The sequence below is a fragment of the Paraburkholderia sp. 32 genome (assembly GCF_050435345.1).
Taxonomy (GTDB): domain Bacteria; phylum Pseudomonadota; class Gammaproteobacteria; order Burkholderiales; family Burkholderiaceae; genus Paraburkholderia; species Paraburkholderia tuberum.
Map to the genome: position 1 here is coordinate 913,504 of NZ_JBNDKD010000003.1, position 230,686 is coordinate 1,144,189.

At 64.4% G+C, this 230,686-nt stretch carries 192 protein-coding genes, 3 tRNA genes, 3 pseudogenes and 1 riboswitch (1 of these 199 cut by a window edge); of the genes and pseudogenes, 70 read left to right on the forward strand and 128 right to left on the reverse strand.

Translation table 11 applies throughout. The features are described from left to right. Window positions 1–113: 113 nt before the first annotated feature. Complete coding sequence (gene gltX, locus OKW26_RS26895) at window positions 114–1,523, reverse strand: glutamate--tRNA ligase (protein WP_429355729.1); 1,410 nt, start codon at window positions 1,521–1,523, stop codon at window positions 114–116. 338 nt (window positions 1,524–1,861) lie between these two features. Between gltX and OKW26_RS26900 the strand changes: the two genes are divergently transcribed. Further along, the gene (locus OKW26_RS26900; protein ID WP_429355730.1) at window positions 1,862–2,959 is read left to right on the forward strand and encodes a patatin-like phospholipase family protein; all 1,098 of its coding nucleotides are present in this window, start codon (window positions 1,862–1,864) and stop codon (window positions 2,957–2,959) included. 113 nt (window positions 2,960–3,072) lie between these two features. Here OKW26_RS26900 and OKW26_RS26905 read toward each other — a convergent pair whose 3' ends face one another. The 6 genes from OKW26_RS26905 to OKW26_RS26930 form a co-directional block, all read right to left on the reverse strand. Further along, window positions 3,073–3,738: a C40 family peptidase gene (locus OKW26_RS26905; RefSeq protein ID WP_429355731.1), complete on the reverse strand. Its 666-nt coding sequence runs from the start codon at window positions 3,736–3,738 to the stop codon at window positions 3,073–3,075. A 136-nt stretch (window positions 3,739–3,874) separates the two neighbouring features. After that, window positions 3,875–5,506: an ABC transporter ATP-binding protein gene (locus OKW26_RS26910; protein WP_429355732.1), complete on the reverse strand. Its 1,632-nt coding sequence runs from the start codon at window positions 5,504–5,506 to the stop codon at window positions 3,875–3,877. Next, a complete protein-coding gene (locus OKW26_RS26915) occupies window positions 5,503–6,609 on the reverse strand; it encodes an ABC transporter permease (protein WP_184056969.1) in 1,107 nt (368 codons plus the stop codon). Before OKW26_RS26915 ends, OKW26_RS26910 begins: the two co-directional genes overlap by 4 nt. Further along, window positions 6,609–7,646, reverse strand: coding sequence for a microcin C ABC transporter permease YejB (locus tag OKW26_RS26920; protein WP_184022600.1), 1,038 nt, complete (start codon window positions 7,644–7,646; stop codon window positions 6,609–6,611). Before OKW26_RS26920 ends, OKW26_RS26915 begins: the two co-directional genes overlap by 1 nt. 49 nt (window positions 7,647–7,695) lie before the next feature. Next, window positions 7,696–9,612 carry an extracellular solute-binding protein gene (locus tag OKW26_RS26925; protein ID WP_429355733.1) on the reverse strand — a complete coding sequence of 639 codons (1,917 nt, stop codon included), beginning with the start codon at window positions 9,610–9,612 and terminating at the stop codon, window positions 7,696–7,698. Window positions 9,613–9,803: 191 nt separating this feature from the next. Further along, window positions 9,804–10,151: a hypothetical protein gene (locus OKW26_RS26930; protein WP_429355734.1), complete on the reverse strand. Its 348-nt coding sequence runs from the start codon at window positions 10,149–10,151 to the stop codon at window positions 9,804–9,806. Window positions 10,152–10,615: 464 nt separating this feature from the next. Between OKW26_RS26930 and OKW26_RS26935 the strand changes: the two genes are divergently transcribed. From OKW26_RS26935 to OKW26_RS26945, 3 genes are all read left to right on the forward strand, one after another. Further along, window positions 10,616–11,902, forward strand: coding sequence for an MFS transporter (locus OKW26_RS26935; protein ID WP_184056975.1), 1,287 nt, complete (start codon window positions 10,616–10,618; stop codon window positions 11,900–11,902). Window positions 11,903–11,921: 19 nt separating this feature from the next. Further along, window positions 11,922–14,357 (forward strand): TIM-barrel domain-containing protein, encoded by a 2,436-nt coding sequence (locus tag OKW26_RS26940; RefSeq protein WP_429355735.1) that lies wholly within the window; start codon window positions 11,922–11,924, stop codon window positions 14,355–14,357. Window positions 14,358–14,418: 61 nt separating this feature from the next. Continuing rightward, window positions 14,419–15,603: a porin gene (locus tag OKW26_RS26945; RefSeq protein ID WP_090800656.1), complete on the forward strand. Its 1,185-nt coding sequence runs from the start codon at window positions 14,419–14,421 to the stop codon at window positions 15,601–15,603. A 275-nt stretch (window positions 15,604–15,878) separates the two neighbouring features. Here OKW26_RS26945 and OKW26_RS26950 read toward each other — a convergent pair. The 6 genes from OKW26_RS26950 to cysS form a co-directional block, all read right to left on the reverse strand. Then, a tRNA-Ser gene (locus tag OKW26_RS26950) sits at window positions 15,879–15,972 on the reverse strand. 179 nt (window positions 15,973–16,151) lie between these two features. Continuing rightward, a complete protein-coding gene (locus OKW26_RS26955) occupies window positions 16,152–17,402 on the reverse strand; it encodes an aspartate kinase (protein ID WP_090800687.1) in 1,251 nt (416 codons plus the stop codon). 415 nt (window positions 17,403–17,817) lie between these two features. After that, entirely contained in the window at window positions 17,818–19,293 is a 1,476-nt protein-coding gene (gene tilS / locus OKW26_RS26960; protein ID WP_429355736.1) for a tRNA lysidine(34) synthetase TilS, read from the reverse strand. 53 nt (window positions 19,294–19,346) lie between these two features. Continuing rightward, window positions 19,347–20,318: an acetyl-CoA carboxylase carboxyltransferase subunit alpha gene (locus OKW26_RS26965; protein ID WP_429355737.1), complete on the reverse strand. Its 972-nt coding sequence runs from the start codon at window positions 20,316–20,318 to the stop codon at window positions 19,347–19,349. Window positions 20,319–20,446: 128 nt separating this feature from the next. Then, the gene (locus OKW26_RS26970) at window positions 20,447–21,556 is read right to left on the reverse strand and encodes a DNA-3-methyladenine glycosylase family protein (RefSeq protein ID WP_429355738.1); all 1,110 of its coding nucleotides are present in this window, start codon (window positions 21,554–21,556) and stop codon (window positions 20,447–20,449) included. 47 nt (window positions 21,557–21,603) lie between these two features. Further along, a complete protein-coding gene (cysS, locus tag OKW26_RS26975; RefSeq protein ID WP_429355739.1) occupies window positions 21,604–23,001 on the reverse strand; it encodes a cysteine--tRNA ligase in 1,398 nt (465 codons plus the stop codon). Between the two features lie 250 nt (window positions 23,002–23,251). Between cysS and OKW26_RS26980 the strand changes: the two genes are divergently transcribed. The 4 genes from OKW26_RS26980 to OKW26_RS26995 all read left to right on the forward strand — a co-directional run bounded on the left by OKW26_RS26980 (window position 23,252) and on the right by OKW26_RS26995 (window position 26,157). After that, entirely contained in the window at window positions 23,252–24,043 is a 792-nt protein-coding gene (locus OKW26_RS26980; RefSeq protein WP_184057269.1) for a tetratricopeptide repeat protein, read from the forward strand. Window positions 24,044–24,093: 50 nt separating this feature from the next. Next, complete coding sequence (locus OKW26_RS26985) at window positions 24,094–24,675, forward strand: peptidylprolyl isomerase (protein ID WP_184022474.1); 582 nt, start codon at window positions 24,094–24,096, stop codon at window positions 24,673–24,675. A 126-nt stretch (window positions 24,676–24,801) separates the two neighbouring features. Then, window positions 24,802–25,296: a peptidylprolyl isomerase gene (locus OKW26_RS26990; RefSeq protein WP_090800697.1), complete on the forward strand. Its 495-nt coding sequence runs from the start codon at window positions 24,802–24,804 to the stop codon at window positions 25,294–25,296. Window positions 25,297–25,359: 63 nt separating this feature from the next. Further along, on the forward strand, window positions 25,360–26,157 hold the full coding sequence (locus OKW26_RS26995) for a UDP-2,3-diacylglucosamine diphosphatase (RefSeq protein WP_184057271.1): 798 nt from the start codon (window positions 25,360–25,362) through the stop codon (window positions 26,155–26,157). 45 nt (window positions 26,158–26,202) lie between these two features. Here OKW26_RS26995 and cysE read toward each other — a convergent pair whose 3' ends face one another. Together cysE and OKW26_RS27005 are read right to left on the reverse strand one after the other, a co-directional pair. Beyond that, window positions 26,203–27,030, reverse strand: a complete 828-nt coding sequence (gene cysE / locus OKW26_RS27000) for a serine O-acetyltransferase (RefSeq protein ID WP_429334797.1) — start codon at window positions 27,028–27,030, stop codon at window positions 26,203–26,205. Window positions 27,031–27,283: 253 nt separating this feature from the next. Further along, complete coding sequence (locus tag OKW26_RS27005; protein WP_090800702.1) at window positions 27,284–28,114, reverse strand: RNA methyltransferase; 831 nt, start codon at window positions 28,112–28,114, stop codon at window positions 27,284–27,286. A gap of 409 nt (window positions 28,115–28,523) precedes the next feature. Here OKW26_RS27005 and OKW26_RS27010 point away from each other — a divergent pair, with 409 nt between their 5' ends. From OKW26_RS27010 to OKW26_RS27025, 4 genes are all read left to right on the forward strand, one after another. Continuing rightward, the gene (locus tag OKW26_RS27010; RefSeq protein ID WP_184057275.1) at window positions 28,524–29,327 is read left to right on the forward strand and encodes an inositol monophosphatase family protein; all 804 of its coding nucleotides are present in this window, start codon (window positions 28,524–28,526) and stop codon (window positions 29,325–29,327) included. A gap of 213 nt (window positions 29,328–29,540) precedes the next feature. Next, a complete protein-coding gene (lplT, locus tag OKW26_RS27015; protein WP_184057277.1) occupies window positions 29,541–30,839 on the forward strand; it encodes a lysophospholipid transporter LplT in 1,299 nt (432 codons plus the stop codon). Between the two features lie 208 nt (window positions 30,840–31,047). After that, the gene (mutS, locus tag OKW26_RS27020; protein ID WP_429355740.1) at window positions 31,048–33,735 is read left to right on the forward strand and encodes a DNA mismatch repair protein MutS; all 2,688 of its coding nucleotides are present in this window, start codon (window positions 31,048–31,050) and stop codon (window positions 33,733–33,735) included. Continuing rightward, complete coding sequence (locus tag OKW26_RS27025; RefSeq protein ID WP_429355741.1) at window positions 33,701–35,149, forward strand: hypothetical protein; 1,449 nt, start codon at window positions 33,701–33,703, stop codon at window positions 35,147–35,149. Before mutS ends, OKW26_RS27025 begins: the two co-directional genes overlap by 35 nt. Here the strand turns inward: OKW26_RS27025 and OKW26_RS27030 are convergent. Then, on the reverse strand, window positions 35,129–35,671 hold the full coding sequence (locus tag OKW26_RS27030) for an FKBP-type peptidyl-prolyl cis-trans isomerase (protein WP_184048969.1): 543 nt from the start codon (window positions 35,669–35,671) through the stop codon (window positions 35,129–35,131). The genes OKW26_RS27025 and OKW26_RS27030 overlap by 21 nt on opposite strands. Window positions 35,672–35,703: 32 nt before the next feature. On the opposite strand from OKW26_RS27030, the gene OKW26_RS27035 reads away from it, so the two are divergent. Further along, window positions 35,704–36,957 (forward strand): cupin domain-containing protein, encoded by a 1,254-nt coding sequence (locus OKW26_RS27035; RefSeq protein ID WP_184057281.1) that lies wholly within the window; start codon window positions 35,704–35,706, stop codon window positions 36,955–36,957. A gap of 231 nt (window positions 36,958–37,188) precedes the next feature. Beyond that, window positions 37,189–37,440 (forward strand): hypothetical protein, encoded by a 252-nt coding sequence (locus OKW26_RS27040; protein WP_167368596.1) that lies wholly within the window; start codon window positions 37,189–37,191, stop codon window positions 37,438–37,440. A gap of 190 nt (window positions 37,441–37,630) precedes the next feature. On the opposite strand, the gene OKW26_RS27045 is transcribed toward OKW26_RS27040, so the two are convergent. The 3 genes from OKW26_RS27045 to OKW26_RS27055 form a co-directional block, all read right to left on the reverse strand. Continuing rightward, window positions 37,631–39,895 carry an ATP-dependent DNA helicase gene (locus OKW26_RS27045; protein ID WP_187615419.1) on the reverse strand — a complete coding sequence of 755 codons (2,265 nt, stop codon included), beginning with the start codon at window positions 39,893–39,895 and terminating at the stop codon, window positions 37,631–37,633. A 63-nt stretch (window positions 39,896–39,958) separates the two neighbouring features. Beyond that, the gene (locus tag OKW26_RS27050) at window positions 39,959–40,177 is read right to left on the reverse strand and encodes a DUF465 domain-containing protein (protein WP_013089766.1); all 219 of its coding nucleotides are present in this window, start codon (window positions 40,175–40,177) and stop codon (window positions 39,959–39,961) included. A 148-nt stretch (window positions 40,178–40,325) separates the two neighbouring features. Next, a complete protein-coding gene (locus tag OKW26_RS27055; RefSeq protein WP_429355742.1) occupies window positions 40,326–41,273 on the reverse strand; it encodes a hypothetical protein in 948 nt (315 codons plus the stop codon). Window positions 41,274–41,592: 319 nt separating this feature from the next. Here OKW26_RS27055 and OKW26_RS27060 point away from each other — a divergent pair, with 319 nt between their 5' ends. Further along, a complete protein-coding gene (locus tag OKW26_RS27060) occupies window positions 41,593–43,947 on the forward strand; it encodes a Tex family protein (protein WP_429355743.1) in 2,355 nt (784 codons plus the stop codon). Window positions 43,948–44,096: 149 nt separating this feature from the next. On the opposite strand, the gene OKW26_RS27065 is transcribed toward OKW26_RS27060, so the two are convergent. From OKW26_RS27065 to ndk, 17 genes are all read right to left on the reverse strand, one after another. Continuing rightward, complete coding sequence (locus OKW26_RS27065) at window positions 44,097–45,983, reverse strand: potassium transporter Kup (RefSeq protein ID WP_090800715.1); 1,887 nt, start codon at window positions 45,981–45,983, stop codon at window positions 44,097–44,099. 262 nt (window positions 45,984–46,245) lie between these two features. Then, on the reverse strand, window positions 46,246–46,818 hold the full coding sequence (locus tag OKW26_RS27070; protein WP_167368598.1) for a phosphoribosyltransferase: 573 nt from the start codon (window positions 46,816–46,818) through the stop codon (window positions 46,246–46,248). 18 nt (window positions 46,819–46,836) lie between these two features. Continuing rightward, window positions 46,837–48,183 (reverse strand): adenylosuccinate synthase, encoded by a 1,347-nt coding sequence (locus OKW26_RS27075; protein WP_429334805.1) that lies wholly within the window; start codon window positions 48,181–48,183, stop codon window positions 46,837–46,839. Between the two features lie 221 nt (window positions 48,184–48,404). Further along, window positions 48,405–49,556, reverse strand: a complete 1,152-nt coding sequence (locus OKW26_RS27080) for an ATP phosphoribosyltransferase regulatory subunit (RefSeq protein WP_184048948.1) — start codon at window positions 49,554–49,556, stop codon at window positions 48,405–48,407. A 217-nt stretch (window positions 49,557–49,773) separates the two neighbouring features. After that, complete coding sequence (locus tag OKW26_RS27085; RefSeq protein WP_090800720.1) at window positions 49,774–49,965, reverse strand: DUF2065 domain-containing protein; 192 nt, start codon at window positions 49,963–49,965, stop codon at window positions 49,774–49,776. A gap of 43 nt (window positions 49,966–50,008) precedes the next feature. Then, window positions 50,009–50,914 (reverse strand): protease modulator HflC, encoded by a 906-nt coding sequence (gene hflC, locus OKW26_RS27090; RefSeq protein WP_184057287.1) that lies wholly within the window; start codon window positions 50,912–50,914, stop codon window positions 50,009–50,011. Window positions 50,915–50,929: 15 nt separating this feature from the next. Beyond that, on the reverse strand, window positions 50,930–52,333 hold the full coding sequence (hflK, locus tag OKW26_RS27095) for an FtsH protease activity modulator HflK (RefSeq protein ID WP_184057289.1): 1,404 nt from the start codon (window positions 52,331–52,333) through the stop codon (window positions 50,930–50,932). A 49-nt stretch (window positions 52,334–52,382) separates the two neighbouring features. Beyond that, window positions 52,383–53,597 carry a GTPase HflX gene (gene hflX / locus OKW26_RS27100; protein WP_429355744.1) on the reverse strand — a complete coding sequence of 405 codons (1,215 nt, stop codon included), beginning with the start codon at window positions 53,595–53,597 and terminating at the stop codon, window positions 52,383–52,385. A 30-nt stretch (window positions 53,598–53,627) separates the two neighbouring features. Continuing rightward, window positions 53,628–53,864: an RNA chaperone Hfq gene (hfq, locus tag OKW26_RS27105; protein WP_006051315.1), complete on the reverse strand. Its 237-nt coding sequence runs from the start codon at window positions 53,862–53,864 to the stop codon at window positions 53,628–53,630. 175 nt (window positions 53,865–54,039) lie between these two features. After that, a complete protein-coding gene (gene der / locus OKW26_RS27110; protein ID WP_187612662.1) occupies window positions 54,040–55,377 on the reverse strand; it encodes a ribosome biogenesis GTPase Der in 1,338 nt (445 codons plus the stop codon). Window positions 55,378–55,848: 471 nt separating this feature from the next. Then, complete coding sequence (gene bamB, locus OKW26_RS27115) at window positions 55,849–56,994, reverse strand: outer membrane protein assembly factor BamB (protein ID WP_184057293.1); 1,146 nt, start codon at window positions 56,992–56,994, stop codon at window positions 55,849–55,851. A gap of 79 nt (window positions 56,995–57,073) precedes the next feature. Continuing rightward, a complete protein-coding gene (locus OKW26_RS27120; protein ID WP_090800729.1) occupies window positions 57,074–57,703 on the reverse strand; it encodes a YfgM family protein in 630 nt (209 codons plus the stop codon). Window positions 57,704–57,769: 66 nt separating this feature from the next. Beyond that, window positions 57,770–59,110, reverse strand: coding sequence for a histidine--tRNA ligase (gene hisS, locus OKW26_RS27125; protein ID WP_429355745.1), 1,341 nt, complete (start codon window positions 59,108–59,110; stop codon window positions 57,770–57,772). A gap of 21 nt (window positions 59,111–59,131) precedes the next feature. Further along, the gene (gene ispG / locus OKW26_RS27130; RefSeq protein WP_429355746.1) at window positions 59,132–60,448 is read right to left on the reverse strand and encodes a flavodoxin-dependent (E)-4-hydroxy-3-methylbut-2-enyl-diphosphate synthase; all 1,317 of its coding nucleotides are present in this window, start codon (window positions 60,446–60,448) and stop codon (window positions 59,132–59,134) included. Between the two features lie 85 nt (window positions 60,449–60,533). Further along, window positions 60,534–61,658, reverse strand: coding sequence for a helix-turn-helix domain-containing protein (locus OKW26_RS27135; RefSeq protein WP_429355747.1), 1,125 nt, complete (start codon window positions 61,656–61,658; stop codon window positions 60,534–60,536). A gap of 212 nt (window positions 61,659–61,870) precedes the next feature. After that, on the reverse strand, window positions 61,871–63,022 hold the full coding sequence (gene rlmN, locus OKW26_RS27140) for a 23S rRNA (adenine(2503)-C(2))-methyltransferase RlmN (protein ID WP_184057301.1): 1,152 nt from the start codon (window positions 63,020–63,022) through the stop codon (window positions 61,871–61,873). A 210-nt stretch (window positions 63,023–63,232) separates the two neighbouring features. Next, window positions 63,233–63,658 carry a nucleoside-diphosphate kinase gene (gene ndk, locus OKW26_RS27145; protein ID WP_184057303.1) on the reverse strand — a complete coding sequence of 142 codons (426 nt, stop codon included), beginning with the start codon at window positions 63,656–63,658 and terminating at the stop codon, window positions 63,233–63,235. A 268-nt stretch (window positions 63,659–63,926) separates the two neighbouring features. Between ndk and OKW26_RS27150 the strand changes: the two genes are divergently transcribed. Next, a complete protein-coding gene (locus tag OKW26_RS27150) occupies window positions 63,927–64,625 on the forward strand; it encodes a Bax inhibitor-1/YccA family protein (RefSeq protein ID WP_018417558.1) in 699 nt (232 codons plus the stop codon). Window positions 64,626–64,770: 145 nt separating this feature from the next. On the opposite strand, the gene OKW26_RS27155 is transcribed toward OKW26_RS27150, so the two are convergent. From OKW26_RS27155 to OKW26_RS27200, 10 genes are all read right to left on the reverse strand, one after another. After that, entirely contained in the window at window positions 64,771–65,544 is a 774-nt protein-coding gene (locus OKW26_RS27155) for an MBL fold metallo-hydrolase (RefSeq protein ID WP_429355748.1), read from the reverse strand. An 8-nt stretch (window positions 65,545–65,552) separates the two neighbouring features. Next, window positions 65,553–66,692 (reverse strand): outer membrane protein assembly factor BamC, encoded by a 1,140-nt coding sequence (bamC, locus tag OKW26_RS27160; RefSeq protein WP_184022417.1) that lies wholly within the window; start codon window positions 66,690–66,692, stop codon window positions 65,553–65,555. 122 nt (window positions 66,693–66,814) lie between these two features. Then, complete coding sequence (gene dapA, locus OKW26_RS27165; RefSeq protein ID WP_090800745.1) at window positions 66,815–67,732, reverse strand: 4-hydroxy-tetrahydrodipicolinate synthase; 918 nt, start codon at window positions 67,730–67,732, stop codon at window positions 66,815–66,817. 43 nt (window positions 67,733–67,775) lie between these two features. Continuing rightward, complete coding sequence (locus OKW26_RS27170; protein WP_429355749.1) at window positions 67,776–68,378, reverse strand: class I SAM-dependent methyltransferase; 603 nt, start codon at window positions 68,376–68,378, stop codon at window positions 67,776–67,778. Window positions 68,379–68,406: 28 nt separating this feature from the next. Beyond that, the gene (locus OKW26_RS27175; protein ID WP_129959391.1) at window positions 68,407–69,609 is read right to left on the reverse strand and encodes a tryptophan--tRNA ligase; all 1,203 of its coding nucleotides are present in this window, start codon (window positions 69,607–69,609) and stop codon (window positions 68,407–68,409) included. Window positions 69,610–69,615: 6 nt separating this feature from the next. Further along, window positions 69,616–70,278 carry a site-2 protease family protein gene (locus OKW26_RS27180; RefSeq protein WP_090800750.1) on the reverse strand — a complete coding sequence of 221 codons (663 nt, stop codon included), beginning with the start codon at window positions 70,276–70,278 and terminating at the stop codon, window positions 69,616–69,618. Between the two features lie 56 nt (window positions 70,279–70,334). Further along, on the reverse strand, window positions 70,335–70,970 hold the full coding sequence (locus OKW26_RS27185; RefSeq protein WP_090800752.1) for an L-threonylcarbamoyladenylate synthase: 636 nt from the start codon (window positions 70,968–70,970) through the stop codon (window positions 70,335–70,337). Between the two features lie 113 nt (window positions 70,971–71,083). After that, window positions 71,084–71,914, reverse strand: coding sequence for a 3',5'-nucleoside bisphosphate phosphatase (locus OKW26_RS27190; RefSeq protein WP_184057307.1), 831 nt, complete (start codon window positions 71,912–71,914; stop codon window positions 71,084–71,086). Window positions 71,915–72,089: 175 nt separating this feature from the next. Next, window positions 72,090–72,974 carry an alpha/beta fold hydrolase gene (locus tag OKW26_RS27195; RefSeq protein WP_429355750.1) on the reverse strand — a complete coding sequence of 295 codons (885 nt, stop codon included), beginning with the start codon at window positions 72,972–72,974 and terminating at the stop codon, window positions 72,090–72,092. A 69-nt stretch (window positions 72,975–73,043) separates the two neighbouring features. Beyond that, window positions 73,044–73,949 (reverse strand): ferritin-like domain-containing protein, encoded by a 906-nt coding sequence (locus OKW26_RS27200; protein ID WP_429357133.1) that lies wholly within the window; start codon window positions 73,947–73,949, stop codon window positions 73,044–73,046. Window positions 73,950–74,228: 279 nt separating this feature from the next. Here OKW26_RS27200 and OKW26_RS27205 point away from each other — a divergent pair, with 279 nt between their 5' ends. The 3 genes from OKW26_RS27205 (at window position 74,229) to OKW26_RS27215 (ending at window position 76,328) form a co-directional block, all read left to right on the forward strand. Then, on the forward strand, window positions 74,229–74,753 hold the full coding sequence (locus OKW26_RS27205) for a gamma carbonic anhydrase family protein (RefSeq protein ID WP_184004143.1): 525 nt from the start codon (window positions 74,229–74,231) through the stop codon (window positions 74,751–74,753). 63 nt (window positions 74,754–74,816) lie between these two features. Then, window positions 74,817–75,767, forward strand: coding sequence for an Hsp33 family molecular chaperone HslO (gene hslO, locus OKW26_RS27210; protein WP_429355751.1), 951 nt, complete (start codon window positions 74,817–74,819; stop codon window positions 75,765–75,767). A 198-nt stretch (window positions 75,768–75,965) separates the two neighbouring features. Continuing rightward, window positions 75,966–76,328 carry a hypothetical protein gene (locus OKW26_RS27215; RefSeq protein WP_429355752.1) on the forward strand — a complete coding sequence of 121 codons (363 nt, stop codon included), beginning with the start codon at window positions 75,966–75,968 and terminating at the stop codon, window positions 76,326–76,328. A 95-nt stretch (window positions 76,329–76,423) separates the two neighbouring features. Here OKW26_RS27215 and ftsB read toward each other — a convergent pair whose 3' ends face one another. From ftsB to OKW26_RS27260, 9 genes are all read right to left on the reverse strand, one after another. Continuing rightward, entirely contained in the window at window positions 76,424–76,861 is a 438-nt protein-coding gene (ftsB, locus tag OKW26_RS27220) for a cell division protein FtsB (protein WP_090800763.1), read from the reverse strand. Between the two features lie 114 nt (window positions 76,862–76,975). Continuing rightward, window positions 76,976–78,259: a phosphopyruvate hydratase gene (eno, locus tag OKW26_RS27225; protein ID WP_018417543.1), complete on the reverse strand. Its 1,284-nt coding sequence runs from the start codon at window positions 78,257–78,259 to the stop codon at window positions 76,976–76,978. Between the two features lie 165 nt (window positions 78,260–78,424). After that, window positions 78,425–79,279 carry a 3-deoxy-8-phosphooctulonate synthase gene (gene kdsA, locus OKW26_RS27230; RefSeq protein ID WP_090800765.1) on the reverse strand — a complete coding sequence of 285 codons (855 nt, stop codon included), beginning with the start codon at window positions 79,277–79,279 and terminating at the stop codon, window positions 78,425–78,427. Beyond that, window positions 79,276–80,937 carry a CTP synthase gene (locus OKW26_RS27235; protein ID WP_090800767.1) on the reverse strand — a complete coding sequence of 554 codons (1,662 nt, stop codon included), beginning with the start codon at window positions 80,935–80,937 and terminating at the stop codon, window positions 79,276–79,278. The genes kdsA and OKW26_RS27235 overlap by 4 nt, the downstream gene beginning before the upstream one ends. 142 nt (window positions 80,938–81,079) lie before the next feature. After that, window positions 81,080–81,883, reverse strand: coding sequence for an alpha/beta fold hydrolase (locus OKW26_RS27240; RefSeq protein WP_429355753.1), 804 nt, complete (start codon window positions 81,881–81,883; stop codon window positions 81,080–81,082). 116 nt (window positions 81,884–81,999) lie between these two features. Continuing rightward, window positions 82,000–84,651: a DNA internalization-related competence protein ComEC/Rec2 gene (locus tag OKW26_RS27245; RefSeq protein WP_429355754.1), complete on the reverse strand. Its 2,652-nt coding sequence runs from the start codon at window positions 84,649–84,651 to the stop codon at window positions 82,000–82,002. 115 nt (window positions 84,652–84,766) lie between these two features. Then, a complete protein-coding gene (locus tag OKW26_RS27250; RefSeq protein WP_429355755.1) occupies window positions 84,767–85,555 on the reverse strand; it encodes a TatD family hydrolase in 789 nt (262 codons plus the stop codon). A gap of 43 nt (window positions 85,556–85,598) precedes the next feature. Beyond that, window positions 85,599–86,315 carry a lipoprotein-releasing ABC transporter ATP-binding protein LolD gene (gene lolD / locus OKW26_RS27255; RefSeq protein ID WP_409259237.1) on the reverse strand — a complete coding sequence of 239 codons (717 nt, stop codon included), beginning with the start codon at window positions 86,313–86,315 and terminating at the stop codon, window positions 85,599–85,601. A 31-nt stretch (window positions 86,316–86,346) separates the two neighbouring features. Further along, on the reverse strand, window positions 86,347–87,600 hold the full coding sequence (locus tag OKW26_RS27260) for a lipoprotein-releasing ABC transporter permease subunit (RefSeq protein ID WP_184048864.1): 1,254 nt from the start codon (window positions 87,598–87,600) through the stop codon (window positions 86,347–86,349). Window positions 87,601–87,905: 305 nt separating this feature from the next. Between OKW26_RS27260 and OKW26_RS27265 the strand changes: the two genes are divergently transcribed. The 5 genes from OKW26_RS27265 to OKW26_RS27285 all read left to right on the forward strand — a co-directional run bounded on the left by OKW26_RS27265 (window position 87,906) and on the right by OKW26_RS27285 (window position 94,697). After that, window positions 87,906–89,015, forward strand: coding sequence for a regulator (locus OKW26_RS27265; protein ID WP_429355756.1), 1,110 nt, complete (start codon window positions 87,906–87,908; stop codon window positions 89,013–89,015). Between the two features lie 16 nt (window positions 89,016–89,031). Further along, entirely contained in the window at window positions 89,032–90,738 is a 1,707-nt protein-coding gene (recJ, locus tag OKW26_RS27270; RefSeq protein WP_429355757.1) for a single-stranded-DNA-specific exonuclease RecJ, read from the forward strand. Between the two features lie 109 nt (window positions 90,739–90,847). Then, a protein-coding gene (gene prfB, locus OKW26_RS27275; RefSeq protein ID WP_113061858.1) for a peptide chain release factor 2 occupies window positions 90,848–91,952 on the forward strand; the annotation gives its coding sequence in 2 pieces (ribosomal slippage) (window positions 90,848–90,928 and window positions 90,930–91,952; 1,104 coding nt in all). Between the two features lie 174 nt (window positions 91,953–92,126). Beyond that, the gene (gene lysS / locus OKW26_RS27280) at window positions 92,127–93,653 is read left to right on the forward strand and encodes a lysine--tRNA ligase (protein ID WP_429355758.1); all 1,527 of its coding nucleotides are present in this window, start codon (window positions 92,127–92,129) and stop codon (window positions 93,651–93,653) included. 345 nt (window positions 93,654–93,998) lie between these two features. Then, window positions 93,999–94,697, forward strand: coding sequence for a glycine zipper 2TM domain-containing protein (locus OKW26_RS27285; protein WP_429355759.1), 699 nt, complete (start codon window positions 93,999–94,001; stop codon window positions 94,695–94,697). Between the two features lie 102 nt (window positions 94,698–94,799). On the opposite strand, the gene iscX is transcribed toward OKW26_RS27285, so the two are convergent. The 10 genes from iscX to OKW26_RS27335 form a co-directional block, all read right to left on the reverse strand. Further along, complete coding sequence (gene iscX, locus OKW26_RS27290; RefSeq protein ID WP_027198111.1) at window positions 94,800–94,997, reverse strand: Fe-S cluster assembly protein IscX; 198 nt, start codon at window positions 94,995–94,997, stop codon at window positions 94,800–94,802. Between the two features lie 15 nt (window positions 94,998–95,012). After that, entirely contained in the window at window positions 95,013–95,354 is a 342-nt protein-coding gene (gene fdx, locus OKW26_RS27295) for an ISC system 2Fe-2S type ferredoxin (protein WP_090800789.1), read from the reverse strand. Window positions 95,355–95,542: 188 nt separating this feature from the next. After that, on the reverse strand, window positions 95,543–97,414 hold the full coding sequence (gene hscA, locus OKW26_RS27300; protein ID WP_429355760.1) for a Fe-S protein assembly chaperone HscA: 1,872 nt from the start codon (window positions 97,412–97,414) through the stop codon (window positions 95,543–95,545). A gap of 165 nt (window positions 97,415–97,579) precedes the next feature. Then, complete coding sequence (gene hscB / locus OKW26_RS27305) at window positions 97,580–98,107, reverse strand: Fe-S protein assembly co-chaperone HscB (protein WP_090800792.1); 528 nt, start codon at window positions 98,105–98,107, stop codon at window positions 97,580–97,582. A gap of 137 nt (window positions 98,108–98,244) precedes the next feature. Continuing rightward, entirely contained in the window at window positions 98,245–98,568 is a 324-nt protein-coding gene (gene iscA / locus OKW26_RS27310; RefSeq protein WP_090800794.1) for an iron-sulfur cluster assembly protein IscA, read from the reverse strand. A 78-nt stretch (window positions 98,569–98,646) separates the two neighbouring features. After that, a complete protein-coding gene (gene iscU / locus OKW26_RS27315; RefSeq protein ID WP_090800797.1) occupies window positions 98,647–99,060 on the reverse strand; it encodes a Fe-S cluster assembly scaffold IscU in 414 nt (137 codons plus the stop codon). A 72-nt stretch (window positions 99,061–99,132) separates the two neighbouring features. Then, window positions 99,133–100,356, reverse strand: coding sequence for an IscS subfamily cysteine desulfurase (locus OKW26_RS27320; protein WP_429355761.1), 1,224 nt, complete (start codon window positions 100,354–100,356; stop codon window positions 99,133–99,135). A gap of 83 nt (window positions 100,357–100,439) precedes the next feature. Next, window positions 100,440–100,970: a Fe-S cluster assembly transcriptional regulator IscR gene (gene iscR, locus OKW26_RS27325; RefSeq protein WP_018417524.1), complete on the reverse strand. Its 531-nt coding sequence runs from the start codon at window positions 100,968–100,970 to the stop codon at window positions 100,440–100,442. A gap of 163 nt (window positions 100,971–101,133) precedes the next feature. Continuing rightward, window positions 101,134–101,631 (reverse strand): low molecular weight protein-tyrosine-phosphatase, encoded by a 498-nt coding sequence (locus tag OKW26_RS27330; RefSeq protein ID WP_018417523.1) that lies wholly within the window; start codon window positions 101,629–101,631, stop codon window positions 101,134–101,136. Window positions 101,632–101,783: 152 nt separating this feature from the next. Beyond that, on the reverse strand, window positions 101,784–102,023 hold the full coding sequence (locus tag OKW26_RS27335; protein WP_184067533.1) for a hypothetical protein: 240 nt from the start codon (window positions 102,021–102,023) through the stop codon (window positions 101,784–101,786). Window positions 102,024–102,298: 275 nt separating this feature from the next. Here OKW26_RS27335 and OKW26_RS27340 point away from each other — a divergent pair, with 275 nt between their 5' ends. Next, the gene (locus tag OKW26_RS27340; RefSeq protein WP_184057336.1) at window positions 102,299–102,826 is read left to right on the forward strand and encodes a hypothetical protein; all 528 of its coding nucleotides are present in this window, start codon (window positions 102,299–102,301) and stop codon (window positions 102,824–102,826) included. Window positions 102,827–102,921: 95 nt separating this feature from the next. Here the strand turns inward: OKW26_RS27340 and OKW26_RS27345 are convergent, their stop codons facing one another. Further along, window positions 102,922–104,337, reverse strand: a complete 1,416-nt coding sequence (locus OKW26_RS27345; protein WP_429355762.1) for a lactate utilization protein B — start codon at window positions 104,335–104,337, stop codon at window positions 102,922–102,924. A 111-nt stretch (window positions 104,338–104,448) separates the two neighbouring features. Continuing rightward, on the reverse strand, window positions 104,449–105,171 hold the full coding sequence (locus OKW26_RS27350; protein ID WP_429355763.1) for a (Fe-S)-binding protein: 723 nt from the start codon (window positions 105,169–105,171) through the stop codon (window positions 104,449–104,451). 178 nt (window positions 105,172–105,349) lie between these two features. Here OKW26_RS27350 and OKW26_RS27355 point away from each other — a divergent pair, with 178 nt between their 5' ends. Further along, window positions 105,350–106,180, forward strand: a complete 831-nt coding sequence (locus OKW26_RS27355) for an IclR family transcriptional regulator (protein ID WP_090800805.1) — start codon at window positions 105,350–105,352, stop codon at window positions 106,178–106,180. Window positions 106,181–106,323: 143 nt separating this feature from the next. Here OKW26_RS27355 and pbpG read toward each other — a convergent pair whose 3' ends face one another. After that, window positions 106,324–107,514 (reverse strand): D-alanyl-D-alanine endopeptidase, encoded by a 1,191-nt coding sequence (gene pbpG / locus OKW26_RS27360; RefSeq protein ID WP_429355764.1) that lies wholly within the window; start codon window positions 107,512–107,514, stop codon window positions 106,324–106,326. A 745-nt stretch (window positions 107,515–108,259) separates the two neighbouring features. Here pbpG and OKW26_RS27365 point away from each other — a divergent pair. After that, window positions 108,260–108,835, forward strand: coding sequence for a phasin family protein (locus OKW26_RS27365; RefSeq protein WP_013089827.1), 576 nt, complete (start codon window positions 108,260–108,262; stop codon window positions 108,833–108,835). A gap of 325 nt (window positions 108,836–109,160) precedes the next feature. On the opposite strand, the gene lpdA is transcribed toward OKW26_RS27365, so the two are convergent. The 3 genes from lpdA to aceE form a co-directional block, all read right to left on the reverse strand. Beyond that, the gene (gene lpdA / locus OKW26_RS27370; protein WP_187612683.1) at window positions 109,161–110,939 is read right to left on the reverse strand and encodes a dihydrolipoyl dehydrogenase; all 1,779 of its coding nucleotides are present in this window, start codon (window positions 110,937–110,939) and stop codon (window positions 109,161–109,163) included. Window positions 110,940–111,070: 131 nt separating this feature from the next. Then, window positions 111,071–112,729 (reverse strand): dihydrolipoyllysine-residue acetyltransferase, encoded by a 1,659-nt coding sequence (gene aceF / locus OKW26_RS27375; RefSeq protein ID WP_184057350.1) that lies wholly within the window; start codon window positions 112,727–112,729, stop codon window positions 111,071–111,073. Window positions 112,730–112,812: 83 nt separating this feature from the next. After that, window positions 112,813–115,509 carry a pyruvate dehydrogenase (acetyl-transferring), homodimeric type gene (aceE, locus tag OKW26_RS27380; RefSeq protein WP_184056410.1) on the reverse strand — a complete coding sequence of 899 codons (2,697 nt, stop codon included), beginning with the start codon at window positions 115,507–115,509 and terminating at the stop codon, window positions 112,813–112,815. 275 nt (window positions 115,510–115,784) lie between these two features. Between aceE and fixL the strand changes: the two genes are divergently transcribed. From fixL to OKW26_RS27400, 4 genes are all read left to right on the forward strand, one after another. Then, window positions 115,785–118,301: a PAS domain-containing sensor histidine kinase gene (fixL, locus tag OKW26_RS27385; RefSeq protein WP_221309019.1), complete on the forward strand. Its 2,517-nt coding sequence runs from the start codon at window positions 115,785–115,787 to the stop codon at window positions 118,299–118,301. Next, window positions 118,298–118,942, forward strand: coding sequence for an oxygen response regulator transcription factor FixJ (gene fixJ, locus OKW26_RS27390; RefSeq protein WP_429355765.1), 645 nt, complete (start codon window positions 118,298–118,300; stop codon window positions 118,940–118,942). The genes fixL and fixJ overlap by 4 nt, the downstream gene beginning before the upstream one ends. A 444-nt stretch (window positions 118,943–119,386) precedes the next feature. After that, window positions 119,387–120,250, forward strand: a complete 864-nt coding sequence (gene folD / locus OKW26_RS27395; protein ID WP_184057354.1) for a bifunctional methylenetetrahydrofolate dehydrogenase/methenyltetrahydrofolate cyclohydrolase FolD — start codon at window positions 119,387–119,389, stop codon at window positions 120,248–120,250. Window positions 120,251–120,567: 317 nt separating this feature from the next. Then, complete coding sequence (locus OKW26_RS27400; protein WP_429355766.1) at window positions 120,568–122,673, forward strand: M3 family metallopeptidase; 2,106 nt, start codon at window positions 120,568–120,570, stop codon at window positions 122,671–122,673. A 130-nt stretch (window positions 122,674–122,803) separates the two neighbouring features. Here the strand turns inward: OKW26_RS27400 and OKW26_RS27405 are convergent, their stop codons facing one another. Then, complete coding sequence (locus tag OKW26_RS27405; RefSeq protein WP_429355767.1) at window positions 122,804–124,105, reverse strand: amidohydrolase family protein; 1,302 nt, start codon at window positions 124,103–124,105, stop codon at window positions 122,804–122,806. A gap of 163 nt (window positions 124,106–124,268) precedes the next feature. Between OKW26_RS27405 and OKW26_RS27410 the strand changes: the two genes are divergently transcribed. Beyond that, window positions 124,269–124,967: an aspartate/glutamate racemase family protein gene (locus tag OKW26_RS27410; RefSeq protein WP_429355768.1), complete on the forward strand. Its 699-nt coding sequence runs from the start codon at window positions 124,269–124,271 to the stop codon at window positions 124,965–124,967. 161 nt (window positions 124,968–125,128) lie between these two features. Here the strand turns inward: OKW26_RS27410 and OKW26_RS27415 are convergent, their stop codons facing one another. Together OKW26_RS27415 and OKW26_RS27420 are read right to left on the reverse strand one after the other, a co-directional pair. Then, on the reverse strand, window positions 125,129–125,419 hold the full coding sequence (locus OKW26_RS27415; protein WP_184067505.1) for a contact-dependent growth inhibition system immunity protein: 291 nt from the start codon (window positions 125,417–125,419) through the stop codon (window positions 125,129–125,131). Window positions 125,420–125,426: 7 nt separating this feature from the next. Beyond that, window positions 125,427–126,263 (reverse strand): RNase A-like domain-containing protein, encoded by an 837-nt coding sequence (locus OKW26_RS27420; protein WP_429355769.1) that lies wholly within the window; start codon window positions 126,261–126,263, stop codon window positions 125,427–125,429. A 113-nt stretch (window positions 126,264–126,376) separates the two neighbouring features. On the opposite strand from OKW26_RS27420, the pseudogene OKW26_RS27425 reads away from it, so the two are divergent. After that, window positions 126,377–126,472: pseudogene (locus tag OKW26_RS27425) on the forward strand (aspartate racemase); the annotation flags it as partial. Between the two features lie 220 nt (window positions 126,473–126,692). Here the strand turns inward: OKW26_RS27425 and OKW26_RS27430 are convergent. The 13 genes from OKW26_RS27430 to OKW26_RS27490 all read right to left on the reverse strand — a co-directional run bounded on the left by OKW26_RS27430 (window position 126,693) and on the right by OKW26_RS27490 (window position 141,897). Continuing rightward, window positions 126,693–126,769 (reverse strand) — tRNA-Met (locus OKW26_RS27430). 296 nt (window positions 126,770–127,065) lie between these two features. Then, window positions 127,066–130,251 (reverse strand): multidrug efflux RND transporter permease subunit, encoded by a 3,186-nt coding sequence (locus OKW26_RS27435; protein ID WP_429355770.1) that lies wholly within the window; start codon window positions 130,249–130,251, stop codon window positions 127,066–127,068. A gap of 7 nt (window positions 130,252–130,258) precedes the next feature. After that, on the reverse strand, window positions 130,259–130,822 hold the full coding sequence (locus OKW26_RS27440) for a GNAT family N-acetyltransferase (RefSeq protein WP_429355771.1): 564 nt from the start codon (window positions 130,820–130,822) through the stop codon (window positions 130,259–130,261). Then, entirely contained in the window at window positions 130,819–131,340 is a 522-nt protein-coding gene (locus OKW26_RS27445) for a GNAT family N-acetyltransferase (protein ID WP_429355772.1), read from the reverse strand. The genes OKW26_RS27440 and OKW26_RS27445 overlap by 4 nt, the downstream gene beginning before the upstream one ends. A gap of 94 nt (window positions 131,341–131,434) precedes the next feature. Continuing rightward, entirely contained in the window at window positions 131,435–132,823 is a 1,389-nt protein-coding gene (locus OKW26_RS27450; RefSeq protein ID WP_429355773.1) for a TldD/PmbA family protein, read from the reverse strand. Beyond that, complete coding sequence (locus OKW26_RS27455; RefSeq protein ID WP_429355774.1) at window positions 132,820–134,259, reverse strand: TldD/PmbA family protein; 1,440 nt, start codon at window positions 134,257–134,259, stop codon at window positions 132,820–132,822. The genes OKW26_RS27450 and OKW26_RS27455 overlap by 4 nt, the downstream gene beginning before the upstream one ends. After that, window positions 134,256–135,902: an ABC transporter ATP-binding protein gene (locus OKW26_RS27460; RefSeq protein ID WP_429355775.1), complete on the reverse strand. Its 1,647-nt coding sequence runs from the start codon at window positions 135,900–135,902 to the stop codon at window positions 134,256–134,258. The genes OKW26_RS27455 and OKW26_RS27460 overlap by 4 nt, the downstream gene beginning before the upstream one ends. Continuing rightward, window positions 135,902–137,014, reverse strand: coding sequence for an ABC transporter permease (locus tag OKW26_RS27465; RefSeq protein ID WP_429355776.1), 1,113 nt, complete (start codon window positions 137,012–137,014; stop codon window positions 135,902–135,904). Before OKW26_RS27465 ends, OKW26_RS27460 begins: the two co-directional genes overlap by 1 nt. Continuing rightward, complete coding sequence (locus OKW26_RS27470; protein WP_429355777.1) at window positions 136,968–138,020, reverse strand: microcin C ABC transporter permease YejB; 1,053 nt, start codon at window positions 138,018–138,020, stop codon at window positions 136,968–136,970. The genes OKW26_RS27465 and OKW26_RS27470 overlap by 47 nt, the downstream gene beginning before the upstream one ends. Window positions 138,021–138,027: 7 nt before the next feature. Then, window positions 138,028–139,926 carry an extracellular solute-binding protein gene (locus OKW26_RS27475; protein ID WP_429357134.1) on the reverse strand — a complete coding sequence of 633 codons (1,899 nt, stop codon included), beginning with the start codon at window positions 139,924–139,926 and terminating at the stop codon, window positions 138,028–138,030. Window positions 139,927–140,101: 175 nt separating this feature from the next. Further along, window positions 140,102–140,845, reverse strand: a complete 744-nt coding sequence (locus tag OKW26_RS27480) for an energy transducer TonB (RefSeq protein ID WP_429293425.1) — start codon at window positions 140,843–140,845, stop codon at window positions 140,102–140,104. Beyond that, the gene (locus tag OKW26_RS27485; protein WP_090800842.1) at window positions 140,842–141,261 is read right to left on the reverse strand and encodes an ExbD/TolR family protein; all 420 of its coding nucleotides are present in this window, start codon (window positions 141,259–141,261) and stop codon (window positions 140,842–140,844) included. The genes OKW26_RS27480 and OKW26_RS27485 overlap by 4 nt, the downstream gene beginning before the upstream one ends. Before the next feature lie 24 nt (window positions 141,262–141,285). Beyond that, a complete protein-coding gene (locus tag OKW26_RS27490) occupies window positions 141,286–141,897 on the reverse strand; it encodes a MotA/TolQ/ExbB proton channel family protein (RefSeq protein ID WP_184063922.1) in 612 nt (203 codons plus the stop codon). 736 nt (window positions 141,898–142,633) lie between these two features. Between OKW26_RS27490 and OKW26_RS27495 the strand changes: the two genes are divergently transcribed. The 8 genes from OKW26_RS27495 to xth all read left to right on the forward strand — a co-directional run bounded on the left by OKW26_RS27495 (window position 142,634) and on the right by xth (window position 154,117). Further along, window positions 142,634–144,201, forward strand: a protein-coding gene (locus OKW26_RS27495; RefSeq protein WP_429353101.1) for an IS3 family transposase whose coding sequence is annotated in 2 segments (ribosomal slippage) — window positions 142,634–143,072 and window positions 143,072–144,201 — 1,569 coding nt in all. Because the reading frame shifts where the segments join, the coding sequence is not laid out codon by codon here. 437 nt (window positions 144,202–144,638) lie between these two features. Further along, a complete protein-coding gene (locus OKW26_RS27500) occupies window positions 144,639–147,329 on the forward strand; it encodes a TonB-dependent receptor plug domain-containing protein (protein WP_429355778.1) in 2,691 nt (896 codons plus the stop codon). A gap of 130 nt (window positions 147,330–147,459) precedes the next feature. After that, window positions 147,460–149,076, forward strand: a complete 1,617-nt coding sequence (locus OKW26_RS27505) for a peptide ABC transporter substrate-binding protein (RefSeq protein WP_429355779.1) — start codon at window positions 147,460–147,462, stop codon at window positions 149,074–149,076. A 17-nt stretch (window positions 149,077–149,093) separates the two neighbouring features. Continuing rightward, complete coding sequence (locus OKW26_RS27510; protein ID WP_429355780.1) at window positions 149,094–150,029, forward strand: ABC transporter permease subunit; 936 nt, start codon at window positions 149,094–149,096, stop codon at window positions 150,027–150,029. A 1-nt stretch (window position 150,030) separates the two neighbouring features. Next, window positions 150,031–150,981, forward strand: coding sequence for an ABC transporter permease (locus tag OKW26_RS27515; protein ID WP_429355781.1), 951 nt, complete (start codon window positions 150,031–150,033; stop codon window positions 150,979–150,981). Window position 150,982: 1 nt separating this feature from the next. Next, entirely contained in the window at window positions 150,983–151,987 is a 1,005-nt protein-coding gene (locus OKW26_RS27520) for an ABC transporter ATP-binding protein (protein WP_429355782.1), read from the forward strand. Next, window positions 151,984–153,003: an ABC transporter ATP-binding protein gene (locus tag OKW26_RS27525; RefSeq protein ID WP_429355783.1), complete on the forward strand. Its 1,020-nt coding sequence runs from the start codon at window positions 151,984–151,986 to the stop codon at window positions 153,001–153,003. Before OKW26_RS27520 ends, OKW26_RS27525 begins: the two co-directional genes overlap by 4 nt. A 337-nt stretch (window positions 153,004–153,340) precedes the next feature. Then, a complete protein-coding gene (gene xth / locus OKW26_RS27530) occupies window positions 153,341–154,117 on the forward strand; it encodes an exodeoxyribonuclease III (protein WP_429355784.1) in 777 nt (258 codons plus the stop codon). Window positions 154,118–154,168: 51 nt separating this feature from the next. Here the strand turns inward: xth and OKW26_RS27535 are convergent, their stop codons facing one another. From OKW26_RS27535 to glnA, 4 genes are all read right to left on the reverse strand, one after another. Continuing rightward, the gene (locus OKW26_RS27535; protein ID WP_429355785.1) at window positions 154,169–156,286 is read right to left on the reverse strand and encodes a prolyl oligopeptidase family serine peptidase; all 2,118 of its coding nucleotides are present in this window, start codon (window positions 156,284–156,286) and stop codon (window positions 154,169–154,171) included. A 152-nt stretch (window positions 156,287–156,438) separates the two neighbouring features. Then, a complete protein-coding gene (gene ntrC, locus OKW26_RS27540) occupies window positions 156,439–157,977 on the reverse strand; it encodes a nitrogen regulation protein NR(I) (protein ID WP_429355786.1) in 1,539 nt (512 codons plus the stop codon). Between the two features lie 36 nt (window positions 157,978–158,013). Continuing rightward, window positions 158,014–159,156 (reverse strand): nitrogen regulation protein NR(II), encoded by a 1,143-nt coding sequence (gene glnL / locus OKW26_RS27545; protein ID WP_184048104.1) that lies wholly within the window; start codon window positions 159,154–159,156, stop codon window positions 158,014–158,016. A 199-nt stretch (window positions 159,157–159,355) separates the two neighbouring features. Next, a complete protein-coding gene (gene glnA / locus OKW26_RS27550) occupies window positions 159,356–160,771 on the reverse strand; it encodes a type I glutamate--ammonia ligase (RefSeq protein ID WP_184063875.1) in 1,416 nt (471 codons plus the stop codon). 454 nt (window positions 160,772–161,225) lie between these two features. On the opposite strand from glnA, the gene OKW26_RS27555 reads away from it, so the two are divergent. Further along, window positions 161,226–161,690 carry a rhodanese-like domain-containing protein gene (locus tag OKW26_RS27555; protein ID WP_184022229.1) on the forward strand — a complete coding sequence of 155 codons (465 nt, stop codon included), beginning with the start codon at window positions 161,226–161,228 and terminating at the stop codon, window positions 161,688–161,690. A gap of 383 nt (window positions 161,691–162,073) precedes the next feature. On the opposite strand, the pseudogene OKW26_RS27560 reads toward OKW26_RS27555, so the two are convergent. The 5 genes and pseudogenes from OKW26_RS27560 to OKW26_RS27580 all read right to left on the reverse strand — a co-directional run. Then, window positions 162,074–163,194 (reverse strand): annotated as a pseudogene (locus OKW26_RS27560) (glycoside hydrolase family 92 protein); the annotation flags it as partial. A 13-nt stretch (window positions 163,195–163,207) separates the two neighbouring features. Then, window positions 163,208–164,053 carry a competence/damage-inducible protein A gene (locus OKW26_RS27565; RefSeq protein ID WP_184063872.1) on the reverse strand — a complete coding sequence of 282 codons (846 nt, stop codon included), beginning with the start codon at window positions 164,051–164,053 and terminating at the stop codon, window positions 163,208–163,210. 19 nt (window positions 164,054–164,072) lie between these two features. Then, entirely contained in the window at window positions 164,073–164,906 is an 834-nt protein-coding gene (locus tag OKW26_RS27570; RefSeq protein ID WP_429355787.1) for an EI24 domain-containing protein, read from the reverse strand. Between the two features lie 197 nt (window positions 164,907–165,103). Then, entirely contained in the window at window positions 165,104–166,102 is a 999-nt protein-coding gene (locus tag OKW26_RS27575; RefSeq protein WP_429355788.1) for a sterol desaturase family protein, read from the reverse strand. Between the two features lie 90 nt (window positions 166,103–166,192). Beyond that, window positions 166,193–167,212 (reverse strand): beta-propeller fold lactonase family protein, encoded by a 1,020-nt coding sequence (locus OKW26_RS27580; protein WP_184063866.1) that lies wholly within the window; start codon window positions 167,210–167,212, stop codon window positions 166,193–166,195. A gap of 608 nt (window positions 167,213–167,820) precedes the next feature. Here OKW26_RS27580 and OKW26_RS27585 point away from each other — a divergent pair. Then, the gene (locus OKW26_RS27585; RefSeq protein WP_429355789.1) at window positions 167,821–170,331 is read left to right on the forward strand and encodes a YadA family autotransporter adhesin; all 2,511 of its coding nucleotides are present in this window, start codon (window positions 167,821–167,823) and stop codon (window positions 170,329–170,331) included. Between the two features lie 149 nt (window positions 170,332–170,480). Here the strand turns inward: OKW26_RS27585 and hrpA are convergent, their stop codons facing one another. Next, window positions 170,481–174,902, reverse strand: a complete 4,422-nt coding sequence (gene hrpA, locus OKW26_RS27590) for an ATP-dependent RNA helicase HrpA (protein ID WP_429355790.1) — start codon at window positions 174,900–174,902, stop codon at window positions 170,481–170,483. 23 nt (window positions 174,903–174,925) lie between these two features. Here hrpA and argA point away from each other — a divergent pair, with 23 nt between their 5' ends. From argA to proP, 3 genes are all read left to right on the forward strand, one after another. Further along, on the forward strand, window positions 174,926–176,314 hold the full coding sequence (gene argA / locus OKW26_RS27595; RefSeq protein WP_429355791.1) for an amino-acid N-acetyltransferase: 1,389 nt from the start codon (window positions 174,926–174,928) through the stop codon (window positions 176,312–176,314). A 74-nt stretch (window positions 176,315–176,388) separates the two neighbouring features. Then, window positions 176,389–176,661 (forward strand): oxidative damage protection protein, encoded by a 273-nt coding sequence (locus OKW26_RS27600; protein ID WP_026225286.1) that lies wholly within the window; start codon window positions 176,389–176,391, stop codon window positions 176,659–176,661. A 742-nt stretch (window positions 176,662–177,403) separates the two neighbouring features. Next, on the forward strand, window positions 177,404–178,873 hold the full coding sequence (proP, locus tag OKW26_RS27605) for a glycine betaine/L-proline transporter ProP (RefSeq protein WP_090800879.1): 1,470 nt from the start codon (window positions 177,404–177,406) through the stop codon (window positions 178,871–178,873). Between the two features lie 68 nt (window positions 178,874–178,941). On the opposite strand, the gene OKW26_RS27610 is transcribed toward proP, so the two are convergent. The 8 genes from OKW26_RS27610 to OKW26_RS27645 form a co-directional block, all read right to left on the reverse strand. Beyond that, window positions 178,942–179,430: a metallophosphoesterase family protein gene (locus tag OKW26_RS27610; protein WP_184022172.1), complete on the reverse strand. Its 489-nt coding sequence runs from the start codon at window positions 179,428–179,430 to the stop codon at window positions 178,942–178,944. Between the two features lie 8 nt (window positions 179,431–179,438). Further along, window positions 179,439–180,245 carry a hypothetical protein gene (locus OKW26_RS27615; RefSeq protein WP_184063856.1) on the reverse strand — a complete coding sequence of 269 codons (807 nt, stop codon included), beginning with the start codon at window positions 180,243–180,245 and terminating at the stop codon, window positions 179,439–179,441. A gap of 2 nt (window positions 180,246–180,247) precedes the next feature. Then, window positions 180,248–180,823 (reverse strand): TMEM175 family protein, encoded by a 576-nt coding sequence (locus tag OKW26_RS27620; RefSeq protein ID WP_184022166.1) that lies wholly within the window; start codon window positions 180,821–180,823, stop codon window positions 180,248–180,250. A gap of 144 nt (window positions 180,824–180,967) precedes the next feature. Beyond that, window positions 180,968–181,321 (reverse strand): cupin domain-containing protein, encoded by a 354-nt coding sequence (locus tag OKW26_RS27625; protein WP_090800884.1) that lies wholly within the window; start codon window positions 181,319–181,321, stop codon window positions 180,968–180,970. Between the two features lie 28 nt (window positions 181,322–181,349). Further along, on the reverse strand, window positions 181,350–182,747 hold the full coding sequence (locus tag OKW26_RS27630) for an FAD-containing oxidoreductase (protein WP_429355792.1): 1,398 nt from the start codon (window positions 182,745–182,747) through the stop codon (window positions 181,350–181,352). A 169-nt stretch (window positions 182,748–182,916) separates the two neighbouring features. After that, window positions 182,917–183,105, reverse strand: coding sequence for a hypothetical protein (locus OKW26_RS27635; protein WP_062129896.1), 189 nt, complete (start codon window positions 183,103–183,105; stop codon window positions 182,917–182,919). Between the two features lie 136 nt (window positions 183,106–183,241). After that, complete coding sequence (locus tag OKW26_RS27640; RefSeq protein ID WP_429355793.1) at window positions 183,242–185,557, reverse strand: putative bifunctional diguanylate cyclase/phosphodiesterase; 2,316 nt, start codon at window positions 185,555–185,557, stop codon at window positions 183,242–183,244. A gap of 59 nt (window positions 185,558–185,616) precedes the next feature. Further along, complete coding sequence (locus OKW26_RS27645) at window positions 185,617–185,919, reverse strand: hypothetical protein (RefSeq protein WP_429355794.1); 303 nt, start codon at window positions 185,917–185,919, stop codon at window positions 185,617–185,619. 244 nt (window positions 185,920–186,163) lie between these two features. Here OKW26_RS27645 and OKW26_RS27650 point away from each other — a divergent pair, with 244 nt between their 5' ends. Beyond that, window positions 186,164–186,733: a lysozyme inhibitor LprI family protein gene (locus OKW26_RS27650; RefSeq protein ID WP_429355795.1), complete on the forward strand. Its 570-nt coding sequence runs from the start codon at window positions 186,164–186,166 to the stop codon at window positions 186,731–186,733. Between the two features lie 82 nt (window positions 186,734–186,815). Here OKW26_RS27650 and OKW26_RS27655 read toward each other — a convergent pair whose 3' ends face one another. Continuing rightward, window positions 186,816–187,106 carry a helix-turn-helix domain-containing protein gene (locus tag OKW26_RS27655; protein WP_184063836.1) on the reverse strand — a complete coding sequence of 97 codons (291 nt, stop codon included), beginning with the start codon at window positions 187,104–187,106 and terminating at the stop codon, window positions 186,816–186,818. 48 nt (window positions 187,107–187,154) lie between these two features. After that, entirely contained in the window at window positions 187,155–188,588 is a 1,434-nt protein-coding gene (locus tag OKW26_RS27660) for a PLP-dependent aminotransferase family protein (protein WP_429355796.1), read from the reverse strand. A 151-nt stretch (window positions 188,589–188,739) separates the two neighbouring features. On the opposite strand from OKW26_RS27660, the gene OKW26_RS27665 reads away from it, so the two are divergent. Then, window positions 188,740–191,076: an FdhF/YdeP family oxidoreductase gene (locus OKW26_RS27665; RefSeq protein ID WP_429355797.1), complete on the forward strand. Its 2,337-nt coding sequence runs from the start codon at window positions 188,740–188,742 to the stop codon at window positions 191,074–191,076. Between the two features lie 47 nt (window positions 191,077–191,123). Here the strand turns inward: OKW26_RS27665 and OKW26_RS27670 are convergent, their stop codons facing one another. The 3 genes from OKW26_RS27670 to OKW26_RS27680 form a co-directional block, all read right to left on the reverse strand. Continuing rightward, the gene (locus OKW26_RS27670) at window positions 191,124–191,627 is read right to left on the reverse strand and encodes a M48 metallopeptidase family protein (RefSeq protein ID WP_429355798.1); all 504 of its coding nucleotides are present in this window, start codon (window positions 191,625–191,627) and stop codon (window positions 191,124–191,126) included. 236 nt (window positions 191,628–191,863) lie between these two features. Then, window positions 191,864–192,160, reverse strand: coding sequence for a hypothetical protein (locus OKW26_RS27675; RefSeq protein ID WP_184063824.1), 297 nt, complete (start codon window positions 192,158–192,160; stop codon window positions 191,864–191,866). Further along, window positions 192,160–192,603, reverse strand: a complete 444-nt coding sequence (locus tag OKW26_RS27680) for a hypothetical protein (protein ID WP_429355799.1) — start codon at window positions 192,601–192,603, stop codon at window positions 192,160–192,162. Before OKW26_RS27680 ends, OKW26_RS27675 begins: the two co-directional genes overlap by 1 nt. Window positions 192,604–192,955: 352 nt before the next feature. On the opposite strand from OKW26_RS27680, the gene OKW26_RS27685 reads away from it, so the two are divergent. Together OKW26_RS27685 and OKW26_RS27690 are read left to right on the forward strand one after the other, a co-directional pair. After that, window positions 192,956–193,957 (forward strand): DUF2515 family protein, encoded by a 1,002-nt coding sequence (locus tag OKW26_RS27685; RefSeq protein WP_429355800.1) that lies wholly within the window; start codon window positions 192,956–192,958, stop codon window positions 193,955–193,957. 83 nt (window positions 193,958–194,040) lie between these two features. Beyond that, entirely contained in the window at window positions 194,041–194,586 is a 546-nt protein-coding gene (locus OKW26_RS27690) for a flagellar biosynthesis sigma factor (RefSeq protein ID WP_429355801.1), read from the forward strand. A gap of 152 nt (window positions 194,587–194,738) precedes the next feature. Here OKW26_RS27690 and OKW26_RS27695 read toward each other — a convergent pair. Together OKW26_RS27695 and OKW26_RS27700 are read right to left on the reverse strand one after the other, a co-directional pair. Beyond that, window positions 194,739–195,800: pseudogene (locus OKW26_RS27695) on the reverse strand (tyrosine-type recombinase/integrase). Window positions 195,801–196,014: 214 nt separating this feature from the next. Next, window positions 196,015–196,099 (reverse strand) — tRNA-Leu (locus OKW26_RS27700). 144 nt (window positions 196,100–196,243) lie between these two features. Here OKW26_RS27700 and OKW26_RS27705 point away from each other — a divergent pair. The 8 genes from OKW26_RS27705 to OKW26_RS27740 all read left to right on the forward strand — a co-directional run bounded on the left by OKW26_RS27705 (window position 196,244) and on the right by OKW26_RS27740 (window position 203,998). Then, on the forward strand, window positions 196,244–197,338 hold the full coding sequence (locus OKW26_RS27705; RefSeq protein ID WP_184071023.1) for a LacI family DNA-binding transcriptional regulator: 1,095 nt from the start codon (window positions 196,244–196,246) through the stop codon (window positions 197,336–197,338). An 84-nt stretch (window positions 197,339–197,422) separates the two neighbouring features. After that, entirely contained in the window at window positions 197,423–198,505 is a 1,083-nt protein-coding gene (locus OKW26_RS27710; RefSeq protein WP_429355802.1) for an ABC transporter substrate-binding protein, read from the forward strand. Next, window positions 198,502–199,326 (forward strand): ABC transporter permease, encoded by an 825-nt coding sequence (locus tag OKW26_RS27715; protein ID WP_429355803.1) that lies wholly within the window; start codon window positions 198,502–198,504, stop codon window positions 199,324–199,326. The genes OKW26_RS27710 and OKW26_RS27715 overlap by 4 nt, the downstream gene beginning before the upstream one ends. Window positions 199,327–199,376: 50 nt before the next feature. Continuing rightward, complete coding sequence (locus OKW26_RS27720; RefSeq protein WP_090805379.1) at window positions 199,377–200,291, forward strand: ABC transporter permease; 915 nt, start codon at window positions 199,377–199,379, stop codon at window positions 200,289–200,291. Next, window positions 200,288–201,334: an ABC transporter ATP-binding protein gene (locus OKW26_RS27725; protein ID WP_429355804.1), complete on the forward strand. Its 1,047-nt coding sequence runs from the start codon at window positions 200,288–200,290 to the stop codon at window positions 201,332–201,334. Before OKW26_RS27720 ends, OKW26_RS27725 begins: the two co-directional genes overlap by 4 nt. Before the next feature lie 57 nt (window positions 201,335–201,391). Then, window positions 201,392–202,216 carry a phosphodiesterase gene (locus OKW26_RS27730; protein ID WP_429355805.1) on the forward strand — a complete coding sequence of 275 codons (825 nt, stop codon included), beginning with the start codon at window positions 201,392–201,394 and terminating at the stop codon, window positions 202,214–202,216. A 141-nt stretch (window positions 202,217–202,357) separates the two neighbouring features. After that, complete coding sequence (locus OKW26_RS27735; RefSeq protein ID WP_429355806.1) at window positions 202,358–203,557, forward strand: MFS transporter; 1,200 nt, start codon at window positions 202,358–202,360, stop codon at window positions 203,555–203,557. A gap of 87 nt (window positions 203,558–203,644) precedes the next feature. After that, on the forward strand, window positions 203,645–203,998 hold the full coding sequence (locus OKW26_RS27740) for a DUF1493 family protein (protein WP_429355807.1): 354 nt from the start codon (window positions 203,645–203,647) through the stop codon (window positions 203,996–203,998). A 23-nt stretch (window positions 203,999–204,021) separates the two neighbouring features. Here OKW26_RS27740 and OKW26_RS27745 read toward each other — a convergent pair whose 3' ends face one another. The 5 genes from OKW26_RS27745 to OKW26_RS27765 all read right to left on the reverse strand — a co-directional run bounded on the left by OKW26_RS27745 (window position 204,022) and on the right by OKW26_RS27765 (window position 206,454). Beyond that, the gene (locus tag OKW26_RS27745) at window positions 204,022–204,453 is read right to left on the reverse strand and encodes a response regulator (protein WP_090800917.1); all 432 of its coding nucleotides are present in this window, start codon (window positions 204,451–204,453) and stop codon (window positions 204,022–204,024) included. A gap of 20 nt (window positions 204,454–204,473) precedes the next feature. Further along, on the reverse strand, window positions 204,474–205,106 hold the full coding sequence (locus OKW26_RS27750; RefSeq protein ID WP_429355808.1) for a response regulator: 633 nt from the start codon (window positions 205,104–205,106) through the stop codon (window positions 204,474–204,476). 162 nt (window positions 205,107–205,268) lie between these two features. Beyond that, window positions 205,269–205,814 carry a ferritin-like domain-containing protein gene (locus tag OKW26_RS27755; RefSeq protein WP_184006110.1) on the reverse strand — a complete coding sequence of 182 codons (546 nt, stop codon included), beginning with the start codon at window positions 205,812–205,814 and terminating at the stop codon, window positions 205,269–205,271. A 208-nt stretch (window positions 205,815–206,022) separates the two neighbouring features. Next, window positions 206,023–206,184, reverse strand: coding sequence for a DUF1328 domain-containing protein (locus OKW26_RS27760; protein ID WP_006052455.1), 162 nt, complete (start codon window positions 206,182–206,184; stop codon window positions 206,023–206,025). A gap of 93 nt (window positions 206,185–206,277) precedes the next feature. Next, window positions 206,278–206,454: a DUF1328 family protein gene (locus OKW26_RS27765; protein WP_090805380.1), complete on the reverse strand. Its 177-nt coding sequence runs from the start codon at window positions 206,452–206,454 to the stop codon at window positions 206,278–206,280. 24 nt (window positions 206,455–206,478) lie between these two features. Here OKW26_RS27765 and OKW26_RS27770 point away from each other — a divergent pair, with 24 nt between their 5' ends. Together OKW26_RS27770 and OKW26_RS27775 are read left to right on the forward strand one after the other, a co-directional pair. Beyond that, the gene (locus OKW26_RS27770; protein WP_429355809.1) at window positions 206,479–208,134 is read left to right on the forward strand and encodes a sensor histidine kinase; all 1,656 of its coding nucleotides are present in this window, start codon (window positions 206,479–206,481) and stop codon (window positions 208,132–208,134) included. 218 nt (window positions 208,135–208,352) lie between these two features. Further along, window positions 208,353–208,490 (forward strand): entericidin A/B family lipoprotein, encoded by a 138-nt coding sequence (locus tag OKW26_RS27775; protein ID WP_018421109.1) that lies wholly within the window; start codon window positions 208,353–208,355, stop codon window positions 208,488–208,490. 202 nt (window positions 208,491–208,692) lie between these two features. On the opposite strand, the gene OKW26_RS27780 is transcribed toward OKW26_RS27775, so the two are convergent. The 6 genes from OKW26_RS27780 to OKW26_RS27805 all read right to left on the reverse strand — a co-directional run bounded on the left by OKW26_RS27780 (window position 208,693) and on the right by OKW26_RS27805 (window position 213,390). Beyond that, window positions 208,693–209,622: an EamA family transporter gene (locus OKW26_RS27780; RefSeq protein ID WP_429355810.1), complete on the reverse strand. Its 930-nt coding sequence runs from the start codon at window positions 209,620–209,622 to the stop codon at window positions 208,693–208,695. 432 nt (window positions 209,623–210,054) lie between these two features. After that, window positions 210,055–210,297 (reverse strand): pentapeptide MXKDX repeat protein, encoded by a 243-nt coding sequence (locus OKW26_RS27785; RefSeq protein ID WP_429355811.1) that lies wholly within the window; start codon window positions 210,295–210,297, stop codon window positions 210,055–210,057. Between the two features lie 92 nt (window positions 210,298–210,389). Next, window positions 210,390–211,193 (reverse strand): molybdopterin-dependent oxidoreductase, encoded by an 804-nt coding sequence (locus tag OKW26_RS27790; RefSeq protein ID WP_184063779.1) that lies wholly within the window; start codon window positions 211,191–211,193, stop codon window positions 210,390–210,392. 70 nt (window positions 211,194–211,263) lie between these two features. Further along, a complete protein-coding gene (locus OKW26_RS27795; protein WP_429355812.1) occupies window positions 211,264–211,908 on the reverse strand; it encodes a cytochrome b/b6 domain-containing protein in 645 nt (214 codons plus the stop codon). Window positions 211,909–211,956: 48 nt separating this feature from the next. Further along, window positions 211,957–212,820, reverse strand: coding sequence for a DUF1223 domain-containing protein (locus OKW26_RS27800; RefSeq protein ID WP_429355813.1), 864 nt, complete (start codon window positions 212,818–212,820; stop codon window positions 211,957–211,959). Window positions 212,821–212,931: 111 nt separating this feature from the next. Further along, window positions 212,932–213,390, reverse strand: a complete 459-nt coding sequence (locus tag OKW26_RS27805) for a hypothetical protein (RefSeq protein WP_187626591.1) — start codon at window positions 213,388–213,390, stop codon at window positions 212,932–212,934. A 591-nt stretch (window positions 213,391–213,981) separates the two neighbouring features. Here OKW26_RS27805 and OKW26_RS27810 point away from each other — a divergent pair. The 6 genes from OKW26_RS27810 to OKW26_RS27835 all read left to right on the forward strand — a co-directional run bounded on the left by OKW26_RS27810 (window position 213,982) and on the right by OKW26_RS27835 (window position 220,865). Next, complete coding sequence (locus tag OKW26_RS27810; protein ID WP_429355814.1) at window positions 213,982–214,386, forward strand: GreA/GreB family elongation factor; 405 nt, start codon at window positions 213,982–213,984, stop codon at window positions 214,384–214,386. 142 nt (window positions 214,387–214,528) lie between these two features. Further along, window positions 214,529–214,646, forward strand: a riboswitch (TPP riboswitch). 88 nt (window positions 214,647–214,734) lie between these two features. Beyond that, window positions 214,735–216,666 (forward strand): phosphomethylpyrimidine synthase ThiC, encoded by a 1,932-nt coding sequence (gene thiC / locus OKW26_RS27815; RefSeq protein ID WP_429355815.1) that lies wholly within the window; start codon window positions 214,735–214,737, stop codon window positions 216,664–216,666. A gap of 145 nt (window positions 216,667–216,811) precedes the next feature. Then, a complete protein-coding gene (locus OKW26_RS27820; RefSeq protein ID WP_184047976.1) occupies window positions 216,812–217,036 on the forward strand; it encodes a glycine zipper 2TM domain-containing protein in 225 nt (74 codons plus the stop codon). Between the two features lie 244 nt (window positions 217,037–217,280). Then, on the forward strand, window positions 217,281–217,754 hold the full coding sequence (locus OKW26_RS27825; protein WP_429355816.1) for a hypothetical protein: 474 nt from the start codon (window positions 217,281–217,283) through the stop codon (window positions 217,752–217,754). Between the two features lie 295 nt (window positions 217,755–218,049). Further along, window positions 218,050–219,648: an L-lactate permease gene (locus OKW26_RS27830; RefSeq protein ID WP_429355817.1), complete on the forward strand. Its 1,599-nt coding sequence runs from the start codon at window positions 218,050–218,052 to the stop codon at window positions 219,646–219,648. 290 nt (window positions 219,649–219,938) lie between these two features. After that, window positions 219,939–220,865, forward strand: coding sequence for a DMT family transporter (locus OKW26_RS27835; protein WP_429355818.1), 927 nt, complete (start codon window positions 219,939–219,941; stop codon window positions 220,863–220,865). Between the two features lie 170 nt (window positions 220,866–221,035). On the opposite strand, the gene bamC (OKW26_RS27840) is transcribed toward OKW26_RS27835, so the two are convergent. After that, complete coding sequence (bamC, locus tag OKW26_RS27840; RefSeq protein ID WP_429355819.1) at window positions 221,036–222,271, reverse strand: outer membrane protein assembly factor BamC; 1,236 nt, start codon at window positions 222,269–222,271, stop codon at window positions 221,036–221,038. A gap of 399 nt (window positions 222,272–222,670) precedes the next feature. Here bamC (OKW26_RS27840) and OKW26_RS27845 point away from each other — a divergent pair, with 399 nt between their 5' ends. Next, window positions 222,671–223,135, forward strand: a complete 465-nt coding sequence (locus tag OKW26_RS27845) for a DUF2844 domain-containing protein (RefSeq protein WP_429355820.1) — start codon at window positions 222,671–222,673, stop codon at window positions 223,133–223,135. Between the two features lie 69 nt (window positions 223,136–223,204). Continuing rightward, on the forward strand, window positions 223,205–224,473 hold the full coding sequence (locus OKW26_RS27850) for a DUF3443 domain-containing protein (protein ID WP_429355821.1): 1,269 nt from the start codon (window positions 223,205–223,207) through the stop codon (window positions 224,471–224,473). 49 nt (window positions 224,474–224,522) lie between these two features. Here OKW26_RS27850 and OKW26_RS27855 read toward each other — a convergent pair whose 3' ends face one another. Continuing rightward, window positions 224,523–224,966 carry a hypothetical protein gene (locus tag OKW26_RS27855; protein WP_429355822.1) on the reverse strand — a complete coding sequence of 148 codons (444 nt, stop codon included), beginning with the start codon at window positions 224,964–224,966 and terminating at the stop codon, window positions 224,523–224,525. 206 nt (window positions 224,967–225,172) lie between these two features. Here OKW26_RS27855 and OKW26_RS27860 point away from each other — a divergent pair, with 206 nt between their 5' ends. Beyond that, a complete protein-coding gene (locus OKW26_RS27860) occupies window positions 225,173–225,799 on the forward strand; it encodes a cadmium resistance transporter (RefSeq protein WP_429355823.1) in 627 nt (208 codons plus the stop codon). 99 nt (window positions 225,800–225,898) lie between these two features. On the opposite strand, the gene OKW26_RS27865 is transcribed toward OKW26_RS27860, so the two are convergent. Next, window positions 225,899–226,231, reverse strand: a complete 333-nt coding sequence (locus tag OKW26_RS27865; RefSeq protein ID WP_090800949.1) for a hypothetical protein — start codon at window positions 226,229–226,231, stop codon at window positions 225,899–225,901. Between the two features lie 397 nt (window positions 226,232–226,628). Between OKW26_RS27865 and leuA the strand changes: the two genes are divergently transcribed. Continuing rightward, complete coding sequence (gene leuA / locus OKW26_RS27870) at window positions 226,629–228,335, forward strand: 2-isopropylmalate synthase (RefSeq protein ID WP_429355824.1); 1,707 nt, start codon at window positions 226,629–226,631, stop codon at window positions 228,333–228,335. A gap of 130 nt (window positions 228,336–228,465) precedes the next feature. Here the strand turns inward: leuA and OKW26_RS27875 are convergent, their stop codons facing one another. Then, complete coding sequence (locus tag OKW26_RS27875; protein ID WP_429355825.1) at window positions 228,466–229,245, reverse strand: amino acid ABC transporter substrate-binding protein; 780 nt, start codon at window positions 229,243–229,245, stop codon at window positions 228,466–228,468. A 278-nt stretch (window positions 229,246–229,523) separates the two neighbouring features. Continuing rightward, window positions 229,524–230,686: the 3' portion of a benzoyl-CoA 2,3-epoxidase subunit BoxA gene (gene boxA / locus OKW26_RS27880; protein WP_429355826.1), read on the reverse strand. The gene runs 76 nt beyond the window's last position; 1,163 of the gene's 1,239 nt are visible here — the last part of the coding sequence; its start codon lies off the right edge, out of view — the gene reads right to left on this strand; its stop codon occupies window positions 229,524–229,526.

The following is a 230,686-nucleotide window of genomic DNA, read 5'->3' on the forward strand; positions in this document are numbered from 1 at the left end:
ATCAGAGAAACGAGATTTTAGAGGGCGATCTGCGCTTTGTAAATACCCTTTGAGCGATTACATGCGGATTTTTCCGGCGGCATGCGAAACCTCTGACGCGCGCCGCCAACGGATTAGCCAAGCGCTTTTTCGATGCGGCCAACGACGACGTCGCGACCGAACAGCATCAGCACGCTATCGATCGACGGTGTATGCGTCGTACCCGCCACCAGCAGACGCACCGGCATCGCGAGTTGCGGCATCTTCAGCTTGTGCGTGCCGAGCGTCGCTTTCAGCGCGGCAGCGATCGCCTCCTTGGTCCATTCGACCGTCTTCAATGCAGCGGCCAGATCAGCGAGCGCCGGACGAACCGCGTCGGTGACGTGCTGTGCAAGCGACTCAGCGTCGGGTGCCGGCGTGCGATAGAACATCGCGGCGTTCTGCGCGATCTCCTTCACGGTCGACGCCCGATCCTTCATCAGGCCCACCACGCCCGTCAGATCCGGACCTTGGGCGAGTGTGGCTTCGTCGATGTCGAGCTCCGCGAAGAACGGTTTCGCCAGTTCGGCGAGGCGTGCGTTGTCAGCTTCCTTGATGTAGTGCGCGTTGAGCCAGTTCAGCTTGTCATGGTCGTACTGCGCCGGCGACTTGCCGAGGTGCTCGAGATCGAACCACTCGACGAACTGCTCGCGCGTGAAAATCTCCGCGTCACCATGCGACCAACCGAGGCGCGCCAGATAGTTGACGACCGCTTCCGGCAGATACCCCGCATCGCGATAACCCATCACGCTCATTGCGCCGTGGCGCTTGCTCATCTTCTCGCCCTGCTCGTTCAGCACGGTCGGCAGGTGTGCATACACCGGCGGCTCGCCACCGAGCGCGCGCAGTATGTTGATCTGGCGCGGCGTGTTGTTGACGTGGTCGTCGCCACGAATCACGTGAGTGATGCGCATGTCGAGATCGTCGACGACGACGCAGAAGTTATACGTCGGCGTGCCGTCCGGACGCGCGATCACGAGGTCGTCGAGTTCTTCGTTCGAGATTTCGATGCGGCCTTTCACCGCGTCGTCCCACGCGACCACGCCGGTCAGCGGATTGCGAAACCTTAGCACCGGCTTCACGCCCACGGGCGGCTCCGGCAGCACCTTGCCCGGCTCCGGGCGCCACGTGCCGTCGTAGCGCGGCTTTTCGCCTGCTTCGCGCTGGCGCTCGCGCAGCGCGTCGAGCTCTTCGGTCGACATGTAGCACGGATAGACGAGCCCCGCCTCCTGCATCTGCTTCAGCACTTCGCGGTACCGGTCCATGCGCTGCATCTGGTAGAACGGGCCTTCGTCGAAATCGAGGCCGAGCCACGCCATGCCTTCGAGAATCGCGTCGACGGATTCGGTCGTGGAGCGCTCGAGGTCGGTGTCCTCGACCCGCAGCACGAAGGTCCCTTTCATCTTGCGCGCGAACGCCCACGGATACAGCGCGGAGCGGATGTTGCCCAGGTGGATGAAGCCGGTGGGACTCGGTGCGAAACGGGTACGAACGGAGGTGGTCATTAGCGGTTACTCGGAAAACAGGCGCCGGCGCTCAGGCGAACACGACTGCGAAGCGCGGCAGCGAAGCGTGCCCATGCTGCGCGCGACGTCGCGCACGGCCACGAGGGAATAAGTGCAAGAGCCGAATTATACCTTCCGCACGCGGGTTGCCGCCCTCGTCCGAACGGCCTATGGCGCATGGGCGAACGGCGTCCGGACATCTGCGTACGCACCTTCCCGGCGCTCGCCCAACTCATCTTGAAAAAGCGCCGCGTCAGTTCCGAATACTTCCTCTGCAACGTTTCATTACAGCGGACCGCGCGAGCCGATCGTTTGCATTAAGATGTGCGCGCGCTGCGATGCGGGCTTACCGCACCTCGATCCGATCCGGAGCGAACACCGCTGCAAGCGCGCGCAATCGCCGTCGGCGATCCGCCCGGTCTGACCTCAGCCTGATCGCGGTACGCGCGATGCCGCTCGCGTCGCGCGCGCCGTTGCTGGAGAACTCGTTGAAACCCTCATCCCCGAACTTGAGCCGCCGCAGCTTTTCGCTAGCGGCCGCATCCGCGGTGCTTGCCGCCTGCACCACGACCGCCGGCAAACTCGATGGCGCGCCGATCACCGCGACGCCCGCCGTTCCCCCGCCGCCTGAAAAAGCGCAACAGAAGCCGGTTCGCGTCGCGCTCGCTCTCGGCGGCGGCGCCGCGCGCGGCTTTGCGCACATCGGCGTCATCAAGGCTCTCGAGGCGCGCAATATCCAGATCGACCTGATCGCCGGCACGAGCGCCGGCTCCGTCGTCGGCGCGCTGTACGCGTCGGGCATGAACGGCTTCGCGCTGAACAAGCTCGCGCTGTCGATGGACGAAGCGTCGATCAGCGACTGGGCGATGCCGTTTCGTACGCGCGGCTTCCTGCAGGGCGTGGCGCTGCAGAACTACCTGAACACGACGCTGAACAACCGCCCGATTGAGAAGATGGCGAGGCCGCTCGGCGTGGTCGCGACCGATCTGCAAACCGGCCAGCCGATCCTGTTCCAGCGTGGCGACACCGGCATCGCGGTGCGCGCGTCGTGCAGCGTGCCGTCGATTTTCGAGCCGGTGAAGATCGGCGGTCACGAGTACGTGGATGGGGGTCTCGTGAGTCCGGTACCGGCGTCGTTCGCGCGCAAGATGGGTGCGGATTTCGTGATCGCCGTCGATATCTCCCAGCGACCGGAAAACGGCGTCACGGCAAGCTCGTTCGACGTGTTGATGCAGACCTTCACGATCATGGGCCAGACGATCAAGGCCTACGAGCTCGACAAGTACGCCGACGTGGTGATCCGGCCGAATCTCGCGGCGATGAGCGGCAGCGATTTCTCACAGCGCAACGCCGCGATCCTCGCCGGCGAGGAAGCGGTCGCGAAGATGATGCCGGAGTTGCAGCGCAAGCTCGCCGCGCGGCTCATGGGAGCCTGAAAGCCCGGCGACGCACGGTCGCTGTGCGTCGCCATGGCAAAAAAGCACGCATCAAACGCAAAAAGCCTGCTTCGAACGAAGCAGGCTTTTTTATCGCCAGGCCTGGCGCCGAATCAGTTATTCCCGCCGATCGTCGCGGTCACGCGCTTGCGCAGATCGTCGGCCTGATACGAGGTCTCGATCCGACGCGCACCCGTAAAGCGCTTTTCCCAGTAGCCGTCATCCATGTCGTCGACGCGGATCGTGCTGCCGGTGGACGGCGAGTGCACGAACTTGTTGTCGCCGATATAGATGCCGACGTGCGAGAACGTGCGGCGCATCGTATTGAAGAACACCAGATCGCCCGGCTTCAGGTCGCTTACCCGCACCTTCTCGCCCAGGCGGCTCATTTCCTCGGCACGGCGCGGCAGCGCGAGACCGAGCGTGTCCTGGAACACGTAGCGCACGAAACCGCTGCAATCGAGCCCCGAATCAGGCGTATTGCCGCCCCAACGGTAGCGAACGCCGATCATGTTCAACGCGCCGACCACCACGTCGCCCGCTTTGCCGGCCATGCCCGAAAGGAACGATTTGGCGCTGCCGCTTTCGCCGCCTGCGGCCTTGGTTTGGGGAGTGAGAAGGGAGAGAGGATCCGAGCCGTTGGTGGGCGGATATGAGGCATTCTGATTAAAACCGCTTACTTCGTCGGCGAACGCGCCGGGAGCTGCTGCCATCAAGACGCCAATGAACATCCCGGCGACGACGCGCGTGCAAGCCTGGGTGAAGTTTCTGTGCTGCATTGGTCGGTAGTTTTTGCCAAAAAATCAGGGGTCTAGAAAAAAAGTTTGCTCGATACTAGCCAGTAAGTATTTGCCTGTCAAAAGGAATAGGAAAAATCAATCGACAGACGCACTCAATTGGGGAAAGGGTGAAAAATCAACGATCAAGCGCCGCTTTCAGCAGCTTTCGCGTGTAAGGATGCACGGGTGCAGCAAAAATTTTCTCGACTTCGCCGGTCTCGACGATCGATCCGTTTTGCATCACCACGACTCGGTGCGCCATCGCCCCGATCACTTCCAGGTCGTGGCTGATGAACACGAAGCCGAGGTTGTATTTGTGCTGCAAACCGGTGAGCAGCTTGAGCACCTGCTGCTGGATCGATACGTCGAGCGCGCTGGTCGGTTCGTCGAGGATCAGCACGCGCGGCTCCAGTACCAGCGCGCGCGCGATCGCGATGCGCTGCCGCTGCCCGCCCGAAAATTCATGCGGGTAGCGATACAGCGCAGTCCGGTCGATGCCGACTTCGCGCAGCACCGCGACGACCTTGTCGCGCCGCGCCTGCGGAGTCATCTGCGGCCGATGCAGCGCGAGCCCCTCACCGACGATCCGCTCGATCGTCTGCCGCGGCGAAAGCGAACTAAAAGGGTCTTGAAAGACGACCTGCATATTCGAGCGCAGCGCGGTCTTTTCGGCGCCGCGATAGCTCGCGAGCGCCCTGCCCTGAAACTGGATCTCGCCATGCGCGGTGCGCTGCAGACCGAGCAGTGCCATCGCGAGCGTCGACTTGCCCGATCCCGATTCACCGACGATCCCGAGCGTCTCGCCCTGGCGCACCGACACGTTCGCCGCGTCGACCGCGCGAAACCGCCCCGCGCCGAACCAGCCACGCAGGCCGGTCAGTTTCGTTCTGAAGTCGACCGCCACATCACGCGCTTCGAGCAGCACCGGCGAGATCGGCAGCACCGGCACGACCTCGCGCTGCGGCCGGCTCGCGAGCAGCCGCTGGGTATACGGATGGCGCGGCGCCTCGAACACCTGCTCGACCGTGCCGGTTTCGACCAGCACGCCTCGCTCCATCACCGCGACGCGCTGCGCGAAGTGACGCACGAGGTTCAGGTCGTGCGTGATCAGCAGCACGGCCATGCCGCGCTTTTTTGCTTCGTCGCGCTGCAGTTCCAGCAGAAGCTCGACGATTTGCGCGCGAATCGTCACGTCGAGCGCGGTGGTCGGTTCGTCGGCGAGCAACAGGCGCGGCCGGCAGGCGAGCGCCATCGCGATCATCGCGCGCTGCCGCTGCCCGCCCGAGAGCTGATGCGGGTAGCTGTTGATGCGCCTCTCCGGCTCGGTGATGCCGGTGCGCGCGAGCAGCGCGACCGCCCGCCTGCACGCTTCGGTCGCGCTGACGCCGTCATGCACGACGATCGTTTCCGCAATCTGGTCGCCGATCGTATACAGCGGATTGAGCGCGGTCATCGGTTCCTGGAAGATCATCGCGATGTCCGAGCCGCGCAGGCCACGCATCGCACGCTCGCTCTTCGCGAGCAGATCTTTGCCATCGAAGCGGATCGCCCCGCTCACCTGCGCGTCGTTCAGCAGGCGCAGCACCGACAGCGCGGTCACGCTCTTGCCCGAGCCCGACTCGCCGACGAGCGCGACGCGTTCACCGCGCGCGATCGCGAGCGTGACGTCGTCGACGGCCACCGTGTCGCCGAACGCGACACGCAGATGGTCGAGTTCGAGCAGCGGCATGTCCGTCGATTGCGGATCGATTTGCGGCAGCGCGCTCATTGACCACCTCCGGCGTGTATCGCATCGGAGATACGCGTGTCGAGCGCGTTGCGCAGCGCGTCGCCCATGAAGGTCAATAGCAGCAGCATCGCCACCAGCACGCCGAAGGTCGACACCGAGATCCACCACGCGTCGAGATTCGCCTTGCCCTGAGCGAGCAGTTCGCCCAGGCTCGGCGTCGGCGGCGGCACGCCGAGGCCGAGGAAGTCGAGACTCGTCAGCGCGAGAATCGCGCTGCTCATGCTGAACGGCAGGAACGTGATGACCGACGTCAGACTGTTCGGCAACACGTGACGCCACATGATCTGCCAATGCGACAGGCCCATCGCGCGCGCGGCGCGCACGTAGTCCTGCTGGCGATTGCGCAGGAACTCGGCGCGCACGTAGTCGGACAGGCCGATCCAGTTGAACAGCGACAGCAGCACGATCAAAAGAGCGAAGCTGCGCTCGAAGATCGATGAAAAGATGATCAGCAGATAGAGCTGCGGCATCGCGTTCCAGATCTCGATCAGACGCTGCCCGACGATGTCCGTTCGCCCTCCGAAGTAACCTTGCACCGCCCCCGCGGCGATGCCGACGATCGTGCTGATCACGGTCAGCACGAGGCCGAACACGACCGACACGCCGAAGCCGTACAGCAGACGCGCGAACAGATCGCGGCCGCGATCGTCGGTGCCGAGCCAGTTCTCGCGCGACGGTGGCGCCGGGTTGGGCGTCTTCGAAAAGTAATTGAGCGTGTCGTAGTAGTAATGATTCGGCGGATACAGCGCGAAGTTGCCCGGCGCATCGAAGCGGTGACGGATGTACGGATCGAGATAATCGGCCGGCGTGGGGAAGTCGCCACCGAAGGTGGTCTCGGCGTAGGTCTTGACGAGCGGGAAATACAGATGGCCGTCGTAGCGCACGACGACCGGCTTGTCGTTCGACCACAGCGGCCCCACGAGGCTCGCCGCGAACGCGACGACGAAGATGATCAGGCTCCAGTAGCCGAGACGCTGCTGGCGAAAACGCTGCCACACGCGACGCGCCGGCGACGGCGACATCAGTGCGCGCGCGGGTTCGGTGCGCGCCGCCGCGTCGGCGGAAAGGCGGGCTCGATTCATCAGCGCTCCAGTTGTTCGAATTGGATGCGGGGATCGACCCACACATAGCAAAGGTCGGAGATCAGCCGCGTGACGAGGCCGATCAGCGTGAACAGATACAACGTGCCGAGCACGACCGGATAGTCCCGCCGCATTACCGATTCATACGACAGCAACCCGAGCCCGTCGAGCGAGAACAGCGTTTCGATCAGCAGGCTGCCGGTGAAGAACGCGCCGATGAACGCGCCCGGGAAATTGACGATCAGCGGCAGCAGCGCATTGCGAAACACGTGCTTCCACAACACGCGCCGCTCGGACAAACCTTTGGCACGCGCGGTCAGCACGTACTGCTTGCGGATTTCGTCGAGGAACGCGTTTTTCGTCAGCATCGTGACGACCGCGAAGCTGCCCACCACCGACGCCGTGATCGGCAGCGTGATATGCCATAGATAGTCGAGGATCTTGCCGACGAGGCTCAACTGGTCCCAGTTGTCGGAAGTGAGGTTGCGCAGCGGAAACAGCTGCAGGAACGTGCCGCCGCCGAACAGCACGAGCAGCAGCACGCCGAGCACGAAGCCCGGAATCGCGTAGCCGACCAGCACGACGAGGCTCGTCGCGATATCGAAGTGCGAGCCGTTGCGCACCGCCTTCGCGATGCCGAGCGGCACCGATATCAGATAGGTGAGAAAGAACGTCCACAGGCCGATGCTGATCGACACCGGCAGCTTCGACACGATCAGCGACCACACGCTCTGATGACGGAAATAGCTCTGGCCGAGATCGAAGGTCGCGAAGCGCTTGAGCATCAGAACGTAGCGTTCGAGCGGCGGTTTGTCGAAGCCGTACAGCTGCCTCAGTTGCGCGATCTGTTGCGCATCGACGCCGCTATGCGAGCGCAGCCCGAACGGCGAGGCGCCCTCCGCGCCCTTGCGCAGTTCGTGCTGCATCTGCTCGACGGGGCCGCCCGGCACGAACTGGATCACGACGAAGGTCAGCGTCAGCACGCCGAGCAGCGTCGGGATCATCAGCAGCAGGCGTTTGAGGATGTAGCTCCACATAGGCGGTGTTCCAGTGCGAACGCGTTGGTGGGGGCGATGGATCTGCGGATCAGTCGGCGCTGCCCGTGGGCGTGCGCGCCCGCGGATCCTGGTACCACCACATCGTCGTGATCCAGCCCTCCGCGCCATAGTACAGCGGCAAAGTCTTCGGCCACGCGAGCCCGCGCTTGAACGCGACGCGATGGGTGCCGCTGTACCAGTGCGGCACCACATAGTAGCCATGCATCAGCAGACGGTCGAGCGCGTGCGCGGCATCGGTCAGTTGCTCGCGCGTTTGCGCATGCACGAGCGCGTTCAACACCGCGTCGACGGCCGGCGACTTCAGGCCGATCGCGTTGTCCGAGCCGGGGGTATCGGCGGCCTTGCTGCCGAAGCGGGTGATCTGCTCGGAGCCCGGCACCTGCACGTCGGGCATGCGAATCGTCGTCACGTCGAAGTCGAATGCGTCGAGCCGCTTCTGATAGACCGCGAAGTCGGTGGTGCGGAAGTTCGCGGTAATGCCGAGCTTTTGCAGATTGCGCGTGAAGGTCGCGATGATCGGCTCCATCGACGAGGCCGAACCCGAGTCGTCGAGTATCTCGAACTGGAACGGCTCGCCCTTCGCGTTGCGCAGCGCGCCGTCACGATAGGTCCAGCCGGCCTGCTGCAGCAGATCGCGCGCCTGCAGCAGATTCGCGCGCAGCGAGCCGGGCGGATCGGTATCGGGCTGCTTCGGCGGCGGCCCGAATACCGCCGGGTCGAGTTGGGCGCGAAACGGCTCCAGCAGCGCGAGTTCGCCAGGCGAAGGCAGCCCCTTCGCCTGCCATTCGGTGTTGGCGAAATAGCTGTCGATGCGCGTGTACTGGTTGAAAAACAGCTGGCGGTTCAGCCACTGAAAGTCGAGCGCGAGATCGAGCGCCTTGCGCACCCGCACATCCTGGAACAGCGGCCGGCGCGTGTTCAGGAAAAAGCCCTGCATGCCGGTGCCGTTGTGCTGCGCAAACTCGCGCTTGATCAACTCGCCACGGTCGAACTTCTTGCCGACGTCGCGCCGCACCCAGTTGCGCGCGATATATTCGACCAGCGCGTCGTACTCGCCAGCCTTGAACGCCTCGAGCCGCGCGGTGCTATCGGCATACAGCTTGTAGACGATGCGATCGAAGTTGTTCATGCCGACGCGCACCGGCAGATTGGCGCCCCAATAGTGCGGGTCGCGTTTGAACGTGATCGTGCGGCCGTTGTCGTAGCTGTCGATCAGATACGGCCCGCTGCCGATTGGCTTTTCGAATGCAAGCTGGTCGAACGGAACGCGGCTGCCGTCGGGCTTCATCCCCCACTTGCGCGAGAACACCGGCATGCTGCCCGCGAGCAGCGGCAACTCGCGATCGCGCTCGCGAAACTCGAAGCGCACCGTGGCCGGATCGACGACGACCGCGCGCTTGATCTCGCTGAAAAGCGATGCGAACTGCGGCGCGGCCTGCGGGCTCTTCAGCGTGTCGAGAGAGAACTTGATGTCGTCGGCGGTCACAGGGTCGCCGTTCGAAAAGCGCGCGCGCGGATTGATGTGGAACGTGACCGACAGGCCGTCGGGCGCGACGACGATGTCGTCGGCGAGCAGCCCGTAGGCGGACGCGACTTCGTCGCTGCTGCCGATCGTCAGGCTCTCGAACATCAATTCGAGGCCGGGCGCCGCATTGCCACGCAGAGTGAACGGATTGAACTTGTCGAAGCTCGTTAGACGGCTCGGGTTCGCGAGCACGAGCGTGCCGCCTTTCGGCGCATCGGGATTGACGTAGTCGAAGTGCTTGAAGCCGGCCGGATATTTGGGCTCGCCGTATTGCGCGATCGCATGCGCGGCATGCGCGTGCGGCGCGACGAGCAGACTCGCGCACAGCAACGCGACGGCGAGCGCGGCGCGCAAGGGTCCGTGGATCACGCTGTGTCGAAGTCCCTCAGGCGTTTGAACCCGTCGCGAGCCAGTTGTCATGGAGTCGTGCTGGTAAATGGGCAGTGGCGATGTGGGGGATTCTACCCAATTAGCTTGCGCGATCTGGCGGGCGACTGCGACGAAATGCGTCAGCGACGGATGTTTCAGCACAAAAAACAAAACCGCCTCCAAGGGCGGTTCTGTCATCGCTGCGGCCGGTTGGCGCGCTTCAGCGCTGACGCAGTGGCGACTCAGTGCCAGCCGCGATGTTGGTCGTAGTGACCCCGCGCATAGTCGCCGCGGCCCGGCGGATGGTGGCGATACCAGTCGTTGCGCGCCCAGTAGCGATGGCCGTCCCAGTAACGGTCGCCATGCCAGCCGATCACGATTTGCGGACCGCCGTAGTACACGGGAGCCGGCTGATAGACGACGGGCGGCGGCGGAGGCGGCGGCGGTGCGTAGACCGGCGCCGGTGCGACGTAGACCGGCGCGGGAATGCCGATATTGACCCCAACGTTGAGCCCCGCGGCCATCGCGGCACCCGATGCAGTCAACGTCAACACGCCGAACACAAGCGGAACAAGACGAGCGGACTTCATTGATCACCTTTGTAGGAACATGTTTTGTTGGCGGAAATATAACGCAAAGGCAGCAACACGCGTATTTCAACTTTGTAATAACTGATGCTGAAAATCGCCTCGCCGGCGGCGGCGTAATGTCTGGTTACACACGCCAGACGGCGGTGAAAAAGCACCCTCCGCGCGGGCGCCGGCTCGCGGCCTGACTGACATCCCGAAAACGAACATTTTAAAGTTCGAAAGAACATATCTGTTCGAAATTCCTCACCACAGTCATCCGATCACCGCTCGGAGACGTGGCAAAAAAATATTAAATTATCGAGAAAAATCAAGGAAACACGTGGCACCGCCTATGGTTTTCCCCGATATCCAGGTCGTTTCTAGGTGGTAGGATGACTGCCATTGAAAACCAATAAATGTTCGAATTCGCGCATGCCCGAGCACTGCGTCGGAAGCAACCGCTCAATGCGCCACGGAGACTGATTTTGAAAACGATCAAGGGATTGCGCTGGTGGATCATCGCCCTCGTGTGCGTTGGGACGATCGTCAACTATCTGTCGCGCAACGCGCTCGGGGTGATGGCGCCCGAGCTGATGAAACTGCTGCACATGAACACGCGGCAGTACTCGTACGTGGTCGGCGCGTTCCAGGTCGGCTATACGGTGATGCAGCCCGTCTGCGGCCTGATCATCGATCTGATCGGCCTGCGCCTCGGCTTCGCGCTGTTCGCGTGCCTGTGGTCGCTGACCGGCGTGTTCCACGGTTTCGCGGGCAGCTGGTTTTCGCTCGCGGCGCTGCGCGGCTTCATGGGCCTGTCCGAAGCGGTCGCGATTCCGGCCGGCATGAAGGTCGTCGCCGAATGGTTTCCCGATCGCGAGAAATCCGTCGCGGTCGGCTATTTCAATGCGGGCACGTCGCTCGGCTCGCTGCTCGCGCCGCCGCTCGTCGTTTTCCTGTCGCTGCGCTACGGCTGGCAGAGCGCGTTCGCGGTGACCGGCGCGCTCGGCTTCGTGTGGGCCGCCGCATGGTTCGTGCTGTACCGCTCGCCCGCCGAGCACAAGCGCGTGAGCGATGCCGAGCGCGCCGCGATCGTCGAAGGCCAGGCACCGCCCGCCGCGCGCCGCGCGAGCGTGCGTGAAGTGCTGCGCACGCGCCGCTTCTGGGCGATCGCGCAAGCGCGCTTTTTCGCCGAGCCCGCGTGGCAGACGTTCAGCTTCTGGATTCCGCTGTATCTCGCCACGCAGCGTCATATGGATCTGAAGCAGATCGCGATGTTCGCGTGGCTGCCGTTTCTCGCCGCGGACCTGGGCGGTCTGTTCGGCGGCTATCTGTCGCCATTCCTGATGAAGCATTTTCGCGTGCCGCTGATCTGGTCGCGCATCTCGGGCGTCGTGCTCGGCGCGCTGATGATGATCGGGCCGGCATCGATCGGTCTCGTCGCGTCACCCTACCAGGCCATCGCCCTCTTCTGCGTCGGCGGCTTCGCGCACCAGATGATCTCGGCGCTCGTCAACACGCTCGCCGCCGACGTATTCGATCCGGGCGAAGTCGGCACCGTCGCCGGCTTCGCGGGCATGGCCGCGTGGATCGGCGGCCTCGGCTTCTCCCTGATGGTCGGCGCGCTCGCCGATTCGATCGGCTACACGCCGCTGTTCGGCGCGCTCGGCGCATTCGACATCATCGGCGCGACGCTGCTGATCATCCTGATGCGCGGTGTGCCGCGCCACGGCCGCGCGCGCCGCGCCGAACTGAGCGTCAACACGGCTGCCTGACCTTCCTGGAAGACTCATCATGCGTTCACAGATCAATCTCAAACATCCGCCGCGCTTCGCGCTCGTCTCCCACGCTGGCAACCCGGCGGCCAACCCGGTCGTGCTAAGCGCGCAGCCGAATTGCCGCATCGAGCTGTTCGTGCTCGCCGAGGACATCATCCGCGTGCTCGTGCTGCCGGACGGCGAAACGCGCGGCCCGCGCACATGGGCGATCGCGCCCGGGATGGACGACGTGCCGCTCGAAGGCCGCGAGCGCCGCGACCTGAGCGGCTTCACGCCGCCGCCGTTCACGGTGAACGAAGCAGCCGGTCACATCGTGATCGAAACGGCGCGCGTGCGCGTGAGCGTGGCGCTCGAAGGCGGCGCCTGCGCCTGGGACATCCTGCACGAAGGCACATGGCATCGCGTGATGAGCGATCGCAAGACCCAGGCGTACAACTTCGGCTGGTGGGACTCGCGCGTCTATCACTACGTCGAGCGGCGCCGCGACGAAATGTACGTGGGCCTCGGCGAGCGTGCCGGCTCGCTCGATCGCGCGCGGCAAACCTACGAGATGCGCAACATCGACGCGATGGGCTACAGCGCGCGCACCACGGACCCGCTGTACAAGCACATCCCGTTCTACGTGACGTGGCAGCCGCAGACGTCGACGGGCTTCGGCCTGTTCTACGACACGCTCGCCGATTGTCGCTTCGACATGGGCCGCGAGCTCGACAACTATCACGGCCACTATCGGCACTTCATCGCCGAGCATGGCGATCTCGACTACTACTTCATCGCATCGCCCGGCTCGCCGCTCGACGCGGTGCGCCGCTTCACGTGGCTCACCGGACGTCCCGCGTGGATGCCGAAGTGGGGCCTCGGCTACTCGGGCTCGACGATGAGCTATACCGACGCGCCGGACGCGCAAAAGCAGATGGGCGAATTCATCGAGCGTTGCCGCGAGCACGACGTGCTGTGCGATTCGTTTCATCTGTCGTCGGGCTATACGTCGATCGGGCCGAAGCGCTACGTGTTCAACTGGAATCACGACAAGTTTCCGGACATCGACGGCTTCGTGCGGAGCTATCTCGATCACGGCGTGCGTCTGTGCGCGAACATCAAGCCGTGTCTGCTGCAAGACCACCCAGCGTTCGACGACGTCGCCCACGCCGGCCTGTTGATCGAAGCGCCCGATGGCGAGCCCGCATGGGTGCAGTTCTGGGACGAAGTCGGCGCGTACCTCGACTTCACGAATCCCGCGACGATCGACTGGTGGAAAGCTCGCGTGAAGGACGCACTGCTCAAATACGGCATCGCGGCCACCTGGAACGACAACAACGAGTTCGAGATCTGGTCGCCGCATGCGATCGCGCGCGGCTTCGGCAAGCCGTATCCGGCACACCAGGCGAAGGTGCTGCAGACGCAGCTGATGATGCGCGCGTCGCACGACGCGCAGCGCGAGCACGCGCCTGACAGGCGCCCGTTCCTCGTGTCGCGCTCGGGCGGCGTCGGCATGCATCGCTACGTGCAGACGTGGTCGGGCGACAACTACACGTCGTGGGAAACGCTGCGCTTCAATCTGAAGATGGGTCTCGGGCTCGCGATGTCGGGCGTGTCGAATAGCGGTCACGACATCGGCGGCTTCTCGGGTCCGGCGCCGGAGCCGGAGCTGTTTGCGCGCTGGGTCGCGTTCGGCATCTTCCTGCCGCGCTTTTCGATTCACTCGTGGAACGACGACGGCACCGTCAACGAGCCGTGGATGCATCCCGAAGTCACGCGGCACGTGGCAGACCTGATCAAGCTGCGCTATCGCCTGATCCCTTATCTCTACGAGCTGCTGTGGCAATCGCATCGTGCGTACGAGCCGGTGCTGCGGCCGCTGTTCGCGGAGTTTCCGCACGATCCGCGCTGCCTCGTCGATGGCGACGACATGATGCTCGGCTCGTCGATGCTGGTCGCGCCAGTGGTCGATCCGGGCCAGAGCACGCGCGCCGTGTATCTACCGGCCGGTTCGCGCTGGGTGTCGTACTGGAGCGGCGAAACATTCGACGGCGGCCAGACCGTCACGTTGCCCGCGCCGTTCGAGCGGCCGGTGTTCCTGCTGCGTGAAGGCAGCGTGATTCCGCTCAACATCGCCGAGCAGCATTTTGGCCGCCCTGCCGACGAACGCGCATTCCTCGCGGTGCCGTCTGCCGACGCGGGCACCGCGCAAGGCGGCTCGATCGAGGACGACGGCGAGACCGAAGCCTGGCGCAACGGCGAGCAAGGCCGCTGGAACGTCACGCTGACGGGCGACGCAAACACTTTGCGGGTGACGCTCGAGCGTTCGCAATGGATGCCGCGCGTGCAGCCGCAAGTGCGCGTGTTCGTGCCGATGCGCGAAACACGCGCGGTCGTCTGCGCTAACGGCACGCTCGTGACCGATCACACCGCGCACGGCTGGCGCTGCCTGACGATTTCGGTGCCGCACTGAACAACCCACCGCGCCGGCCTGAGGGATCAGGCCGTCCCATCAGTCTGGAGACATCCCAATCATGAAAATAAACCAGCGCGCGCGCACCCGCGCGTTCGTCCTCTGCTGCCTGCCGTTTGCGGGCACCGCGTTGTCCACCAGCGCATCGGCGCAAAGCAGCGTCACGCTGTATGGCGTCGTCGACAATGCGTTCGCCTATGCCAGCAACCAGAAGGGGCATTCGAATTTCTATATGAGCCAGGGCAACCTGCAGGCGAGCAAGTTCGGCTTCCTCGGCTCGGAAGATCTCGGCGGCGGCACGAAGGCGATCTTCCGGCTCGAGAGCGGCTTCAATTCGCTGACTGGCGCGCAAAGCACCGCGGGCTACCTGTTCAACCGCCAGGCCTATGTCGGCCTCGCGAACGACCGCTACGGCACGGTAACGCTCGGCCGCCAGTACACACCCTACTTCCAGATGGTCGGCGCGCTCGGACCGACCGGCGTGCTGACCGGCGCGACCGGCGCGCACCCCGGCGATCTCGACGCCCTCGACACGACGCTGCGCTTCAATAATTCGGTAACCTACCTATCGCCGACGATCGGGGGCCTGCAGGCAAGCGCGCAGTATGGTCTCGGCGGCGTGCCCGGCAGCGTCGCGAACGGCAGCCTGTTCAGCGCGGCGCTGCGTTATGACTTCCAGCCCGTGTCGCTCGCAGCCGGCTACGTGAAGCTGAAGGACATTTCGACGAGCGCGGCGCTCGGCAGCTTCGCGATCAACTCGCCGGTCAACAACGGTTACGCGAGCGCGCGCAGCGCGCAACTGTTCGCCGCGGCGGGTCGCTATACGTGGCACGATCTGATGGTGGGCCTCAACTACTCGAATGTGCAGTACGCGCCGGGCCACGGCTCGCTGTTCTTCGACAAGGCCGTGTTCAACACGTACGGTGCGATCGCGACGTACCGGATCACGCCGAGCGTGACGGTCGGCGGCGGCTATAGCTTCACCCAGGCAAGCAAGGCGAACGGCATCAGCGATCCGGCGCACTATCATCAGATCTCGCTCGAACAGACCTACAACCTGTCGACGCGCACCACGCTGTACGCGCTCGAGGCCTATCAGCATGCAGGCGGCAAGTCACTGATCTCGTCGGGCAGCGGTGTGACCATCGCCGACGCGGTCGCGGTGGTCGGCGACTCGCAGAACACGACGCCGTCATCGGGTCCGTCTCAGTTCGTCGGCATGGTGGGGTTGCGGCACGCGTTCTAAGCGAGGCGGTCTCGGTCAGCGGCACGACGGGATCAGTCATGCGGACTCCTTGCCTGCCGCGCCGGATCTGGCGCGGTTTTCTGCGGACCAGCGTGGCGGGCTAACGGCGCCATGCATTGATCAGCAGACCTGCCTATTCACGTAGGACGTGGTCACACGCTGGAGGGCTGGGAATGCCGCTGACATCGCTGAAGTAGCGAGCGAGATCAAAATCAAGCCGCGCAAAAACAAAAACCCCGCAGAGCCTAGACTCTGCGGGGTTTCGCCACCATTGCTGGCGGAGACGGAGGGATTCGAACCCTCGATCCAGGTTTTGGCCCAGATGCTCCCTTAGCAGGGGAGTGCCTTCGACCTCTCGGCCACGTCTCCCAAACTTTCTGTCGCACAGGGAGTCAGTGCGACGAAGCCAAGATCATAGCGGGCCGGGCCGATAAGGTCAATGTCTGACGAACATATTTGTGCCAACGTGGCGTCTCACCACGCAATTCATTCACATGAACGCCACAAAACAAACGGGACGCTCTAGAGCGCCCCGTTTTTCCCGCCACTTATGCCTGATCGAGTTCGAAGGCCTTATGCAGCGCGCGTACCGCGAGCTCCATGTACTTTTCGTCGATCAACACCGAAATCTTGATCTCCGAGGTCGAGATCATCTGAATGTTGATGCCCTCTTCCGACAGCGTGCGGAACATCTTGCTGGCGATGCCGACGTGCGAGCGCATCCCGACGCCGACCACCGACACCTTCGACACCTTCGGGTCGCCCAGCACCTGCTCGGCCTGGACGTGCGCCTTTACCGTGCCGGTGAGGATTTCCATTGCACGCGCATAGTCGCCGCGGCCAACCGTGAACGTGAATGCCGTCTTGCCCTCGACGCTCTGGTTCTGGATGATCATGTCGACATCGATATTCGCGTCCGCCACCGGGCCGAGAATCTGATACGCGATGCCCGGCTTGTCGGGCACGCCCATCACGGCGATACGAGCTTCGTCGCGCTGGAACGCGATACCCGAGATGACTGCTTTTTCCATGGTCTCGTCTTCTTCAAAAGTAATCAGGGTGCCCGACTTCATTTCTTCGTCGAGTGGCATCAGCGGATCGGTCAGGCTCGACAGCACGCGCGTTTTCACCTGATATTTGCCGGCGAATTCCACCGAGCGGATCTGCAGCACCTTCGAACCCAGGCTGGCCATTTCCAGCATTTCTTCGAACGTCACGCGGTCGAGCCGGCGCGCTTCTTCAACGACGCGCGGGTCCGTCGTGTACACACCGTCGACGTCCGTGTAGATCAGGCACTCGTCGGCCTTCAGCGCGGCCGCGACCGCGACTGCCGACGTGTCCGAGCCGCCGCGGCCGAGCGTCGTGATGTGGCCGTCCGGGTCAATGCCCTGGAAGCCGGTGATCACGACCACCTTGCCGGCTGCGAGGTCTTGCATGACGCGCTCGCCGTCGATGTCGCTGATGCGCGCTTTCGTAAACGCGCTATCGGTCTTGACCGGCACCTGCCAGCCTGCGTAGCTGACCGCTTCGACGCCGGCTTCCTGCAGCGCGATCGCGAGCAGACCCGAGCTGACCTGCTCGCCGGTGGCGGCGATCATGTCGAGTTCACGCGGGCTCGGTTGAGTCGTGATTTCTTTCGCGAGGCCAAGCAGGCGATTGGTTTCGCCGGACATTGCCGACGGCACGACGACCATCTGATGGCCGGCCTTGTGCCATTTCGCGACGCGCCTGGCGACGTTCTTGATGCGCTCGACCGAGCCCATCGAGGTGCCGCCGTATTTATGTACGATGAGTGCCATTGTCGTTCTGAACTGGAAGAGAAACCGCGCTGGCGCGCTGGAGACGACCGCACAGAAAGCACAGGGGCGCAACGTCTCGTGAACGGCGGCAAAGTGTGTGGCGGCGTAGATGCAGCACGCGTGCAGCACGCGCGGATTTGCCCGGGATGAAATCGCAAATGGCTGATCGGAATTGAACGGCGACGACGGATCACGCACGCCTGCCGGCACTAACGACCGATAGCGACAAAAGCGACGGCGAAATCGGGTCGGGCAAACAAGCTAAAGTACCTGATTAGGCGCAAAAAGACAAGACGCAACGAGCGCTCAAATGCGTCGAATCAGGCCAGCAATGGCCTGTTTTATCATTGATTTGCGCCCTGTTTCACGCTTTCGACATCTGCACGCACGGCTTGCGCGACTGTCCGACCGGCGCTCAGGCGATCAGCAGATCCTCGCGCCAGACGATTTTCACGCACGCTTCGCGCTCCGGAGATGCGTCGCGCACAGTCCCGCGATTCACGCCGATCAGCGGCACGAACAGCAGTTCATCGCCAACGTAAAGCAATGGCACGTCGCGCTTCCATGCGGGAATGCCGCGCTCCTGAAACAGGTTCTTCAGCGTGCGGCTGGGCGTGTTCGGCACACCGATGCGCATGCGTTCTCCGCCGCGGCGCGCCCGCACGCTTAGAGAGGCTCGTTGCAGGACGCTGACGGGAACCATGTCGCATGCTTCGTTACGTGGCGCTGCGTGCGTTGCGTCGGCTACGTCGGAAGCAGCGGCTGCATCCACCATCGCGAACACGAACGTGCCGCGCCATTGCGGCAAATGCCAGATCTCTTGCCCTTGCCACGCGAGTTCACTGATCTCGCGCTCGACGAGCGCGGTTTCGTCGGCGGGTTCGCTGCTATCGCCGGCTTCCCAGTAGACGAGGCCGCGATAGCTGCGCAACGCATGCCCCGCATGATCGATGCGGAGCCGATGTCCATCCTGCCCCGCTGCCACTTCGCGCAACTGCCGCAGTGCATCCGCGACACGCGCGCTCGATGCCGCGACGAAGCCGAGCGTACGCATCCAGTAGCGCAGCAGATTCAGCGCGCGATCGTCGTCGAGAGCGAGCAGCACGTCGTGCGCGAGGGCGCGTCCTTCATCGCGCGACGCGCTTTCCATATCGGCGCGCGCGAGCGTGTCGAGCAATCGCTGCGCCGATGCCGAATGCGCGGCCGTGCGCGCGAGCGCATCGCGATAGCCCGGGAAGTGCACCGCGAGCACCGGCATCACCTGATGACGCAAGGCGTTGCGCGCATAACGCGTGTCCGCGTTCGATTCGTCGTCGATCCAGCGCAGCTTGCGCGCGCTCGCATAGTGTTCGAGCTGCGCGCGCAGCAGATGCAAAAGCGGCCGCACGCGTGTCGTCGACGCACCTGTCGGCAGCGTGCCGGGCGCCATCGCCGCGAGACCCGCGAGCCCCGCGCCGCGCAGCAGTTGCAGCAGCACGGTCTCGGCCTGATCGTCCGCATGCTGCGCGAGCCATAGCGTGCCAATGCCGTGCGTTGCGCACATCGCTTCGAGCGCGCGATAACGCGCGTCGCGTGCCGCGGCCTCGATGCTCAGGCCCGGCGCGCGCGAAACATCCACGCGTCGCGCGTCGAATTCGACGCCACGTTCGCGCGCGAAAGCCTCGCAGTGCGCGAGCCACGTATCGGCATGTGGACTCAAACCATGATGCACGTGCAGCGCGATACAGCGCGACGCACCCGCGACGCGCACCGCCGCATCGAGGAGCACGCTCGAATCGACGCCGCCGCTGAATGCCACCGCAATGCGCGCGTTCGAATCGAGCCCGGACAGCGCGGCGCCGAGCGCCTCGGTCACGAGGCGCTCGGCGGATGAGTCGGCGGTGGTGGTCACGTCGTTAGCGCGGAATGCGCCGGTGGACGAAAGAGACAGGCCAACGCGCGGGCTTATGCGCCCGGCGTCGTTTCCTTGAATTTGCCGTACGCCATCAGCCGTTCGAAACGGCGTTCGCGCAGGTCGTTGGTGCTCATACCCTGGAACTGGCGCAGCGAATCGGCGAGCGCACGGCGCAGCATCGCCGCCATGCCCTTCGGATCGCGATGCGCGCCGCCGAGCGGCTCGTTGACGATCTTGTCGATCAGACCGAGCGCCTTCAGACGATGCGCGGTCAGGCCGAGCGCCTCCGCTGCTTCCGGTGCCTTGGCGGCGCTTTTCCACAGGATCGATGCGCAGCCTTCCGGCGAGATCACCGAGTAGGTCGAGAACTGCAACATCAGCACGCTGTCGCCCACCGCGATAGCGAGTGCGCCGCCCGAGCCGCCCTCGCCGATGATCGTCGCGATCAGCGGCGTCTTCAGCTCGGCCATCACGTACAGATTGCGGCCGATCGCTTCGGACTGGCCCCGCTCTTCCGCGCCGATGCCCGGGTACGCGCCCGGCGTGTCGATGAACGTGAAGATCGGCAGGCCGAACTTCTCGGCGAGGCGCATCAGCCGCTCGGCCTTGCGATAGCCTTCCGGACGCGGCATGCCGAAGTTGCGCAGCGCGCGCTCCTTGGTGTCGCGGCCCTTCTGATGACCGATCACCATGCACGCCTGGCCGTTGAATCGCGCGAGACCGCCGACGATCGACAGATCGTCCGCGAAGTTGCGGTCGCCATGCAGTTCATGGAAGTCGGTGAACAGCTCGCTCACGTAGTCGAACGTGTACGGACGCTGCGGATGACGGGCGATTTGCGAAACCTGCCACGGTGAGAGGTTCGCATACAGATCTTTGGTGAGCTGCTGGCTCTTCTTGGACAGCCGCTCGATCTCTTCCGAAATATCGACGGCCGAGTCGTCCTGCACGAAGCGCAATTCTTCGATCTTCGCTTCGAGTTCAGCGATCGGCTGTTCGAAATCCAGAAACGTGGTCTTCATTGGTTGTAATCCTTGGACTTACCGGGCAGCGCGTATTCTAACCGCGTGCGCCGATGTCAAAACCATTTCTCAACTATCGACATCATATACGCGATAGTCTTTGAAACGGCTTCGTTTCCTGTTCTTCTTTAGTAGTCGACCGGTAACGGATCGAGACTACGCCACATGTACCAGGTCGCCACCGTGCGCCACGGCTCCCAGTTCGCGGCAACCTCGCGCGCTTCGCTGCGCGTGACGGGTTCGCCGCTGAAATAGTTGACGCTGATCGCGCGGATCAGGCCGAGGTCGTCGAGCGGTAGCACGTCGGGACGCGACAGGTTGAAAATCAGGAACATCTCCGCGGTCCAGCGGCCGATGCCGCGAATCTGCGTGAGTTCGGCGATCACCGCCTCGTCGTCCATCGACGTCCACTTGCCGACGTGCAACGCGCCCGACACGAAATGCCTCGCGAGATCGAGCACGTATTCGGCCTTGCGTTTCGACAAACCGCACGCGGTCAGCTTCTCGAGACCGAGCTTGATGAACTGCTGCGGCACGAGCTTCGGACACGCGACTTCGACCCTCGCCCACACGGCCTGCGCCGAGGCGACCGAGATCTGCTGGCCGACCACCGAGCGCGCAAGCGTGACGAAAGGATCGCCACGACTCAGCAAATGCACGGGGCCGAACTTCGGAATCAGCTTCTTCAAAATGCGATCGCGCTTGACGAGATCCGCGCACGCCTTGTCCCAATACGCGGGACGCGTGACTTCAGGCGCGAGACCGCCGATCTGCACCGGCACCGCGACTTCGTTCGCGAGCGATGCGACACCGGCCGCTTCGCCGCCCGCGCTGGCCGTGCTCGCCGAGATGGCCGATACGCGCGTCTTGCGCACGACTTCGCCCGCGTTCTTGTCGCGCGCGAGTTCCTGCACGTCGCCGGCGAGCTCGGCCGCGAGTTTGGCCGGCAACGCACCGTTGCCCTTCGCCCGCGACGCCGTTTTCGCGCGTTTCGCAGGCGCGTGCGCAGCTTCAGTGCCCGCGCCATTGAGCGAGCGTTTGGCCGCGCTCTTCTTTGCCGCGGCCGAGTCGGCTTTCGCCGCCGCCCCGCCCGCTTTCGAGGGCGCTTTGTCTACCGCGCCGCCGCCCGCACGAGTCGACTGAGCTGCGGCAGCCGATGCTGCGGCAGCCGACGCTGCGGCTGCCGCACTGGTTTGAGACGCCGCGCGTTTAGCCGGCGTCTTCGTGGCCGTTGCCATCCTGCCTCCTGCCTGGCGAGTCGTTCAGAGGGAAGTACGAGGTGCGCTCACACGCGCCGCCACTCGGTCAACCCGCCGGGTTTGTCTTCAAGGGCAACGCCGGCATCGAGCAATTCGGCCCGGATCCGGTCTGCTGCCGCATAGTCCTTTGCCTGCTTGGCGGCGATGCGCGCGGCGATCTTCGCTTCGATCGCGACGGGCTCGAGCGCGCCTTCGGCTGCAGCACCCGCTGCCTGCTGCAGGTATGCACGCGGTTCGCGTCCGAGCAGCCCGAGCACCGCGCCAAGCGCGCGCAATTGACGGGCCAGCGCGGGGTCGCGCGTGCGGTTCACTTCGGTGGCCAGCTCGAACAGCACCGACACGGCCACCGGCGTGTTGAAGTCGTCATTCATTGCCGCCTGGAAACGCTGCGCGTGCGCTTCGTTCCAGTCGAGCACGGCGCTATCGGGCGTCACGTCTTTCAACGCCGTGTACAAACGCGCGAGTGCATTGCGCGCGTCGTCGATATGTACGTCGCTGTAGTTCAACGGCGAGCGGTAATGCGCGCGCGCGATGAAGAAACGCACCACCTCTGCATCGTACTGCGCGAGCACTTCGCGAATCGTAAAAAAATTGTTCAACGACTTCGACATCTTCTCATTGTCGATCTGTACGTAGCCGTTGTGCATCCAGTAATTGACGAATGTTTGTCCGGTCGCGGCCTCACTTTGCGCGATCTCGTTTTCGTGGTGCGGAAACTGCAGATCCTGGCCGCCACCGTGAATGTCGAACTGTTCACCGAGCAGCGTGCAGCCCATCGCCGAGCACTCGATGTGCCAGCCGGGACGACCGCGCCCGTACTTCGAATCCCAGCCGCTGTCGGCCGGTTCCTCGGGCTTCGCCTGCTTCCACAGCACGAAGTCGAGCGGGTCCTGTTTGGCGTCGTTGGCCGCCACGCGTTCGCCAGCGCGCAGGTCTTCGAGCGACTTGCCCGATAGCTTGCCGTAGCCTGCGAATTTGCGTACCGCGTAGTTGACGTCGCCGTCGCTCGCCTGGTAGGCGTAGCCGTTTTTCTCGAGCGTCTCGATCATGCCGAGCATCTGCGGAATGAAGTCGGTCGCGCGCGGCTCGATATCCGGACGCTCGATGCCGAGCGCGTCCGCGTCTTCATGCAGCGCGGCGATGAAGCGATCGGTCAGCGCTTTGATGGTTTCACCGTTCTCGACTGCGCGCTTGATGATCTTGTCGTCGATATCGGTAATGTTGCGCACGTAAGTCACGTTGTAGCCAAGCGCACGCAACCAGCGCTGCACGATGTCGAACACGACCATCACCCGCGCATGACCGACGTGACAATAGTCGTACACGGTCATCCCGCAGACGTACATCCGCACGACACCTTCGCGCAGCGGCACGAAAGTCTGTTTGTCACGCGCGAGCGTGTTGTAAATGCGCAGAGATTCCATAGAGAGCGGTGCGTGGGCCGAAAGAAGTCCGCATTGTGCTTCATGCGCGCCGCGACCCGCGAAACGAACAGGATAACGGGTGCATCGCATACAGCTGAAACCGGCGCACCTCGTGCGGCGATCAGGCTGCAGACGAGGCTGCGAACCGGGCGGAGACGGCCACGAGTGGCGAAAAGACAGTCGGCGGTTCGACGGAACGCGCAGACCTTTTGTTAGAATGGCTCGGAGTATAACATCCAGACCTGAGCCTATGAAACACTCAAGCGGCCGCGCGCACAGCGCTGCGACCCTCGCCGCGACTGCGTTTGGCAACGTTGTCGGTGGCGTTACTTTCGAAGCGGCGCGTGCCCTCGCGTGGCGCGTCACCGTCGTTGCCGCACTTGCCGCGGTGCCGGTCGCGAGCGCTTATGCGCAGAAGACCGCGGTGATGCCGCAAGGCCCCGCCGTGCGTGACAATACGCCGGAAATCGACGCGTCGATCGCGCAGAAAAACTGGCAAGCCGCGCTGACCCAACTCGATGCGCGCGTCGCCGCGAATCCGCGCGACGCACAAGCGAAGTTCAAACGCGCAAACGTGCTAGTGCATCTGAATCGCGACGACGAAGCGATCACAGCGTTCACCGAACTCACGCAGCTGTATCCCGAGTTGCCCGAGCCGTACAACAACCTCGCCACACTCTTCGCGAGACAAGGCCGTCTGACCGAAGCGCGCGCGGCGCTCGAGATGGCCACCCAGGTCAATCCGAACTACGGCCTCGCGTTCGAGAACCTCGGTGACCTCTATCTGCGCCTCGCCGATGCCGCGTACCGTCGCGCGGAGAGCCTCGGCAAGGCGAGCCCGAGGACCGCGCAGCGTCTCGCGGATATCCAGAAGGTCGTGTCGCCGGCAACGCCCGCTGCTGCGGCGTCGCAGCCTGCCGCCGAGCAGACGACCGTGCCCGCCGCGCACCCCACGTCGAACATCACGGACAGCCCGAGCTTCCAGTTCGGCGGCCCGAATGGCTCGCTCGCCATGCCGCCGTACATGGCGCCGTCGCGCTGAGCGCCGGGCTCGTTGCCTGCCGCAAGTTTTCTCCAACCCCGAGGACTTTCATGAAATGGTTGATGTTGGCGCTCGGCAGCGCCGCCCTGATCGCAAACGCACCCGCCTTTGCGCAGTCCGGTTCGCAGGCCGCTCATCCTTCCGTGCTGCTGAAGACGTCGGAGGGTGACATCCGCGTCGAGCTGTATCCCGAGAAAGCGCCAAAGACGGTCGCCAATTTCCTCGACTACGTGAAAGCCGGCCAATATAGCGGCACGATCTTCCATCGCGTGATTCCGGGCTTCATGATCCAGGGCGGCGGCTATACGCAGAGCTTCGTCGAGAAGCCGACGCGCGCGCCGATTCCGCTCGAGAGCCGCACCGGTCTGAAGAACACCGCTGGCACGATCGCGATGGCGCGCACCAGCGACCCGAATTCGGCCACCGCGCAGTTCTTCATCAACACGGTGGACAATGCCAATCTCGACTACCCGAATCCGGACGGCAACGGCTACGCGGTATTCGGCAAGGTCACGAGCGGCATGGACGTCGTGAAACGCATCGAAGCCACGCCCACCACCACGCGCGGCCCGATGAGCGATGTGCCGCAGAAGCCGGTCGTGATCCAGTCGGCGACGGTGGTGAGCAAGTAAAAACGAACGGGCAAGCGAACCCGCGCGGCCGAAGTCCGGCCCCAACCAACGCCCCGGCGCGGCCGGTCGTCAGCACATGACGACGCGCCGCGCCTTTTATCCACCTGTTCATCAAAGGATTCCATCATGGTTGAACTGCATACGAACCACGGCCTCATCAAACTCGAGCTGAATGCCGAAAAGGCGCCGAAGTCGGTCGAGAACTTCCTGAACTACGTGAAGGCCGGCCACTACGACAACACGGTGTTTCACCGCGTGATCGACGGCTTCATGATCCAGGGCGGCGGCTTCGAACCCGGTATGAAGCAGAAGCCGACGGCCGAGCCGATCACCAACGAGGCGAACAACGGTCTGAAGAACGAGAACGGCTCGATCGCGATGGCGCGTACCAACGACCCTCATTCGGCGACCGCGCAATTCTTCATCAACGTGAACGACAACGACTTCCTGAACCACTCGTCGCCGACGCCGCAAGGCTGGGGCTATGCGGTGTTCGGCAAGGTCGTCGAAGGCATGGACGTGGTCGAGAAGATCAAGAAGGTCAAGACCGGTTCGAAGGGCTTCCATCAGGACGTGCCGGTCGATGATGTCGTGATCGAAAAAGCTGTCGTCGTCGGCTAAACCGTGAGTGAGTCGCGCCTCATGCGGGCGTCGACTCCTTTGAACTGAAATCAGGCACCTTCAATGCTGCAAGAGACGCCGCTGCGAAGCGTCGCCGCGGGCGTGCCAGGCGAGGGCCAACGCCCGCACGCCGCGCGCCCTTTTTTCTTCCTCTCCGATCTGCATCTGAGCGAGGCGATTCCGCGCACGGTCGCCGCGTTCGAGCATTTCATCGGCGTGAGCGCGGAAGCGGCCGACTCGGTGTTCATCCTCGGCGACCTGTTCGAGTACTGGGTCGGCGACGACATGCTGAGCGAGCCGTTCGTCGCCCATATTGCGGCGCTGCTGCACACGCTGTCCGAGCGCGGCATCGCGCTTTACATCATGCACGGCAACCGCGACTTTCTGCTGGGCAAGCGCTTCATGAAAGCGGCCGGCGCGATCTGGCTGCCCGATCCGTTCGTGATTACCGCGTTCGGCACGCGCATTGCGCTCGCCCATGGCGATGGTCTGTGCACCGCGGATCGCGGCTATCAGTTGTTCAGGTGTTTCGCGCGCAATCGACTCGCGCAGATTCTGTTTCTCGCGTGGCCGTTTCGTTGGCGTCGCAAGCTCGCCGAGAACATGCGCTCGAAGAGCGAGCATGGCCGCACGCGGCCGATGCCGATCAAGTATGACGTGACCCCGCAAGGTGTCGCCGCGCTGTTCAGGAAATCGAAGACCGCGACGATCATTCATGGGCATACCCATCTGCCCGCACGACATCGCGAGCCGGGCGGCACGCGCTGGGTTCTGCCCGACTGGGATCTCGATCACGGCGAGCGCCGGGGCGGCTATCTGAAGATCGATGCCGACGGGATTCGAGCGTTGCCGCTGGATTGACCTCGTGGGTACGGCGTGCGCTTCGCGCTGCCGAGGCGCCGATACCTAGCGCTCCCCCGCCAGCCCCTCCACCTTCCCCGCGATCGCCGCCGATAGCCGCCGCAAATCGAGCAACGCCGCATCCGCGCCTTGCAGACCTTCGAGGCTCGTGCCGAGCCGCTCGAGCGCATCGACGATTTCATCGATACGTCGCGCCTGAGTAGCCGCATGGTCGATCAGACCGTGAATCGCGAGCGAAACCGGATCGTCCGCGTTGGGCGTGATGCCGTATGCGCAAAACGCGCTGATTTCGCTGCCGCGCTTCGCGTCACGCGCGGCGTTGTTCGCATTCGGGTTCGCACCGTTCGCAGCCGCCGCGGCCGGCACGATGATCCGCGCCGGATTGCCGAGCGCCGTGCCACGCGCGGGCACCGGCTTCGTCACGACCGCGTTCGATCCGATCTTCGCGTCCGCGCCGACGGTGAAGCCGCCGAGCACCTTCGCGCCCGCACCGACGATCACACCACGCTCGAGCGTCGGATGCCGCTTCGCGCCGCGCGTGAGCGACGTGCCACCGAGCGTCACACCCTGGTAGATCGTGCAGTCGTCGCCGATCTGCGCGGTCTCGCCGATCACGACGCCCATGCCGTGATCGATGAACACGCGCCGCCCGACGCTCGCGCCCGGATGAATCTCGATGCCGGTCATGAAGCGCGCCATCTGGGACACGAAACGCGCGAGCCAGCGGCGCTTCGCGCGCCAGCACGCGTGAGCGATCCGATGCAGCACGAGTGCGTGCAGCCCCGGATAACACGTAAGCACTTCCCATGCGCTGCGGGCGGCGGGATCGCGCTCGCGGATGGTGGCAACATCTTCGCGAAGTCTCGTGAACATGGCAGGGACTGTATTGTTGGGGGAAAACCGTCTGCGTGAGCGAATCCGCGCGGTTTGCGCATGCGGGACTCTGCGTTTCGCGCCATAGCTAACGGCATCGCTGCCGCTTAGCACGGCGGCAGCTTTGCTTCTAACGTTTCGTGGATTGTAGGGCGATTGCGCGAAACCTGCCGGAAGTCCCCGTCACCTGCAAGGTTGTCGTCAGACGAAGGCGGCGCATCAGGTGCGCCGTCACGGGCTGGTCAACGGACCGTCAGCCGGTCCGCCTGGTCTTGAGCAGTATGTGCTTGGCGATGCCGCGCACGATGTTGACCTCCTCGCGCTCGAGGCCCGAGCGCGCGAAGAGCCGCCGCAGCCGTGACATCAGCTTCTTCGGATTGGCCGGATCGAGAAACTCGAGCGCGACCAGTGCGCTTTCCAGATGCGCGAACATGCTCTCGATCTCGTCGCTGGCCGCCATCTGCGCGCGTGGAGCGGCGGATTCGGCCGGCGCCGCGTGTGCTCCCGCGGTGGGTGCGCCGTCGCTCGCTTCGTCGGCGCCGAGGTACGCGGTGCGTAGCTCGTAGGCGAGCACCTGCACCGCCTGCGCGAGATTGAGCGAGCTATAGGCCGGATTGGCCGGAATATGCGCGATCGCGCTGCATCGCTCGACGTCCTCGTTCGACAAGCCCGTGCGCTCGTTGCCGAACACCAGCGCGATCTCGCCGTGCATCGCCTCTGCGTGCGCGGCGGCGGCAGCCGCACGCGGCGTCCATTGCGGCGGACCGTATTCGCGCAGCCGCGCGGTGAGCGCAATCGACCAGTGCACGCCAGTCAGTGCATCGGCGAGCGACGGCACCACGTGCACGGAGGCGAGTACGTCATCGGCGCCGCTCGCCATCGCGATCGCTTCGGGGTCGTTCTGCACGTTCGGCACGCGCGGCGACACGAGCACGAGCCGCGAAAAGCCCATGGTTTTCAGCGCGCGCGCCGCGGCGCCGACATTGCCCGGATGGCTGGGCTCGACCAGCACGAAACGCGTCGACGTGAAGCCGCCGCGCAAATCGGCCACGGCGGGGTCGGAGGAATGGTGGGTGTGATCCACGATGAAACTCGGCTGGCTAGGACTCAAGACGCGTATGGTAGCGCCAACGGGCACTTATGCCGAATCAGGCGCACGCGCGAGCCACGCGCGCGGACGAGGGCGCAGCATCGGATCGGCACCGGCGGGCGCCTGTGCGGTACATCAGCCGCACGTGAGCGAGCACCTGCGCGAGGGCGCCCGGACTCAGGTAAAATACCGCTTTTCGCGTCCGGCGCCGACGTTTGCTGAAGCTTGCGTCGAACCGGTCGCACCGTTCTTATTCAATTCGTCTCCGTCGACGGAATGCTCTCCGGTTTGATAGCCGGTCTGCTGTTCCGTGCTGTTTTTGCGTCGTTGCGGCGCCCGTCAGCGCAGTTTCGCGCTTATTTACCGGCCGGCAGCCGTGCTGCCCCGGCACAAGGATCAGTTTATGCATCCCATGCTCAATATCGCTGTGAAGGCCGCGCGCCGCGCAGCTCAGATCATCAACCGCGCATCGCTCGATCTCGACCTGATTCAGGTCAGCAAAAAGCAGCACAACGATTTCGTCACGGAAGTCGACAAAGCGTCCGAAGCGGCGATCATCGAAACGCTGAAGACCGCCTATCCCGATCACGCCATCCTCGCCGAAGAGTCGGGCAAGTCGGACCACGATTCCGAATACCAGTGGATCATCGATCCGCTCGACGGCACCACCAACTTCATCCACGGCTTCCCTTACTACTGCGTGTCGATCGCGCTCGCGCACAAGGGCGTCGTCACGCAGGCCGTCGTCTACGATCCGACCCGCAACGATCTGTTCACCGCATCGCGCGGCCGTGGCGCGTTTCTCAACGATCGCCGCATCCGCGTCGCCAAGCGTGACCGCCTGGCCGACTGCCTGATCGGCACCGGCTTTCCGTTCCGCGCGCAGGACAGCCTCGAATCGTACGGCCGTCAGTTCGCCGAGATGACCGAAGCCTGCGCCGGCCTGCGCCGTCCGGGCGCCGCCGCGCTCGATCTGGCCAACGTCGCGGCCGGCCACATGGACGGCTTCTTCGAGCAGGGCCTGAACGCATGGGACGTCGCGGCGGGCAGCCTGCTGATCACCGAAGCCGGCGGCCTGGTCGGCAACTACACCGGTGATTCGGAGTTCCTGCACGTCGGCGAAGTCGTCGCGGGCAACCCGAAGGTCTACGCGCAGATGGTTCCAATCCTGTCGCGCTACAGCCGCACGCGTCAGCAGTCGGCGTAAGGTGCGCCGCCGCGGCCGGTCCGCGGCAACGCATAACGGTTGCAGAGAAAAGCGGCTTCGGCCGCTTTTCTGTTGGCGGCGCTCCAGTGTCCGGAGCGTCGTGCTAAAAAGCGGGAAGTCATTCGGGGCGGTACTCGGCCGGGACCGTTCCCTGCTCCATGCCGCTTTGACCCTGCCCGACTTTCGCCCCGGGCGCAGCCTCCAATCTGCCCCATGAAAAAAGGCTTCCATACGATCATCGCGGCACAGTTCATTTCGTCGCTGGCCGACAATGCGCTGTTGATCGCCGCCATCGCCCTGCTTTCCGTGATGCGCTCGGCCGCGTGGGTTACGCCGCTGCTGCAGATTTTTTTCACGATCTCGTACGTGCTGCTCGCGCCATTCGTCGGCGCGTTCGCCGATTCGATGCAGAAGCGTCACGTGATGTTCATCTCCAACGCGCTGAAAGCGAGCGGCTGCCTGATGATGATTCTGGGCGTTCATCCGATGATCGCCTACGGCGTGGTCGGCTTCGGCGCAGCCGCGTATTCGCCCGCCAAGTACGGCATCCTCACCGAGCTGCTGCCCGCCGAAAAGCTCGTGCAGGCGAACGCGTGGCTCGAATCGGCGACGGTGCTGTCGACGATCGCCGGCACGATGCTCGGCGGTGCGCTGATCAGCACCGTCTTCGAGCATTTCGTCACGCGTGCGCATATGCCGCTGATCCGCTCGGCCGCCGATCTCGCGATGGGCGCGGTCATGCTCACCTACGCGATCGCCGCCGCGATCAACATCTTCATTCCGGACACTGGCGCGCGCTATCCGAACCGGCTGACCGAGCCGAATAAGCTGGTCGGCGATTTCCATCACTGCTTCCGGGTGCTGTGGGCCGACAAGCTCGCGCAGATCGCGCTGTGGGTGACCACGCTGATGTGGGGCGCCGCGGTGACGATGCAGCTGCTGGTGCTCAAATGGGCGAACGTGAACCTCGGGCTGTCGTTGTCGAAGGCGGCGGTGATGCAAGGCGTGACCGGCTTCGGCATCGCGATCGGCGCGGCGGGCGCGGCCGCGCTGATTCCATTGCGCCACTCGCTGAAGGTGTTGCCGGTCGGCGTGCTGACGGGCGCGGTGGCGATCGCGATGGCCTTCTACAACAAGGACCTGTTCCCGGCGGGCGCGGGCCTGCGCTTCGGCACGCACGTCGCGCCCTACTACATTCTGCTGGCCTATCCGCTGATGATCGTGCTCGGTGCGTTGTCGGGCTTTTTCATCGTGCCGATGAATGCGATCCTGCAGCATCGCGGCGCGACGCTGCTGTCGGCCGGTCACTCGATCGCCGTGCAGAATTTCAACCAGAACCTCGCGGTGCTGCTGATGCTCGGCGTGTACGCGCTGCTGCTCACGGCGAAGATGCCCGCGCAGTGGATCATCGTCGTGTTCGGCACCTTCATCACGCTGCTGATGTGGCTCGCGAAACGCCGCAGCGCGGCGAACGAACGCAGGGTGGACATGCGGGCGATGATCGAGGAATGAATGCATCACGGTGCTCCAGCAATGACAGCGCGAGGCTCGGCTCGACGGCCGTAACCCGCCGCGACGGCGCGCACCCCCCGCTTTGATCGAATCGGTCATGCTGACATTCAGCTCTTGTGTTGGGCATCGTCCGTTCGGCCAGGGTCCGCTCGCCGCGCCGGCGGGTTAAACTCACGCCCTGAGCATCTACCGCAAGAAGACACGAAGGATGGGTATTCAAACCGCAGCGGCCAACGACGTCGCACAACACACGCCGATGATGCAGCAGTACCTGCGCATCAAGGCGGAGCATCCGGGCACGCTGGTGTTCTACCGGATGGGCGACTTCTACGAACTCTTTTTCGACGACGCGGAAAAAGCCGCGCGCCTGCTCGACCTGACGCTCACGCAGCGCGGCGCATCGGCGGGCAATCCGATCAAGATGGCCGGCGTGCCGCATCACGCTGTCGAACAGTATCTGGCCAGGCTCGTGAAGCTCGGCGAATCGGTCGCGATCTGCGAACAGATCGGCGACCCGGCCACCTCGAAAGGCCCGGTCGAGCGCAAGGTCATGCGCGTGGTTACGCCTGGCACGCTGACCGACGCCGCGCTGCTGTCCGACAAGAGCGACGTCTATCTGCTCGCGCTGGGGGTCGCGCACAATCGCCGCGGTGTCGCCACGAGCGTCGGTCTCGCGTGGCTCAATCTCGCGAGCGGCGCGCTGCGCCTCGCCGAAGTCGCGCCCGATCAGGTCGCCGCCGCGCTGGAGCGCATCCGTCCCGCGGAAATTCTGGTCGCCGACGCCACCGCCGATTCGACCAGCTGGACACCGCCTGTCAACGCCAGCGCGCTCAAGCGTGTACCGGCCTGGCACTTCGATATCACCTCGGGCACGAAGCGCCTGTGCGACCAGCTCGAAGTCGCGAGCCTCGACGGCTTCGGCGCGCATTCGCTCGGTTGCGCGTGCGGGGCGGCCGGCGCGTTGCTGCTGTATGCGGCGTCCACGCAGGGCCAGCAACTGCGCCATGTGCGCAGCCTGAAGGTCGAATACGAATCCGAATACATCGGCCTCGATCCGGCCACGCGCCGCAACCTCGAACTCACGGAGACACTGCGCGGCACCGAATCGCCGACGCTGTGCTCGCTGCTCGACACCTGCTGCACGACGATGGGCAGCCGCCTGCTGCGGCACTGGCTGCATCATCCGCCGCGCGATTCGGCGGTGGCGCAGGCACGTCAGCAGGCGATCGGCGCGTTGCTCGACGCGCCGCCGGGCGCCGACCTCGATACCTTGCGCAGCGCATTGCGGCAGATTTCGGACATCGAACGGATCACCGGACGTCTCGCGCTGCTGTCGGCGCGGCCGCGCGATCTGTCGAGCCTGCGCGATACCTTCATCGCGCTACCTGCATTGCGCGCGCAGCTCGCAGCGGTGGCCTCGAACGCGGATTCGCTCGCGCGCATCGACGCGGCGCTCGAACCGCCGCACGCGTGCGCCGATTTGCTGAAGCTCGCGGTCGCGCAAGAGCCGGCCGCGATGGTGCGCGACGGCGGCGTCATCGCGCGTGGTTATGACGCCGAGCTCGACGAACTGCGCGATATTTCGGAGAACTGCGGACAGTTCCTGATCGATCTCGAAACACGCGAACGCGCGCGCACCGGCATCAGCAATCTGCGCGTCGAGTACAACAAGGTGCACGGCTTCTATATCGAAGTCACGCGCGGCCAGACCGACAAGGTGCCGGACGACTATCGCCGTCGGCAAACGCTGAAGAATGCCGAGCGCTACATCACGCCCGAGCTGAAAACCTTCGAGGACAAAGCGCTGTCCGCGCAGGAACGCGCGCTCGCGCGCGAACGCGCACTGTACGACGCGTTGCTGCAATCGCTGCTGCCGTTCATTCCCGACTGTCAGCGCGTTGCGCTCGCGCTCGCCGAACTCGATCTGCTGGCCGCGCTCGGCGAACGCGCTCGCGCGCTCGACTGGGTTGCGCCGACGTTCTCGGCGAACGCGGGTATCGACATCGAGCAGGGTCGTCATCCGGTGGTCGAGGCGCAAGTCGAGCAGTTCATCGCCAACGATTGCTCACTCGCGACCGAGCGCAAGCTGCTGTTGATCACCGGTCCCAACATGGGCGGTAAGTCGACTTTCATGCGCCAGACCGCGCTGATCGCGCTGCTCGCTTACGTGGGCAGCTATGTACCAGCGCGGCGCGCGGCCTTCGGACCGATCGACCGCATCTTCACGCGCATCGGCGCGGCCGACGACCTCGCCGGCGGCCGCTCGACCTTCATGGTGGAGATGACCGAAGCCGCCGCGATCCTCAACGACGCGACACCGCAAAGCCTCGTGCTGATGGACGAGATCGGCCGCGGCACGTCGACGTTCGACGGCCTCGCGCTCGCGTGGGCGATCGCGCGCCACCTGCTCGCCCACAACGGCTGCTACACGCTGTTCGCGACGCACTATTTCGAGCTGACGCAACTACCCGCGGAGTTTCCGCACGCGGCCAACGTGCATCTGTCGGCAGTCGAGCACGGGCACGGCATCGTGTTCCTGCACGCGGTCAACGAAGGGCCCGCCAATCAGAGCTACGGTCTGCAGGTCGCGCAACTCGCCGGCGTGCCGAACGCGGTGATCCGCGCGGCACGCAAGCATCTCGCGCATCTGGAGCAGCAATCGGCCGCGCAGCCCGCGCCGCAACTCGATCTGTTCGCCACGCAGCCTGCCATGCTCGCCGAAGACTCGGACGACGACCACGAGGCGGCGGCCGACGCAACGCCTGCGTCGCCCGCGATGCAGACACTCGTCGAGCGTCTGCGCGGCATCGATCCGAACGATCTGCGGCCGCGCGAAGCGCTCGATCTGCTGTACGAACTGCATGAACTGGCCGTCGCGCCGGATGCGGACCACTGACACGCCGGGACACCCGCCGCGCCCGCGCGGGCTTCGCGCGGCGCTGCGCCACGTGCTCGCACCGGCAGGCGGCATCGTCGTGCTCGTGGCAGTGTGCGCATGGACCGCGCCGGCGCACGCTGAGGCCTCGCGCTTCGCGTTCGCGGTGATTTCCGGCACGATGCACAGCCCCGCCGACGAAGCCGCCACGCAACGGCTGCTCGAGGCGATCGGCCGCGAGCGCGACGTGCGCTTCATCGTCTACGACGGCAATCTGAAGGGGCCGAAGGAAGTTTGCCGCGACGCGCTGTTCGAGCGCCGCCACGCGCTGCTCGACAGCTCGCGCACTGCCCTCTTCTTTATCCCCGGCCAGCATGACTGGGTCGATTGCGGCACGGCGGAAGCCGGCGGCTTCGATCCGGTCGAGCGGCTCGACCAGTTGCGGCAAACGCTGTTCGCCGATCCAACGTCGATGGGGCAGAACCCGATCGCGTTGACGCGCGAGAGCGAGGTGTCGCGCTTCCGCCCGTTCCGTGAAAACGTGCGCTGGGTGGTCAACGAAAAAACGAACGACAAAGCGAACACCAAAGCCGGCGACATCGTCTTCATCGGCCTGAACGCGCCGGGTCCGAACAACCGCTACCTGAGCGCGGGCGGCCGCAACGGCGAGTTCGAAGATCGCGTGATCGCCAACGCATTCTGGCTCGAGCACGCGGCCGAATACGCGAAGCGCCGCGACGCGCGCGCGATCGTCGTGTTCATTCAAGGCGACTTCGACCCGGAGCGCTACGAGCGACCCGAACGGTTCGCCTGGCTGCACTTCGCACATAGCTCGCGCCGCGACGGCTTTCTGGAATTCAAGCGCAGTCTGCTCAAGCTCGCGCAGATTTTCCCCGGACCCGTGGTCGTCATTCATGCAGACGAGGACCGGCCGGCCGGCGGTTTCGTCATCGATCAGCCGCTACGCAACGACAAGGGGATGGTCGTGACGAACCTCACGCGCATTGCGCTCGCGCCGCATGATCGTCTCAACCAATGGATTCAGATAGAAGCGGATTTCGGCAGGAAGCCGCCGTTCAGAGTCAGCGTGCGCGACGTGCCGAAGCAGATGCCGCTGCCCACCACGCCGCCGGTCTTGCCGCCCGCATCGCCGCGCGACGAATCCGGCGCGTCGATGCCGGTTGCGCCGGAGATGCCGAATGTGGAAGGTTTCGGGCCGGCGTCGGAATTGCCGCCCGTATTGCAGACGCCTGGAGAGTCGCAGGAGCAGCAGCCGCGCATCCCGTCCGACCAGGGCGGCGGCGACTATGGGCCCGCTATCTCGATGCCGCCGGGTTCGATACTGCCAGCCTCGCCTGCGTTGCCCGCATCGGTGCCGTCTGCCCCCGCGACGACACCGCGCATGCCCGCAAGCTCAGTGCAGGGTCGGTTTTGAGCTGTCTTCTTCGTCCTCGTCTTCATCGTCGTCGAGAACTTCGAGGCCGTCCGCGCCATGCGCGTGCTCGTGCTGGATTTCGTCTTCAGTTGCCGGACGCACGTCTTTGACGGTCAACGCGAAACGCAGCGCCATGCCGGCGAGCGGATGATTGCCGTCGAGCACGACCTTGTCTTCCGCGACGTCGGTCACCACGTACACCAGCGCATCGATTTCCTCGTCGCCATCTTCGGGGGTGCCTTCGAACTGCATGCCGACTTCGAGCGGTTCCGGGAAGCGATCGCGCGGCTCGATCTTCACAAGGTCAGGATCGTATTCGCCGAACGCGTCTTGCGGCTCAAGCTGGATCTGGGTCTCGAAGCCAGCCTCGTGGCCGTCGAGCTCTTCCTCGATCTTGGGGAACGTGCCATCATAGCCGCCGTGAAGATAGACCATCGGCTCTTCGCTTTCCTCGATCAGATTGCCCTGCGCATCCGACAGCTTGTAGGCGACCGACACGACGGTGTTCTTTGCGATTTTCATTCGATTCTCCAGAATACAACTCACATTATACGATGCCCAGGCGGCCCACCCACCTCCCGGCCGATGCAGGTTCGGCACGCAATTCGCCGTCTGCTGCAAAGCCGGCCACGCGGCCCATTCTTCCGCCCTCGCCCGACGTTCCGACCGCACTTCTCGGCCATCTGAGCCCGTCGCAATTCATGCGCCGCTACTGGCAGAAAAAGCCGCTGCTGATCCGTCAGGCGATTCCGGACATCGAAGCGCCGCTGTCGCGCGACGAGCTGTTCGAGCTGGCCGATCGGGACGACGTCGAAGCGCGCCTGATCACGCACTTCCGCAACAAATGGCAGCTGGAGCACGGCCCGTTCGCGCCCGACGAACTGCCGTCCGTCAAACAGCGCGCATGGACACTGCTCGTGCAGGGCGTGGATCTGCAGGACGACCGCGCGCGCGCGTTGCTCGACCGTTTCCGTTTCGTGCCGGACGCGCGTCTCGACGACCTGATGATTTCGTATGCGACCGATAGCGGCGGCGTCGGCCCGCACTTCGATTCCTACGATGTGTTTCTTTTGCAAGTAAAAGGCAAGCGCCGCTGGCGCATTAGCGCGCAGAAAGATCTGACGCTGCAGCCCGGCTTGCCGTTGAAGGTTTTACAGCACTTCGAGCACGAACAGGAGTGGGTACTCGAGCCCGGCGACATGCTGTACCTGCCGCCGCACATCGCGCACGACGGCATCGCCGAGGGCGAATGCATGACCTGCTCGATCGGTTTTCGCGCGCCCTCCGAAAGCGAGCTGACCGCGCAGTTCCTGTACCACCTGGCCGAGCGCGGAGAGGCCACGGGCAAGGCGGGCGCCCTTTATCGCGACCCACGGCAGGCCGCCGTCGAACAGCCGGCCGAGTTGCCCGCGGCGCTCGTCGAACGGGTGGGCGCGATGCTTGCTAAAGTGCGATGGAATGAGCAGGACATTGCGTCGTTCCTTGGCACGTACCTCAGCGAACCCAAGCCGAGTGTCGTCTTCGATCCGCCGCAACGGCCGCTCAACGAAGCCCGTTTCATCGGCGCGGCGTCGAGATCCGGTCTACGGCTCGATCGCAAGACTAACCTGTTGTATGAACGACGTTTTTTCTTCGTAAATGGAGAAGAAATATCGTGGACCGGCGTGAAAAAATGGCTGTTTGAACTCGCAAATCTGCGGTGCATGAGTGCGATACGCTTTGTAACACTATCACACGATTCATCGGTGACAGCACTGCTACACGAGTGGTATTGTGCGGGCTGGATACAGGTAGGCGAGATTGCGTAACTCTGCCCGCCTGTTATACCGTACGGTGAAATTTTGTATGAGAAAGACAACGTATTGACCCGCATTTATCGACTGTCAGTACGAAAGTGCATATAATTTCCGCCCAAGCCGTAGGGAAGATTCCAGCTCGTCAAAAGAGCATCTCCACCAGCGGCCCAGGTCGGTGTTGGAGCACATTACCGGTTTTATTTTGCGCTGTTGCTTACCTTTAAACCATAAAAGGACGTGATCATGAAGAAATCCCTCCTCGTAGCATCCCTGTTGGCAGTTGTGGCACTCGCTGCATGCAACAAGAGCAACGATCAGGCTGCTGCACCGTCGGAAGCTGCGTCCGCACCGGCGGCAGCATCGCCTGCTGAAGCAGCATCGCCGGCAGTTGCGGCATCGCCGGCCGAAGCAGCATCGCCGGCCGAAGCAGCATCGCCGGCCGAGGCAGCATCGCCGGCTGAAGCAGCATCGCCGGCAGCAGGCGCAAGCCAGTAAGCCGCAACGGTTCGGCGCTGTAGCGGCGCTCCCGCTACAGCGCCTGCGCACGAAACGTTTGGAGGCTGGCCGGAAACGGCGCGGGCCGCAAACGGGCAAAGAAAAACGCCACGGATTCACATCCGTGGCGTTTTGTCATTCAGGGCCGCTTTCCGCTGCGGAGCTCGTCGCATGTGTGGAACACATCCCCCTATCGAACCGGCGCCGCTGGCCCAGCGCTCTCCTCAAAGAACTCACGCACCACGTCGATCTCGCGGGTGCGCTTGAACGGCGGCAGACTCTGCCAGATGCGGCGGCCATAAGGTTTATCGACGAGACGTGTATCGCAGATCATCAGCACGCCACGATCGGTCTCCGCGCGAATCAGCCGGCCGGCGCCCTGCTTCAGCGTGATGACGGCCTGCGGCAGCTGATGCACGGCGAACGGGCTCAAGCCCTTCTTCGTCAGTGCGTCGAGCCGCGCGGCCAGCACGGGATCGTCCGGCGGCGCAAACGGCAGCTTGTCGATCACGACCAGCGACAGCGCGTCGCCGCGCACGTCCACCCCTTCCCAGAAGCTCTGACTGCCGACCAGGATCGCATTGCCGTAGGCGCGAAAGCGGTCGAGCAGTTCGGTGCGGCTCGCATCGCCCTGCACGAGCAGCGGATAGTCCCAGCCGCGCGACTCGATCGCGTCGCGCAGCTTCGCCGAGATACGATCCACCGCGCGCAGCGTCGTGCACAGCATGAAGACGCCGCCGCCCGAGGCTTCGATCGCGGGCAATGCGGCATCGAACACGGCGTCGGTGAACATCGGCGATGACGGCTGTGGCAGATTGCGCGGTACGTACAGAAGCCCTTGCGATGGATAGTCGAATGGGCTCGGCAATGTCATCGAGCGCTTCGAGTTCAAGCCCATCTGCGCCGCATAGTGCGTGAAGTCGCCGCGCACCGACAGCGTCGCCGATGTGAAGATCCACGCGCGCGGCACGCCGGCGCGCTGCTTCGCGAAAATCGGCGCGACCGACAACGGCGTTTCGTGCAGTTGCACCGTGTGCGAGAACACCTCGATCCAGCGCACCTTTTCATTCGGATCGGCGCGCTCCGCGCTGGCGTCACCCTCGCGGGTCGCAACCGCGTCGCGTTCTGCACTCGTGGGTGGCGTGGTCCAGCCGCTCAGCACGTCCTGCAACTCGCGCGCGCGACGCAAACACGCGCCGAGCGATTCGGCTCGCTCGGCCTGGCCCGCCAACGCCGAGGCCAACGCGTCGAGCTCGGCCTCGAGCGTCTCGAGCGCGGCGAACAGCGGGTGATCGTCGGGCAGCTGGCCGATCGACAGACGCACCGAGTCTTCCTTGAACGCGAGCCGCACGTCGCGCGCGGCGCGCTCGAGCGTCGCGCCGAGCTTGACCCAATCGACCGCATCGCGTGCGTGACCGAGGCCCTCGGCGACCGAATCGCGTGCGAGTTCGAGAAACTGCGCGGTCGATAGCGTCTCGCCGAAAAACAGCGTCGCGGTTTCGGGCAACTGGTGAGCTTCGTCGAAGATGACTGTATTCGCAGTCGGCAGCAGCTCCGCCATGCCGGTATCGCGCAGCATGATGTCGGCGAAAAACAGATGGTGGTTGACCACCACGATATCGGCCTGCTGCGCTTCGCGGCGCGCCTGCATCACGAAGCAGTCCTTGTAGTGGGGACACTCCTGGCCGAGACAGTTGTCGCGCGTCGACGTGACCATCGACCACACCTGCGCCGTTTCCGGCACGCTCGCGAGTTCGGCCTTGTCGCCAGTGCGCGTGATCTTCGCGAAGCGCACGATGTCCTGCAGATACGAGGTCTCCTGGCGCGACGGCAGACGGCCGTTGTCCGCGGTGCGTTGCAGGTAGTAATGGCACAGGTAGTTCGCGCGGCCCTTCAGCATCGCGACCGACACCGGCACCGCGAGCGCGTCGCGCACGGTCGGAATGTCGCGCTGGAACAGCTGATCCTGCAGATGCTTGGTGCCGGTCGAGACGATCACCTTGCCGCCCCACAGCATGGCCGGCACGAGATACGCATAGGTCTTGCCGGTGCCGGTACCCGCCTCTACGATCAGCGTATTCTCACCACCGTCGACGCCATCGGCTTGCGCGTTGCTCCCGGTCGACTCAGAGACGGCTTCAGCGCCGGTCTGCTGCAGGCGCCGCGCCGGGCGCTTCTGCGTCTCGAACATCGCGGGCTCGGGCATCGCGCGGCCCGACGCCTCCATCGCCGCGGCAACCGCGCGCGCCATCTCGATCTGCGACGCACGCGGCCGATAACCGTCGATCTGCCGTGCGAGCAGACCGTTGTCGGCGAAGATGTCGTCGAGCTCGCTCGCGCGGCGCCGATTCAGCGACACACCTGGCACCGGTGCTGCCGCGCGCGGCGCGGGCGTGCCCGAAGCAGATGCGTTGTCCGGCGCGGCCCGGGATGAAGTGTCATGCGATGAATTCAAGGCAAGCGTTCCTGCTAAGTCCGGCTCGCGCGCTGCGCGCCCGGCGCCTGCCAGGCCGCGAACTCAGGCGCGCGCGTCCGGTTCGAGCTGCAATTGCAGCAAGATGATGGTGTCCTTGACTTTAAGTTTGCGCTTTTTCAGGCGCTGCAACTCGAAGTCGTCGATGCCGGGTTCATCCGACATCCGGTCGATCAACCGGTCGAGTCCACTATGCTCCGATTCCAGTTGCAGAATGCGGTCGCGAAGTGTGTTTGCGTCGATGACGTGATGACGATCGCGCATGCTCGCCTCCTCTGGTCGGCGGCACGAACCGCGTGCGCGCGGTCCGATGCCTGAGGTTGCTGTCCGCCTCAAAACGCATTACGGCGACTACGGCGGCCCTGGCCACGACCGCCACGGCTTACTCTACGATACAGCCACTACAGCACGCTTACTGTTGCTCTTGTTGCTGCTTTTGCTGCTCTTCGAGCTGTTGCTGCTTCAGCTCGTCCTGACGCTTCTGCCCGGCCTTCTCGGTGGCCTGCTTTTGACGTGCTTCGACATCGAGCTTGTGCTGCGCGGCCTCGGCCTGCTTCCGCTCGAAAGTCTCCTGTTTCTGCTGGCGCTCCGCGGCCTTTTGCGCACCCTGCCGACGCGCTTCCTCGAGCTTGCGCTGGTAGTCGCTCTGCTTCTGGTCGTAGGCCTTCTGATTGGCCGCCGCCTGCGCAGGCGTGACACCATGCTGCGCCTGATCGAGCGCGTGCTGGCGCTGCTTCTCCTCGTAGGCCTGCGCATTGGCTTCGTGCTGCGGTGCCGCGGCGTTGCGCTGCGCCTGATCGAGCGCGTGCTGACGTTGCTTCTCCGCGTAGGCCTGCGCATTGGCTTCGCGCTGCGGCGCCTCGGCGTTGTGCTGCGCCTGATCGAGCGCGTGCTGACGCTGCTTTTCCTGATACGCCTGCTCGTTGCGCGCGTCTTCGGCGGCACGTTGCGGCGCTTCCGCCTCGTTTTGCGCGCGCCGCAACGCGGTGCGTTCGTCGCGTTCACGGGCGCGCTGCGCACGCTGCTCGGCGTCGAGCGCGAGCTGTTCCTTGCGGATGTCCGCCTGCACGCTGCGCATCGCGTCGCGCGCGCGGTTCAGACAGTGATTGACGAAGAAGCGGCTGTAGCAGTTGTGTTGCGCGACAGCGAATTGATAGTTGTTGTCGTCGGTGCGCTGATTGAGCACCTGTTGCCGCTCGTCGAACGACTTGTCCAGCACGGCTACGTCACTTGCGCTTTGAGGGCCGTCGGCGGTTGCGGCGGCTTGCGGGCCCGAGGCCGCGACGGGTCCCGTACCTTGCGCCGGCGTCGCACTTTGCGCCACGGCCGACACCGGCACAACGAGCGCTGCGGCGATCACGCACGACGCGGCGGCCGTTAAAGCCGACCGACCGAACGAGCGCAAAGAAACCAGCGGCAATTGAGACGAACCCGGCGGTGAACCCGGCAGTGAACCTGACGCCAGCGAAGAGACCAGGCGGTTGAGGGACAAGGAGATTGGCAACGTCGTAGAGGGTCAACGGAACATGCCCGAAATTCTAACACCCCACGGTTGAGCCCTTTGGCATTTATGGCAAAATGCCCCGCTCTAGCAACCTGGTCGCGGCCCACGCCCGGCCTGCCCCGATTTGCCGCCCGCGCGCGGCCCATCACTGAGTCCGCAGGAACACCAAGACCTTATGACGGAAACCGTAGCACTCAAGATCGTCCAGCGCATCGCCACCGAACTGTCCGTCCAGCCGCGCCAGGTCGCGGCCGCAGTGGAACTTCTCGACGAAGGCGCGACCGTTCCGTTCATTGCGCGTTATCGCAAGGAAGTGACCGACAATCTCGACGACACGCAACTGCGCAATCTCGAGGAACGCCTAGTCTATTTGCGCGAGCTGGAAGACCGGCGCGCGGCGATCATCGCGAGCATCGACGAACAGGGCAAGCTCACCGACGAGCTGCGCGGCGCGATCGAAGGCGCCGACAGCAAACAGGTGCTCGAAGACCTCTATCTGCCATACAAACCGAAGCGCCGCACGCGCGCGCAGATCGCGCGCGAAGCCGGCTTGCAGCCGCTCGCCGACGCGCTGCTCGGCAATCCGCTGCTCGATCCGCAAGCCGAAGCCGCGGCGTACGTGGACGCGGACAAAGGCGTCGCCGATGTGAAGGCCGCGCTCGACGGCGCGCGCGACATCCTTTCCGAACAGTTCGGCGAGACCGCCGAACTGCTCGGCAAGCTGCGCGACTATCTGTTCAACCAGGGCGTGGTGTCGTCGAAGGTCGTGGAAGGCAAGGAAACCGCGGAAGAAGAGAAATTCCGCGACTACTACGACTACGCCGAAACGATCCGCACGGTGCCGTCGCATCGCGCGCTCGCACTGTTCCGCGGCCGCAATGCCGGCGTGCTGATGATCAAGCTCGGCCTCGGCGAAGAGCTCGACGCGCAGGTGCCGCACCCGGGCGAAGCGCTGATCGCGCGGCACTTCGGCATCGCCAATCAGAACCGCCCCGCCGACAAGTGGCTCTCCGACGTGTGCCGCTGGTGCTGGCGCGTGAAGGTGCAGCCGCACCTCGAAAACGAGCTGCTGACCAATCTGCGCGACGAAGCCGAACACGAAGCGATCCGCGTGTTCGCGCGCAATCTGAAGGACCTGCTGCTCGCGGCGCCGGCTGGTCCGAAGGCCGTGATCGGTCTGGATCCGGGCTTGCGCACCGGCGTGAAGGTGGCGGTGGTCGACCGCACCGGCAAGGTGCTCGCGACCGACACGATCTACCCGCACGAGCCGCGCCGCGACTGGGACGGCTCGCTCGCGAAGCTCGCGCGAATCGCCGCGCAAACGCAGGCCGAGCTGATCAGCATCGGCAACGGCACCGCGTCGCGTGAGACGGACAAGCTCGCGAGCGAGCTGATCGCGCGTCATCCGGAGCTGAAGCTGCAGAAGATCGTCGTGTCCGAAGCCGGCGCGTCGGTGTACTCGGCGTCCGAGCTTGCCGCGAAGGAATTCCCCGCCATGGACGTGTCGCTGCGCGGCGCCGTGTCGATCGCGCGACGTCTGCAGGACCCGCTCGCCGAGCTCGTGAAGATCGAGCCGAAGGCGATCGGCGTCGGCCAGTATCAGCACGACGTGAACCAGCGCGAACTCGCGCGCTCGCTCGACGCGGTCGTCGAAGACTGCGTGAATGCGGTCGGCGTCGATGCGAACACCGCGTCGGTCGCGCTGCTCGCGCGGGTGTCGGGTTTAAACTCAACGCTCGCGCGCAACATCGTCGACTATCGCGATGCGAACGGGCCGTTCCCGTCGCGCGAGCATCTACGCAAGGTGCCGCGTCTCGGCGACAAGACCTTCGAGCAAGCTGCCGGCTTCCTGCGCATCAATAACGGCGAGAATCCGCTCGACCGTTCGTCGGTGCACCCGGAAGCGTATCCGGTCGTCCAGCGCATCCTCGCGAAGATCAGTAAGCAGGTCGGCGAAGTGCTCGGCAATCGCGACGCGTTACGCGGACTGTCACCCACCGAATTCGTCGACGAGCGTTTCGGTCTTCCAACCGTGCGCGACATCCTGGTCGAACTCGAGAAGCCGGGCCGCGATCCGCGTCCCGAGTTCAAGACCGCGACGTTCCGCGAAGGTGTCGAGAAGGTCAGCGATCTGATCCCGGGCATGGTGCTCGAAGGCGTCGTGACGAACGTCGCGGCGTTCGGCGCGTTCATCGACATCGGTGTGCATCAGGATGGCCTCGTGCACGTGTCGGCGATGTCGACGAAGTTCGTGAAGGATCCGCATGAGGTCGTGAAAGCCGGTCAGATCGTCAAGGTCAAGGTGCTCGAAGTCGACGTGAAGCGCCAGCGTATCGCACTGACGATGCGTCTCGACGACGAACCCGGTGCAGCGGCCGCGCGCAGCGGCGGCGGTGCGCAGCAGGATCGCGGTGGCTCGGGCGGCAGCTTCAATCGCGACGGAGCGGGACGCGGTGCGCCGCAACGCTCGCGCGAACCGGAGCCGGGCGGCGCGATGGCGGCTGCGTTTGCGAAGCTCAAGCAGAAGTGAGCGTCACGGACCGGAGCACGTCGTCGCACGCGCTCCGGTCCGTGACATGACTGCGTCGCGCGCTCAACCGCTTGCACGCGCGCATGAACAAAAAGCCCACGCAATGCGTGGGCTTTTTGTTTGCGCTCCCGCACGTCACGCGCGAGCCGTCAAATCTCGATCTTCGTTCCCAGTTCCACGACCCGGTTAGCCGGGATGCTGAAGAAGTCGGTCGGCTTCGCGGCGTTCTGATGCATCCACGCGAACACACGCTCGCGCCATACCGACATGCCCGGCAATTGCGTCGGCACCACCGTTTCGCGTGCGAGGAAGAATGACGTGTCCATCAATTCGAAGCTCATGTCGTGCGTGCGGCCGACGTCGAGCAGCACCGCCTTCACGTCGGGCGTTTCGTTAAAGCCGTAGGCTGCCTTCACCAGCCACAGGCCACCGTTCATGTCCTTCACGGTCACGCGATCGGCGTCCTTCACGTACGGAATGTCGCGCGTGACGAAGGTCAGAAAGATCGTGCGCTCGTGCAGCACCTTGTTGTGTTTCAGATTGTGCAGCAGGCTCACCGGCACCAGCGAATCGCTGCCGGTCAGATAGATCGCAGTGCCCGACACGCGATGCGGCGGATGCGCGAGCAGGCCTTGCAGGAACGGCATCAGCGGAATACCGTCGGCGGCCGTGCGTTCCTTCACGATCATCCTGCCCTTGAACCACGTCATCAGCAGGAAGAACAGCAGGCCGCCGATGCACAGCGGCAACCAGCCGCCCTCTTCGACCTTCAGCAGGTTCGCGCCGAAAAAGCCCAGGTCGACCACCATGAACACGCCGATGATGAGCCCAACCAGCAGTTTGTTCCAGTTCCACACCTTCACCATCACGACGCAGGCAAGGATCGTCGTGATCACCATCGTTGCCGTCACCGCGATACCGTACGCGGCCGCCAGATTGTCCGAGCTCTTGAACGCGATCACGATGCACAGGATGATGAACAGCAGCATCCAGTTCACGACCGGCACATAGATTTGCCCGATCGCGAGTTCGGACGTGTGCAGGACCTTCATGCGCGGCACGTAGCCGAGCTGGATCGCCTGGCTCGTCAGCGAGTACGCGCCCGAAATCACCGCCTGCGACGCGATCACCGTCGCGACCGTCGACAGCACGACGAGCGGCAACAACGCCCAGTCCGGCGCGAGCAGGAAGAACGGATTTTCGATCGCCTTTGGGTCGTGCATCAGCAGCGCGCCCTGGCCGAAGTAGTTCAGCACGAGCGAAGGCATCACGAGCACGTACCACGCCATGCGGATCGGCTGCGCGCCGAAGTGGCCCATGTCCGCGTACAGCGCCTCCGCGCCGGTCAGCACCAGCACGACCGAGCCGAGCACCACGTAGGCCTGCAGCACGTGCGCGGCCATGAACGTGTACGCGTAGTAGGGATTGAGCGCCTGGATCACATTCGGCGACTGCATGATGTGCCACAGGCCGAGCACGGCGAGCACGAGGAACCAAAGCGTCATGATCGGCCCGAACAGACGGCCGACCGTGGCCGTGCCGTGCCGCTGGATCCAGAACAGCACGATCAGGATCACGACGGTCAGCGGAATCACCAGATGCGCCAGATGCGGCGCGGCGATTTCGAGACCTTCGACCGCCGAGATCACCGAGATTGCCGGCGTGATCACCGCGTCGCCGTAAAACATGCAGGCGCCGAAGATGCCGAGCATCATCAGAAGGCCGGCCATTTTCGATTTCTGATCGACCGAGCGCATCGCCAGCGCCATCAGCGCGAGGACGCCGCCCTCGCCGTTGTTGTCGGCGCGCATCACGAACAGCACGTACTTGACGCCGACCACGATCACGATCGCCCAGAACAGCAGCGAAATAACCCCAAGGATCGACTGATCGGTCAACGGGATGCCGTGCGACGGACTGAAGGCTTCCTTCAGCGCGTACAACGGGCTCGTACCGATGTCGCCGAACACCACTCCGATCGCGGCAATCGCAAGGGAAGGCAGTGGCTGTTTGTGTACGTGATTGTTATCTGTCATGGACGCGAGGAAATCCGTTCCCGGGCGGAAAAAACGACCGCTATTTTAAACTGCCCATCCGGTACCGCCCGGCTTGTTGTGGATACGCCACGTGGATGTCCGCGCAGTGTAGCACTGCGATATGGACGCGCCTGCCGCGGTGCGGACGTCCTGGCGCCGCGCGTGACGCATAAAAAAACGGAGCCCGACTGGGCTCCGTTTTGTGACACCGCGATGACGCACGAGATCCGATGCGACAAAGCGTGAGGCGCGCGGCTTCGCGTCAATTGCCCGACGCCTCATCGGCCTGGGCGATGCCGCGCTTGATCCACGCGCCGAGGTTATGCGGACGCACCGTGTCCCACTCCTCGAACGGCTGATGAATCCACGGGTTGGTCGGCAGATACTGCACGTGGTAATCGGGCTTCACCTTCGAGCAGCCCTTGTACCACAGCACGGCCGAGCGCACCGCGGTGATGGCCGGATAGCGTTCCTTCAGATGCTGCTGCACGCGCGCGAGCGTGACGCCGGAATCGACGAGGTCGTCGACGAGCAGCACGTTACCGTGCAGTTCGCCGCGCGTCATCGTGATGTATTGCGCGATGTCGAGTTCGCCCTGCTGCGTGCCCGCTGCCTCGCGATAAGAGCTCGTTGCCAGAATCGCCAACGGCAGATCGTAGATGCGCGACAGCTGGTCGCCGACGCGCAGACCGCCGCGCGCGAGGCACAGGATCTTGTCGAACTTCCAGCCCGATTCGTGCACGGCAAGTGCGAGCATCTCGATCAGCCGGTGATATTCGTCCCAGCCGACCCACAGGTTCTTGTCGTCGTTGCGCGGATCTTTCATCGCGATCATGGGTACACCTTGCATCGCTTAGACCTTGAACGGATGACGCAGCAGAATCGTTTCGTCGCGGTCCGGACCGGTGGAGACCATGTCGATCGGAATGCCCGCGACTTCCTGCACGCGCGTCAGGTACGCACGCGCGTTGGCGGGCAGCTTGTCCCACTCCTTGATGCCGACCGTGCTTTCCTTCCATCCCGCAAAGGTTTCGTAGACCGGTACGCAGCGCGCGACTTCCGTCGCGCCGCGCGGCAGCAGATCGACGTTGTGGCCGTCGATCGTGTAGCCGACGCACAGCTTCACTTCGTCGAGACCGTCGAGCACGTCGAGCTTGGTCATGCACAGCCCCGTCACGCCGTTGATCTGGATCGAGCGACGCAGCGCGGAGACGTCGAGCCAGCCGGTGCGGCGCGGACGGCCGGTGACCGAGCCGAATTCCTTGCCGACGGTGGCGAGTTCGAGGCCGATCGGGTCCTGGCGCGAGGCATTGTCCGCATCGTACAGTTCGCTCGGGAACGGGCCCGAACCGACACGCGTGCAGTACGCCTTCGTGATGCCGACGATGTAGTTGAGCTTCTGCGGACCGACGCCCGCGCCCGCCGTCGCGGCACCCGCGACGCAGTTGCTCGAAGTGACGAACGGATAGGTGCCATGGTCGATGTCGAGCAGCGTGCCCTGCGCGCCTTCGAACAGCAGATTGCCGCCGTTCGCGTTGACGTCGTAGAGACGGCGCGACACGTCGGTGACCATCGGCTTCAGTCGGTCGGCGTAGCTCAGCATCGTGTCGAGCGTTTGCTGGAAGTCGACCGCGGCGGCGCCGAGGTACTGCGTGAGCACGAAGTTGTGATAGTCGAGGTTTTCGCGCAGACGCTCGGCGAAGGCTGGCGCGTCGAACAGGTCCTGCACGCGCAGGCCGCGGCGCGCGACCTTGTCTTCGTAGGCCGGGCCGATGCCGCGGCCGGTCGTGCCGATCTTGCTCGCGCCGCGGCGCGCTTCGCGGCCCTGGTCGATCGCGACGTGGTACGGCAGGATCAGCGTGGTGGCTTCGGAAATGAAGAGGCGCTTCTGGACGTCGATGCCGGCGGCTTCGAGTTCGCCGATTTCCTTGAACAGCGCTTCCGGCGACAACACGACGCCATTGCCGATGTAGCACGCGACGCCGGGATGCATGATGCCCGACGGAATCAGACGCAAGATGGTTTTCTTGCCGCCGATGATAAGCGTGTGACCGGCATTGTGACCGCCCTGGAAGCGAACGACGCCCTGAGCGTGGTCCGTCAGCCAGTCGACGATCTTGCCCTTGCCCTCATCACCCCATTGGGTACCCACGACGACGACGTTGCGCCCGGGGTTCACATTCACTGCGCTGGCAGACATGTTGTTTCGTAAGCTGGTTAAAAACGTATTTTACCTGGGTTCGCGGAAGCTTCCGGAATTTTTCCGTTTCCGCTCAACGGTATGCACGTTATGTTGAGTATTGGGAGGGATGCGCGGCCGCGCAGAGTCGCTCGACCGCGCGCGATTCGGGCGGTGGTTGCGCCGCCCTCGGGCGAACGTCGGGGGACGGGTCCCCGGCAGCGTAGATCGGAACGCGCGGCTCAAGCGCGCGGTTCAACCACCCATGCGCCATTGCGCTCGACCAGCACCCGGTCGAACGCGAATTCATCGAGATCGTGCTTGTGGCCAGGCAGCGCCTGGATTACCACTTCACCGCCATCGCGCAATGCCGCGACCGCCACGCGCAACGCTTCGTCGTGCCGCCACGGCGCGAGGATCGCGCTGCTGCGCGCTTCGACCGGCGAGATCCGCGCGACTTCGCGCAGATCCAGCGAAAAGCCGGTTGCCGCGCGAGCGCGGCCATAGGCCTGACCGACGTGGTCGTAACGGCCGCCGCGCGCGACCGCGTTCGGCACGCCGTCCACGTAAGCGGAGAACATCACGCCGCTGTGGTACGCGTAGCCGCGCAGATCGGCGAGGTCGATCATCACTTCGGCGCCGTCGACCTGGCTCGCGAGGAACGCGAGGTCGTCGAGCGCGCGGGCGATCGCCGGTGAATTCGGCAGACGCGCGCGGGCCTCTTCGAGCACCGACGCGTCGCCGTACAGCGTCGGCAGCGCGCGCAGCGCATCGCGAATCACCGGCGAGAATTGCGCGGTCATCTCGACCAGGCGCGGCACGTCCTTGCCGGCCAGCGCGTCGTAGAGCGCCTGGCCGAGTTCCTCGGCGGCCGGCTCGGCTTCGATCAGCGCCGCCAGCACGCCCGCGTGACACAGGTCCAGACGCACCTTCGCGAGGCCGGCGAGACGCAGCGCGTCGAGCATCAGCTGCTGGATTTCGAGGTCCGCTTCGAGCCCCGCGTGGCCGTAGATTTCCGCACCGATCTGGATCTGCTCACGCGTCGCATGCAGGCCGCGCGGGCGCGTATGCGCGACGTTGCCCGCATAGCAAAGACGCGTGACGCCCTGGCGGTTCAGCAGATGCGCGTCGATGCGCGCGACCTGCGGCGTGATGTCGGCGCGCAGACCGAGCGTGCGGCCCGACAGCTGATCGACGAGCTTGAAGGTGCGCAGATTCAGATCGTGCCCACCGCCCGTCAGCAGCGACTCGAGGTATTCGAGCAGCGGCGGCATCACCATCTCGTAGCCGTACGAGCGGAAACGGTCCAGCAGATGACGCCGCAATTCTTCGATCTTGCGGGCCTCCGACGGCAGCACGTCGGCGATATTCTCAGGAAGCAACCAGGTCGACATCGATACAGTCCTACGGCGTTGAACACGGCGTCTTGCAGCGCCGATGATGAGTGTGAATGACGTAGAGCGGCTTGATTCTGGCGGCTGACACAGACGCCCGGGCGGCGCTTTGCGGCACGCGCGCGACGCGCGGCGGCGTGGCCGGTCAGTACGCGTTTTGCTCGGGCCGGCAAAACACGCCGCAACACGCGGCGTTCGTCAGACAAGCAAGCCGGCTTCAGGTCGCGATGAACAGTAGAACCAGCCCGAGCAACATCACGATGAGCCCTCCGACACGAATCTGATGCGGCGGTCGTTCCGCTATTTTACGGAACGTGTCGCGCCAGGCGGTTGGAAAAACGAACGGAAACATCCCCTCGATAATCAGCATCAGCGCGATCGCGAGCAATAACGAACCAGCTATGTCCATGCGAGTGAAGCGGCCGCGATGCGGATGCCGCGGCCTTCGGTAATCAGCGTTTGCGCGCAGCAGGCGCGGAAGCGTCCGGGGCGACGCCGCCGGTCGGGCTACGCATGAAGCGGAAGAACTCGCTACTGGAGTCGACCACGATCAGGTCGCCCGGCTTGAAGGTCTTCCGGTACGCCTGCATGCTTTGATAAAACTGGTAGAACTGCGGATCCTTGCCGAACGCTTCGGCAGCGATCTCCGCGGCCTTTGCATCGCCTTCGCCGCGAATGCCCTGCGCCTGCGCGAGGCCGTCGGCGAGCACCGCCTGCTGCTTCGCGAGCGCGTCCGCGCGGATCTGGTTCGCTTCGGCGGCGCCCTTCGCTCGCTCGTCCGCCGCGACCTGCTGGCGCGCGGCGATCATGCGCTTGAATACCGAGTCGGCCACCGCTGCCGGGAAATCGACGCGCGTGAGTTGCACATCCACGACCGATACGCCGAGCGATGCCGCGCCCTTGTCCATCGCACCGCGGGCCTGTTCGGCGATCGCCGGTTGTTTGGCGAGCGCGTCGGACAGCGTGAACTTGCCGAACGCGTCGCCGAGCGCGCCGCGCGACAGCAGCGCGAGCCGGTCGGGCAGACTCTGCGGATCACCCTTCGTTTCGGCGATCAGCTTCAGCGGATCGGTCACGCGGAACTTGATCACCGGGTTGACCAGCAGATCGGTTTTGTCGGACGTGACGTAATGATCTTCGTCGGGTGCGTCGAGCGACTGGATGCGATTGTCGACGAACGCGACCGTTTGCAGCGGCGGCGGCAGCTTCACGTGCAGCCCCGGGCCGAGCAGCGTGGGCGTCGCGTCGCCGCGCGCGGACAACACAGCCATATGCCGTTGATCGACGACGAACACCATCGACGTTGCCGCGAACAGCACGATGACGAGCGCGACGACGAGCGCAATGATTCGGTTCATATTCTTGTGCGCTCCTTATTGAACGTCGTCTTCGCGCATGCGATTGCGGAACGCTTCGCGCGAGCGCAGCGACGCGGCGCTCGGCCGGCTCGCTGGCGCAGGCGCGGAAGCGGCGGGTGCGGATGCGCCAGCGGCGGCGGAGCCTGCCGCGGCACCGGTCTCAGCGGCCGAGGCGGCCGACGGCGCGGCCGCACTCGCCGCTTGCGGCGCGCCCGCGACAGCGGGACCCGAAGCGGCGGCGCCCGCCGCCGCGGCCTGGCGTTCGCGGTTCTGCTCGACGAGCCTGTCGAGCGGAAGATACAGCACGTTGTTGCCGTTCTTCGCGTCGACGAACACCTTGGTCGCGTTCGCGTAAATCTGCTGCATGGTTTCCATGTACAGGCGGAAGCGCACGACGGCCGGCGCCTTCGCGTATTGGGCGTAGACCTGGTTGAAGCGCTCGGCCTCGGCCTGCGCCTGCGCGACCGTGGTCTGGCTATAGGTTTTGGCTTCCTGGACCTGACGATCGACGTCGGCCTGCGCGCGCGGCAGAAGATCGGCCGCATAAGCCTGCGCATCGCGTTTCGCGCGTTCGTTTTCGTCGTGCACCTTCGCAGCGTCGGCGAACGCGGGTTGCACCTGCTCGGGCACCTGCACGCTCTGGATCGTCACGCCCGTGACTGCCAGACCGGACTGGTACTGATCGAGCGATTGCTGGATCGCCGCGATCAGCTGCTGGCGCAAAGTTTCGTGATCCTGATCGAGGATATCGCTAGTGCTCTGCGCGCCGACGATACCGCGCACCGCCGCCTGCGCGGCATGCATCACGCTCTGATCGGGATCGACGCTGCGAAACAGAAAGTCGTTCGGCTTGCGCACCTGGTACTGCACGGCGAAGCGCACGTCGACGATGTCGCCGTCGTGCGTGAGCATTGACGCGTCCTTCACGTTCGCGAGACGCACCACATTGCTACGGCCGATCTCGACCTGGCGGATCTGCCCGACATTGACGAACTCGTGGGACTCGAACGGAAACGGCAGACGCCAGTGCACGCCCGGCGCCGCGGTATAGCGATACTTGCCGAACTGCAGCACGACGGCCGCCTGGCCATCCTGCACGACGAACACACCGCTGCCGAGATAGATCGCGATCAGCACGCCGATCACGATGCCGACGCCGATGCGCGCGCCACGGCCGTTGTCAGGACGGCCACCGCCGACACCGCCGCCCCTGCGCCCGAAAATCCGGGACAGACGGCGATTGAAATCACGCCACATTTCGTCGAGATCGGGCGGACCTTCACCGTCGCGTGCCGGTCGCTTCGGATCGTTCGGCCGTTGCCGGTCGCCGTTGCCGTCGCCCCGGCCCCAACGCGGATCGTTCAGTGAAAGCAAGGCGCGCATACGCAGCCAGATACTCCGCTCGTTGTAATCGTTCACCTGTGTTCGTTCACCAGAGTAGACAGCGGGTCAGTGCAATTGGAACGGGTCAGTGCCCGAGTTCTGGAACCTTGTGGTCGTCGCGCAGTTGCGCCGCGCGGTCATCTTGCGACGCATCGAACGGCATGTCGGCAAGCGGTTCGGCTGTAGCGATTTCGGCGATGGCAGCGCGCAATGCATCCAGCCCCTGCCCGGTGCGCGCGCTCAAAAAGACGCGCGAAATATTACCATACTCGTCCCGCTCGACCGCGTCGCCACGGGCTGCCAGCTCTGGCACCGCGTCGATCTTGTTGAACACGAGCACCTGACGGATCGTGTCCGCGCCGATCGCGTGCAACACCTCGTTGACCTGATCGATCTGGTCGAGCCGCACCGCGCTCGATGCATCGACGACATGCAGCAGCAGGTCCGCGTGAATGGTTTCCTCGAGCGTCGCGCGGAACGCGGCGACGAGTTGGTGCGGCAGCTCGCGGATGAAACCGACGGTATCGGACACCACCACCTGCCCCGCTTCGTCGCCCAGATACACGCGCCGCGAGGTGGTATCGAGCGTGGCGAACAACTGGTCGGCGGCATACGCCTGCGCCTTGGTCAGCGCGTTGAAGAGCGTCGATTTGCCGGCGTTCGTGTAGCCGACGAGCGACACCGACATCGTCTGGTTGCGATGCCGCGCCCGGCGTTGCGTGCCATGCTGGCGGCGCAGCTTGTCGAGGCGGATCTTGAGCGCCTTGATGCGCTCGCCGATCAGCCGGCGGTCGGTTTCGAGCTGCGTCTCGCCTGGACCGCGCAATCCGATACCGCCCTTCTGACGTTCGAGGTGGGTCCACGCGCGAATCAGCCGGGTCGACAGATATTGCAGCTGCGCGAGTTCGACCTGCAGCTTGCCTTCGTGGCTGCGCGCGCGCTGCGCGAAAATGTCGAGGATCAGACTGGTGCGATCGACCACGCGCAGATTAAGCGCCCGCTCCAGATTGCGCTGCTGCGCAGGCGCCAGAGCATGGTTGAAGATCACGAGTTCGATGTCGTTTGCTTCGCACGCAAGGCGCAATTCTTCGGCCTTGCCGCTGCCGACGAACATCTTCGCGTCGGGACTGGAACGGCGTCCGGTGAGGGTGACCAGGGGGTTCGCGCCCGCGCTTTGCGCGAGCAGGCTGAGTTCTTCGAGACTGGCTTCGAAATCGATCTTGCCGAAGTCGATGCCAACGAGCGCTGCATTGATCAAATTGGAGGGTATCAAAATGACGCGGCCGGGAGTGATCGCCAACGGGCGACAGTGTGCCGGCCGCGGCGAGGGTTAGGACTGTTCGGAATCCGGGTGGAAATTCACCGGACGGGCAGGCACGACCGTCGAAATGGCGTGCTTGTAGACCATCTGGGTGACCGTATTCCGGAGCAACACGACGTACTGGTCGAACGATTCGATGTTCCCTTGAAGCTTGATGCCGTTGACCAGGTAGATCGACACCGGCACATGCTCTTTACGCAGTGCGTTCAAAAACGGGTCTTGTAACAATTGCCCTTTGTTGCTCATAGCAAACTCCGTATTTTTTTGCAGGTTGACTGAATTGACGGCGAAGAAAAAGAGATCCGCCGCCAACCGCTACACTATAGCTGATTTTCATTTCGACGCGCGGGCCCGGGACCGCCGGCCAAACCCAGCATACACGCGGGTTTCAGCCCAGGTTTAAGACCAGCTTCAGCTTGCTTCAGCCTTTGTCCGCGTAAGGGTTCGTCGACGATCTGAACTCTATTCGCAATGGAGTCCCCGTCAGCTTGAAAGTTTCCCGGAAGCGATTTTCGAGGTACCGCTTATACGTGTCGGTGATCGCGTCGAGCGCATTGCCGTGAATTACGATAATCGGCGGATTCTGTCCGCCCTGGTGTGCGTAACGCAGCTTCGGACGCACTGGACCGCGACGGCGCGGCTGCTGGAATTCGACCGCCTCGATCAGCGCGCGCGTCAGCTTCGGCGTCGGCAGCTTCGACATCGCGGCCGTGTACGCGTCGTCGACCGAACGCATCAGCGGCCCGATTCCGGTTTTTTCCGCGGCGGAAATGAAATGGAATTTGGCGAAGTCCAGAAATTTTAGTTTGCGTTCGAGGTCGGCTTTGGTGCGCTCGCGCACATGCGGATCGAGACCGTCCCATTTGTTCACGCCAACCACCAGCGCGCGGCCCTGCTCGACGACGAAGCCAGCGATGTGCGCATCCTGATCCGAGATGTCCTGACGCGCGTCGAGCAGCAGGATCACGACGTTCGCATCGGAGATCGACTGCAGCGTCTTCACGACCGAGAACTTTTCGATCGCCTCGAACACCTTGCCGCGGCGGCGCAGGCCGGCCGTGTCGATCAGCGTATACGGCTTGCCGTTGCGCTCGAAATCGACGTAGATCGAGTCGCGCGTAGTGCCGGGCATGTCGAACGCGATCACGCGCTCTTCGCCGACCAGCGCATTGATCAGCGTCGACTTACCAACGTTCGGCCGGCCGACGATGGCGATCTTCACGCCGCGCGCTCCCTTGTCTTCCTCGCTCTCTTCCGGCTGACCGGCATACGCGACTTCGAGCGCCTCGTTGATCATGTCGGTGACGCCGTCGCCGTGCGCGGCCGAAATCGCGCGCGGATCGCCGAGACCGAGTTCGTAGAAGTCGGCCGCGACGTTGGCGTACTTCATGCCCTCGGCCTTGTTCACGACGAGGAAGATCGGCCGGCCGACCTTGCGCAGATAGTCGGCGATCGACTTGTCCTGCGGCGCGAGACCGTTGCGCCCATCGACGATGAACACGACGACGTCCGACTCTTCGACCGCCTGGCGGGTCTGGCGCGCCATCTCGTGCAGGATGCCGTCTTTCGCGACCGGCTCGAAGCCGCCGGTGTCGACGACCAGATACGGCCGCTCGCCGGCGCGTCCTTCGCCGTAATGGCGATCGCGCGTGAGACCGGGCAGGTCGGCAACCAGCGCATCACGCGAACGCGTAAGGCGGTTGAACAGCGTGGATTTCCCCACATTGGGGCGCCCAACGAGGGCAATAACGGGTTTCATCTGATGTTGTTCACGGTGAAACGCGGGATCGCAACCGATCGCGCGCGTAGCGACGCCAGGCGGGCGCCACGGGGTGGCGTTCTGACGAAATTATCACGAATTCAGCCTGCTCCGGATGCGCGATCGATATGCGCATCCAGGCGGACGGGCGTGGGCTGCACAGACGCCGCCGGGGGCGCCTGCTTCAGACCGGGCTGCTCGACGGCTGACGCGCTCGTGTTCGAGGGCGTCTTTAATTTGCAAGGCCGTCGACGGAGCGCACGCGCCGCCTTGCATGCCGGCGGCCACAGCCTCGATCCGACTTGCCGGACCAGCCCCGTCCGGCGATTTTTTCTATTGAGCCTGCCCGATCACGCGACGGGCAGCATGGCAACCCGACGCAGGAGCCGCACGCCAAAGCCGGCGCAGACTTCAATTAAAAAGCGCGCGGCCGGCAAAGCCGGCCTGCGCGCCTGACATCATCTATCGCGATCAGCGCGGACGATAGCCGAACAGGCCGCCGTCGCGCGTCTGTACGACCAGCGTGTCGCCAGCCAGCACCGGCGCCGCGGTAATCGCGCTGCCGTCGGTCTTCACTCGTGCGACGAGCGTGCCGTCGACGGTCGACAGGAAATGCACGAAGCCCTTGTAGTCGCCGAACACGGCCGCGCGGCCGAGCAGCGTCGGCACGCTCAGGTCGCGGTTCTTCAGCGTGTCGTTCTTCCACAGCACCGAGCCGTTGTTCACGTCGAATGCGGACACGACCGACCAGTCGTCGGCGGCGACCACGCTGCGCTCATCCTGCGCGAGGCCGGTCGTGCTCGAGAACGGCTTGCCCCACAGCGCGCGGCCCGAGTTGGCGTCGAAACAGCCAATCTGGCCCTGGAACGTCACCGCGCAGGTCTCCGAACCCACCAGCGTGGGCGGGCCGGTCACGTCGTTGATACGCTCGACCTCGGTCACGCCCTTCGGATACGACACCGGCGTCTGCCAGTAGGCGTCGCCCGTCTGCAAGTTGATCGCGGCGAACGAGCCGCCCGGGAAGCCGGCCAGCACGGCCGCGTCACCTGCGAACGTCATGCCCGACGACACGCGCAGGTTCAGCGGCACCGCGCGGTTGCGGAAGTTCCACTTCTGCTCGCCGGTTTGCGCGTTGAACGCGACGATCTGGCCGTCGATCGTGCGCACGATCACGAGGCCGTTGCCGACGAGCGGCGGCGTAATGATCTCGCCCGGCGCCTTCGCGGTCCACAGCTGCTTGCCGTCCGCGCCTAGCACGTACACGTCGCCCTTCAAGCCGCCGACCGCGGTGAGCGTGCCATCGCTGCCGACGCCCGCCGACAGATCATCGTGCAACTTGACGCGCCACACGTCCTTGCCCGTTTGCGCGTCGATCTTGGCGACCGTGCCATTCGTGCCGGCAGCATACACGGCATTGCCGAGCGCAACCGGCGAGAACAGGTAGCGGCCCGCCTTGCCGACGCTCGCCGACCAGGACTGCTGCACGTCGAGCACGGGTTTGAACTCGGTGAGCGGCGTCGGCACACGGCGCTCGTCTTTCGTGGATGAGCAAGCCGCCAGCGTGAGAACGGTCATCGCACAGATAACGGGCACGGCGTAACGTTTCAGCAGATTCATCGGTGGACGAAGCATTCAGGAAATTGGATTAAAGGAGACCGCCTTGCGGTCGTGGCTCGCGGCGCGCCGCGCGGGACGCTCAGCCGCCAAGCGCATCCAGCTTGAACTGGATCAGCTGGCGCGCCGAACTGTCGCTGTTCGACAGCGAGTCGAGCGCGAGCTTGTAGGCCGCGCGCGCGTCGTCGCGCTTGCCCTGGGCGGCGAGCAGGTCGCCGCGGCGGTCCGCCACGACGCCCTTGAAGGCATCGGATTGTGGCTCGGCCAGGAGCGCGAGGCCCTGGTCGTATGCCTTGTCGTCGAGCAGCAGCGATGCCATGCGCAGCTTCGCGATCTGCTTGAACTCGTCGTCCTTCGCGTGATCGATCGTCCATTGCAGCTGCGCTTTCGCGCCGGCTTCGTCGCCAGCGGCGTACAGCGCCTTGGCGGCGCCGAGCGCGGTCATCTGCGCGTAGGCAGTACGGCCGAACTTGTCTTCCATGTCGGCGGCGACGCGCGCAATCTGCGCCTTATCGCCCGATGCCGCGGCTTGCTGAACCTGGTCATACAGCACCGCGGCTTCCGCGGCCTGACGACGCTGCCAGAAATTCCAACCGTTCCAGCTCGCGCCTGCCAGCAACACCACCAGCACGATCCACGTGGTCGCATTGCCCCACTGCGTCCACCATGCCTTCAGACTTTCAATCGATTCTTGTTCGTCGTGGTAACTCATTGCCCGGCGATTTCCTCATTCTTGCTGCGTGTGCGTGTCGAGCCAGCCGGCCCAACGACATCGCGATCAGTCGTCGCCGTCTTCGGCGGATGCAACCATCGCATTGATTAGATATTCGGTCAAGTCTTCGGCGGGCACGTTCTGTTGCTCGTTCTTACCGCCGTGGGCTTGCGTATCGCGCAGCGGTTTCACGCCGACCGTGCCGTTGGAGATCTCATCTTCGCCGAGCACGACCGCGAACGCGGCGCCGCTCGCGTCGGCGCGCTTCATCTGCGACTTGAAGCTTGCCGACTGACCGTCCGCGCTGCAATGCAGGATCACGTCGAGACCGGTATCGCGCAGACGCTCGGCGATGATGAACGCCTGCTCGCGCGCGGTGTCGCCCTGATGGACCACGTACACGTCGCAACCTTCGTCTTCCGGCACGAGCTGTTCTTCCTTCAGCAGCTCGAGAATCCGCTCGACGCCCATCGCCCAGCCGCACGCAGCCGTCGGCTTGCCGCCGAGCTGTTCGATCAGCGGATCGTAGCGGCCGCCCGCCGCGACCGTGCCTTGCGCGCCGAGTTTGTCGGTCACCCACTCGAACACGGTCAGATTGTAGTAATCGAGACCGCGCACGAGACGCGGATTGATCGTGAACGGAAGATTGTTCGCCTTCAGCAGACGCTGCAGAGCTTCGAAGTGCGCGCGCGATTCTTCCCCAAGAAAATCGATCAGCTTCGGCGCGTTCCGCGCGACTTCCTGCAGCGCAGGATTCTTCGTATCGAGCACGCGCAGCGGGTTCGTATAGAGACGGCGCTTCGCCTCTTCGTCGAGCACGTCCATGTGCTTTTCGAGATACGCGATCAGTTCGACACGATGCGCGGCGCGCTCTTCAGCGAGGCCCAACGAGTTGATTTCGAGCTTGATGCCAGTCAGGCCGAGGTCGTCCCACAGACGCTGGCACATCATGATGATTTCCGCGTCCGCATCCGGACCCGCGAAACCGAGCGCCTCGACACCGACCTGGTGGAACTGGCGATAACGGCCGCGCTGCGGACGCTCGTGACGGAACATCGGACCGATATACCACAGACGCTTCGGGCCATCGTACAGCATGTTGTGTTCGATCGACGCGCGCACCACGGCCGCCGTGTTTTCCGGGCGCATCGTCAGGTTTTCGCCGTTCAATGCGTCGGTGAAGCTGTACATCTCTTTTTCGACGATGTCGGTCACTTCGCCGATACCGCGTGTGAACAGCTGCGTATGCTCGACGATCGGCGTGCGGATATTCTGGTATCCGTACGAACGCAGCATCGACTTGACGGTGGTTTCGAAAAATTCCCAGAGCCCGGCTTCCTGCGGAAGGATGTCGTTCATGCCCTTCACGCCAGACAGCTTCTCGAGCTTTTTCTTCTGTTCAGTCATCTGTGTTTCGATAGCCGGTTTTTAGTTGAGCGCGTCGGCGCGGCCATAGCGGCGCTCGACGTAGTCGCTCACGATTTGCTGGAATTCTTGCGCGATGTTCTCGCCGCGCAGCGTCTTCACCTTTTCGCCGTCGATGAACACCGGCGCGGCCGGATTCTCGCCCGAGCCCGGCAGGCTGATGCCGATATTCGCCTGCTTCGATTCGCCCGGACCATTGACGATGCAGCCCATCACCGCGACGTGCATCTGCTCGACGCCGGGATACTGGTCGCGCCACACCGGCATCTGCTGACGCAGGTAGGTCTGGATCTGCGACGCGAGTTCCTGGAACAGCGTGCTCGTGGTGCGCCCGCAGCCGGGGCACGCGATCACCATCGGCGTGAACGAGCGCAGGCCCATGGTCTGCAAAATCTCCTGACCGACGATCACTTCGCCTGTGCGCGACGCGCCCGGTTCCGGCGTCAGCGAAATACGGATCGTATCGCCGATGCCCTGCTGCAGCAGAACCGACAGCGCCGCAGTCGACGCGACGATGCCCTTCGAGCCCATGCCCGCTTCGGTCAGGCCAAGATGCAGCGCGAAATCGCAACGGCGCGCGAGTTCGCGGTACACGGCAATCAGATCCTGCACGCCGCTGACCTTGCACGACAGGATGATCTGGTCGCGCCCGAGGCCGAGTTCAACCGCACGTTCCGCCGAGCCGATCGCCGACTGGATCAGCGCTTCGTACATCACGCTTTGCGCTTCCCACGGAGTGGCGCGCGAGCCGTTTTCGTCCATCATCTTCGCGAGCAGGTCCTGGTCGAGGCTGCCCCAGTTCACGCCGATGCGCACCGGCTTGTCGTATTTGACCGCCGTCTCGATCATCTGCGCGAACTGCGTGTCGCGCTTCGCGCCGTGTCCGACGTTGCCCGGATTGATCCGGTACTTCGACAGCGATTCCGCGCAGCCCGGATAGTCGCGCAGCAGCAGGTGGCCGTTGTAATGGAAGTCGCCGACGAGCGGCACCATCACGCCCATGCGGTCGAGTTGCTCGCGGATCGCCGGCACGGCCGCCGCCGCGTCCGGCGTATTCACGGTGATACGCACCAGTTCGGACCCGGCTTGCGCCAGTTCCTTGATCTGGATGGCGGTACCGATCGCGTCGGCGGTGTCGGTGTTGGTCATCGACTGCACGCGCACCGGCGCATCGCCGCCGATGGTCACGAGCTGGCCGCCCCAGCGGACGTTGACCGCATGCGACTTGCGCCGCATCGCGGGGCCGCCGAACACCGGCTCGTCTGAAACGATCTTGCTACAGGATTGGGATTGAGCTTCGGTTTGCATCGAAAAACCCATTTACGCCGCACGCGCTATGCAAAAACGCAGCGCCTGAATTGAAAAAGCGCCGCGGACCGGTTGACCGCGGCGCGTACCGTATCTGTCAAGGCAGCGCAAAGCGCGCCACGTTGCCCTTGGCTGTCGCATATTTCGACGGATCGACCGGCTGGCCGTCGAGCGTCACCGACTCGAGACCCGCCTTGTTGCCGACCGTGACCTTGAACGGACCGACACCCGTCACTTGCTTCGGATCGCCGGCATGCACGAGGCCGGAGAACAGTTCCTTGCCGTTCTTGTCACGCACGCTGAACCAGCTGTCCTGCGTCACGCGCAGCGCGACGACCGCCTCGCCGAGCGCTGGCGTGACCGCCGGTGCCGACGCGTTCGCCACGACCGCCGGTGCATTTGCGCTCTCCATGGCGGCCTGTGCCTGAGCCTGCGAGCCGGCCTTCGGTGCCGGCGTTGCCGCTGTATTCGCTGCCAGGGCCGAGCCCGGCGCGGTGCCAGTGGCAAGCGGAGCCGGCATCGGCGTTGCCGACGCAGACGCCGCATTATCCGCGCTCGCCGCGTTGTCAGCCGTGGCCGCCGCGTCGGGCGCCGATGCCCCTTCCGCCGCCGTCGCCGGACCCTGAGCGACCGCGCCCGAAGCCGCCGTGTCGCTGATAGTCGAACTATTCGCGCTTGCCTTCAGGCGCGCGAGCCACGCGGACGAATCACCGCCGTTAGTGCGCCACATCCCGAGTGCGATGACCGCGACGACGATCGCCGCAATGCCCCACAGCCACGAACGGCTCTTATGCCCGCTGTCGCCGAGCGACAGCGAAACCTTACCGCGCGGCAGATCCTTGCCCGATGACGCCGGCATCGACAGATTCGGTGCCGGCACGCCCTTCTCGCGACGCAGCGCCGCCGTAAAAGGCGCCGGATCGGCGCCCAGCATTTTCGCGTAGCTGCGCACGACGCCGAGTGCGAACGTCGTGTCCGGCAGATGGCTGACGTCACCCGCCTCGAGCGCGCTCAGCTTGACGACCGACACCTTCAGCCGCGCCGACACGTCCTCGATAGTCCAGCCTTTCGACTCGCGCAACTGGGTCAAGCGCGCGCCAACCGCTGCCAACGAATCAAGGGCCGGCTGCACGACAGGCTGGACCACCGCCCTTGCAACGGGTGCCGGATGGCCATCGCTCGTGTCTATCTCGTGCGGCTGCGGGTGCTGCGGCTCACTCATCCCAAATCCTTTCGCGTCGATTCTTTTAATCGTGCGACCGGACGGGCTCGAGCGTCACGTCCAAATCGCAGACCGTTTATAACAAAATGTGCGGCTTTGTGTACCGCTCCCGATCGATTCTGCAAACTTTCTTTTAATCGCAGGTGGCATGGGAGCATTTTTGCGCTCGCGGTATTTTCCGCCGAACGCCGACGCCCTGCCGCCCCTCGCGATTACACGGCGCGAACCTCGATCACCTTCGCCGCCTTCCCGGTGCGCTCAGCAAGACGCGTGCGGTCTTTGACCGCGCCGGCCAGCTGACCGCAGGCAGCATCGATATCGTCGCCGCGGGTCTTGCGCACAGTGGTGACCACGCCAGCGTCCATCAACACCTGCGCAAACCGCTTGATCTGTTCCGGCTTCGAACGGATAAGGCCCGATTCGGGGAACGGATTGAACGGAATCAGATTGAACTTGCACGGCACGTTACGCGTGACGGCGAGCAACTCGCGCGCGTGCGCCTCGCTGTCGTTCACGCCATCGAGCATGCAGTATTCGAACGTAATGAAATCTCGCGGCGCGACTTTCAGATAGCGCTCGCACGCCGCCATCAGCTCGCGCAGCGGATACTTTTTGTTGAGCGGCACCAGCACGTCGCGCAGCGCGTCGTTCGAGGCATGCAGCGACACCGCGAGCGCCACGGGCAGATCCGCGCCGAGCCGGTCCATCATCGGTACGACACCCGAAGTGGACAACGTGACGCGCCGGCGCGACAGGCCGTACGCATTGTCGTCGAGCATCAGGCGCATGGCCGGCACGACCGCGTCGTAATTGAGCAGCGGCTCGCCCATCCCCATCATCACGACGTTCGTGACGACGCGCTCGCCCTTGCCGTCGCCGCCCATCGCGCGGCCGCCAGCATCACCACGCGACGCGCGCAGCGCAAACTCAGCCATGCGCAACTGGCCGATGATTTCGCCGGTGGTGAGATTGCGGGAGAACCCCTGCTTGCCGGTCGAGCAGAACCGGCAGTTGACCGCACACCCAGCCTGTGACGACACACACAGCGTGCCGCGCGTTTCTTCGGGGATGTAGACGGTTTCAACGGCGTTGCCGTTTCCGACGTCGATCAGCCACTTGCGTGTGCCGTCCGACGAAACGTGGTCGCTGACAACGCCCGGCATCGTGATCGCGGCGCGCCCTTTGAGCTTTTCGCGCAAGGACTTCGCGAGATCGGTCATGCCGTCGAAGTCGGCAGCGTTGTATTGATGAATCCAGCGCTGCAATTGCTTGGCGCGAAACGGTTTCTCGCCCAGGCTGTCGCAATAGGCGACGAGCCCTTGGGCGTCGAGGTCGAGAAGGTTGACGGAGGGACTGCTCGTCATATCGAATCCTGCCATTTCATTGCGAGACTACGTTCATGCAACAAGCTGCATGAACGCCGTGCCCGTTCGCGCCCATTCCTGCTGCTTTTACCTTACTACTTTGCCGTGCAACGCGCGCGATTCATGCGATAAAACAACTCGGCTGCACGAAACGCGCCAGGCGGACACGGCTTACGACCGAGGCCACCGCCTGACCTCAGCGCGAGGCGCTCAACGCGAGTAGACGTTGACTTGGGGGAAGAAGAATGCGATTTCAATCGCGGCCGTTTCCGGTGCGTCCGAGCCGTGCACCGCGTTGGCGTCGATGCTGTCCGCGAAGTCGGCACGGATCGAGCCCTTTTCTGCCTTCTTCGGGTCAGTCGCACCCATCAGATCCCGGTGTTTCAGGATCGCGTTTTCGCCTTCCAGCGCCTGCACGACCACCGGACCCGAGATCATGAATTCAACGAGGTCCTTGAAGAACGGACGTGCTGCGTGCACGGCGTAGAACTTCTCGGCGTCAGCACGCGACAGATGAACCATGCGCGATGCCACGATCTTCAGACCAGCGTTTTCAAAACGGGTATAGATCTGGCCGATCACGTTCTTGGCCACTGCGTCCGGTTTGATAATCGACAGGGTGCGCTCGATCGCCATAAAAACTCCAAAAAATTAAGAAGTTACAGATTCAAATGAATCCGCTATTGTAGCATGTTCCCGTGCATCATTGCGATTGAACCCTTACAGCACTGAAAGGATCAAGGCAAAGGGCGCGAAATACTGGTAGCGTAGGCGATGTGGGCGACTGGAGGTATTGAAACTCCGTGCTGCCGCGCTAATCTTACGGATGAACGGTGCGCCCGCCGGCGCTTCGCAAATTGCGGTATCACCATCACGAAACACGCTTCCGAGGTAAGGAGAGATCATGAACGAACATCCGTATATGTTTGGCCGCAACGGCGCGGTCAGCACGGTCGAAACACGCAACCGCGTGCTACGGAATACCTACTGGCTGCTCGCGCTGTCCATGATTCCGACCGTGCTCGGCGCGTGGGTGGGTCTTGCCACCGGCTTCTCACTGTTCGCCGCCACCAGCCCCGCCATGAGCATGCTGGCATTCTTCGCGATCGCCTTCGGCTTCATGTTCGCGATCCAGCGCACCAAGGACAGCGCCGTCGGCGTCTTCGTACTGCTCGGCTTCACGTTCTTCATGGGGCTGATGCTGTCGCGCATTCTCGCGTTCGTGCTCGGCTTCTCGAACGGGCCGTCGCTGATCATGCTCGCTTTTGGTGGCACCGGTGTGATCTTCGCGGCCATGGCGACCATCGCCACGGTCAGCAAACGCGACTTCTCGGGCCTCGGCAAGTGGCTCTTCATGGGCGTGATCGTGATCCTGCTGGCTTCGGTCGCGAACGTGTTCCTGCAACTGCCGGCGCTGATGCTGACGGTTTCAGTCATGGCAATCGTGATCTTTTCCGCCTACATCATGTTCGACGTGCAGCGCGTCGTGAACGGCGGCGAGACAAATTACATCACGGCGACGCTGGCGATCTACCTGGATCTGTACAACGTGTTCGTCAATCTGCTTGCGCTGCTCGGCATTTTTGGCGGCAACCGCAATTAAGTTTGCCCGGTCGTGCGGCGTGCCCCACGCCGCACTCGACGCTCAAATTAGAAGCCCATAACGATTGCTCGTTATGGGCTTTTTCATTACCTGACCACCCAGTGCATGGCGTGCAGCGCGACTGGACGCCAACCGGGCGCCACAGTCACACCGTCAACCACGCGAAACCTTCGCTCTGCGACGCAACCACCACCTCCGTGGGAGACGCGTCAAGCACGCCCGCCAGCGCCGCCTGCGCAAGTTCCGGCAGATTGTTCTGCTGGCTCAGATGCGCTGCGACCAGATGCCGCAAGCGGGAGCGGTCGAGCGACGCCAAAATTTCAGCCGCCGCGTGATTGTTCAGATGCCCGTGATTGCCGCCGATACGCGCCTTCAGCGACGGCGGATAACGACTGCCCGCGAGCATCTGCACGTCATGATTGCATTCGAGCACGAGCGCGTCGCAGCCACTCAGCACCGCGCTGATATGCGGCGTGGACGTGCCCACGTCGGTGAGCACGCCAAGCCGGCTCGCGCCGTTCGAGAACACGTATTGGAGCGGTTCGCGGGCGTCGTGCGGAACGGTATAAGGGAGAACGCTGAGCTCTCCGATCGATACCGCCTCGTCGCCCCACAGCACCTGCAGGTCAACATCGGCTTCGTCGGCGCCCACCGCGCGCGCGGTGCCCCAGCTCATGTACAGCGGAATCGACCACTTGCGCGCCAGCGTCAATCCGCTGCCGATGTGATCGCTATGTTCATGCGTAATCAGGATCGCGTCGAGGTGCTCGGCACTCGCGCCGAGCCGCGTCAGACGCCGCTCGACTTCGCGCGCGGAAAAACCGCAATCGAGCAGCACACGCGTGGTGACCGCACCGCTGCGCGCCTCCACCAGCAGCGCATTGCCTTCACTGCCGCTGCCGAGACTTGCGAAGCGCACGACCCGCCTTAGTTCAGTTGCGCGTGCAGCAGCGACACGATGCGCTGCGCGTCCGACGACGTGTCGATCTGCCCATTCGCGTCGACGACCGCGACCTGCGTCACTGCGTCGCCCTTCGCGCGCACGTTGACGAGGAATTCCTGGCCCGGCTTGCGCGTCGAATTGCCGCTGTAGAACAGTTTGCCGAACAGGCCTTCCTTCTTCAGTTCCTGCATCGAATCCGCGTAGCGCACGTAGTAGATGCCCTTCTCGCGATCGCGGTTGTCGACCGTAAAGTTGGTGCGATCGAGCGCGAGGCCCACACGCAGCCAGGCACGGTCGAACGACTCCTGCAGATCGAGCGTCGACGCACCCGCGTTCTGCTCGATCGTGGTCGGCGCGGCGGCGGTGCGCGCGTCGGTCAGCAACTGCTTCGATTGTGCTTCAGTCAGGCCGAACTTCTGCATCAGCTTGGCGAGAAACAGCGCCTCGAGCGCCGGATCACGCGGACGCTCTTCCCAGCGCGAAGACGTCTTGTCCTGCCCGGTCATCACCTCTTCCATCGCGCTGTGCGTGATCGAGATATCGGTCGCGCTGTCCGGACCGCGCGATACCAGCGTGCGGAAACTGTCGCGGGTGCCCGACGAATAGGCGAAGTCGATGACCTTGCCGATCGTGCGGCGGAACCAGTCGTCCGGAATGTTCGCGCGGTTTTCCGCCCAGTCGGTCGTCATGATGCCGGTGGCCGGCGCATCGGTCTTCAGCACGAAGCCGTTTTCCTGCCAGAACTCCTGCAGCTGCGGCCAGAGCTGTTCCGGGGAACGGCCGTCTACCACCAGCCAGCGACGGTCGCCGTCGCGCTCGATATGCATGCCGAGCGGATCCTGCGCGTTCGGCTGACCTTCGGTCGCGTTGCCGGCCGCCGTGACAGCGCGCGTCGGCGTGCCACCAAGCGCCAGATTGGCCGGCGGTGCCACATAGCGCTGGTCGTTCGGCGACGTGCTCAGATCGCTCGGCACGGCGAGCGGCGGCGCGCTCGAGGTCGCCTTGTAGTTGACGCGGTCGGAAGCGAACCAGTCGTTCAGCGTGTCACAGCCGGCGAGCGTCGACAGGGCAAGCGCCAGCGCCGCCATGCGGGTTGCGTGGAGGGAAAGTGCGGAACGTTTCATGAGGTCCTTCGTGATGCTGGAACGCGATGCCTCGTTCGATCTGCCGGGAACGTGGGCTGAAGCGACGTCGGTTAATGAAATGCCGGTGGCGGTCTTGCGTGGGCGGCGGGACGGTCGCCCGTTCAGCCGAGCAGGCCCGCTTCGCGCAGCGCGCCGCGCACCACTTCGTGGTATTGCGCGTCGAGCGGCGTGAGCGGCAGGCGGATGCCGCCCTGCACACGCCCCAGTTGCTGCAGCGCCCACTTCGCCGGAATCGGATTCGCTTCGGCAAACAGGTACTTGTGCAGTGACAGGAGTTTCAGATGAATCTCGCGCGCGGTCTTCACGTCCGCGGCGAGCGCGGCCTTGCACAGTTCGCTCATTGCGCGCGGCGCGACGTTCGCGGTGACCGAAATATTGCCGTGACCGCCGAGCAGCATCAGCGCGATCGCGGTGGGGTCGTCGCCGCTATAGATGCCGAAATGCGCCGGCGCCGACTTGATCAGATGCGCGGCGCGGTCGATGTTGCCCGTGGCCTCCTTCACGCCGACGATGCCCGGCACCTGTGCGCAGCGCAGGATGGTCTCGTTGCTCATGTCGGCGACGGTGCGGCCCGGCACGTTGTACAGAATCACTGGCAGATCGACGGTTTCGGCGATCTTCGCGAAATGGCGGTAGATGCCTTCCTGGGTCGGCTTGTTGTAGTACGGCACGACCTGCAGCGTGGCATCCGCGCCGACGTCCTTCGCGTGTTGCGTGAGTTCGATCGCCTCAGCGGTGGAATTGGCACCCGCGCCCGCGATGACAGGAATGCGTCCAGCGGTGTGCTCGACTGCGGTCTTGACCATGAGCACGTGTTCTTCGACCGACAGCGTGGCCGACTCGCCGCTCGTGCCGACCACGACGAGCGCATTCGTGCCTTCCTCGACGTGCCAGTCGATCAGTTTGCGAAACGCCGGCAGATCGAGGCTGCCGTCTTCGAGCATCGGAGTGATGATGGCAGGAATGCTGCCGCGGATCTGAACGCCGTCCTGGTGACCGCTGTGGTTGCCGTTAGTCATGAAACGCCATGAATATGATCAGGTAAACCGCGATTGTAGCGGATTAGCCAGCCAACTCGTAACAAGGTGGCGCTGTTGCCCGTGCGGGATCATGCGCCCTGGCCGTTTCCCGAACCGCGCAGATGCGCTGAACGTAGGCCGGACGCGGCTCGGCGAGAAATCCGTCCTGAAATGCGATCACCCGCAGGTGGCCCTGCACGGTGTCGAGGAGCTCGCCAGGCGCGAGCAAAAACGCCGGATTGGAGGGTTTGCCGACGCTTTCGTTTCCTTGCGCGAAGGTCTCGTAAACCAGTACGCCGCCGGGCGCGAGCGCGCGCAGCAACTGCGGAAAAAGCGGCCGGTGCAGGTAGTTGGTGACCACGACGGCGGCGAACGCCGCATCGGCCGGTAGTGGCCACGTCGCGCCTTCGAGATCGGCCACGAGAAGTGTGACGAGCGGCGCGTCGCGCAGCAGGTCGAGAGCAACCGCGTCGCGATCGATCGCGGTGACCGGATGGCCGAGCGACGCAAAAAAGCGCGCATGCCGCCCGGCCCCCGACGCGACGTCGAGCACCGCGCCGCCCGGCGCGATCAGGTGCGCCCAGTGACGCACCCAGCGCGACGGTTCACCGAGGCCATGCAAGCCACTGGTAACGGGCGTGCTCATCGCTGCACCGCGGCGCGTCGGGTGTGCATCAGCTGTACGACAGCCCCATCGCCTCACGGACGTCGCGCATCGTTTCGGTCGCGAACCGGCGTGCCTTGTCGCAGCCATCGGCGACGATCGCGCGCAACAGCGACGGGTCGTCCATGTACTTCTGCGCGCGCTCGAGCATCGGCTGCTGCTCGCGCAGAATCCCTTCGACGACCGGCTGCTTGCAATCGAGGCAACCGATGCCTGCCGAGCGGCAGCCCTTCTGCACCCACTCGTGGGTCGCTTCGTCGGTATAGACCTGATGCAACTGCCACACCGGACACTTGTCGGGGTCGCCCGGATCGGTGCGGCGCACGCGCGCGGGGTCGGTCGGCATCGTGCGGACCTTCTTCGTGATGGTTTCCGCGTCTTCGCGCAGGCCGATCGTGTTGCCGTACGACTTCGACATCTTCTGGCCGTCGAGACCCGGCATGCGCGACGCCTCGGTCAGCATCGCCTGCGGCTCGACGAGGATGATCTTGCGCGAACCTTCGAGATAGCCGAACAGGCGCTCGCGATCGCTCATCGACAGGCTTTGCGATTCCTGCAGCATCGCCCGCGCGCGTTCGAGCGCTTCGTCGTCGCCTTCCTGCTGATACGCGTTGCGCAACTCGTGATACAGCTTCGAGCGCTTGCCGCCGAGCTTCTTCGCGGCTTCGTTCGCCTTCTCCTCGAAGCCCGGCTCACGGCCGTACAGGTAGTTGAAACGACGGGCGATTTCGCGCGTCATCTCGACGTGCGGCACCTGGTCTTCACCGACCGGCACGAGCGAGCCGCGATACAGCAGAATGTCCGCCGCCATCAGCACCGGATAGCCGAGGAAGCCGTAGGTGGACAGGTCCTTGTCCTTCAGCTTTTCCATCTGCTCCTTGTAGGTCGGCACGCGTTCGAGCCAGCCGAGCGGCGTGCTCATGCCGAGCAGCAGCGCCAGCTCGGCATGCTCGGGCACCTTGCTCTGGATGAACAGCGTCGCCTGCGCCGGATCGATGCCGGAAGCGAGCCAGTCGATCAGCACGTCCCACACGTTCTTTTCGATCACTTCGGGCGTTTCGTAGTGCGTCGTCAGTGCGTGCCAGTCGACCACGCAGAAGAAGCACGGGTATTCGGACTGCAGCCGCACCCAGTTTTTCAGCACGCCGTGATAGTGGCCGAGGTGCAGCGACCCGGTGGGCCGCATGCCGGAGAAGATACGGTCTGGGAACATGGTTATTTAGAAAAGCGAAACAAGTGGAGTCAGAATTGCGGTGATCGCGCTATACCCGAGCGTCACGAGTGGCCTCAACCAGAAACGCGTGAGCGTACCCGTCATCACCAGCGCCATCACGATGAAAAAGCCGTACGGCTCGAGCCGCGACAACGCGATCGATTGCTTCGGCGGCAACAGGGCCATCACCACGCGGCCGCCATCGAGCGGCGGCAGCGGAAACAGGTTCAGCACGCCGAGCACGAGATTGACGCCGACGCCCGCGCCCGCCATGCGCGTGAAAAACGGTTCGTTGACATTGAGCCCCGCGAGCGCAACGCCGAACACGCCCCAGAACAGCGCCTGGATGAAATTGCACATGGGCCCGGCCGCCGCGACCCATAGGCTGCCCCAGCGCGGGTTGCGCAGATTGCCGAACGCGACCGGCACCGGCTTCGCATAGCCGAACACGAACGCGCCGCTCGTCGCGAAGTACAGCAGCAGCGGAATGGCGATCGTGCCGAGCGGATCGATGTGCCGCATCGGGTTCAGCGACACGCGGCCGAGCACGTACGCGGTGTTGTCGCCGAGCCAGCGCGCGACGTAGCCGTGCGCAGCCTCGTGCAGCGTAATCGCGAAGATCACCGGCAGCGCGTACACCGCAATCGTCTGTATCAGGGAAGAATCCATAGCTCGCTATTGTAACAATGCGCTCGCGCGTGTCTGTCCGCTTTCGCTCACGACGCTCACGCCGTTTCCTCGAGACCGAACGGCGCGAGCGAGCCGCGCCCTGCCCGCACCAGCACCGGCTCCGAGCCGGTCAGATCGATCACGGTGGACGGCTCGCACACGCACGCGCCGCCGTCGATCACCAGATCGAGCTGCTTTTCGAGCCGCGCGCGGATTTCCTCGGGGTCGTTCAGCGGCTCGGTTTCGCCGGGCATGATCAGTGTCGAGCCGAGCAGCGGCTGGCCAAGCTCCTCGAGAATCGCGAGCGTGATCGCGTGATCCGGCACGCGCAGGCCGATCGTCTTGCGCGACGGATGCGACACGCGCCGCGGCACTTCCTTGGTGGCCTGCAGCACGAACACGTACGGACCCGGGGTCACCGACTTAAGCAGCCTGTACTGCCAGTTGTCCACCATAGCAAAATTGGCGAGCTCCGACAGATCACGCACGAGCAGCGACAGTAGTTGCTTTTCGTCGAGTCCGCGGATGCGCCGCAGGCGTTCGACCGCATCCTTGTCGTCGAGACGGCAGGCGAGCGCGTAGGTCGAATCGGTCGGCAACGCGACCACGCCGCCGCCGTTGATGATCTGCACGGCCTGCTTGACGAGACGCGGTTGCGGATTGTCGGGGTGAAGCCGAAAGTATTGGGACATGGAGACTCACGATGGCGGCAGACGAACTGCGGCGGATGGGCTGCGGCGAGCAGAGCGCGTGCCGCATCCAGCCGGCCCGCGCGCGCGCCGTGCCGCTCCGGCACGGCGCGCGGTCACAGCCAGCGTTCCCAAACGGGCTTCAGATCGGCGGGTAGCGGCGGCAGTGCACCGAGTTCGATGCGGCCTTCGCCAGGCGCATGGAAGTCCGAACCGCGCGAGGCCTCGAAGCCATAGCGACGCGCGACGTCCGCATATTCGCGGTACTGGTCGGGCGTGTGGCTGCCGGTCACGACCTCGATCGCCTCGCCGCCGAGGTCGATGAATTCGCCAAAGAACGCGTCGAATTCGAGTTGCGAATATGCGTAACGACCGGGATGCGCGACGATCGCGACGCCGCCCGCGGCCTGGATCCAGCCGAGTGCGTCGGCGAGCCTGGCCCAGCGGTGCGCGACGTAAGCCGGCTTGCCGTCGCCGAGATAGCGGTCGAACACTTCCTGGGTGTTTGCGCAGTGGCCGTGCTCGACCAGGAAGCGCGCGAAATGCGTGCGCGACATCATGTCGGGATTCGATACGTAATGCAGCGCGCCCTCGTACGCGTCTGGAATGCCGAGCGTGGCCAGTTGCTCGCCGATTGCTTCGGCGCGCGCGGCGCGGCCGTCGCGCGTGCGGGCGAGACCGTCGATCAGGATCTGGCTGCCCGGATCGATGCCGAGTCCGACGATGTGCACGGTGCGCCCCGCCCACGTGACCGAAATCTCGACGCCGCTCAGGTAATCCATGCCGAGAGCCTCGGCCGCGGTGCGCGCCTCGTGCTGGCCGCCCACTTCGTCGTGATCGGTGAGCGCCCACAGCGTCACGCCGTTAGCGTGCGCGCGGCGCGCGACGTCGGCCGGCGCGAACTGGCCGTCGGAAACGGTGGAGTGGCAGTGAAGATCGGCGTTCATCGTGGTCCTGGAAGGGTTCTGCGGTCATTTTACTGCAATGCAGTAAGGGGCCGCAGGGGTATCTCGCGACGCCAGTGCCGGTTGCCGGCGTGCCGCGAGGTCAAGACCAGTCAGCGCCGATCCCGCGACCTCCGGGCGCCCGAGCGCCGTTTCAAACGTAGCTTCAGGCGCGGTGTCAGGCGCAGAACCCCTCGATCAACGCGGCGATCTGCTCCGGCTGGTCGTGATGCACCATGTGCCCCGCGCCGTCGATGATCTTCTCGCGCCAATCGGGAAACGCCTGGAAACGCGCCTTGAATTCGTCGAGCGGAATGTCGCCGGCGATCTGCGCGAGCGTCGGCGAGCCGGCGGCCTCGACGTGCAGCACCTTCGCGCTGACCTTACGCCACACCGCCATCACCTCGTCGAGGCGATACAGCGTCGGGCCGCGGACCTTGTGCGCTGGATCGGCGAGCAGCATGAAGCGCCCTTCGCCATCCGGCTTCGACCAGTGCTGCGCGAGAAATTGCGCACGCCGCGGAACGAGGCGCGGATTGGTTTTGATCAGGCGGGCGGCGACCTCGTCGAGCGACGCGTAGCGCTTGAGCTGGGGTGGATCGCGCAATTCGTCGAGCCAATTGAGCAGGCGCTTCGGCGCCTGCGCCGGATGCGATCGCGCGAGCCCGAAGCCTTCCAGATCGACCACGCGCCGTACCCGCTGCGGCCGCACGCCCGCATACAGGCACACGACGTTCGCGCCCATGCTGTGACCGACGAGGTTCACCTGGCCGTCGGGCGCGTAGTGGTCGATCAGCGCGTCGAGATCGCCGAGATAGTCCTGCACCCAGTAGCTGCCGCCGCCGCGCTCGGCGACCGGCCAGTCGGACAGACCGAAGCCGCGCATGTCGGGCGCGATCACCTGCCAGTCGCCACCGAGCGCATCGACGACGAACTGGAACGACGCGCCGACGTCCATCCAGCCGTGCAGCATGAACAGTATCCGCGCATCGGGATGGCCCCAGCGCCGCACGTGCAGCCGGACGCCGCGCGCGGCAACGAACTCAGAGCGGGATGTATTCATGAACGGCGCACCCGTAAAAAAGAATGGTCGTTCGATTATAGGAACAGCGGCGCAAGAAGTGGTAACGGTTTATTGACGCGATGCTCGGTCGTCCGTTGCCTGCATGGCTTGCTGCGCATCCTGACTCGCGAGCGCGGCGAGTTCGGCGTCGTCGAAACCAGCGTCGCGGCGCGCTTCGAAATTGAACGGGCCACGCAGTTTCGGCGCGTGATACTGGTCGGCGAGACGCAGATAGGTGTGGTGCGGATCGAGGCCGTCCGCGTCGCACAGGTGACGGAACCAGCGGTTGCCGATCAGCACGTGGCCGATTTCATCGCGCAGGATCACGTCGAGAATCGCCGCCGACGCGTGATCGCCGGCCTGCTGCAGACGCGCGCGGATCGGCGGCGACGCGTCGAGGCCGCGCGCTTCGAGCGTACGCGGCACGAGCGCCATGCGCGCGAGCACGTCACCACGGGTGCGCTCGCACATATCCCATAGGCCGCCGTGCGCCGGGAAGTCGCCGTACGCGTGGCCATATTCGGCGAGACGCGCGGCGAGCAGCGAGTAGTGATACGCCTCTTCGGCGGCGACTTTGAGCCAGTCGGTATAGAACCCGGCGGGCATGCCGGGGAAACGCCAGATGGCGTCGAGCGCCAGATTGATCGCATTGAACTCGATGTGCGCGAGCGCGTGGAGCAGCACCGCGCGGCCCTGCGGCGACTGCATGCTGCGTCGACCGAGTTGGCGCGGTTCGACCAGTTCGGGCCGTTCGGGGCGGCCCGGCAGGCCAGCGGGCTCGGCGAGATCGAGGCCGGAGTCACAGAGCGCGCGACCGTCGAGTACCGCAGCGTACAACTCGCGGGCCGCCCCGGCCTTCGCGGCCGGATCCCGCTCGCGCAACGCGGCGAGCGCGGCGCGGCGCGCGCACGGCGGCTCGTCGTGAGAATTCGATGCGGGAGAAGCGACAGAAACGGGCGAAGCGGCGGACGTCATGACAAACGGATCGGCGTTGGAGGCGGTAAAGACGGCGGACAGACGGCGGCTGAGCCGCGCGCGAGCGGCCAAGCGGCTCATGCACACAACCGTTTACAATACCCGATTCGACCAACCGGCGCGCTTTCGGGCACGCCCGTCAGTTGGCGACGCAAGACCGCCAACCTCGCACCGCGCCGGCTGCGCGCCGCCCCGCCCATGCGTGGCAACCGATCAGACCATCATCGTGCGCAGGATCGGAGTCACCGAAGGCCCGGCTCTGACCAACAAGGAGACATTGTGACGATTTACAAGCTGGGCGAAGCCGCCCCGATCATTCATGAAAGCGTGTTCGTCGCGGATTCGGCGAACATCATCGGCAACGTAACGCTCGAGGAGAACGCGAGCGTGTGGTTCGGCGCGACACTGCGCGGCGACAACGAGCCGATCACGATCGGCGCCGGCAGCAACGTGCAGGAAAGCGCGGTGCTGCACACCGACCCCGGCTATCCGCTGACGGTCGAGTCGAACGTGACGATCGGCCATCAGGCGATGCTGCACGGCTGCACGATCAAGGAAGGCGCGTTGATCGGAATTCAGGCGGTGGTCTTGAATGGCGCGGTGATCGGCCGCAACTGTCTGGTCGGAGCGGGCGCCATCGTCACCGAGGGCAAGGTGTTTCCCGACAATACGCTGATCCTCGGCGCGCCCGCGAAGGCGGTACGCGAACTGACGGAAGCGGATATCGCCAACATGCAGCGCGGCGCGGCAAGCTATGCCGGGCGCCGCGAGTATTTCAAGGCGCAGCTCGTACGCATCGGCTAGACGGCCGGCGCGCGGTGCGCAAAGGCGCGGCGTCATGCCGCGTCATTCCAGCGAGGAAAAGTTGTGAGCGACCAGTTGCAAAAATTCATGTTCAGCGCGGCGCCGGTGCGCGGCGAGATCGTTTCCCTGCGCAATACCTGGCAGGACGTGCTGATGCGCCGCGATTATCCGGCGCCCGTGCGAACGATTCTGGGCGAAATGATGGCCGCGTGCGCGCTGCTGTCGGCGAACCTGAAGTTCGACGGCACGCTCGTCATGCAGATTTTCGGCGATGGCCCGGTCAAGATGCTGGTCGTGCAGTGCAGCTCGAACCTGACGATGCGCGCCACCGCGAAGCTGTCCGGCGAAGCCGCCCATACGATCGACGACACGACCTCGCTCATCGATCTGGTGAACGCGAGCGGCTACGGCCGCTGCGTGATCACGCTCGACCCGACCGCCAAGCAGCCCGGCCAGCAGCCGTACCAGAGTATCGTGCCGCTGTCGGGCGTGGACGGAGCGCTGAAGTCGATCGCCGAGGTGCTCGAGCACTATATGCATCACTCCGAGCAGCTCGACACGCGCATGTGGCTCGCGGCGAACACCGAGCGCGCGGTCGGCATGCTGCTGCAGAAACTGCCGGGCGACGGCGGCATCGTCCCGCATCCGGGCGAGCTCGACGCGGATACGTGGGAACGCGTGTGCACGCTCGGCGGCACGCTGTCGCACGACGAGCTGCTGAAGGAAGAACCTGAGACGGTGTTCCGACGCCTGTTCTGGCAGGAAAACGTCCAGCATTTCGAGCCGGTTACCGCGCGCTTCGAATGCACGTGCTCGCGCGAAAAAGTCGGCGCGATGCTGAAGATGCTTGGCCGCGATGAAGTCGACAGCGTGATCGAGGAACGCGGCCACGTCGAGATTCACTGCGAGTTTTGTAATCAGCGCTACGAGTTCGACCCGGTCGACGTCGCGCAACTTTTCGTGGCCGGCGGACTCTCACAGGGTGTGACGCCGGCGGCCGCGCAACGGCACTAGACCGCGCTTTCGCCGAAGCGGAGTACGTGCCCGTGAACTGATCGGGCTCTTCAACGCAAGTCCTGACCGCGCCGCCCCATGCCTCGTCACGGCTCGGGCGGCGCGTTGCTTTTGAGCGCGGCGTTGATACTTTGGAAGGATGCGGTACTGCGCGTTGGAAGAAGCTTGCTCGAGCCTCGGACCGATGGAGATTCGACCATGAAGCACACGCTTTCGTTGATCCTTGCCGTCCTCACGGGCAGCACGGTGCTGGCCGGCTGCTCGATCGATCCGCGTGGCCCAGCGCCGATTCTGAGCCGTCTGCCGCCCGATCAGGCCGAAGCCATCAGTCATACGCAGACGCTGACACCGGAGGAACGCGCGCGCTATGACGCGATCGAGCAACAGGTCATGTTCGAACAGAATCAGACGATGGCCGCGGACGCCGCCGCGCAAGCCTGGTCGCGCTACTACTCGCGTTCGCCGCCCGTGAGGTTTTCCGCGGGCTTCTCGAGCGGCGGCTGGGGACGTGGCTGGGGAACCGGGATCGGCGTCGGGTTCGGGCCGTATTGGGGCTGGTAGGGCGAACACGGCAGCATAAAAACAAAAAAGCGCGGTTCAGGATGAACCGCGCTTTTTTTGCGCCTTCCTGCGAGGCCGATGCGAAATATCGAACCTCAGTGCACCGGCTTCTTCTCCTTCGCAGCCGCTGCCTTCCCGCCATGCTTGCGATCCGGCTTCGCGCGCGACTCCGGATTCGGCACCACATGCAGCGGCGCGGCCGACACCTCACCGCGCGTCGAGGTGTTCGCCGACGGCGTATTCGCCAACGGCAACGGCTGGTTCGGCGACACGAACTGCACGAACACTTCGCCGTCCTTGACCATGCCCATTTCGTAGCGCGCCCGCTCTTCGACCGCGGCCGTGCCATTCTGCAGGTCCTGCACTTCGCCCTGGATGCGCTCGTTGCGCAGCTTCGCGTCGGCATTCTTCTGCAGTTGCTGCGCGAGTTGTCCCTGCAACTCATGCACGCGCAGCCAGCCGCCGTGCCCCCACCAGAGCGGGTACTGGATCAACGCCAGCAGAACGATCAGGACAGCAGTGACAAGCCGCATGAAGTAAGCACAATAAATACGCGCCGCCCTGCGCTATACGCAGGGCGGCGAGGTCAATCAGAAACGAAGGATAACCGGCTCATCGATCGGCGTGAACAATCTGGCGAAGACCGCTTAGCGCAGATTGTAGAAGGCCGACTTGCCCGGGTAGCTCGCGATATCGCCGAGATCTTCCTCGATACGCAGCAGCTGGTTGTACTTCGAGATGCGGTCGGAACGCGACAGCGAACCTGTCTTGATCTGGCCGGCGTTCAGACCGACGGCGATGTCCGCGATCGTCGAGTCTTCAGTTTCGCCCGAACGGTGCGAAATCACCGCCGTGTAGCCCGCGCGCTTGGCCATTTCGATCGCCGCGAAGGTTTCCGTCAGCGTGCCGATCTGGTTGATCTTGATCAGGATCGAGTTCGCGATGCCCTTCTCGATGCCTTCCTTCAGGATGCGCGTGTTCGTCACGAACAGGTCGTCGCCGACCAGCTGGACCTTGTTGCCGAGCTTGTCGGTCAGCGTCTTCCAGCCTTCCCAGTCGCCCTCGTGCATGCCGTCTTCGATCGACACGATCGGGAACTTGTCGGCGAGGTTCGCGAGGTAGTCCGCGAATTCCGTCGACGACAGCTGCAGGCCTTCGCCCGCGAGCTGGTACTTGCCGTCGTGGTAGAACTCGCTCGCCGCGCAGTCGAGCGCGAGCAGCACGTCTTCACCGGCGCGGTAGCCTGCTTTCTCGATGGCTTGCAAAATAGTGGACAGGCATTCCTCGTTGCTGCCGAAGTTCGGTGCGAAGCCGCCTTCGTCGCCGACTGCCGTGCTCATGCCGCGGTCCGACAGGATCTTCTTCAGCGCATGGAACACTTCGGCGCCGCAGCGCAGTGCTTCGCGGAAGCTCGGCTGGCTGACCGGCACGATCATGAATTCCTGGATGTCCAGGCTGTTGTTCGCATGCGCGCCGCCGTTGACGATGTTCATCATCGGCACCGGCAGTTGCATGGCGCCCGAGCCGCCGAAGTAGCGGTACAGCGGCAGACCGGCCTCCTCAGCCGCGGCCTTCGCGACGGCCATCGACACGGCCAGCATCGCGTTCGCGCCGAGGCGCGACTTGTTGTCGGTGCCGTCGAGCTCGAGCAGCGTCTTGTCGAGGAACGCCTGCTCGGAAGCGTCGAGACCCATGATCGCTTCGGAGATTTCCGTGTTGATGTGCTCGACGGCCTTCAGTACACCCTTGCCGCCGTAGCGGCCGGCTTCGCCGTCGCGCAGTTCGATCGCTTCGCGCGAGCCGGTCGACGCGCCCGACGGCACGGCCGCGCGCCCCATCGTGCCCGACTCGAGCAGCACGTCGCATTCGACGGTGGGGTTGCCTCGCGAATCGAGAATCTCTCGACCGATGATGTCTACGATAGCACTCATGGTTTCCTCAAAGGATGACGTTGAATTCTTTACTGTGGCCTTGCATTGCGCACCTGCCGGTCTCCCCGACAGACAGCTCGCGCGCCGATACGTTCGACGATCATTATGCGAAAGCGCCGCGGGTCGATTATCGAGGGCAATCGTGACACGCGGCGCACACCTGAATCAGTTGAAATCGCTTTCGAGGAACGGCCCGCGCTTGACGGCCCGGTCGAGCGTGACGAGCGTCTCGAGCAGGTCGGCCATGCGATTGAGCGGCACCGCGTTCGGCCCGTCAGACTTCGCTTGCGCCGGATTCGGGTGCGTTTCCATGAACAGACCGGCGACGCCGACCGCGACCGCGGCGCGCGCGAGCACCGGCACGAATTCGCGCTGGCCGCCCGAGCTCGTGCCCTGACCGCCCGGCAACTGCACCGAATGCGTCGCGTCGAACACGACCGGCGCGTTGGTCTCGCGCATGATCGCGAGCGAACGCATGTCCGACACGAGGTTGTTATAGCCGAACGACACGCCGCGCTCGCACGCCATGAAGCGGTCTTCGGACAGACCCGCTTCACGCGCGGCGTCGCGCGCCTTGTCGATCACGTTCTTCATGTCGTGCGGCGCGAGAAATTGGCCCTTCTTGATGTTGACCGGCTTGCCCGAGCGCGCGCACGCGTGGATGAAGTCGGTCTGACGGCACAGGAACGCGGGCGTTTGCAGCACGTCGACGACCGACGCCACCTGCTCGATCTCGTGTTCGGCGTGCACGTCGGTCAGCACCGGCAGACCCAGCTGGCGCTTCACTTCCGACAGGATGCGCAGACCTTCGTCCATGCCCAGACCGCGAAACGACTTGCCGCTGCTGCGATTGGCCTTGTCGTACGACGATTTGTAGATGAACGGAATGTTCAGCTTCGCGCAGATTTCCTTCAGGCGGCCGGCCGTGTCGATCGTCATCTGTTCGGATTCGACGACACAGGTACCGGCGATCAGGAAAAACGGCTTGTCGAGCCCGACGTCGAAATCGCCCAGTTTCATGCTTTCTCCTCGACCCTCGACTGCTGATGCGCGAGCGCCGCTTCGACGAACGACTTGAACAGCGGATGACCGTCACGCGGCGTAGACGTGAATTCAGGGTGGAACTGGACGCCGACGAACCACGGGTGCATGCTGCGCGGCAGCTCCATCATTTCCGGCAAATCCTCGCTCGGGGTACGGGCGCTAATGATGAGGCCACCGCCTTCGAGCTGGGGCACGAAACGGTTATTCACCTCATAACGGTGACGGTGGCGTTCGTTCACATCGGTGCCGTAGATCTCTTCGGCGAGCGTGCCGGGCTTGATCGGACAGCGCTGCGAGCCGAGGCGCATCGTGCCGCCGAGATCCGACTCTTCGGTACGCTTCTCGACGCGGCCTTCGCGGTCGTACCACTCGGTGATCAGCGCGACCACGCGGTTCTTCGTTTCCTGATCGAATTCGGTGCTGTTCGCGTCCTTCAGGCCGACGACGTCGCGGGCGAATTCGATCACGGCGAGCTGCATGCCGAGGCAGATGCCGAGATACGGCACGTTCGCTTCGCGCGCATAACGGATCGCGGCGATCTTGCCTTCGGTGCCGCGACGGCCGAAGCCGCCCGGCACGAGCACCGCGTCGAGATGCTTGAGGCTCCCGACGCCTTGCGTTTCGATCTCTTCGGAGTCGATGTACTCGATGTTCACGCGCGTCGACGTATGCATCGACGCATGACGCAGCGCTTCGATCAGCGACTTGTACGACTCGGTCAGATCGACGTACTTGCCGACCATGCCGATCGTCACTTCGTGCTTCGGGTTCTGCAGCTTCTCGACGAGGTCCGACCACATGGACAGGTCCGCCGCCTTCGGCGTGAGCTTCAGCTCTTCGCAGATGATCGCGTCGAGACCCTGGTCGTGCAGCATCTGCGGAATCTTGTAGATGCTGTCCGCGTCCCACACGGAAATCACCGCGTCTTCGGGCACGTTCGAGAACAGCGAGATCTTCGCGCGCTCGTCGTCCGGAATGCGGCGGTCGGCACGGCACAGCAGCACGTGCGGCGAAATGCCGATTTCGCGCAGCTTCTGCACGCTGTGCTGGGTCGGCTTGGTTTTGAGTTCGCCGGCCGTGGCGACCCAGGGCACCAGTGTCAGGTGCACGAAGCACGCGCTGTTGCGGCCGAGGCGCAGGCTCATCTGGCGCGCGGCTTCGAGGAACGGCAGCGATTCGATGTCACCCACCGTGCCACCCACTTCGACGATCGCGACATCCGGCTCGCCGCACGTCGCAGACGCTGCGCCGCGCTCGACGAATGCCTGGATTTCGTTCGTGATGTGCGGGATGACCTGCACGGTCTTGCCGAGATAATCGCCGCGGCGTTCCTTGCGGATTACCGACTCGTAAATCTGGCCCGTGGTGAAGTTGTTGGCCTTGCGCATCTTCGTGCTGATGAAGCGCTCGTAGTGGCCGAGGTCGAGGTCGGTTTCCGCTCCGTCTTCCGTCACGAACACTTCGCCGTGCTGAAACGGGCTCATCGTGCCGGGGTCGACGTTGATGTAGGGATCGAGTTTGAGGAGGGTGACTTTAAGACCGCGCGATTCGAGGATCGCGGCGAGGGAAGCGGCGGCAATACCCTTGCCGAGGGAAGATACTACGCCGCCGGTGACGAAAACATATTTGGTCATCGCTGGATGCTCGCGGGAAAAACGGATTATACCGTAAAGGATGGTCCCGACCCAGCAAAAAACGGCCGACCCACGCGTGCCGAGGCCGCCTCGCGTGGCAGCCGGCGCAGCGGTTTGGGGCCCGCTTCGTGCGCGCAGCACGTCAGGCGGTTCGCTCCAGCTCACGCAGCATGCGTTGCACCGCGCGCGCGGTTTCGATCGGCTTTTCCATCGGATACAGATGGCTGCCCTCGATCCACTCGACATGGCCGCCGGTCGCGCGTCGCGTCGCGTCGAGCCCGGCCTGGCGGATTTCCTTCGAGCGTGTCCCGGCGATGAACCCGACCGGCACCGGCGCGCCGCGCGCGAGCCGCGCGCCGAGCGTATGCGGCAGCGTCCGGTAGATCTGGTATTCGGTGCGACGATCGAACGCGAGCACCCGGGTGCCGTCGGGCGAACTCTGCGGAATGCCGAAGTCGATGTAGTCGGACAGCATGCGCTCGTCCCAGCGCGCGAACGCGGGCTTCGAATGGAAGTGCCGCCATGCTTCGTCACGGCTCGTCCATTGCGTGCGCCGCTTGCGCGTCGCGGCGGCGGGCGACAGCCGCTCGTCGAGCCCGGTCCATTGCGACACGCGCAGCATGCTGCTGCGCCAGCCGGCGATCACCGGTGAGTCGAGCATCACGACGCCCCTCACCCACTGCGGCTTTTTCAGCGCCGCCATCAGCGACAGATAACCGCCGAGCGAATGCCCGACGAGCCACACCGGCTGCTCGTACTTGCGGGCGATGTCGTCAAGCAGTTGCTCGACCAGATGGGGCCAGTCCTGCGTGACCGGAAAGCGCGGATCATGGCCGATCCGCTCGATCGAGCGCACGTCGTAGTCGTCGGAGAGCTCGGCGAAGATCGTCCGGTAAGTCGAGGCCGGAAAGCCGTTCGCATGCGTGAAATGGATGATGTTTTTCAACTGCGGCGATCTCCGTTGTGTTTTTTACGCGTGGGCGGTGCTTTGCCTGTGCCGCTGCTTATACCGCTGCTTGCGCCTGTTGTCTGCGCTGTTGCGCTCATCGGGCCGCGACGCGCTCAGGGCTCCATCCAGTAGCGGCGCTGCGTGTCCCGATAGCGCTCGAGCGTGAGCGCGGCGCCCTCCTCACCGCGCGCGCCCGGATCGACGTCGACCCTCACGGCGCCATCGCGATCGCTGCGCCCGAGTTCGATATGACGCGCCGCGTAGCGCGCGAACACGCCCGCATTCGGATGATGGAAGCGATTCTCGTAGCCTACCTGAAATAACGCGATGGACGGATCGATAGAGTCGAGGAACGGCTCGGTCGACGACGTTTTGCTGCCATGATGCGGCACCATCAACACTTGCGCGCGCAGCATAGCGGGATCGCGCGCGAGCAGCGCGCGTTCGGTCGGCGCTTCGATGTCGGCGGTCAGCAGGGCCGTGAAACGCAGCGCGTTCGCACCGACGAACGCCGCCGCCTGGCTTGCGTTGGTGGGCGGCAACGTGCTGACCCTCAACACGCAGCAATGCTCGTTCGCTTTGCCCGTGAGTGCCTCGACGTCAGGCCACAGCACGGCGAACTCAACACCATCCCACTGCCAGCGCTGCCCCGCCATGCACGGCAGCGTCTGCGTGCCATGCTGTTTTGCCTTCGGCCACAGCGGATTGTCCGGCGCCAGAGCAGCCACCAGCTGACGCACCTCGATCGCATCGAAAACGGCAGGGGCGCCGCCCGCATGATCCGAATCGGCGTGACTGATCATCAGCGTATCGAGCGTCGTCACGCCTTGCGCCCGCAGGAACGGCACCACCACGCGCTCGCCAGCGTGGCTCGATTCCGGACCGGGACCCGCATCGAACAGCAAGGCGTGATGCGCGGTCTGCACGAGCACCGACGAGCCCTGCCCGACATCGAGCGCAGTCAGACGGAACGCGCCCGATGGCTCGGCGAGTGCGCCGCTTGCGCTGGGCATCAGCAGCGGCAGCCACGACAGCGGCGCCGCCCAGCGCAGTGGCCAGCCGCGCGGCGCGAGACACCACAGCACACCGAGCGCCGCCGCGGCCAGCGCCCACGCATGCGGCTGCGGCAGCCACCACAGCGTCCAGCGCGGTCCCGACGCCAGTTGCAGGCCGGCCGCGAGACCATCGAGCAGCGTGTGCGCGGCGCGCCACGCGAACGCGTCGAGCGGCGCGGGCAATGCGACGCCCGCGAGCACCGTCGGCGTGACGAGCAGGCTCACCCAGGGAATCGCGAACGCGTTCGCGAGCGGACCGACGAGCGGAATTTGCGCGAACCAGTAGGCGGTCAGCGGCGCCAGCGCGACCGTCACCGCGAACTGCGCGTGAGCGGCGCTGCGCAACCGTTCGGCGAGCACGCGCAGACGCCGGATCGATACGAGACACGCCGCGCTGCCCTCCTCGCCTTCATGATGACGGGACGCCAGTGGAACCCGCACGCGCGGCCGCCCCGACATCGCGAACAGGATCGCGCCGACCGCGCAAAACGACAGCCAGAATCCGGCCGACACGACCGCCCACGGATCGACCAGCAGCACGAGCCCGAGCGCCCACGCGAGCACCGTGGAGCGCGCTAGCTGCCGGCCGCCGACGAACGCCAGCGCGACGAGCGCGGCCATCCACAGCGCGCGTTGCGCTGGCACGTTGAAGCCCGCGAGCGCGGCATGCAGTGCGGCGAACATCGCACCCGCCGTCACGCCGACGAGCTGCGCGGGCAAGCGCAGCGGCCAGTTGCGGCCGAGCCACCCCGACCGTCTCCAGATTGCCGCCGCGAGCCAGCCGGTCAGCGCCGCGACCAAGCCGAGATGCAAGCCCGAAATCGCCACCAGATGACTCGTGCCGGTGCCGCGCATCAATTGCCAGTCGGCGGGGCTCACTTCGTCCTGCGCGCCGATCGCGAGCGCGACGACGATGCCGCGATGCGGCGCATCGGCAAGCACCGCGTCGATACGCGCACGCAACCCGGCGCGCCAGCGGTCGACCAGCACGGCGAGCCCGCGCGCGTGATCGGTCAGGCGCCGCGCATGGTCCGGCACGCTCACGTAGCCGGTCGCGCGGACGTTGCGCGCGAGCAGACTCGCCTCTGCATCGCGCACGCCGAAATTCGCGTTGCCGTGCGGGCGCTTCAGGCGCACGGTCAGACGCCAGCGTTCGCCCGGTTCGAGCCGCGGCGTCGCGGCGCCGCGCGCGATCCAGGCTAGCTGGATCACGCGCGGGAAAGCGGCGAGCCGCGCACCGTTCGTCTCGACGTCGAACAGGAAGCGCGCGCCTTTGTCGTCACGCGTCGGCAATCCCTTGATCGTGCCGACCACCTCGATATCGCGCCCTTCCCACTCGTGCGGCAGGCTCACCGCGAGCCGCGTTTGCGCGCGCACGGCCGCGTAGCCGAAGCCGACGCAGATCGCCGCGCACCACACCGCGCCCCAACCGGCCACCCGCCGCATGCGAGCGTCGCGCCATACGCGGCTAGCGAGCTGGTGCGAGAAGCCCCGCTCGTATTCGCGCTGAAGCGCCGCACCTGCCGCACCTGCCGCACCTGTCACACCCGCCGCCGCAGCCGCTCCGCCGCCACGCAAACCCCACACCGCAACGCCGGCCGCCGTGCAGCCGAGCAGTATCAACGCGCACCATGCGCCTGTATCCGGCAACACCGCCTGTCGCTGCAGCCAGACCACCCCCAACGCAAATCCACACCAGACCGCCCTCATCCGCCCTCCGTACCCGCTGGCGCCGGGCCTCGTCACCGCGCCAGCGAACGGGCAGCAGCAAGCCCGCCGGGCGTGGGGATCGCCCGACGCGAACCCTTTCGATCAACGGAATCGATTATGCAGAGGAAAGCGCGAGTCGCGGCAGCGCGGCGAGCGCGTTAGCCGTTGTGCCAAGGGCGGCTGCGTCGGAAGTGACACCGCGCAGTCGCGCGAGGCTCGCGCCGATCGCCGGAATCTGCTCGGGTGAATTGCGCTGCCTGTACATCCACGACGGCGCGATATCCGGCGCGTCGGTCTCGACGACCAGCGCATCGAACGGCAGCTGTTCGGCGAGTCGCCGGATCTGCCGGGCGCGCTCGAACGTGAGGTTGCCGCCGAACCCAAGATGCATGCCCTGATCGATGTACGCCTGCGCCTGCTGGAAACTGCCATTGAACGCGTGCGCGATGCCGCGATGAATCTGATGCCTGCGCAGCCCTTTGATCACCTGATCCTGCGATTTGCGCACATGGCAGATGACCGGCAAATCGAATTCGCGCGCGAGCTGCAACTGGCCGTTGTAGAAAAACTGCTGGCGCGTATCGTCGAGGCCGTCGACGAAATAGTCGAGCCCGATCTCGCCGATGCCGACGAAGCGCGGATCGTCGAGACTCGCCTCGATCTCCATGCGCAACAGGTCGAGGTCGGCATCGACGGCGTGCGGCGTGAGGAGCGGATGAATGCCGAGCGCGTACGCGCCGCCGTCGACGCGATGCGCGAGCTCGCGCACCGCCGCGAAGTTCTGTCGCCCGATCGCCGGAATCACGATGCGCGACACCCCCGCATGGCGCGCGGACGCCGCAACCGCATCACGGTCGGCGTCGAACTCCGAAGCGTCGAGATGGCAGTGCGTATCGATCCACATGGGTTATCTCGCTGGCAAGAGGACGGACCGTGCCGGCCCGCACTCAGACCGGCACCGGCGGCTCTTCGTGCAGCACGCCGTCGCGCAACCGCATGATGCGATCACAGCGGCCCGCCAGCTCCGGGTCGTGCGTGACGATCACGAAGCTCGTCTCGAGCGTGCGCGACAGTTCGAGCATCAGGTTGAAAACCGTGTCGGCGGTGCCGCCGTCAAGGTTACCGGTCGGCTCGTCGGCGAGCACGCAGGCGGGCTTCGTGACGAGCGCACGCGCGATCGCGACACGCTGACGCTCGCCGCCCGACAGCTCGCCCGGCCGATGCTTCGCGCGATGCCCCATGCCGACGCGCTCCAGCACCGCCATGGCCTCGCGGCGCGCGACTTCAGTCGTCTCGCGACGAATCCGCAGCGGCATCGCGACGTTATCGAGGGCGGAAAACTCCGGCAGCAGATGGTGAAACTGATACACGAAACCGAGCGCGCGATTGCGCAGGACGTTGCGCTCGCGCTCGGAGAGTTTCGTGAACGGCTTGCCGAGCACCGACACGTGGCCCGTGCTCGGATCGTCGAGACCGCCGAGCACGTGCAGCAGCGTGCTCTTGCCGGAGCCCGACGCGCCGACGATCGCGAGCTTCTCGCCCCGCCGCACGGCGAGTTGCGCATTGTTGAGCACCTGCACGTTCAGCCCGCCCTGCACGAACGCTTTGGAAATGCCGGTGGCTTCGAGCACGAACGGATGCGACGCGGAGTCCTGAGCGGTCATGGATGAATCGGTTGAGGGATGGACGAGGCGGTCATTCATAGCGCAGCGCCTCCGCCGGACGGACCTTCGCGCCGCGCCAGCTCGGATAGAGCGTCGCGAGCGCCGACAGCACGAACGCGATGATGCCGATGCGCGCGACGTCCGCCGGAACCAGCTCCGACGGCAGCTCGCTGATGAAGTACACCGACGGCGGCAGGAATTGCACGCCGAGCAGATGCTCGATCATCGGCACGAGCCACGGAATGCTCCACGCGATCAGACAGCCGAGCACGACGCCGGTCGCCGTGCCGATGAAGCCGATCGTCACGCCTTGCACGACGAAGATCTTCATGATCGAGCCGGGCTGCGCGCCGAGCGTGCGCAGAATCGCGATGTCGGCCTGCTTGTTGGTCACCGTCATCACCAGCGACGACACCAGATTGAACGCGGCCACCGCAATGATCAGCGTCAGGATGATGAACATCATGCGCTTCTCGATCTGCACCGCCGAGAACCAGGTCTTGTTCTGCTGGGTCCAGTCGCGGATGTACAGATCGCCCGACAGCGTGCGCGCGAGCTGATGCGCGACTTCCGGCGCGCGCTGCATGTCGGTGAGGCGCAGCCGCACGCCGGTCGGTGCGGGCAGCCGGAACAGCGCCTGTGCGTCCTTGATGTTGATCAGCGCGAGCGTGCTGTCGTATTCGTAATGGCCCGACTCGAAGATGCCGACCACCGTGAACTGCTTCAGGCGCGGCAGCATGCCCGCCGGCGTGATCGTGCCTTCGGGCGCGACGAGCGTGATCTTGTCGTTCAGCTGCACGCCGAGATTGGCCGCCAGATCCGCGCCGAGCACGATGCCGAAGCCGCCGGGCACGAGGTCGGCCAGCTTGCCGCCTTTCATTTCCTTGCCGATGTCGGACACTTCAGGCTCGAGCGTCGGCTCGATGCCACGCAACGCGACGCCGCTCACCGCGTCCTGGCGCGTCAGCAGCGCCTGGGCCTCGACGTAGGGCGCCGCGCCGATCACCTCCTTGTTCTGGCGCGCCTCCTTCGCGGTCAGTTGCCAGTCGGGCATCGAACCGGTCGGCGAAAAGATCTCGACGTGCGCGAGCACCGACAGCATGCGGTCGCGCACCTCTTTCTGAAAGCCGTTCATCACCGACAACACGACGATCAGCGCCGCGACGCCAAGCGCGATGCCCGACATCGACACCAGCGCGATGAACGAAATGAAGCCGTTACCGGTCGTGCGTTTGCCGGCGCGTGTGTAGCGCCAGCCAATCTGCCATTCGTAGGGAAATTTCAAGCGAATCCTTTTTTGCGTTCTTCGACTGTATGTCGGGACCGGCGGACATCGACGTCCGCCGTGCGGCCCGAGCGTCGTGATCGTTGGGCTCGCGGCGGCGCGGATCGTTCCTCGCGCGCCCGGCCGCTGTGCGGCTCCGCCGGCGCATAGAAGCGCGGCGCCGCGGTGCGCCACCCTGCCGGGTCCAGCGATCAAGCGCGAAGTTTGCCACACAATGCCGGCGGCTCGCGCAAAGGACGTGCCTCGGCCGCGCCATCGACAAACCGGCCGCGCTTCGTCGAAATACTCGCACCGTTTGCCCTACAATGCGCAGCATCATGCCTGCCGACCGCCTCCATCTTCTGCTGCCCTTCGCGCTGCCTGCCGCGGCCGACGCCTCCACCGCGCTTCACGACATCCAGTGTCCCGCTCTCGACCGGCTGATCGCGCGCGCGACGCTGATCGAACGCGTGATCGGCGAGGATTTTCAGCGCACGCTGCCGCACGAGCGCTGGGTCGCGCGACAATTCGGCGCGCTGCCCGACGGCGCCTCGGCCGCCGCCGACGAAGCCCCGCTCGCGCCCTACATGCTGCGCGCCGACGGCGGCGAACCCGGCAGCGCGACGTGGGCCTGCGTGCAGCCGGTGCACGTGCACATCGCGCACGACCACCTGGTGCTGATCGACCCGGCGTCGCTCGATCTGTCGGACGCCGAAGCGAGCACGCTGCTCGCGCTCGCACGTCCGCTGATCGAGGAACTCGGCGTGCGCATCGAGGCGCCCAAGCCAATCCGCTGGTATCTGTCGAGCGACGCTTTCGGTTCGCTCGCGGGCGCGTCGCCGTTGCGCGCGAGCGGCCGCAACATCGAGATCTGGTTGCCGCACGAAGCGCATTCCGGCGAACGCTCTCGCGCGTGGATGAAGCTGCAGAACGAAGTGCAGATGGCGTGGTTCGAGCATCCGGTCAACGAAGCGCGGGAGGCGCGCGGGCTGCCGGCCGTCAACTCGATCTGGTTTCACGCGCAAGGCGCCGCGCGGAGCGTGCGCAGTCCGTTCGCGCAGGTGCTGTCCGATGCCGCCGCAACGCGCGGTCTCGCGCTCAGCGCGGGGGTCGCGACAGGCGCGCCGCCGGCGTCGTATCGCGAACTGGCCGCGGCGCTGCGCGGCACCGCCTACGGCAGCGGCGCAACGCTCGTCGAACTCGACCCCTTCTCCGCGCCCTACGTCGAACAGGACTGGGCGCGCTGGAACCAGGCATTCGCCGCGCTGCAGACCGACTGGTTCGCGCCCGCGCTCGCGGCACTCCAGTCGGGCGAACTCGCCGAGCTCGGCCTCACGCTGTGCGGCGACACCGGCTCGGTGACGCTGACGGTCACGCGCGGCGATCTGCGCAAATTCTGGCGGCGGCGCGTGCTGGCCTCGCTTTTCATCGAATGATCCACGGCCCTTCCGCATGACCCGAATCGTTACACGCCCCTGCTCCCCCGTCGACGCCGAAGTGTTGACCCGCTGCGGCCTGCATCCGGTGCTCGCGCGCCTGTACGCAGCGCGCGGCGTGTGCCTGCCCGAGGACGTCGAAACCGGCCTCGCGCGGCTCGTGCCGCCCGCCGAACTGAAGGGCTGCGACGCGGCCGCCGCGCTGCTCGCCGACGCGCTCCAGCAGCAGCGCCGCATGCTGGTCGTCGCCGACTACGACTGCGACGGCGCGACCGCCTGCGCGGTCGCGGTGCGCGGGCTGCGCATGTTCGGCGCGCGCATCGACTATCTGGTGCCGAACCGCATGGAGCACGGCTACGGGCTCACGCCGGACATCGTCGAGCTCGCGACACGCAGTGCGGCCGGCAAGCCCGATCTGCTGATCACCGTCGACAACGGCATCGCGAGCGTCGACGGCGTCGCGGCGGCCAACGCCCTTGGCATCGACGTGCTCGTCACCGACCACCACCTGCCCGGCAACGAACTGCCCGCCGCGCGCGCGATCGTCAATCCGAACCAGCCGGGCTGCATATTCCCGAGCAAGTGCCTCGCCGGCGTCGGCGTGATGTTCTACGTGCTGCTCGCGCTGCGCGCCGAACTGCGCCGCCGTGGGGCGTTCGGCGACGCGCTGCCCGAGCCGCGCCTCGACGGCCTGCTCGATCTGGTCGCACTCGGCACCGTCGCCGATGTCGTCAAACTCGACGGCAACAACCGCGTGCTGGTCGCGCAAGGTCTGCAGCGCATCCGCCGCGGCCGCATGCAGCCTGGCATCGCCGCGCTGTTTCGGGCCGCCGCGCGCGATGCGCGCAACGCCTCCGGCTTCGACCTCGGCTTCGCGCTGGGACCGCGCCTGAACGCGGCGGGACGGCTGTCGGACATGTCGCTCGGCATCGAATGCCTGACCACCGACGACGTCGGCCGCGCCTGGGAACTCGCGCAGCAGCTCGACACGATGAACCGCGAGCGCCGTGAAATCGAGGCGGGCATGCAGCAGCAGGCGCTGGACGACCTGTCGACGGTCGATCCCGACGGCGCGACCACGATCACGTTGTTCAATCCGGGTTGGCATCAGGGCGTGATCGGCATCGTCGCGGGACGGCTTAAAGAGAAGTTCCACCGCCCGTCGTTCACGTTCGCGCCGGCCGACGATACCGGCATGCTCGTCAAGGGCTCGGGCCGCTCGATCGCGGGCTTCCACCTGCGCGACGCGCTCGATCTGATCTCGAAGCGCGAGCCGGACCTGATCGTCAAATTCGGCGGCCACGCGATGGCCGCGGGCCTGACGATCGCCGCCGCCGACGTGCCGCGCTTCACCGCCGCGTTCGAGGCGGTCGGCCGCGAATGGCTGTCCGCGCAGGCGCTCGCGCGCACGATCGAAACCGACGGCGAGCTCGAAGACGCGTACTTCACGCCGCAATTCGTCGAAATGCTCGACGCGGCCGTCTGGGGCCAGGGTTTTCCGGCGCCGGTGTTCTCCGGCGAATTCGAGGTCGCCTCGCAGGCGTTGGTGAAGGACAAGCACCTGAAGCTGCAACTGCTGCGCGGCCGCCAGCGCTTCAACGCGATCTGGTTCAATCACACCGACACGCTGCCTGCGCGCACCACCGTCGCCTATCGGCTCGCGAGCGATACATGGAACGGCGTGTCGCGCGTGCAACTGATCGTCGAGCACGCGGTGAGCTGAAATCTTCCGCAAAATCAATCGCGAACACGCGCCAGATCGCCCGCGAGGCTCCGGCGCGGCGTGCCGATCGGCTATAATTTCTGCTTTTTACGCAGAATAGAAGATCGACATGGAAGCGGAACGTCTCAACGCGATCGAAGCCTCTCTGGCCGACCTGCGCAAGCGCGCGGACGACCTACGGGGGTATCTTTGACTACGACGACAAAGCACTGCGTCTAATCGAAGTCAACCGGGAACTCGAAGACCCGGACGTCTGGAACGACTCGAAGCACGCCCAGGCGCTCGGTAAGGAAAAGAAGCTGCTCGACGACACGGTCGGCAAGCTCACGTCGATCACGAACGACGTGCGCGACGCGCAAGACCTGTTCGAGATGGCACGCGAAGAAGCCGACGACGACACGCTGCTCGCCTGCGAGGGTGACGCCCAGGCCATCGAGGCACGCGTCGCCGACATGGAATTCCGCCGGATGTTCGCTAATCCGGCCGATCCCAACAACGCCTTTCTCGACATCCAGGCCGGCGCCGGCGGCACCGAGGCGTGCGACTGGGCGTCGATGCTGCTGCGCCAGTATCTGCGTTATTGCGAGCGCAAGGGCTTCAAGACCGAAGTGCTCGAGCAGACCGAAGGCGACGTCGCCGGCATCAAGAACGCGACGATCAAGATCGAAGGCGAATACGCGTACGGCTTCCTGCGTACCGAAACCGGCGTGCACCGGCTCGTGCGGAAGTCGCCGTTCGACTCGTCGGGCGGTCGTCACACGTCGTTCTCGTCGGTGTTCGTGTACCCGGAAATCGACGACTCGATCGAAGTCGACATCAACCCGGCCGACCTGCGCATCGACACGTACCGTGCTTCGGGCGCGGGCGGTCAGCACATCAACAAGACCGACTCGGCGGTGCGTATCACGCACATGCCGTCGGGCATCGTCGTGCAGTGCCAGAACGACCGTTCGCAGCACCGCAACCGCGCCGAAGCCATGGCGATGCTGAAATCGCGCCTGTATGAAGCGGAAATCCGCAAGCGTCAGGCCGAGCAGGACAAGCTGGAAGCCGGCAAGACCGATGTGGGTTGGGGCCATCAGATCCGCTCGTACGTGCTCGACAACAGCCGCATCAAGGATCTGCGCACCAACGTCGAAATCAGCAATACGAAGAGCGTGCTCGACGGTGACCTCGATCCGTTCATCAGCGCGAGCCTGAAACAGGGCGTCTAGGCGCGCACGGCGCGGCCCCGTTCACCGATCGGGACCGCACCTTCTTCGTTGCTGCTTTTGCGTTGCTTCCACGCTATTTATTCGCCGTTTTTCCAGTACCGCCTGAGGTTTTTACACTGACTGGCTTCCCGCCAGCGGAGCACTCCGCGGCGGGCCACCGAATACCAAATCATCATGACTGAACCGACCCAGCCGACTGTCGTGCCCGAAGCGGACGACAACAAGATCATCGCCGAGCGCCGCGAAAAGCTGCGCGAACTGCGTGAGCGAGGCGTCGCCTATCCGAACGATTTCCGTCCCACGCACCACGCCGAAGATCTGCAGGCGCAGTACGAGCACGCCGACAAGGAAGCGCTCGAAGCGCATCCGCTCGAAGTCGCGATCGCCGGCCGCATGATGCTGAAACGCGTGATGGGCAAGGCAAGTTTCGCGACCGTGCGCGACGGCTCGGGTCAGATCCAGTTCTTCATCACACCGGCCGACGTCGGTCAGGAGACCTACGACGCGTTCAAGAAGTGGGACATGGGCGACATCGTCGCCGCGCGCGGCGTGCTGTTCCGCACCAACAAGGGCGAGTTGTCGGTGCGCTGCACGGAGCTGCGTCTGCTGTCGAAGTCGCTGCGTCCGCTGCCGGACAAGTTCCACGGTCTCGCCGACCAGGAAATGAAGTACCGCCAGCGCTATGTCGATCTGATCGTCACGCCGGAAACGCGCCGCACGTTCGTCGCGCGCACGAAGGCGATTTCGTCGATCCGCAAGTACATGGCCGACGCGAACTTCATGGAAGTCGAAACACCGATGCTGCACCCGATTCCGGGCGGCGCGGCGGCCAAGCCGTTCTCGACGCACCACAATGCGCTCGACATGCAGATGTTCCTGCGCATCGCGCCGGAGCTGTACCTGAAGCGGCTGGTGGTGGGCGGCTTCGAGCGCGTGTTCGAGATCAATCGTAATTTCCGCAACGAGGGCGTATCCGTGCGCCACAACCCGGAATTCACGATGATCGAGTTCTACGCGGCCTACACCGATTACAAGTGGCTGATGGACTTCACCGAGCAGCTGATTCGCCAGGCGGCGATCGATGCGCTCGGCACGGCCACCATCACTTATCAGGGCCGCGAGCTCGATCTGTCGAAGCCGTTCCATCGGCTCACGATCACGCAGGCGATCCAGAAATACGCGCCGCAATACACGAACGAGCAGCTCGCCGACGGCACGTTCCTGCGCGCCGAACTGAAGAAGTTCGGCGTCGATGCGTCGCAGCCGCAGTTCCTCAACGCGGGCGTCGGCTCGCTGCAACTGGCGCTGTTCGAAGAGACCGCCGAGTCGCAACTGTGGGAGCCGACCTACATCATCGACTACCCGATCGAGGTGTCGCCGCTCGCGCGTGCGTCGGACAAGGTGGCAGGCATCACCGAGCGTTTCGAGCTGTTCATCACCGGCCGCGAAATCGCCAACGGGTTCTCGGAGCTCAACGATCCGGAAGATCAGGCCGCGCGCTTCAAGAAGCAGGTCGACCAGAAAGACGCCGGCGACGAGGAAGCGATGTTCTACGACGCCGACTATATCCGCGCGCTCGAGTACGGCATGCCGCCGGCGGGCGGCTGCGGTATCGGCATCGATCGTCTGGTCATGATGCTGACCGATAGCCCGAGCATCCGCGACGTGATTCTGTTCCCGCATCTGCGTCGCGAGGATTGAGCGACGCTGGGCGCGAGCGCTCGTTGTGCTTCGCGCGCAATGCGATGGTTTGAAGAGCGCCCGGTTGATGCCGGGCGTTTTCTTATGCGCGCGTTTTCGCTTTGCGGGACCGTTTTCTGCTTCTCATCGTTTGTAACCAGCGGTAAAAGCTGCTCGTTCGCGCGCAAGTCGCCGCGGACTCGATGGTCTTAGAAGTTCGTTGACACCAAAGCGCACCGCGTGAAGGGCGCCTACCCACGCCCGAGGGCACCACCTGAGCGGTTACAAATAGAAACGCTGCCCGGATCGAATTGCCCGACACTCAGTCTCACAAGAAGTCGGCTCTGTCAAAAACGGAGGCCCTACATGGACAACCCTACTCATCAACCCACGCAGCCACGTCGTCTTCATCCCTTGATCGCGGTGGCCGCCGGCGCGGTGCTCGTCGCGAGTCTCGTCGCTACCGCGGCGATCACCGGCGTGTTCCCGAAGGCGTCGGGTAACGGCGCACAGAACGATCGGACGCAGGCCGCGCAGGTCAGCACGCAAGCGCCGGGCGTCGTCGATTCGGCCGCGCCGGTCAAGCCATCTGCGCAACAGCAGCAGGATCAGGCTCAGCAAGCGGTGCCGGCCGCCCCTGCCGCCGCTCCGACCCAGCAGCAATACGCGCAGCAACAGCAGGCACAGGCTGCGCCGCAGTATGCGCAGCAGCCGGCGCCGCATGCCGCTTATTGCTCGACTTGCGGCACCGTCGTCGCGATCTCGGCGGTTCGGCATGAAGGACATGGCACCGGCATTGGCGCGGTCGGCGGTGCGGTGGCCGGGGGCGTCGTCGGTAATCAATTCGGCGCCGGCGGCGGGCGTACCGCGATGACGCTGCTCGGCGCGCTGGGCGGCGGGTTCGCCGGCAACTCGGTCGAAAAACATCTGCGCAGCACGACGTCGTATTCGGTGCGCGTGCACATGGAAGACGGCAAGACGCGCTACTTCACCTATAGCGAGGCGCCGCCGTTGCGCGACGGCGAGCGCGTGCGCGTTCAGAACGGCGGCCTCGTCGCCGACTGAGCTGAGCTCGGCGCCCAACGTTCATCGACGCGCCATGAAAAAAGGCGATTCCATCGGAATCGCCTTTTCTTTGGAGTTCAATGCACCCGTTCGAACGCGCGTTCAATAATCCGCGTCTTCGATCCATGCCGCCTGAATCGCTTCGAGAATCTTTTCGCTCGAACGGTTCGGATCGTCGTCGAAGCCTTCGAGCTCGGTCACCCAGCGGTGCAGGTCGGTGAAACGCACCTGCTGTGGATCGACGTCCTGATGCTTGTCCGTCAGAGCCATCGCGATGTCTTGCGTATCGGTCCACTTCATGGCGGCACCCTCCTGTTAGTGATTTTCCTTCGCGTGATTGATCGAGTAACGCGGAATTTCGACGACCAGATCCTGCTCGTCCGGCATGACCGCCTGACACGACAGGCGCGAAGCCGGTTCCAGCCCCCATGCCTTGTCCAACAGATCGTCCTCGTCTTCCTCGGATGGCGTCAAGGCGGCGAAACCCTCACGCACGATTACGTGGCAGGTCGTGCACGCGCACGACTTCTCGCACGCATGCTCGATTTCGATACCGTTATCGAGCAGGTTGTCGCAGATGCTCTTGCCGGGAACGGCGTCGATCACCGCGCCTTCCGGGCACAGTTCGACGTGAGGCAGCACAACGATTTGAGGCATACAGTTTCCGTTTGGGTCTGAGGCACGGCGGCTGCCAGCAATGCCGGGTGCAGGCTCCGTGCCATTTTACTGGCGCCGCGCGGACTTTTTAAGTCCGCGCGGGCGCGATCGGTGGTTCGTGGGGGGAGCAGTTCGTGCGTGGCCTGAGCGCGCGTCGCGTGCACGTTGCTGTCGCTACGCTCGCCCGTTCAGATCTCGTCGAGCTTGCGGCCCGACAGCGCGCGGCGAATTCCCTTGTTCATGCGGCGCGCGGCGAATTCGTCGGTGCCTTCGGCGAGCGCCTTCGTCGCGGCTTCGATCGCGCCGACGTCTTCGCCTGGCGCGACGTTGCGCAGCGCGGCGAGCAGCGCGTCGAGTTCGGCGCGTTCGCTGTCGTCGAGCAGCTCGGCGTCGGCGGCGAGCGCCGCGTCGGTCGCTTCGACGAGACGCTGCGCTTCGACCTGCGCCTCGCGCAATGCGCGCGCGCGCATGTCGATTTCAGCGGTCGAAAAGCTGTCTTCGAGCATGCGCGCGATGTCGTCGTCGGCGAGGCCATACGAAGGCTTCACGACGACCGATGCCTCCACGCCCGACGCCAGCTCGCGCGCAAACACCGACAGCAGGCCGTCGGCGTCGACCTGATAGGTCACGCGAATGCGCGCGGCGCCGGCCGCCATCGGCGGAATGCCGCGCAGCTCGAAGCGCGCGAGCGAACGGCAATCGCTGACGAGCTCGCGCTCGCCTTGGACGACGTGAATCGCCATCGCGGTCTGGCCGTCCTTGAAGGTCGTGAAATCCTGCGCGCGCGCGACTGGAATCGTCGAGTTGCGCGGAATGATCTTTTCGGTGAGGCCACCCATCGTCTCGACGCCGAGCGACAGCGGAATCACGTCGAGCAGTAGCCATTCGTCGCCTTCCGCCCCGCGGTTGCCGGCCAGCAGATCGGCCTGGATCGCGGCGCCGAGTGCGACGACCTGATCCGGATCGAGATTGACGAGCGGCGGCTGGCCGAAGAACGCCTCGACCGCGCGGCGGATCACCGGCATGCGCGTCGCGCCGCCGACCAGCACGACGCCCTTGATTTCCTTCGTGGTGACCTTCGCGTCGCGCAGCGCCTTTTTCGTCGGGCCCAGCGTGCGTTGCACCAGCGCGGCCGTGATGGTCTCGAAAGTGGCTTCGTCGATCGTCAGATCGAGCGCGGTGCCGTTGGCAAGCGTGAGCTCGAGGGTGGTGTGCGACGCGCTCGACAGCGCCTCCTTGGCCTCGCGCACGCTATCGAGCAGCAGGCGCACGTCGTGCGGCGCGAGCGTCTGCGACGCGATGCCGGCCTGTTCGAGCACATGGCGATATAGCGCATGGTCGAAGTCGTCGCCGCCGAGCGCGGAATCGCCGCCCGCCGCGAGCACTTCGAAAACGCCCTTGGTGAGCTTCAGGATCGACAGGTCGAAGGTGCCGCCGCCGAGGTCGTAGACCGCGTACAAACCTTCCGCGCCGTTGTCGAGACCGTAGGCGATCGCCGCAGCGGTCGGTTCGTTGAGCAGACGCAGCACGTTCAGCCCCGCGAGGCGCGCGGCGTCCTTGGTCGCCTGGCGCTGCGCTTCGTCGAAGTAAGCGGGCACCGTGATTACCGCGCCGACGAGCTCGTCGCCGAGCGTGTCTTCGGCGCGCTGGCGCAGCGTCGCGAGAATTTCAGCCGATACCTCGACCGGGCTCTTCACGCCGTCGACGGTGCGGATCTGCACCATGCCGGGTGCATCGACGAAGTCGTACGGCGCGTTTTCGGCGCCCTCCACCTCGGCCTTGCCGCGGCCCATGAAGCGCTTGACCGACACGATCGTGTTGCGCGGGTCGGTCGCGGCTTCGGCCTTCGCCCGGCGGCCGATGCGACGGCCGCCCTGCTCCAGGTAACGCACCACCGACGGCAGCAGCACGTGCCCGTCTTCGTCGGGCAGCACATCGGGCACGCCGCTGCGCACAGCGGCGACGAGGGAGTTGGTGGTGCCGAGATCGATACCGACCGCCAGACGCCGCTGGTGAGGCGCCGGCGCCATGCCGGGTTCGGAGATTTGCAGTAAGGCCATCTGGATCTTCTCGGGGACGTTGTGCCCCGTCCTGAATGTTCGCGTTGCTGGGGTGATGCCGCGGCTCGCGGCCGCTCTGGCTTTTTTGTTTGTCGCTTACTACGTCGCTGCCTACTGTTGCTGCTTAACCGCGCCGCGCTTTTGCGCGCGTCGCACGAAAGCGCGCTAGCCTTCGAGCCGCTCGATCTGGGCATCGATTTCCGACGCGACGCGCTCGATGAACATCAGCTGCCGCACCGCCTCGCCCGCCGCCTGATTCGCGCCGTGATCGAGCGATGCGCCGAGCTTGTCGAAGCGCCGACGCTCCTCGTCGCGCAACTCGATGAGCAGCGCGTCGAGCGCGTCGACGTTCTTCGCCGCGGCCGCGTCCTCGATGTTCTCGCGCCACTCCATCTGCTGCATCAGGAACGCGGGCTCCATCGCCGTGTTGTTCTCCGCGCCGACGTTGATGCCGCGCAACGACAGCAGATAGGTCGCGCGCTTGAGCGGATCGCGCAGCGTCTGATAGGCCTCGTTCGCGCGCGTCGCCCACTGCATCGCGATGCGCTTTTGCGCATCGCCGGCCGCCGCGAAGCGATCCGGATGCACCTGCGCCTGCACGGTGCGGTACGCGTGATCGAGCGTGCTCGCGTCGAGCGCGAATTGCGCCGGCAGACCAAACAGATCGAAGTGGCTGTCGTTCAGCGAGGCCATCGGATTAAAGTCCGTTGATGAAAACTGGTATGGAGAAGTCGGGCCTTGTCAGGCGTGACCGGTTCAGTGGAGCGCGGATCAAACTAAAAAGGCGGCCCGCGCCGCCTTTTATCCGCCGCACGCGGAAGGTAACGAATCTAGACGCGGAACGACTCGCCGCAGCCGCATTCGTCTTTCACGTTCGGGTTGTTGAACCTGAAGCCTTCGTTCAGCCCTTCGCGTGCGAAGTCGAGCTCGGTGCCGTCGATATACGCGAGACTCTTCGGGTCGACGACGACCTTCACGCCGCCCGTCTCGAACACCTGATCTTCAGGCGCGACTTCGTCCACGTACTCGAGCTTGTAGGCGAGGCCCGAGCAACCGGTGGTGCGCACGCCGACGCGCAACCCGATGCCCTTACCGCGGCGGGTCAGATACTTCTGGACGTGCTGTGCTGCCTTTTCGGTCAACGTAATTGCCATAACGTTTCTCAGTTGCCAGAGCGCGCGGCGCGCGTGTCCGCGCCGCGCTCACCGGTTACTCCGTTCTTACCCTGTTGCTCAGGCGGCCTTGCCGTCTTCGGCAAGCGCTGCTTCGCCGTGGCGCTGCTTGTAGTCGGCGACCGCTGCCTTGATCGCGTCTTCCGCGAGGATCGAGCAGTGGATCTTCACCGGCGGCAGTGCCAGTTCTTCGGCGATCTGCGTGTTCTTGATCGACATCGCCTGGTCGAGCGTCTTGCCCTTCACCCATTCGGTGACGAGCGAGCTCGATGCGATGGCCGAGCCGCAGCCGTAGGTCTTGAACTTCGCGTCTTCGATGATGCCGTCCGCGCCGACGCGGATCTGCAGCTTCATCACGTCGCCGCAGGCCGGCGCACCGACCATGCCGGTGCCGACCGTGTCGTCGTCCTTCGCGAAGGAACCGACGTTGCGCGGGTTTTCGTAGTGGTCGAGGACCTTGTCGCTATAAGCCATGATTACACTCCTTGATTCGTTTCAACCTGCAATGCGATGAACGTTCGATGTCCGCTTCGTCCAGCCGGCGCGTCAGTGCGCGGCCCACTGGATGGTCGACAGATCGATCCCGTCCTTGTGCATTTCCCACAGCGGCGACAGATCGCGCAGCTTGGAAATCTTCGACTTCAGCAGGTTGATCACGTAGTCGATTTCCTGCTCGGTCGTGAAGCGTCCCACCGTGAAGCGGATCGAGCTGTGCGCGAGTTCGTCGTTGCGGCCAAGCGCGCGCAGCACGTACGACGGCTCCAGCGACGCCGATGTGCACGCCGAGCCCGACGACACCGCGACGTCCTTCACCGCCATGATCAGCGATTCGCCTTCGACGAAATTGAAGCTGATGTTCAGGTTGTGCGGCACACGCTTTTCCATGTCGCCGTTCACATACACTTCCTCGATTTGCGACAGGCCTTTCAGCAGCCGGTCACGCAGCATGCGGATGCGCTCGTTTTCGGTCGCCATCTCTTCACGCGCGATACGGAACGCTTCACCCATGCCGACGATCTGGTGCGTGGCGAGCGTGCCCGAACGCATGCCGCGCTCGTGACCGCCGCCGTGCATCTGCGCCTCGATACGGATACGCGGCTTGCGACGCACGTAAAGCGCGCCGATGCCCTTCGGGCCGTAGGTCTTGTGCGCCGAGAACGACATCAGGTCGACCTTCAGCTTCTGCAGATCGATCTGGATCTTGCCCGTGGCCTGCGCCGCGTCGACGTGGAAAATGATGCCCTTCTCGCGCGTGATCTCGCCAATCGCCTCGATGTCCTGGATGACGCCGATCTCGTTGTTGACCGACATCACCGACACCAGAATCGTCTCCGGGCGCAGCGCCGCCTTGAACGCGTCGAGGTCGATCAGACCGTCGTCCTTGACATCCAGATAGGTGACTTCGAAGCCTTCGCGCTCGAGCTCGCGGGTGGTGTCCAGCACCGCCTTGTGCTCGGTCTTCACCGTGATGATGTGCTTGCCCTTGCTCTTGTAGAAGTGCGCGGCACCTTTCAGAGCGAGGTTGTCCGACTCCGTCGCACCCGAGGTCCAGATGATTTCGCGTGGGTCGGCGTTCACGAGCGCGGCCACCTGCTCGCGCGCTTGCTCGACTGCGCGCTCGGCGGTCCAGCCATAAGCGTGACTACGCGACGCGGGATTGCCGAACTGCTCGCGCAGATACGGGATCATCTTGTCCACCACACGCGGATCGATCGGCGTCGTGGCGCTGTAGTCCATGTAGATGGGCAGATGGAGAGAGTCGTTATTCATCAATTGCTCCGGGGACGTCATGTGCTCTGGCTTCTGGGTTCGATATGGGGCTGCGGCGAGGGTTTTCTTTTGCGTGCCGCGCTTCACGAACCGGCCATGTTGAAAACGGAATTGGGACCCTTGGGCGCCACGCGCACGGGTTCGACCGCCGGCGCGTCGTTGCGCCTGTCGCGCAGCACGGCCGGCGTGCCTTCGCGCGAACGCTGCTGATCCACCAGATCCTTCAGCGAAACCGAATCGAGGTATTCGACCATTTTCTGGTTCAGCGTCGACCACAGCTCATGCGTCATGCAGTGGCCGTCGTGCTGCTTGGTGCCTTCGCATGTGCCCTTACCACCGCACTGGGTGGCGTCGAGCGGTTCGTCGACCGCGATGATGATGTCGGCTACCGTCACCTCTTCGGCACGGCGCGCGAGATTGTAGCCACCGCCCGGTCCGCGCACGGATTCGACGATTTCATGACGGCGCAGCTTGCCAAACAGCTGCTCGAGATACGACAGGGAGATGTGTTGGCGCTGGCTGATACCCGCAAGCGTCACCGGGCCCTGCTCCTGGCGCAGCGCCAGGTCGATCATCGCCGTGACGGCGAAACGGCCTTTCGTGGTGAGTCTCATATGATGTGGGAACCGCAATTCTCGACAAGTTTGGTCAAGTATAAATACATGAGCGATTTAGTCAAGTATGGGCGGTAAATTTTGTGTCATTCGCTTAATTGATCGCCATACGTCGACGCCGCGCCCCCACCCGTGTGGTGCGTCTGCGTTCTTCGCCCGATGCCTACGCGAGCAACTGCGGGCGCAGCGCGGCGATCAGCCCGCGGCAGGCTGCTTCGCATTGATCGAGCACCAACTCGAAGCCTTCCGCGCCGCCGAAATACGGATCGACAACCTCTCGCGCGCCGCTCCAGCGGCCATCCGACTCAGGCACGAACTCCATCAGCAGACGGATCTTGTCGCGCTGTGCGGGCGGGCACAGTTGACGCAACGCGGCGACGTTTCGGTCGTCCATGGCAATCAGCAGATCGAAGCGCTCGAAGTCCGCGACCGTGATCTGGCGGCCGCGCAGCGCGTCGAGCGCATAGCCGCGCTGGCGGGCCGCGTGTTGCGCGCGTTCGTCGGGCGCCGCGCCGATGTGCCAATCGCCGGTGCCGGCCGAATCGATCAGGATGCAGTCCGCAAGCTTCGCCTCGTCGACCAGATGACGCATCACGCCCTCCGCCGTCGGTGAACGGCAGATATTCCCGAGGCAAACGAAACAGATGGACACAGTTTTCATCAGGGATTTTCGACGCCCGAGGCGCCGCGCGTGAGGTCGTCAGACAGTCAGCGGACTGCGCCGCGATTATACAAATCTCGACAGATTCGCGCCGAGCGGGGCGCAGCCAGCAAGATCAGCGGCTTCGGAGCGTCGCGGTCCGCCGCGCCGGCTTACGATGCCTCGGCGAGCGGCGTCGCCGTGGCTGCACGCATCGGCTTGGCCGGCAATGCCGACGCCGTGTCGATCATGCCGTACGACACCGCGCGTGCGAGTTCGGCGGTCAGATGGTTGGCGTCGAGCGGCATCTGCGAAGCGCGCGAAGCGGTTTGGCCGTTGACGTGCAGAAAGGCGAGCACCGCGAGCGGTACAACGATGGCTAGGGGCCAGTACACCGATATTGTCTTTTTCATGATGTGTTTTTCAATTAGGGGCGCATGAGCTTATGACGCACTATGCCCTAACGAAATGCTATAGGAATTCACAATCGGGAAAAAGCGGCCCGCGCGAGATAGATCGTTGCTTGATACGAAACAGTCAATTGACACCTCTTTCGGGAACGAGTGGCGCATCGCTGGCACACAAAAGTGAAGCTTACAAATGCATACAAAGCCGCCGCGACGGACGGCGACAATCACGGTCTTATTCTTACCCTTACATTTCTTTGCACTGGCATCGGTCCCACAAAATGAAACGCATTGCACCTCTCGCTGGCCTGGTGGCCGCCGCGCTGCTCGGCGGCTGCGCGGTCTATCCGGACGGCACGCCGATGTACGGCAACGGCTACGGCGCCTATAGCGGCTACAACGGTTATGACGATTCCGCATACGCGCCGGGTGCCGCGGTCGTGCCGCAAACCAATGTGTACCTCGGCTACGGCGATTACGGTCCGGGACGCTACTACGGCCCGGCGCCGGGCTCTGGCTATCGCGGCTATCCGGATCGCGGTCATCCGAACGACAACGACTGGCACCACGGCGATCACGGCAACGGACATGGCAACAATGGCGGCGGTCCTGGACAACCGCACGGCGGCCCGCCGCCGCAGGGCGCAGCGGGCGGTCCGCACGGCCCTGGTGGTGCCAATGGCGGCCCGCACCCCGGCGCGGGCGGCCCGCCGCCGGGCCACCCGCAAGCCGGCAACGGCGGTGGACGAGGCAACGATTCGGGGAGAAATGCGCCCGCGCGTCAGCCGGGGCAGATGACCGAACATTGAAGACGGAGCGGCGCTGAAGCATCCCGCCGGCTTCTTCGCCCATTTCGACGGCTGCGCGAGCGCGCAGCCGTCAAACCAATCCCAATGCCGCCCGCTCAGCCAATATGGCTGCGCTGCGCGGCATACAACTCGCGGAACGTACGCCCCACCGGCGCCGGCATGTCGCGCGTATCGGTCCAGCCCGCGCCGCCGAGCGGCAGTTTGGCGATCGACCGATTGCGCCCACCCATGCGCTCCAGCACGCGCACGGCGAGTTTGGTAAAGAGCGCATAGGCATCGGGATGCAGCGCGAACCAGCCCCACAGCGCCAACCCGGCGCGCTCCTTCCACGGCCGCAGGTGTCGCTCCATCTGCTTTTCGCGCAGCTTGCGCAACAGATCGGACAGCGGGATACCGACCGGACACACGCTATTGCATTCGCCGCATAACGTCGCCGCTTGCGGCAGGTCGAGCGCCTTGTCGATGCCGACATAGCTCGGCGTCAGCACCGACCCCATCGGCCCCGGATAGACCCAGCCATATGCGTGCCCGCCGACCTTCTGATACACCGGGCAATGGTTCATGCACGCGCCGCAGCGGATGCAGCGAAGCATCTCCTGGAAGTCGCCGCCGATCAGCCCTGTGCGGCCACCGTCGACGAGCACCACGTACATATGCTCGGGCCCATCCTGATCGCCCGCGCCGCGCGGCCCGGTCAGCATCGAAAAATAGTTCGAGGTGGCCTGGCCGGTTGCCGAACGCGGCAGCAGGCGCATAGCCGTCGCGAGATCCTCGAGCGTCGGCAGCACCTTCTCGATGCCGGTGACAGCGACATGCACGCGCGGCATCACCGTGCACATACCTTCGTTGCCCTCGTTGGTCACGAGCGCGACCGAGCCCGTTTCCGCGATGATGAAATTGCCGCCCGTCACGCCCATGTCCGCGCTCAGAAAATGCGGCCGCAGCATCTCGCGCGCCTCACGCGTCATGTCGGGAATCTCGGTGAGCCGCGGCCGGCCGTGCGTCTTCGCGAACAGATCGGCGATCTCGTCCTTATCCTTGTGAACGACCGGCGCGATGATGTGGCTTGGCGGCTCGTTGTCGTTGATCTGCAGGATGTATTCGCCGAGGTCGGTTTCGATCGACTGCACGCCCATCTGCCCGAGCACTTCGTTCAGACGCATTTCCTCGGTGACCATCGACTTGGTCTTGATCACCTTCTTCACGCCGTGCTTGCGCGCAATGTCGCCGACGAGCCGCGCGGCCTCCTGCGTGGTCTCCGCGAACAGCACAGTCACGCCGCGCCGGGTCGCCTCGCGCTCGAAGGTTTCGAGCCACACGTCGAGATTCTCGAGCGCGCGATCACGGCGCTCCTTGAGCGCGGCCCGCGTCGCGGGGAAATCGATCGCGGTCATCGCGCTCGCGCGCGCCGACACGAACTTCGTGGAGAGCTTGGTCAGGTTCTGCTGCAGGCGCTGGTCGGCGAGTTTCTGACCGGCGCGAGCCTTGAACTGCATCGATTGGACTTGCATGGCGGCCCTGATGAGATCGGATTGAAACGCGCGGCGCATTCGCGCCCGACGCAATGCATGACAGACAAGATAAACGTGACGCGAACAAAGGCGGTGTTCGCCGCGCGGGGATTACACGTCGCCGGCCAGCACCTGTGCGATATGCAGCACGCGCGTCGTCGAGTCACCGTTGCGGCGCAGCCGCCCTTCGATATTCAACATGCAGCCGAGGTCGCCGAGCACCACCGCACCGGCGCCGCTCGCGGCGATGTTCGCGCACTTTTCGTCGACGATCGCGGTCGAGATATCGCCGTATTTGACCGCGAAAGTGCCGCCGAAGCCGCAGCAATGCTCGCAGCCTTTCATCTCGGTGACCGCGACGCCGACCTGCGCGAGCAGTTCGCGCGGCTGTTCCTTGACGCCCAGTTCGCGCAAGCCCGAACACGAGTCGTGATAAGTCACCTGTCCCGCGAACTCGCCCGGTTGCAACTGCACCTTCGCGACGTTGACGAGGAAATCCGTCAGCTCGAACACCTTGCCGCGCAGGCGGCCGAAACGGTTCATCAGCTCGGGATCGTCGCGGAACAGGTCGCCGTAGTGCGCGCGGATCATGCCGCCGCACGAGCCCGACGGCACCACCACATAGTCGAACTGTTCGAACTCGCGCAGCGTTTTCTCGGCAAGGTCGCGCGCGAGGTGGCGGTCTCCCGAGTTATACGCAGGTTGCCCGCAACAGGTTTGCGCGGGCGGCACTACGACCTCGAAACCGGCGCCTTCGATCAGCTTGATGACGGAGAAACCGATCTCGGGACGCATCAGGTCAACGAGGCAAGTGACGAACAATCCGACTCGCATGAGCCCTCCTTGCGGGGAAACGTCCCTGATTATCCGCTGTTTGCCGGTGCAATACCAACGGCCGGAAGGCATAGGAAGCACGCCGCGCCGGATTCGAAGCGCGCCTCGAAGCGTTCGCTTTTTTCACAATACGAGATACAATCAGTTTTCGCTGTTTGACGCATCCACCGATTCTCATATGAGCGATACGAACCCGGATCCCAAAACTTCGATCCAGGTGATCGAACGCATGATGCGCCTGCTCGACGCACTGGCGGCGCATAGCGACCCGGTCAGCCTGAAAGAACTGGCCATCCGCACGGAGCTGCATCCATCCACCGCGCACCGCATCCTGAACGATATGGTGATGTGCCGGCTGGTCGACCGTTCAGACCCCGGCACCTACCGTCTTGGCATGCGCCTGCTCGAACTGGGCAATCTCGTCAAGGCGCGCCTGTCGGTGCGCGACGCGGCGCTCACGCCGATGCGCGAGCTGCACCGCGAGACCGGGCAGACCGTGAACCTGTCGGTGCGTCAGGGCGACGAAATCGTCTATATCGAACGCGCGTATTCGGAGCGCTCGGGCATGCAGGTGGTGCGGGCGATCGGCGGGCGCGCGCCGCTTCATCTGACCTCGGTCGGCAAGCTGTTCCTCGCGGCCGACGAAGCCACCCGCGTGCGTGCCTACGCAACACGCACCGGTCTGTCGGGCCACACGCAGAACAGCATCACCGATCTCGCGAAACTCGAGCGCGAGCTGTCGCATGTGCGCCAGCAGGCCTGCGCGCGCGACAACGAGGAACTGGAGTTGGGCGTGCGCTGCATCGCCGCCGGCATCTACGACGATACCGGCAAGCTGGTCGCGGGGCTGTCGCTGTCGGCGCCGGCCGATCGTTTGCAGGATTCATGGCTCGGGCAGTTGAGCCAGACCGCGTTGATGATTTCGGAATCGCTCGGCTACCGGCCGCAGCCACAGCAGGACCATGCGCACGGCGGGCACGGCTCACATGGCTCGCATGGCCAGCATTAGTGAAGGGGGCGGCCGCCCAACCGCCGTTGCACCCTTTGCCCTCCCGCCGGCGCCATGAAAAAAGCCTCGCATCCGCGAGGCTTTTTCTTTGCACGTCAGCTGCAGCCGGACTGACTACCACCGGCTGAGTATGCGTTGCTGCATCAGGTACCCGGACCGCCGGCATCGGCGCTCGTGATACGCGGCTGGTCGCCGCCGTTGTCGAGCCACGTACGCAGACGCGTCGCGTCCGCGAAACGCGAGTACTTGCCCGACGAATCGAGCAGCACCAGGATCATCGGCCGGCCGTGGATGGTCGCCTGCATCACGAGACACTCGCCCGCTTCGTTGATGAAGCCGGTCTTCTGCAGACCGATGTCCCACGTCGGGTTGCGCACCAGCGCGTTCGTGCTGTTGTACGCGAGCGTGCGCTTGCCGGTGTACACCTCATAGCTGTGATCGGTCGAGAACTTGCGGATCAACGGGTACTGATACGCCGCGTTGACCATCTTCACGAGATCGCGCGCGCTCGACACGTTCATGCTCGTCAGACCGGTCGGGTTCTCGAAGTGCGTGTCGTTCATGCCGAGCTGCCTGGCCTTCGCGTTCATCGCCGCGAGGAACGCCGGACGGCCGCCCGGGTAGTAGCGCGACAGCGCCGCCGCCGCGCGGTTTTCCGACGCCATCAGCGCAATGTGCAGCATGTCCTCGCGCGACAGCACCGAGCCCACCGACAGACGCGAACCGGTGTTCTTCTCGTAGTCGCGGTCTTCGTCGGTGACTTCGATCTGATCGGTCATCGGCTCTTTCGAATCGAGCACCACCATCGCCGTCATCAGCTTGCTGATCGATGCGATCGGTACCACCGCGCGCGAGTTCTTGTCGAACAGCGTCTCGCCGCTGTTCTGGTCGATCACATAGGCGACGCTCGAGCGCAGCATCAGCGCGTCCGGCGTCTCGTGCAGACCAAATGCCTGGCCGACGCTCGGCTGGCGCGGCTCGTACGCGACGCGTCGCATCACCGAACGGTGTCGGCCGTTCGCCGTGAACGTGACGCGCTTGCGTTTGACGACGGCGTGCGGGGCATCTTCATCCGCCGCAGCGGCTTTCACGGCCTCACCCTTGCCGGCTTTCGCCGCATGGCTCGGCACCTTTCCGGTGGCGGCCGCCTGCGCCGGCTTCCTGGCAGTTTTAGCGTGTTTGGAAATTTTTGCGGATGCAGCAGACGTAGCTGCAAAAGTGCTGACAGGCGTAGCGAACGCCGTTGCGACGGCCAGCGAGACGGCCACCGACAGAGCGGTGCTGCGCGCCGCGCCGTGGAGCACTTTTAGCGACGAAAACATGTCGGTTTTCATGGGTGTTCGATAGGGAGCGGCGAGAGGTTTCCGCAAGTGTAGTAAAGCAACGAAAAATTAGCAATTTGAAGCACTTATACGCGCTCCTTAAACCGGCTTGTCAGCTCCGATCGCGAAAACACGAATAAGTGCCGCGCCTCGATCGAAAAAAACGATCGTCGCCAGCAAGCCTCGCCATCGCCGCCCGGCCCAATCGAGCAGATCATTGCAGGATAACGGCAATTTTGAGACAACCTTGATTCGGGGAAATACTGTCAGAGCACAGGCGGAAACTACCGCGCCGCGCCATGAAGGCGTTGCGAGCGTGCGACGGACTTTTTTAAGTGTCCGACGAAAGTCGCTAACGCGCGTTCGACTGCCATCGTTCTTTAACGTTCCTTGTCATCTTGTGGTTTACATCGAATTGATGATGATCGGTCTTTCAGGGGCGAATCGCTGCCACACGGAAAAATAATCTCCCGACGGCCTGCTGAACGGTTGGTTTATGTCGCACCAGCACGGTGCAACGAGCAATCGTTCCGCGTCATATTAATGACATGCCTACTGTATAACCTATTGTTTTGTCGGCATTTTCTTAACATTGTGCAACGCACAAAAAACGCTTGACATTCCTTGTGGGCATCCTAAAATGGGAACCATTGCTGCGATGCACAAAACATCGCGGTCCGGGGAGACAATGAATCTGCGTCTCGCCACCCACCCAATGCGGTCCGCACAGACCGGCCGCAATCCAGGAGCGTAAACCATGACTCTGCTGACCCCTGAGCAATTCGCCGCAGCCCAGAAAGCCAACTTCGAAACCCTGTTCGGCCTGACGACCAAAGCATTTGAAGGTGTCGAAAAGCTGGTCGAACTGAACCTGCAAGTTGTGAAGTCGACGCTCGCCGAAAGCCAGGAAAATGCCCAACGCGCGCTGTCCGTGAAGGACGCGCAGGAACTGCTGGCACTGCAAGCAAGCCTCGCGCAGCCGGTGGCTGAAAAGGCGCTGTCGTATGGCCGCCATGTGTACGAAATCGTTTCGGCAACGCAGGGTGAATTCACCCGCGTCGCGGAAGCGCAATTCGAAGAGCAAAACCGCAAGGTTCAGGCGCTCGTCGAAAACGTCGCCAAGAACGCACCGGCCGGTTCGGAAACCGCTGTCGCCGTGATGAAGTCGGCTATCACCGCCGCCAACACCACGTACGAAACGGTCCACAAGGCAACCCGCCAGGCTGTCGAAATCGCCGAAAGCAACTTCAACGCAGCTGCAACGGCCGCTTCGAAGGCAGCTTCGCAAGCCGCTGCGCAAGCATCGCGCGCCGCCGCCAAGAAGGCCGTCTAAGCTTCACGCGTCAACGCGCAAGGCTTTATGCCTCGCGTCGTCTTTCACGCCGGCCCAGCCTATGCGCTGCGCCGGCGTTATCGCAAGCAACAGCGTCGTGCCGTTGCCGCTTATACGGTTTGATGAGCCGAACGCTCCGATACGTTGCAATGACGTATCGTTTGCCCGGCCGCCAAGCCGGGATTTTTTTGGCCGCCACTGGCCGCCACGAAAACAGAAACGGCGCGCTCCGCCATGGAGCGCGCCGTTTTTCTTTGCCGTACGGCTCGACCGGCTTTGCCGCGCCCGCATGTCGTCATGCAGGCGCGGCGCACCGCGTTACTCGTTACTTCTTCTTGACGGGCGGCAGATCGGTACAGACGCCTTCATACAACTCGGCCGCCATGCCGATCGATTCGCCGAGCGTCGGATGCGGATGGATCGTCTTGCCGATATCCGTTGCGTCCGCGCCCATCTCGATCGCGAGACAGACTTCGCTGATCAGGTCGCCCGCATTCAGACCGACGATACCGCCGCCGATCACGCGATGCGTTTCCTCATCGAACAGCAGCTTCGTGAAGCCCTCGTCGCGACCGTTGGCGATCGCGCGACCCGATGCGGCCCACGGAAACACCGCCTTGCCGAACTTGACGCCTTCGGCTTTCAGCTGGTCTTCCGTCTTGCCAGCCCAAGCCACTTCCGGATCGGTGTAGGCCACCGACGGAATCTGCAGCGCGTCGAAGTACGCCTTCTCGCCATGCGCGGCTTCCGCCGCCACGTGGCCTTCGTGCACGGCCTTGTGCGCGAGCATCGGCTGACCGACGATGTCGCCGATCGCGAAGATGTGCGGCACATTCGTGCGCTGTTGCCTGTCGACTTCGATGAAGCCGCGATCCGTCGCCGCGACGCCGGCCTTTTCCGCGCCGATCCGCTTGCCGTTCGGCGAGCGGCCGACGGCCACCAGCACGAGGTCGTAGCGTTGCGGCTCGGCCGGCGCCTGCTCGCCCTCGAACGACACGTAGATGCCGTCGTCCTTCGCTTCGGCGGCGATGGTCTTGGTCTTCAGCATCACGTTCGCGAAACGCTTGCTGTTGTACTTCTCCCAGACCTTGACCAGATCGCGGTCCGCGCCGGCCATCAGGACGTCGAGCATTTCGACCACGTCGATGTTCGCGCCGAGCGTCGAGTACACGGTCGCCATTTCGAGACCGATGATGCCGCCGCCGATCACGAGCATGCGCTGCGGAATCTGGCGCAGTTCGAGCGCGCCGGTCGAATCGACGACCCGCGGATCTTCCGGAATGAACGGCAGCTTCACCGCTTCCGAGCCCGCTGCGATGATCGCCTGGTTGAACCTGACGACCTTCTTGCCGCCCTCGGTCTGCACTTCCATGTGGTTCGGATCGACGAACGCACCCGTACCGACCACCACTTCGACCTTGCGCGCCTTCGCCATGCCGGCGAGACCGCCTGTCAGCTTCTTGACCACGCCGGACTTGAAATCGCGCAGCTTGTCGAGATCGATCTGCGGCTTGCCGAACGTGATGCCGTGCGCGGCAAGATCAGCCGCTTCGTCGATGACGAGCGCGGTGTGCAGCAGCGCCTTCGACGGGATGCAGCCGACGTTCAGACACACGCCGCCGAGCGTCGGATAACGCTCGACCAGCACGGTCTTCATGCCGAGGTCGGCGGAGCGGAACGCGGCCGAATAACCGCCGGGGCCCGAACCGAGCACGAGCATGTCGCACTCGATGTCGGCGCTGCCCGAATAGCTGCCGGCTTGCGCAGCCGCTGCGGCGGCCTTCGGCGCCGCAGCGGCAGGCGCCGGCGCGGGAGCCGCCTTCTCGGGCGCTTTCGGCTCCGCAGCGGCCGCAGCCGCGCCGCCCGCCGTTGCCTCGACGAGCGCGATGACCGTGCCCTGCGAGACCTTGTCGCCCGGCTTGATACGCACTTCCTTGACGGTGCCGGCGGTATCGCTCGGCACTTCCATCGACGCCTTGTCGGATTCGAGCGTCAGCAGCGACTGCTCTTTTTCGATGGTGTCGCCCGGCTTGATGTTGACTTCGATGACGTCGACGTCCTTGAAGTCACCGATGTCCGGCACTTTTACTTCGACGAGACTCATGGTGTCCCCTTCTCTTATTGATCGATGATGAGCGGCGCCTTCGACGCGCACAGCGCACGCGAACGCGCGGACGGCGCGACGCGGATCGGTCGAAACCATCCGCGCCCGCGCCGGCGGACCTCACCAGCCGGTCAAAGAATCACACGCCGGAAATCGGCAAGAATCGAACCGAGGTATGCGTTGAAGCGCGCGGCTTCCGCTCCGTCGATCACGCGATGGTCGTACGACAGCGACAGCGGCATGGTCAGGCGCGGCTCGAACTGCTTGCCGTCCCACACCGGCTTCATCGCGCTGCGCGACAGGCCGAGAATCGCGACTTCAGGCGCATTGATGATCGGCGTGAAGTGCGTGCCGCCGATACCGCCCAGCGACGAGATCGAGAAGCAGCCGCCCTGCATCTGGTCCGGCTTCAGCTTGCCCTCGCGCGCGGCCTTCGACAGGTCGGCCATTTCCTTCGCGATGTCGACGAGGCCCTTCTTGTCCGCGTCGCGAATCACCGGCACCATGAGGCCGTTCGGCGTGTCGGCGGCAAAACCGATGTGGTAGTACTGCTTGAACACCAGGTTGTCGCCGTCGAGGCTCGCGTTGAAGGTCGGGAATTTCTTCAGGGCCGCCACGCAGGCCTTGATCACGAACGCGAGCATCGTGAACTTGACGCCCGCCTTCTCGTGTTCCTTGTTCAGCTTGACGCGCAGCGCTTCGAGCTCGGTGATGTCCGCTTCGTCGTTGTTCGTGACGTGCGGGATCATGACCCAGTTGCGATGCAGGTTCGCGCCCGAGATCTTCTTGATACGCGACAACGGCTTCGGATCGATCGGACCGAACTTCGTGAAGTCGACCTTCGGCCACGGCAGCAGATTCAGCTCGCCACCGCCGGCGGCCGGCGCGGCCGCACCAGCCGGCGCCGCGCGCTGGCCCGTCATCACGCCCTTCACGAACGCGGTCACGTCGGCCTGCGTAATGCGGCCCTTCGGACCGGTGCCCTTCACCTGGCCGACGTCCACCCCGAGTTCGCGCGCGAACTTGCGCACCGACGGCGACGCATGGCTCGGATGACGCGAGCCGCCTTCTCCAGCCGGGATCAGCGGCGCCTGCGCGAGCGCGGACGGCGCGGCCGGTGCCGGGGTCGGCGTGGCCGGCGCGTCGAACGGCTTTTCAGTCGGCGCCTTCGCGGCCGGTGCCGGCGCGGGTGCCGGGGCAGCGCCGCCTTCCGCTTCGATCACGACGATGACCGAGCCTTCCGACACGGTATCGCCAACCTTCACCTTCACTTCCTTGACGACGCCGGCGGCCGAGCTGGGCACATCCATCGTCGCCTTGTCGGATTCGAGCGTGACGAGCGACTGTTCCTTCTCGACACGATCGCCGACCTTCACCGCGATCTCGATCACGGGAACGTCTTTGTAGTCGCCGATATCCGGCACCTTGATTTCCTGCACGCCACCGCCTGCTGCCGCGGGTGCGGGCGCCGCAGCGGGAGCTGCCGCCGGCGCAGGAGCAGGAGCCGGTGCGGCAGCCGGCGCGGGCGCCGCGGCAGCGGCAGCGGCGTTGGCGCCTTCCAGCACGATGATCAGCGTGCCTTCGGACACCGCATCGCCGACCTTGACCTTCACTTCCTTGACGACGCCGTCGGCCGAGCTCGGCACATCCATCGTCGCCTTGTCGGATTCCAGCGTAACGAGCGATTGCTCTTTTTCGACGGTGTCACCCGCCTTCACCAGCACCTCGATCACAGGGATGTCCTTGTAATCGCCGATGTCCGGCACCTTGACTTCGATCGCTTGACTCATTGTTAGTGTCTCCTGGGCCGCGCACGCCGCCGGCCCCTCGCGACGAGGAGCAAGCGCGTGCATCGTGGCACACGGGTGATGCCTTAGACGGTCATCGGGTTGGGTTTGGCGGGATCAAGGTTGTACTTCTTGAGCGCCTCGGCGACCACCTTGCGTTCGATCGTGCCTTCGTCCGCCAGCGCGTTCAGAGCGGCGACCGTGACCCAGTAGCGATCGACTTCGAAGAAGTGACGCAGCTTCTCGCGCGTGTCCGAACGGCCGTAGCCGTCGGTGCCCAGCACGACGAACTTCTGCGGCACGAACGCGCGGATCTGCTCGGTCAGCGCGCGCACGTAGTCGGTCGATGCGATGACCGGACCCGGCGCATCCTTCAACAGCTTCTCGACGTGCGACAGCTTCTTCTCTTCGGTCGGGTGCAACAGGTTCCAGCGCTGCACTTCGTGACCTTCGCGCGCGAGCTCGGTGAAGCTCGGCACGCTCCACAGGTCGGCGTTGACGCCCCAGTCGTTTTTCAGCAGGTCGGCCGCGGCGATCACTTCGTTGAAGATCGTGCCCGCGCCCATCAGCTGCACGTGCGGCGCCTTTTTATCGGCTGCGGTCTTGCTGAACGAGTACATGCCCTTGATGATGTCGGCCGCCACGGTCTCGCCCTGCGGGATCGCCGGGTGCTCGTAGTTCTCGTTCATCACGGTGACGTAGTAGTAGACGTCTTCCTGGTCGGCGACCATGCGGCGCAGACCGTCCTGCACGATGACCGCGAGTTCGTAGCCGAACGTCGGGTCGTAGCTGATGCAGTTCGGCACCGAAGCCGCCCACATCAGCGAGTGGCCGTCTTCGTGTTGCAGGCCTTCGCCGTTCAGCGTCGTGCGGCCCGCCGTGCCGCCCAGCAGGAAGCCGCGCGAGCGCATGTCGCCAGCGGCCCATGCGAGGTCGCCGATGCGCTGGAAACCGAACATCGAGTAGAAGATGTAGAACGGGATCATGATCTCGCCGTGCGTCGAGTACGACGTCGCGGCCGCGATCCAGTCGGCCATGCCGCCGGCTTCGTTGATGCCCTCCTGCAGGATCTGACCGGTCTCCGACTCACGGTAGAACATCAACTGGTCGGAATCTTCCGGCACGTACTTCTGGCCGTCCTGATTCCAGATACCGATCTGACGGAACAGACCTTCCATGCCGAACGTACGCGATTCATCCGGCACGATCGGCACGACGCGCTTGCCGAGCGTCTTGTCCTTCAGCAGGATGTTCAGGATCCGCACGAACGCCATCGTCGTGGAGATCTCGCGGCCTTCGCCCGTGCCCTTCAACAGCGGCTCGAATGCCGACAGTTCCGGCACCGGCAGCGACTCGGCCTTCTGACGACGCGCCGGCAGATAGCCGCCCAGGTCCATGCGCTTCTGGCGCATGTATTCGAGTTCCTTCGAGCCTTCCTCGAACGTCAGGTACGGCACGTCGACGATCTGCTCGTCCGTGATCGGCAGACGGAACTGGTCGCGGAACTTCTTCAGCTGCTCCACCTGCATCTTCTTCTGCTGGTGGGTGATGTTCATCGCCTGGCCGGCTTCGCCCATGCCGTAGCCCTTGATCGTCTTCGCGAGGATGACGGTCGGCTGGCCCTTCGAATTCGTCGCTTCCGTGAACGCCGCGTAGATCTTGTGCGGATCATGGCCGCCGCGGTTCAGATTCCAGATGTCGTCGTCGGACCAGTCGGCGACCAGCGCCTTCAGCTCCGGCGTGTTGAAGAAGTGTTCGCGCACGAACGCGCCCGACTCCGACTTGTACGTCTGGTACTCGCCGTCGACGACTTCCATCATGCGGCGCATCAGCGCGCCTGACTTGTCGCGCGCGAACAGCGCGTCCCAGCGGCTGCCCCAGATGACCTTGATCACGTTCCAGCCGGCGCCGCGGAATTCGCTTTCGAGTTCCTGGATGATCTTGCCGTTGCCGCGCACCGGACCGTCGAGACGCTGCAGGTTGCAGTTGATCACGAACACGAGGTTGTCCAGACGCTCGCGGCCGGCCATGCCGATCGCGCCGAGCGATTCCGGCTCGTCCGTTTCGCCGTCGCCGAGGAAGGCCCAGACCTTGCGGCCGTCGGTCTTCGCGATGCCGCGCGCCTGCAGGTACTTCATGAAGCGCGCCTGGTAGATCGCCATGATCGGGCCCAGGCCCATCGACACGGTCGGGAATTGCCAGAAGTCCGGCATCAGCCACGGATGCGGATACGACGAGATGCCCTCGCCGCCGACTTCCTGGCGGAAGTTGTCGAGCTGCTTGTCGGTCAGGCGACCGAGCAGGAACGCGCGCGAGTAGACACCCGGCGACGAGTGGCCCTGCACGAACACGAGGTCACCGCCGTGCTCGGCCGACGGTGCGTGCCAGAAGTGGTTGTAGCCGACGTCGTACAGCGTGGCGGCCGATGCGAACGACGCGATGTGGCCGCCGACGTTGGTTTCCTTGCCGGCGCGCAGCACCATCGCCATCGCGTTCCAGCGTGTGTACGAGCGGATACGGTGTTCGATGTCCTGGTCGCCGGGGTTCTTGGCCTGGCGCGCGACCGGAATCGTGTTGATGTAAGGGGTGTTAGCGGAGAACGGCAGATGTTCGCCGTGCACGCGTGCGAATTCGATCTGTTTTTCGATCAGGTAGTGGGCACGGTCAGGGCCTACTGCAGAAATCACGCCATCCAGCGCTTCCAGCCATTCGCCGGTTTCCTGGGGATCGTCGTCTTTATCGGCGGCGACATATTTCATGACTTCGTCGGGTACAGCGGACATGCTCGTCTCCTGGGTATGGGGAACGCACTTTGAACAGACGACGCGGACGCAGGAATGGCCGCGGCAGCTCCGGCCGATTGTAATAAGGGTCCCGACGTCAGCGCAACCAAATTTTCAAATTACGAGATCAATTCTCATAATGCGGAAAATTGCTGCGACGCAACCTGGTTTGACTGCCGATCGACTGATCCGCCGGCTAGTTTGCGCCGATTAACTGCACTTTCCGTGCTTTTTTGCGCCATTTGTCGGGGACGCGCTGAGCTACAATGCCACGCATGTTGACCGAACGGCTCTTCTCTCGCTCGGCGCGCACCGCGGGTTCGCCGGCGGATTCGTCGCCGTCCTCGCGCTGGCACCACGGACCCTGGTGGTCCAATTCCTATTTGCTGACGCCGCTCCTGTCGATCCTGGTGTTCCTGGTCGTCATGAGCCTGATTCTTTGGAGTCTGAACCGGCGCGAGCAGCAACAGCAGGAAGACACGCTGTACCGCAACGTCGCGTGGGCGCAGCAGCAGATCCGCCTGTCGATGACGGGCGCGCAAGAGCAGATCCAGGCACTCGCGCGCGACCTCGCCGCCGGCCATGCCGACGAGCATTCGTTCCAGGTGAGCACCACGGACATCATGCAGGGGCATCCTGAGATCCTCTACATGAACTGGTACACGGGCCAGCAGCAGCCGCGCTGGCCCAACGCCGCGCCGCCGGTGCTCGGCCAGCGGCTCGCGCGTCCGAACGACGCGCAGATGGACGAAGCTGTCAAGGCCGGCTTCGCCGAGGCGCGCAACACGCGCCGCCAGGTGTACTCGCCGCTCATCTACGACGACCTCGGCAACGGCTTCATCACGCTGCAAACGCCGATCTTCCGCGACCGCGATTTCCTCGGCACCATCGCCGCGGTGTTCTCGGTGGAAGGCATTCTGAAGCGCGACATCCCGCCCGAGCTGTCGGCCAAATACAAGATCTCGATCATCGACGCGAACAACCGCGAGTTGACCACCACGTCGACCCGCCCGCGCCTGCCGCGCGACATGTTCTACGACCTGCCGCTCGACCCGCCGGGCCAGGGCATTTCGGTGCGCGTGTACGCGTTCCCGCAGATCACCAACTTCACGAACAACACGCTGGTGTGGCTGGTGGCTGGCCTCTCCTGCTTCGTACTGTGGAGCCTGTGGAGTCTGTGGAAGCACACGCGCCAGCGCTTCGAGGCGCAGCAGGCGCTCTACGCGGAAGCGTTTTTCCGCCGCGCGATGGAAAACTCGGTGCTGATCGGCATGCGTGTGCTCGACATGCACGGCCGCATCACGCACGTGAACCCGGCGTTCTGCCGCATGACCGGCTGGGACGAAAGCGACCTCGTCGGCAAGAGCGCGCCGTTCGCCTACTGGCCGCGCGACGCCTACCCCGAGATGCAGCGTCAGCTCGACATGACGCTGCGCGGCAAGGCGCCCTCGTCCGGCTTCGAGCTGCGCGTGCGGCGCAAGGACAGCTCGACGTTCCACGCGCGGCTCTACGTGTCGCCGCTGATCGACAGCTCGGGCCGCCAGACCGGCTGGATGTCGTCGATGACCGACATCACCGAGCCGAAGCGCGCGCGCGAAGAGCTCGCCGCCGCCCACGAACGTTTCACGACCGTGCTCGAAAGCCTCGATGCGGCGGTGTCCGTGCTCGCCGCCGACGAAGCCGAGCTGCTGTTCGCGAACCGCTATTACCGGCATCTGTTCGGCATCCGCCCGGACGGCCACCTCGAACTCGCGGGCGGCGGCTTCGACGCCTCGCAGGCGTCGTCCGATTCGATCGACATGGTCGACACCTTCGTCGGCCTGCCCGCCGCCGCGCTGACCGAAAGCGCCGCCGACGCGCAGGAAATCTACATCCCCGGCATCCAGAAGTGGTTCGAGGTGCGACGCCAGTACATCCAGTGGGTCGACGGCCATCTCGCGCAGATGCAGATCGCGACCGACATCACGACCCGCAAGCGCGCGCAGGAACTCGCGCGCCAGCAGGACGAGAAGCTGCAGTTCACGAGCCGCCTGATGACGATGGGTGAAATGGCCTCGTCGCTCGCGCACGAACTGAACCAGCCGCTCGCCGCCATCAATAACTATTGCTCCGGAACCGTCGCACTGGTTAAATCCGGTCGAACGACGCCCGACAATCTGCTGCCGGTACTCGAAAAGACCGCGCAGCAGGCGGTGCGCGCCGGCATGATCATCAAGCGTATCCGCGAGTTCGTGAAGCGCAGCGAGCCGAAGCGGCAGGCCACGCGGGTCGCGGATATCGTCGCGGACGCGGTGGGTCTCGCCGAAATCGAGGCAAGGAAGCGGCGCATTCGCATCGTTACCGATCTGCGCTCGCGGCTGCCGGTGATCTACGTCGATCCGGTGCTGATCGAGCAGGTGCTCGTGAACCTGCTGAAGAACGGCGTCGAAGCGATGGCCGAAGCGCGCCCGAACGCGGTCGACCCGGTCATCCGCGTGGTCGTGCGACTGGAGAGCGGCTTCGTCTGCATCAGCGTCGTCGACCAGGGGCCCGGCGTCGACGAAGCGACCGCCGAGCGTCTGTTCGAACCGTTTTACAGCACCAAGTCCGATGGCATGGGCATGGGGCTGAACATTTGCCGTTCGATTATCGAATCGCACCGCGGCCGTCTGTGGGTGGTCAACAACGTCGAATCCGACGGCCACATCACGGGCGCCACGTTCCATTGCAGTCTGCCCATTGGGGAGCCTGACGGCCCGAGCAACGGCGGGTCCGAGGCGCCGATACCACAAACCGTTACGGGAGAGCTATGAACAGCCCAGTCATCACACAGGAAACCGTCTTTGTCGTCGACGACGACGAGGCCGTGCGAGATTCGCTGCGCTGGCTGCTGGAGGCGAACGGCTACCGCGTTCAGTGCTTCTCGAGCGCCGAGCAGTTCATCGACGCATGGCAGCCGCATCAGCATCCGGGCCAGATCGCGTGTCTGATCCTCGACGTGCGGATGTCCGGCATGAGCGGGCTCGAGTTGCAGGAACGCCTGATCGCCGACAACGCGTCGCTGCCGATCATCTTCGTGACGGGCCACGGCGACGTGCCGATGGCGGTGTCGACGATGAAAAAAGGCGCGATGGACTTCATCGAAAAGCCGTTCGACGAAGCCGAACTGCGCAAGCTCGTCGAGCGCATGCTCGACAAGGCACGCAGCGAAAGCACCAGCGTCCAGCAGCAGCGCGCCGCGGCCGAGCGCCTCGGCAAGTTGACCGCGCGCGAGCATCAGGTGCTCGAGCGGATCATCGCGGGCCGCCTGAACAAGCAGATCGCCGACGACCTCGGCATCAGCATCAAGACGGTCGAAGCGCATCGCGCGAACATCATGGAAAAGCTGAACGTCAATACGGTCGCCGATCTGCTGCGACTCGCGCTGTCGAACAAGCCGCAAACGGCGCAGTAACAGAGGCACGGGCGGCCCTTCGTTCGGAGGGGCCGTTGGTACGCAACCGCCACGCGTGGCGGTTGCGTCGCCGGTTCGCGACGGCCTGACCGACGCCGAGTCCCGCGTGCGGGTGGCGTGCGAGCGGCCTGCCCCGCCGCTCGCAGTGCGCTTCCTGGCCGCCACAGGGCCGCCGCCTCACATCCCGGACGCTCCCACGCGCGCCGCGCGCCCCGAATCCACTGCGAAAGCGCGCCCCCGCGCCGGTATAATGTCGGACTTCGCAGCGGCGCCTTGCCCGAACCGGCAGCGCGCCTGTCGCAGGGCGACGTGGCTCCGTGGCTCCGTCAGCCAGCCGAAGCACGCCGTCACGCGCCCCTCCGCGCGAGCGCTTCGCCCCGCCTGCCAAACCGTCTGTCCCGACCTGATTCCCGATCCCAATCTCGACCCAACGTTCGACCGACCATGACTGCCAAACTGATCGACGGCCTCGCCCTCTCCAAGACCCTGCGCGCCGACGTCGCGGCGCGCGCCGCCGCCCTGACCGCTCGCGGCCATCAGCCGGGCCTCGCCGTGATTCTGGTCGGCGCCAATCCGGCCAGCGAAGTGTATGTGCGCAACAAGGTGAAGGCCTGCCACGACAACGGCCTCGGCTCGTCGTTCGACCGCTATCCGGCCGATCTGCCCGAAGCCGACCTGCTCGCGCGCATCGACGAGCTGAATCGCGATCCGGCCATCCACGGCATTCTCGTGCAGCTGCCGCTGCCGAAGCACATCGACAGCCACAAGGTGATCGAGGCGATCGCGCCCGAGAAGGACGTCGACGGTTTCCACGTCGCCAATGCGGGCGCGCTGATGACGGGTCAGCCGCTGTTCCGTCCGTGCACGCCGTACGGCGTGATGAAGATGTTCGCGGCCTACGGCATCGATCTGAAGGGCGCGAACGCGGTCGTGATCGGCCGCTCGAACATCGTCGGCAAGCCGATGGCGCTGCTGCTGCTCGAAGCGGGCGCGACCGTCACGATCTGCCACAGCAAGACGCGCGATCTGGCCGCGCACACGCGCAACGCCGACGTCGTGGTCGCCGCGACCGGACTGCGCAACATCCTGACCGCGGACATGGTGAAGCCGGGCGCGACCGTGATCGACGTCGGCATGAATCGCGACGACGCCGGCAAGCTGTGCGGCGACGTCGACTTCGCGGGTGTCAAGGAAGTGGCCGGCCATATCACGCCGGTGCCGGGCGGCGTCGGCCCGATGACGATCACGATGCTGCTCGTCAACACGATCGAAGCGGCCGAGCGCGAGGCGGACGCGGCCAAGGCGTAACCGCCGGGCGGTGAGCGCGAGGCGGAGTGAGGCGACTCATCTGTCTCGTCCACCGGGTCATCACCCGCCCTTCTCTCTCGCAGAACCACCGCCTCCTTACCGCGTCGCCGGATCCCGCGGCCCACGCCCTGCCCCAACACGCGCCCAACGCGCCGCAACATCTGTTAATTTGTCAGCCGATGGATTGGAATCGGCGCCCCCCGCCCCAATAATGTCCGTAGCCGGTGCCGCCTGCGCCGGGCGTCGAGCGACCCAGCACGAGACGGCACGCGCAAGCGCCGCACCGCCCCCTTCACCCGCGTCAGACAGGAAGCCTTATGTCCACTACCGCCACGCATCAAGACAACCCGCTCCTCGATTTTTCCGATCTGCCGCGCTTTGGCTCCATCCGACCCGAACACGTGACGCCCGCCCTCGACGTGCTGCTCGCCGACGCGGCGGCCGCCGTCGAGCGTGCCGCGCTGCCGGCCACGCCCGCGTCGTGGGCCGACGTCGTCGAACCGGTCGAGCGCGCCACCGAGCCGCTGTCGCGCGCGTGGAGCGTGATCGGTCATCTCAATGCCGTCGCCGATACGCCCGAGCTACGCGCCGTGTACGGCGAAAACCTGCCGCGCGTGACCGAGTTCTGGTCGAGCGTCGGCCAGAATCTCGCGCTCTACGAGAAGTACAAGGCACTGAACGCCAGCGACGAGTTCGCATCGCTGAACGGCGAACGCAAGAAGATCCTCAGCAACGCGCTGCGTGATTTCCGTCTGTCGGGCGCCGAGTTGCCGGAAGACCAGAAGCCGCGTTTCGCCGAATTGCAGGAGCGCCAGGCGGCGCTGTCGAAGGCGTTTTCGGATCACGTGCTCGATGCGACCAACGCGTATGCGTACATCGTCGATGCGGGCAACGAAACGCAACTGGCGGGACTGCCCGAAGACGTGATCGAAGCCGCGAAGGAAGCCGCCGAGCGAGACGGCAAGACTGGCTACAAGTTCACGCTGCACTTCCCGTCTTATTTCCCGGTCATGCAGTACTCGGAAAACCGTCCGATGCGCGAAGCGATGTATCGCGCATACGTGACGCGCGCGTCCGAGCTCGGCGCGCAATACGGCAACGGCAAGACCGAGTGGGACAACACCCAGGTGCTCGCCGACGAACTGAAGCTGCGCGCCGAAGAAGCGCAGATGCTCGGCTACGGCAACTTCGCCGAAGTGTCGCTCGCGCCGAAGATGGCCGAATCGCCAGCGCAGGTAATGGCCTTCCTCGAAGACCTCGCGACGCGCGCGCGTCCGCATGCCGAGCAGGACTGGAAAGAGCTGCGCGAATTTGCCGCGAGCGAACTCGGCATGACCGATCTGCAGCCGTGGGACATGACGTTCGCCGCCGAGCGCCTGCGCCAGAAGCGCTATTCGTTCTCGGAAAACGAAGTGAAGCAGTACTTCCCGGAAGACGCGGTGTTCAAGGGCCTGTTCAAGGTCACCGAGACGCTGTTCGGCGTGCGCATCCGCCGCGACGAAGCGGCCGTCTGGCATCCGGACGTGCGCTTCTTCCGCGTCGAGAATCAGGACGGCGGCCTCGTCGCGCAGTTCTATCTCGACCTCTATGCACGCGAAGGCAAGCGCGGCGGTGCATGGATGGACGACGCGCGCGGCCGTCACAAGCTCGCGCATGGCGCGGTGCAAACGCCGGTCGCGTATCTGACCTGTAATTTCTCGGCGCCGGTCGGCGGCAAGCCCGCCTGCTTCACGCACGACGAAGTGATCACGCTGTTCCATGAGTTCGGCCACGGCTTGCATCACATGCTCACGCGCGTCGATGAGCTCGGCGTGTCGGGCATCAACGGCGTCGAATGGGATGCGGTCGAGCTGCCTTCGCAGTTCATGGAGAACTTCTGCTGGGAGTGGGACGTGCTGTCCGACATGACCTCGCACGTCGATACCGCGAAGCCGCTGCCGCGCGAGCTGTTCGACAAGATGCTCGCCGCAAAGAACTTCCAGAGCGGCCTCGGCACGCTGCGGCAGATCGTGTTCTCGATGTTCGACATGCAACTGCATACCGGCTTCGACGCGAACGGCGCGAAGAGCGCCAACGAACTCGCGCGCGAAATCAACGAACGCTTCCACGTCGTGCCGCAAGCGCCGTTCTCGCGTTGGCCGAATACGTTCAGCCATATTTTCGCGGGTGGTTACGCGGCCGGCTACTACAGCTACAAGTGGGCTGAAGTGCTGTCGGCCGACGCGTACGCGGCGTTCGAGGAAGCCGCGCAAGCCGTGGGCAGCGTGCTCGATCAGTCGACCGGCATGCGTTATCGTCGCGAGATTCTCGAAGTGGGCGGCAGCCGTCCGGCGATGGAATCGTTCAAGGCGTTCCGTGGCCGCGAGCCGAATATCGATGCGCTGCTGCGGCATAACGGCATGGCGCCGGGTGCCGCGCACTGAGCGATTGAAACGTCGCGATGATCGTTCGTTCGGCCCGGATGCGATGGCGCTGAATGAACGATGCCGATAGAAAAACCGGCGGTCTGCTCGCGCAGGCCGCCGGTTTGTCATTGATGCGCGAGATATGTCGCTACGCGCGATGCAGCTTGAAATCGACCTGCTCAGGCCGCCCTTCGAGCGATAACGACACGCTCTCGGCCGGCGCGCGGCCGACCACCCTGCCCCGGCTCACCACCACGAGCCGCGCGGCGCGCAGACGGATCGCCTCGAGCTCGTCGCGCGCATCGAGCACGACGAGATTGGCCGCGCATCCGGGCGCGATGCCATAGTCTTCCAGACCGAGAATGCGCGCCGCGTTCACGGTCACCGCGTCGAAACAGGCGTGCATGCCGTCGACGCTGGTCATCTGTGCAACATGCAGGCCCATCTGCGCGACTTCGAGCATGTCGGCCGAACCGAGGCTGTACCACGGGTCCATCACGCAGTCGTGGCCGAACGCGACCGTGATGCCCGCGGCCAGCATCTCCGGCACCCGCGTCATGCCGCGCCGTTTCGGGTACGTGTCGCTGCGGCCTTGCAGCGTGATGTTGATCAGCGGATTCGCGATCGCCGCGACGCCCGACTCGCGAATCAACGGCAACAGCTTGCTCACGTAGTAGTTGTCCATCGAATGCATCGACGTCAGGTGCGAACCGGCGACACGTCCGTGCAGGCCGAGCCGGTGCGTTTCGGCCGCGAGCGTTTCGATGTGGCGCGATAGCGGATCGTCCGATTCGTCGCAATGCATGTCGACGCGCAAGCCCTTTTCGGCCGCGTACTCGCACAGCATGCGCACCGACTGCGCGCCGTCGGCCATCGTCCGCTCGAAATGCGGAATGCCGCCGACCACGTCGACGCCCATGTCGATCGCGCGCTTCAGATTGTCGAACGCGCCGGCGCTGCGCAGCAGACCGTCTTGCGGGAAGGCAACCAATTGCAGATCGAGATACGGCGCGACGCGGCGCTTCACTTCGAGCAATGCCTCGACCGCGAGCAGACGCGGATCGCACACGTCGACGTGGCTGCGGATCGCGAGCAGGCCGCGCGCGACCGCCCAATCGCAATACTGCATCGCGCGTTCGATCAACGCTTGCTGCGTGAGCTCGGGCTTCAGCTCGCCCCATAGCGCGATGCCTTCGAGCAGCGTGCCCGACGCGTTCACGCGCGGCAAACCGTACGACAGCGTCGCGTCCATATGGAAATGCGGGTCGACGAACGGCGGCGTGACGAGCGAACCGGCCGCGTCGATTTCGTCGCGTGCGCTCGCGGCCAGGTTCGGCTCGATGGCGACGATACGGCCCGCGTCGATGCCGATGTCGACTGGGGACTGGTGATGCGGGGACAGCTGGGCGGCACTGCGCGGCAGCGTCGCGTGGCGGATGATCAGATCCATGTTCGCTCCGGTTGATCGCGTTCGGATTCGCTACGATTCTATCGGCGCCAGAAAAATGCGGGCACCGATGCGTACCGGCGCGCAGGCCGAGATCCGTACCGGCTGCGCGCGATGCGACGCGCCTATACTCGCCGTTTCGGCCATGCATTGACGGAGCGTACAGATGAAAACGATCGGCGTGATCGGCGGAATGAGCTGGGAGTCGTCCACCGAGTATTACCGGCTGCTGAACCGCCACGCGAAGGCGCGGCTCGGCGGCCATCACAACGCGCGCAGTCTTCTGCTGACCGTCGATTTCGCGTCGATCGAGGCGAACCAGCGCGCCGGCGACTGGCACGCGCTCGGCGAACAGATGGCCGACGCCGCGCGCCAGCTCGAACGCGGCGGCGCCGATCTCGTGATTCTTGCGACGAACACGATGCATCGCGTGTGCGAATCGATCGAGCAGGCGATCACGGTACCGTTCCTGCACATCGCCGATCCGACCGGCGCGGCGCTGCGCGCGGCGGGCGTCGAGCGGGTGGGCCTGCTCGGCACGCGCTACACGATGGAGCAGACGTTCTATATGGGCCGGCTGCGCGAGCGCTATGGACTCGACACGCTCGTGCCTGATGAGGACGACCGCGCGGACGTGCACCGCATCATTTACGACGAGCTATGCCACGGTAACGTCGCCGACGCGTCGCGCGAGGTTTATCGACGCGTGATCGAGCATCTGGCCGCGCGTGGCGCGCAGGCGGTGATACTCGGCTGCACGGAGATCACGCTGCTGATCAAGCCGGAAGATTCGGTGCTGCCGGTGTTCGATACCACTGCGTTGCATGCGCAGGCGGCGGTGGAGTGGGCGATCGGGGCGGAGTGAGGATGGGCGCGGGGCTCTGGTTTTGCGCCGGAAGGGAAACAGATTCGCCTCCCTTTGTCGGCGAGAGATGGCGCGAGTCGAAAGCGATAGATCGACACTGAGAACGTCCCGTGCATAGACGTCGGACCGCACGGAACTGTCCGCAACTGGCAACAAGCCGATTATTCGCTCAGAACGCGCTGGATCTCGTCGAGAAAAGAGGCGGTTGTGTAGCCCCAGCCTTCGGGACGAAACCCCCTCCTGAACACCTGTTTGAAAGTGGCGTCCAGGTCACTCGGATGTTCGCTCCTGAACGAGTCAATTTCGCGAATCAAATTTTCATAATCGTAAGGGCTGTCTTTCTTGTAACACGCGACAATTTCTTGCACGTTCTCCCCGAACAGGTCGAAGTCCTGGCCGAAATACACATTAAAAATATGCTCCATTGCTGGATAGCGCTCGGAGTAACTCATTGATTTCTCATTCAAGGTAGGCGGTAAGGACGTAATACGGCATGCCGTTATAGGTTTCGTATTTCAGGACGACGAACACCTGGTTCATGCGCGTGAGTGTGCCTGTTTCCCGCGTCACTCCATATCCAATGTCGCCTGAGACGACTTTGGTTACCATGATCGTCGCGCTTCGAGTCGAAGACTGCGCCCACGTCCTGATTCTTGCAGCATTGGCATCCACTGCTTCAGAAATGGCACGTTCGGCCTGCTCGAGATTTGTAAATGACGACACGATGTCTCGCCCGGACTCGCGTTTCAGCCGCTCCCTGAGCCATGCTTCGTTCTTACCAACATGCTTCTGGAGCGTGTGCCCTCCGAGCCCTGGATTGAGCGCTTTCGCCTCGTGCATTTGCAGATGGATCCGGCCCATCGTAACGCTGGCCGCGCGTGCAGCCTTGATCGAGCCAGCAAAGCCGAACGGCACGGCCATCTCGATAGACAGGCCGATCTGGTCTGCCATGTCAGGGCTGACCCGCATCGCCTCTGCCAGCTTCGCCGTGCCCTGCTGAGTCAAGGTGGCGGTATCGCGCCCTGTCCAGACCTGACGCAGGCCCGCCTCGGCCGTGTCCGAACCATGCGCCCCGAACACTACACACCCGGCCTTGCTTGCCATCGTCGGTTCGGGCAACACGCACAGCGCTGCCGCTCCAGCCATTTCAAGCACCCCGCCGACAACCTGCAAACCGCCCCACAGACGGTTGGAAAGCATTTCGGTGGGGTTAATCAAGTGGCGAGCCAGCACGGCCGACAGTTGCGGGGCGCTCAGCACCACGCGCACGCTGTCTGAATCCTGTTCATATGACATCTGAAACCTACTCCTGGTCGTTGGGACGACCACGCTAACCGTTGGTTTAGACATCGGATATGGGCGATGGATGATTCTTGCGTCCCATCGGTCAACGAAGATTCGGATACTGACTCGCGCTCGGCGAACGGATGACCAACGCCGCGCGCCAGCTCGAGCGCAGCGGCGCCGATCTCATGATCCTCGCGACGAACACGAGCCGGAAGATTCAGTGCTGCCCGGCTTCGATACCGCCGCGTTGCATGACGAGGCGGCGGTGCAGTGGGCGATTGGAGGAGAGTGACGATGTGCTCGAGGCCTCGATCCCGCGCGAATCGTGTTGCATCTATTCACGCGCGCAGCATACGCAGCGAGCGCCACAAGCAAAACGTAGCGCCGAAAGTCAAAAAGCCCGCATCGCTTTCGCGATGCGGGCTTTCAACAATGCTTTGGTTGCGGGGGTAGGATTTGAACCTACGACCTTCGGGTTATGAGCCCGACGAGCTGCCAGACTGCTCCACCCCGCGTCAGAGAAAAAGGAGTATATCGGATCGCTGACACAACGTCAAATGTTGGCGCGAAATACATATCGAGTGCGGTCGAGCAAGCGGCACATTCGCGCGGCGCGATGCGTCGCACGCGCTGCGAAACATCGCAACGGCAAATTGCACACTCCCCGCTCGCGCACGCGATAAGATGCGGGACTACCGCGAATCGGAGCAACTGGCCGGGACTTCATTCATCGAGCCGCCCTCGAGCGGCTCGGCTTTGAAAACGAAGCCCTCGCGCGTGCGTATCTGAAGACCGACGGCGCGTGAGCCGATCAAGTGCTGACATCGCGAATCAACTCGCGCGACTGACGCCGATAGCCATGCAAGCGCCGCAGCGCGCCGCGCGGCCCTTGCTGCGCGACCACCGCCACCGCCTGAAACGCGACCGGCGCAAACACCAGCCCGAGCAAGGTCGCCGTCACGACGCCGCCGAACACGCCCGTACCGATCGACCGGCGGCTTTCCGCACCGCCGCCGCTCGCCAGCACCAGCGGCACGACGCCCAGCAGGAACGCCGACGACGTCATCACGATCGGGCGAAATCGCGCGCCCGCCGCGCGTATCACCGCGCGCGTCAGCGGCACGCCGCGTAGGCTCAGGTCGCGCGCGAATTGCACGATCAAAATCGCGTTTTTCGCGGACAAGCCGATCACTGTGATCATCCCAACCTTGAAGTAGACGTCGTTCGGCATGCCGCGCATCAGCATCGCCGCAATGGCGCCGACTACGCCAAGCGGTACGACCATCAACACCGCGAGCGGAATCGTCCAGCTTTCGTATAGTGCGGCTAGCGCCATGAACACCGCCAGCAGCGACAGTCCGAGCAGCAACGGCGTCTGCCGCGCCGCCGCGCGTTCTTCGCGCGCCGCATCGACCCAGTCGAACGCGATGCCCGCAGGCAAGCTCGCCGCGAGCCGCTCCATCGCCTCCATCGCCGCCCCCGAACTGACACCGCTCGCCGCACGGCCGTTCAGATCGAGCGACGGATAGCCGTTGTAGCGCGTCAATGCGACTGGCCCGATGGTCCAGCGGCGCGTCGCAACCGACGACAGCGGCACCATCGCGCCCGACTGGTTCGGCACCGACAACGCCAGCAGATCGGTTTCCGTCATCCGCGTCGACGCATCGCCCGCCACCAGGACGCGGCGCATCCGGCCACCCGCCGGAAAATCGTCGACGTAGTACGAGCCAAAGGTGCTGCCGAGCACGTCCGCAATCCGGTCGAACGATAAGCCGAGCGCGTACGCCTTCGCGCGGTCCACGTCGAGTTCGATACGCGGCGCGTCGGGCAGATCCTCGAAATGAATCGACGCCAGCGACGGATCGGCCTTCGCGCGCTCGGCAAGCTGGTCGCGGGCGGCCTTCAACGCGTCGCGGCCCAAGCCGCCGCGATCTTCGAGCCGGAACGTGAAGCCGTCCGAATGCCCGACGCCCGGCACCGACGGCGGCAATTGCGCCTGCACGTTGCCGTCGAGAATCCGGCTGAACGACCGGTTCAACGTGTCGCGCAGCGTCATCGCATCAACGCCGCGCCGGCCCCAGTCTTTCAGCGTGACGAATGACATCGCTACGTTCTGTCCGCTGCCCTCGAAACTCCAGCCGATCACGCTTGTCACGTTCGCCACCGCCGTTTGCATGCGCAAAATCGACTCGGTCTTTTCGACGACGGCGAGCGTGCGCGCCTGCGTCGCGCCGGCCGGCAACTGGATCATCACCTGCAGTTGGCCCTGGTCTTCGACGGGCAGGAAGCCGCCCGGCATCCGCCAGTACAACGCGCCGCACAGCAGCAGCAATACGGCATACACCGCGAGCAGCGGCCCGACCCTGCGCATCGCGGCGGCCGTCATGGCCCGGTAGGCGCGCGACCCGCGATCAAAGCCCTGTTCGAAACGCGTCGAGAGGCGCGCGGCAACGCCACGCAAACCGCGTCGCGCGTCACGCTGACGGACCGATTGCGCAGGCGCGCTCAGCAGGTTCGCACACAATGCGGGCGTCAACGAAAGCGCCATGAAAGACGACACCAGCATCGACGCAATCATCGCGACCGCGAATTGCCGGTAAATCCCACCGACGCCGCCAGGAAAGAACGCCATCGGCACGAACACGGCGGTCAGCACCGCCGTCACGCCGACGATCGCACCGCCGATCTGTTTCATCGCTTTCAATGTCGCGTCGCGCGGCGCCATGCCCTCTTCGTCCATCACGCGATGCACGCTCTCGACCACCACGATCGCGTCGTCGACCAGAATGCCGATCGCCAGCACGAGGCCGAACATCGTGAACACGTTGATCGACAAGCCGAATGCGTACATCGTGACAAACGCACCCATCAGCGTGACCGGAATCACCACTGTCGGCACCAGCGCGTAGCGCAGATCGCGCAGGAACAGCCACATCACGAGAAACACCAGCAAGATCGCCTCGGCCAGCGTGATCAGCACTTCGCGAATCGCAACGTTGACGAAGCGCGCGCTATCGAACGGCACCTGAACCGCGACGCCCGGCGGCAAACGGCTCGCCAGTTCCGCGAGCCGCGCCCGAATCGCGTCCGATGTTTCGAGCGCGTTGCCGCGCGGCCCGAGTTGAATCCCGACCGTCGCCGACGGCTTGCCGTTCAGGCGCGACCAGAACGTATAGTTGTCGCGGCCGATCTCGACCCGCGCGACGTCGGCAAGCCGCACTGCCGAGCCGTCGGGGTGCGCTTTCAGCACGATCTGGCCGAATTCCTCCGGCGACAGCAACTGCCCTTTGACGTTCACCGACGCGCTCAGCTGCTGGCCGTCCACCAGCGGCGCGTCGCCGAGTGTGCCTGCCGCGACGCTCGCGTTTTGCGCGGCAATCGCGGCGTTGACGTCGGACGCGGCGAGGCCGAATTCGCGCAGCTTCATCGGATCGAGCCAGACGCGCAACGCTTCGTCGGCGTCCCACAGTTGCGCGGAACCGACGCCCGGCGCGCGCTTCAGTTCGCGCATGATGTCGCGGCTGAGGATGTCGCTCAGTTGCGCGGAATCGCGCGTGCCATCGGTGGATGTCAGCGCGACCAGCATCAGGAACGTGTTGGCGGCCTTGAAAACGCTGATACCCTGCTGCACCACCTGTTGCGGCAAACGCGGCTCGACCTGCTTGAGCCGGTTCTGCACGTCCATCATCGCGATATCGGGGTTGGTGCCGGGCGCGAAGGTCGCCGCGATTTCAAGGTTGCCGAGGCCGTCGCTGGCGGTTTCGTAGTAAAGCATCCCGTCGGCACCGTCGAGACTTTCTTCGATGACGCTGCCAACGTTCGCATCCACGGCTTCCGTCGATGCACCCGGATAGACGGCGTCGATCACGATACGCGGCGGCGCGAGTCGTGGATATTGCGCGACCGGCAGTTGCGTCAACGCGAGCGCGCCCGCGATGATTACCGCAAGCGCCAGAATCCACGCAAAGACCGGTCGGTCGATAAAAAAGGCGGCCAAGGCATGCTCACGCGTGTGGGTTCGGTGCGAGCGCGACCGGCGAAGCGAACACCGGCGGATCGGCGAAACGGGCCATATGGAATGCATCGACCAGCTTGCCGTCGCGCATCGCGAACGCTGGCGAGCGTCCTTCCTCGACGAAACCGAAGCGCTGGTACAGAGCGATCGCGCGGTGGTTGTCGACGAACACGGTCAACTCCAGCCGACGCAGGCCGAGCAGCGTATCCGCGCACTCGACGGCCGCCGCGAGCAGCGCCGTGCCGATGCCGCGCCCGACGTAATCGTCATGCACGCAGAGACCGATTCCCGCGCAATGCGCCATCCGGTGCATGCGCGGCAACACGTCGATCATCCCGACCACGCGAGCGCCCGCCTCCGCGCACAGCCCGAGCGTGTTCGCGGGCATTTTTTCTAGCCAGCTCCCGACCGTCGCGTTCGAGCGATACGGCGTCTGCAACGTGCCATGCCGCGCGCCGGGGCAGTTCATCAACGAAGTGATCGCGTCGAGGTCGGACACTTCGCGGGCGCGGATAATCACATGCGCCGTGTCGGGTTTCAACGAGACGTTCATACGGCCGCCTCGATTTCCGCTTGCAGATGACCCATCGGCGCGCGTAAGCGGCCCATGAACATCGAGTCGATCAGCATGCCGTCGCGCAGCACGGCGCCGCGAAAGGTCGCTTCGTGCGAAAAACCGAACTTGCGATACAGCGCAATCGCGCGATGGTTGTCGGCGAACACATTCAGCTCGAGACGGCGCAGCCCGTACCAGTTGTCGGCGGCATCGATCAGTTCGGCCATCAGCCGCGTGCCGACGCCCTTGCCCTGCCAGTCGTCGTGCACGCTGATACCCAGCCAGCCGCTATGCGCGCGACGCAGCGTGCCCGGATGCAGATCGGCCGAGCCGACCAGCGTATCGCCCACCAGCGCTGCAATCGCCATCGACGGCGCCGCGAGCTTCGCGAGCCAGCCTTGAGTCTGCTGCAAGGTCGGATACGGACGCATCGGATTCTGGCGCATCACACCGGGGCATGAATGCAGCGCGTGGAGTTGCGCGGCGTCGTCCGGATCCAGCGGCCTGATGCTCATCTCGACCGGTTCGGCCCCGAACCGGGTCGTGCTCTCAAATATTGTCTTTGGTTCTGTCATTGTTATGGCGTTCAGTCTGTCATCGGAAACTCACTCACAGCGTCAGTTCGAACGAGCGTGCCAGCAAGCCGGGTAGTTTCCAGCCGCCGGTCTGCCGCTCGCCCTCCGTTCCATCGTTCAGCAGCAGTTCCGGCTCGGCGTCGAGACGTTCGAGCTCGCTCGACAGCAAACGGTACAGGCTGTCGTCGAAACGCATCGCGTCGACCGGCGCGACGATCTGGCCGCGTTCGACCCAGAACGTCGCGAAACGCGTCATGCCGGTCAACCGGCAATTCATCCGGTCAGAAAAATTCACGTACCAGAGATTGCCGACATACAGCCCGGTATCGAGTGCGGCAAGGATATCGGCGGCGTCGAGATCGCCGCCAGCCATCGCCAGCGACTCGGGCGTTTCGCTGGCGAGCGCGCCGTTCGGCGTCAATCCGTATTCGCGCGCGCTACGGGCGTTGGTCAGTTGCCCGGCGTTGCGGCCGTCGTGAATCAACGGCACGCTGTCGCGCTGATAACCGTCTTCGTTGAAGCGCGGCGTGATATTCAGGCTCAGGTCTTCGGTCATCGACACGCGCGGATCGAGCGCGACTTCGCCGCTGTGCAGCCGGTAAAACGGGCTGCGCGCGGTGGCGTTCGCGCGCGCGGAAAACCCGCCCCACGACGCCGTGCCGACCAGTTCCAGCATCGCCGACGGCGCCAAATACGTGCGATACCGCCCCGGCGACAACGCGCGCGGCGTGTGTCCAAGCACCGGCAAACGTCCGGCGGCCTGTTCGACCTTCGCGGCGAACACGCTGTCGTCCCAGTGGTCGCCGGTGTACGTGCTTTTGATCGCACGGCCGCTCGGGTCGTACAACGACCAGCTAAAGCTGAAGTTGCTGACTTCGTACCAGCCGCGACTGCCGCGCGACGACGCGAAGCCGCGCACCATCGAGCCACCTGCATAGAAGCCGACGAAATCGAGTCCGCGCGCGCTTTCGGTGGCGATCCGCAACAGTGCGTCGGGCGCGGGCAGCTTGCCGCTGCGGCGCGTCGATTGGGTCCATTGGGTGGCGTCGTACAACAGATGCGGGTCGTCGGGCGCATCGCGCAAGCCGTCGCGCAACGTATTCAGCGCATCGGCGATATCGCGCAGGTCCGTCGCTGGATCGCCGCATACCGTGAAGCTCGAATACGCCTGCCTGGCGCCGTCGATCAGGCGGACGGTCAGCTTGCCTTGCGACACCTGGCCGATCTGCCGAACCTTGCCACCGTTGAAGCGGATAAAGTCGGATTGCTCCGCCGACAGCCGCGTCAACGCCACTTCGTCGCCGCTGAGCAACGTGTCGATCGCATCGGCGAGCAGCGCGAAATGCGCGTGCCAATCCGGCGACTGCGCGTTCGAGGCGAAATCGAAGCCGCTCGATGCATTGACTGCATGGGTTGTGGTCATCGCGCGCCTCCGAATACATCGACATGCGTGAACACGCACGGCGGCGACGCATGGCCGACGCGCACCAGTTGCACCGGTTCGCCTTTGCCGCACATCGACGTGCCGAACACTTCGCGCGTGCCGGCATTGCCGACCGCGCTCAGGCTGCGCCAGAAATTCGCGGATATGCCGCGATAATTCGGTTGCCTGACGATTTGCGTGAGCTTGCCGTTTTCGATCAACTGGCCGAACTCGCAGCCGAATTGAAACTTGTTGCGGTGATCGTCGATCGACCACGACGTATTGGTGCGCATCAGGATGCCGTGTTCGATGCCGGAAATCATTTCGCCGAGCGTGCTGGTTCCCGGTTCGATATTCAGGTTCGCCATCCGGTCGATCGGCGCGCGATTCCAGCTCGACGCACGCGAATTCGCGACGCCCGCCATCTTTGCGCGCTGTTGCGACAGCGCGCCACCGAGCGGACGTTCGAGCACGCCATCGCGAATCAGATACTGTTTGCGCGCTTCAGTGCCGTCGTCGTCGAATGCGTACGACGCGGCTTGTTCGCGCAACGACGGATCGAATGTCACGTTGAGCAGTTCCGAGCCGTAACGGTAAGTGCCGAACATCTCCGGCTTCACGAAACTCCATCCGGCGAAGTTGCGTTCGTCGCCGAGAATCCGGTCGAGTTCGAGCGGATGCCCGATCGATTCGTGAATCTGCAACATCATCTGATCGGGCATCAGCAGCAGGTCGCGCGGACCAGACGGACAGTTCGGCGCGGCCAGCAAGGTCAGCGCGTCGGTGGCGAGCCGCACGCCTGCGCCGTCGAACGCGTAGCGGTCCAGCACTTCGACGCCGCCTTGCGCGAGCGTGCCGTAATTGCCGCCGAGCGTGCGCACCTGCGTGTCGCCGTTCGCGTGCGCCGCGACGCTCATTTCCGGCATCACGAGGCAAAAGCGCTGGTCGATTCGCGCGCCGTCGCTGGTCAGATAAACCTGTTCGGTGCGCGTGATCTGCACGGATGCCGTGCGCTCGACGATCCGCTCGTCGATTTTCCCGGCGGCGCATTCGTGCGCGAGACGCGCGAGCCATTCGCCGCGCGTCGGCAGCGGCCGGTCGGCATTGGGCGAGACATACGCGCCGCTGAGCGCTTCGCGCGACACCGCGCGATGGTCGATCAGCGATGCGCCGGCGCTCGCCAGCGCACGTTGCGTCGCGATATCGAGCGCAGCCTGCAAGCCCGCGATGGACAGATCCGTGGTTGCCGCGTAGCCTGCGCCCGCGCCGGCCCACGCGGTCAGCATGGCGCCGCGTTCGCGCTGCGTGCGCAGCGGCTGCGCGACGTCGTTGCGCACTTCGTGGTCGTCGATCTGTTCATCGACAATCCGTAAGGACCAGAACGCCGCATTGCTCTTCAACGCACGGGCGGCCTGCGTCCAGCGCGATTCACTCATTGCAGCACCTCGGGTTCGTCGTGCTCCGGCGCGATCATCGACGCGGCGAGCAACGACTGCGTATAAGGATGTGACGGCGCATGCAGCACGTCGGGCGTGTCTCCCGCCTCGACCACGCGGCCGTTCTTCATCACGATCACGCGATGCGCCATCGCACGCATCACCGCCAGATCATGGGTGATCAATAGGTAGCTTAACCGGTACTTCTTCTGCAAGCCCGCCAACAACTTAAGCACCTGTTGCTGGATCGACACATCGAGCGCGCTGGTCGGCTCGTCGAGAATCAGCACTTCCGGTTCGACCGCCAACGCACGCGCGATCGCTATGCGCTGCCGCTGCCCGCCGGAAAACTCGTGCGGATAGCGCAGCATCGATTCTTGCGGCATGCCCACTTCTTCGAGCATCGTCCCCACCCGCGCGCGGCGCGTGCGCGCGTCGATTTCCGGCCGGTGCACCTCGATCCATTCCCCGACGATCTGCTCGACCGTCATACGCGGCGATAGCGACCCGAACGGGTCCTGAAACACCACCTGCATCCGCGAGTACAACGCGCGGCGCGAGTTCGCGCCACGCAAAGCCGACAACGGCGCGCCGTCGATATGGATATGACCGGCGGCGGGCCGTTGCAGACCGAGCAGCGTCGCCGCCAGCGTCGATTTTCCGGAGCCCGATTCGCCGACCACGCCGAGCGTCTCACCGCGACGCAGCGTCAGATCGACGTCGTGCACTGCGCGAAAGGTCGAACCGCTGAACAGCGAGCGCCAGCCTTTCGCGGCCGTCCGGTAATCGACCGCGAGGCCTTGCACCTCGAGCACCCGACGCGCATGCGGTTCGATCGGCCCGATCTCGCGATGCGGTTCGCTGTCGAGCAATCGCTGCGTGTAAGGATGCTGCGGCGCTGCGAACAGCGCCTGGGTCGTATTGGTTTCGACCAGCACACCCTTTTCCATTACCGCCACGCGTTGGGCGAAGCGGCGCACGAGATTCAGGTCGTGCGTGATCAGCAGCACCGCCATGCCGCGATCGGCGGCTTCCTGTTCCTGCAACTCGATCAGCAGATCGACGATCTGCCGACGCACGGTGACGTCGAGCGCGGTAGTGGGTTCGTCGGCGAGCAGCAGGCGCGGACGGCACGCGAGCGCCATCGCGATCATCGCGCGCTGGCGTTGTCCGCCGGATAGTTGATGCGGATAGCTGTCGATCCGCCGTTCCGGCTCGGGAATGCCGGTACGGCGCAGCAGTTCGATGCCGCGGGCGCGCGCCGCGTTCGACCGCAAACCCTCGTGCAGACGCAGGCTTTCGGCGATCTGCTGACCGATCGTGAACAGCGGATTGAGCGCGGTCATCGGCTCCTGAAACACCATCGCGACGTCGGCGCCGCGAATCCCGCGCATCTGCTGCTCGGTTTTCTGCAATAGATCGACGCCGTCGAGACGGATCTGGCCGCTGGTCTGCGCAGGTTCGACGAGGCGCAGGATCGACAGCGCCGTGACGCTCTTGCCCGAACCGGATTCGCCGACCAGCGCAACCCGCTCGCCGCGCCCGATCGTCAGATTCAGTTCGCGAACCGCGACCTTGTCGCCGAAACGGATCGAGAACGTCTCGATTTCCAGCAAAGGCTTGTGCAACGTTGCGTCGCTCATCACTTCCTCCCGCCGAACGCCGACCCGCGTGAACGGGCGTCGAGCGCATTGCGCAACGCGTCGCCCATGAACGTCAGCAGCAACAACGTGATCACCAGCGCAGCAAACGCAGATACCGAAATCCACCATGCGTCGAGGTTGTTCTTGCCTTCCTGAAGCAGTTCGCCCAGGCTCGGCGTGGGCGGTGCGACACCCAGCCCCAGAAAGTCCAGACTCGTCAGCGACAGAATCGCGGCGCTCATCCGGAACGGCAGGAAGGTGATCACCGGCGTCATGCTGTTCGGCAGCAGATGACGCCAGATGATCTGCCAGTTGCTCAAACCCATCGTGCGCGCGGCGCGAACGTAATCGAGCGAACGGTTGCGCAGGAATTCGGCGCGCACATAGTCGGACAGCACCAGCCAGCCGAACATCGACAGCAGGATAAACAGCAGCCACAAACTCGGCTCGAAGATCGACGCGAAGATGATCAGCAGATACAGGTCCGGCATCGAACTCCATACTTCGATCAGGCGCTGCCCGATCAGGTCGGTGCGGCCGCCGTAAAAGCCTTGCAACGCACCCGCCAGCACGCCCAGCACGATACCCGACACCGTCAGCGCAAGCGCCATCAACACCGACAGCCTGAAGCCGTACAGCAATCGCGACAGCACGTCGCGGCCGTATTGATCGGTGCCGAGCCAGTTGGTCGCGGACGGCGACGCCGGAAACGGCCGCGTCGCGAAGTAATCGATCGTGTCGTAGTGGTAGTGATTCGGCGGGTAGATCGCGAAGTTGCCTTTCTCCGTCAACTGCTTGCGGATAAACGGATCGAGATAGTTCGCGCGGGTCGGAAAATCGCCGCCGAACATCGTTTCCGGATAGTCCTTCACGATCGGAAAATAGTCATGGCCGTCGTAACGGACCATCAGCGGCCGGTCATTCGCGAGCACTTCGCCGAGCAGGCTCAGCCCGAACAGCGCCGCGAACACGATCAGGCTCCAGTAACCGAGCTTCTGCCGGCGGAAACGCTGCCATACGCGTCGCCCAGGCGACACGGACACCGGCAACGCGCCGGGCGGCAGATTATCGGTCCAGGCTGTTGAACTGGATGCGGGGGTCGACGAGGACATAGCAGACGTCAGCAATGAGTTTGGTCACGAGACCAATCAGCGTGAACAGGAACAGCGAACCCAGCACGACCGGATAGTCGCGGCGGATCACCGAGTCATAAGACAGTTGGCCCATGCCGTCGAGCGAAAACAGCGTTTCGATCAGCAGGTTGCCGTTCAGGAAGGCGCCGATAAACGCGGCGGGCAACCCGGTCAGCAGCGGAATCGCGGCGTTGCGCAATACGTGCTTCCACAGCACGTCACGCTTGGGCGCGCCTTTCGCCCGCGCGGTCAGCACGTATTGACGACCAATCTCTTCGAGAAACGTATTTTTGGTCAGGATCGTGACGATCGCGAAGTTGCCCACCACCGACGCCGTCACCGGCAACACGATGTGCCATAGATAATCGAGCACCTTGCCGAACGCACTGAGTTCGTCGAAGTTATCGGACGTGAGGCCGCGCATCGGGAAGATCTGCCAGAACGTGCCGCCGCCAAACAGCATCAGCAGCAGCACGCCGAACACGAAGCCCGGAATCGCGTAGCCGGTCAGCACCATCACGCTGGTGGCGGTGTCGAAGCGCGAGCCATTGCGCACCGCTTTCGCGATCCCGAGCGGCACCGACACGATGTAGGTCAGCACGACCGTCCATAACCCGAGCGTGATCGACACCGGCAGTTTCGAGCGGATCACCGCCCATACGCTCTGATGGTGATAGTAGGACTGGCCGAGATCGAAACGCGCGTAGTCCCTCAGCATCTTCAGATAGCGCGTCAGCGGCGGTTTGTCGAAGCCGAACTGCTTCCTGATCTGCTCGATCTGCTGCGGATCGACGCCCTGGCTGCCGTGATACGCGTTGCCGCCGCCTCCGCCTTCGCCGCCGCGCTGCTGGCCGTGACGCAACTGCGTCATCATCTGTTCGACCGGGCCGCCCGGCACGAACTGCGTCACGAAGAAAGTCAGCGTAACGACGCCGATCAGCGTCGGGATCATCAGCAGCAGACGTTTGACGATGTAGATAAACATAAGCCCCTCACTTCGCCTCGGCGGTATTGGCCGCAGCGGACGGCGTCTTGCGATACCAGTAGCTGACGATCCAGTCCTCGCCCTGGAAACTGACCGGCGTCACCGACGGGTAGCCGAGGGCGCTTTTGTACGCTATGCGCGTATCCGGCGCGAAATATTCGGGCACCAGGTAATAGCCGTTGATCAGCACGCGGTCGAGCGCATGGGTCGCGGTTTCGAGTTCGTTCAGCGTGCTCGCGCGCATCACCGCGCGCACCAGCGCGTCGACCGCCGGCGACCTCACGCCCGGATAGTTCTCCGAGCCGACCTGCGATGCCGATGCGCTGCTGAAACGACGCTCCAGTTCTGAACCGGGAATCGTCACGCGCAGATAGATGAACGTCGTCATATCGAACTCGAAGTTGTCGATCCGCTTCTGATACAACGCACTATCGATCTCGCGCATATGCGCATCGATGCCGAGCAGTTGCAGGTTGCGCATATACGCCAGCAGTACGCGATCCATGCCAGGCTGATCGTCGATGATTTCGATCGACATCGGGTTGCCGTGCGCGTCGCGCAACTGGCCGTCGCGCACCGTCCAACCCGCTTCGGCGAGCAGGCCGCGCGCTTCGCGCAGGTTCTCGCGCAACGTGTGCGGCGCAATCGTGTCGGCCTGCCTGACCATTGGACCGAACACGGCCGCCGGCAAACTCGCGCGATACGGCTCGAGCAGCGCGAGTTCGGCATCGGTCGGCGCGCCTTGCGCGGCGAACGGGCTATCGTCGAAGTAGCTGTTGGTGCGCCGGTACTGGCCGTAGAAGGTCATCCGGTTCAGCCAGTCGTAGTCGAACGCGAGTGCAAGGGCATGCCGCACCCGCACATCCGAAAACATCGGCCTGCGCGTGTTGAACATCAGCCCCTGCATCTGCGCGCCGTGATCCGGAAAGAGTTTGCGCTGCAACGCGCCGTTATCGAAGTTCTTGCCGATATAACGGCGCGCCCATTGCATCGAACTGTATTCGACCATCACGTCGGTATCGAGCGCTTTCAGCGACTCGAGCTGCGTGTAATGATCGTGATAGAGCTTGAACGCGACGCGCGCGAAATGGTACATGCCGCGCCGCGACGGCAAATCGGCGGCCCAGTAAGCCGGATTGCGACGGTAGACGATCTGCGTATCGTTCTTGCGCTGCTCGATCAGATACGGGCCGCTCGACACCGGCGGCACGTTGGTCAACTGATCGAACGCGATGCGCGTGCCGTTGGCTTGCATTGCCCACTTGCGCGAGAAAACCGGCAGGTCGCCTGCGATCAACGGCGCGTCGCGTTCCACGTGCCTGAAGTCGAAGCGCACCCGCGACGGGTCGAGCACCGTGGCGCGGCTGATCACCGCGAACTGCGAGTTGAACAGCGGCGATGCCTGCGGGCTGGTCAGCGTATCGAACGAATACTTGACGTCCTCGGCGGTGATCGGATCGCCGTTCGAAAAGCGCGCTCGCGGGTCGATATGAAACACCGCTGATTTGCCATCCGGCGCCACCTCGACGTCGTCGGCGATCAACGCGTATTCCGACGCGAGCTCGTCCCAGCTGCGCTGCATCAGCGTATCGAACATCAGATGCAGGATGTCCGGCGCCGGCGCACCACGCGTCAGGAACGGATTCAGCGAATCGTAGCTTTGCCTTTCGTCGTAGTTCTGGAAAACCAGTGTGCCGTCGGTCGACGCATTCGGGTCCGCGTAATCGAAATGCGTGAACCCGGACGGATACTTCGGCGCGTCGTACTGCGCGATCGACGCCCTCGCCAACACGGGCGCGGTCGTCAACGGCACGACCAGCAGCCCCGCGACGAGCGTCATCGCAACCCGCGCCGCGAACGCCGTAACGACGCGCGCGCGCGGGCCTCGAAACCTGTCGGTTGTCATCATGCGTGTCTGGACGCAATCGGCTCGTAGCCGATGCGCGATGCTTCGAAACCGCGCGGGCGGCGGCGGGTAGCCACCGCTCGCGCGGTTCCGGGTTGAAGGCCGGATGGGTAAATTGCGAAGGCCGGAAGTTCGCGTCGAAGCTGAGCTTATTCGTCGTCGTAACTCGTCGTGGTTACTCGTCGTCGGACGGTGTGGTCTTGAACGAGAACTGAACTTCGCCGACATACGGCTCGGCATTCTTCTCGCACTTGTACGCCTTGCCTGCGGCAATCACGGCTTCGTTGAACACCGACGTCGGCGGCGTGACGCGCATGATCTTCACGTCGCTGACATTGCCGTCCGTACCGATCGTCAGATGCGCGATCACGTCCGCCGAAATACCGTCCGTCAATGCCTTGCGCGGAATCACCGGCTGCACCGACTGGCAATGACCGCGGCCGTCCACCACGCCATGCAGCGCGGGCGGCGCCGGCGGCGCGGCCGGTGCCGGAGCGGGTGCCGGCGCAGGCGTCGGCGAGGCGATCGCCGGAGCGTTCGGAGCCGGATTCGCCGTGGGCTGGATCACCGGCTGCGGCGTCGGTCGCGGCGGCGGCGGCGTCGGGGTCGGCTTCGGTATTTCGTGCTTCGGCTGCGCTTTGGGCGGCGCCGGCGGCGGCTCCAGCTTCTTCACCTCGGGCGGCGGCGGTGGCGGAGGCGGCGGCGCAATCTGCACGCGCATCTCCTTCGGCGGCGGAGGCGGCGGCGGCTGGAACTTCATGTGCGACACGCCCAGAATCACCAGCGCCTCGACCAGCACCGCAACGCCGATCGCCAGCTTCATGGGCATGCGACCGTGATGCGCCGGCGTCGTCGATGCCCAGAGTGCACCGTCCAGGCGGTTTTGCGGATCTTTCATGTCGATGGCCGGTGAACTCATGTCGTCGGGTTCGTGGCCAATGCAACCGAACTGATGCCCGCCGCGCGCACCAGGTCCATCACCTTGACGATATTCTTGTAGCTCGTGCCTTCGTCGCCGGCAATCGCGACATCTACTTTCTTCGAGTCGTGAACCAGACCTTGCAGACGCGCGGTCAGTTCGTCGGGCGTCACGGGCTTCGAATCCAGATAGATTTCATCCGTCTTCGTCACGCCGATCGATAGCTTGACGGTCTGCTGCAACTGCTCGGCGGTGCTCGATTGCGGCAGGTCGAGCTTGATGCCTGTGCCCTGGATCATCTTCAGCGTCGCGAGCATGAAGAACACCAGCAGGAACATCATGATGTCGATCATCGGGATGATCTCGATGCGCGCTTTCTCTTCACCGCCGAGGTAATGGCTGCGATGGTTTCGCATGGTCCGTCTCCTTGAGTGCGGGCGTCAGACTGCGAAGCGCGATACGAGCAGCGACTTGATGAGGTCGAACTGGTTGACCGTCATCCGGATACGCTTGTTGAAGTAGTTCAGGAAGATCACGCAGATGATCGCGATGGTCAGGCCGCACGCGGTGGCCGTCAGCGCGTGACCGATGCCGCCCGTCACACCGTTCGGGTTCGCGGTGCCGCTGGTGCCGAGCACGTTGAACGATTCGACCATGCCGATGATCGTGCCAAGCAGACCCAGCAACGGGCCGAGCGTCACGGCCGTATCGAGAATCCACAGGTTACGGTCGAGACGCGGCAACTGGAACATGATCGTTTCCTCGATCTCGCGTTCGACCACGGCTTCGCTCTTGCCCTTCACTTTCATCGCCGACTTCACGAGTTCGCCTTGCACGGTCTGCTTGTAGTGCTCGGCCACTTTGGCGGCATCGTCGGGATTGGCTGCATCGACGAGTTTCAGGTCATGTTCGAGGGTCTTGCCGGCACGCACGGCACGCGAGAAGAACATGAATCGTTCGATGATGATCGCGATGCCGAGCAGGAAGATGAACGCGAGGAGAGGGATCAGACCCATCGACTGGATCGAGTAGTTAATGAGGGTATTCAGCACTGCGGACTCCGGTTAGTACAGGCTCAAGCGGCCGTTGAATAACGGTGGGTATCGAGATGCCGGCTGCCTTATGGGTCGCCAGCTAAAAAGGCCTGTCACCCATGCAAAGCCCGTACCAGATCGAGCGCCTGATTGCTCCGTAAAGACGTCGCCAATCCCTTACATGGAACGCTTTGCCTTTTATTTCATAGCCTTACGTAGCGTAACAAAAACTCGCATCCCGAAGGCTTGCGTCGCGCTCGCGCACGCGTATAGCAAAACAAATTGATTTCGGTAATGGCGTAAAGCCGCTTTCGAAGACTTATCCTGGAAAGGTCTTTAATTCGCTATTGCCGAAATGGTGCGAAAAATCGCAATTGAAACGCTTTGGTGCAATGCCCAATACGACATAGCCAACTTTATTACGTATAGCTTTCTTTTCACATTCCGCTTGCTTACATCATGAACACCAATTGCAGACCAATCCCCGCCCCAAAAACGCTCCGCGCAACGCGAAGCCATCTTACCGATCATTTTCTTACATTTATTACTTAGCGTTTTTAAGGCATCTTAATTGCCCAGAATTAGTGAATCTAATTGCGTTTTATCCACTTTTATTAATGCACCAATTCGGAATTAACGCATTCGCGCGGTGCGAATTCCGCACCAATCGTAACGACAACGAACCACCCCCCCGCGTCACAATGGTTGTCGCCTGGATAAAATTGGAATCTGGGGGCGATAAAGAGAGAACAAGTTGGCGCGTTACGGAAAGACATTCAAGGACAGAGCAGTGGCGCGGTTGCTGCCGCCGGAGAGCGCATCAGTGGAAGAGGTTGCGCGAGAGATCGGTGTGGGCGCGCAGACGCTGGAGCGCTGGCGCAGTGATGCGCTGTCCAGGCCCGCTCGCGAGCGGGCATGGACAGCGGCCGCGCGTTTCGAAGCGGTGTTGAGCACGGCAGCGATGGACGAGACGGCCCGCAATGCGTGGTGCCGCGAGCATGGCGTGTATCCGCAGGAACTGGCGCAGTGGCGGCAAGCGGCCACGCAGGCGCTGGCCGAGCCCGAAGAGGCCCGTGCGAGTCCACAGCAGACGAAGCAGGACCAGCGTCGCATCAAGGAACTGGAACGCGAACTGCGGCGCAAGGAGAAAGCACTGGCCGAGGCAGCCGCATTGCTGGTTCTTTCAAAAAAACTCGGGGCGATCTTCAACACGGACAAGGGCGAGGACGAATGATCGGCCTCGAAGATCGCCAGTTCCTGGCCCGGGAAATCGATTCGGCAAGACTGGCTGGCGCACGGTTGCGCCTGGCCTGCGAGGTGGCCGGAATCGACGTGCGTACCCTGCAGCGCTGGAGGGCCAATCAAGGGCTCGTCACTGGCGACGCCAGGCCCGGCGCGATGCGCCTGCTGCCCGCGCACACCTTGAGCCCGCAGGAGCGGGAAAACGTGCTGCGCGTAGCCAGCGAGCCGCGCTTTGCCGACATGCCACCGGCGCGCATCGTGCCGATGCTGGCTGACGAAGGCGTGTATATCGCCAGCGAATCGACCTTTGCACGCGTGCTGCGCGAGCATGGGCAGATGAGGCGCCGTGGCCGTGCCAGAACTCCTTCGAGCGGCCGGCCGCCGACCACGCACGTTGCAACCGCGCCGCGCCAGGTGTGGTGCTGGGACATGACCTATTTGCCGGCAACGGTCACAGGGCGATGGTTCCACCTGTACCTGATTCTGGACCTGTACAGCCGCAAGATTGTCGGCTGGGAGGTGCACGACAGCGACGCGGCCGAACACGCTGCTCATCTCGTACGTCGTACGGCGCTCTCCGAAGGCATTGCCGCCCTTGAGGCCCGGCCGGTGCTGCACGGCGATAACGGGGCGACGCTGAAGGCCACTACCGTGCTGGCGATGCTGCACTGGCTGGGCATCAAGCCGTCGTACTCGCGCCCCCGGGTCAGCGACGACAACGCCTATGCCGAGGCGCTGTTCCGAACCGCGAAGTACCGGCCGGAGTTTCCGGTCACAGGCTTCGAGGACCTGAACGCTGCTCGCACCTGGGCTGCCGGCTTCGTGCAGTGGTACAACTTCGAGCATCGTCATAGTGGCATCCGCTACGTGACGCCTGCGCAGCGTCACGCCGGTGACGATCGTGCGCTTCTCGCCGCTCGGCATGCACTGTACGAGAGGGCCCGCGAGCGCAATCCGGCCCGCTGGTCGCGCCACACGCGCAACTGGACACCGGTTGGTGCCGTGACGCTTAACCCCGAACGCGACTCAGTCGTCGAGATGGCGTCGATCAGCGCAAATAAACAGCCTCTGGCTGCATGAGTGAGGCGACAACTTGCTTGACGCGCGCCGCCACCAGGCTGTATTCTTTTTTAATTGAAATTTTCTTGTGTTCTGTTACACGCACGAGGAGAGATTTATTTCCATGCATTACCCGCGTAACAAAATTTTTCGTAAGTCTTAATTCCTAAGCAAATCAATCGCTTCGATGCATTTGCGCAGGCCGCTCAAGGCCTTTCCGACGGTCCGCGACCTCACACATGGCATATCTCGTGCTCTTGCTGCGCTCGCTTCAAGACCAAGGCGCGCGTCCGACACGATCGGCGACGCACCCTGGACGGGATGTGCGGGACGGCGCGGGGATGCGCCGGACAGCGAAGAACTCGCTGACGTCAACGCACTGCAGCGCATGCGCAACTCGCGCCTGCGTTTGCGTGATCGTTCAACGGAAGTGGCCTCAACAACAAGAAGGAGCGCAAGTGAAACAGAAGCGATTGGCCTCAGCCATCAAAAGAATCATCGGAGCCGAGCTGGTGTTGACAGCGGCGTTCGTCCCGCTGGCACACGCACAAAGCCAACCTGATACAGCGGCCGTTCCGACGGCCGCAAGCACGCCAGCGGCGCCTCCCCCCGCCGTCAGCAAGCTCGAAAAAGTAGAAGTCACCGGTTCGCTGATCCGCACATCGGACAAGACCGGCAACGTCGAAGTCCAGACCGTTACGGCAAGGGAAATCCAGCAAAGCGGCTACACGACCGTGGCCGACTTCCTGCGCGGCATGTCTGCCAACTCCGCGTCCAGTTGGGGTTCCACCACGATGAACGGCACGGCGCCGGGCGGCTCGGGGATCGCATTGCGCGGCCTGTCCGAGAAGTACACGCTGGTGCTGGTCGACGGCCAACGCGTCGCGAACTATGCACAGGCGGTGAACTTCACCGACACGTTCTTCGACGTCAACACGATCCCGCTGAACATCGTCGATCACATCGAAATCGTGAAGACGGGCGCCGTGTCCGCATACGGTTCCGATGCGATTGCCGGCGTGGTCAACATCATCACGAAGAAGAACTTCCAGGGTCTTCAGATCGACGGGCAGCTCGGCAAGGCACAGCATCCGGGTGACGGTCAGGGCAACTTCAGCGTGCTCGGCGGCTTCGGCGACCTGAACTCGGATCGTTTCAACGTGACGGCAGCCGCCAGCTACTATCGCGATTCCGGTTCGACGCTCGACCAGCGCGACATGACCAAAAACGAAGACTTCAGCCAGTTCCCAGGTGGGTCGGCGGGTCCTCTGGGTCCGAATCAGCAGTCATTCTGGCAACTGCCCGACGGCTCGACCGCCGCGTTGAGCCCATGCCCTCCGGGCAGCACTAACGCGGCGGGCGCATCGTGCGTGTACAAGAACGCGAACACGTACTCGCTGATTCCACAGACGACGCGTATGAACGCGAAGGTGCGCGGCACCTTCAAGATCAACGACGACATACAGGCTTACGCCGACCTGTGGGCGAGCCGCAACGAGACGGTCCAGTATTTCGGCAGCCCGGCCATCAGCAGCACGTCGAACGTGTTCAATCCGCTGACCGGCTCGGTGTCGCAACTCGACCGCACGGTGTCGGCGCTGAATCCGTACAACCCGTACGGTGTCGATACGCCGATCAACCTGACCTTCCCGGGCGTTGCGCAGCGCGCAGACACGGTATCGACGTTCTGGAAGGCCTCAACGGGCGTGAAAGGTTCGTTCACCACGCCGAAGGTCGGCGACTGGGACTGGTCGGTGGACTATGGTCATTCGCAGAGCACGGTCGACACGACGTACTCGAACATGATCAACACGGCCGCGCTTGAAAACATCCTCGGCCCGAACGGCGGCTACAACTTCGCGAACCCGGCATCGACACCGAACGGTCTGAACGGCCTGTTCCAGGACGACAACCAGCAGGCGATCTCGAAGCTCGACAGCGTGACGGCGAAGACCTCGACCGGCAATCTGTTCAACCTTCCGGCTGGCCCGGTCGGCATCGGTTTCGGTACGGAATTCCGTCACGAAAGCTCGCTGATCAACCCGCGCACGTACTCGTCGCAAGGGATCGTCGTGCCGGCGAACGTTCAGTCCGTCGACGGCGAACGCAACATCGCGGCCGTGTATTACCAGATCGATATTCCGATCATCCACAACCTGACGTTCACGCAAGCGGGCCGCTACGACCACTATAGCGACTTCGGCGGCGCGTTCTCGCCGAACTTCGCACTGCGCTTCCAACCGGTCCAGATGCTGACGACGTACGCGTCGTACAGCCGCGGTTTCCGCGCGCCGACGCTGGTCGAAAACTCGCAGGCAACCTACCTCGCTCACCAGAACCTCGTCGATCCGAACGACCCGAGCGGCGTGCCGACCAAGCACTTCACGACGGAACAGATCAACGGCAATCCGAACCTCCAACCGGAGCACACCAAGAACTACAACATCGGCTTCGAACTGTCGCCGGATGCGTCGACCGATATCGGTGCAGCGTTCTACAAGATTCATATCGACGGCGTGATCGGTACCGACGATCCGAATGCCGTGCTGGATGCCAACGACCCGTCGAAGGTCGTGCGCAATCCTGACGGCACGATCCGCTACATCGCGCAACAGTTCGTCAACCTCGGCTCGCTGGATACCGACGGCTTCGACATGAACTTCCGCAAGTCGGTCGGCACGAAGTACGGCACGTTCACGCTGTCGGGCGACTGGGCGTACGTGTGGCACTTCAAGCTGAACAGCCCGGGCGCTGCAACGCAGGACTTCGCGGGTAACAACCTCGCGCTGCTGCAACCGTTCGGTGCGTCGAATCCCCGCTGGAAGGGCAACACGAGCCTGACCTGGGATTACCGCAAGATGACCACGACGCTGAGCTGGCAGTACACGGGTCCGTACACCAACGCAGTGGCAGCCGAGTTCGGCGACGGTGGCACGGGTTCGGTGGCGTCGTATAGCCAGTTCAACCTGATGATGACGTATCGCGGCTTCAAGAACTGGACGATCTATGGCGGCATCCAGAACATCTTCGACAGGGAGCCGCCGTTCGACGTCGAGTGGCAATCAACGCCGGACATCACCGGCTACGACCAGTCGCTGTACACGAATCTGGGCCGCTTCTTCCAGATCGGTGCGACCTACCGCTTCTGATCGTCGCAGCGGGCTTTATCGCAGGACCGTAGGTCTCCTCTTGCCTCTTCTTCGTTGTTGAAGAGGATTGGCGGCGGTGCCTCGCGCACCGCCAGCTTTTTTGCTATTCGGATGCCACTTGAAATACGCAATGAAACCGATTCACGCCACTCGGGCGGCGTTGGCCGCGTTGGCGCTCGCCCTTCTCTCTCCCGCCCACGCCGTGACGATTCCGCCCGGCGTCACGCTCGCAGCCACCCAGGAACTCACGCGGCAAACACCCGTCGAGGCAGAATCGATCGACCCCGCGCATATCGAATCCTGGGCCGCTAATACGATCGGCCTCGACCTGTTCGAAGGCTTGACGCGAATCGCCGCCGACGGTGCGGTCGTGCCGGGCGTCGCGCAATCGTGGAGCCGCAGCGCGCCCGATACATGGATCTTCAAGCTGCGCCACAACGCGCGCTGGAGTAACGGCGAGCCGGTCACGGCCGCCGATTTCGTCTATTCATGGCAACGCGTGGTCGATCCGAAGACCGGCTCGAAATACACGATCCTGGTCGAGTTCGTGAAGAACGCGAAGGCGATTCTGGCGGGCAAGGCGCCGCTCTCCAGTCTCGGCGTGCGCGCGGTCGATCCGTACACGGTAGAAGTCAAGACCGAAGACCCGACCGCGTTCTTTCCGCAACTGACCGCAATGTCGACGATGGCGCCGGTGAACCGCGCGACGGTCGCGAGGTACGGCGACGAATGGACCCGTCCCGGCCACATGGTCAGCGACGGTGCATATGCGTTGAGCGACTGGCAACCGGGCAACCGTCTCGTGATGGTGAAGAACGACAAGTACTGGGATGCGAGCAAGGTCGCGATCACGAAAGTCACCTATCTGCCGATCGAAAGCGACGAAACGGCAATGCGGATGTATCAGGCCGGCCAGTTCGATTACACGTATTCGATTCCGTCCGGCATCTATAACCAGGTCAGCAAGCAGTTCGGCTCCGAACTGAAGACCGGGATGTTTATCGCCACCTACTACTACTCGCTGAACAACGCCGACCCGGCCTTCAGGGACAAGCGCGTGCGCGAGGCGCTGTCCATGGTGATCGACCGCAACCTGCTGACGTCCAAACTGACCGCAAGCGGCGAGTTGCCGCTGTACGGCCTGATTGCAAAAGGCACGCAAGGCGCGGCGCAATTCCAGCCCGACTGGGCCGCGTGGCCGATGGCGAAACGCATCGAAACCGCGCGAGACCTGCTGAAACAGGCGGGCTATTCCGCTGCCAAGCCGTTGACGTTCACGCTGACATACAACACCAACGACCTGCACAAGAAGGTCGCGCTATTCACGACGTCGGAATGGCGCACCAAGCTCGGCGTCAACGTGAAGCTCGAAAACGTCGAGAACCGCGTGCTGCTGAAAATGCGCCACGACGGCAAGGTGCAGGCGTCGCGCGACGGCTGGTTCGTCGACTACAACGACGCGATGTCGTTCTTCGACCTGATCCGCTGCAACAGCGTGCAGAACGACCAGCACTACTGCAATCCGAAGGTCGATGCGTTGATCGATCAGGCGAACCAGCAGATGGACGAAGCGAAGCGCACCGCGATGCTAACGCAGGCGCACGACATCGCGATGAACGACTATCCGCTGATTCCGATGTTCCAGTACTCGGCGGTGCGGCTCGTGAAATCGTATGTGGGCGGCTATTCGCCGACCAACTACGTCGATCAGCGGCAGTCGCAGGACATGTACATCATCAAGCACTGAGCGCAAGGAGCCTTGCCATGCTGGCTTATACATTGCGCCGCGCGTTATGGGCGATCCCGACGATTCTCGCCGTGATCACCGTGTGCTACCTGCTGCTGCACCTGACGCCCGGCGGCCCGTTCGATTCGGAGAAGCATCTGTCGGCGGCCGTGCTTGCCAATCTCGACGCGAAATACCACATCGATCAGCCGCTGTGGAAGCAGTATTTGCTGTACATCGACTCGCTGCTGCACGGCGACCTCGGCGCGTCGTTCCGTTACACGGACTGGTCGGTCAGCGAACTGGTGTGGAAAGCCCTACCGGTCAGCCTCGGCGTCGGCGGCATTTCGGTGCCGATCGCGCTGGTGATCGGTGTGGCGCTCGGCACGGTTGCGGCGGTGCGCCGCAATGGCGTGATCGACTACGGCGTGATGTTGCTCGGCAATCTCGGCAGTGTGGTGCCGCCATTCATCCTCGGCCCCGTGCTGGTGTGGGTCTTCGCGATCCTGATCAAGCGCGGCGAGCATGGTCTGCTGCCCGCTGGCGGTTGGGGTGATGGCGACTGGCACTACCGCGTATTGCCGATCGTACTGCTCGTGATCATCAACGTATCGACGATTGCGCGCGTGATGCGCGGCAGCATGATCGAAGTGCTGTCCGGCAACTTCATCCGGACCGCGCGCGCGAAAGGTCTGGCCGGCCGCACCATCGTCTTGCGTCATGCGCTGAAACCGGCGCTGATGCCGGTCGTATCGCTACTCGGCTCGCTGTGCATTTCGTCGATCACCGCTGCGGTCGTCACCGAATCCGTATTCGCGCTGCCCGGTCTCGGGCAACTGGTCGTGAACGGCGCGATCAATCGCGACTACACGCTGGTGCTCGGTCTGGTCGCATTGATTACGGCATTCGCGGTCCTGTTCAATCTGCTGGTCGATCTTGCTTACGCATGGCTCGATCCGCGCATCCGGTACTGACATGAAGATTCGTCGATTCAACCTGGCCGCGCGTGCGTTCGTCGCGCCGCCGGCCGATGCGGCGTCCGCAGGCGGCTGTCTGTCCGGCGGCATCGTCACGAAGGCTTCGCGCGGACCGTTCGCGATTGCCGGCATGCGCTTTTTGCGTAATCGCGCGGCATTTGCAAGTCTCGTGATCCTGCTGCTGATCGTCGTCGCATGCTTTGCGGGGCCGCTGTTTCTGCCCAACAATCCGGTCGACAGCGACTGGGGATCGATCAGTCTGCCGCCGTCGTGGCTCGGCATGCATCTGTTCGGTACCGACGAACTCGGTCGCGACCTGCTCGCGCGCACGCTGGTGGGCGGGCGCGTATCGCTCGAAGTCGGGTTGCTCGGCACGCTGGTGTCCGGATTGATCGGTGTCGCGTGGGGCGCGACAGCCGGCTTCATGGGCGGACGCGTCGATGCCGTTATGATGCGCGTCGTCGACGTGATGTACGCGATTCCGTACATGCTGATCGCGATCATGATGATGACGCTGTTCGGCCGCGCGTTCTATCTGGTCGTGCTGACCATCAGCGCGTTTTCGTGGCTCGATATGGCGCGCGTGGTGCGCGGTCAGACGCTGTCGCTGCGTTCGCGCGAATTCGTCGACGCGGCGCGTGCGACTGGCGTCAGCACCCGCGCCATCATCGCGCGGCATATCGTGCCGAACCTGATCGGCGTGGTGGTCGTGTATGCCACGGTCACAGTGCCGACGATCGTGCTGACGGAATCGGTGCTGTCGTTTCTCGGACTCGGCGTCCAGGAGCCGATGACGAGTTGGGGCGTGCTGATCGAAGACGGTGCCCAAAAACTCGAATCGATGCCGTGGCTGCTGCTCTGCCCTGCCGTCATGCTGTGCGTGACGCTGTATTGCGTGAACTTCGTCGGCGACGGTTTGCGCGACGCTCTCGACCCCAAGGATCATTGACATGGCGCTACTCGAAGTGAAGGACCTGAGTGTGCGCTTCACGCGCCGCGAAGGACCGCCGGTCGATGCGGTCCAACGCGTGTCGTTTTCGCTCGACGCGGGCAGCACGCTGGGCATCGTCGGCGAATCGGGGTCGGGCAAGAGTCAGACCGTGATGGCGCTGCTCGGTTTGCTGTCGTCGAACGGCAGCGTGTCGGGCACCGCACTGTATCGTGGCGAGGACGGCGGCGATCTGCTGACGATGAACAACGCAGCGCTGAACAGGATTCGCGGCAACCGGATCGGCATGGTGTTTCAGGACCCGATGACGGCGCTCAATCCGTTTTTGACCATTGAACGGCAGATGACGGAATCGCTGCAATTGCACAAGAAGCTGTCGCGTCGCGAAGCGCGTCGGCGTGCCATCGAGGTGCTCGACACGGTGCGGATTCCCGATGCCGCACGCCGCATCGGCATGTATCCGCATGAGTTTTCCGGTGGTATGCGGCAGCGCGTGATGATTGCGATGGCGTTGCTGTCCGAACCGGAAATTTTGATTGCCGACGAACCGACTACCGCGCTCGACGTCACCGTTCAGGCGCAAATCATCGAATTGCTTCGCGAACTGAATCGCGAGCGCCGCACGGCAATCGTCCTCATCACGCACGACATGGGCGTGGTCGCCGGATTGTGCGACACCGTGATGGTGATGTATGCAGGGCGCACGGTCGAGCAGGCAGACGCGCGTGCGCTGTTCGCCGCGCCGACCCATCCGTACACGATCGGCCTGCTGAACGCGCTGCCGCGCATCACCGACGACGACGACGACCGCCCGTTGCAAACCATTCCGGGCAATCCGCCTTTGCCGGGGCAAATCGGCGCGGGTTGCGCGTTCGCACCGCGTTGTTCGTTTGCAGACGATACTTGCCGCACCACAGTGCCGTCGCTCGATGCGCGTAGCGATCTGGCGGGTGCGTTGCGCGCGTGCCACCGTCCGGTTTCAGCCATTCTGGAGGCCGTTCGATGAACCAGCATTCCGCTTGCAACAGTACCGAACCGCTGCTGTCGGTGAACGAACTGAAGGTGCATTTCACCGTGCCGCGCGGCAAATTACCGTGGTCCGGCAAGGCCACGCTGCGCGCTGTCGACGGCGTGTCGTTCGATGTACGGCGCGGCGAAACCGTCGGGCTGGTGGGTGAATCCGGTTGCGGCAAGTCCACGCTCGCGCGCGCGATCGTCGGTCTTGCGCCTGCGTCGGGCGGCAGCGTCAAGCTTCATGGCGTCGAAACCGTGCAAGGCGCGAAGCGCGATCTCGGCATCTTGCGGCGCGACGTGCAGATGATCTTTCAGGACCCGCTGGCGTCGCTCGATCCGCGCATGACGATCGAGCAGATAGTCGCGGAGCCGTTGATCACGCATCGGCCCGATGTCGCGCGCGCCGATGTGCGCGCTCGCGTGCTGACCATCCTCGAACGCGTCGGCCTGAATGCGCAGCATCTGCGGCGCTATCCGCATGAGTTTTCGGGCGGGCAATGTCAGCGCGTCGGAATTGCACGGGCATTGATCAGCGAGCCGCAACTCGTGATCTGCGATGAACCGGTGTCCGCGCTCGACGTGTCGATTCAAGCGCAAATCGTTAATCTATTGCGCGACTTGCAACGCGAACTGTCGTTGTCGCTGCTGTTCGTCGCGCACGATCTGGCCGTGGTGAAAGCAATCAGCCATCGCGTGATGGTGATGTATATGGGGCGCGTGATAGAGTTCGGCGAAAAACGCGCGCTGTACGCGGCACCTGCGCATCCCTATACCCGTGCATTGCTGTCGGCCGTACCGGTTCCCGACCCGAGCGTCGAGCGCGCGCGACGGCATCTGCTGCTTCAAGGCGAGATTGCGTCGCCCTTGCAACCGCCGTCGGGATGCGCGTTCCGCACGCGCTGCCCCGCCGCGATCGACGCATGCGGTGATGCGCAACCGCAAGCGGTTTCCCAGCAAGGTGATGCACGGCGGGTTGCGTGCATCCGGGTTCCCGTTCCTACCGAATAGCGCCTGTTTCATGGGCGGGAGTTCAACAACCGGGACAGCGGCGAAAGCCCACGCTCGACCGGCCCGAGCTGATGGCCTGGTGATGGGCCAAAAGCAAAAAACCCGTTCAAGTTCCCATGAACGGGCTTTGTCTGGCGGAGTGGACGGGACACGAACCCGCGCCCCCCGGCGTGACAGGCCGTATCATATAGGCTGCGACGCCGGACTGGCATGGCGTGTGACTCCTGAGTAACGGAACACCACTCGCGGAACACCACTCGCGAAATGGTATATCGATACGTATATCACGACCACATCAAGTCAAATATTTATTGAAAATCAACAAGTTGTGCAACTGATGAAAATCGCCACCTGGAACGTCAACTCCCTCAAAGTCCGCCAGCAACACGTCATCGACTGGCTCGCGAGCAGCGGCACCGACGTGCTGTGCCTGCAGGAACTGAAGCTTCCCGACGAAAAATTTCCGCGCACCGAACTCGAGGCGGTCGGCTATCGAAGCTGGTACGCGGGTCAGAAAACCTATAACGGTGTCGGCATTCTGGTGCGCGAAGGTTTGAACGTCGACGAAAGCAGCATCGTGCGCAACATCCCCGGTTTCGAGGACCCGCAGCAGCGCGTGATTGCGGCAACCATCGACGGCGTGCGCATCATCTCCGCGTATTTCCCCAACGGCCAGGCGCCCGGCACCGACAAGTTCGCGTACAAGCTGCGCTGGCTCGACGCGCTGCACGACTGGCTCGCAACCGAGATGACGCTGCATCCGAAGCTCGCCTTGCTCGGCGACTACAACATCGCGCCCGACGATCGCGACGTGCACGATCCGAAGGCATGGGAAGGTCAGAATCTGGTGTCGCCCGAGGAACGCGCGGCGTTCGTGCAGCTGATCGGCCTCGGCCTGCTCGACGCGTTCCGCCAGTTCGAGCAGCAGGAAAAAATCTATTCGTGGTGGGACTACCGGATGATGGCGTTCCGTCGCAACGCGGGACTGCGCATCGATCACATCCTGCTGTCGAAGGCATTGGCCGACATCTGCTCGGCGTGCGACATCGACAAGGTGCCGCGCAAGTGGGAGCAGCCGTCGGATCACGCGCCAGTGTTCGCGCAGCTGGGCTGATCCGGAATACAGCGACGCAACGAGGCAGCGCTGCCTCGCGTCCCTATTGCTTCAAGCGCCGCCCAGCACACCCCACAAGAATCCGAACACCATCGCATCATGCTCGGCCTGCTCCAACTCATCGGAGCCGCCGTGGCCGCCTTCCGTATTCTCCCGATACCACACGTGCTGCGCGCCCAGCGCCTGCATGCGCGCGGCCATTTTGCGCGCATGGCCGGGATGCACGCGATCGTCGGCGGTCGACGTCGTGAATAGCACCGGCGGATACGCGACACCCGCCGCGAGGTTGTGATACGGCGAATACGCGGCGAGCGCACGCGCTTCATCGGGTTCGTCGGGGTCGCCGTACTCGTCGATCCACGAGGCGCCCGCATGCAGCAGGTGATAGCGGCTCATATCGAGCAACGGCACCTCGCAGACGACCGCGCCGAATAGCTGCGGCCGCTGCACCATGCAGGCGGCCACGAGCAAACCGCCGTTGCTGCCGCCCTGAATGCCGAGCTGTGCGGCGCTCGTCACGCCGGTCGCGATCAGCGCCTCGGCGACCGCGATGAAATCATCGAACGCGCGCTGGCGATGCTCGCCTTGCGCCGCCGTGTGCCAGCGCGTGCCGAACTCGCCGCCGCCGCGAATATGCGCGACCACGTACACGCCGCCGCGTTCGAGCCAGCCGATGCCCTGCCCCGTCAGATAGCTCGGCAGCAGCGGAATCGCGAAGCCGCCGTAGCCGCTCAGCAGACATGGGCGCGTCGGGCTTTCATCGCCCGGCGATGACGGCGCTTCCTTCGGCCCAATCACCGTGTAGGGTACGCGCGTGCCATCGGCCGATACCGCATGTCCGCGCGTCACCGCAACGCGCGTCGCGTCGAACTGCGTCGGCCAACGGTCGAGCAACTCCCATTCGCCGGGCTCCTCGAGCGCGAGATCGGAGAGCCAGTAGGCGGGCGGTTGCAGATAATCGTCGGTGTCGACGAACACTTCGTCGTTCAATGTCGACTCGACCGGCGACACGTCGACCTGCGCATCGCCGCGCGACGCGAACACGCGCTCACGCCACTGCCAGGTGCCGTCCTCGCGCTGCGACGGCGTCCAGATCAGCGTCTTGCCGCGCACGTCGTCGAGATACGACACGATCAGATGATGGCGCGTATGCGACCACTCGCAGGCCGAGGTCAGCGGCGTCGGCGTGAAGAGCGGCGTCACGTCGCGCTCGCCGCGCAAAAACGCGTCCTCGCGAATCGCGAGCAGCGCGCCACCCGGATAGCGCGCGAGATTGCCGTCCCACTCGCACTCCCAATCGAGCCGCGGCTCGAGCAACAGCCAGCCCTGCCACGCCCCCACCGCGACGTGCGACGGCACTTCGTAACGATGCCAGGCGTCGCTAGCGTCGTCGAGGTAATACGTGTGTGAATCGAAAAAGTCGACGCTGCTCGTCACCGTATGCCGGCGATCGACCGGATCGTAATGCGCCTCCACGCCGATGTCGCCAAACTCGCCGCGAAACACGACGGGCGCATCGGCGAGCGCGGTACCGCGGGTCCAGCGCCGCACGTCGCGCGGATAACCGGAGCGCGTCAGCGTCTTGCGCCCATTGTCCCAGCCGACGTACAGCGTATCGCGATCGATCCACGACACCGTGTGCTTGCCCGCCTTCGCAATCGCGAAGCCATCGTCGACGAAACGCCGCGCGTCGAGATCGAACTCGCGCACGACGAGCGCATCCGAACCGCCCGGCGACATCGTGATCAGCGCGCGGTCGCCGTCCGGATAAAGGATATCGAGATCGACGCAGACCCACGGCGTGCCGTCGGCCGCGCCGAGCGCGTCGAAGTCGAGCAGGTTCTGCCACACCGGCGCGCCGTTGCGCCATGCGGCCCACGCAGTGCGTCGCCAGATACCGCGCGGATTGCGCTCGTCCTGCCACAAATCGTAGGCCCAGTCCTTCCAGCGATCCGGAATCACCGGACGCTCGCGCGGCAGATAGGCATCGGCGAGCCGCCGTCTGAGCGTGTCGAACGACTCGCCGCTGCACCACGCCACGCGGGTGCGCGCATTCTGCGCGTCGACCCATGCGAGTGCGTCAGCGTCGTACAGCTCTTCGAGCGACAGGAAAGGATCGGGGGAAAGCGGCCACTCGAACGGGGCGGGAGAAGCTGAAGAAGCTGGCATCGTCGGCTGTTGGATCGGAACAGCGTTGATTATGCCTCGTGCGCGGTGGTTGACGGTTTGCCGCGGGGCGCGATGCAACAACGACGAAGGCGGCCTGAGCCGCCCCCGCCTGCCATGCAGCATCGCTCAGAACGAGCGCGTCAAGGCTCCAGTCAAGGCTCCAGATTGAGCTCCTGAATCTTGCGCGTAATCGTATTGCGCCCGATGCCGAGCCGTTCGGCCGCCTCGACCTTGCGGCCGCGCGTGAAGTCGAGCGCCTCGCGGATCACGGCCGCTTCGAAGCGGCGCGCGAGTTCGTCCATCACGTCGGCCGCGTTTTCGCGCAGCATGCGCGCGACTTCGGTGCGCAAGCCGCCTTCCCATGCGCTCAGCGTGGTGGCGACCGACGCACCGGCCGCCCCACCCGGATGCACGAGCGCGCCGCCGTTCGTGCCAGCGAGCGGCACGCCGCCCGCGATTCCCGCATTGGTCGCCACGGTGCCATCCGTCGTCGCGCCGGCAGCGGCGCCCGCACCAAGCTCGCTCCCGCCGCCGTGCGCGGGACCGAGATCGGGCGGCAGATCCTTGGTTTCGATCGTCTGCGCGGGCGCCATCACCGTGAGCCAGTTCGCGAGGTTCTCGAGTTGCCGCACGTTGCCCGGAAACGGCAGCGACGCGAGATACGCGAGCGCCTCCTCGGACACGCGCTTCGGTTCGACGCCGAGATCGCGCGCACTCTTTTGCAGGAAATGCCGCGTCAGCAGCGGGATATCCTCGTTGCGCTCGCGCAACGCGGGCAAGCGCAGACGGATCACGTTCAGACGGTGATACAGGTCCTCGCGAAACAGTCCCTGCCGCACGCGCGATTCGAGATTCTGGTGCGTCGCCGCGATCACCCGCACATTCGCGCGCAACGGATTGTGGCCGCCCACGCGATAGAACTGCCCGTCCGACAGCACGCGCAACAGACGCGTCTGCAGATCGAACGGCATGTCGCCGATTTCGTCGAGAAACAGCGTGCCGTTCTCGGCCTGCTCGAAGCGTCCCTGGCGCATCGCCTGCGCGCCGGTGAACGCCCCGCGCTCATGACCGAACAGTTCGGACTCCAGCAAATCCTTCGGAATCGCGGCCGTGTTCAACGCGATGAAGGGGCCGTTCGCGCGTGGGCTATGTCGGTGCAGCGCACGCGCGACCAGTTCCTTCCCGGTGCCTGATTCGCCGGTAATGAGCACGGTGGCCGCCGAATGCGACAGGCGGCCGATCGCGCGAAACATGTCCTGCATCGCTGGCGCCTGGCCGAGCATCTCGGGCGCTTCGGCGACGCGGTCGTCCCACGTCTGCTCGCCGCGCATGCTTTCGTCGACCGCGCGGCGAATCAGCTCGACGGCCTTGTCGACGTCGAACGGCTTCGCCAGATACTCGAACGCGCCGCCCTGGAATGCGGCGACCGCGCTATCGAGATCCGAGAACGCGGTCATGATGATGACCGGCAAGCCCGGCACCTTGTCGCGTACGGTTTGCAGCAGCTCCAGCCCGGAGCCGCCGGGCATGCGGATATCGGAGACCAGCACCTGCGGGCTGTCGTGATCGAGCGCGGCCGACGCTTCGCGCACGTTCGCGAAGCTGCGCGTCGCGAAGTTCTCGCGCGCCAGCGCTTTCTCGAGCACCCAGCGAATTGATTGATCGTCGTCTACTATCCAGATCGGCTTCATATAGGTCGGTCAGAAGTCTTGAGGTGCTTGTGTTATCTAGAGGTCGAGCGGCAGCAGAATCTGAAACTCGGTATGGCCCGGCCGGCTGTCCACCTCGATCAGACCTTCGTGCTGCTGCACGAAGGTCTGCGCTAGCGTGAGACCGAGACCGCTGCCGTCCTCGCGCCCCGACACGAGCGGATAGAAAATGCGGTCGCGAATCTCTTCGGGAATGCCTGGGCCGTTGTCGATGATATGCAAGTCCAATGCCAGCTTGCACAGGCGTTTTGAAATCGTGACCTTGCGCGCGATGCGCGTGCGCAATTCGATGCGCGCATCGCCCTGCGAGATCCGCTCGCGCAACGCCTCGGCCGCATTGCGCACGATGTTCAGCAGCGCCTGGATCAGTTGCTCCTTGTCGCCGCGCAGATCCGGCACGCTGACGTCGTAGTCGCGCTCGATCGTCAGGCCGCGCGGAAACTCCGCGAGAATCACCTGACGCACGCGCTCGCACACCTCGTGAACATTCACGTCGCCGACGATATGCGGATGCCGGTGCGGTTCGAGCAAGCGGTCGACCAGCGTCTGCAGACGGTCCGACTCCTTGATGATGACCTGGGTGTACTCGCGCAACTCGTCGCGCTCACGTTCGCCGAGTTCGAACTCGAGCAGTTGCGCGGCGCCGCGAATGCCGCCCAGCGGATTCTTGATTTCGTGCGCGAGATTGCGGATCAGATGCTTGTTGACGGCGGTCAGGTCGTTGATGCGCTCTTCGCGGTCGGTGCGCAGATGCCGCTCGTTCTCGAACAGTTCGAGCAACACGTAGTCCTGCGCGCTTTCCAGAAAACCGACGATCGCATGCACGTGCAGCGGCTCGTGGCCGGGACGCTCGAGCACGGCGTCCAGATGCGTCGCGTGAAAGCGGTGCGCGGCGATCGCGGTGATCGTCGCGACCAGTTCGTCCGCGTTCGAGAAGATGTCTGGCCACGCCATCTGCGTGAGTTGCTTGCGAGACATCTCCAGCATCGACTCCGCCGACGGATTCGCGAACGCGACGCGCAGCGTGCGCTTCTCGAGCACCAGCAGGACGGTCGGCAGCGCCTCGAAGCCTGGCAGCAAGCCGGAACTCACGAGTTGCATGTCGTCCGACAGCGTCTGTTCGTGTCCTTTCCTTGCCTTGATCAGATTCTTGAGAACCATCTTGCAGTCTGGCCGGTAGGAGATGGTGATAAATCAGGAGTGCTGCTTTATTGTGCTTCACCGAATGCCGTGTTGCCCGCGCGCGGCCGGCCGTGCGTACGGCCTAACGAAAAAGGGACGGCGCCGCCGTCCCTTTGTGACCGATCGCGAGCGTCGGGCAAAGCGCTTCGCCGGGTGAAGGGCGAAGCGCCATGGCCGCTTACAGCGAGTAATACATTTCGAATTCGATCGGGTGCACCGCCTGACGATAACGCTGCAGTTCCGTCGTCTTCAGTTCGATGTACGCGTCGAGCATCGCATCCGTGAACACGCCGCCGCGCGTCAGGAACTCGCGGTCCGCGTCGAGCGAGTCGAGAGCCTGGTCGAGGCCCGCGCACACGGTCGGGATCTTTGCATCCTCTTCCGGCGGCAGGTCGTACAGGTTCTTGTCGGCGGCTTCGCCCGGGTGAATCTTGTTCTGCACGCCGTCCAGACCCGCCATCATCAGCGCGGAGAAGCACAGGTACGGATTCGCCAGCGGATCCGGGAAGCGCGTTTCGATACGGCGGCCCTTCGGGTTCGAGACGTGCGGAATTCGGATCGATGCCGAACGGTTGCGAGCCGAGTAAGCGAGCTTGACCGGTGCTTCGAAGTGCGGCACGAGGCGCTTGTACGAGTTCGTACCCGGGTTCGTGATCGCGTTCAGCGCACGAGCGTGCTTGATGATGCCGCCGATGTAGAACAGCGCGAATTCCGACAGACCTGCGTAGCCATTGCCTGCGAACAGGTTCGTGCCGTCCTTCCAGATCGACTGGTGAACGTGCATGCCCGAACCGTTATCGCCGACGACCGGCTTCGGCATGAACGTTGCCGTCTTGCCGTACGTGTGCGCGACGTTTTGGATGATGTACTTCAGTTGCTGCGTCCAGTCGGCGCGCTGCACCAGCGTCGAGAACTTCGTGCCGATTTCATTCTGGCCCATGCCCCCCACTTCGTGGTGATGCACTTCGACCGGAATGCCGATCTGTTCGAGCAGCAGACACATTTCCGAACGGATGTCCTGGAAGGAATCGACCGGCGCGACCGGGAAGTAGCCGCCCTTGGTGCCCGGACGGTGGCCGGTGTTGCCGCCTTCGAATTCCTTCGCCGACGACCACGGTGCTTCTTCCGAACCGATCTTCACGAAGCAGCCCGACTGATCCGTGTTCCACTGGACCGAGTCGAAAATGAAGAATTCCGGTTCCGGACCGAAGTACGCGGTGTCGCCGAGCCCCGAGCTCTTCAGGTACGCTTCGGCGCGCTTCGCGAGCGAGCGCGGGTCGCGCTCGTAGCCCTTGCCGTCAGCCGGTTCGACGACGTCACAGGTCAGCACGAGGGTCGATTCTTCGTAGAACGGGTCGATGAAGGCCGTGTTCGCGTCCGGGACCAGCAACATGTCCGATGCTTCGATGCCCTTCCAGCCGGCAATCGACGATCCGTCAAACGCATGGCCGCTTTCGAACTTGTCTTCATCGAATGCCGACACCGGCACCGAAACGTGTTGTTCCTTGCCGCGCGTGTCGGTGAAACGGAAGTCGACAAACTTGACGTCTTCGTCCTTGACGAGTTGAATGACGTCGGCCACGGATTTACTCATAACCTATCTCCTGATTAACAATTTCGGCGGATTCAGCCGCCGCCCAATCTAGCTGACCCATCCCGGAACGTCCACTTATATGGCGTCGCGGGCGGAAAATTCTGCCGGGATAAATCGATCGGCACCAATAAAGCAGATAGTGTGCCACCTCTGGGCCTCGCATGGGCAAATCCGGCGCACACCATTACGCCGCTTACGTTTGCCGGCCACGCACGAGGCGCGAGCAGACTCGCAAACAAACGTGCGGGCATTGCAACGCACCAATTTCGCGCATTCACCGCTTTGGAAACGACGGTCCCTACCATTGTGGTGCATTCAGCAGGAAATGCACCAATTTTGCGCATCGAGGTTGGGACGGCGCCCGCGACTGCCCGGCGTCGTCCAGTCTACACAGGTCTGTGCGCTGCCTGCAGCGCGCTAGAATGATCATTTGGTCCGAAGGAGATTGACGCTCATGAGCACGCTCGAACAGCTTTACGCGAAGGCGGACGCCCGCCGCACCGAGAACCAACTGCCCTACGCGGGCGCGGTATCGCCGGCCGAGGCGTTCGAACTGCTGGAACTCGATCCGCGCACGCGTCTCGTCGACGTGCGTACCCGCGCCGAGCTCGACTGGGTCGGCCGGCCAGTAATCGGTGATGGCCAATACGCGCATGTCGAATGGACGCGCTATCCGGGCGCGGTGCCCAATCAGGAGTTCGTGCAGCAACTCGCGCAGGTCGCCTCGCCCGACACGCCGGTGCTGTTCCTGTGCCGCAGCGCCGCGCGCTCGAAGCTCGCCGCGATCGCCGCGACCCAGGCCGGCTTCACGAAGGCGTATGACCTGCTGGAAGGCTTCGAAGGCGACAAGGACGGCCAGGGGCATCGGAAGACGGTGTCGGGATGGTGTTTTCGCGGCTTGCCGTGGATCGGAGCCTGATGGCGGGTGGCGCACTGCCCGCATCTGCGGAAGCCCGTGGCGCGGCGCTGAAGCACGCCGATTGAAACGGTTCGCGCCGACCACGGATTGATTGCATCGTCGGCGCGGGTTGTGACACTGCGATGTCGCGGTTCGCGCCAACCTGACCCTCAGGCGCGGACCGCTTGTTTTGTCGAGCGCCGCGCGCGCGCGGCGCTCCATTGTGTTCAGGGCGCGGCCGAAATCCCGAACACGTGCAACTTGCCCGCGCTGACCTGTTTCGGCAGCGTGACGCTCGCCACGAGCTCGCCCGGCGGCATCGCGATGGTCTGCCCCACCGCCATCGCGTTATCGAGCGGGCCGCCAGACAAAGACGCAGCTCGCGCCACCGAAGGAGACGACGCAAACTGCGGACTGCCGATCGCGAGACCGCCGACACCCGGTATCTCCGGATAAAGACCCAACGCCCCCCACACGTACCATCCTGACACCGCTCCGAGGTCGTCATTGCCGGGCAAACCGTTCGGCCCTGTGCCGAAGGCGCTCGCCATGATCTGCTGGACCACGTTCTGCGTGCCCGACGGCGAACCCGCCCAGTTATATAGCCACGGCACCTCGAAGGTCGGTTCGTCGCCCATATAGAAATTGGGCAGGCTCATCCCCGCGTTCGAACACCGTAAAGAACGCGTTCAGGCGCGACACCGCCGCCGTGTTGCCGCCCAGTTGCGCAAACGGTCCGACCGGGGTTGAACGGCACCATCCACGTGTACTGCCCGGCATTGCCTTCGACGTAGTTGTCGGTGCTGCTCTGCGTCTGCGCAATCCAGCTTCCGTCCGAGTTGCGCGCGGCGATCAGAGGCGGCGGCAGCGACGTGTTGAGCAGGTTCTGCCAATAGGCCGAGCGGCTCAGCAGCATCTTCTGGATCGTTGAATTGCCCAGTTGGCCGGCAAACTGCGAAATGGCGAAATCGCTGCTCGCGTATTCGAGCGTCGACGATGCCTGCCCCCATTCGCCATTCGTGATGTAGCCGAACTGCAGATAACTGGCGCGGCCGCCGTTCGTGGTCACGCCATTGCACGCCGTTCCGGGAACGTTGGCCATCTTGATCATGTGCTTCAGCGCGCCCGAGGTATCGAACGCTCGCGCGCCGAATGCATAGGCGCCCGCCACGATCAGCGAGCCGGCGTCGCCGGGCATCACGCCATCCTCGACGTTGTCGTTGACCCAATGCGGAATCGCGCCGCACTGATCCGCATCGTTGACTAGCGACTGCGCCATATCGCTGGTTTCCTGAGGAAACAGCGTGGCTTTGAGCGCAATCAGCGAGCGATAGATGTCCCAGCCCGAAAAGCTGGTGTACTGCGCCGCGTGGCCCGCGCTATCCGTATGGACCTGCTGGTCGAAGCCGATATATTGGCCGTTGGAATCGCTGAATACGCTCGGCGCCCACAGCGCGTGATAGAACGCCGTATAAAACTTCGTCAGCGCAGTCGTGTCCTGACTACTTACCTGAATCGTATTGAGGGCCCGCTCAGCTTCACGGCTTACCCGTGGCCGCTGCCGAAGCCGCTGCCGCCGCTTCAGGCTCGACGATATCGCCACCGAGCAGATGCACCCCCTCTCGCAGCTTCACGAACGCCGCGGCGACGGCTTCGGGTTCACCTTTCACACCCAGATCGATGTGATGCCGCGCATACACGCCGCCGCGCTCCGCATCCCCGACGCTCGGCAGGCTGAACACCCGCACGCCCGGAAAATCGCGCTCGATTTTCTCCATCAGCGGCGTCACGCGCGACTCCGGCAACTCGAACACCAGCAGCGATTTTTCAGCGTGCGGCGTCGTGTGATGCAGATGCGCGTACCGCGTGTCGAGCACCCACTCGATCATCGGCCAGGCCATCACCGGGAAACCCGGCACGAAATGGTGTTGGCGGATCGAAAAGCCCGGAATCTTGTTGTAGCCGTTCGGAATGATGTCGGCGCCCTGCGGGTACGTGCCCATATTCAGGCGATGCCGGTTCTCGGGCGAGTTCAGATCGAGCGGCGCCGGCGAGTTCGCCGGATACATGTCGCGGATACGCTCCTGAATCAGCTTCGCGGCTTCCGGATGCAGCTCGAGCGGCACGCCGAGCGCGGCCGCCGCGCACTGGCGCGTGTGGTCGTCCGGTGTCGCACCGATACCGCCCGTCGAGAACACGATGTCGCCCGACGCGAAAGTGCGCCGCAGCGTCGCCGTGATGCGCTCCGGATCGTCGCCGATGTACTCCGCCCAGCCGAGCGACAGCCCGCGCCCGCGGAGCAACTCGATGACCTTCGGCAGATGCTTGTCGACGCGTCTGCCCGAGAGGATTTCATCGCCGATGATGATGACGCCAAATGCCATTGCCGCCTCTTTCGTTTGATCAATAGGGAACCGGCGCGACCTCGCGCGCGCCACCAGGCGCTTCCGCCCGCATGCGCTGCAGCGCGCGCAGGCAGTAGTTGCCGAACCATAGCGCCGAGAACACGAGGATGAACGCGTAAATCCAGATCGTCACCGTCGTGATCACCGGGAACAGCACAATCAGCCATACCGACGACGCCCACAACAGCGTCGGCAGCGAACCTAGCAGGCCGCTCACGATACCGATCAGCAGCAACGGCAGCCGGTGGCGCCGCACCAGTTCGCGCCGCTCGTCGCGCGTCGCATGCAACGAGAGCGCATCGTAGGTCATCACGCGATACGTGAGCCATCCCCACAGCAGCGGCGGAATCAACGCGAAGAACGGCGGCACGAGCCACAGCGGCAACGTGACGATCAGCAGCGTCAGACACAGCAGCGTGGTCCAGAGCGCTTGACCGAGGCTACCGTACCACGTCCCGCCGCGGCGCATCTCCAGCCCGGCGAACTGGCGGGCCGCGAGAAAGCGGATCACGGCCGGCATCGACAGCATGGCGATCAGCAGCAGCACCGTGACGACGATCAGCGGGATCGCCATCGCAATCACGATGAACGGCGCGATGACCGCGTGCAGCGTCGAAAAACCGAGCACGTCGAACAGATGATAAAGCGTGGCGGTGAAAGACCAGTCGTCGAGCCAGGTGCGGGTCGCGCCGGTCAGCGTCTGCCAGAAGAACCACAGGAGTACGCCCCAGCCGACCGTCGCGACGATAAACGGTTTGAAGGTCAGCCAGAGCATGCGCGGATGCAACGCGCTTGCGAGTGCGCGCCCAAACGAGCGCAACAGATCATTCATGCGAGCCAGTGCCTGCGAACGAAACGATGGACGGGAAAATCGCGCCGCGCCCGGGCCAGGCATGCTGGGGCACTGGAGGGTGCGCTCGAACGTGCACAGCATAAACCAAGGAACGCGCCGCCGGCGGAAGTGAGCAGCGCGGCGGAGTACGCGCTCGAATGGATCCGCAATGGACTCAGAACGGACTCTGAACCGACTCAAACAGCAGCGGTGTCGTTGCCGGGTGCGCGGCGCTTCGATACGAGGCGATGCGCGATGCGCACGAAGGCGAACCAGTGCTGCGCCCAGAATCCATCGCCATAGCGGCGGCCTTCGAGCTGATCGCTGATACCGGTCGGCTCCATATCACGGCTCCACGACACGCTGCGGAACAACATGTCCCACCACGGGAACAGCACGCCGAAATTGCAACCGTATTTGAGCCCTTCATGACCGTACCCGATCGCGTGGTGACGGCGGTGGAACGCCGGGCTGACGAGCAGCCGCTCGCCGAGCCAGCCGTAATACAGGCGGATGTTCGCGTGCTGCACGCTTTGCGCGAGATTCGTGATCGCAACCAGCACGACGAACTGCGACGGCGGCACACCGATTGCGAGCGCGATCATCGCGAAGAACGACGCCTGCAGCAGATCGTCGAGCAGATGGTTGCGATCGTCGGACCACAGCGACATCTGCCGCTGACTATGGTGTACCGCATGCAGCTCCCACCACACGCCGACGCGGTGCTGCCAGCGGTGATACCAGTAGCCGGCGAAATCGAGTACGAGCAGATACATGACGAACGTGACGAGCGGCTGCGTGGTCACGCCGGGCCACAGGTTGTCGAAGTTCAGGTTCGCGATGCCGTGCAGCCGCAGCCAGCCTTGCACGTTGTCGAAGAACGGTTGCAGCGCGAAGAAAAAGAACAGGTTCAGAATGCCGAGCTTGGCGATCCACGTGTACAGCACGTCGACGCGCACGGCCTTGCGGTTCTCCCATTGCTCGACCGGGCGCAGCGCCTCGAGCGGACGCAGGATCGCGTACATCGCGAGCACCTCGAGCACACCGACGATGACCCAGTACAGGCTGTCGTAGGTGTCCTCGTCGTAGTCCATCAGATCGAACCGGAACAGCAGCGGCTGCACCACGTCGACGTACAGCCACGTCTGCGCGGCTGAAACGAAGCTGTCGAGTGAGGAGAAAATCAGATGGAACATGATGCTGGCCTGTTACTTCATCCTTGGTGGCTCGTGGCGTCCTGGCTCTGCCCTGTTGCCCTCAGGCACTGTCGGGCGCCCTCAGGCCCCTCAAGCGCCGTTCGGCGCCGTCACCGGCGCGCGGTCGAAGAAATAGATGCCGTGCGGCGAGCGGCCCACCGCAATGGTCTGGATCAGCTTGCGCGTGTTGAGATCGATGATGCCAACATGCTTCGCGAAGCGGAAGGTCACCCACAGATAGCGTTTGTCGGCGGAAAGTTCCATATCGTCCGGTCCCGGCATCAGGCCGGTGATGTCGCCGACGTTGGTGAGCGTGTCTTCGTCGATGATGCTGATCGTGCTAGCGACGCGGTTCGACACCGCGACATGCTTGCCGTCGGCGAGCGAGCGGAAATTGTGAGCGCCCTTGCCCGTGTGAATTGTCTTGACGACCTTCTGGTTGCGCCAGTCCACCACGGCGACGCAGTCCTCGCCGGTCATGCCGACGAGCAGGTACTTTTCCCCCGGCGTCATCCACAGACCCGCGGGCACCTTGCCGACCTTCATCTTCCATTTGACGGTTTGCGTGGGCAGGTCGATGGCGGCGAGCTCGCCCGAGATCTGCAGCGAGACGAACACCGTCTTGCTGTCATTCGAGAACGCCATGTGGCTCGGCATCACCGCGAGCGGCAGCCGTGAAGCCAGCGTCATCTGGTTTTTCTGGTTGTCGTAGTGATAGATGTCGAGTCGATCGAGCCGCAGTCCCGTAGTGACGAGCCACTTGCGATCAGGCGAAAAACCGATCTGATAGGGATCTTCGATGTTCTCGACCCAGCGCTGTAACTGCCCCGTTTTCGGATCGACGAACATCAGGCTGTTCGACACCGAATTGGCGACGATCAGCGAGGAATTGTCCGGCGTGGCCATCAGGTGATGCGGTTCCTTGCCCGTGGGCACGGTGCCGATGACCTGATGGCTGTTCTCGTCGATCAGGCTCAGCGTGGCCTCGCCGGAATTGAGCACGATCACGTTATTGGCGTGCGCCGCTGGAGAAAAAAAGCCTGCGGCGGCGACCAGCACCGCGGTCGCGGCGAACGTGGCACTCAAGCCGGGAAGAAAAAATTGACGCATGAAAACTCGCTTCGGAGAACAACGGTTATTGTAGAACGTTTGCCGGTCCGGGCGGTTGACGTAAGTCACTGGCGACGACCGAAAAATGACGGGTGCGATGAAGCGCGGCCGCGTGCGGGAGGTTTCGTCTGCCACGTCCGGTTTGATGCTCGCGCCGCGGGTTTTCGAGTGAGGAATCAATGGGCTCTCCCTGTCAGGGTCAATCATGCATCAGCCACACGTTAAAATCGCGCAAATGATTAGCGGGAACAATAAGAATACTCCTCTTTCCTTATCAATAAAAACCTAGCCGTATTAATATATTTTTTAGCCCGATTGAATTTCGGAGTTTGCTGATATCTGAATTGCACGCGGACATCGGAGAATTCTCCATACGCGCCGCCCCGGTAGCGCCTCCCCCATGAATCCCGAGCGTACATCGCCGGGCTGACGCGCGCTCGGCCAAATAACGCAAGCCTTACCAATGACCGGCGTTTTTGTATTTTCAATATTTTCAAACCCACCAGGCAATAACTTCACGTCAAAGTCGGAATACGCGCTGCGTGCCACTAACTACGTGCCACTAACTACGTGCCACTAACTACAATAATGCGGAGGATTTTTAATTGATGAACAAGAATATTTCGATAATTCGCCATACCACGTCTCAAATAAAAGTCGCAGCGCCGCGAACTGCCTGCCTGCAAACACACCGTGCTTCCGCGCGCCAGAAAAGCATCGCACGGGCGGTTCGAAGTACCGCGGGTGTTGCAATAGCGGCGGCGGCCCTTTACGTCACGGAAGCGACAGGCGCCGGCGTCGATTCCGTCGAGGTAGGCACGGCCAGCGCGCCCGGCGACATCGCGGTCGCGATAGGCGCACAGGCCACCGCAAGCGGCGACTCATCGCTGGCGGTCGGCTCGCAGGCGAACGCGCAAAACGACGGCACGATCGCGTTAGGGGCGAACGCCACGGCGCAGGGCGACAGCGCCGTCGCCATGGGCCTCTCCTCTTCCGCACAAGGCGAAGGCGCGAGCGCCTTCGGGCCTTATGCGAATGCGCAAGCGGAACGCGCGACCGCGCTCGGTCTGAACGCGTCGGCGCTTGGCGTCGACTCGGTCGCAGCGGGCTCCGGTTCAATAGCGGCGGACTCGGCCGCCTCCGCGTTTGGCTCCCTATCCACGGCAACCGGCGTCGGATCGACCGCGCTCGGCTATGTCGCGCAGGCCGGAGGCGCCAACTCGCTCGCCGCCGGAGCATGGGCCTCGGCGCTCGCGGACTCGAGCGTCGCGCTTGGCAGTAATGCCGTCGTCAGCGGCGTCGGCGCCATCGCCCTCGGCGTTGCCGCGCAGGCACGCGGCGCCTACGCCAGCGCAATCGGCTTCGGCGCAACGGCCGCGGGAGCCGGCGCGATCGCGCTCGGCAGCAACGCAAACGCGAGCGCCGACAATAGCGTCGCGCTAGGCGCCAACGCCAGCACCACGACGGACCTGTCGCAAAGCGCGTTTGTGCCCGTGGGAACGGGCGCCACCCCGATCGCGGCCTCCAGCGCGACGGGCGAAGTCTCGCTCGGCTCGGCGAACAACGAGCGTCGCCTGACCAACGTCGCCGCGGGCGCCGCGCCCACCGACGCGGTCAACATGAGCCAGTTGAGCGCGGTCGACAACAAGGTCGATGCACTCGCTCAAAGCAGCGCGCTGCATTACTTCAGCGCTGCTGACCCGGCCGACGGCTCCAACGAGGCGCTCGCAGACGGCACGCACGCGCTTGCCGCGGGCAGCAACGCCAGCGCTATGGGCAGCAACGCAACCGCATTCGGCACCAGCGCCAGCGCCAGCGCAACCGACTCGACCGCGATCGGCGCGGGCGCCGTCGCCGGCACGGCCGACGCGACCTCGCTGGGCGCGTCAGCGTCGGCCTACGGCTCCGGTGCGACGGCGCTCGGCTCCAACGCCACGGCGAACGGCGCCGGCGCCCTCGCGCTCGGCTCCGGTGCCAGCGCAGCCGCCGACAACGCACTTTCGCTCGGATCTAACTCGAGCGCGCTAGTTGCAAACTCCGTCGCGCTCGGCCAGGGCTCGATCGCCGATCGCGCGGGTACTGTGTCGGTCGGTTCAACGGGCAACGAACGCCAGATCACCAACGTCGCGGCTGGCACCGCCGACACCGATGCGGTCAACGTCGCCCAGCTGAAAGCGGTGAGCGACCAGAGCAGCGCGACCGCAGCGAAGCTCGACGGCGCGGTCATGTACGACACGAACGCCGACGGCAGCATCAACCGGAACAGCGTTACGCTCGGCGGCGATACCACGGAGGGCACCGTCATCCACAACGTCGCGGACGGCGTACAGGCGTCCGACGCGGTCAACCTCGGTCAGCTGAACGCGGCGCTTGAAGGCGCGATCAATAACGCGACGATCGGCCCGGCCGACGCGTTGTTCAGCGCGGCAGGCGATAGCGCGACTGAGAGCGCGCAGGCGTCCGGCGCGCACGCGATTGCGGCCGGGGCGAACGCGCGGGCGAGCGGCGTCAACACGGTCGCCGAGGGTGCGAACGCAGAGGCGGCCGGCACGAACGCGATTGCCGTCGGAGCGAATGCACAAGCAAGCGGCGCCAACGCGGCAAGCATCGGAGCGAACGCCATCGCCAGCGGCAACAACGCGACGGCGGTCGGTGCCGCAGCCAGCGCGAGCGCCGACAACTCGGTGGCGTTAGGCCAGGGCTCCGTCGCCGACCGAGCGAACACGGTATCGGTTGGCGCGGCGGGCCAGGAACGCCAGATCGCCAACGTCGCGGCCGGCGTGCGAGGCACCGACGCGGTCAACGTCAATCAGTTGCAGCAAAGCGTGAGCGGCGCGATCAGCGCGTCGAATCGCTATACCGACGACCAGATCCGCTCCGCCCGTCGGGACAGCTACGGGGGCACGGCATCGGCGCTCGCGATGGCAGCTTTGCCGCAAGCGGTGCTGCCGGGACACGGCATGGTCGCCATGGCGGGTGGCACGTACGGCGGTCAATCTGCGCTCGCAATCAGCGTGTCGCAGTTGTCGGACACCGGCAAATGGATTTACAAGGTCCAAGGCAGCACCGACTCTCGCCGACAGTTCGGTGCATCGATCGGCGCGGGGATGCATTGGTGAAATCAGCTCGTGCGAACGTATCGGACCGAGTCCGGCCGCGACGGCGTTCAGAGGACGCTCGGTGTACCCCGCGCGCACCGGTGCGCGGGCCCGCTCATCGGCCGCGGTGCACACCCAGTGTCCAGCGTCCGCGAGCGAGCGCCCTGGCTTTAGCGCTGCATCGACTCCCACACCTTGTGCAGGCGCTTCACCGAAACCGGCATCGGGGTGCGCAACTCCTGCGCAAACAGCGAGATGCGCAATTCTTCGAGCAGCCAGCGGAATTCCGCAAGCCGCGGATCCACGACGCCGCCGCGCTGCGACACCGCGCGCTGATAGTGCTGCAGCAGCGGCTGGAATTCGGCGAACTGGCGCGCGTCGCGTATGGCGTCCGCGCGCAGCTTGTCGATACGCAGCGCCATCCCCTTCAGATAACGCGGGAAATGTGCGAGTTGGGCATACGGCGTATCGACGACAAAACGCTTGCCGATCAGCGCATCGAGCTGATTCTGCAGATCGGTGTACGCGGCCACGAATGGCTTCGCCTGCAGGAGCTTCTTCGTCAGGCTCGCGTATTCGCCAAGAATCTGACCGACCAGCCGCGAAATTTCCTGCGCGAGCAACGTGAGGCGGCTACGCCCTTCGTCGCGGCGGACATGGAAGCTCGCATCGTCGTCGGGCAGCGGATCCTGCAGACACGCGCGGTCGAGTGCGGTGTCGATCAGCTGATCGCGCAGCTCCTCCTGCGTGCCGCGCGGCATGAACTGCATGGCCATTTCGCGCAGGCCTGGCAGATTCTTCTCCAGATACTTGATCGGCTCCTTCAACTGCAGCGCGAAGAGCCGACGCAAGCCCGCCCGATGAATCCGCGCGGCTTCTTCCGGCGAATCGAACACCTCGACGTCGCAATGGGTGCCACGGTCCACGAGCGCCGGGTAGCCAAACAGCGTCTGACCACCACGGCGAATTTCGAGCAACTCGGGCAACTTGCCGAAATTCCACGTGGTCAGGTTTTCATACAGCGCGGTGGCTGGTGCGCCTTCGGGTGTCGCGGGTTGCGGCGCGGCCGCGCCCTTGCCGCGCGACGCGCCACTCTGAGCCAAATCTGGAGAGCGTGCAGGTGCCGCAACACCGCCGCCGCCCGCGTCGGCCAAGGCGGCGCCCGCCGCGCCCGAAACGAGCTTCTGGAAATGCTGCTGCGCCTGAGCGCCGAGCTCGGCGCGCAGTTGCGACAAATTGCGCCCCATCGCGAGCTGCCGGCCATGTTCGTCGATGACCTTGAAGTTCATGAACAGATGCGCGGGCAGCGTCTCGAGCTTGAAGTCGGACTGCTTCATCGCGACCTGGGTCTGCTCGCGCAGGTCGGCGATCAGCGCCTCGAGCAAGCCTCCTCCTCCGAAGCGCTGTGCGCCGTGCCGTTCGGCGAAGCCCGCCGCGTACTCGGGGAGCGGCACGCAATGCCGACGCAGCTTTTGCGGCAGCGACTTCAGCAGCAACTGCGCCTTTTCTTTCAGCATCCCGGGCACGAGCCACTCACAGCGGCGCGCGTCGACCTGGTTCAGCGCGTACAGCGGTACTGCGAGCGTCACGCCGTCGCGCGGCGTGCCCGGCTCGAAGTGGTAGGTCAGCGCCATCTCGATGCCCGCCATCGTCAGCCGCTTAGGGAACAGATCCGTCGTGACACCCGCCGCCTCGTGCCGCATCAGATCGTCTCGGGACAAATACAACAGCCGCAGCTTGTCCTCCGCCTGGCCGCTCTTTTCGACCTCGTCGCGATACCAGCGCTCGAACGCGGCGCCGGTATGGATGCCGTCCGGGAGCGCCTGATCGTAGAACGCGTAGATCAATTCGTCGTCGACCAGCACGTCCTGGCGGCGCGACTTGTGCTCGAGCTGCTCGATGTCGGCGAGCAGCTTGCGGTTGTGCGCGAAGAACGCAAGCTTCGTGTCGAACTCGCCTTCGACGAGCGCACCGCGAATGAACAGCTCGCGCGCCCGCGCCGGGTCCTGCTTGCCGAATGCAACGCGCCGCCGGTGATAGATCGGCAGGCCGTACAGCATCGCGCGCTCGAACGCGGACACCTGCGCCGCGCGCTTTTCCCAATGCGGCTCGGACAACGACTTCTTGAGCAGATGCGCGCCGACCTTCTCGACCCACTCCGGCTCGATTTTCGCGATACAGCGCGCGTACAAACGGCTCGTTTCGACGAGCTCGGCGGCCATCACCCACTTGCCTGCTTTTTTCACGAGCGCCGAGCCGGGCCACAAATAGAACTTGATGCCGCGCGCGCCGAGGTAGTACGGCTCGTCGTCGGCTTTCAGGCCGATGTTGCCGAGCAGACCGGTCAGCAGCGCCAGATGGATCTGCTCGAATGTTGCCTCCGCTTCGTTCAGCCGCCAGCCGTGCTCGCGCACCACCGTCAGCAGCTGCGAGTGGACGTCGCGCCATTCGCGCAGCCGCAGTTGCGACAGGAAGTTCTTGCGGCACTCGTCCTGCAGCTGCCGGTTCGATTTCTTGTGCGCGATCGCTTCGTCGAACCAGTTCCAGATCTTCAGCCACTGCAGGAATTCGGAGCGCTCGTCGGCGAACCGGCGATGCGCCTGGTCCGCCTGCTCCTGCGCTTCGATCGGGCGATCGCGCGGGTCCTGCACGGACAGCGCACTCGCGATGATCAGCACTTCCTTCAGCGCCTGCTGGTCGCGCGCGGCGAGGATCATGCGGCCAACGCGCGGATCGAGCGGCAGTCGCGCGAGTTCGCGGCCGAGCGGCGTCAGGTGGGTGTCGTCGTCGACGGCGCCGAGCTCGTTGAGCAACTGGTAGCCATCGGAAATCGCACGGCCCGGCGGCGGTTCGATAAACGGGAAGGTTTCGATCGCCGTCAGATGCAGCGACTTCATGCGCAGAATCACCGAAGCAAGCGACGAGCGCAGAATTTCCGGATCGGTGAAGCGCGCGCGGCCCTGGAAGTCGCTGTCCTCATACAGACGAATGCAGATGCCATCGGCGACCCGGCCGCAACGCCCTGCGCGCTGGTTCGCGGCGGCCTGCGAAATCGACTCGACCTGCAACTGCTCGACCTTGTTGCGATACGAGTAGCGCTTCACGCGCGCAAGGCCGGTGTCGACCACGTAGCGGATGCCGGGTACCGTCAGCGAAGTTTCGGCGACGTTGGTCGCGAGCACGATGCGGCGCGCGTTCGACGCGCGGAACACGCGCTCCTGCTCGGCGGCCGAGAGCCGCGCGAACAGCGGCAGGATCTCCGTGTGGGGCGGATGATGTTTGCGCAGCGCCTCGGCGGCGTCGCGAATCTCGCGCTCGCCGGGCAGGAACACCAGTACGTCGCCGGGGCCTTCGCGGCACAGTTCGTCGACAGCGTCGACGATCGCCTCCATCAGATCACGATCAGTCTCGCGCTGCGTCTTCGGGCGCTCGCGGCCAGACGAGGTTGCACCCGAGGTCCCTTGCGCCGCCTTGACCGCCGGGCTGTCCTCGACGACCGGACGGTAACGTACCTCGACCGGATACATCCGGCCGCTCACTTCGATCACCGGCGCGGGTTTGTCGTCGCTGCCGAAATGACGCGCAAAACGGTCGGCGTCGATCGTCGCCGAGGTGACGATCAGCTTCAGGTCGGGACGCCTGGGAAGAATCTCCTTCAGGTAGCCGAGCAGAAAATCGATGTTGAGGCTGCGCTCGTGTGCTTCGTCGATGATCAGCGTGTCGTAGGCTTTCAGCAGCGGATCGGTCTGCGTTTCCGCAAGCAGAATGCCGTCGGTCATCAGCTTGACCGATGCGCCCGGCGCGAGGTTGTCGTTGAAGCGCACCTTGTATCCGACCACTTCGCCGAACGGCGTGCCGAGTTCCTCGGCGATACGGCGCCCGGTCGCCGACGCGGCGATCCGGCGCGGCTGCGTATGGCCGATCAGACCATTGCCGCCGGCACCGAAACCACGGCCAAGCGCGAGGCAGATTTTCGGCAACTGCGTGGTCTTGCCCGAGCCGGTTTCGCCCGACACGATCACGACCTGATTCTCCGCGATCGCCCGCGCGATCTCGTCGCGACGAGCGGAGACAGGAAGCGCTTCGGGAAACGTGACCGGTGGAATCGGATTCGGCTCGACGACCCGCGACGGCCGCGCTTCGCGCGGCGCGCGAGGTTGTTCCTTGCGCGGCTCGCCCGATTGTTTGTCGCGCGATCCGTGACGTTGCTCGCCTCGGGTCGATCCGCGTTGTTGCTCGCTACGTGGCCCGCGATCTCCCTGTTCGTTGCGAGACGCACGACGCTGTTCAACACGAGGCGTGTCCGAGCGCGCGTCGCGGATTTCATTGCGCTGCTCGCTTTGCCGCGCATCACCGCCCTCGTCGCGAGCCTGCTTGCCATGCTCACCGCGAGGCGCGGCCGAAGGCGTATTGCGGCTCCCTTCAGGCGGCACCTTTCGCGCAGACGCGCCCGCCCCCCGACGCGCGTCACGCGCCTGATCGGGTTTCGCATCCTGCGCTGGCCGGCGCATCGTGTCGCCGGGGTTGGCCGGCTCGCCGGCCGACGCCGGTTTCTCGTTCGCCCCAGCGGGACTTTTGGGTACATTCGACATGGGGGCGCATTATAATCCCCGGCATGAATTCCCAAACCGACCTCGTCCCCGCGCCCGCGAGCGGCCCGGCCCCCGCCGACTCGCCGGAAACCCTCGCCCAGCACGCGCAATTCGTCGACTGGATGCGTTCCGTCGCCCCGTATATCCACGCGTTCCGAAACAAGACATTCGTCGTGGGTTTCGGCGGCGAAGTGGTGCATCAGGGGCTGCTGAATGCGCTCGTGTCCGACATCGCGCTGCTGCAGGCAATGGGCATCCAGATCGTGCTCGTGCATGGCTCGCGCCCGCAGGTCGAGGAGCAGATGAGCCTGCACGGCGTCGAATCGGAGTTTTCACACGGCATGCGCATCACCGACGCGCGCGCGCTCGAGTCCGCGAAGGAGGCGGCCGGCGAAGTGCGTCTCGACATCGAAGCCGCGATCAGCCAGGGTCTGCCGAACACGCCAATGGCGCACGCGCACATCAGCGTCGTATCGGGCAACTTCGTGACGGCGCGCCCCGTCGGCATTCTGGACGGCGTCGACTTCCAGCACACGGGCCTCGTGCGCAAGATCGACGCGGATTCGATCCGACACTCGCTTGCGAGCCGCAAGCTCGTGCTGCTGTCGCCGCTCGGCTTCTCGCCCACCGGTGAGGCGTTCAATCTGTCGATGGAAGACGTGGCCTCGGCCGCGGCGATCGCGCTGCGCGCCGACAAGATCGTGTTCCTGACCGAAACGCCGGGCCTGATGGAAACCGGCGAAAGCGGCACCGAGCTGATCCGCGAACTGTCGCTCGACGACGCCTACAAGCTGCACGAAAGCGGCGAAGTGACTGGCGACGCCGCGTTCTACCTGAAGCATTCGATCCGCGGCTGCCGCGGCGGCGTGCCGCGTGCGCACATCATCCCGTACGCGCTCGACGGCAGCCTGCTGCTCGAACTGTTCCTGCACGATGGCGTCGGCACGATGATTTCGTACGAGAACCTCGAAAGCCTGCGCGAAGCAACGCCGGACGACGTCGGCGGCATTCTCGCGCTGATCGAGCCGCTCGAAACAGACGGCACGCTGGTACGGCGCGGCCGTCACCAGATCGAACGCGATATCGACCATTTCTCGGTAATCGAGCACGACGGCGTGCTGTTCGGCTGCGCGGCGCTGTATCCGTATCCGCAGGAGCGCATCGGCGAAATGGCGTGCCTGACCGTCGCGCCCGAAGCTCAAGGCACCGGCGACGGCGAGCGCCTGCTCAAGCGCATCGAACAGCGCGCGCGGGCACGCGGCCTCACGCGCATTTTCGTGCTCACCACGCGCACCGAACACTGGTTCCTGAAGCGCGGCTTCGTCAAGGTTACGGTCGACGACTTGCCCGAAGACCGCCGCCGACTCTATAACTGGCAGCGCAAATCGCTCGTGCTGATGAAACAGCTTTGAGTACTTCGTGATCACCCCCATCTGATCCGAACCGGCGTCTGCCCGCCCCACATCGATTACAGGAGAAGCACAGCATGACTCGTATGGTTCAATGCGCGAAGCTCGGCAAGGAAGCCGAAGGCCTCGATTTCCCGCCGCTGCCGGGCGAACTCGGCAAGCGGATCTACGAAAGTATCTCGAAGGAAGCCTGGCAGAGCTGGTTGAAGCAGCAGACCATGTTGATCAACGAAAACCGCCTGAACATGGCCGATCCGCGCGCGCGGCAGTATCTGATGAAGCAGACCGAAAAGTTCTTCTTCGGCGAAGGCGCGGATACCGCGTCGGGCTACGTGCCGCCGTCGGCCTGAGCTTGCCTCGTCGAGGACGACACGACACGACGCGTCGCCCAAACCGAGCAAACACACGCCTGAAAGTCCGCGCCGCAAGCGCGGATTTTTTTCGCACCAACATCGGCCGCGCATCGCGCCCGCCGCTCGCGTCGTCTTCGCCTCAAAAAGCGCTCGCCAATGTTCTAAGCGGTCCGTTTTTCAGGGCCGTTCCGACCCCGCCAGATCTCCCGTCCCGCAACGGATCGAGTCCCATTGGCGGCCCTGCCTCGCACTGCCGATTTGCATGATCCTCTGGCATCGTGCTAACATGTGCCCTCGTTTCAGCCGCAATTCACCTTCATTCGTGTTCTTTCAAGTTGGTTCATCGTGTGTTTTTCCGCGCACGCGCCATCCTGAATTGAACTGTTTTTAAACAAGAAGGCTCGTCGGTCGTTTCCCCGCCTAAAGCGGAAAATTCAAGACCGGCCTTTTTCGTTTCAAGCCTTCAGTGGCGCATGGGTCAGTTTCCCGCCAGCCCCGCGTCCCTCATGCATCTGCCCCCCTTCCACGGCCACGCAGGTGCAACAGTCAGCACAATCTAGTCGAGTGTTTTTTCGCGAACTTACCGCGAGGCACGGGCGTTTGCTTCTTTTCGCCATCCGTTGCGCCGCCGGATAACCGGTGCCGCGAATAGTCTCGCCTTGCTCACGAAATTACACTTCCCAGCAAAACCGTGGCGGAACGCATCACGAGTTTCGTCGCAGTCATTGGAGTTTCAACCTTGACCGCTTCCAGCAACGGCTTCTGGCGACATCACAAACCGGAACAGCGTCTTTCCCTCGACGACATCACCGTCGTCGATCACTCCCTCCTGAAACGGGCCGTCGGCGCCATGGCGCTCGGCAACGCGATGGAATGGTTCGATTTCGGCGTGTACAGCTACATCGCGGTCACGCTCGGCAAGGTGTTCTTCCCCTCGTCGAGCCCTTCGGCGCAACTCATTGCGACCTTCGGCACGTTTGCCGCGGCGTTTCTCGTGCGGCCGATCGGCGGCATGGTATTCGGGCCGCTCGGTGACCGCATCGGCCGTCAGCGCGTGCTGGCAATGACGATGATCATGATGGCCGCGGGCACCTTCGCGATCGGCCTGATCCCCAACTACGCGACGATCGGCATTCTCGCGCCGGCGCTGTTGCTGCTTGCGCGCCTCGTGCAGGGCTTCTCGACCGGCGGCGAATACGGCGGCGCCGCGACCTTCATCGCCGAATTCTCGACCGACAAGCGCCGCGGCTTCATGGGCAGCTTTCTCGAGTTCGGCACGCTGATCGGCTACGTGCTCGGCGCGGGCACGGTCGCGCTGCTGACGGCGACGCTGTCGAATGACGCGCTGCTGTCCTGGGGCTGGCGCGTACCGTTCCTGATCGCCGGACCGCTCGGCCTGGTGGGTCTCTACATCCGCATGAAGCTCGAGGAAACGCCCGCGTTCAAGAAACAGGCCGAAGAGCGCGAAGCCGAGGACCGCGCGCTGCCCAGCCAGTCGTTGCGCCAGCTGCTCGTGCAGCAGTGGAAGCCGCTGCTGCTGTGTGTCGGCCTCGTGCTGATTTTCAACGTGACCGACTATATGGCGCTGTCGTATCTGCCGAGCTATCTGTCCGCCACGCTGCACTTCAACGAAACGCACGGTCTATTCCTCGTGCTGCTCGTGATGATCCTGATGATGCCGATGACGCTCGCCGCCGGCCGTCTGTCCGATGCGATCGGCCGCAAGCCCGTGATGCTGCTCGGCTGCGTCGGTCTGTTCGCGCTGTCGATTCCCGCGCTGCTGCTGATTCGGATGGGCACGGTGCTGCCCGTGTTCGGCGGTCTGATGATTCTCGGCGTGCTGCTGTCGTGCTTCACCGGGGTGATGCCGTCGGCGCTGCCGGCGCTGTTCCCGACCCGGATCCGCTACGGCGCGCTCGCGATCGGCTTCAATATCTCGGTGTCGCTGTTCGGCGGCACGACGCCGCTCGTGACCGCATGGCTCGTCGACCGGACCGGCAATCTGATGATGCCCGCGTACTACCTGATGGGCGCATCGCTGATCGGCATCGTGTCGGTACTCGCGCTGCGCGAAACCGCGCGCAAGCCGCTGCTCGGCTCAGGTCCGTGCGTCGCGACGCGCGCTGAAGCGCACGCGGTGCTGCGCGGTGAGCGCGAGGCCGAGGAGATGGATGAACGGTTCGCGGCGGCGGCGACCGCGCGTGCCTGACCTTGCGCAGTCATCACGCCAGGCGTAGTTTCTGAAGCGGGCCGGCGACATTCGTCGGCCCGCTTTTTTTACGTCAGCAGCGAATCGAACGTCGCGCCAACCTGCGCGCCTTCGACGGTCAGCGTGCCCGCGCACACCGGCAGCCTGAAGCGCCGCGGCCCCGCGCTGCCAGGATTGACGTACAGCACGCCGTCGCGCTCGGCGATCGACGGCTTGTGCGAGTGGCCGCTCACCACGACGCGAATGCCATCGTGCTGCGGCACGCAGCCCAGCTCGGCGATGTCGTGCACGACCAGAATCGTCACCTGCTGGATCGTCAGCCGCGCATGCGTCGGTAGAGACGCGGCCCAGTCACCGGTATCGTTGTTGCCGCGCACCGCGGTCAGCGGCGCGATCCGCGCGAGCGCGTCGAGCACGTCCGGGTTGCAGATATCGCCCGCGTGAATGATCGCGTCGCAGCCGTCGAGATAGCGCAACGCTTCGGGACGCACGAGGTTGTGCGTATCCGAGATGAGCCCGATGCGGGTAGCGGTCGAAGGTGAGCGATGTGAAGCCATGCGCAGTCTCACTCGGTCTGCGGCTGCGCCAACTCTCGCGCCGCCGCCTGGGCACGGCGCTGCCCAGCCAGCATGCGCCGTGTCAACCCCTGCACGACGACCGACACCACCGCCGCGCACGCAAACCCCGTCGCCACACCGTAGTGCGGCAGCAGCATCGCCGTCACCGCGAAGAACGCCGCGAACGAGCCGCGCCCGACCACCATGCCGCGCATCAAGAGCGCCACGAAGTCCGCGCCATGCGCACGCTGCGCCGACACCGCGAGCACGATGCCGAGCAGCGGGAACACCGACACCACGCCACTCCACGCGGCGCCCATCGATGCCGAGGCAGCCGTCACCGCGAGCGTCAGCAATGCGCCCGCGAGCATCCGCACGGCCAGATCCGCGCGCCCGACGCGCGCCGCCGGCACATGGCCCGTCGCGCGCGGCAAGCAGCTCTGCGACACCGCGACGGCCACGCACGCCGCCGCCAGCGCCCACCCAAGCGAGCCGGGCATCCGCACGATCAGCAGTCCCGCGCCGAGCCAGCCGGCCATGCCCGCGACCAGTGCGAGCGGCCAGTCGAAGCGTCGGCAGCTCCATCCATAAGCAAGATTGAATGCCTCGGATGCGGCGATCGCCGCAACCGACGCCGCCGACGCCTGCGCCGCGAACGCCGGCCCGCGCTCGACTGCGAGCAGCAGCATGATCGGTCCGGCGACGACCGGCAGTCCCGCGAGCCATCCCGCGACCGACGGCCCCCAGACGCGCGCGGCCGCCGTCAGCGCGGCGAGAAAGGCCGGCACCAGCACGAGCTTCAGCGCGAGCAGCATGCTCAGGCCTCCAGCACGTGTTCGATGCGACGGTCCGGTACGAACCACCACGCGGCGGCGAGCGCGTACAGCACGGCCGACGCCCACGGCACGACGAACGCGAGCCCGATGCCGGTCAGGTAAATGACGACGGAGACCTTGCCCTTGAAGTCGTTGCCGAGCGCTTTGGCCAGCGTCGAGTCGTGTCCATGCTGCGAAATCAGCGTGCGCGTCAGGATGAAATACGCGATCGCCGCCATGAACAGCACGATGCCGTACATCGCGGTCGGCCACGCGGCCAGATGGTTTTCGCCGACCCAGTGCGTCACGGCCGGCAAGAGGGATAGCCAGAACAGCAGATGCAGGTTCGCCCACAACACCTTGCCGTTGACCTTCTGCACCGCATGGAACATGTGATGGTGATTGTTCCAGTAAATGCCGACGTAGACGAAGCTCAGCACGTATGCGCAGAACACCGGTACGACCGGGCGCAGCGCCGCGAGATCGTGGCCTTCGGGCACCTTCAGTTCGAGCACCATGATCGTGATGATGATGGCGATTACGCCATCGCTGAAGGCTTCGACGCGTCCCTTTCCCATGCGAGTCCCGAAGTTCAATGCGGTGGGGCGCACAGCCCGCCTTCGCCTTGCGCGCGGGCCGCGCCGCTGCCGATTATCGGTGATGGTATGAGGATTTGTCGATGCGCGAGAGCCGGACGCGCGGATGGCTCGATCCGCCGCGGCTCACGGGTAATGGACGGCGAGCCACACGCTCGGCTCGGTGTCGCTCGTCCATGCGACGCGGTGGCGGCAATGCGCCTCGATCAGCACGTGATCGCCGGGCTTCATCCGATGCGGCTCGGGGTCGCCGTCGAATTCCAGCATCGCCGCGCCGGTGAGCAGCACGACCCATTCGGCGCGCGGGCTGTCGTACCAGAAGCCGGGCGGACTCGCCTGCCCGGTCGAGACGATCCGCTCGATCGTCACGCCGCCCCGCTCGACGAGCGCGTCGACCTGCTCCTCGGGCGTCGTCCCCAACTGCGCGACGAGGTCGAACAGATTGCCGCTGTTACGTGCGGGTTTGAGCGGGCCTGTCATCAGCGTGTCGCGCCAGCGTCAAGGCAGTTCATTGCATCGGCTTGAGCCCATCGAGCAGCGTCGGCACCAGTTCGCCGATGGTCGGATGCACGTGCATGGCGTATTGCAAAGTCGGATACGGCGCGCCTGCCGTCATGATGTCGACGAACGTATGGATCGCCTCGTCGCCCTCGATGCCGTGAATTGCCGCGCCGAGTATCTGTTTGCTGTTCGCATCGACGAGCGCCTTCATGAAGCCGTCGGTCTCGCCACGCTCGCGCGCACGGCCCACGCGCGACATCGGCATCGTCGCGATCAGCGCTTCGCGGCCGCTGTTGCGCACCTCCTGCTCCGACATGCCGACGCGCGCGAGCGGCGGGTCGACGAACACCGCATACGTCATGATCCGCGTGTCGACGCTGCGCGCGCCGCCGTCGAGCAGGTTCGCCGCGACGATCTGGTAGTCGTCGTAGGACGTGTGCGTGAACGCGCCGCGACCGTTCACGTCGCCGATCGCCCAAACGCCCGGCACGCTGGTGCGCAACTGGCCGTCGACGATGATCGTGCCGTGCCGGTCGGTCTCGATGCCGGCGACGTCGAGGCCGAGATCGTCGGTATTCGGCCGGCGGCCGGTGGCCAACAGCAGGTGCGACGCCTCCATGGCCGGGATGTTCTGCTCGAAGCCGATGCACACGTCGTTCGCGTGATGCGCATGCGGCTCGACGCGCGTCGGCTGCACGCCGAAATGAAACTCGACGCCCTCGCGCGCGAGCACCTTCAGCACCGACTCCGCGAAATCGGCATCCTCGCGGTTCAACACGCGCTCGCCGCGCACCAGCACACTGACGCGGCTCCCGAAGCGGCGAAACACCTGCGCGAATTCGAGCGCGATATAACTGCCGCCGACGATCACCAGATGATCCGGCAACGCGGTCAGTTCGAGCAGCGTCGAGTTCGTGTAGTACGGAATCCGCTGGATGCCTTCGAGCGGCGGCACGACGGCGCGCGTGCCGGTGTTGATGAAGATTTCGAACGCGCTGAGCTCGTTCAGCAATTCCCCGTCGCGCCCGCAGATAGCGAGCGTGCGCGCGCCGGTGAAGCGCGCGTGGCCGTTGAACACCGTGATGTTTTCCGTGCCGCGCAGCCATTTTTCGACGCCGCTGCGCGACTCTCCGATGATCCGGTCCTTGCGCGCCTTCACGGCCGCCAGATCGACGCCGACCGAGCCCACCTGCACGCCGAGCTCCGCCGCATGGCGCGCCACGTGCGCCGCGCGGGCGCTTGCCACATAGGATTTGGTCGGCGTGCAGCCGACGTTCACGCAAGTGCCGCCAAACTCCGCGCGTTCGATCACCGCGGTGCGGCGCCCGCTTTGAGCGAGGCGCACGGCGAGCGGCGAACCGCCTTGTCCGGTACCGATCACGACTGCGTCGAAGTGCTGTGGCATGGCAACTCTCCCCGGCTGGGTGCAGGTCGTAGCATCTTACGCTTAGTGCCACGCGCTGCCATGTCATGTCTGGTTGTGCGGGCGCTTTGGCGACGGCCCGTCTTCCCACGCGCCGCGCGCGAGGCGGCGCCAATCAGTTGGGATTACTGCGTATGCTGCGCGGGAAATCTCAGGCGTGGCAATGAACCGCGCAAATCAACTCGCGCGAACGTTGCAGTGCGGCCTGCGCGCCGCGCGCCGCGAACACCCAGCCGACCTGGCCGAGATTGAAGTCCTGCGACACCATCACCTGCATCAGCGCGACCATCGGCAGTACGACCGCTGGCCGGTAAAGCTGGTTTCTGATCAACTCTGACATGACGACCCCCAAACGCGGGGCGCCGCTTCGGCACCGCGCACCAATACTGTTTCGATGGGGGAATTTTAGGGAGTGCGTCGCGGCCGATAAATAGCGGCAACGCGAAGTCACTTGTTCGGCAATCTGAACAATCGCGTCAGGACGCCTTCGCCATGCCGATCAGCTGCGCGTCGTACAGCGTGCGCGCATACGCGCTCGCGCCGACCGGCCGGCTGTACAGGTAGCCCTGCTGCTTGTCGCAATCGATCGCGCGCAGGAACGCCGCCTGCTCGACGGTCTCGACGCCCTCGGCGGTGACGTTCATGCCGAGCGAGTGCGCCATCGCGACGACCGCCTGGGTGATCGCGACCGAATCGCGATGATCGGGCAGCCCCGCGACGAACGAGCGGTCGATCTTCAGGTTATGCAGCGGAAAGCGCTTCAGGTACGACAGCGACGAATAACCGGTGCCGAAATCGTCGACCGAGACGCGCACGCCCATTGCGTTCAGCGCGCTCAGCATCGGCAGCACGGTATCGCTGTCGCTCATCAGCAACCGCTCGGTGATCTCGAGTTCGAGCGCGGCCGGTTCGAGCCCGGACTGCGCAAGAGAACGTTCGATGCGCTCGAGCAGCCCGTCGTTGAACTGCCGCGGCGACAGATTGACCGCGACGACCAGATGCGGCGCGAGCGAGCGCCGCCACTGCGCGACCTGCTGGCAGGCGTGCTCGAGCACCCAGTCGCCGATCTCGACGATCAGCCCGGCATCCTCGGCGACCGGAATGAATTCGCCCGGCGACACGTTGCCGAGCTCGCTGTTGTACCAGCGCAGCAGTGCTTCCGCACCGATCGTGCGGCCGCTCTGGCTATCGACGATCGGCTGGTACACGAGGCTCAGCTCGTTGGCCGCGAGCGCGCGCCGCAGCGACTGTTCGATCGTGAAACGCCGCTGCAGATGCTGGTTCAGCTCGGCGGTGAAGAACTGGAAGTTGTTGCGGCCGCGCTGCTTCGCGTGATACATCGCCGAATCGGCGTTGCGCATCAGCGTCGCGACGTCCTGGCCGTCTTCGGGAAACAGGCTGATGCCGATCGACGCGCCCAGGTAGTACTCGTTGCCCGCCACCGCGAACGGCACCGCGATCATGTCCAGAATGCGGTGCGCGAGGCCGATCAGCTCGCCGGTATTGCCGTACGCACTGGCGACGATCACGAACTCGTCGCCGCCGACGCGCGCCAGCGTGTCGCCGCACCCGACGCAGGCCGACAGCCGTTCGGCGACGCTGCACAGCAAGGCGTCGCCGGCTTCGTGACCGGCGGTGTCGTTGACCTTCTTGAAGCTGTCGAGATCGACGAACAGCACGGCGACGCTGGTGAGTTCGCCGTCATGGTCGCCGGCGGCGCACGGCGCGAACAGGTCGCGCATCCGCTCGGTCAGGTAGGCGCGGTTGTAGAGGCCGGTCAGCGAATCGCGCGTGGCGAGGTACTTCAGCTGGCGCTGCGCCTCGCGCACCGGCCCGATGTCGGAAAACGAAATCAGCACGGAGTCCGGCTCGCTGTCGCCGGGCCGCAGGATCGGCACGACGTTCTGCGTGATCCACACGACCTCGCCGCCGATCAGTTCGAGGCCGACCGTCACGCCGAGCATCGGCTTGCCGGTCGCAAAGACCTGCGAGACCGGACGGTTGACTTCGCCGATGACCGAGCCGTCCTCGCCGAACGCGCGTGTCATCACGGTCCGCATGCTGCTGCCGACGACCTCCGGTGTCACGTGCAGCATGCGCTGCGCACTCGGATTGCAGGCGAGCACGATGCCGGTGCGCGACTGCACGACGATGCCCTCGCTGAGATGATCGACGACCAGCCGGTGACGCTCCTCGCTATGCGCGAGGCGCTGCGCCATCGCGTCCTGATGGACTGCGAGGCCGACGCTGCCGCCGATGTCGCGCAGCATCGCCTCTTCCTCGGGGGTCGGGCAGCGGGTGGCGCGGTAGTAGACGGCGAACGCGCCGAGCACGATGCCCGCGTCGTTTTCGAAGGGCACGGACCAGCATGCGCGCAAGCCGTGCGGCAACGCGAAATCGCGGAAGTTTTCCCACAGCGGATCGGATTCGATGTCGTCGACGATCACCAGACGCCGCTCGAACATCGCCGTGCCGCACGAGCCGACGCGCGGACCGATCGCCGCGCCCTCGATCGCGGCGCTGTACGCGGGCGGCAGCGACGGCGCGCCGCCGACGCGCACATGCACGCCGTCCGGGTCGAGCAGCAGGATCGAGCAGCACGCGCCGTCGCCGAGCAGCGCCTCGGCGCGACGGCAGACTTCGTCGAGCAGCTCGGGCAGCGGCGTGTTGCGGGTGATCAGCCGCAACACGCCGCGCTCGGACGCGAGTACCTCCTCGGCCCGTTCCGGCCGATAGCGGGCGCCCTCCGGCGCGGCTGTCGTCGTGCCACGTGATGTTGCTTCGCAAATCATAGTTGCGCCCCCCAACCCAACATCGGCAAGTTAGTGTACGCGGCACACCGGGGTTTACGCTAAGTCCAGCGTGAAAATCTGCCATGCATCGCGTGCGGACGGCTCCGGTGTGGCGTGCCAGCATCGGTTGATGCCGGTACGACGGGCGACGGCAGTGCGGGCGCCGTCTGTTCCTGGCCCGCAGGCGCCGCAGCGGCTCGACGCTGGGCCAGCAGTTGCGCGACGATCGGGTAGTCGGCCGCAGGGCCCGCGCGCACGTTGGACCCGCTGTTCGTATAGGCCTGTGACTGCGCGCTGGCCGCGCCGGGTAAAGTCAGAAGGCCCGCTGCCATGCAAAGACCGATCACGAGTCGTCGTTGCATTCGTTCTCCCTCTTTCGTTGGCCGCCTTTGACCACGCCGGCCCAAGTGCCCCCACTTCCATCATATAGACGTTGCGCCTACTTCATGACGCGCGAAGGTGCGCGAGCGCCGACCTGGGCCGGCAGCCCGCGCGGCAACATCTGGTAACGACCCGCCCGAATTCCCGCGTTGTTCGGACGTCCGCGAGGCGCGCGACCGGTCGATCATCGGCGGCATGATCAACCGATGCACCGCCCGGACCCTGATGACCCTCTTCCGCCCCCTCCTGATCGCCGGACTGCTGCTCGCGCATCCGTACGGCAACGCTGCGAGCTTCGATTGCCAGCGCGGCCGCTCGCCGGCCGAGCGCATGATTTGCGGCGACGCCGCCCTGTCGACGCTCGACGACACGTTGGGCCAACTCTACTGGAAGGCACGTCGGCGAGTCGCCCAGCGCCGCGCGTTCATCGACGACAGCGACAGCAAGTGGGCCTGGCGCGAAGCGAACTGCCGCGACGCCGCGTGTCTGCGGACGTGGTACGCGACGCGTATCGACGAATTGCAGCGACTGCTGGCGAGCCTGCCGAGCGGCGCGCGGCACGCGGCGTCCGTGGATGCGGAGGCGCACTCCGACCCGTCGACGCTGCAATGCACGGCCGCGCAGCCCGACCTTGTGGTGAACGAGCAGTGTGCGAGCGTGATCGGGCAGTCCAGCAAGCGGTGGAAGTATCAGCCAGGCGATGCCGACTGGTTCTGCGGCGTCGCCACACTCGAGGCGGCGGACATGGCGCCATCGCGATCACAACCGCAGGTGCAGGCGAGCGTCGGGCAATGAGACGGCGGAGCGCGCTGACTACGACAACAATCAACCCGTGCGCCGGATCATTTGCGCGCCGGTGGCAGTTGTGCCGGGACGCTCAGCCGGCGGCCGACGGCTCGCCGCCCTCGCTCGTGCCGAACAGCTCCGCGCAAAGCTGCGCGCCGATTTCACTCAGCGACGCGGCTCCGGTGCCATCGTCGTGGCACATCGTATCGACGAGACCGCTTCCCGAGAGCGCCGTCAATTGCCGCCGCAAGCTGCTCATCGGCACGCCGGCCTGCTTCGACAGCTTCGCGAGCGACCACGCGCGCCAGGGTGTCTCGCGATGCGCGCGCCATAGCTGCGCGAGTATCGCGGCGAGTTGCGGGTCGATGTCGTCGTCATCCATGTCGGTCTACCTGTCGTGATGTGTCGTTTTGCATCGCCGTAGCGCCTGTCACGCCATCGCCGTAGCCAGCTCACCGAGCGTCTTCAACGCCGCTTCGGCCTGCGCGGTCCACGGATAGCTGTAGTTGAGCCGGATGAAGTGCCGAAAATCGTTGCGCGTCGAAAACATCATCCCCGGCCCGACCGTGATCCCGCGTTCGAGCGCCGCCTGATAAAGCCGCATCGAATCGATCGCAACGGGCAACTCGACCCACAGTACGTAGCCGCCCCGCGGCGTCGACACGCGCGTGCCGACCGGGAAAAAGCGCAGCACCAGCGCGCTCATGATGCTCGCCTGCTGCCGGTACACGCGGCGCAGGTGCCGCAGATGGCGGTCGTAGCCGTCCTGACGCAAATAATCGGCAACCGCGATCTGGGGCACCGACGGCGTCGTCAGCGTATTCAGGAACTTGAGTTTCTCGACCTGCGCGCGATAGCGCCCCGGCAGCGCCCAGCCGATCCGGTACGACGCCGTCAGGCTTTTCGAAAACGACGCACAGTGCAGCACGAGCCCCTGGGTGTCGAAGGTCTTCAGCGTCGACGGCCGCGTGTCGCCGAAATACAGCTCCTGGTAGACATCGTTCTCGATCGCCGGAATCTCGTGCGCGGCCAGCAGTTCGACCAGTTGCCGCTTGCGCTCGTCGGACATGCAGAAACCGAGCGGATTCTGGAAATTCGGCATCACCATGCACGCGGCGATCTTCTGCCGCGCGATCGCCTTCGCGAGCGCGTCGATGTCGATGCCGTCGACCGGATGCGTCGCCACCTCGATCGCGCGCATGCCTAGGCGCTCGATGGCGTGCAGCATCGCGTAGTAGGTCGGCGACTCGACCGCGACGGTATCGCCCGGCTTGGCGACCGCCTGCAGGCTCAGGTTGATCGCCTCGGTCGCGCCGAGCGTGATCACGATTTCGCCCGGATCGACCGGCAGACCGTTTTCCGCATAGCGCCGCGCGATCTGCCGGATCAGCTCGGGGTTGCCCGGCGGCAGATCGTCGATCAGATTCCAGCTCGCGTGCCGCCGCGCGATCGCGTTGGCGTACTGGTTGATACGCCGCCACGGGAACAGCGACGGAGCGGGATACGGCGAGCCGAACGGCACGGCGTCGTGCGCGCGGATGCTGCGTAGCGTCGACAGCACGAGCCGGCTCACGTCGACCGTCGCGGGCACCGGCGGCGGCGCGGACTTGCAGCCCGCGCGGGCCGCGGCGGGCGCCGGCGCGAGCGCCCGCGCGGCCGCGTCGCGCACGAAATAGCCCGACTGCGGCCGGCTCTCGACGATGCCGCGGCTCTCCAGCAGCGCATACGCGTGCAGCACCGTCTTGATGCTGACGCCGTGCTGCTGGCTCGCCTGACGCACCGACGCAACCCGCTCGCCGGCCGCGAACACGCCGCGGCGCACGGCTTCGGTGATTTCGTCGGCGAGTTTTTCGTAGAGCTTCATGCGATTCGGCTGGATTCGGGCGGCTTCAGGCATCGTTGCGCAACTGTACTCCTATTCTTTCCGATTTTCTGTATCCGACGTAGTTTGTGGAACACAGTACGATCTCCGGCATTGGTCTGCAAACCCTGTCGAATCTGTCCACCGCCACGTCATGAAGAAGAACGAAACACAAGCCGAAGCCCGCATCGAGCCGTACAAGCACCCCGCCGCTGGCTGGGGCGCGCTGAAGTATGTCGCCATCAACTTGCTCAAGGAGAAGGTCGCGGGCGGCAACTACCGCACGCTGCTCAAGCAGAACCAGCCTGACGGCTTCGACTGCCCCGGCTGCGCGTGGCCGGATCGCGAGCACGCGTCGACATTCGAGTTCTGCGAAAACGGCGTGAAGGCCGTGGCCGCCGAGGCCACCGGCAAGCGCGTGACGCCCGCGTTCTTCGAGCGGCACAGCGTCACGGAGCTGATGACGCAATCCGACTTCGAACTCGAGCAGCACGGCCGCCTGACCGATCCGCTCGTCTACGACGCCGCGCGCGACCGCTATGTGCCGATCGGCTGGGACGACGCGTTCGCGCTGATCGCGAGCCATCTGAAGCGTCTCGACGATCCTGACCGCGCCGCGTTCTATACCTCGGGCCGCGCGAGCAACGAAGCCGCGTTCCTGTACCAGCTGTTCGTGCGCATGTACGGCACCAACAATTTTCCCGATTGCTCGAACATGTGCCACGAGGCGACGAGCCGTGGCCTGCCGCACACGGTCGGCATCGGCAAGGGCACGGTCACGCTCGATGACTTCGAACACGCGGATACGCTGCTGATCTTCGGCCAGAATCCGGCCACCAACCATCCGCGCATGCTCGGCGAGCTGCGCGAATGCGCGAAGCGCGGCGCCACGATCGTGTCGATCAATCCGCTGAAGGAGCGCGGCCTCGAACGCTTCGCGAGCCCGCAGCATCCGGTCGAAATGCTGACGATGGGCAGCACGAAAATCAGCTCGGTATTCATCCGTCCGAAGGTCGGCGGCGATTTCGCGCTGATCAAGGGCGTCGCCAAACGCGTGCTCGAACTGGATGACGAAGCGCTCGTGTCGGGCCTCGAGCGCGTGCTCGACTTCGGCTTCATCGCCCAGCACACAGTCGGCTTCGCTGCCTTCGCCGACGATCTGCGCGCCGAGCGCTGGGACACGATCGTCGCCGAGGCAGGCATGCCGCTCGATGAGGTGCTGAAGCTCGCCGATATCTACGTGAAGGGCCGCGCGGTGATTTCGACCTGGGGCATGGGTCTCACGCAGCACAAGAACTCGGTCGCGACGGTACAGTTGCTGTCGAATCTGATGATGATGCGCGGCAATATCGGCCGGCGCGGCGCGGGGCTGTGCCCGGTGCGCGGCCACTCGAACGTGCAGGGCGACCGCACGGTCGGTATCGAGGAAAAGCCTACTGAAGCGTTTCTCGACAAGCTCGGCGCAGCCTACGACTTCGCGCCGCCGCGCGAGCACGGACTCGACGTCGTCAACACGATTCAGGCGATGCTCGACGGCAAGGTGAAGGTGTTCATCGGGCTGGGCGGCAATTTCTCGATCGCGACGCCGGACACGCCGCGCACGTGGGACGCGATGCGCGCATGCGATCTGACCGTGCACGTGACGACGAAGCTCAATCGCAGCCACCTCGTGCATGGCCGCGACGCGCTGATCCTGCCGACGCTCGGACGCACCGAGATCGATGTTCAGAATGGCGTGGCGCAAGGCGTCAGCGTCGAGGATTCGATGAGCATGGTGCACATCTCGTATGGGATGAACAAGCCGGCGTCGGACAATCTGCTTTCCGAAGTGGCGATCGTCGCGCGCATGGCGCATGCAACTTTGGGCAGCGGCAAGGTGGACTGGCTCGCCCATGCGGCCGACTACGCGCTGATTCGCGAGGGCATCGCGAAGGTGATCGACGGTTTCGACGACTACAACGAGCGTCTGAAGAAGCCGGGCGGCTTCCATCTCGGCGTCGCATCGCGCGATCGCATCTGGAAAACGCCGAGCGGCAAGGCACAGTTCATCGTCCACGCGATCGCGCTCGACACGCCGATTCATCAGGCGAAGAAGCAACATGGCGAACGCCTGATGACGCTGATGACCACCCGCTCACATGATCAGTACAACACGACGATTTACGGTCTCGACGATCGCTATCGCGGCGTCTACGGACAGCGGCGCGTGCTGTTCGCCAACAAGGACGATCTCGCGATGCTCGGGTTCGCGGCTGGTCAGCGCGTCGATATCACGAGCGTGTGGGCCGATGGCATCGAGCGACGCGTGGACGGTTTTCTGCTCGTCGAGTACGACATTCCGCGCGGCTGCCTCGGCGCTTATTATCCGGAGACGAATCCGCTGGTGCCGCTCTCCTCGGTCGCAGATGGCGCGGGTACGCCGACGTCGAAGTCGATTCCGGTGTTGTTGACGGCGTCGATGGTGGAGGATGCCGCGGAACTGGCGGCTTGAAGTCAGCTCCGTTTGTCGCGCCTGCCGCGCCCGCCGCGCGGCGTACCTCACACGGTCTTCTTCGCCAGATCGCGATGTGTCAGATACAGACGTAGATCGAATTCGATCTGTTGGTAACCCGGCTGCATGAACTCGCACAGACGATAGAACGCTTTGTTGTGGTCGCTTTCTTTCAGATGAGCGAGTTCGTGCACGACGATCATCTTCAGAAACTCCGGCGCCGCGGCCTTGAATAACGACGCGATGCGGATTTCCTTCTTCGCTTTCAGCTTGCTGCCCTGCACCCGCGAAACGCTCGTGTGCAGGCCGAGCGCGTGACGCATCACGTCGAGTTTGCTGTCGTAAGTGACCTTGTCGATCTGCTCGGCGTTGCGCAGGTGTTCGCGTTTGAGTTCCGCGCAGTACTCGTAGAGCGCGCGGTCGGTTTGCACCTCGTGCGTGCTCGGGTACTTCTGCGCGACGTAGGAGCCGAGCTGATCGGCGGCGATCAGCTTTCTCACCTTGTCTTGCAGCGGTGCGGGGTAGCCTGTGAGGTATTTGAGGGGGAACATGAAGGCGGAGTGAGGTTGGCGGGGGTGATGTTACGCATGGTCCGGCCTGGCGACAAGTTTGATTCTTTCCGGACGACTTAAGGCGCGTAGGCGTGCATGTTGTCGATGATTTCACCGCCTGATTCAACGCCTCCATCGTCGTGCAAGATGGCGTTGTCGTCACCGCGCAATTGATTCGCTCGCTTCATCGCATCAATCACCCTGCATGCTTGACGTCGAGCGACTACAAGAATGCACTATTCGCCAGACGGCTTCGCTGGTGTCCAGACCATCGGGGCTTCAGTCGTGATCTGCAAGCGAGACCTCAAGTCAGGATTCGAAGCGGCAAGGCTCAGGACCGCCAAGCCCCCCAGCTTCCGCGCGTCCTCGTCTGTAAATGGAGCGTCGGAGTGTTCAGCGGCATCCGGCGGCACGCTGATTGCCATGACGCGATCAATCGCGGTTTGAACGAACTGTCGCGGCACAACGCAGAATTTCACCTGTCCCGTGTGTTCGTCGAAAAAACTGATAAACGCGGTTTGTCGTTGACTCATCAATAACCTCTACAGGTCTGGTAATTCGCGAATGCCCGTTGCGCGCACAGCGCATAAGTGCGCGGGTCTTGGAATATTGCGCCAGCAGCAGAACAGGCTGTCATTTCCGCATGATATATCGCGTCGCACTCAGTTTCCTCGGCCGCGCTGACTCCGCGCGCCGCGATCTGCTGCACATCGCCGCTCGGCGCGTCCGGTGCGTACTCCAACGGCTTTGCATTGCCGAGATTCTGCGGCACGCGCGGACTGTTGCCATGGAGCGAGCTTGCGATGTCCGCCTCGGCCGGTTGTTGTGTGCGGGCAGGCGCTGGACCCGAACCTTTTTCCCACTGCTTGCGTATCGCCTCCACACACTTGCGCATGTCGTCCCGCTCGGGCACAAACAGCAGGTTGCCGTTCTTTACTTCGTCGTACAGGGCTTTGGCGACCTGATGGTTGGTCATCCTGTACATATGAAAGCGGTTGTCACTCCCCCCGACAACGGCGACAGCGACCGCTGGCTCCTTGTTATCGCGCCGCCGCTCACAACTCACTAAACCCGATGGTCACCATCACCATTGTTTTGACAATCGTTAAACAAAATATCGACCCTGTCCTATTGAATGCCCCCTCCTGTTTGCGCTAGCTTGGCGCAGGGTGATCCACAGCGCTCACCCGTCGAAGGTGAGGCCATTTTATGATTCGCTCACGAAGCGGAGAGCCGAGAGAGTCGGCATGCCCTCACCCAGAACTGCGCGCCGAAATATGGCATCGGCCTTGCGCGGCGTCAGTACAACACCAACGCGAATAACGAAGATGCAAAAGTGCGATAACCCAAGGTGTCCGGTCTGTTACCCGAACTGGAAAGAGGAAGAGGCCGCCGCAAAAAAGCGAGCGGAAGAGGACAAGCAGGACTGTATCGACTGCTGGCGCTTCTATCGGAAGAAGGCCGAGGCCATCGTATCCGTTGACGATCCGATTGCGCGTAACCGCAGCATCAATGCGGCGTATGCACAACTCTGGTGGGATGACCGACGTTTCCAGTGGGCCGGACTCGCGGCGTTCGCGTCGAAGCAGGTAGGATGCGGGCTGCTCAATGCCGCCGAGATGATCGGCAAATCGGCTTCGGACAGCGTTGCCAATTTGCGCAAGGTAGCGAGTGTTGGCCCGGCTGCATGGATGACGGCCTACGGGGCACAGTCGGCGGTGAGTGCTGCGACCGCCGAAAGCGGTGCCAAGGTCTATCAGATGCTGGCAAAGGGCAACACGTCGCTGTTTCTCGACGTTTGGCCGCTGCATATGTTCTACAAGAAGTTTGGGCTTGCGCGATTAAAGCGATGCTTACCCGAACGCAAACTCTTGCGCAGTTCCGTCCTGTGGCCGATTGAGAACAGTGTTCCGTTCGCGGAGGAAAGGCCTCAGATTTTGAGCGCCTTCTCCGCAATTGATAGTGGCCGCATTGCAGATGGTGTCAAAGACTTGGCAATACACGAGCAAATCAACATCTTGCAACCGGCCATGTACAACGATCCAACATTCGCGTTGCTGATGCGCGCCAACCAGTTCGCATGGGCATTGCATATTCCGACTGGATCGGCGCGGGAAATCCAGCTTGCCTTTGCGAATCAGTGTACGGTGACGGGGGCCAACGCCAAGAACGAAAGATTCAGCAAGGAGCCTCTCGCAAATCTTGCCGATCCACAGCAGCGCATGACATTTGTTTTGCGAGCCGCACAGCGTTTCGACCAACTGCTACACGATCCGCTTAAGAAATATGACGTAGAAAATTCCCTTTATCTCATCGCGCATGCAAGGTAAACATGCTGAGTCGAAAAATCAGGTGGTTTAGATATCTCGTTTGCACCGTAGTTGGCTGCGCTGCCTTATGGGGACTGCTCGCAATGGCAAAGCCTGTTGATGAGGTCGTGCTGACGCTAGGGGAACCCTATGAACAGGTGCGTAAGCAATCGCACTCGACGTTACCGCCGATTGAACCCAATACAAGCTGGGCTGGGGTGCTGATACGCCCTGCAAAACTCCGATTTGTTGATCCACACTATGATTTCGTAACGCCGGCCGCGAAGTTTTTCATGGTTCAGTACGACCAGAAAGGCAAGGTCGAATCGCTTGTACTCTCGCCGCAAGTCGAAACATTACCGCTTGACGAATCAATGGCGATCCTCGCGGACCTACAGAACCAATTCAGGCGGGGCGGGTGGAAACCTTTTCACTCTTCGACCAATCGCCCCATCGAAGACACTCGGGCGACACGCAATACAATTCGGGCGTGCGACGCACCCACGACACGATGGCAGGCCGGCAACAAATATCAGGTTTCACTCAATATCCGGTGCTTTCGGACAGACGACCGACCAAACGACGAGCGCTACCTGATTACCCTCGACCTTAATTTTCCGGTGTTTGAGGATAACAGCGACGACTATTAACCGGTAGTTCGCGAAGCCGATGAGTACAAGTGGTCCCGCTCCGGCGGGACTTTCTGTCTAATGTCACGTAGGTCTCAGTGAGCAAAGACATGCGCCGCCCACGCTTCCATCGTCGGGCGGCGCTGTTCCAAAAGATTGTCCCGCTGAGGTAGTCAGGCGACCGTCCCGCCTTTGATCGGAATGACTTCGGCCCCGGCCTTGATCCGGTCACGGTAATCGGCCCACTCCTGCATCATCTCGCGGCGCTCGCGAATGAATTTTGTGCGGTTGTACGCCGAACCAAGGTTATCCGGTACGGCGTGCGCGTCGCGCGCGCCTGGGAACACGTAGCGGCCGCTACCCGTCAGCGCCCGCAGTTCGCGCAGGATCGCGACGGCCTGTGCCGCCAGTGGCACAAGATGATCCGTGTTGGTTTTCGTGACGCGGTAGCGCCATTCCCCCTTGTCCAGATCGATCTGCGCCCATTCAGCCTGTCTCAGTTCGCCGGGACGCACAAACAGCATGGGCGCGAGCCTGAGCGCGCACAAAACCGGGAACGTGCCGGAAAAGGCATCGAAGGCCCGCAACATCTCCGAGACCTTGGCGGGCTCGGTGATCGAGGCGAAATGCGTTGTCTGTGCAGGCGGTATTGCGCCAACCAGATCGCGTGCCGGATCGGTTTTGCAATAGCCCTCCTTGATCGCGAAACGGAACACGGGGCTTGTTTCGCTGCGCAGACGGTGAGCCGTAAAGCGGGCGCCCCGGCTATCCACGCGTTTAAGGACTGCCAGAATCTCGGGTGCGTCAATTTCCGCGATGGGTCGCTTGCCAAGCTAGGAAAACGCGTCATTCCTGAAACGCGCAAGCGTTTTTTCACACTGCCCGCTTTCAACGGACTGACCGCGCTCTTCCATCCAGGCGAGCGCAACGGCTTCGAATGAATTGGCAGCAGCAAGGCGGGCGGCGCGTTTCCCGGCCTTTTTGGCTTCCCCCGGATCGATGTTTGCTACCAGTTTTTCGCGGGCGTCGTCCCGACGCTTGCGGGCATCGGCAAGCGGCACGTCTGGATAGACGCCAAGTGCGGGGCTCTTTTCCTTTCCGGCAAAACGGTACTTGAAAATCCATCGCTTGCTGCCCGTTGGCGTGACAAGCAGCAGCAGGCCGCCACCGTCGTACAGCTTCTGCTGTTTTTCACCCGGCTTCGTGTTACGGATCGTGGCATCGGTCAGCGCCATGTCTGCGTCTCCGGTTGTCGCGCCGCTGCGGGGGTCGTTTTCCATCCGACGGGCGCTTGAAATCCGACGGGCGCTTGAATCGTGGCAACCCCCGAAACGACCCCCTGGGTTGTAATCGCTGGTGAACCCTTGGAGACTACAGCAAACAAAAGCCCCGCTCAGCGCTAGCTGTCGGGGCTTCGTGGTGAACCGTTGAAATCCGTTGGCGAGTATTTGGTGCCGGGGACCGGACTTGAACCGGCAAGCCCGAAGGCGGCGGATTTTAAGTCCGCTATGTTTACCAATTTCATCACCCCGGCAGAGGTGGCAATCGCGCGTGGTCGCGAATTCTACCATCGCCTCGCGGCAGCCCCAAAAAAGCGCCCGACACCCGCATTCATCCACAAGTCACAAACGTTGCCGATAATCCGCTCACGAAAACGATTACAGCGGGCCGAAAACCGATGACGCCGACGATCAAGGATGTCGCCGCCCACGCGGGCTTTTCCATCGCCACGGTATCGCGCGCGATCAACGCGCCGCACACCGTGAACCCCGTCACGCTCGACAAGGTACGTCAGTCGATCGACGCGCTGAACTTCCGCCCGAGCCCGCTCGGCCGGCAATTGCGCGGCGAGCGCACGCGCCTCGTCGGCGTCGTTCTGCCGACGCTCGCGAACCCGGTGTTCGCCGAATGCCTGCAAGGCATCGACGATCTCGCGTCAGCGCAAGGCTATCGGCTGATGCTGATGACCACGCAGTACGACGTGGACCGTGAACGTCACGCAATCGAAACGCTGCGCGAGCATCGCGTCGAAGGACTGATCCTGACCGTCGCCGATGCCGACACCCATCCGCTGCTCGACGAACTCGACCGCGACGGCCTGCTGTACGTGCTGATGCACAACGACACGGTGCGCCGACCGTCGGTGTCGGTCGACAATCGCCTCGCCGCCTACGACGGCGTGCGCCGGCTCATCGCGCACGGCCATCGCCGCATTCTGATGCTGGCCGGCTCGTTCGCGGCCTCGGATCGCGCGCGTCAGCGGCATCTCGGCTACACGCAGGCGATGCAGCAGGCCGGCCTCACGGCCGCGCCCGCGCTCGAAGTCGATTTCAACGCCGACGAACTCGCGCCGTCCGTGCTCGCGCACCTGACGCACGGCGCAAACCGTCCGACCGCCCTCTTCTGCAGCAACGATCTGCTCGCGATGGTCGTGATGCGCGGCCTGCGCCGCGCGCGTCTGAGGATTCCGCAGGACATGTCGATTCTCGGCTTCGACGGCCTCGCAATGGGCGAACTGCTGTCGCCGGCGCTCGCGAGCATCTGCGCGCCGAATCGCGAAATCGGCTGTGCGGCGTGGCAGCGCTTGCTCGCACGCATCGGCGGCGCGCGCGACGAGCGCGCGTTCTGCGCAACCTCGCGCGCGTTGACGCTGCCGCACAGCCTGCGCGAAGGCGCGACGATCGCGGCACTCGGCTCGCACGCGAATCTCGACGGAGCGTCGCCGACCCACGTCCCGAGCGCTGCGGCCGCCACCGAAAAACCGCTCGCATAAGAAGCCCAATGAAGGCACGCGCATACGCGCGCCCTAGCTGTCATTCCCAACCCGCGCAACCCATCCGACACAGGGAGACCCGCAGTGCCCCGCTCAACCTCACGCTTCGCATCCTCGCTCATACCGCTGTGGCAAAAACTCGCGCGCTCCGCCGCGACCGCACTGCCGGCGAGCCTGCTCGTCGCCGGCGCGGCGCTCGTCGCGCTCGCGCCGCAAGCCGCGCGCGCCGACGAAACCGCGATCTGCTACAACTGCCCGCCCGAATGGGCCGACTGGGCGAGCCAGATCAAGGCGATCCAGCAAAAGACCGGCATTCGCGTGCCGTTCGACAACAAGAACTCAGGACAATCGATCGCGCAGCTGATGGCCGAGCAGAAAAGCCCGGTCGCCGACGTCGTGTATCTCGGCGTATCGTCGGCGTTCCAGGCCAAGGACAAGGGCGTGATCCAGCCGTACAAGCCCGCGCACTGGGACGACATTCCCGCCGCCCTGAAAGACCCGCAAGGCTACTGGTTCACGATCCACTCGGGCACGCTCGGCTTCTTCGTCAACAAGGACGCGCTCGAAGGCAAGCCGGTGCCGCGCTCGTGGGCCGATCTGCTGAAGCCCGAATACAAAGGCATGATCGGTTATCTCGATCCGTCGAGCGCGTTCGTCGGCTATGCGGGCGCGGTCGCGGTGAACCAGGCGCTCGGCGGCACGCTCGACAACTTCGAGCCGGGTCTCGACTGGTTCAGAAAGCTCAAGGCGAACGCGCCGATCGTGCCGAAGCAAACCGCGTACGCGCGCGTGCTGTCCGGCGAAATTCCGATCCTGCTCGACTACGACTTCGACGCGTACCGCGCGAAGTACAAGGATCACGCGAACGTCGAGTTCGTGATTCCGCAGGAAGGCACGATCTCGGTGCCGTACGTGATGAGCCTCGTGAAAGGCGCGCCGCACGAAGCGAACGGCAAGAAGGTGCTCGATTTCGTACTGTCCGACGAAGGCCAGAAGCTGTGGGCGCAGGCATATCTGCGGCCGGTGCGCGCGAGCGCGATGAGCGCCGAGACGGCTGCGCAGTTCCTGCCCGCGAGCGAATACGCGCGCGCGAAGCCGGTCGACTTCGCGAAGATGGCCGACAAGCAGTCGAGCTTCGGCGAGCGCTATCTACAGGTGATGCATTGAACGAAGTCACGTTCCCGCTGCGCTGGCGCATCGCGTTGCTCGCGCCCGCGCTCGCGGTCTTCATCGCGTTCTGGCTGCTGCCGATGGTCGCGCTCGCGCAGCTCTCCGGCGGCGGCCACGCGTTCGCGACCTATCGCGCAATGCTGACGAATGCGCGTTACATGTCGAGCCTTGGCGCAACCGTCGTGCTGGCGGCGGGGGTCACGGCGGCCACGCTGGTGCTGTCGGTGATCGCGGGGCTGCTGCTCGCGCGTCGAGAGTTCGCCGGCAAGCGCACGCTGCTCGCGCTGCTGACGTTTCCGCTCGCGTTTCCGGGTGTCGTCGTGGGCTTCATGGTCATCATGCTCGCGGGACGTCAAGGGTTGATCGGCGCGCTGTCGCTGAAACTCGCGGGCGATCGCTGGGTGTTCGCGTATTCGATGAGCGGCCTGTTTCTCGGCTATCTGTACTTCTCGATTCCGCGCGTGATCGTCACCGTGATGGCTTCGGCGACCAAGCTCGATGCATCGCTCGAAGAGGCCGCGCGCTCGCTCGGCGCATCGCCGTGGCGCATCATGCGCGACATCGTGTTGCCGGCGCTGTCGCCCGGACTGATCGCGGCGGGCGCCGTGTGCTTCGCGACCGCGATGGGCGCGTTCGGCACGGCGTTCACGCTCGCCACCGACATCGACGTGCTGCCGATGACCATCTATACCGAGTTCACGCTGAACGCGAACATGGTGACGGCCGCGGGCCTGTCGATCGTGCTGGGCATCGTCACGTGGGCAGTGCTGGCGATCGCGCGCAGCGCGAGCGGTTCGGGCGTGGCGGCGAGCGCGTGAACGGCGCGTCGCCGGAGCCGCGCGTTCGCGAACGCAACGACTACCTACCTATGAACTCAATCACCGCCCCTTCGCCGTCTTCGCAACCGGCAGCGGGACCGCGCGCGCGACGCGCGTGGCCTTCCACGCGAACATGGCTCGCCGCGGGTCAATGGTTCGTCACACTGCTGCTGTGCGCGTTCCTGATCGTGCCGGTCGTCATGTCGATCGTCGCCGGGCTGACGGTCAACTACTTCAAGGGCGTGTCGAGCGGACTCACGCTGCGTTGGCTCGTCGAAGTGTGGACCCAGTATCACGACTCGGTGTGGCTGTCGCTCGAAGTGGCCGCGGCGACGCTCGTCGTCACGCTGCTGACCGGCGTGCCCGCGGGCTACGTGCTCGCGCGCAGCAAGACGCGCTTCGCACGCATCGTCGAAGAGTTTCTGGTGCTGCCGATCGCGCTGCCCGGCCTCGCATCGGCACTCGCGCTGCTGGTGATCTACGGCGGCTTCACGGCGTTTCGGATGAGCGCGGCGTTCATCGTCGTCGGGCATGTGGTGTTCACGCTGCCGTTCATGGTGCGCGCGGTCGCGGCGGTCTGCGCGAGCAGCGATCTGCGCACGCTCGAAGAAGGCGCGGCGAGCCTCGGCGCGAGCTTCTTCACGCGCTTCGTCACGATCGTGCTGCCGAACGCGCGGCCGGGCATCGTCGCGGGCGCGCTCGCGGTGCTCACGCTGTCGATCGGCGAATTCAACCTCACGTGGATGCTGCACACGCCCGACACGAAGACGCTGCCGGTCGGCCTCGCCGACACCTACGCGTCGATGCGCATCGAGATCGGCAGCGCGTACACGATCCTGTTCTTCATCATGACGATGCCGCTGCTCGTCGCGATGCAATGGCTCGGCGTCGATGCGACCGGCCAGCGCAGCGCGTCGAAGAAGCGCGGCGCCGCCTCTTCCTCGAAGCCCATCGACACGCCATGAAACTGACCTCGGTTCCCATCACGCTCACGCAGTGCGCCAAAACGTTTCGCGGCACGCGCGTGCTCGAACCGCTCGACCTGACGATCGGCGCGGGCGAAACCCTCGTGCTGCTCGGACCGTCGGGCTGCGGCAAGACGACGACGCTGCGCCTGATCGCGGGCCTGGAAACACCTGACGCGGGCGGCCGCATCGCATTCGGCGACGACGACGTGACCACGCTGCCGATCGAAAAACGCGCGGTCGGCATGGTGTTCCAGAGCTACGCGCTGTTTCCGAACCTGACCGTGCGCGGCAACATCGGCTACGGTCTGAAGATCAAACGCGTGCCGGCCGCAGTCGCGCGACAACGCGTCGACGAACTGCTCGGCATGATGCGGCTCAACGCGCACGCCGACAAACCGATCGATCAACTGTCGGGCGGCCAGCGTCAACGTGTGGCGCTCGCGCGCGCACTCGCGGTGCAGCCGCGCGTGCTGCTGCTCGACGAACCGCTGACCGCGCTCGACGCGCGTCTGCGCGACGCATTGCGCGGCGAGATGAACGCGCTGTTGCGCGAACTCGGCATCACGACCGTCTACGTGACGCACGATCAGGCCGAAGCGATGGAGCTCGGCGATCGCATCGTCGTGATGAGTGCGGGACGCATCGAGCAGATCGGTTCGCCGCGCGACATCTACTATCGTCCGGCCAATCGCACGGTCGCGCAGTTCGTCGGCACGATCAACCGTGTCGCGGGCGAGCCCCGCGACGGCATGCTCGCGACGAGCGGCGGCGCCGTGCCGTTGCCCGCGCATGCGTCGAACGCACGCGGCGCGCACGAAATCTTCTTTCGCCCCGAGGATGCCCGGCTCACCGACCCCGCGCTCGCGCAGCTGCGCGGCCAGATCGAAAGCACCGCGTTCCTCGGCGAACGCACGCGTCTGACGATTGGCGGTGCCGCGCCCGAGCCGCTCTTCGTCGACGTCGCGGGCCGCATCGAGCTTGCGCGCGGCACGCCGGTCGGCATCTCGATCGAGCCGGACGCACTGATTGCGCTATCGTAGGTAAAAACAGCGCCGCATCCTGGCGCCCGACACGAAGCAACCCGAAGGACCTCTGTCATGCTGCTGGCTCAAATTAGCGACCTGCATATCAAGCAACCCGGCGCACTCGCGTATCGCCGCGTCGATACCGCCCCCTACCTCGCGCGCTGCGTCGACGCGCTCAACGCGCTCACCCCGCGCCCCGACGCGGTGTTGATCACCGGCGACCTCGTCGATCAGGGCGACCCCCAGCAGTACGCGCGCCTGAAAACACTGCTCGCGCCGCTCGCGATCCCCTACTTCCTGATGGTCGGCAATCACGACGAACGCAACGCGCTGCGCGCGGCGTTTGCCGAGCGCGAGGAATTGCTGAGCGGCGGCGAGTTCGTGCAGTACGCGCTCGACGTCGGCCCGCTGCGCGTGATCGCGCTCGATTCGCTAGTGCCCGGTTCGAGCGCCGGCATGCTGTGCGACACGCGGCTCGCGTGGCTCGAGCGGCAGCTCGATACGGCGCGCGGCAAGCCGGTCGTGGTCGCGCTGCATCACCCGCCGTTCGCGTGCGGCATCGGGCATATGGACGAGATCCGGCTCGACCGGGCGGCGTCGCACAAGCTCGCGGCGTTGATCGCTCAGCACCCCAACGTCGAGCGCGTGCTCTGCGGGCACGTGCATCGGTCGATGTTCGTGCGCTTCGGCGGCACGATCGCGAGCGCGATTCCAGCGCCCGCGCACCAGGTGGCGCTCGATTTTCGCGAGGACGGACCGTCGGCGTTCGTGATGGAGCCGCCCGCGTATGCGCTCCATTACTACGATCCCGCGACGGGCATCGTCACGCATCATGCGTATGTCGACGCGGCCGACGGCCCGTATCCGTTCTACGACGCCGGCGCGTTGATCGACTGAACCGCCGGACACACTTCGCAACCGCCTGATACCGGATGCGCGGGCGAGCCTCGCGCGGCCGTCAGCACGAACACCGCCGCTCCGGTATGATCGGCACGCTTGAGGACCGCGCATGGGCCGGTCCGTCGATCCGCCCCTGTCATGTCCACTTCCGACGCTTCCACTTCCGCTTCCTCCGCCCGGTCGTTGCGCGGCGTGTTGCTGCTGCTCGCGACGATCGCCGGTGTCTCGGTCGCAAACATCTATTTCAACCAGCCGCTGCTCGATAACTTCCGCCAGTCGTTTCCGGGCAGCGCGTCATGGGTCGGCGCGGTGCCGGCCGTCACGCAGCTCGGCTACGCCGCCGGCATGCTGTTGCTCGCGCCGCTCGGCGATCGCTTCGACCGGCGTCTGTTGATCCTGCTGCAGATCGCCGGCCTGTGCGTCGCGCTCGTCATTGCGGCGTCGGCACCGACGCTCGCGGTGCTGATCGTCACGAGTCTCGCGATCGGCGTGCTCGCGACGATCGCGCAACAGGCGGTACCGTTCGCGGCCGAACTCGCGCCGCCGTCCGAGCGCGGCCACGCGGTCGGCACCGTGATGAGCGGCCTGCTGCTCGGCATCCTGCTCGCCCGGACCGCGGCGGGCATCGTCGCCGAATACTTCGGCTGGCGCGCGGTGTTTGGCGCATCGGTCGTCGCGCTGCTCGCACTCGCGGTCGTCATCATTTTGCGTTTGCCGAAGAGTCAGCCGACCTCGACGTTGCCGTACGGCAAGCTGCTCGTGTCGATGTGGCACCTGGTCACCGAGCATCGCGCGCTGCGCGAGGCATCGCTGACCGGTGCGGCGTTGTTCGGCGCGTTCAGCATTTTCTGGTCGGTGCTCGCGCTGCTGCTCGCGGGCGCGCCGTTTCATCTCGGGCCGCAGGCCGCAGGGCTGTTCGGTATCGTCGGCGCGGCCGGCGCGCTGGCCGCGCCGCTCGCCGGCAAGTTCGCCGACCGGCGTGGACCGCGCGCGATCATCACCGTGTCGCTCGTGCTGGTCGTGATCGCGTTCGTGATCTTCGGTGCGTCGGCGAAGAGCATCGCGGGCCTCGTGGTCGGCGTGATCATTCTCGACATCGGCGTGCAGGCCGCGCAGATTTCGAATCAGTCGCGCATCTACGCATTGAAGCCCGATGCGCGCAGCCGCGTGAATACCGTGTACATGGTCGCGTATTTCATCGGCGGGGCGCTGGGCTCGGGTGTCGGCGCGATCGTGTGGCCGGTGTTCGGGTGGATCGGCGTGACTATCGCGGGGATCGCGTTTGCCGGGCTCGGCGCGTGGAATCATTTGCGGTTGCCGGCGCGGGCTGGGCATTGATATCAGGTTGACCAGCGCCGGATAAGAACCGTCTTGTCGATTTGCCACCGCATATAACCGCCTGGTGAAACCGGAGGATCGTCTGTAATGAACGACACGTGGCTCGATCTCGCTCGGTTCATCCGCGAAATGCGCACTCCCGCCGGGCTGCCTCTCGACGACAAGCTGACCCGTGACATGGATCTGTATCACGATCTGGATTGGGAGCCGGCGAAAATCGTCGAGGTGATGCAGGCATGGGCTGAGCGCTTCCATGTGGACCTGCGCGATTTCGACGTCGCTTACCACGTTCCATCCGCCAACATGCGAAAGCGCGACATCGTTGTGGCCGCGTTGAAGTCCCCGTTCAGTGCCAGCGCGCGAGAATTGCTCGGCGGACGTTCGCTTACCCTTGGGATGCTCGAAGAAGCGATGAAGCGCGGAGTGTGGAAACAGGACTAGAAACGCCAACTACGGTCGAATCGTTACACCCCGCCACCCCGCCCCAACGCATACTCATGCAGCGCATCGAGCACGCGATCGAACTCGAACGATTTGTCGTAAAAGTGCCGCACGCCATACTGCTCGCAGCGCTCGCGGTACGCGGGCAACGCGTGATTGGTCAGCACCGCCGCGAACATCGAATCGATCAGCCCCTCGCGCTGCAGATATGCGAGCACCGGCACGCCCGAGCCCAGCTTCAGCTGCAAATCGACGATCACCGCGTCGAACGCTTCGTCGCCGAGCAGCGCGATCGCCTGATCGGCGGAATCGGCATAAGCGGCCACGCGCAGCAGGCCCGACGCATCGATCGCCTCCACGAGGCTGCGGCGGATCAGCGGCGAATCCTCGATCAGCAGCACGCGCAACGGCGCGCGGCTGGCTGACTCGGTAGCGGGGTTCGGTTCGCTGTTCATCGGGATATCTCGATCGTCCGTCAGTCGATCAGGCCATTCTTGATCGCGTAATACGTGAGGTCCGCGTTGTTCGCGAGACGCATCTTCTCGAGCACCCGCGCGCGATACGTGCTCACCGTTTTGACCGACAGATGCAGCTCTTCGGCAATCTCGGTCGGCAACTGGCCGGCCGCGAGCTTGCAGAAGATCTGGAATTCGCGCTCCGACAGCGCTTCATGCGGACGCCCGGCGGCAGGCTTGTCGAGATTGTCGGCAAGCGTATCGGCGACCGCCTCCGACAGATAGCGATGCCCGCGCGCGACCGCGCGGATCGCGCGCACGATTTCTTCCGGCTCGCAGTCCTTGTTCAGATAGCCGCTCGCGCCCGCGCGCAGCAGATTGATCGCGTACTGGCTCTCGGGATAGCCCGATAGAATCAGCACGCCCTGCTCGGGACGCACCTGCTTGATCACACGCAACGTATCGATGCCGTTCTTGTCAGGCATCGCGATGTCGAGCAGCACGACGTCGAATGCCTGCTCGCGCACGAGGCCGATCGCTTCCTCGCCGGTGGCGGCCTCGGCGGCGACGCACATGTCCGGCTCGTCGGCGACGAACTGTCTGAATCCACCTCGAACGATCGCATGATCGTCAGCTATCAGCACTCGAATCATCGGTTGGGTTCCGTGCAAAGGGAGTCGCTCCGATGCGGACATGGTAATGATCCGGGGCCACGGCCGGACGCGCAATGCGAGGGCGGCTTCGCACCGCAGCTGCCGGCATTCCCGAGTTCGCCCGCGACCCGATCCTTCGACGCCTCCCTGTCGCCTGCTGCGCTACTCGCGCCCCGCGAGCAGATCCGCCATATCGTCGGCATGCTCTTCTTCGACCGCGAGAATCTCCTCGAACAGCCGGCGCGTGGTCACGTCCTTCTCGCCGAGATACCGTACGATCTCGCGGTACGTGTCGATCGCGATGCGCTCCGCGATCAGGTTCTCGCGAATCATGTCGGTCAGATCGGTGCCTTCCTTGTATTCCGAATGCGCGCGTGCCTTGATGCCGTCCGGCGCGAAATCCGGTTCGCCGCCAAGCTGCACGATGCGCTCGGCGATGCGATCGGCGTGCTCCTGCTCCTCGGTTGCGTGCTCGGCAAATTCCCTCGCGACCGCTTCGGAATTGATGCCCTTCGCCATGAAGTAATGGCGCTTGTAGCGCAGCGTGCAGACGATCTCGGTGGCGAGCGCGTCGTTGAGCAGCTTGAGCACCGTCTCGCGATTCGCACCATAGCTCTGCGTGACCGGACCATCCGACATATGCTTGCGCGCGTCCTCGCGGATCTTCTTGATGTCCATCACGAACGTGTCGCCAGATTGCTTCGCCATCGAACTTCTCCTTTATCCGTTATTGGGGGAATCGCGCCTCAGCACGAATCGCGCCTGATGCGCCCAGGGTGGAATGACGGCGCGCTTCGAACGCGGGCGCCTCAATCGGGGATTCAAACGCCGCGCGTTCACGCGCCTTGTTGACTACCTGTTCCTACATTGCGTACTTCGCTGCCTACCTCATGTTGCGTTCATCCGGCTCGCGCGGCTAGGTTCGGAACACGCCGAGCAGCAACGTGACCACGAACACGACGAGGAAGATGTAGAACAGGATCTTCGCGATTTCGGCCGCGCCGGCCGCGATGCCGGTAAAGCCGAATACAGCTGCGATGATCGCAATCACGAAGAAGACGATGGCATAGTGAAGCATGGCATTTCTCCCTTTTGTTGGCCTTCCAATCGACTACCAGCAAATCGCTCGCCTGCTGTGAGGGCGCGGCTTGCCGCCACTGCGATGGCCGCGCTAATCGATCATTTTCTTCGTCACGACGAAGCCCAGCACGAGGAACACCACGCACAGCACGACAAAGACGAAGAACAGGAACTTCGCGATCGCCGCTGCGCCGGCCGCGATGCCGGTGAAGCCGAGAAGACCGGCGATCACCGCGACGATCGCGAAGAACAGTGCCCACTTCAACATGATGGCTTCCTCCCGAAACATTGCATGAACGATCGGGTCCATGCTATCGATGCGCGGCACCGCGCGCATTCCGACGCTCGCCGTTTTTCGTGTGAGAATCCGCTTACATTGGGTTACGACGACATTACGCGCGCGGCTTCGCGCGATGCCGGAGTCGATGCCGGTGTCGATGCCCTCTTTCCGGAGCCGAAAGTGTCGAATCTGCAGAACCCGCCGGAACAAGCTGGCGCGCGCGCCACGGCGCGGCTCGCCGAGTGGATGCGCAATCGCAGCTGGGCGATCGCGATGACGGTGGCGATCGTGATCACGGTGGGAGGCCTCGTGATTCTGGAGACCGCGCGTCAGCGCATCACCGCCGAGTATGAGACCGCGCTTGAAGCGCGCGACGTCACCGTGCGACTGAGCACACTCGCGAGCGAGCTGTCGCGCCTCACCGCGCAACAAAACCAGTTTCTTCTGACGAAGGACGACGCATCCGCCCACGCGTTCTGCGCGAGCGCCGCGCGCATCCGCGACACCACGCAGCAGTTGGACCGCTTCTATCGCGGCGGCCGCGCGGACAGCGCGGAACTCGCGAGCTTCACGCAGATTCTCGCGCTGATCGACGCGCGCATCGGTGCGGGCGCCGCCGCGATGCAGCACGCCGCGCCGCATCCGCTCGATCTCGGCGCATGCGGGAGCGCGAGCGACGTCAATCCGGCGGACGCGTCGTTGATCGACAGTACGCTCGCGCTGCTGCGCGACAACGAGGAGCGCCGCGCTCAGCACGCGCTGGCCGCGAGCCGCGCCGACCAGCGGCTGTCGACACTGTGCGCGGCGGGTCTGTCGGCGCTGAACATCGTGCTGTTCATTCTGCTGTTTCGCAATCTCGGCATCCAGATCGACCGGCAGGCGCGCGCGCAGCGTCAGTTGATCACGCAGCAGGAGGAACTCGACCAGCTCGTCAACGAGCGCACGCGGCAGCTCGAAGCGCTCGGCTGGCATCTGCAGGCGGTCAGCGAAAACGAAAAGACCCAGCTCGCGCGCGAGTTGCACGACGAACTCGGCGCGATTCTGACCGCATGCCGGATGGACGTCGCATGGGCGCGCCGCAAGCTGAAGGACAGCGAGCCGGACATCGCCGACAAGCTGCAGCGCGCGCTCGCCAATCTCGACCAGGGCATCGCGTTGAAGCGGCGCATCATCGAGGACATGCGGCCGACCGTGCTGGCCAATTTCGGGCTCGTTACCGCGCTGCGCACGCTCGCCGACGAAGCCGCGCAGCGCAACAACTGGACGCTCGAGCTGCACCTGCCCGCCGACGATATCCAGCTCGACGAGCAGACCGAAATCGCGCTGTTTCGGGTCGCACAGGAATCGCTGACGAACGCCGCCAAGTACGCGCGGGCCTCGAAGGTCGGAATCGCATTGCGGGTCGGCGACGGCGAGGTCGCGCTGCATATCGCGGACAACGGCGTCGGCATCATGCCGGCCGACCTGAAGCGCACACATACGCACGGCCTGCTCGGCATGCGTCAGCGCGTGGCCGCGCATGGCGGGCGCTTCGACATCCGCCGTGGCGCGCAAAACGGCACCGACATCGACGTCGTGATGCCGAGCGCGAGCGCCGCGACGCCTTCGGTCGACCAGCCGCTGACGTCGCCGGCCACGCCGCCCACTTCGTCGCAAAGCCCCGTCTGACAGATGCTCGCCGCAGCGCCCCCAAGCCGTTGTAGGAGTGCGCCGACGCAAACACCGGAGCACGCCTACGACAAAATCGCCGCACGGCCGACAGCGCCGCCCCCGCCCTTTTTTTACCATGCAAACAGGCCGGTTCGAAACCGGATCGAGACCTGATCGACTGGCATGGCCCCGGTCGGACGACATCAACCGATGCATTCTCGACAAGGAGAAGTTTCATGACTCGACTGATCGCTTTGCTAGTGCTCGCAGGAACTGCCATGCTTGTCACCGGCTGCAACACGATGGCGGGCGCTGGCGAAGATATTTCGAAGGGCGGCCACGCCATCACGAACGAGGCGGATAAGGCGAAATAAGCCGGCACATGGCAGCAGGATTTGCAAAGCCCGTCGCGGGATGCTGCTGCGGGCTTTTTTTCGTGAATGATTGCGTGCTGGCTGGCACTCGACGCGACGCGTTTTCAGAACGCGATGAAACGGCACGGCGATCCGCGAGGGCGCGGAGCTGGCGACAAGGCTTTGACAGCGGGCGCGCGGTTCGACGAGAACCGCGCCGCTATCAGGCGCTGCGCTTCTTCCGGTAATCGAACCAGAAAGACATGCCGACGCTGATCAGAATCACGATCGTCGCGATTACGGTCGAGCGGGTGACCGGCTCGCCGAGCAGCAGCGCGCCCAGCGCGACCGCGACGACCGGATTCACATACATGCAGCTGCTCGCGATGATCGGGCTCGTGTGGCGAATCAGATAACCGTAGGCGACGTACGCCGCCATCGTCCCAATCAACATCAGATACAGGAACGCGACGAGAGGCAGAAAATGCAGCTCGAGCATCCGCTCGCCCGACGCCCATGCGACCAGCGTCGACATCGCGCCGCCGAGGCCGATCTGCAGCGAGGTCGACAGAAACAGGTCCGACGGCAGCTTCAGCTGCCCGGCCAGATGCGCGCCGCCGGCCCAGAACAGCGCGCCGCACAGAATCGCGAGACTGCCGCCCGTCGAGCCCGGCGTGCTGTCGCCGTGACTCAGAATCACGATGCCGGCGAGCCCCAGCCCGACCGCGAACCATTCGCCGCGGCCGATCTTGCGTCCGGCGACGACCGCGATCACGGTCGCGAACAGCGGCACGGTCGCGACCATCACGGCCGCGGTGCCGGTGCCGACCGTGCGCATGCCGTAGGCGAGCATGCCGCTCGACAGACCCACCAGCATGGTGCCGACGAGGCCCGCGTTGCGGATTTCGGCGAAGCTCGGCCAGATCGGCTTGCGGCGCGCGGCGAACACGAACAGACCGATGCCGGCGAACAGGTTGCGCAAGCCCGACATCAGCAGCGGCGGGAACGAGCCGAGCGCGACGTGCACGCCGAGGTACGTCGAGCCCCACACCAGATAAACGACGGCAAGCGCGAGCGCGATCCGCCCGTTGCGCGACTGCGGCAGACGCAGCGGCCAGCCGCGCGGAGAAAAAGCTGAACGTTGCAGCGACATGCTTCAGTCCGCCGTCGCCACTCGACCCGCGCGATGCGCTCGATGCCCGCGAGGCGCCGAGCCTGCGTCGATACCTTTCGGGCGGGATGGCGGGCACCGCATCGGCGATGCGGTCGGACGGGCGAGGCTGGCGGACATGTCGGTGGAACGGGAAGACGATGGGCGGCGCCGGAAGCGCCAGAAACGGCGGTGGCGGCCGCGTCGGTCAAAACGACACGATGCAACGCGGCCGCGCTGCGCGGCCGCAAGCTTGGCAAAGCCCCGGCGCGCACCGCATTATGCAGTAAGCGCCGAGAACGCCACGCGAGAGAATCGTAACTTTTGGGTTTCCTGCAACAGAAAAGCCGGGGACGCATCCCCGGCTTGCGGTGTCGGATCCGTTCGATGCGCGGCCGTGCGTCGGCAGGATCGCTAAGCGCCCTCGGCGCCGACTCAGTTGCCCATCGCGCCCGACGCCTCGTGTTTCATCGCGTCGCCGCCCTTTTTCATCGAGCCGTGCTTCATCGTGTCCTTTTTCATGCCGTCCTTCGACATGCTGTCTTTGGACATCGAATCTTTCGACATCGCATTCTTCGACATCTCATCGTTCGACATCGCGCCGCTCGCCTGCGCGAAGGCCGTGCCGCCGCTTGCCAGCATCAACAACGCGATCGTGGTAACTGCAATCTTCTTCATGGGATGACTCCTTGGTGGTGGATGAATCGAAGCCGGCGAGAGCCGGCGTGCTTCCGAAGCCGCTGCCGCAAGCGCGCGTGCGCCCGCATGCGTCAGGAGCCTCCGAACCAGTTGTAGCCCTGGTCGACCCAATAGCCGCCGGGATACGTGTTGGTGACGAATATTTCGACGATGTGCTTCGGATTCTTGTAGCCGAGCTTGGTCGGCATGCGCAGCTTCATCGGGTAGCCGTATTTCGCGGGCAGCCGTTCGCCGTCGTAGGAAAACGTCAGCAGCGTTTGCGGATGCAAAGCGGTCGGCATGTCGATGCTTTCGTAGTAGTCGTCCGCGCATTTGAAGCCGACGTACTTCGCCGTCGTGTCCGCGCCGACGCGCCGCAGAAAATCGCCGAATGGCGTGCCGCCCCAGCGGCCGATCGCGCTCCAGCCTTCGACGCAGATATGTCGCGTGATCTGCTCGCCATGTGGCAGCGCGTACAGCTCGGGCAGCGTCCACACGCGCTGGCCGGTCACGAGACCGCTCAGCTTCAATTGATAATCTGAGCCGTCGACGTGCGGCACGTCGTCGATGCCGTAGTACGCGTTGAAGGGAAACGGCCGCGTGATCTGCGCTTCGGTGTAGGTCGGCGCGAGCTGCTTCGGATCGAACAGCGCGGCCTGCGCGCGATCGTTCAGCCGCGACACGGCTGTCAGGAAACGGTTCACGGAAGCGTCGTCGGTCAACGAGCAGCCGGTCAGCATCGACAGGCCGCCGAGCGTCAAGAGCTGCTTGCCGAACAGGCGTCGCGACGGCATCGCCAGTTCGCGCTTCGCATCGAGCAGGATCGATGCGCGGTCGAGCTTGTGGCTCACACGATGTGTGGATGGGTCCGCTGGTTTCTCTATCGGCTTGTTCATGATTCGGTATCCGTTTGGAATTCGCGTTGCGATTTCATGAGCGTGAGCATGCGCATGGGTAGCCGCGGGCTCAACGTCCGCGCAACATCGCGAGCAACGAGCGCGGCACGAGCGCGACCATCGCCAGATGCACGGCGAGAAACGCGGCCAGCAGCGACATCGCGCTGAAGTGCACGATGCGCGCGTTGTCATAGCCGCCCATCAGTTCGCGCAGCAGCGGAAACTGCACCGACTTCCAGATCGCGAGCCCCGATAGCACGAGCACGATCAGATCGGCGATCGCGAACAGGTAGGCGAATTTCTGCACCGCGTTGTAGACGCGCAGATCGCCATGCGACAGCTTCCCGCGCAACGCGGCGACGAAATCGCGCAGTACCGCGCGCGGCGTCAGCGGCAGGAACTTGCGCACGAAGCGCCCGCTCGCGAGATTCAGCGCGATATACATGAGACCGTTGAACACCAGCAGCCACATCGCCGCGAAGTGCCATTGCAGCGCGCCGCCGAGCCAGCCGCCCAGCGTGATCGCGGTCGGGAAGCTGAACGCCGGGAAGATCGGCGACGCGTCGTAGATGCGCCAGCCCGACAGCATCATCACGATCGCGGCGAGCGCGTTCAGCCAATGCGTGATGCGCAGCCACAGCGGATGAATGGCGCCGCGCTTCGGCGCGGCGGGCGCGGCGGGTGCGCTGGGGCGCAAGGCGTGGGGTGTGGACATGGGGCTCTCCTCGAGCAGCGGTAGTGAATGCGGCGCGCGCGAGGTCGATCAACGGCACGCGGGAAGGTCGGTCGCTTGCAGCACGTCGCCGCTCGCGTCGCTTTCGACGAACGCGACCACGCCGAAGCGGTCCGCGGCGTTGGCGCTCGGATCGGCTTGCGCATCGACGCTCGCAGCGTGTACATCGATGTCCTGATGAATCCGCGTGTGACCGGAGACGAGCGGCACGGGCCCGAACCAGGCGCGCACGACGCGCTCGTGATGCAGCGTCGCGCCGCGGTTTTCGCCCGCGCCGACCTGCGTCGTCAGCGCGTTCTCGTAGATCGCGAGATAGGCGCTCAACGCACCCGTGGCGGCGGCTGCCGTCGTGCTGAACTGCGCATCGACATCGAACGCGCCGGGCGCACGCGGGCTCAGCGCAAGTGCGACGCTCGCCTGGGCGGGTTCGGCGACGAGCTCGTCGATGCGGCGCTCGAAACTGCCGCGTTGCGACCAGTCGCGCAACTCGCGGCCCGCAACGAACACTTCCGGCGTATAGACCGTGTGCGCGCCCGCGAGACGCGTCAGCGTTTGCTGACGTTCCGTGAAGCGATGCTGGGAAAAGCGGTCGGTCCAGCCGAGGCTGTTCCAGTAGTCGACGTGCAGCGCGAGCGGCACGATGCCGTGCGCGGCGCCGTCGCTTTTCCATTGACTGAGCCAGCGGTCGGCGGGCGGGCAGCTATCGCAGCCCTCGCTGCTGTACAGCTCGACGAGCGCGACGCGATGCGCGGGGCTGTGCGTGGCGCATAGGGGCCCGGCCGCGTCGGCCGCACTGATGCCAGAACCGCTCAGCAGAAAAAGCGCGAGGCCGACGGCGGGCGTCGAAAAAGTCGTAAAGCGCTGAAGTATCGAGCGATTGTGCGCGGTCGACATGACGTGCTCCGATTGTAATCTGCACGTTTGTCGAGCCGCGCGGCCGGTTATGACAAGCCTCTTTTAATTTTTTTCCGGCGCGGGATGAGCCAGCCAAAGCTCGCCCGCGACTCAGTCGTAACTGACCACCACCGTCACGCGCGTGTCCGTATCGGTGCGCTTCGCGTTCAGCGACAGCACGCCGCCCGCGCGATCGACCGCGTAGTGGCCGTCGCGGGCCGTCGCGACGCGCCCGGTGCCATCGACGAAACGCGCCGCCACCAGATCGCGCGACTGCGTGCCGCCGTTCACTTCGAGCGCGACATCGGCCCCGCTGACGACGCCCGGCGGCGCGCTGAACGTCACCGTGCGCGAGAAGCGCTGACCCGCCACGCTCGCGCTACCGACGGCGACGCCAGGGGGCGCCGTATCCACGCTGATCTGCATCGGCGGTGCAACGATCATCCCCACGAACCGGATCACGCCGCCCGTCACCGTCGATGCCGCCGGCGCCGCCAGCGGCGCGGCGAGCAATGCCACCACCGCGACTGTGCGACCGAACGTTCGCCACCGCCTGCTTTCCGCTTTCATGTGCACCTCTTTGTCAATCGGCGCGAGTCGCCTCGCGCCATTCACGCGCCATCCCGCGAATCGCTTTGCTGGAGTGCGGCCTTCGCTGCACTTTGTTTAACGGCAATCCTCAGACTGGCTTGAACGCAATGCGGACCACCCCGCTTTCTTCTCGCACCGCACAAAAACGGTCAATCGACGGGCGCGACGTCGCAAACGGAGCTGCGTGAGACAGCGTGCTAACATCGAACTTTCGTCTCGCTGCTGCCGCGCGGCCTCACGCTTTGTCGCCCGGCACCTCTCGATCGCTTTTCCCCAACACCTGGTCGTTTTGCCCGTGACTTCTCTGCGTCGTCCGACTTTCCGTGCTCTCGCCCGCTTGCGCCCATGCCGCGCAGGCGAGTGCGCGCGCGCGGACGTCGCGTCGCACGGCCCCGGCGAGACGTCCCGAACGGTCCCGCTTCACGCCGCCCGGCGCCCTCGCTGACGCAGCCCGCCAATACCCAGGGCCGCGTCGCCGGGCACCGGGCTCTCCCATTCGTCCACTCATCCGCCGACCACCCCATGGGTCGTTGCACGCGGCCATCCATGACCGCCTTATCCGGAGTCCTGATGATGAAGAAGATCAAAACCTGCTACCTGACCGAACTCGACGTGAGCCGCCTCGAGAAATACGCGGCCACCGACGCCAAGTTGCAGCACATGCTCGACGATGTGCTCGAACGCGCGGTGATCGTCGACTCGCACGACATCCCCGCCGACGTCGTCACGATGAACTCGCAAGCGACGCTGATCGACGCAGCGAGCGGCGAACAGATGACGTGGACCGTCGTCTATCCGCCCAACGCCGATTTCGCGCAAGGGCGCCTGAATGTGTTCTCGCCGGCTGGCCTCGCGCTGCTCGGCGCGCGCCGCGGCGAGAGCGTCCGCTTCACGCCACCCAGCGGCGATCAGAAAGTGCTCAAGCTCGACAAAATCCTGTATCAGCCTGAAGCCGCCGACGATTTTTCACTGTAAGGCGGCCGTTCCCTCGCTGTAAGTTGCCTTGTCTGATGCGGTCTCGAATCAAGCATAGGAGATGTCTGGTTTCATCCGGACCAGTTTTTTTGAGTCATTCAGACAGGTTGCCAAACCGCGGGCGGGCGGTGTATCGTGTGCGCTGCTAACGCGGGGGTCCTGCGTAGCGCGGAGCTGGAGGTCCGTGTTGCGTGGGTGAGAAATACCCTTTGAACCTGATCTGGATAATGCCAGCGCAGGGAAGCGTACGGATTTCGCTCCAGCCTCAAGGGCCTCACCTCTCCGCGATTTCCGACTACTTCCATCTCGGTCTCCTGCTTAGCCGCCCCACTTTGTACGGAGACTTACATGAACGCCAATCCGAAGTTTATTTCCGCCGAAGCCCATGTGGACGAGGCCGCCGTCGCGCCGTTGCCGAATTCGCGCAAGGTCTACGTGACCGGCTCGAGCCCGGACATCCGCGTGCCGATGCGCGAAATCTCGCAGGCCGACACGCCCGACAGCTTCGGCGGCGAAAAGAATCCGCCGATCTACGTGTACGACACGTCGGGCCCCTACTCCGACCCGGACGCGGAGATCGACATCCGCGCGGGTCTGCCCGCGCTGCGCGAGGCGTGGATCGAGGAGCGCGGCGACACCGAGCCGCTGACCGGTCTGTCGAGCAGCTTCAGCCGCGAGCGCGCCGCCGATCCGGCCACCGCGCAGCTGCGTTTTCCGGGACTGCATCGCACGCCGCGCCGCGCGATCGCCGGCAGGAACGTGACGCAGATGCACTACGCGAAGCAAGGCATCATCACGCCGGAAATGGAATACATCGCGATTCGCGAAAACCAGCGCCGTGCCGAGTACCTCGAGACCCTGAAGACGAGCGGCCCGAACGGCGCGAAGCTCGCCGCGATGATGGGCCGTCAGCACCCCGGCCAGGCATTCGGCGCGAGCGCGTTCGGTCCGAACGGCCTCACCGAAATCACCGCGGAATTCGTGCGCGAGGAAATCGCGCGCGGCCGCGCGATCATCCCGAACAACATCAATCACCCGGAAAGCGAGCCGATGATCATCGGCCGCAACTTCCTCGTGAAGGTCAATGCGAACATCGGCAACTCGGCGGTGACATCGTCGATCGGCGAGGAAGTCGACAAGATGACGTGGGCGATCCGCTGGGGCGGCGACACGGTGATGGATCTGTCGACCGGCAAGCACATTCATGAAACGCGCGAATGGATCATCCGCAACAGCCCGGTGCCGATCGGCACGGTGCCGATCTATCAGGCGCTAGAAAAGGTCAACGGCAAGGCTGAAGACCTCACCTGGGAAATCTTCCGCGACACGCTGATCGAGCAGGCCGAGCAAGGCGTCGACTACTTCACGATCCACGCGGGCGTGCGTCTGCAATATGTGCCGCTCACGGCGAACCGGATGACCGGCATCGTGTCGCGCGGCGGCTCGATCATGGCGAAGTGGTGTCTCGCGCATCACAAGGAAAGCTTCCTGTACGAGCATTTCGAAGAGATCTGCGAAATCATGAAGGCCTACGACGTGGCCTTCTCGCTCGGCGACGGCCTGCGTCCCGGCTCGATCTACGACGCGAACGACGAAGCGCAACTGGGCGAGCTGAAGACGCTCGGCGAACTCACGCAGATCGCGTGGAAGCACGACGTGCAGGTGATGATCGAAGGTCCGGGCCATGTGCCGATGCAGCTGATCAAGGAAAACATGGACCTGCAGCTCGACTGGTGCGACGAGGCGCCGTTCTACACGCTCGGGCCGCTGACCACCGACATCGCGCCAGGCTACGACCACATCACGTCGGGCATTGGCGCCGCGATGATCGGCTGGTTCGGCACCGCGATGCTGTGCTACGTGACGCCGAAGGAACACCTCGGTCTGCCGAACAAGGACGACGTGAAGACCGGCATCATCACGTACAAGCTCGCCGCGCATGCCGCCGATCTCGCGAAGGGTCATCCGGGTGCGCAGGTGCGCGACAACGCGCTGTCGAAGGCGCGCTTCGAATTCCGCTGGGAAGACCAGTTCAATCTCGGTCTCGACCCGGACAAGGCGCGCGAATTCCACGACGAAACGCTGCCGAAGGATTCGGCCAAGGTCGCGCATTTCTGCTCGATGTGCGGCCCGCACTTCTGCTCGATGAAGATCACCCAGGACGTACGCGAGTTCGCCGCGCAACAAGGCGTCACCGACGACGAAGCGCTGAAGAAAGGCATGGAAGTAAAGTCGATCGAGTTCATGAAGCAAGGCGCGGAGATTTATCAGCGGCAATAAGCGGGTTGCGCGATTCGCGCTAACCAGCACTGCAGTATCGAAGCCCGCCGGCATGGCGGGCTTTTCTTTTCCACCGCATCGAGCAGGCACGTTGCGTGCTGAGAGAAGGAAACATCTGTTTCCAACAACGAGCGGAGTCAGCATCATGAAATCGATCCGTCATCTCGGTACTCGTCTTGGTACGGTCGCAGCCGCCCTTTCACTTGTCGCGGGTCTCGCGGCATGCGGCGACATGTCCCCACGCACACGCGATACCGCGATCGGCGCGGGTGTCGGCGGCGCCGCTGGCGCGGCAATCGGCGGCAGCGGCTTGTCGACGTTGGGCGGCGCGGCGGTAGGCGGCGTCATCGGTAACCAGGTCGGCAAGTGAGCGGCAAGTGAGCGTTGCGTCCGATGACGCGTCCAACGATTCATACAGGACAGCAAACGATTTTTTCGGACCACGATCCGGACTGCCGAGGGCGCCGGATGCGGTGCGCCCTCGTCCCGACAACGCGCGTGGAAATAGGCTGAAATATGCGGTTGCGGTTTTGCCACAGCGCTGCCGCGGCAAGAGCGTAAGCTCCTCATAACGACGTCGCGCAAGGCGGCATCGGTTCATCGAGGAGCGCGCCATGAAGTCCCGCGTCGTCACCCATCTTTGCGTGGTGCGCCTCTCGACGCCACGCGATTCGTCCAGTTTTTCCGCGAGGTTCGCGTGGCCCGCCACCGCGATTTGCGTGCTCGCCTCGAGTCTCTTTTTGGCAGGCTGCTATTACCCCGCCGGCTACTATCCCGCCGGCTATTATCCGTCGTACTATTCGACCGCGCCCGCGACCACAGCCGACCAAACCGCGCCGGCGACCGATCAACAGCAGCCGCCTCAAGCCCAGGCGCAAATGCAGGTCGCACCGCAAGACATGCAGCCCGGTTATGCGGTCCCCGCGCCTGTGTACGCGGCGCCGCCGGTTTATCCCGCCTACTATCCGCCGCCGCCTTATCCCGCTTATTACGGCTACCCCGCCTACTACGGACCGTCGATTGCGATCGGCATTGGCGGTTATTGGGGCGGCCATTGGGGTGGCCATGGGGGCGGCCACTCGCATTGACCTGTCCTCTTTCGTCGCGCAGCGTGCACGCGCCGGCACTTCAACTGCCGGCGCGCGCGCTTCTTCATGAGTCGTTTTTCCGCGCGTATCGCCCTCCACCGCGCATACCCCGCCCGTACTTTCCCGGCTTGACGCGCCGGTAAGGCGCTCTATCCTTGGAAGGTTTCATGCAGCACCCGCTTAAATCGGGCGACGCCGCTTTGTCGAGGCCACTTGCGAGCGTCCGCCGTGTCAGAGCGACGCGCCGTCATGCGCAATCCCCCGCGTCGAATTACACAACAACGAAGGAGACGTGATGTTTCATCAACTACTCACTCCGGTTGGCAATTCGCTTTTTCCGTCGTTCATCGTCGCCGCGCTGCCGATCATCGCCGTGCTCGCGCTGCTCGGCTGGGCGCGCAGGCCCGCGTGGCAAGCGTCGCTCGCGGGACTGATCATCGGTTTGATCGTGGCGATTTTCGTCTGGCAGTTTCCGCTCGGGCTCGCGTTCAACTCGGTCGCGGCTGGCGTCGTGTTCGCGATCTGGCCAGTGATGTGGATCGTGTTCACCGCGATCCTGCTGTACAACATCGCGCAGCGCTCGGGACGCTTCGAGGCCTTTCGCCTGTGGATGATCGACAACCTGCCGAACGACCGGCGCATCGTGCTCGTCGTGGTCGGCTTTTCGTTCGGCGCGCTGCTCGAGGGCATTTCGGGTTTCGGCACGCCGGTCGCGATCACGAGCTCGCTGCTGATCATGCTCGGCTTTCCGACGCTCGAAGCGCTGACCTTCACGCTGATCTTCAACACCGCGCCGGTCGCGTTCGGCGCGCTCGGCGTGCCGATCACGGTGCTCGGCGCGGTCACGCATCTGCCGTCCGATGTGCTCGGCAAGATGGTCGGGCGGCAATTGCCTTTCTTCGCGGTCCTGCTGCCCTTCTATGTGATCGCCGTGTACGCGGGCTTTCGCAACATGCTGCGGATCTGGCCGGTGCTGCTGGTCTCGGGCCTGAGCTTCGCGCTGACCCAGTTCGTCGTCTCGAACTTCATCAACTACAGCCTGACCGACGTGCTGTCGTCGCTGGTTTCGCTGATCCTCACCGTTGCGTTCCTGCGCGTCTGGAAACCCGCCGTCGATCCGAAATTCGCGATCAACGTCGATCGCATCAGCGAGGTGCGCGGCAAGATCGGCGGCGTACAGGGCTGGTATCCGTGGATCATCGTGTCGGTCGTCGTGATCATCTGGACGATCGCGAGGATCTTCACGATCGGCGACATCAAGTTGTCGTGGCCCGGTCTCGACAAGGCCGTGTTCATCACGCTCTACAACACGCCGTACGGCGCGGTCTGGGACTTCCAGCCGCTCGCGACCGGTACCGCGATCCTCGTCGCCGCGCTCATCACGGCGTTCGTCGTACGGCTCTCGCCCGCCGAGTTCGGCAAGGCGATCTCCGATACGTGGGTGCAAACGCGCATCGCGATCCTGACCGTGGCAACGATCGTCGGCCTCGCTTACCTGATGAACTACTCGGGACTCACCTACACGCTCGGTCTCGGCGTTGCGTCGGTCGGGCCGCTGTTTCCGCTCGTGTCGGCGTTCCTCGGCTGGGTGGCGGTGTTCCTGTCGGGCAGCGATACGTCGGGCAATGCGCTGTTCGGCAATCTGCAGGTGGTCGCGGCCAACCAGCTCAATCTGAATCCGGTGCTGATGGCGGCGACCAACTCGTCGGGCGGCGTGATGGGCAAGATGATCTCGCCGCAGAACATCGCGACCGGCGTCGCGACCACCGAATTGAAGGGCAAGGAAGGCGTCGTGTTCGCCAAGACCTTCAAACATTCGATTCTGCTGACGGTGCTGCTTGGCGTGCTCGTCTGGGCGCAGCAGAACGTCCTGCAATGGATGATTCCGCATTGAGGTCGCGCCAGTAACGGCGCAATGCAATTGACATCTTTCGGACGGCCGCCCGCGCATCGCGGGCGCCGTTTCCGATCCCATCCCACTGCCGTTCCGCCTGATCGCAATTTTTCTCACATATCGGCGAGAATTGCTCGTTTGGCGCGCGCCCTCGCAGCGCTTACCATCGACCTCATCGGACGCGGCTGTCTCCCGGATCTTGCCGTTTCATCCTGTACTGAAACGATTCGCGCGATCGCACTGTTACGATGAGCTGGCGTCCCGACTCAACTGCGCGCGGCGCCATTCCAATGAAAACCAGAAACCTGCTGCAACTGCTGATCCTCGCTGCCCTATGGGGCGCATCGTTCCTGTTCATCCGCGTCGGCGTGACCGACTTCGGCGTCGCGCCGCTGATGGCGCTGCGCGTCGGCATCGGCGCGCTCTTTCTCGCGATCGTGCTGATCGCGCGACGGCCGCTGCAACAGTCCGCCACCGTGTTGCGCACGCACGCAGTGCCGCTGCTCGTGGTCGGTATCGTCAATTCGGCGGCACCGTTCTGCCTGTTCGCGTATGCCGAGCTGACACTGTCGGCGGGCGTCACGTCGGTGATCAATGCGTGCGCGCCGCTGTGGGGCGCGCTGGTCGGCTTCCTGTGGCTGCGCGACCGGCTCAGCGCACTGCGCACGCTCGGTCTCGTGGTCGGCTTTCTCGGCGTGCTGATGCTCGTGTGGGATCAGATCGCAGCGCCGGCCGGCTCGGCCGCCTCGCCGCTGAGCGTCGCGCTTGCGGCCGGCGCCGCGCTCGGCGCTACGCTGCTCTACGGCATTGCCGCCAACTACACGAAGCGTCATCTGACTGGCGTCGACGCGCTGACCGTCGCGACCGGCACGATGATCGGCGCGACGATCGTGCTGCTGCCGCTCGCGGTCATCTACTGGCCCGCCGCGCCGATCTCGCTGCGCGCGTGGGGCGCGGTGATCGCGCTCGGCGTCGCCTGTACCGGCATCGCGTACATGCTGTTCTTCCATCTGATCGCGGTCGCCGGGCCGACGCGCGCGATCACCGTGACCTTCGTGATTCCGATCTTCGGCATTCTGTGGGGCGCGTTGTTTCTCGGCGAGACGGTGTCACCCGGCATGCTCGAAGGGTGCGCGGTGATTCTGGTCGGCACCGCGTTGGGGACCGGCGTAGTCAAGCGCTTGCCGTGGATGGGGACGCGGCGCGCGGATACCTGAGCGCACGGAGTCAATCGGCAACCGCGCCGGGTCGCGGCTTGCCGATCCGGTCACGTTACATCGGCTCACGCGCGCGCCGTTCGCGCGTCAAATGCATAGTCAAAAAAAACCGCCCGGATTTCTCCGGGCGGTTTCGTCGTACCGGCGGCGTCGGCCGCGAGGCTCTCGTATCAGTGCAGCTGGTCGGCCATCAGGCTCATGATCTGCTTGGCCTGTGAGCTTTCGTCGAGCTGACCCTTGTCGTCGACCACGGCCACGCGGGTCTGATTCGGCGTCACGGCGCGCACGTTCACGCGATACTGCCTGGCGACCTTCTCCTTCTTGCCGTGGAAGACCTGGCTCCAGAAGCCCTGCTCGGCCGACGACATATCCTTCGGATCGACGTAGCGCACGAAATAGAGGCCGCGGCTCATGTCGCGATCGTCGACCGTGAAATTGCTGCGATCGAGTGCGAGGCCCACGCGCAGCCACGCGCGGTCATACGGCTCGCCGAGCGTGAGTTCGGTCGATGAGAGCTGCGCCGACGTGTTGTTGGCCGAATCCGCGTCCGGCATAGGCGGTTGCGCCGCGAGCGCGACGTTCTGCGCGACAACGGCGGCCGTCGCCGACTTCGCACCCGCCGTCGCCGCGTTCGGCGCGATCTGCGTGCCCGCGGGCGACAGCTCGGCGTTCTGTGTGCCACCCGCGTTGCTACCCGAATCGGCCCGCGCGAGCGAGACCATCAGGCGCTTCAGGTATTCCTGCTCGAGCGCCGGGTCGTTCGGCTTGGGTTGCCACTGGGTCGACTCGTTGTTCGTACCGGTGATCGCCTCACGCATGCCTTTCTGGCTGACGAACACATAGGTGCCGCCGTTCGGCGCCGCTTCGAGACGCGTGCGGAACTTGTTGCGCTCCGAACTCACGTAGCTGTTGCCCATCGCCTTCGACAGCGTGTTGCGGATAAAGCCGTCGTTGATCTGCGCGTGGGTTTCGTTCCAGTCGGTTTCCATCACGCCCTTGTCGCGCTGGTCGACGACGAGCAGGAAGCCCTGCTCCTGCCAGAAGCGGCGGATTTGCGGCCAGGCCTGATCGGGCGTTTTGTTGTCGATCACGAGCCAGCTCTCGGTGCCGTCGCGCTGGATGTGGATGCCCTGGACGGGCGGCACGACCGCGACCGCGTCGCCGGCCGGCGCCTGTGCCTGCACCTGTTTCAGCGTGGACAGCGAGGTTTCGCCGCCCTGCGGCGGCAGCGAACGCTGATCGGCCGTCTCGTCGATCATGTTCGGCGGTACGGCAAGCGATACCTGCTTCGAACGGGAGTCGCTCCTATAGTCGATTTTGGTCGGCGACGAGGTGCCGCAGCCGGCGACCAGCCCGCCTGCCATGAGCATTACTGCAAACCGCTTGGTGAGACGAAAATCAGTCATGTTCGGGGAATCCTTCCGCTACGCCACGGCAAGTTTCCGTGGATCAACCCAACATTTTACCGGTCCCGGCAAGGCCTGTGCAAAAACTGGGGTTTGCCCGCGAATCGCCGCATGCCACGGCTACGAAGCGACCACGGGGAAAAAGTCCGCGCCCATCATGCTATTTGCCTTCTTATGAGGTAAATTTAACACTAAATAACACTTTCGAGTTGACCTTGGGACTATTCCCAAGTCTTTGCCGGAGGCCCGCCGAATAAGGGCTTCCGGTCTGCATGCGGCTTGTTTTTAAACATGGCGCGCGGTCCTGTCCGCCGCGATGTGCAAAGACCAGAAAAAAACCAGCGCCAGATTAATCGAGTTATCTCAATAAAAAATCCGGCGCCAAACGAGGAAGGCCTCATGTCCCAGTCCTGTCTCAATCCATCCGCGATCGCCTCGGCGATCGCCCTCGTCGCGTGCTGCGCGAGCTTCGGCGCGCATGCCGAATTGGGCGGCACGATGCCGAGCCAGGCGGTGTCGGGCGCGAGCGCGCCGCGCACGCTGCTCAATGGCGCACTGCGCGAGCGCACGTGGACCGACGCTGGCAATACGACCATCAACGAATACGCGACCAGCACCGGCCTGATCGTCGCCTACGCGTGGCAAGGCCCGACGATGCCGGATCTGCACGCGCTACTCGGCAAATACGGCGACTCTTACAAGACAGGCGCCGCGGCGGCGGCCGGCAGCGGCAATCTGCATTCGTCGCGAGTCACGCGCGCCGACGTGATCGTCGAGTCCGGCGGACCGATGCGCGGCTACGTCGGCCGCGCGTGGCTGCCGGCGGCTTTGCCCGCCGGCGTCACCTCCGACGACATCCAGTAACGCGTGCGCCCCGCACGCGTCGCTCGCGCCCCCTTCACGCCTGAGTTCCACCCGACGGATCGCCACGCCATGAAATCCGCCTTGCGTTTCCATGCCCTGCTTCTGATCGTCTGCGCGGCCCTCGTCGGCTGCGGCGGCGGAGGCGGCAGTTCCTCGTCCAGCTCGTCCGGCTCGGGCTCGACGCCGTCCGCGACCGCGCCGAGCTCGTCGACCAGTTCCACGAGCGCGTCGAACACGACGCAGAGCGCGAACGTGCCGCAATCGACCACGCCCAACGTCCAACTGGTCACGGTCGGCGTATCGCCCGGCAGTACGCGCAACATGCTGACGACGAGCGTCACCGTCTGCCAGGCCGGCACCAGCAACTGCGCGACGATCGACGACATCCAGGTCGACACCGGCTCGAACGGCCTGCGCATCCTCGCATCGGCGCTGCCGACGACCCTGTCGCTGCCGACCATCGCCGCGGGCGGCGGCGTGAGCGCCGAATGCGCGGTGTTCGGCAGCGGTTATGCGTGGGGCTCGATCCGCAACGCGGACGTACGCATGGCTGGCCAACAGGCGTCATCGATTCCGATCCAGGTAATCGCCGACAGTGCGCTGCCCGCCGCACCCACCGACTGCGCGAACTCCGGCGCGTCGCTGCTGACGGTGTCGAGCCTGCACTCGAACGGGATCCTCGGCGTGGGCCTGTTCCCGGTCGACTGCGGCAACGGCTGCTCGAACTCCACATTGCCGCGCTGGTACTACAGCTGCACGACGAGCGGCTGCACCGCAACCGCGCAGCCGCTCGCACAGCAGGTGACCAACCCGGTCAGCAGCTTCCCGCTCGACAACAACGGCGTCGTGATCGAGCTGCCGGCCGTCGCCGATGCGGGCGCGGCCAGCGTGTCGGGCTCGTTGATCTTCGGCATCGGCACCCAGACGAACAACACGCTGACGAGCCCGAACGTCCTGAAGGCGAACGCCGCGACCGGCTACGTGACGACGAACTCGGGCGGTCAGACCTATGCGGTGAGCTATCTCGACAGCGGCTCGAACGGCCTGTTCTTCCACTCGACGCAGTTCCCGTTGTGCGGCTTGTGGTACTGCCCGACTTCGACGCAGTCGGCGAGCGCGTCGATCACCGGCATCGATGGCGTGTCGAGCACGGTGTCATTCGACATAGCCAATTCGAGCACGCTGTTCTCATCGTCGAACAACGCGTTCGACAATCTCGCCGGCAATTCGAGTCAGGGCTTCGGCTGGGGCTTGCCGTTCTTTTACGGCAAACGCATTTACACGGCGATTGCGGCGCGCAATACGTCGGCCGGCCAGGGGCCGTATTACGCGTTCTGAGGTTGATTGGGTTGGATGCGCAGCGATGGCGCGAGACGCGGACGGGAACTCAGCCCGCCGCGCTGGCGGGTTGCGCAGCCGGCGCGGCCAGCTTTGCCGGCGCGAGCCAGCGGAATACGTCCAGCTCTTCGCCGTGGAACGTGCACTCGGCGGCGGCCGGCGTGCTGACCCTCTTCGGCTCGGCCTGCTTCGCGGCCTCGTTGACGTCCATCGCCGCTTGCGATGCCGATGCCGCGAGCGGCGCGGAGACCGCCGCCTCGGACGCGCTTACCCGATGCTCGATCGTCCCCTCCACCACGACGCGCGAGCCGCGAATCGCGGCCCCGCGATGCGTGACCCGCAGCGTATCCGACGACATCCCCGACGGCGCCTCGGCCAGCTTGCTGCGCATCAATTGTTCGCATGCGCCCGAGTTGCGGGTACCGATCGTGCAGGCCGCCAGCAGCGCCACGGCGCTCGCGACACAGGCGATAGAGAGAAGGCGAATCTTCATCGATGTTCCGTTGTTCCAAGCCTCGGTCATTGTAGCTTACGACCCCGTCGCCCGGCTTCGCGGCCGCCTGCCGCTTGACCTTGACCCAGCGCATCGGCATTGTGTTGACCGGTCGCGCCCTCGATGGCGCAGCCGGCAGCCCGGTTGCCCACATTGCGCGGCGAATTCAAAACGACTCTACCCCCGGTAACGATCTCGGCTTCTTCATGCTCAGCCTCGTCCTGCTCGCGATCGTCGCCTACGCCGCGACCAATATCGACAACCTGTTCGTGCTGCTCGGCTTTCTGACCGAAACGGGCGTGGAGCGGCGCCGCGTGGTCGCGGGACAGTACGCGGGCTCTTTGATCCTCGTCGCCGCGGCGCTCGTGCTCGCGTCCTTGCTCACGCGCCTGCCGGCCGGTTATGTGGGCCTGCTCGGCTTGCTGCCGATCGTCGTCGGCCTGCACAAGGCCTGGCAGCGCTTCGGTCCCGGCCACGCGCGGCGCAACGCCAGCGAAGATAGCGAGGACAGCCACGCAAGCGCCCCGCCATCCGTTCGCGGCTCATCGAGCTGGACCGTCGCGAGCGTCGCCATCGCCAACGGCTCGGACAACCTCGCCGTCTACGTGCCGCTGTACGCGAGTCGTACGCCCGCCGAGAACGCGCTGGTTTCGCTCGTGTTCGTCGTGATGATCGGGCTCTGGTGCGCGGGCGCGGCATGGCTGGTCGACCACCCGTTGCTCGGCGCGCCGATCCGGCGCTACGGCTCGGCGCTGCTGCCGCTGATCCTCGTCACGATAGGCGTATCGGTGATGGTGAACAGCGATACGTTGCGACTTTGGTCCCGCGCGTGATCAACGCGGGGCGTCGACGAAGACTGCGCGGCACGCAACGGCTTCGGCTTGCCGCCTTCAGCGTCGTAGTCTTCGTCTGCCGATCCTGCTTCGCCAGTCTCAATTCGCCGGCTGGGGCGGTTGCACGTAAGTACGCACGCCCGCCAGCGGCGCGCCATAGCCGCCCGCGCTCGCGTTGTTCGGCAAGCCGTTGACCAGTTGCGCACGCGGATCGGTCGGATTCAGATTCAGCTCGCCCGCCTGCTGGTTGCCATGCGTCGGATACTCGCTGCCGCGCGCCGCCTGCGGCATCAGACCTGTACTGTTCTGCGGCGCGTTCATGTCGTTCTGCGCGCTGAGCCCCTGCGCGCCGGCCTGCCCGACGAACCCACATGCCAACGCCGCGCACGCGCAGATCCTCGCGAGGCCGGATATCTTCGCTACCCTTTTCATGTTCACCTCCTGCTCTGTGAATTGACGACGCCTCGTGAGCTCACCCCTGAATCGAGTGCCGCGCGAGCGTCCCACGGCACCTTTCATGCGAGCCGCCGCTCGCCCCCTTCTGCAGCCGAGCAGGCCGCGGCCCACTCCACCTCGGCCCTTGACGCTTTCTCAATAATATGTTCCCATTGCGCACTATGTACCGCGCCCAGACCACCCTATCGCTACTACTAGCCCGCTCTACCGGGCTAGGTCTGCTGCTGCGCGCGTCCGCTTCTCTCTGATACACCGAAGCATCGCTTGAATCCCCAGTAACTGACCCAGCCCCGGTTTCCGACCGGCGGCCCAGTATCGCGTTTTCGTCGTCCGGTCGACACCCATTCCACGGTCTCTCCCCCGGATGATGAAAATGTTGAAAAACCCTGCTACCAAGTACCGTTCGTTCAAGCCGATCAATTTGACGGATCGCCAGTGGCCGTCGCGCACCATCACGCGCGCGCCGATCTGGATGAGCACCGATCTGCGCGACGGCAACCAGGCGCTGTTCGAGCCGATGAACGCCGAGCGCAAGATGCGCATGTTCAAGACGCTGGTGCAGATCGGCTTCAAGGAAATCGAAGTCGCGTTTCCGTCGGCGTCGCAGACCGATTTCAACTTCGTGCGCGAGCTGATCGAGGGCGGCCATATTCCCGACGACGTGACGATCGAAGTGCTCACGCAGGCGCGCGACGATCTGATCGAGCGTACTTTCGAATCGTTGCGCGGCGCCCCGCGCGCGATCGTCCATCTGTACAACGCGACCGCGCCGGAATTCCGCAAGATCGTGTTCGGCCTCGAAAAGAGCGGCGTGATCGAACTCGCGCAGAAGGCCGCGCGCACGATGAAACGCCTCGCCGACGCGCAACCGGACACGCACTTCACGCTGCAATACAGCCCGGAAGTGTTCAGCGGCACCGAACTCGAATTCGCGAAGGAAGTCTGCGACGCGGTGTTCGACATCTGGCAACCGACGCCCGAGCACAAGGCGATCGTCAATCTGCCGGCCACCGTCGAAATGGCCACGCCGAACGTCTACGCCGACCAGATCGAATGGATGCACCGCAATCTCGCGCGTCGCGACTCGCTGATCGTCTCCGTCCACCCGCATAACGACCGCGGCACGGCCGTCGCGGCCGCGGAGCTCGCGGTGATGGCGGGCGCGGATCGCGTCGAAGGTTGTCTGTTCGGCAACGGCGAGCGCACCGGCAACGTCGACCTCGTCACGCTCGCGTTGAACCTGTACACGCAGGGCGTCGACCCCGAGCTCGATTTCTCGAACATCAACGAAGTCGCGCGCACGGCCGAGGAATGCACGCAGTTGCCGGTGCATCCGCGTCATCCATATGTCGGCGATCTCGTCTTCACCGCGTTCTCGGGCTCGCACCAGGACGCGATCAAGAAGGGCTTCGCCGCGCAGAAGCCGGACGCGATCTGGGAAGTGCCGTACATGCCGATCGATCCGAGCGACCTCGGCCGAACCTACGACTCCGTGATTCGCGTGAACAGCCAGTCGGGCAAGGGCGGTATCGCGTACCTGCTCGAGCAGAGCTACGGCGTCGTGTTGCCGCGCCGTCTGCAGGTCGATTTCAGCTCGGCCGTGCAGCGTTTCACCGACCAGAGCGGCCAGGAAGTCACGCCCGCGCAGATCTGGGAACTGTTCCAGCAGGAATACGTGCGCACGGCCGAGCCGGTCCGCTATATCAGCCACAGCCTGTCCGAGCATGACGGCCGCGAGCACATCAAGCTCAACGTCGAAATCAACGGCACGCCGCGCGTGCTGGGCGGCGCCGGCAACGGCCCGCTCGACGCGCTGATGCACGCCTTCGACGTGCCCGTGCGCATCCAGCACTACGAGGAACGCGCGCTCACGCAGGGCGCCGATGCGCGCGCGATCGCGATCGCCGAAATGGCCGGCACCGATGTGGCCGGCAGCGCGTTCGGCGTCGGTGTCGATGCGAACCTGATCACCGCGTCGATCCGCGCGGTGATCAGCGGCGTGAACCGCGCGTATGCACGCGTGAACACGGATGCCCAGGAGCGCTTCTTCGACGCCGCGCTGAGCGACGCGACGGTGTGAGGCCAGCGTCTGCCGCGTTGAACGTGCGGCACGCCGCATGTTCGACGGGCTGACGACAACGAAGAAGGGGCGTTTCGACGCCCCTTCTTTTTTAATGTGGATTTATCCGCGTCAACGTTTCGGCCGACGGTCAATGAAACACGTCCCGGCCGAAGTACTTCAGCGAAATCCGCTGATACGTACCGTCTTTTCTCATGCCGGCGAGCGCGTCGTCGATCGCCAGGCGCAGCTTCGGATTGCCCTTGCGGATCAGTACGGCCGACTTGTCGCTGCTATCGGGCGACGTATCGACCGCGACGACCTTGATCCTCGCCTCGGGCTCGCGCTTCCTGTAGTCGAGAAACGACAATGAATCGTTGACGGTCGCGTCGACGCGGCCCGCGACGAGCAGCTCGATCGATTCGTCGAAGCCCTGCGCCGGAATCACCTGCGCGCCGTGCGCGGCCGCGATCCTGCCGACGTTGCTGGTCAGCGTATTGGCCGATTTGCGGCCCTTCAGGTCGTCGAAAGATTTGATCGTCGTGTTCTCCGATGCGACGATCAGCACCGCGTGCGACGTGATGTACGGGTCCGAGTAATCGTATTTGAGCTTGCGCTCGTCGGTGATCGCGACCTCGTTGATCACCGCGTCGTAGCGATTGACGTCGAGACCGGCGACCAGTCCTTCCCATTTGCCTTCGATGAATTGCGGCTTGACGCCGAGACGCTGCGCGATCGCGCTCCCAAGCTCGACGTCGAAGCCGGTCAGCCTGCCCGCGTCGTCGTGGTAGGTGAACGGGGCGTACGTACCTTCGGTGCCGATCCGGAACACGCCCGATGCCTTGATCCGCGCGAGATCGTCGGCACCAGCCGGATGCGCGAGTGCTGCCTGCAACAGCGCAATCATCGCAAGTGAACGAATCGGCTTCATCGGACGGCTCCGTCTGAGTGCCTGCGCAGGTGGCGGACCGCCGCGTTTGGCGGGGAATGCCGGCGTGCGGCCGGCTGTGTGGGCCGACTGTAGCAAACCGTCCGCGATTTTCAAAGCGCTTCGCGCGCGGTGCGTCGATCCGCACAGGTCAGCCGCGGCGCTCTTTCGTCAAGCATATGGCGCAGGCAAAAAGGCCCCGCAAGCGCTCATGCTTTCACGAGCCTTTGCGGAGCCTTTTCGCGCAGCTTTCGGTGTGGGTCGGCGTGTCGGCGCGCCGCTCAGTACGTCTCCAGATGCAGCCGCCCTTCCCGCTTCAGCTTCGCCCACAACGCTTCCCAATCGAGCTGATGCTGCTCGCCGATATCCTTGAGCGCCTGCAGCACACCGTCCTCCATGCCCTTGAGGCCGCACACGTAGATATAGGTGTTGTCGTCCTTCAGCAGGTTCGCGACGTCGGCCGAACGTTCGCGCATTGCGTCCTGCACGTAGCGCTTCGCCTGTCCCGGGGTGCGCGAAAACGCGAGCGTGGTGTCGATGAAATCCTTCGGCAGATTCGTCAGCGGTCCAAAGTACGGCAGCTCCTCCTTGGTACGCGCGCCGAAGAACAGCATCAGCTTGCCGGTCGCGCCTTTGAGGCGCTTGCGGCGGCGATACTCGGTCATCGCGCGCATCGGCGCGGAACCGGTGCCCGTGCAGATCATCAGCAGATGCGAGTTCGAATGATTCGGCATCAGGAAGGTGCTGCCGAACGGACCGATCACGTTGACCACGTCGCCCTTCTTCAGATCGCACAGATAGTTAGAGCACACGCCGTCGATCGCGTCGCCGTGCTGCTGCGACACCCGCTTCACCGTCAGCGACACGTTGTTATAGCCGGGCCGCTCGCCATCGCGCGGACTCGCGATCGAGTACTGGCGCGCGTGATGCACGCGGCCGTCGGCAGCAGCTCCCGGCGGCAGAATGCCGATCGACTGGCCTTCGAGCACCGGAAACGGCATCGAGCCGAAATCGAGCACGATGTGATGGATGTCGCTCGACGTCGCGCTGTCGGTGAGCCGGTAGTTGCCGACCACCGTCGCGGTGGTCGGCGCCTTATGCGTATAGAGATTCACGTACGGCTTCGCGGCCGACCACGGCGGCACGAGCGCGCCGCGCACGGTATCCACTTCGATGCCGTCTGCTTCGGCGGCGCTGTCGCCCGCGGTGGACGCGGCCACCGGTTCTTCAGCCGGCACCGCCATCGTGTTCTGCTCCGGCAACACGTCCCACGTAAACTGCTCGTCGATCGAATACGCGTCGGCCTTCAGCACGGTGCGCCAGTTGTCGATCGCGCCGGTCGGGCACGGCGGCACGCAGGCCATGCAGCCGTTGCAGACGTCGGCCTTCACGACGTAGTTGTTGGCGTCGTGCGTGATCGCATCGACCGGACAGGTCTCTTCGC

Coding starts and splice junctions, on each gene's coding strand:
- gltX (WP_429355729.1), bottom strand. CDS start 1,523: ATGACCACCTCCGTTCGTACCCGTTTCGCACCGAGTCCCACCGGCTTC.
- OKW26_RS26900 (WP_429355730.1), top strand. CDS start 1,862: ATGCGGGCTTACCGCACCTCGATCCGATCCGGAGCGAACACCGCTGCA.
- OKW26_RS26905 (WP_429355731.1), bottom strand. CDS start 3,738: ATGCAGCACAGAAACTTCACCCAGGCTTGCACGCGCGTCGTCGCCGGG.
- OKW26_RS26910 (WP_429355732.1), bottom strand. CDS start 5,506: ATGAGCGCGCTGCCGCAAATCGATCCGCAATCGACGGACATGCCGCTG.
- OKW26_RS26915 (WP_184056969.1), bottom strand. CDS start 6,609: ATGAATCGAGCCCGCCTTTCCGCCGACGCGGCGGCGCGCACCGAACCC.
- OKW26_RS26920 (WP_184022600.1), bottom strand. CDS start 7,646: ATGTGGAGCTACATCCTCAAACGCCTGCTGCTGATGATCCCGACGCTG.
- OKW26_RS26925 (WP_429355733.1), bottom strand. CDS start 9,612: ATGACAACTGGCTCGCGACGGGTTCAAACGCCTGAGGGACTTCGACAC.
- OKW26_RS26930 (WP_429355734.1), bottom strand. CDS start 10,151: ATGAAGTCCGCTCGTCTTGTTCCGCTTGTGTTCGGCGTGTTGACGTTG.
- OKW26_RS26940 (WP_429355735.1), top strand. CDS start 11,922: ATGCGTTCACAGATCAATCTCAAACATCCGCCGCGCTTCGCGCTCGTC.
- OKW26_RS26945 (WP_090800656.1), top strand. CDS start 14,419: ATGAAAATAAACCAGCGCGCGCGCACCCGCGCGTTCGTCCTCTGCTGC.
- OKW26_RS26955 (WP_090800687.1), bottom strand. CDS start 17,402: ATGGCACTCATCGTACATAAATACGGCGGCACCTCGATGGGCTCGGTC.
- OKW26_RS26965 (WP_429355737.1), bottom strand. CDS start 20,318: ATGAAGACCACGTTTCTGGATTTCGAACAGCCGATCGCTGAACTCGAA.
- OKW26_RS26970 (WP_429355738.1), bottom strand. CDS start 21,556: ATGGCAACGGCCACGAAGACGCCGGCTAAACGCGCGGCGTCTCAAACC.
- cysS (WP_429355739.1), bottom strand. CDS start 23,001: ATGGAATCTCTGCGCATTTACAACACGCTCGCGCGTGACAAACAGACT.
- OKW26_RS26980 (WP_184057269.1), top strand. CDS start 23,252: ATGAAACACTCAAGCGGCCGCGCGCACAGCGCTGCGACCCTCGCCGCG.
- OKW26_RS26985 (WP_184022474.1), top strand. CDS start 24,094: ATGAAATGGTTGATGTTGGCGCTCGGCAGCGCCGCCCTGATCGCAAAC.
- OKW26_RS26990 (WP_090800697.1), top strand. CDS start 24,802: ATGGTTGAACTGCATACGAACCACGGCCTCATCAAACTCGAGCTGAAT.
- OKW26_RS26995 (WP_184057271.1), top strand. CDS start 25,360: ATGCTGCAAGAGACGCCGCTGCGAAGCGTCGCCGCGGGCGTGCCAGGC.
- cysE (WP_429334797.1), bottom strand. CDS start 27,030: ATGTTCACGAGACTTCGCGAAGATGTTGCCACCATCCGCGAGCGCGAT.
- OKW26_RS27010 (WP_184057275.1), top strand. CDS start 28,524: ATGCATCCCATGCTCAATATCGCTGTGAAGGCCGCGCGCCGCGCAGCT.
- lplT (WP_184057277.1), top strand. CDS start 29,541: ATGAAAAAAGGCTTCCATACGATCATCGCGGCACAGTTCATTTCGTCG.
- mutS (WP_429355740.1), top strand. CDS start 31,048: ATGGGTATTCAAACCGCAGCGGCCAACGACGTCGCACAACACACGCCG.
- OKW26_RS27025 (WP_429355741.1), top strand. CDS start 33,701: ATGAACTGGCCGTCGCGCCGGATGCGGACCACTGACACGCCGGGACAC.
- OKW26_RS27030 (WP_184048969.1), bottom strand. CDS start 35,671: ATGAAAATCGCAAAGAACACCGTCGTGTCGGTCGCCTACAAGCTGTCG.
- OKW26_RS27035 (WP_184057281.1), top strand. CDS start 35,704: ATGCCCAGGCGGCCCACCCACCTCCCGGCCGATGCAGGTTCGGCACGC.
- OKW26_RS27040 (WP_167368596.1), top strand. CDS start 37,189: ATGAAGAAATCCCTCCTCGTAGCATCCCTGTTGGCAGTTGTGGCACTC.
- OKW26_RS27050 (WP_013089766.1), bottom strand. CDS start 40,177: ATGCGCGATCGTCATCACGTCATCGACGCAAACACACTTCGCGACCGC.
- OKW26_RS27060 (WP_429355743.1), top strand. CDS start 41,593: ATGACGGAAACCGTAGCACTCAAGATCGTCCAGCGCATCGCCACCGAA.
- OKW26_RS27065 (WP_090800715.1), bottom strand. CDS start 45,983: ATGACAGATAACAATCACGTACACAAACAGCCACTGCCTTCCCTTGCG.
- OKW26_RS27070 (WP_167368598.1), bottom strand. CDS start 46,818: ATGATCGCGATGAAAGATCCGCGCAACGACGACAAGAACCTGTGGGTC.
- OKW26_RS27075 (WP_429334805.1), bottom strand. CDS start 48,183: ATGTCTGCCAGCGCAGTGAATGTGAACCCCGGGCGCAACGTCGTCGTC.
- OKW26_RS27080 (WP_184048948.1), bottom strand. CDS start 49,556: ATGTCGACCTGGTTGCTTCCTGAGAATATCGCCGACGTGCTGCCGTCG.
- OKW26_RS27085 (WP_090800720.1), bottom strand. CDS start 49,965: ATGGACATAGCTGGTTCGTTATTGCTCGCGATCGCGCTGATGCTGATT.
- hflC (WP_184057287.1), bottom strand. CDS start 50,914: ATGAACCGAATCATTGCGCTCGTCGTCGCGCTCGTCATCGTGCTGTTC.
- hfq (WP_006051315.1), bottom strand. CDS start 53,864: ATGAGCAACAAAGGGCAATTGTTACAAGACCCGTTTTTGAACGCACTG.
- der (WP_187612662.1), bottom strand. CDS start 55,377: ATGAAACCCGTTATTGCCCTCGTTGGGCGCCCCAATGTGGGGAAATCC.
- bamB (WP_184057293.1), bottom strand. CDS start 56,994: ATGAATCTGCTGAAACGTTACGCCGTGCCCGTTATCTGTGCGATGACC.
- OKW26_RS27120 (WP_090800729.1), bottom strand. CDS start 57,703: ATGAGTTACCACGACGAACAAGAATCGATTGAAAGTCTGAAGGCATGG.
- hisS (WP_429355745.1), bottom strand. CDS start 59,110: ATGACTGAACAGAAGAAAAAGCTCGAGAAGCTGTCTGGCGTGAAGGGC.
- ispG (WP_429355746.1), bottom strand. CDS start 60,448: ATGGGTTTTTCGATGCAAACCGAAGCTCAATCCCAATCCTGTAGCAAG.
- OKW26_RS27135 (WP_429355747.1), bottom strand. CDS start 61,658: ATGAGTGAGCCGCAGCACCCGCAGCCGCACGAGATAGACACGAGCGAT.
- rlmN (WP_184057301.1), bottom strand. CDS start 63,022: ATGACGAGCAGTCCCTCCGTCAACCTTCTCGACCTCGACGCCCAAGGG.
- ndk (WP_184057303.1), bottom strand. CDS start 63,658: ATGGCGATCGAGCGCACCCTGTCGATTATCAAACCGGACGCAGTGGCC.
- OKW26_RS27150 (WP_018417558.1), top strand. CDS start 63,927: ATGAACGAACATCCGTATATGTTTGGCCGCAACGGCGCGGTCAGCACG.
- bamC (WP_184022417.1), bottom strand. CDS start 66,692: ATGAAACGTTCCGCACTTTCCCTCCACGCAACCCGCATGGCGGCGCTG.
- dapA (WP_090800745.1), bottom strand. CDS start 67,732: ATGACTAACGGCAACCACAGCGGTCACCAGGACGGCGTTCAGATCCGC.
- OKW26_RS27170 (WP_429355749.1), bottom strand. CDS start 68,378: ATGAGCACGCCCGTTACCAGTGGCTTGCATGGCCTCGGTGAACCGTCG.
- OKW26_RS27175 (WP_129959391.1), bottom strand. CDS start 69,609: ATGTTCCCAGACCGTATCTTCTCCGGCATGCGGCCCACCGGGTCGCTG.
- OKW26_RS27180 (WP_090800750.1), bottom strand. CDS start 70,278: ATGGATTCTTCCCTGATACAGACGATTGCGGTGTACGCGCTGCCGGTG.
- OKW26_RS27185 (WP_090800752.1), bottom strand. CDS start 70,970: ATGTCCCAATACTTTCGGCTTCACCCCGACAATCCGCAACCGCGTCTC.
- OKW26_RS27190 (WP_184057307.1), bottom strand. CDS start 71,914: ATGAACGCCGATCTTCACTGCCACTCCACCGTTTCCGACGGCCAGTTC.
- OKW26_RS27195 (WP_429355750.1), bottom strand. CDS start 72,974: ATGAATACATCCCGCTCTGAGTTCGTTGCCGCGCGCGGCGTCCGGCTG.
- OKW26_RS27200 (WP_429357133.1), bottom strand. CDS start 73,949: ATGACGTCCGCCGCTTCGCCCGTTTCTGTCGCTTCTCCCGCATCGAAT.
- OKW26_RS27215 (WP_429355752.1), top strand. CDS start 75,966: ATGAAGCACACGCTTTCGTTGATCCTTGCCGTCCTCACGGGCAGCACG.
- ftsB (WP_090800763.1), bottom strand. CDS start 76,861: ATGCGGCTTGTCACTGCTGTCCTGATCGTTCTGCTGGCGTTGATCCAG.
- eno (WP_018417543.1), bottom strand. CDS start 78,259: ATGAGTGCTATCGTAGACATCATCGGTCGAGAGATTCTCGATTCGCGA.
- kdsA (WP_090800765.1), bottom strand. CDS start 79,279: ATGAAACTGGGCGATTTCGACGTCGGGCTCGACAAGCCGTTTTTCCTG.
- OKW26_RS27235 (WP_090800767.1), bottom strand. CDS start 80,937: ATGACCAAATATGTTTTCGTCACCGGCGGCGTAGTATCTTCCCTCGGC.
- OKW26_RS27245 (WP_429355754.1), bottom strand. CDS start 84,651: ATGAGGGCGGTCTGGTGTGGATTTGCGTTGGGGGTGGTCTGGCTGCAG.
- OKW26_RS27250 (WP_429355755.1), bottom strand. CDS start 85,555: ATGTGGATCGATACGCACTGCCATCTCGACGCTTCGGAGTTCGACGCC.
- lolD (WP_409259237.1), bottom strand. CDS start 86,315: ATGACCGCTCAGGACTCCGCGTCGCATCCGTTCGTGCTCGAAGCCACC.
- OKW26_RS27265 (WP_429355756.1), top strand. CDS start 87,906: ATGCGCAGCATCATGCCTGCCGACCGCCTCCATCTTCTGCTGCCCTTC.
- recJ (WP_429355757.1), top strand. CDS start 89,032: ATGACCCGAATCGTTACACGCCCCTGCTCCCCCGTCGACGCCGAAGTG.
- lysS (WP_429355758.1), top strand. CDS start 92,127: ATGACTGAACCGACCCAGCCGACTGTCGTGCCCGAAGCGGACGACAAC.
- OKW26_RS27285 (WP_429355759.1), top strand. CDS start 93,999: ATGGACAACCCTACTCATCAACCCACGCAGCCACGTCGTCTTCATCCC.
- iscX (WP_027198111.1), bottom strand. CDS start 94,997: ATGAAGTGGACCGATACGCAAGACATCGCGATGGCTCTGACGGACAAG.
- fdx (WP_090800789.1), bottom strand. CDS start 95,354: ATGCCTCAAATCGTTGTGCTGCCTCACGTCGAACTGTGCCCGGAAGGC.
- hscA (WP_429355760.1), bottom strand. CDS start 97,414: ATGGCCTTACTGCAAATCTCCGAACCCGGCATGGCGCCGGCGCCTCAC.
- hscB (WP_090800792.1), bottom strand. CDS start 98,107: ATGGCCTCGCTGAACGACAGCCACTTCGATCTGTTTGGTCTGCCGGCG.
- iscA (WP_090800794.1), bottom strand. CDS start 98,568: ATGGCAATTACGTTGACCGAAAAGGCAGCACAGCACGTCCAGAAGTAT.
- iscU (WP_090800797.1), bottom strand. CDS start 99,060: ATGGCTTATAGCGACAAGGTCCTCGACCACTACGAAAACCCGCGCAAC.
- OKW26_RS27320 (WP_429355761.1), bottom strand. CDS start 100,356: ATGAATAACGACTCTCTCCATCTGCCCATCTACATGGACTACAGCGCC.
- iscR (WP_018417524.1), bottom strand. CDS start 100,970: ATGAGACTCACCACGAAAGGCCGTTTCGCCGTCACGGCGATGATCGAC.
- OKW26_RS27330 (WP_018417523.1), bottom strand. CDS start 101,631: ATGAAAACTGTGTCCATCTGTTTCGTTTGCCTCGGGAATATCTGCCGT.
- OKW26_RS27335 (WP_184067533.1), bottom strand. CDS start 102,023: ATGAAAAAGACAATATCGGTGTACTGGCCCCTAGCCATCGTTGTACCG.
- OKW26_RS27340 (WP_184057336.1), top strand. CDS start 102,299: ATGAAACGCATTGCACCTCTCGCTGGCCTGGTGGCCGCCGCGCTGCTC.
- OKW26_RS27345 (WP_429355762.1), bottom strand. CDS start 104,337: ATGCAAGTCCAATCGATGCAGTTCAAGGCTCGCGCCGGTCAGAAACTC.
- OKW26_RS27350 (WP_429355763.1), bottom strand. CDS start 105,171: ATGCGAGTCGGATTGTTCGTCACTTGCCTCGTTGACCTGATGCGTCCC.
- OKW26_RS27355 (WP_090800805.1), top strand. CDS start 105,350: ATGAGCGATACGAACCCGGATCCCAAAACTTCGATCCAGGTGATCGAA.
- pbpG (WP_429355764.1), bottom strand. CDS start 107,514: ATGAAAACCGACATGTTTTCGTCGCTAAAAGTGCTCCACGGCGCGGCG.
- OKW26_RS27365 (WP_013089827.1), top strand. CDS start 108,260: ATGACTCTGCTGACCCCTGAGCAATTCGCCGCAGCCCAGAAAGCCAAC.
- lpdA (WP_187612683.1), bottom strand. CDS start 110,939: ATGAGTCTCGTCGAAGTAAAAGTGCCGGACATCGGTGACTTCAAGGAC.
- aceF (WP_184057350.1), bottom strand. CDS start 112,729: ATGAGTCAAGCGATCGAAGTCAAGGTGCCGGACATCGGCGATTACAAG.
- aceE (WP_184056410.1), bottom strand. CDS start 115,509: ATGTCCGCTGTACCCGACGAAGTCATGAAATATGTCGCCGCCGATAAA.
- fixL (WP_221309019.1), top strand. CDS start 115,785: ATGTTGACCGAACGGCTCTTCTCTCGCTCGGCGCGCACCGCGGGTTCG.
- fixJ (WP_429355765.1), top strand. CDS start 118,298: ATGAACAGCCCAGTCATCACACAGGAAACCGTCTTTGTCGTCGACGAC.
- folD (WP_184057354.1), top strand. CDS start 119,387: ATGACTGCCAAACTGATCGACGGCCTCGCCCTCTCCAAGACCCTGCGC.
- OKW26_RS27400 (WP_429355766.1), top strand. CDS start 120,568: ATGTCCACTACCGCCACGCATCAAGACAACCCGCTCCTCGATTTTTCC.
- OKW26_RS27405 (WP_429355767.1), bottom strand. CDS start 124,105: ATGGATCTGATCATCCGCCACGCGACGCTGCCGCGCAGTGCCGCCCAG.
- OKW26_RS27410 (WP_429355768.1), top strand. CDS start 124,269: ATGAAAACGATCGGCGTGATCGGCGGAATGAGCTGGGAGTCGTCCACC.
- OKW26_RS27415 (WP_184067505.1), bottom strand. CDS start 125,419: ATGAGTTACTCCGAGCGCTATCCAGCAATGGAGCATATTTTTAATGTG.
- OKW26_RS27420 (WP_429355769.1), bottom strand. CDS start 126,263: ATGTCATATGAACAGGATTCAGACAGCGTGCGCGTGGTGCTGAGCGCC.
- OKW26_RS27440 (WP_429355771.1), bottom strand. CDS start 130,822: ATGAACGTCTCGTTGAAACCCGACACGGCGCATGTGATTATCCGCGCC.
- OKW26_RS27445 (WP_429355772.1), bottom strand. CDS start 131,340: ATGAGCATCAGGCCGCTGGATCCGGACGACGCCGCGCAACTCCACGCG.
- OKW26_RS27450 (WP_429355773.1), bottom strand. CDS start 132,823: ATGACCACAACCCATGCAGTCAATGCATCGAGCGGCTTCGATTTCGCC.
- OKW26_RS27455 (WP_429355774.1), bottom strand. CDS start 134,259: ATGAGTGAATCGCGCTGGACGCAGGCCGCCCGTGCGTTGAAGAGCAAT.
- OKW26_RS27460 (WP_429355775.1), bottom strand. CDS start 135,902: ATGAGCGACGCAACGTTGCACAAGCCTTTGCTGGAAATCGAGACGTTC.
- OKW26_RS27465 (WP_429355776.1), bottom strand. CDS start 137,014: ATGTCCTCGTCGACCCCCGCATCCAGTTCAACAGCCTGGACCGATAAT.
- OKW26_RS27470 (WP_429355777.1), bottom strand. CDS start 138,020: ATGTTTATCTACATCGTCAAACGTCTGCTGCTGATGATCCCGACGCTG.
- OKW26_RS27475 (WP_429357134.1), bottom strand. CDS start 139,926: ATGACAACCGACAGGTTTCGAGGCCCGCGCGCGCGCGTCGTTACGGCG.
- OKW26_RS27480 (WP_429293425.1), bottom strand. CDS start 140,845: ATGAGTTCACCGGCCATCGACATGAAAGATCCGCAAAACCGCCTGGAC.
- OKW26_RS27485 (WP_090800842.1), bottom strand. CDS start 141,261: ATGCGAAACCATCGCAGCCATTACCTCGGCGGTGAAGAGAAAGCGCGC.
- OKW26_RS27505 (WP_429355779.1), top strand. CDS start 147,460: ATGAAACCGATTCACGCCACTCGGGCGGCGTTGGCCGCGTTGGCGCTC.
- OKW26_RS27510 (WP_429355780.1), top strand. CDS start 149,094: ATGCTGGCTTATACATTGCGCCGCGCGTTATGGGCGATCCCGACGATT.
- OKW26_RS27515 (WP_429355781.1), top strand. CDS start 150,031: ATGAAGATTCGTCGATTCAACCTGGCCGCGCGTGCGTTCGTCGCGCCG.
- OKW26_RS27520 (WP_429355782.1), top strand. CDS start 150,983: ATGGCGCTACTCGAAGTGAAGGACCTGAGTGTGCGCTTCACGCGCCGC.
- OKW26_RS27525 (WP_429355783.1), top strand. CDS start 151,984: ATGAACCAGCATTCCGCTTGCAACAGTACCGAACCGCTGCTGTCGGTG.
- xth (WP_429355784.1), top strand. CDS start 153,341: ATGAAAATCGCCACCTGGAACGTCAACTCCCTCAAAGTCCGCCAGCAA.
- OKW26_RS27535 (WP_429355785.1), bottom strand. CDS start 156,286: ATGCCAGCTTCTTCAGCTTCTCCCGCCCCGTTCGAGTGGCCGCTTTCC.
- ntrC (WP_429355786.1), bottom strand. CDS start 157,977: ATGAAGCCGATCTGGATAGTAGACGACGATCAATCAATTCGCTGGGTG.
- glnL (WP_184048104.1), bottom strand. CDS start 159,156: ATGGTTCTCAAGAATCTGATCAAGGCAAGGAAAGGACACGAACAGACG.
- glnA (WP_184063875.1), bottom strand. CDS start 160,771: ATGAGTAAATCCGTGGCCGACGTCATTCAACTCGTCAAGGACGAAGAC.
- OKW26_RS27555 (WP_184022229.1), top strand. CDS start 161,226: ATGAGCACGCTCGAACAGCTTTACGCGAAGGCGGACGCCCGCCGCACC.
- OKW26_RS27565 (WP_184063872.1), bottom strand. CDS start 164,053: ATGGCATTTGGCGTCATCATCATCGGCGATGAAATCCTCTCGGGCAGA.
- OKW26_RS27570 (WP_429355787.1), bottom strand. CDS start 164,906: ATGAATGATCTGTTGCGCTCGTTTGGGCGCGCACTCGCAAGCGCGTTG.
- OKW26_RS27575 (WP_429355788.1), bottom strand. CDS start 166,102: ATGTTCCATCTGATTTTCTCCTCACTCGACAGCTTCGTTTCAGCCGCG.
- OKW26_RS27580 (WP_184063866.1), bottom strand. CDS start 167,212: ATGCGTCAATTTTTTCTTCCCGGCTTGAGTGCCACGTTCGCCGCGACC.
- OKW26_RS27585 (WP_429355789.1), top strand. CDS start 167,821: ATGAACAAGAATATTTCGATAATTCGCCATACCACGTCTCAAATAAAA.
- hrpA (WP_429355790.1), bottom strand. CDS start 174,902: ATGTCGAATGTACCCAAAAGTCCCGCTGGGGCGAACGAGAAACCGGCG.
- argA (WP_429355791.1), top strand. CDS start 174,926: ATGAATTCCCAAACCGACCTCGTCCCCGCGCCCGCGAGCGGCCCGGCC.
- OKW26_RS27600 (WP_026225286.1), top strand. CDS start 176,389: ATGACTCGTATGGTTCAATGCGCGAAGCTCGGCAAGGAAGCCGAAGGC.
- OKW26_RS27610 (WP_184022172.1), bottom strand. CDS start 179,430: ATGGCTTCACATCGCTCACCTTCGACCGCTACCCGCATCGGGCTCATC.
- OKW26_RS27615 (WP_184063856.1), bottom strand. CDS start 180,245: ATGCTGCTCGCGCTGAAGCTCGTGCTGGTGCCGGCCTTTCTCGCCGCG.
- OKW26_RS27620 (WP_184022166.1), bottom strand. CDS start 180,823: ATGGGAAAGGGACGCGTCGAAGCCTTCAGCGATGGCGTAATCGCCATC.
- OKW26_RS27625 (WP_090800884.1), bottom strand. CDS start 181,321: ATGACAGGCCCGCTCAAACCCGCACGTAACAGCGGCAATCTGTTCGAC.
- OKW26_RS27630 (WP_429355792.1), bottom strand. CDS start 182,747: ATGCCACAGCACTTCGACGCAGTCGTGATCGGTACCGGACAAGGCGGT.
- OKW26_RS27635 (WP_062129896.1), bottom strand. CDS start 183,105: ATGTCAGAGTTGATCAGAAACCAGCTTTACCGGCCAGCGGTCGTACTG.
- OKW26_RS27640 (WP_429355793.1), bottom strand. CDS start 185,557: ATGATTTGCGAAGCAACATCACGTGGCACGACGACAGCCGCGCCGGAG.
- OKW26_RS27645 (WP_429355794.1), bottom strand. CDS start 185,919: ATGCAACGACGACTCGTGATCGGTCTTTGCATGGCAGCGGGCCTTCTG.
- OKW26_RS27650 (WP_429355795.1), top strand. CDS start 186,164: ATGACCCTCTTCCGCCCCCTCCTGATCGCCGGACTGCTGCTCGCGCAT.
- OKW26_RS27655 (WP_184063836.1), bottom strand. CDS start 187,106: ATGGATGACGACGACATCGACCCGCAACTCGCCGCGATACTCGCGCAG.
- OKW26_RS27660 (WP_429355796.1), bottom strand. CDS start 188,588: ATGAAGCTCTACGAAAAACTCGCCGACGAAATCACCGAAGCCGTGCGC.
- OKW26_RS27665 (WP_429355797.1), top strand. CDS start 188,740: ATGAAGAAGAACGAAACACAAGCCGAAGCCCGCATCGAGCCGTACAAG.
- OKW26_RS27670 (WP_429355798.1), bottom strand. CDS start 191,627: ATGTTCCCCCTCAAATACCTCACAGGCTACCCCGCACCGCTGCAAGAC.
- OKW26_RS27675 (WP_184063824.1), bottom strand. CDS start 192,160: ATGAGTCAACGACAAACCGCGTTTATCAGTTTTTTCGACGAACACACG.
- OKW26_RS27680 (WP_429355799.1), bottom strand. CDS start 192,603: ATGACCAACCATCAGGTCGCCAAAGCCCTGTACGACGAAGTAAAGAAC.
- OKW26_RS27685 (WP_429355800.1), top strand. CDS start 192,956: ATGCAAAAGTGCGATAACCCAAGGTGTCCGGTCTGTTACCCGAACTGG.
- OKW26_RS27690 (WP_429355801.1), top strand. CDS start 194,041: ATGGCAAAGCCTGTTGATGAGGTCGTGCTGACGCTAGGGGAACCCTAT.
- OKW26_RS27705 (WP_184071023.1), top strand. CDS start 196,244: ATGACGCCGACGATCAAGGATGTCGCCGCCCACGCGGGCTTTTCCATC.
- OKW26_RS27720 (WP_090805379.1), top strand. CDS start 199,377: ATGAACTCAATCACCGCCCCTTCGCCGTCTTCGCAACCGGCAGCGGGA.
- OKW26_RS27725 (WP_429355804.1), top strand. CDS start 200,288: ATGAAACTGACCTCGGTTCCCATCACGCTCACGCAGTGCGCCAAAACG.
- OKW26_RS27730 (WP_429355805.1), top strand. CDS start 201,392: ATGCTGCTGGCTCAAATTAGCGACCTGCATATCAAGCAACCCGGCGCA.
- OKW26_RS27735 (WP_429355806.1), top strand. CDS start 202,358: ATGTCCACTTCCGACGCTTCCACTTCCGCTTCCTCCGCCCGGTCGTTG.
- OKW26_RS27740 (WP_429355807.1), top strand. CDS start 203,645: ATGAACGACACGTGGCTCGATCTCGCTCGGTTCATCCGCGAAATGCGC.
- OKW26_RS27745 (WP_090800917.1), bottom strand. CDS start 204,453: ATGAACAGCGAACCGAACCCCGCTACCGAGTCAGCCAGCCGCGCGCCG.
- OKW26_RS27750 (WP_429355808.1), bottom strand. CDS start 205,106: ATGATTCGAGTGCTGATAGCTGACGATCATGCGATCGTTCGAGGTGGA.
- OKW26_RS27755 (WP_184006110.1), bottom strand. CDS start 205,814: ATGGCGAAGCAATCTGGCGACACGTTCGTGATGGACATCAAGAAGATC.
- OKW26_RS27760 (WP_006052455.1), bottom strand. CDS start 206,184: ATGCTTCACTATGCCATCGTCTTCTTCGTGATTGCGATCATCGCAGCT.
- OKW26_RS27765 (WP_090805380.1), bottom strand. CDS start 206,454: ATGTTGAAGTGGGCACTGTTCTTCGCGATCGTCGCGGTGATCGCCGGT.
- OKW26_RS27770 (WP_429355809.1), top strand. CDS start 206,479: ATGAACGATCGGGTCCATGCTATCGATGCGCGGCACCGCGCGCATTCC.
- OKW26_RS27775 (WP_018421109.1), top strand. CDS start 208,353: ATGACTCGACTGATCGCTTTGCTAGTGCTCGCAGGAACTGCCATGCTT.
- OKW26_RS27780 (WP_429355810.1), bottom strand. CDS start 209,622: ATGTCGCTGCAACGTTCAGCTTTTTCTCCGCGCGGCTGGCCGCTGCGT.
- OKW26_RS27785 (WP_429355811.1), bottom strand. CDS start 210,297: ATGAAGAAGATTGCAGTTACCACGATCGCGTTGTTGATGCTGGCAAGC.
- OKW26_RS27790 (WP_184063779.1), bottom strand. CDS start 211,193: ATGAACAAGCCGATAGAGAAACCAGCGGACCCATCCACACATCGTGTG.
- OKW26_RS27795 (WP_429355812.1), bottom strand. CDS start 211,908: ATGTCCACACCCCACGCCTTGCGCCCCAGCGCACCCGCCGCGCCCGCC.
- OKW26_RS27800 (WP_429355813.1), bottom strand. CDS start 212,820: ATGTCGACCGCGCACAATCGCTCGATACTTCAGCGCTTTACGACTTTT.
- OKW26_RS27805 (WP_187626591.1), bottom strand. CDS start 213,390: ATGAAAGCGGAAAGCAGGCGGTGGCGAACGTTCGGTCGCACAGTCGCG.
- OKW26_RS27810 (WP_429355814.1), top strand. CDS start 213,982: ATGATGAAGAAGATCAAAACCTGCTACCTGACCGAACTCGACGTGAGC.
- thiC (WP_429355815.1), top strand. CDS start 214,735: ATGAACGCCAATCCGAAGTTTATTTCCGCCGAAGCCCATGTGGACGAG.
- OKW26_RS27820 (WP_184047976.1), top strand. CDS start 216,812: ATGAAATCGATCCGTCATCTCGGTACTCGTCTTGGTACGGTCGCAGCC.
- OKW26_RS27825 (WP_429355816.1), top strand. CDS start 217,281: ATGAAGTCCCGCGTCGTCACCCATCTTTGCGTGGTGCGCCTCTCGACG.
- OKW26_RS27830 (WP_429355817.1), top strand. CDS start 218,050: ATGTTTCATCAACTACTCACTCCGGTTGGCAATTCGCTTTTTCCGTCG.
- OKW26_RS27835 (WP_429355818.1), top strand. CDS start 219,939: ATGAAAACCAGAAACCTGCTGCAACTGCTGATCCTCGCTGCCCTATGG.
- bamC (WP_429355819.1), bottom strand. CDS start 222,271: ATGACTGATTTTCGTCTCACCAAGCGGTTTGCAGTAATGCTCATGGCA.
- OKW26_RS27845 (WP_429355820.1), top strand. CDS start 222,671: ATGTCCCAGTCCTGTCTCAATCCATCCGCGATCGCCTCGGCGATCGCC.
- OKW26_RS27850 (WP_429355821.1), top strand. CDS start 223,205: ATGAAATCCGCCTTGCGTTTCCATGCCCTGCTTCTGATCGTCTGCGCG.
- OKW26_RS27855 (WP_429355822.1), bottom strand. CDS start 224,966: ATGAAGATTCGCCTTCTCTCTATCGCCTGTGTCGCGAGCGCCGTGGCG.
- OKW26_RS27860 (WP_429355823.1), top strand. CDS start 225,173: ATGCTCAGCCTCGTCCTGCTCGCGATCGTCGCCTACGCCGCGACCAAT.
- OKW26_RS27865 (WP_090800949.1), bottom strand. CDS start 226,231: ATGAAAAGGGTAGCGAAGATATCCGGCCTCGCGAGGATCTGCGCGTGC.
- leuA (WP_429355824.1), top strand. CDS start 226,629: ATGTTGAAAAACCCTGCTACCAAGTACCGTTCGTTCAAGCCGATCAAT.
- OKW26_RS27875 (WP_429355825.1), bottom strand. CDS start 229,245: ATGAAGCCGATTCGTTCACTTGCGATGATTGCGCTGTTGCAGGCAGCA.